The organism is Mesorhizobium sp. M8A.F.Ca.ET.057.01.1.1 (genome assembly GCF_003952565.1).
GTDB lineage: Bacteria > Pseudomonadota > Alphaproteobacteria > Rhizobiales > Rhizobiaceae > Mesorhizobium.
Window position 1 is genome coordinate 5,289,864 of record NZ_CP034454.1, and the last position, 229,751, is coordinate 5,519,614.

Genomic DNA, 229,751 nt, shown 5'->3' on the forward strand with positions numbered 1-229,751 from the left:
ATGTCGATCGACGCGTCAGGGGCGACCTGGCGCATGAGGCTCGCGGGCACGTCGAATACCGCGTCGGCACCGTCACCGTGTGCGACCGTGACAATCGTCTGACCTGCCCTGACAACCTCCCCGGCCTCCGCCCCGGTGGCGATCACGGCGCCGGACGAGTCGGCGACCAGTTTGGTGTAGCCGAACTGGTCCTGGGCCGTGTGCAATACGGCCGCCGTGGAATCCACTTGGGCTTTCGCGCTCAGATATGCCCTCTCGGCGGCATCGAACTGGGCCCGGGTGGTCCAGCCCTGCCCGAGCAGAGTCCTTTGACGCTCCAGGGTGTTGGCGGCTTCGTGGATGGCCGCTTGCGCTGCTTCATTCTGCGCCTGTGCGGCATGCAGTCCATCCTGCTGGGGCTGCGGATCGATTTCGGCGACAACGTCGCCCGGCTGAACCACCTGCCCCACGCTGGCCTTGCGGCTAATCATCCGGCCGTCAATGCGGAAGGCAAGGTTCTCCTCGGTGCGTGCGCGGACATGGCCCGTGAGCGAAACGGGCTCCCCGTCCGTGCTGGCGGAGGCGACCACGGTTCGCACAGGGCGGACGTCCGGTGGTGGTGGCGCGGACGCACCAACGCACGCGAAGACAGTTAATCCCAAGCAGGCAAGTGTGGATGCGGACTTCATGACAGACCCTCTTTTTGTGACCAGTCCGATGAAATCGCTGGCCTCGACAATTTCGGGGTTGCTTATATACATTCTTGCATGTATGTAAATAGGGAAAGTCGTGGATGTATGTAAAAATTGACGCAGAGGAAGGACTTCACTCATGAGACGCACCAAGGCCGAGGCCGAACAGACACGCGAGGCCGTCTTGGCCGCGGCCATCGACGTCTTCCTTGAGCGCGGCGTGACTCGCGCTACCCTGGAACAGATCGCAAGTGCCGCAGGCGTAACGCGCGGGGCTGTCTACTGGCATTTCCGCGACAAGCAGGAGATCTTCACGGCGCTGGAGCGGCGGGCCAATATGCCGAACGAGGAGTTTGGCGATCGGCTTACGGCTCGCCTCGCTACTCAGCCTGATCTTGATCCATTGCGCGAGCTGGCAGACGCAATCCGGGACGGGCTGCAGGCGTTCCAAGCTCATCCGGAACGTTCCCGCATCCTTTCGATACTCTGGCTGCGTTGCGAATATTCCGAGGACATGCTGCCGGTGGTTACGCGTCAGCGGGAAGCGGACCTGGCGCTCCAGAAATTGTTCGAATCCGTGATTGCGCTCGCCGCAACCCGCGGTCGGCTCGCGCCCGCCCTCTCACCAGAATTGGCCGCGCGCGCCCTCCTGCTTTTGGTCAATGGATCGGTTCTCGATTGGCTCCGCGCTCCCGGACAGTTTGAGCTGACTGAAAGCACCATGCCGATGGTGGCCGGGTTTCTCGAGGCAATCAGCGCGCCAAAGGTGCAGCCAGCGGCCGATCACGCGGCGAGCATGATTCCTCGGAGCATGACATGACAGTTCGGGCGAGATGCGGTTCAGCATTGGCGCGGTCGATGTGTGCAACGGCGACGGTCGTCAGCCACGGCAGGTTCATGAGCAGCTGGCGACCCGACCATCCCCGGGTGATGGCTGCGAAAAGAACCAAGCTCGGAGGGTTGCAGGGCCCTCCAACCACATTCCTCAAATGGATTCCACGATGCCCGGGAGAGGCAACACCCGCGACTACACCGACAAGATGCTGCTCGCTGCTCTGCAGGAAGCGCAGACCACGGTACGTGCCTATGACACAAAGGCGCAAATCGTCGGCGTGGGCTACATCCTGGCGCTAAATCTGGTGCTCCATTTCGGCGATCTCCTGCCGACGCACGCGCCGCTCGGGCCACTGTTCTTCGCAGGCGTCTGGGGCGTTCTCATCATGCCGATTCTACAGTTCGGGCAGGTGATTCACCCGAGCCGGATCCGCGCGGAAAAGGATCTTGTCGCGAAGAAGTTCTGTGGCTCCGAGCAGCACGTTTATTATGTCGACCCCGGCACATTCGCCAATCTCGCGGACTTCGTCCGCGAGGCGCTAACCTCCGATTGGACCTCGGTTCTTGCCGCCGAGCTGCTCAAAGTGTCTCGGGTCAGGATCATCAAGCAGACGCGCTTCCGGCGCGCTCTGATGATGACCGTGGTCGCTTTCATCGTTCTCGCAGCCGATCAGTTTTTGCGAAGTCTGGCCGTCGTCCGATGAGAAGAGAACGTCACCCTTGGCCGAGGCTGAGGTTTCGTGTGCGTTGGTGGCGAGGCCTGCTTGTTCCTGCGATGGTGTGCCTGTTGATCAGCTGCGCCACTCGACCCGAAAACGTCTTTCAACCTCTCCCCTTTGCCGCCAGTGATGCTGACCATGTCGACATGCTGGTCGCAACGACTCGCAAGCCATCTGACGATCGCGGACAGCTCTATAGTGGCGATCGCGGAACGGCGATCTCGCTCAACAGGATAGTCGTGTCCATTCCTCCGGATCGGAACCGCACCGTCGGACAGATCCAGTGGCCCCTACTGCTGAAACCCAATCCCGAAAAGGAGTTTGCCGTACTCAGCGTAGACAAAATCGCCTCGCAACGCGCAGTTCTTGAGTGGGTTCGCAAGAATCGCAACGGCAAGCGACAGGTGCTCATCTTCGTGCATGGTTTCAACAACACATACGCCGATGCCGTCTTCCGCTTCGCCCAGATCGTTCACGATACCGGATCCGATGCAGCGCCGATTCTCTTCACATGGCCGTCGCGCGGGATCCATTCGACTATCTCTACGACAAGGAAAGCACCAACTATTCACGTCGCGCCTTGGAAGACCTGATCCTCCAGGCCACAAGCAGTCCCGACGTGGCCGACGTGACGATCCTGGCTCACTCGATGGGCGCATGGCTGACGGCCGAGGCGCTGCGCGATATCGCCATGCGCGACCAGACCATCCCGACGAAAGTCAGGAACGTGGTTTTCGCGTCGCCGGATATCGACATCGACGTGTTTCGGCGCCAGTTCATCGAGATGGGCGCCACCCGACCGCATTTCACGATCTTTACGTCAACCAATGACAAGGCCCTGCAAGTCTCCCGACTGCTTTCGGGAGGAGTTAGCCGCGTCGGTGGAACCGATCTCAGGCCATACGCTTCCGTGCTTGAAGAGCTTGGCGTCTCGGTTATCGACACCAGCAACACCACACCGCGCGATCCACTCGGCCACAACGCGTTTGCCGATACCCCCGGCATTGTGCGCCTTCTTGGGCGGCGGCTTGCAGGACAAAGCCTTGCCGGAGAAGAGGCGACGTATGCCGATAAGATCGGGGTAACAGCCGCCGATTTCGCCGGTTCGGCAGCGCGGGTGGCCATTGCTGCCCCAGCCGCAGTCATCAGCCCTAAGGCTCGCGAGATCTTGAAACGGGAGCTTTCCTCACAAGGGGGCCAGATAGTGGACGGGCAGATTTCCTACTGATCGTCGAGCGTCAGGCGAACTAGTGATGCGAGCTTCTCGTTGAGAGTGAAACGATGACCCTTACCAACATTGCGAGGAATGATCCTCTAGCCGATGAACGATCGCCGATCATTCAAGCTGGCACGGCGGCTTGTCGCATGTATGGCTCGTCGAAAACGACAGTCGCCGACATCGCTCGACTGCTCGGAAAATCTCCTGCAAGCCTGTATCGAATATTCCCCTCAAAGGCAGAGATATGGGACGCCATCGCGGCGGATTTCTACGAAAGTGACCTCTGCTTCGAGCCATCCTGTGCAGGCGACATGACGCGCGCAACAAACCGACTGAAAGAAACGATGCTTGGCTACCATCGCTTGCTGCTGCAGGCCCAGCAGGGCGATCCGCAAATGTACGGTCTGATTGCCCTTGCCGCGAGCAGCAACTGGCCGTCATACAGACAATATCGAAATCGGCTTCACGGCCTCGTGGGAGAGCTTATTCGCGCCGGCGTTGGCACAAGGGAGTTCCAACGGACAGATGCGCGCGCGGCGGCCTCCTGCCTATGCGCCTCGCTCGTCGTCTTGTGGGACCCCAGACTTGTCGGTGCAACGCCCCCGAACCATTGCGAGATTTCAGCTCACGAACTCGTTTCCTTCGCGATTGATGCGTTGCGGTAACTGCGTGGTCATCGGTTCTTCCGCCTTCGCCGGAGTGCCGAGCAAAGGGACCGCCGCGGCGGCAGAGACCGTGCCTGTCATGAAGCTTCGTCGATTGAGACCGCTCGCGGGTGAGGCTGAAGGCTTGGACGTGGCTGGCTCCGTCGCTGGCTGGTCATTGGCGCTAACCGCCGAGCCGAAGCATTGTTCCAGCTGCAGCGATATTAAACGCGGCAACCTCACGAAAGAGTGACCCTACACGCTTTTGAGCGGACAAGCCGCTGGACCGGCACCGATGGCCCGGACCCTCAATGAGGTGGGCCGCTTCCAAGGAACGTTTCACGAGACGCGTTGTTTGACCCAAAGGCGCGGCGGAAACGCGTGTCGCGCAATCCAGTTCATAGCTAAAGCAAGTCCGGTGGATACGAATTCTCCCGTTACCGAGCCCGGCGACGAAGGCAGCAGCCCTCACGCCGTCCCGACCGCATGACGGACAAGAGCGGGCGCAATCCCGGACGGAAAACCGCTACGCACTTTTCCTGAAATTGCTCTAAGCGCCAGGCCCCGCGGCCGTTACCCGCCAGACCGTGTTGCCGACATCGTCGGCGATGAGCAGGGCGCCTGACTTGTCGACCGCAACGCCTACCGGCCGTCCCCTCGCCTCGCCCTTCTCATTGAGGAAGCCGGTGATGACGTCCTGCGCCATTCCGCTGGGACGACCGCCGTTGAAAGGCACGAAGACCACCTTCTAGCCATTGAACCGATCACGGTTCCAACTGCCATGCTCACCGACGAAGGCGCCACCGCGATAGGTCTGCGGCAGGTTCGTCGCGCTGTAGAAAGTCATGCCGAGCGGCGCGACATGCGAACTGAGCGCATAATCAGGCGGAATGGCCTTCGCAACCATGTCGGGCCGTTGCGGCATGACGCGCGGATCGACATGCTGGCCATAGTAGCTGTAGGGCCAGCCATAGAAAGCGCCGTCCTTCACAGAAGTCATATAGTCGGGCACAAGATTCGGGCCGAGTTCGTCGCGTTCGTTGACGACCGCCCACAGAGCCTTGCTTTCGGGCTCGAAAGATAAGCCGTTGGGGTTGCGCAGACCGCTGGCAAAGATGCGCGAGCCACCGGTGGCGCGATCGACCTCCCAGATCGCCGCGCGATCCTTTTCGGCCTGGATGCCATTTTCCGTGATGTTGCTGTTTGAACCGACGCCGACGTAGAGCAATGAACCGTCGGGGCTGGCTACCAGGCTTTTGGTCCAATGATGATCGATCGGCCCTCCCGGCAGTTCGGTCAGCACCTTGCCCGGCGTCGTGATCTTGGTGTCGCCCGGCTGGTAGGGATAACGCAAGATGGCGTCGGTGTTGGCGACATAGAGATCGTTGCCGACCAAAGCGAGGCCGAAGGGAGAGTTGAGGTGATCGAGGAACACGCCTTGATAGTCCGGCACGCCGTCGCCATTGGTGTCGCGCAACAGCGTGATCCGGTTGCTCGGACCGGTGTCGCCGCCCGAGGTGGCCCAGCCTTCAACCCAGCCCATGACAATGTCTTTTGGCCGTTTGGGCGACGCTTCGGAAGGCGCTTTCGATTCAACGACCAGCATGTCGCCATTGGGCAGCACGTAAAGAGAGCGCGGATGCTGAAGACCCCTGGCCAAAGCCTGTATCTGCAGGCCCTGGGCAACTTTGGGCTTCTCATCTTTCTTCCAGCCGACCACCGAGGCCAGATGCATCGGCGGCAACAGATACTGGGTGACCTCAGGCAGCTTGGGATTCGGGCCGATCTGGGCACTCGGATCGGTGTTGTCGTCGCTGCAGCCCGCAGCGCCCAGGGCGGTCGCGCCCAGCAACGCCGCCGCTGCCAGTTTGACGGACGAATCAGGGCGTCTCATCGGCTACTCCTACATGATGACGGTACACGAGCGCCCAGCCGAGCCAGCCTGTGAACAGCAGGATAGCCACCACCAAAGCCGACAGGATCAGTCCGGTAGGGACGACCGACGTCCAAGCGTCGCGGGTGTGCACAAGCATGTTGAAGAAGGCCAGGACGAGCGCGACGAGGTTGCCCGCCATGTGCAGCCAAGCGGTTGGCTGCTGGCGGATTCTCCTGCTTCCGAGCATATCCACAAGACCCGCGATCGCCGCCAGCACGCCTATGATCACGCCGACCGTCACGAGCCAGGCGGAAAAATTCGCCCACGTCATCTCGGCCGTGCGCCAATAGACTATGTCCGTCAGCAAGGTGCCCACGAAACATGCTATCGGAATCGTCACCAGCATGGGATGGATGGGGGGCCGGCAATCTGCGCCGTCGATTTCGGGTTTTCCACGCGCAAGCTCCTTTCGGCCCAGTTGTTGACGAACAGAGAGCACCCCGCGATTGTTCCACTGGGGGATATTGCGGTCACCAGAAGGTGATCACAGGTCGGCATGCCAGCCAGCGCACATGTCAGGCGTTTTCCAACCGGAAGGGTGGGGATCGGCCAACTACCGCTCGCCCAGGCCCCACAGCTTCGATCAGGTCGGCAGGGCAGGACTCGCCTTCATGAAGGTGGCTGTAAAGCGATCGGACGATATCCTCGACAGGCATGCCGGGGTCAGATTGCTTCATTTGGCGCGCGACTGCCGTCGGCGAAATCATAGGGGTTCGCAGTCGATGCCATAGCCCGCGTTTCCCCTCTTGGCTTGCAGCGCAAACGCCTGCTTCTCCAGCACCGGGCTACCAAGTGGAACCGGCGGCACGTGGCAGATTCCGTGCGCCCGTTGAACGACAACAATAACGCAGGTTAAGGCGACGGAGCTAAGTTTCAGATAGGCGTCGATCCCCGGCTTGATACCTCAGGCGACCAAGCCGGGAGGCCCGCCCGACCACCCACCAAACAGGGCGGGCCTTTAAGTCGCCTCAGCGGTATCGGCCAGCAATTTTGCAATCGCGCGGATGATTTGCTTGAGTTGGACCGGCTTTTCCAGTCGCTCGACACCCCCGAACTCATCCGGGATTACGCTCTGGTCATACCCCGTGACGAAAATGAAAGGGATAGCTTGGTCTTTGAGGGTCCTTGCCAACCTGAATGACGGACCAGGGCCGAGATTGATGTCGACCACCACCGCGTCGGGACGCCGGCCATCCAGTTCCGCCAGCGCTGCGTCTTCGCCCGGGTACGGCCCGATTACCTCGGCGCCGGCACCGCGCAAGACCTCGGCCGTGTCGGTTGCGATATAATATTCGTCCTCCACGACAAGTACGCGGTGGCCGCCGAGGTCGAGTTCTCCGGTCATATCCAGTGCTCCTCCAAACACCGTAGCGCGCTGCGGCGCGCTTGTCTCCAATATGCTTGCTCGAAAACTGAGGCGGGACCTGGCGCCGCCCGAGTTCGATCCGGCTGGTCAGCCATCTAACCATTCTCCGGCAAAATAACGGCTTAACCTATGTTAATGTCCTCTCGCGAAGCCCGCACGGCCGCTCGCCGGTCGGCGATGCCAGGCCGCCTGCATTTTTTCGTTTTCCTTATGTCATGGGTTAAGGCGCGGCTATCAAACCACGCGCAGTGTCGTCCTGCATAAACAACAAGGCCTGAAGGCTGAAGGGAGGTGTCGTGTGATCAAATACCATCCTGTCCGGCTGAATGAGTTGATCGAGCACTATATGGAAACCCGATCTTCGCACCGATCAAGCGTTTCGGTGGCGGCAGCGACGAAAGCTATCCTGACCGTCATGCCGGATTGCTCGGTCGAGAGTCCGCAATTGAGCAACATGATCGCAAGATCGGCCGTGAAGCACGGCCATGCCGTGAGCTTCGACCTCGGCGTTGTCTGAACCAAGCACGGCCAGGCCCCGCCGCTTGCCGGTCTGGCCGTCAAGGGCGGGCCAACTGGCGTATCCTCTCGGGCGCCCCAGCACGTTGGTATCGTGCGGTTTTTCGAACGTCCTATACCGGCAAAACGAACGGGAATGACCGCCGCGTCACCCCGGCATCGAACCACCCTCTTCGACCGTTCGCCGGGCGCCGGAATTGTTGCCTACCGGGCCGACGACCGCCGCCTCAAGCCCGGCAAGCGCGTTTGTGATATCACTGACAAGTACTCGTCTCCCACAACGAGGATACGAGGGACCGTAACCCGCTCGTCCATTGGCAGACCTCCTGGAACAGCATTTGGATTCCAAAGAGCGGCTGGCATTAACATAGGTAAGGTCGCTGTCGGATCGTTCTGTGTATCAGGGATGGAGGACAAGGATGAGGCGACCTCTGATCCGCAAGCTGGAAAAATTCACTCGGCTGTCGCAAGCCGACAAGGACATGCTCGCCAGAATCGGAGCGCAACGCATTCGCCGCTTTGCGGCGCGCGAAGACATCATCCACGAAGGCGAAAAGCCCGAATACATCAACCTTATCAACGAGGGATGGGCTTGTCGCTACAAGGTTCTGGAGGACGGCCGGCGCCAGATCATCGCCTTCTTCCTGCCTGGCGACCTCTGCGATCTAAACGTGTTCATCCTAAAGGAAATGGATCACTCGATCGGCGCCGTAACGCCGGTGGTGGTCTCGGAGATTTCACGGCCGGCCTTCGACGAGATGATGGTAGGCCATCCGCGCATCACCCAGGCGCTCTGGTGGGAATCGCTCGTGGCGGCGGCTATCCAGCGCGAGTGGACGGTCAATCTGGGCCAGCGCGACGCGCTGGAACGGACGTCGCATCTTTTGTGCGAGCTCTTCATCAGGCTGGAGGCCGCAGGATGCACGGCCGACTCAAGCTGCGAGTTCCCGTTGACGCAGAACGAACTGGGCGAGACGCTGGGCATGTCGGCCGTTCATGTCAACCGCACGCTTCAGGAACTGCGTGCGTCAAATCTCATTGTCCTGAAGGATCGCACATTAACCATCCCGAACCTGAAGGCTCTGCAAGGCGTTGCCCTTTTCAATCCCAACTATCTGCACCTCGAACGGGAAGGCCGGCATCTCGACGCCAATGAGAAGTGATGTCCAAAAGTCCGCGCAATGAGAGCCTGGAAAGCCGCCTGAGCGAAGTGGAGGCGGCTCTTCGCGAACATACGCGCGCCGAGCTTCGTTTTCGTGAGTGCGAGGAAGGGCTGCGCGGCTTCGGTGAAGCTTCGTCCGACGTATTGTGGATCCGCGACGCCGAGACGCTGCAGTGGGAGTATTTGACCGCCGCCTTCGAGACGATCTACGGCCTCAGTCGCGCTGAGGCCCTGGCGGGTGACAATTTCAGCAGCTGGATCGACCTGATCGTGGCGGAAGACCGCCAAAGAGTGGAGGCACAGATCCAGCGGATACGAGACGGCGAACGCGTTACTTTCGAATATCGCATATGCCGGCCAAAGGACGGCGGGATACGTTGGCTGCGCGATGCCGATTTTCCCATTCGGGACGACACCGGCAAGGTCGCCCATATCGGTGGCGTCGGCCGGGACATCACTCTTCAGAAGCAGGCCGAGGAGGCCCGGCAGCTACGGTTCGCCGAATTGCAGCACCAAGTGCGCAACACATTGGCTGTCATACGCTCCATCGTGCGCCGCACGATGGAAAAGAGCATATCCCTGGAGGAAGCGAATGCACATCTCGAAGGGCGCATAAACGCTTTCGCACGCGTGCAGGCGGCCATCACCCGCAACCCGGCCGGCGGCATAGACCTGGCAGCGATCATCGCGGAAGAGTTGCGCGCCGCCGGGGCGAAGGAAGGCGATGGCCTGACGATCAGCGGTCCACAGCAGGCGCTTCACCCGAAGGCGGCCGAGACGATCGGGCTTGCCGTCCATGAGCTTGCGACGAACGCGTTGAAATATGGCGCACTGTCCCATCGCGCCGGCAGCGTCGACGTACAATGGCGCATAGAGGGCGATGCGCTTCGCTTTGCCTGGAGCGAGAGTGGAATGCACTCATTGAAATCCAGCGAGCGGCAGGGTTTCGGATCGGAAGTCCTGCAGCGTTCGCTGCCCTACGAATTGGGAGCCACGGTCAACTTGCGCGTCGAGCCAACCGGCCTCCATTTCGAGGCTGAGATTCCGCTTAGCGCTATCCAGACCAGGGAGCACGATGCTCGCTCAAGCGACCAATGAGCGTTTTGGGGTATTACTGGATATCCGAGGGCGCTCTCGACGACGCGTGCTCGGGCGCGGTTTTATCAGTCCCTTTTGACGCCGCTGTCTTCCGCGGATCTTCGGTCGGGTTCGCCGATGGCCGGGTCGCGCAGCCAGATGCGTTGCGTTGGATGCTGCAACCTCAATCATCTCCGCAACCGCGTCAGGTGTTTGCGGTAGATCGACATAGTTGGTATCTCCCAAGGCCTCACCCGCCCAAGGAGCGCGAGTTTGCGATGCGTCCTGACAAGCCAAGACGCCCTTTGTTCCGCCATCAGAATGGAAATGCCGGGCCGCCTGCGCCGAGGTCCTTTCGGGGTGAGTGGGAACAGCTTTTTGCGCTGCTTGGTCCAGCCCCGCCACGCTCTTGAAGCAACCAGCTTGCCAACGCTAAGCTCGATCTCTCGCATATTGGAGACGGTGATGAACGGTGGTGCTACGCAGGGCCTGTCCGCCTGCGCCGAACGCTGGGCGCTCGCGCTTACCGGCAGCGAGGGAGAAGCATCGTTCGGGCCATGGCTGGCCGGCGAATTGCGCCAGGAGACCGCCTTTCGCCATGCGGAAATCTGGACGATCGAGGTCGAGCCCGGAGACGGCCGACATTGCGTGGCCATGCTGCTGCGCGGCAACGGGCGGGCCACCGTGGTGTTGACCGGACACTACGATACCGTCACGACGCGCGACTATGGCGAGCTTGAGGATCTCGCCACCCGGCCGGGCCTGCTCACGCCTGCGCTCGGCAAGATCATCGCTACCGCCGACACACCGGCCGCCCGACGGGCGCGCGCCGATTTCGCTTCCGGAGAATTTCTCGCCGGCCGCGGTCTGCTCGACATGAAGGCGGGCCTCGCTGCCGGGCTTCCGTTTGCGCGCAATTCGCCGGAGCCATCAATCCAAGAGGGAATATCCTCTTCCTCGCTGTGCCCGACGAAGAAACAACTCGGCCGGCGCGCGCAAGGCCGCGCAGGCTCTGCCTTCCATCACCGACGAACGCGATCTCGATATTGCGGCCGCGATCAATCTCGATGCGATCGCTGACGATGGCGATGGCGGCAAGGGCCGCATCATTGCGCTGGGCACAGTCGGCAAGCTGCTGCCGACCGCCTACGTCGTCGGCGTGCCCGCCCATAGCGGTTTTCCGCTGAATGGCTTGAACGCCGCGACGCTGGCTGCCGCCATAGCCACGCATGTGGAATGGGCGCCAGAGCTGACCGATCAGTCCCAGTCGGAGCCCGGCACGCCGGCGAGCCTGCTCAGCATTCGCGACGACAAGGCGGGTTATGACGTGACGACGCCGGCGAGCGCCTATGTCAGCTTCAACGTGCTGAGCTATCGCAGAACACCCGACGAGGTGCTCGATCGGTTCGAGCGGCTTTGCGCACAAGCGGCTTCCGCTTGCCTGGGCGCTCTCAAACAGCGACTTGGCCCGAGCAGCGGGCCAGCCGCGATCGACCTCGTCGAGAGCATTGCCCTGCACCGCTACGAGGCTGTCGCGAACGGCCTTGATGGGGAAGCCATGGCCAGGCTTGGGGCGGTCGGCGCTTCACTTGCCAACGGTGAGCTTTCGCTGCCAGAACAATGCCGGCTGTTCATCGAAGAGGCGTGGCGCCTGAGCGGTTTGTCCGGCCCGGCGGTCGTCATCGGCTTTGGCTCCATACCCTATCTGCCGACGAACCTGTCGCAGACGCCGGCAGCCAGGAGATTGCGTGCGATTGCCGGCGAGATTGCCGCCAAGGCAGCTGGACTTTACGGCTGTACGATCGCCTGCGCCGATTATTTCGCCGGCATTTCTGATATGAGTTTCTTTGGTGAAGCGGCCGAATCCTCGCTCGACGTGGTCGCCCGCAACACGCCAATGTGGCGCGACGGGGTGCGCTGGCCCGCGCAGCGGGGCCTTGCCAACATCCCGACGATCAATATCGGCCCGTGGGGCAGGGATTATCACACGCCGCTCGAACGGCTGCATACGGGCTATGCTTTCAGCGTCCTGCCGCGTGTTGTCAGCCAGGTCTGCGTGGCCTTGCTCGACGAGCGATAGCGCGGCCACGGCTTCGACCACGCTTTCTCCGCTTCCGGCAGCATCCGGAACAAATCGGCGATTGCGTGGTTAGACGACGCAGGTCCGTGGATGGAGGGCGCCATGCGTGCGAGACGTTTCAGAAAGCCTGTCGTTATCCAGCCGGGCCGGATCGACCGCGACCGCGTGGTGATTTCGGTGGCCGATGCGGCGCAAGTGCTGTTAAGGGAGTGGCCGGCGCCAGCGTCGGAAGTTCGCCTCACGGCGCTCAAGGCGTGCCTTGCGGTGCTGCGCGGAGAGCAGCCACCACGGTTTGCGAGGCAGGCCTTCCTCATCGCTGCCAAGGACGCCAGAATCCTGCTTGGCGAACATATCTAAGGTCGCGAGACCAGACCAATGCATGGCAGGTGCAGCGCATGGTGCCCGTGGGTCAGGGCTTGGGTGCTGCAGGCTGAGTGGGCTGCGTGCCTTGCTGGTCGCCGCCGGTGCTCGTCTGAGGTGTTGGATTTCTGTCGATTTGCGGATTTTTGTCGACCGGCTGGCTGTTGTCGGTCTTTGATTTGACCGGATCCGTATTGCTTTCCTTACAGCCCGCCAAAGCCGCAAGGATCGGGATCGCCAGCAGAACAGCTTTCATCTCAACCTCCCCGACCGGCCGAGGGCGAGACATCGGACCAATGCCCGTTCCGGTCGAACCGAACGGAAAGCCCCTGTTGGACGGCCTTCCTGGCCAGCATGAGGTCGAGTTCCACGTCGCCGACGGGGCTGTGCATGACCGAACGGATGGCTTTGGAAGCCAACTCCGTCGAGACAAAATCATAGCTCTTGCCGCGGGCAACGACATATTGCTCGATCAGCATATCAACGCGCCTGAGCGCGATGTCTTGCGCATATTGCATTTTGTTCTCCCTTGGCCGCCGAACTGCCGGCCATGAGGGTTGTTCCATTCTGAGCTGGAAATTTCTCGCCCCCTGCTGTCGCGATGCTCTCAGAGTCGGTGCGGCGCCAGAAGAGGAACCAGCTCGAACAAATCCCGTTGTTTGCGGAGGTGGAGGATGTTCAATGACCAAGCGCATTGCCGAGAGAAGACATACGGCGGTACAGGGCTTCGAACCGCTTGGCTATTCCGATGAACGTCCAGCGCCGGGACGGATGCTGACGTTAGCGGCGCGCTTGCAGGCTGCTCTGGACGAGCGGGGTTGTTAGATGCGCATCGTTCAACCCAAATCCAGATCGAAGAAGGGATAGCGACGTGCGCGATCTGCGGGGCGTGCCCCTTCTCATTTTGAAGATGAATGGATGTTGGCCGACGATCTGGCGCACTACTTCAGCAATATCGGGGCAGTCATATTAGGCCCCGCGGCAACGCTCGAACAGGCGGCGATGCACATACAGGCTGCCGAGGCGGCCATCCTGGATATTAACCTGAATGGCCGCAAGGTGTTTCCGATCGCCGATGAACTGGTTCGGCGCGGGTGCCGTTCGTATTTTTCAGCGGCTATGGCGACATCGCCATTCCCGAGCATCTTCGCTATGCCAGCAATCTGCGCAAATCCTCCAGCAGCCAAGCCGTTTCCAATGCCCTGTTCCCGAAGCAAGCCCGGGGGACATTGGCAAGCCGCTGTCCGATGATGTGTTTGCACTCCTGCCCAAACTGCGACTTGCGGCACGACTGCTGCTGGGGGATGTCAATGCCTCCGACCGGCTCGTCGAGAAGACACTCGAACGGGCCCTCCATGATATCGACCGACGGCAAGCCGGCCTGTCCACTGAAGACTGGCTGAATCGCATCATGCGCAATGTCGTCAAATCGAGCGGGGCCGGTCTGCTGCACTGACCTGAGCGCGCCCACCGAACCAAACTGGATTTCCGCGAGACTGTGCGCTTCCTGATGCTTGTCCCTTCCGGCTGGCCTTCGCGGAACATTGGAGCCCTATGTCAGTTCGACGGTCGAACACAAGAATATGGCTACGCTGTCGGAACGAGAGGTGGTGCAAAAAAGCACTGCTCCTTGCAAAGCCTGACGCGCGCCATCACACTGGCAATTAGACCGAGATTCGTAGAGAAGACGATGCCTAGCTCGAGCGACGACAATGCCACCCCCCTTCCGGGCACGGTGGTGGACCTGGAGATAGCTTCTCTCCTGACGGCCATCGAGCGGGAGAAAGTCCCTGATCGTCTGACCAAACTGGCCGTCGAGTTACAAAACGCACTCGTCGAGAAGCGGCAACGGGAGAGCGGGAACTGATCGGCTCGGGCCAATGGCCTTCGGCTAGACCCGTCAGATATGCCTGTCAGTTCCGAGATCGAGTTGTCCGTCCGATAGGTGACTGCGCCGTTCCACCAGCGTCTGGATCGATCTTTCGCCGAGTGATTCCAGCACGCTGGCGCGCGCCCGGTTGAGGCGGCTTTTGACGGTTCCGATCGCGCAGCCGCATATCTCGGCCGCCTCCTCGTAGCTCACGCCCAACACCCCAATCAGCATCAGCACCTCGCGCTGGTGTTCGGGCAGCTTCTGAATGACCCGGTGGACTTCCTTGCTCTGGATGGACCATTCCTGTGTGGCTTCCGAAATCGGGCGCAACGACGCGCAATCGAGCAGGCCGGGCGCTTCCCGGGCGGCGGCTTTTATGCGGGTGTAGTAGGTATTGCGCATGATTGTGAAGAGCCACGATTTCATGCGTGTTCCGGGCTCGAATTTGTCGATATTGGCGAGCCCCTTGGCCAGCGTCTCCTGCACCAGGTCGTCGGCATCGTCGGGTACGCGGCAGAAGGTGCGCGCGAAAGCCCGAAGCGCGGGTATCAGATCGACGATGGAAATCTCTTCGTTCGGCTTGTTGGCCAACGCATAGCGTCCGGATGTCAACGGTCCAACTCCCAAACAATGACTGTGTGTGAATGCAGCCTAAGCTTAATGCGCGGCTGTTTGGTTCGTTCCGACACGGGATCACCTGCGGCGAATATTGTCCGGGTCGACGGCGAATTGGGATTTCAAAGTGTCGGGTCACTCCACTTCCTCGGCAACGCCTTGCAGGAACAAAGCCGAATACAGGGAGTTGGGCGCCTTGACCGGCCACACGGCCGACAAACATCGAGGAGCAACCATGGCCAAATCCGCGCAGCGTTCCAACATCCGGTCGGCAAAGGGATCTGACAAGGCACAATACGTGGAAACGGCGGCGAACTGTATCAGACGGCTGACCCTGACACGCCCGCGCTCACCACCCTTGGCGTTCCGGCAATGCGTCGACCGGCCGCCGTCCCCAATGCGCAGGCGGGGCTGACCTTACGAGGATCCGGTTTTTCTCGAGGCGGCGTGCCGTTGCTTCTCCAGCACCTCGTCGGTCCCGACTAGCTTCTTTGAGCCGCCGGAAATGGTGGTGGACACCACCGCCGGCGGATCGCTGGCGGGAAAGGAGCCCTCCAGACCCGCCTGAAGCTGATCCTCGAGTGTTTTCGGCTCTTCGGAACGGCCGTGTGTGCGGCGGGTTTCGACTTTCTCCAACTCCTGCTTCATGTTTGGCGAGGCCTTCACCTCCCTGACCCAGGTGTAGAGCTGCTCCACGGCGAATTCCTTCATCGTTTCGAAATCCGGCCGCTCGTCCAGCGTCGCCTCGATCCGGCCAACCATGGATTTTTCGAAACGGTCGAGATTTTCGCTTCCGCAGGCATGACACAGGCGCAGCAAGGCTTCGTGCAGCATGATCGGGGCGAAATGGGCTGCTGCCTCGGTTCGGAGCTGCTGCAGGTGCTCCGGGTCGACGGCCTGTAATTTCGACATGGCGGCTCTCCTCTGGCGGACATGTCAACGGCGATTGGCCGGACGGTGTTCCATCCGATTGCGGCCTTGAACGCCACGGACGAAATCCGGCGATTTCCCGCGCCAAGGAACCAACTTCCGGTTCGCCGGTTCGGTGACCATTCACCGGAGGTAAATCGGCATGGCGAACGCAGCGGAAATTCTTATCGACACTTTGGTGGCCTGGGATGTCGAGGTGATCTTCGGCCTGCCGGGCGACGGCATAAACGGCGTCATGGAAGCGCTGCGCACACGGCAGGACCAGATAAGGTTCATCCAGGTCCGGCACGAAGAATCGGCTGCCTTCATGGCATGCGCCTATGCCAAGTGGACGGGAAAACTGGGCGTCTGCCTGGCCACATCAGGCCCCGGCGGCACGCACCTCCTGACTGGGCTCTACGACGCAAAGCTCGATCAGGCCCCGGTCCTTGCAATCACAGGAATGCAGTTTCACGATCTGATCGAGACGTTCACGCAGCAGGATGTAGACCTCACACGCGTGTTCAACGACGTTGCGGTCTACAATGCTCAGGTCTCCGACGCCGCCCATATGGAGAACGTCGCCAGCCTCGCGTGCCGCACAGCATTGGCGCGCAAGGGCGTCGCCCATCTTTCGATTGCCAGCGACATTCAAGAACAGGAGAGCGAGCCGGCAAAGCGGTCCAAGCGCAATCGTCCCGCGCACACACCGCAGGACATGTTCGCAGGCCATATAGTGGCGCAGGACGTCGAGCTCGACAAAGCCGCCGCCATTCTCAACGCGGCGGCGCGCGTGGCGATACTGGCCGGTCGTGGCGCGCTGGGAGCCGCACCCGAGCTCGAGCGGACGGCGGAGCTGTTGCAGGCGCCGGTGGCGAAAGCCCTGCTCGGCAAGGCGGTGTTGCCGGATGATCATCCCTACACGACCGGCGGAATCGGCATCCTGGGAACCCTGGCCTCACAGGAAACCATGGAAAACTGCGACGCGGTGCTGATCGTCGGCTCCGCCTTTCCCTATATCGAGTACTATCCCAGACCGGGACAGGCCCGAGGCGTCCAGATCGATTGCGACGCGCAGCGGATCGGCCTGCGCTTCCCGGTCGAGGCCGGGCTCGTCGGCGATGCAGCCGAGACATTGCGTGCGCTCAACGAGCGGCTGACGCAGAAGCCTTCCAATGAATTTCTGCTGCGAGCGCAGGACACCATGGGCAAGTGGCGCGGAATGATGCGGCAGTCCGAGGATGCGCAGGCTCATCCTTTGAAACCGCAATTGATTGTCCGCGCGTTCGGGAGGAGATTGGCCGACGACACGGTGCTGGCCACCGATTCAGGCCAGAATACCGAACTGGCGGCTCGGCATGTCGACTTGCGCGAAGGCCACGCATTTGGGGTCTCGGGCGCTTTGGCGTCGATGTCCTGCGGCCTCGCCTATGCCATCGCCGCCGGCATCGCATTTCCTGGCCGACCGGTCGCTGCCATCGTCGGCGACGGCGGCTTTGCGATGCAGCTCGGCGAATTCTCGACCGCCGTGCGTTACGGCATTGCGCTGAAGCTTCTGGTCATCAAGAACAATATGCTCAACCAGATCGCGTGGGAGCAAATGATGTTTCTCGGCAACCCGCAATTCGGTTGCGAGTTGCAACCGATAGATTTCGCCAAGGCGGCCGAAGCAATGGGCGCAAAGGGGTTGCGCATCGATCGGGCAGATCAGATCGAGGCAGTTCTCGACGAAGCGTTTGCCGTCGATGGCCCGGTGATAATCGAGGCGCTTGTCGACGCCTATGAGCCGATGATGCCGCCCAAGATGCCGTCCGACTATGCCAGGAATTTCCGAAAGGCCCTGCCGCAGACACCGGGTCACGAACATATCGAGGAGAATGTCGCCCGAGAGCCCGCCAGTTCGATGATGGACGTTTGAAGTCACCGATGAAGGCTCGGCCGGGTGCGGGTCCAACAAGGAGAATTCGCCAATGCGCTTTTTTGCGGCACTTGTAATTTCAGTCCTGCTTCAGCTTTCACCCGGGCATGCCCAGTCTACGGGGCCGCAACCGCCGGCGGCGGGCGACCGTCGCTGCCCATCGATCCATCCGACCCGAATGCCCCAGATCTGGGGCTATTCGATATAAGCAACGGTTTTACACGGGTGGCCATCGTCTCCATGGACGATCTGCCTCCGGACCCTAAAAACCAGGCGAAGCGTGCTGGCGGATGGCAGGATAGTCATCGTCGATCCGGACTCGCTGAAGATCGTGCTTATCTTGACCTGACGGACCTCTCAATACCCAGTTCCTGCTGCCTTCAGGAGGCGGCGGGAACCGCCAAACCCTGTTTCAGCCTTCGCGGGCTACATGCCGCGATCTGGAACGTATAGGCAGAACGAGCGCTGGGAGTTGGCATCCCCGCCGGGCTTGCATTCGTGAAAATATTCGTCGTGGGAGCGTTTGATGCGGTGATCGCTGTATGGGATCAATTCGCCAGTCGACAGCTGATAGCCGTATTTCGTTTCCTTAACGTCCGACTTCGGCGCCTGGTAGCAATCGACACCCGAACAGCAGGAACTGTCATATTGCCATCCGGCCGGGGCCTGGTGGGCGGCGGCCGGTATCACATGGAAAGCCAATGCAAGACCCGTCGCAAGCATCAGCCGGAGGCTCCGGTTCCATGTTGACGGCAAGTGCGGGCGCACCGTCATTGTTCGATACTTGGACCTTCTGCTCATTGCCCGTCACCACGGTTGCGTGAGGCCTGATACACGTCCAGCTACCCAACCCGTCACAGAACTTTCAAAGCCCGCTGCCCCGGGGGAAAGAGGCAGCGGGCCACTGAGACTGACCGGAGGAGGAATGGCCCGGTCACGCCCCGATTTCGGCGCAACGATCTCGTCAATGCGCCCATAGCTGTTGGCGCAACCATGCAGCAACCCTGTTGCCGGTCAGTATCCTGCGGACCCGGGCCGAGACCCATCCTGCCTGCATCGTGGCACCGACATGGCAACTGCAGACGATGTCGTGCAATTGCCAGTCGGAGAGTTCGAAGAAGCGCTTCGCTTCGCCGTAGCTGTCGTTGCTCAGCCCGCAGGCCCGCAGCAGCGAATCTTCGAACGCCACGGTGATCGGCGATCCGGCGGCACGCGCTTCCTGCCGCAGCGAGGCCCGCATGTGCTCGGTGCCGGTAAGCGCGGCGAGGCATCGCGACGGGTTCTCCCCGAGAAGGTCGGCCCAACGCTGTAACCGCTGCGTTCTGGTCATCGGCGGAGCGAGCGCCAGGCCGTTTACCTCGGCGATCGCCTGCAATTGCTCAAGTGTCTGGTGTTTCATGGCTGGCTCCTGTTGCTCGCTCCAGCATCCGTCGTCGGAAATGCCGCGGTCAGGTGCGGCTGCGGAAGCCCGCGCCCCTTGAGGGATGGAGGCGCGAGCCGATCTGGTGTTGCCCACCGATCTTCCGCAGACACCGAGGCGTCTGAAGCGATCCAGAACTGGCAGTCTTGACCAATGTTCCACGCCGGCAATTTTATTTTCGACGTCGCCCAGCGAGTGCAAGGCCGGCCCAGCCTGCCAAGCGGCCGGCCGGGCCTCGTGCGGCGGTTGGAACATTGCCACCCATTGCCCGTTGCTGATGACGTGACTCTGACAAATGCGGGATGTGGCGTGATAGGTCCGGCTTCGTCGGTCAAAGACGCCTTGGAGAGGATAGATAGCGCACCGCTGGATGGCGCCGTCCTGGACGTGAATCTGAATGGCGAGCGCAGTTTTCCCATTGCGGAGCATTTGGCGTCACGGGGAATTCCTTTCGTATTTCTCGCCGGCTACGACAGCACCACCATGTGGGACAGGGTGATGCATGGGCTCGGCGCCCAATCCTTTCTCTCGTTCTTGGGTTCGGGCGCCTATCCCGAAAGCGTGTTCGAAAACTGAAAAAGCGAGTTTCTCGAAAAATGGGACGGCAGCGGCAAGATTTTATCCCGAGCAAGGGTGTGGGGACCACGCTGAAAATTTATTTACCCCGCTCGCACAAGAGCGATGCGAGAGCGACAGCTCTGGGGACGGCACCGTTTGGATCACGCCTATTCCGGCCAGTTTTTTGAATACCATGATCGCTTGCCTAGGTTCGGCCAGCCTCAGCTTCGCCCTTCATGTGGGAGAGCTCTATCATCGCACACAGCAAGCGCGGCCGCCTGGGATTGGAGATATCAAGCATGTCCCAGGGGATACGGTAGAACCATCTCGCCGGCGCAGCCTGAAAAGATCGAGGAACGCCGAGCCGATGGTCGAGGCGGAAAGCCGCTCGAACGCGGCATAGAAACGAAACCCAGCGACTCGGCGCGTTTGATGGCTTGGCCGTATCGGATGCGCGCCGCCTGTGAATTTTCACCCAGCATCAGCGACGCCCACAAAGCATTGTCGGCTGCCTCGTTGAGATCTCGGGCGGTACGTGCCTTTTTTCGGTCAGCGGTGCCGAGGGCGCACCGAACAAATTCACCTCGCCGGTCGAGGTCGCCCACCTCCTTGGGCACGCGGCGATAGTAGTGGAAATGATCGCCCTCAGTCGCAGGAAGCTGTCAGGATCTTGCTCTTCACCAAGACGCTTTTTGTAGCACAATAGGTAGCACAAAACAGCAAAAACGCCGCAAGGACCAAGCCTTTCTAGGCGAATTTCTGCAGCAAAATCATTACTTAGGGGGAAAACCGATGGTACCGTTGGCTGGGATCGAACCAGCGACCTCCGGATCCACAATCCGGCGCTCTAACCATCTGAGCTACAACGGCACGTCTTAACGTTTGTAGCAGGATCGAGGTGGAAGGTTCATCCTCCGCGATCCGCTCTGTCGTTCGGCGATGCGTCCATACGGGCTTATGGATTCTAATTCAAGGCTTTTGCAAAGCAAAGGCCACTTCCCCCACAGCGGTGCAGCTTTCGCCGGGCAAAGAAAAAGGCCGGCGGGAGGAGGTGCCGGCCTTTTCCTGTTACGAGCCAGCGGGAGGAGGTGCTGGCTGGTCACCCCGGAGGTGGAGGGAGGAGGTTCCACCCGCCGGGTATTCGCTTGACCGTCACTATCTCACATCTATTTGTCCGACAAAATGCGACCTTTTGTTGCATCCGCGGACGATGCGCAATTATTAGGCGGCCTTGATTTCCTTGATCGCCTTCTCGAAAGCGGTCTTGATCGGCTTCGAGACATCCTCGGCCGCCTTGGAGGCGACAGCCTGGAAGTCCTTGGCCTGCTCGACGGTCAGTTCGACGCGCTTGCGCAGGAAGGCGGTCTGCAGCTCGACGACTTCCGACAGCGACTTGGCCCCGATCAGGGCTTCGAGATGCGAGAAGCCCGCTTCGGCATTGGCGCGCAGCGCGGCAATGGTCTTGAGCGACAGGTCGCTGGAAACAGTCTTGGCGGTCTCGTAGGTCGACTCCAGAGCCTTCTGGGTCTCCTCGGCACCGGTCTTGAGCTTGGCGTAGGCCTCTTTCGACTGCTCAACGCCCTTTTCGGCGAAAGCGCGCATCTGGTCGGTGGCCTTGGAAGCGTCGAAGCTCGGGAATTCAACGTTTTCGATCGTCTCGGCAGTCTTGGTCCTGGACATTTTCCATCCTTTTCAGCGGCAGCGGCTTTGACAGAAAGCCGTCTCGTTCATGTATGATGGCAATATAAAGGCAAATTTTGTGCATTGCAATATCCTTGTTGCAGTGCACAAAAAAATGTTTTTGGCCGTTAACCAAACAGCCAGAATTCAGCCTTTGCACGTTCTGGCTTGTGGACCTTCGTGGCTGCGGCTTTTATTAACAAAGCGTTAACTGCAAATTCGCCGCTCCCTGAGGTCCGCCAAGCGCATGCCGTCCGAATATTCCTTCCTCGACGTCGCCGTGCTCGACGCGGTCCGCGAGCGGTTTGCCGCCGGCGACGCGATCGCGATCCTGTCGGTGGACCTCGAGCAGGTCATCTGGGCCAATGGGCCGGGCGCCGCCATGTTCGGCTATCCCGATATCGAAGCGATCATCGGTGCCTCGGCGCGGCTGCCACTGATCGCGCGCCGTCAGATCATGGCGACCAGCGGTTTCCCGGAGATCGGCGGCGATCGCTCGATAACGGTGCGCCTGGCAACCGGCATGACCAGCCGCGCCGTCGGCTTTCTTGCCAGTGCCGTGACGCTGCCCGATGGCGAGAACGCCATCATGCTGGCCGTGCCAGCGGCGCAGACCGGCTCGCGCAGTGCCGCCGAGATCGCCAGCCGGGCGATCAGCGGCCTTACCGAAGACGGCCATTTCATTGCCTTCATCGATGCCAAGGGCAATGTCGAGGCCGCCTCGGAGGGATTTTCGGCGCTCGGCATCCAGCCCGCGACACTGGCGGCCCTGGTGGCCGACGTCGCGGCCGAGGGCGAGCGCATCGTCAAGCGCCTCGTTCCGGGCGGCAGGACCTCCTACCCGGCGGGCCTCGCCCGGCTGACGCCGGAGCGGCATCTGCTGGTGGTGATCGACGAGGATCAACTGGAGGACAGCGCATCCGGCGCGGCGGCTTCGGCGGACGGCTCGTCCGCGGCAACGGAAAGCCCCGCCAAGGAGATGGGCGGCACAACAGAGGCAGCGGAAACCGCCACGGTGGAACCCGGGTCTCAACAGGACAATCAGCCAACGGCCGATGTTTCGCGGAAAGAGGTGACCGAACAGCCCACTGCCGCTGCCGAGACCGAACAGGCGCCAGCCCCTTCCAAGCCCGTGACTGACAATATGGCGGAACGGGCAACGCGCGAGATCGAGGAACCGACAGCCCCGACACAGGTCGCCGCCGACAATGATCAGCCGGCGGGGGGCATGCCGGCACAGCACGATCATTGGTATTTCCATGCTGGAGAACACGACGCGTCAACCGCGCCGGAACCGAAAGGCGAGGCAGAAGCGGTTGGACCGGAAATTTCGGCGGACAGCGTGAAGCAGGCCGAGGCCACCTCGCCTGTCGCCCCGGCCGCAACCGTGGCCACCCGGAGGATAGATCGCTCGGCCGCCCCATTGCGTTTTGTCTGGCGTACCGACGCCGAGGGCAAGTTCAGCGCGCTGTCGCCGGAATTCGCCGATATCGTCGGCCATCCGGCCGCCGACGTGATCGGCCGGCGCTTCAGGGACGTCGCGGCGGCCTTCGGTCTTGATGCGTCCGGCGAGATCGCCGGCCTGCTGGAGCGGCGCGACACCTGGTCCGGCCGTTCGGTGCTGTGGCCGGTCGTCGGCACCGACCTGAAGATTCCCGTCGACCTTGCGGCATTGCCCGTCTATGGCCGCAGCCGCGCCTTCGAAGGTTTTCGCGGCTTCGGCGTCGCGCGAACCGGGGATGCGGTCGTCGATCCGGAAGCGATCGGCATGGCACTGGTGCCTAATGGCGAGATGCCGGCGGCACCAAAACCCGAGGCCGTGGAAACCGCGCCTGACCTGCCCGAGGCCGAGGAGACCAAGACATCGGATCCGTTCAAGGGCGAAGTGCCGGCGCTGACCATCGTACCGAAACCGGAGCGGCGCTTTGCCGACAAGGTCATCCGGCTGGCCGAACACCGGCAACCGGCCAACGACAAGGGGCTATCGACGCTGGAACGCAGCGCGTTCCGCGAGATCGGCGAGCGCCTGAAGAAAGAAAGTTCCACGGCAGAGCCTCCGGAGGCTGAACCGGCCGAGCCGGCAAGGCAGGCGGACCCAGGTGCCGGAAGTGGCTCCTTGTCGGAGCCGCACCACGCGACCAAGCCCGCGACCGATGCGAAGCCGCCGGCGGACATCGCCACCCCAGATACCAAACCAGCAGATTCGAACCAGGAACCGGCGACCGGCCAGGCGCATGGGATGGCAGCGCCCGAGGCGGAAGAGGAGCCGGACGCGGGCGAACCCTCATTGAGCGATGCCGAGGATCAAAGGGATCTTGCGCGGCTCGACGGTGCGCAAGCGGACCAGTTCGAACAACAGGCGCCGAGCTCCGAATCCTCGCCGCCGGCGGCGTCGGGCTCCCTGCTCGACTACGCCGATAAAGAGGATAAGCCTGCTGATGTCGCCGACGGCAGCGACGAGGCCCCAGCGCCCGAGGCACAAGAGATAATCGCGACGAAAGCGATGGCCGAGGATCGCGAGACGCTGGCGCAGGCGGGACCTGCCAAGTCACCGCCGGCCGATGACGACGGCATGACGTCGGACGACTTTCGCGACGCCGAAGACAACGAGGATTGGACCGACGAGGAAGCGACTGTATCCGGCGAGGAAACGATTGCGGCCACTGGCCGAAGCGGCGGCACGCATGATGCGTTCGACGCTACGCATGATGCGGCCGGGACATTTGCCGAGCGGCCACGCCTGCAAGTGCCACCACTCAAAACCGAAGGGTTCATGCCGTCGGCCTTTTCCGTCGGCAGCGAAGACAAGGCGCCGGATACATCGCTGCTCGGCAAGCTGCCGGTGCCGCTTATCATCCATTCGGGCGACCAGTTGCACTATGCCAACGAGGAATTCCTCGACCTGACCGGGTACGAGACGCTGGAGGACCTGGAGGATGCTGGCGGCCTCGGCGCTTTGTTTGCCGATCCTTATGGCGATGACGGCGCCTCCGACGGCAGCGACCGGGCTCTGCGGCTGAAGACGCGCGACGGACAGGAATTCCCGATCGACGCCATCCTGCGCTCCGTGCCCTGGCGCGACGGCAAGGCGCTGATGCTGGTCGTTCGCCGTTCCGGCGAGGATGATGCCCCCGCGGCGGCGCACGCGATCAACGAGGAGCCGACGCAGCCCGACATTTCCGAGCTCAAGGCACGCATCGCCGAGATGCGCACCATCATCGACACCGCCACCGACGGCGTCGTGCTGATCGGCAGCGACGGCACCATCCGTTCGATCAGCCGCCCGGCCGAGGCGCTGTTCGGTTTCGACAGCGACGAGGTGACCGGCAAGCCTTTCGCCTCGCTGTTTGCCATCGAAAGCCAGCGCGCGGCACGAGACTATCTCACCGGCCTGTCGGAGCCTGGCGTGGCGAGCGTCTTGAATGACGGCCGTGAGGTGATCGGCCGCGAAGCACAGGGGCGCTTCATCCCCTGTTCATGACCATCGGCCGGCTGCCCAACGACAGCGGCTTCTGCGCCGTGGTACGCGACATCACGCAGTGGAAGCGGGCCGAGGAGGATCTCACCCAGGCGCGTGCGGTGGCCGAACGCGCTTCCTCGCAGAAGACCGATTTCCTCGCCCGCATCAGCCACGAGATCCGCACGCCGCTCAACGCCATCATCGGCTTTTCCGAGCTGATGGTCGACGAGAAGTTCGGGCCGGTCGCCAATGACCGCTACCGCGATTACCTGCGCGACATCAACCGCTCGGGCAACCACGTGCTCGACCTGGTCAACGACCTCCTGGACATCTCGAAGATCGAGGCCGGCCAGCAGGAAATGGCTTATGAGGCGGTGTCGCTCAACGATACGCTTGCCGAAACCGTGGCGATGATGCAGCCACAGGCCAACCGCGAACGTGTCATCATCCGCTCCAGCTTCGCCTCGCGGCTGCCGGAAGTGGTGGCGGATTTGCGCAGCGTGCGCCAGATCGCGCTCAACATCCTGTCCAACGCCGTCCGCTACACCCAGGCCGGCGGCCAGGTGATCGTCTCGACCGCCTATGAGACCTCGGGTGACGTCGTCATGCGGGTGCGCGACACCGGCATCGGCATGAGCCAGGCCGAGATCGAGCAGGCGCTGAAGCCGTTCAAGCAAATCAACGCCCTGAAGCGCGGGCGCGGCGACGGCACCGGCCTTGGCCTGCCGCTGACCAAGGCGATGGTGGAAGCCAACCGCGCCCGGTTCACCATCAACTCGACGCCCGGCGAAGGCACGCTGGTCGAAGTCGCCTTCCCGTCGACCCGGGTGCTCGCCGAGTAGCGTGACCCTCGCGGCAGTGTGTTCTGCCGCAAGCTTGCAGTTTCCGCGCGGTGATATTGGCTGCCCGCCGAATCCGGGACCCGCCGGGAAAATCGTTCGGCCGCCGGAACAAAGCCCGCAGGCGCTTGTTAGCCACACAGCACGATGTGTGCCTAACGAGGATCTATTCATGAAAAATCGACTGTTACTGGCCGCGCTCGGCGCGGCCACGGCAATCACCTTCGCCATGCCTGCCCTGGCTGCGGACAAGGCGCAGGACTTTGTCGACAAGGCGGCTGCCGGCGGCATGTTCGAGGTCGAATCGAGCAAGATCGCCGAAGGCAAGGCGCAGGATCAAAGCGTCAAGGACTTCGCCCAGAAGATGATCAACGATCATGGCGCGGCCAATGCCAAACTCGAGACGATCGCCGGCGAGCAGAAGCTGCAGGTGCCGACGGCAACGGACGCCAAGCACAAGAGCGATCTCGACGCTCTGCAAAACGCCAAGGATGCGGTCGACAAGTCTTATGTGCAGATGCAGCGCGATGCCCATGCCGATGCGGTGAAGCTGTTCGATGGCTATGCCAAGGACGGCGACAACGCGCAGTTGAAGACGTTTGCGCAGCAGACCTTGCCGACGCTCAAGATGCACCAGGACATGATCGAGAAGATCGCTTCCACGATGGACGCCAGGTCTTCCGTGACGAGTTCGACGACCCCCGCCGTCACCACGACCGATACGGCAAATCCGTCCGCCCCCGTGCCGGGCGCCAACAGCTTCACCGAAGATCAAGCCAAGAGCCGCATCCAGGATGCCGGCTTCTCGGATGTGTCCGGTTTGAACAAGGACGATCAGGGCATCTGGCGCGGCCAGGCGACCAAGGACGGCAAGAAGACGGCCGTCGCGCTCGACTACCAGGGCAACGTCGTTGCCGGCACCAACTGAACAGCAAATCTGGAGATATTGACCATGAAAACCGTGACCGGACTTTTCGACAATTATGATGACGCTTCCGATGCGGTCGGCGAGCTGGAGGCAAGCGGCGTACCGCACGCCGATATCAGCATCGTCGCCAACAATTCGACTGAATGGTACGACGGGGATGACGACCGTTCCAATGCCGCCGAGGACGCCGCCAGCGGCGCGGGTGTGGGTGCCGTCATCGGCGGTGCGGGTGGCCTGCTGACCGGGCTCGGCATCATGGCCATCCCCGGCGTCGGGCCGGTGGTGGCCGCCGGCTGGCTGGCCGCCACTGCCGTCGGCGCCGTTGGAGGCGCTGTCGTCGGCGGGGCTGCCGGCGGAATCGTCGGGGCACTGACGGAGGCCGGAGTCCCAGAAAGGGATGCCCATGTCTATGCGGAAGGCGTACGCCGTGGCGGCACGCTGGTGACAGCCAAGGTCGACGATCAGCTCGCGGCCCAAGCGGAGCGGATTCTCGGACAGGCCAACTCGGTCAATCTGGAAGAGCGCCGCAGCGCATACGAGGCCGGCGGCTGGACGGGTTTCGACAGCGACGCCAAGGCCTACACACCCGATGAGATCGAAAGCGATCGCGGACGCTACGCCAATCGCCCTTGATCCCCTCGCCCGCCGCCCAAAGGCGGCGGGCTCAGGCCTGCCGCGCGCAAGCCCGCATCGAAGTCGAAGGAACACGCAAAATGGCCAAGGCACCACGCCGCAGCGGCAACACCGCCGCCATTCACGATCAGACATTGACGAGAGGTGATGGCGGTGAATTGCACCAGCGTGCCGAAAGCGACGGCGCGGTATTGACCACGGCCCAGGGCGGACCGGTCTCGGACGATCAGAACTCGCTGAAGATCGGACCGCGAGGACCGACGGTCCTTGAGGATTTCCACTTCCGCGAAAAGATTTTCCACTTCGACCATGAACGCATACCCGAGCGGGTCGTGCATGCACGCGGCTACGGAGCGCATGGCTATTTCGAGACCTATGACTCGCTCGCCAAATACACCCGGGCCGACATTTTCCAGCGCGCCGGAGAGAAGACGCCAGCCTTCGTCCGGTTCTCGACGGTTGCCGGCTCGAAGGGCTCCTTCGATCTGGCGCGCGACGTCCGCGGCTTCGCGGTGAAGCTTTATACGAAGGAAGGAAACTGGGACATTGTCGGCAACAATATACCGGTTTTCTTCATCCAGGACGCGATCAAGTTTCCGGACATGGTGCATGCCGTCAAGGAAGAGCCCGACCGGGCGTTTCCACAGGCCCAGTCCGCGCACGACAATTTCTGGGACTTCATCTCGCTGACACCAGAGTCCATGCATATGATCATGTGGGTCATGTCGGATCGCGCGATCCCACGTTCCTTCCGCTTCATGGAAGGGTTTGGGGTGCACACGTTCCGGTTTTTGAACGCCAAGGATGAATCGACATTCGTCAAATTTCACTGGAAGCCGAAATTCGGCCTGCAATCGGTGGCCTGGAACGAGGCGGTGAAAATCAACGGCGCCGACCCGGACTTCCATCGCCGCGACCTCTGGCAGGCCATCCAGTCCGGCAATTTCCCGGAGTGGGAACTGAGAGTTCAGCTCTTCGACCAGGACTTTGCCGACAGCTTCGATTTCGATGTCCTGGACGCGACCAAGTTAATTCCGGAAGAGGTGCTCGAGCCGATCCCGGTCGGCCGCCTGGTGCTCGACCGCATGCCCGACAATTTCTTCGCCGAAACCGAGCAGGTGGCGTTCATGACGCAGAACGTCCCGCCCGGGGTCGACTTTTCCAACGATCCCTTGCTGCAGGGTCGGAACTTCTCGTATCTCGACACGCAGTTGAAGCGCCTGGGCGGCCCGAACTTCACGCACATCCCCATCAATGCGCCGAAGTGCCCGTTCCACCATTTCCAGCAGGATGGGCATATGGCCATGCGCAATCCGGTGGGCAGGACGAACTACCAGCCAAATTCATTCGACGAAGGCCCGAGGGAGTCGCCTCAGCGCGGCTTTCGTTCCTTCGCCGACGCCGAAGCCGGACAAAAACTACGCCTGCGCGCCGAGAGTTTTGCCGACCATTACAGCCAGGCGCGACAGTTCTTCAACAGCCAGACGCCGCCCGAGCAGCGTCACATCGCTATGGCTCTGACCTTCGAGTTGAGCAAGGTCGAGACACCGGTCATCCGCGAGCGGATGGTCGCCCATCTCATGAATATCGACGAAGGGCTGGCCGTAACCGTCGCCGACAGGCTGGGCATCAAGGAACTGCCCAGACCGGCGGACGCTGCAATCGCGCCGAGAAACGATCTCGCACCGTCGCCGGCGCTCAGCATCATCCAGAACGGACCGGAGAGTTTCGCGGGCCGCAAGGTCGGCGTGCTTGTCAGCGCGGGCGCGGATGCCGCCCTTCTGAAGCGGTTGCAATCGGCGGTCGAGAAGGAGGGAGCCACCACGGAAGTGGTCGCCCCCAAGGTCGGCGGCGTCGAGGCCAGCGATGGAAGCTGGATCGAGGCGCGGCATATGATCGACGGCGGTCCCTCCGTCCTGTTCGACGCCGTCGCCCTCGTCCTGTCGGACGAGGGGGCGCAACGGCTGGCCGGCGAGGCAACGGCGCGCGACTTCGTCGCCGACGCATTCGCCCACTGCAAGTTCATCGCCTTCACGGCCGCTTCTGTGCCGCTGCTGCAGAAAGCGGGCGTCGACCCGAAGGCCGATGAGGGCATGATTGACCTGACCGATCCGAAAGCTGCTGCCGGCTTTGTGGAATCATGCCGCAAACTCCGTCTCTGGGGGCGGGAAATGGCCGTAAAACTGTGATCAGCCTGCGCCCTTCCCCGAGCCGAGAGCACCGACGAAGCCTAGGAACAGCCCGCTCCGGTAAAAGAAAAGGCGCCCAAAGGACGCCTTAAGAGATGGGATTGCTGTCACAACGGGGGCTTGAGCTGAATTCAGCTCCTCGGGGGCTGAGGAACGGGATTTCTCCCTCAAGTTACATGCGACTATCGACGCCGGGCCTTAACAAGTCCTTACTGGGTCGCCAAAAAATTTACGAATGTGTACCACTCGTGAAATCTAGGTAAATTCGCGCGACATATTTCGTTAACCATCCCGGTTGCGGTCACTGCGCAAGTTGCGGCAGGTTCCTGAACAGCTCCAGCGCTTCCGGGTTGGCGAGCGCTTCCTTGTTCTTGATGGCGCGGCCGTGCACGACATCGCGCACCGCAAGCTCGGTGATCTTGCCCGACTTGGTGCGGGGAATGTCCGACACGGCGACGATCCTGGCCGGAACATGGCGCGGGCTGGCGCCGGTGCGGATCTTGGCGCGGATGCGTTTTTCCAGATCCTCATCCAGTTGGACACCCGCGGCCAGCCGCACGAACAGCACGACGCGCACGTCATTGTCGAAATCCTGGCCGATGCACAGCGCCTCCAGGATTTCCGGCATCTGTTCGACCTGGTTGTAGATTTCCGCCGTGCCGATGCGCACGCCACCTGGATTGAGCGTCGCGTCCGAGCGGCCGTGGATGACCATGCCGCCATGACCGGTCCATTCGGCGAAATCGCCATGGCACCAGACATTGTCGAAACGCTCGAAATAGGCGGACTGGTATTTCTTGCCGTCGGGATCGTTCCAGAAGCCGATCGGCATGGACGGGAAAGCCTTGGTGCAAACCAGTTCGCCCTTCTCCTGCCTGACCGGCTTGCCGTCATCATCCCAGACGTCGACGGCAAGGCCGAGGCCCGGCCCCTGGATCTCTCCGGTCCAGACCGGCTCGATCGGCACGCCGAGCACGAAGCACGAAACGATATCGGTACCGCCGGACACCGAGGCCAGATGCACGTCCTTCTTGATGCCGTCATAAACGAAGCGGAAATCCTCGGGCGAAAGCGGCGACCCGGTGGAGGAGATGGCGCGAACCGTCGACAGATCATGGCTGCGGATCGGCTGGAGACCAGCCTTGCGCACGGAATCGATGAACTTGGCCGAGGTGCCGAAGAAGGTCATCTTCTCGGCATCGGCGAAGTCGAACAGCACATTGCCGTCGGGATAGAAGGGTGAGCCGTCGTAGAGCAGCAACGTTGCGCCGGAGGCAAGACCCGATACCAGCCAGTTCCACATCATCCAGCCGCAGGTGGTGAAGTAGAAGAAGCGGTCGCCATCACCGAGGCCGGCATGCAGCCGGTGTTCCTTGACATGCTGGATCAGTGTGCCACCGGCCGAATGGACGATGCATTTGGGAATGCCGGTGGTACCGGACGAAAACAGGATGTAGAGCGGATGCGAAAACGGCAGCCGCTCGAAGGTGACGGGCCTGACGGCGAAGGGCGACAGCGCCTCTTCCATCGCCACGGCCTTGTCGATGGTATCAGCAACATCCGCCGATGTGCCGAGATAGTCGACGAGCAGAACCGTGCGGACGCTGCCGAGCCTGGCCGCGACCGCCTTGACCTTGTCGGCGACCTCGATCGCCTTGCCATTGTACCAATAGCCGTCCGGCGCGATGAAGACGACAGGCTCAATCTGGCCGAACCGGTCGAGCACGCCCTGCTCGCCGAAATCAGGAGAACAGGATGACCACACCGCCCCGATCGAGGCCGCGGCCAGCATGGCGGCGACGGCTTCAGGCATGTTGGGCATCATTGCCGCGATACGGTCACCCTTCTTCACCTTGAGCGACAGGAAAAGTTGCTGCAGACGCGAAACCAGGCCATGCAATCCGTTCCACGACAGTCGCCTCTCGACCTTGTCCTCGCCGCGAAAGACGACTGCTTCGCCGGCGCCGGTCTTCTTCAGAAGGTTTTCGGCGAAATTCAGCGAGGCGTCCGGGAAAAAGGAGGCGCCGGGCATCTTCTCGCCATCGAGCAGCAGTCGTTCGCCCTTGTCGCCTTCAAGCCCGCAGAAATCCCAGACGAGATCCCAGAACGCCTCCCTGTTCTCGACCGACCAGCGATGAAGATCGGCATAGGACGAGAACGGACTGCCTGTACTCGTCGCCGCCGCCTTCATGAAGGCGGTCAAGGGCGAGGCATCAATCTGGTCTTGCGTCGGGGTCCAGAGCGGTACTTCGCCAGCCATGATCGATCCTCCCACGGTCGTCATCGCTTATGCATATCGCAGCGCAGCAGAGCAAGATTTTGTTGGGCCGATGCGGGCAGGTGTGCGCAAATGCCATCGCCGGGCCATAAAGACTTGAAATGCGTCAGCCCTAAGTCGTAGTGACGACAGGGGTTACGCCCGTCGGACGATCGTTTTTATCGGAATGGAAGCATACGGGGCTATATGCCATCATCCTTGATCCGCCGCGGAGTGTGGGCGATCGGCGTTGCCGCCATCGTCATCGCGCTCGTGGTCGCGGCCCTGCCGCTGATCGCCTCGACGCGGATCGTGCGTGACCGCATCGCGTGGGAGCTAAGCGCCTGGAGCGGCTTTCGAGTTGCCATCGAGGGGTCGCCGCGCATCGAGGTCTGGCCGAAATTCCGCGCGATCCTGACCGATGTGACGCTGTCGAAGTGGACCGACGGCGATGCGCGGCCGGTCGTCGAAGCCGAAAGGGTCGAGGTCGACCTCTCGGCCATGGCGGCATTGCAGGGCGATGTGGCGTTTTCCACGGCACGGCTGGTGCGGCCGACAATCCGGGTGCAGCGTACGGCGGATGGCCTGTTCCTGCCCACGGCACCGACGGGCGGGCGCATCGCGCGCTCCATCGATGCGGCTCGTGGCGTGGTCAACGCCGACCCCGCCAAGCCCGATCTCGACAAGCTGCCGACCGACACATTCGGCACCGTGGAGTTCAGGGATGGCCGCATGGTGGCGTCCGTCAACGGCAAGGATGTGGAGATCCTGAGCAGTCTTAGCGGCCAGGCCACCTGGGCGGCGATGAACAGCAATGCGACACTGTCCGCTACCGGGATCTGGCGCGGCGAAAGTGTGACGGTAGATGCCGCCTCGCCGAGACCGCTGGTGCTGTTTGCCGGGGGCACGGCGCCCCTCACCCTGTCCTTCAAGGCCGCGCCCGCCACCTTCTCCTTCGACGGCACCGCCAGCATGTCGGAAAACGGCTATTTCGACGGCCAAGTTAAATTCGCGGCCCCCTCGCTGCGCCGGGTGCTGGAATGGTCGCAGGCCGGCATCGCGCCAAGCGCGGCAATCGGCTCGGTCAGCATTTCGAGCAAGATCACGGCGTCGGCCGGGCGCATCAAATTCGAAAACACGGCGCTGGCGCTGGACAATAATCCGGGCATGGGCGCGCTGGACGTGTCGCTCGGCGAGACGCAGCCGGTGATTTCGGGCACGCTTGCCTTCGACACGCTCGACCTCAGGTCGTTCCTGTCCGCCTTCACGTCGCTGGGACCGGCGAGCAGCGGCGAGCCAGGTCAGGTCGACACGAGTTTCGCCGACCGGGTCAACCTCGATCTCAGGCTGTCGGCGGCGCATGCCACGGCGGGAAGCATCCAGCTTGCCGATGTCGCGGCCACCGCCCAGGTCAAGGACGGTCTTTCCGTCTTCGATATCTCCGACGCCTCGGCTTTTGGCGGCAACATCCAGACCAGCCTTCGTTTCGACCGCAAACCCGAGGGCACCCAGGTCGAGATCCGGCTGCTGGCCTCCGACGTCGATGGCGGCGCGTTCGGTACCGCGGCCGGCATGACCCGGCTGGTGCCCGTCGGCACGGGCACCGTTTCGGTCATCCTCAAGGGACCGGGAAGGACCTGGGATTCGATCTTCGAAAACGCCGACGGCTCGGTCTCGGCGACCTTCGGCCCTGGCGCGCTCAGCAAGTTCAACCTGCCGGCGTTTCTCAAGCATACCGAACAAGGCGGCTTCTTCGCGCTCGACGATGTCTCGGACGGGACGCTGCCCATCGATGGCGCCGAAGTGAAGGCAACCATTTCTAGAGGTGTGGCGAGGCTCGACAAGGCCGAGGCCAACTCGGCGAAATACAAGATCTGGCTTTCCGGCATCGCATCCTACGCAGGACGCGGACTAGCGCTGTCGGGCGGTGTCATCCAGCCCGATCAGCCGGCAACGCAAAAGAGTGGCCAGCAGGGCCCCAACCAGTCGTCGTTTTTCGTCGGCGGAACGTGGAGCACGCCGTTCATTTCACCCATCAGCCGTGGCGTTTCGGGCGAATAGAGCAACTTCAGGACTGCGGCCCGTTTCACAAAACCGGCGAACCATCCTGTTTTGACGCAGTCGCCCTCCCAAAACCGGGGTCACTTTTGGGCGACATGCATCCACCCTCGACTTGCATCCCTCACCCGCGCTGTGCGGCCTGCTCGTCGAGTTGACGCTGCACCTCACGGCGCTTGTTGGCGATCGAAGCGATAATGACGCCGACCGCGACGACGGCGATCAGGATGGTGCAGGCGGCATTGATCTCCGGCGTCACGCCGAGACGGACCTGGCTGTAAATCTTCATCGGCAGCGTGGTGGCGCCGGGGCCGGAGGTAAAGGAGGCGATGACCAGATCGTCGAGCGACAGCGTGAAGGCCAGCATCCAGCCGGACACGATCGCCGGGAGGATGACCGGCAATGTGATCTGGAAAAAAGTCTTGGCCGGCGTTGCGCCGAGATCCATCGCCGCCTCCTCCAGCGAGCGATCGAACGACACCAGGCGCGACTGCACGACGACCGCCACGAAGCACATTGTGAGCGTGATGTGGGCGAGCGTCACGGTAACGAAACCGCGGTCGAGACCGACGGCAACGAAGAGCAGCAGCAACGACAGGCCGGTGATGACTTCAGGCATGACCAGTGGCGCGAAGACCATGCCCGAAAACAGCACCCTGCCCCTGAAGCGCGTGTAGCGGGTCAGGGTGAGTGCAGCCAGCGTGCCGAGCACGGTCGCCACCGTGGCCGAAATGACGCCGACGCGCGCCGTCACCCAGGTGGCGTCCATCAGGCCCTGATTGTGGAACAGCGAAACGTACCACTTGGTCGAGAAGCCGCCCCAGACGGTGACCAGCTTGGATTCGTTGAAGGAGAAGACGATGAGCAGCACGATCGGCAGGTACAGGAAGGCAAAACCGAGCACGATCGAGGTGACGTTGAAACGGCTCCAGGTGGTGTTCATTTGCCCTGCTCCTGTGCCTTCGCCTGTGCCTGCTGGAAAAGCATGATCGGCACGGTCAGCAACAGAAGCAGGATCACGGCGACGGCGGATGACACCGGCCAGTCACGGTTGGCGAAGAACTCGTTCCACAAGGTCTTGCCGATCATCAGCGTCTGCGAGCCGCCGAGCAGGTCGGGGATGACGAACTCGCCGACTGCGGGGATGAACACCAGCAGGCAGCCGGCAATGACGCCCGGCAGCGACAGCGGGAAAGTGATCTTCCAGAACGCGGCGGTCGGCGGGCAGCCGAGGTCCTTGGCCGCCTCGATCAGCGAATAGTCCATCTTTTCGAGCGACGAATAAAGCGGCAGCACCATGAACGGCAGGTAAGAATAGACGATGCCGATGAAGATGGCCGTATAGGTGTTGAGGATGACCAGCGGCTGGTTGATGATGTGCAGCGACAGCAGCAACTGGTTGAGCAGGCCCTCGGGCTTCAGGATCCCGATCCACGCATAGACGCGGATCAGGAACGACGTCCAGAACGGCAGGATGACCAGCATCAGCAATGTCGGGCGGATCGTGGCCGGCGCCCGCGCCATGCCGTAGGCTATGGGGTAGCCGACGATCAGTGTCAGCAGCGTCGAAATGGCGGCAATGACCACGCTGGTGATATAGGCCTTGAAATAGAGGGCGTCCTGCGTCAGCCAGACATAATTGTCGAAGTTGAGGTCACGAAAGCCGGCGAAGAAGCCGGAAACTCCGTCCCTGAAATCGAGCACCGGCGTATAGGGCGGCATGGCGATAGCCGTCTGCGACAGCGATATCTTCAAGACGATGACGAAGGGGATGAGAAAGAAAAACAGCAGCCAGAGATAGGGAACGATGATGACGAGCCGGTTGACGACACCGGCACCCAGCCGGGTCAGGAACGGATTGGCGGCAGTCGCTGGCGCTGCGGCATCGGTAACGGCGATGTTGGACATGCCAGCCCCCTATCGTGCCAGCACGACGCCGGCATCTGGCCGGAAGGACACCCAGGCACGGTCGTTCCAGGTCAGCGGGTCCTCGGTCACGCGCGCCGCGTTGAGCGCGCTTGCCCGCACGATCTGCCCGTCGTCCAGCCTGACGTGATAGACGGTCATGTCGCCGAGATAGGCGACGTCGTAAACCTCACCCTCCAGCGCGTTGACGGCATCGGCCGGCTTCTTCGACGAGACCCTGATCTTCTCCGGCCTGATGGCGAAGACGATATTGGCATCGGCCTTTGCGTTCGCGCCACCATTCTCGACGACGATCTGGGCCCCGCTTGGACCTGTGATGCGCGTCGTGTTGGCCGACTGCTCGGCAACCTTGCCCTCGAACATGTTCACGTTGCCGACGAAATGGGCGACGAAGCGCGACGTCGGGGCTTCGTAGACTTCCGGCGGCGTCGCCACCTGCATCACCTCGCCCTTATCCATGATGGCGATGCGATCGGCCATCGTCATCGCCTCCTCCTGGTCATGGGTGACGACGACGAAGGTGAGACCAAGCTCCTGCTGCAAATCCATCAGTTCGAACTGGGTTTCCTCGCGCAGTTTCTTGTCGAGCGCGCCGAGCGGCTCGTCGAGCAGCAGCACCTTCGGTCGCTTGGCGACGGAGCGGGCAAGCGCGACGCGCTGGCGCTGGCCGCCGGAGAGTTGGTGCGGCTTGCGCTTGGCGAACTGCTCGAGCTTGACCAGCTTCAGCATCTCGGCGACGCGCTTTTCGATATCGGGCTTCGGCATGCCTTCCTGCTTGAGGCCGAAGGCGATGTTGTTCTCGACCGTCATATGCGGAAACAGGGCATAGGACTGGAACATCATGTTGACCGGCCGGCGATAGGGCGGAATGCCGCGCAGATCCTGGCCATCGAGCAGGATGCGCCCGGCTGTCGGTTCCTCGAAACCGGCAAGCATCCTGAGCAGCGTCGACTTTCCGCAACCCGAGGCGCCAAGCAGGGCGAAGAACTCGCGCTCGAAAATGGTCAGCGACAGATTGTTGACGGCGGTGAAGTCACCGAACTTCTTGGTGACGTTGTCAAACTGGATATATGGCTTGGCGTTCGGGTCGTTCCATGGCGCGAAGTCCCTGCGGATGCTGCCAAGCGATTTCATATCCCCACTCCGTGTTTTTTATTCCCCAAAAAAAGAAATCGACCCCGGCAGTTGGCTGCCGGGGTCGCGTCGGATTGCCTACTGGCCGGTGACGATCTTGGTCCAGCTGCGCGTGACGATGCGTTGGGTCTTGGGATCGTAAGGCTGGATGGTATAGAGCTTCTGCAAGGTCGCGGCGTCCGGATAAACCGAAGGATCGTCGAGCAGCGCCTTGTCGACGAATTGCTGCGATGCCTTGTTGCCGTTGGCATAAAGGACATAGTTCGACGATTTGGCGATCACTTCCGGCGTCATCATGTAGTTGATGAATTCGAGCGCCTCGGCGACATGCGGCGCATCGGCGGGGATCGCCATCTGATCGAACCACATCTGGGCGCCTTCCTTCGGCACGGAATAGCCGATTTCCACGCCTTGCTTGGCCTCGACCGCGCGGTTGCGAGCCTGGAACACATCACCCGACCAGCCGACCGCCAGGCAGATGTCGCCATTGGCAAGCGCGTTGATGTATTCGGACGAGTGGAACTTCCTGATGTAGGGACGGATCTTGAGAAGAGCTTCCTCGGCCTTGGCGATATCGTCAGGCGAGGTGCTGTTGGGGTCCAGACCGAGATACTTCAGCGCCGCTGGTATGATGTCGGACGGAGAATCCAGCACATAGACACCGCAATCCTTCAACTTGGCCAGGCTGTCCGGATTGAAGAAGGTATCCCAGCTGTCGATCTTGTCGGTGCCGAGCGCTGCCTGCACTTTCTTGGTGTTGTAACCGATGCCGACCGTGCCCCACATGTAATTGACCGAGTATTCGTTGCCGGGGTCGTATTTGGCGGTGCGCTCCGTGACCGTATCCCACATGTTGGAGAGATTCGGCAGCTTGGACTTGTCGAGCTTCTGGAACACACCGGCCTGGATTTGGCGAGCGAGGAAACTGCCGCTCGGCACGACGACGTCGTAGCCGCTGCCGCCGGCGAGCAGCTTGGTTTCGAGGATTTCGTTGGAATCGAAGGTGTCGTAAACGACCTTGATGCCGGTCTTCTTGGTGAAATCATCGATGATCGAACTGTCGATATAGTCCGACCAGTTGAAGACGTTGACGACGCGGTCCGCGGCGTGACCGGCTGGCATCGAAAGCGCCAGAAATACCGAGGTTGCCGAAAGCCAGAGCGCTTTGCGGATCATGCTATTCTCCTTTGGTGAGTGTTCCATTGCCGGCGCGTCGCGACATGCTCGCGCGGCCGGGCATTTGCTTCAGGCTATTGAGCTTTCCGAGGGCCGACAAGCGCCATCCGGCATGCCGTCGGCAGCCGCCCGGCTGTTCGGGGCGGGAAGGAATTGCGGTGCCGTCAGAAGCTTTCGCCGCCGCGCGGACAGAGATACAAGAATGTGGTCCGGTCTCGATCGAGCCGCCGGGGAGACTTGGCAAGATACGCCTGTCTTGTTGTTGCCGTAGTCCCAGCCTGCCCGGGCGGCAGCGACATTGTCAATGGGCAATGCTTCGGCGCCGGCATCAATTAGGCGAAGGCACTCCGGTGACCCCAGCCCGCTGCGGCCGCGCCTGGCGTTTGAATTCGAGCCCGATATGGACAAGCAGCGCCGTGACCACCACCGCGCCGCCGATGATGGTGCGCCCGGACGGCACCTCGGAATGGATGAGCCAAACCCATATCGGCCCCAGGATCGGCTCGAACGTGCCGAGCAGTGCCGCGATCGCCGCCGGGATCAGGCGCGCGCCGGTGGCGAAGAAGGCAAGGCCAAGGCCGAGATTGACCACGCCGAAGACGAAGAGAAAGCCCATGTCGCCGGCCGATACCGTGAAGGTCGAGGCCTGCGAGGCAGCGAAGCCCGCGGCCAGGATCGTGCCGAGACAGGTCGCCGGCGTCATGCGCACGCTGGAGAAGCGCCGGGTGATGACGGTGGCGGTCGAGAACATGAACGCGATCAGCAGTGCCAGTCCGTCGCCTATGGGCGAGACGGAGCCGTCAAGAGATTCAGACACCATGATGGCAACGCCGGCGATGACGGCGGCAATCGCCATCCAGGTTGCGACGGTTACTCTTTCGCGAAACAGCGCCCAGGCAAACAGGGCCGCCAGGAGCGGAACGCCGGCCTGCATCAGGAGGATATTGGCGACTGTGGTATAGGCAAGCGCCACGACGAACGATGTCGACGCAATGGCGAAGCAGAATCCCACCGCAATGCCCGGCAGGCCCATATCCCGGAATGACTTCACCATGCCTCGCCAGCCGTCACGCCAGGCCATGAAGCAGAGCAGGAAGGCGGCAGCCCAGACGGAGCGCCAGAAGATAACCGTCCAGCTGTCGCCAACGCTGATGAAGCGGGCGATGGTGCCGCCGAAACTCCACATCAGCGCCGACAGGAAGACCAGCAGCATGCCGACGCGTTCCTCGCGCGGCGAGACTGTCGAGCTAGCAAGGACGGGCGATGATGCTGTGTCTGTCATGGCGCGACTGTCGAGCTTTTGTGGACGGGACGATGCGCAAGGGGCGACAAAAAACCGCCCTGTTCGCGTAACGCAAAGACTTAAGCCGCGGGTGATCCAGAGACCGGCGACGATTGTGGCACCTTTGCTGCAGCATTACTGGAAATCGAACGCGCTCAGGCCGGTCACCATCTCATCGAGGCCCAGCGGTCTGGTCACCGGCGGCTCGGCGCGCGCCAAGCAGCCGACACGCTCGCAAAGCCGGCAGGCCGGGCCGACTGGCGTGGCCGCGATGCCCGCCCCTACCTTTGCGCCGATTGCGGTGCCGGGCAAGGCCGCGCCATAGACGATGTCGTCGCGAAAGCCGATGTCGCAGCCGAGCAGCAGTGCCGTGCGGCGCGGGCGTTCGGAGAATGCGCCTTGCGGCCCCTCCAGCGTACGGGCCATGCACAGGAACTCAGCGCCGTCGGGCATTTCCACCGCCTCGACGAAGATCTGACCGGGCTGGGTGAAAGCGACATGCACGGGCAGCTTGGGACAGCCGCCGCCAAACCGGCTTTGCGGAAAGCCCTGGCTGCCGGCCTTGCGAAAGCGGTTTCCGGCATTGTCGACCTCCAGCATGAAGAAGGGCACGCTGGAAGCACCTGGCCGCTGCAGCATGGTCAGCCGGTTTGCGGCCTGCTCGAAGGAAACGCCAAAGCGCGAGCGCAGGACATCGATGTCGTAGCGTGAGCGAACCGCCGCCGCGTGAAAGGGCTGATAGGGCATCATCAGCGCATGGGCGGCATAGCGGCCGAGTTCGAAGCGGGCAAGGCGGCGCGCCTCGTCCGTAGCCAGCCTCAGCGCCTGAATCTCGCCGGCGATCGCGACCGTCATGCGGATCAGGCAGGCCTCCATCGCGACTTCACGCAACTGGTCGAACGGCGACAGGCGCTCGGACAGGAACAGGCGCTGCGAGTGACGGTCGTAGCGACGGCGCCAGTTCGGCATGGTGGCGACCGGCAGAACCTTGACCACGATCCCGTATTCGCGCTTCAGCCATGCCTTCAAGGCGCCAGACAGGTCGTCGCCGGGATCGAGCACCGAGGTGAACGCCTCGGCCTCTTCCTCGAGCGAGGAAAAATGGTTCGGCCGCCGCTCGAAAATCTCGTGCACCTCGTCGATCGGCAAGCGGGCGCCGGAGAGCGCGGTCGCCCGCCCTTCGCGCGCCAGGAGCTCGTTGAGGTCGGACAGCCGCTCGGCCTGCTCGCGATAGGCGCGGAACAGTTTTATCACCCCGGCGGAGGCATTGGGCGCCGCCTCGGCAAGCTCGATCAGTTCCTGGTCTCCCGGCAGTTCGCCGACAAGCAACGGATCGGAGAATACTTCCTTCAGCGCAGCGACCGAGCCCCTCGCCTCACCCTGCAGCTCATGCGGATCGACCTTGTAGACCGAGGCCAGCTTCAAGATCAGTTGCACCGTCAGCGGCCGCTGGTTGCGCTCGATCAGGTTGAGGTAGGACGGCGAGATGCCGAGCCCCTCGGCCATCGCCGTCTGGGTCAGGCCCTTGGCGTTGCGGATGCGACGAATACGCGGCCCGGCGAAAATCTTCTGATCAGCCATCGGCTATCCTTGACATGAATTTACACGACGTCAGCCGCAATCCCAACTGCTTTCCTTTACAGAATTGACAAATTTACAATGCCTTCCTGTCAAACACAACACAGATTTTCCCTTATGTCAGGCTAATTTTCCGTATTTTTCTGGCTCATTTTGCGCCGCAATGTAAATTCAGTCACATAGAAGCGCCCCTGACAATTGGGGCCTGATCATCTTACAGAACCCTCCGGAGTGACCGATGACTGATTTTTACAACCTTGTTCCCTCGGCGCCTGAAGGTCGCTTCGACGGCATTGAACGCCCCTATTCGCCGGAGGACGTGAAGCGGCTGCGCGGTTCGGTGCAGATCAGGCAGAGCCTTGCCGAAATGGGTGCCAACCGGCTGTGGAAACTCATCCACGAGGAGGACTTCGTCAACGCATTGGGCGCCATGTCCGGCAACCAGGCGATGCAGCAGGTGCGCGCCGGGCTGAAGGCGATCTATCTGTCGGGCTGGCAGGTTGCCGCCGATGCCAACACCGCCTCGGCGATGTATCCGGACCAGTCGCTCTATCCGGCCAATGCGGCGCCCGAACTGGTCAAGCGCATCAACCGTACGCTGCAGCGCGCCGACCAGATCGAGACCTCCGAGGGCAAGGGGCTTTCTGTCGACACCTGGTTCGCGCCGATCGTTGCCGACGCCGAAGCCGGCTTCGGCGGTCCGCTCAATGCCTTCGAGATCATGAAGGCATTCATCGAGGCGGGTGCCGCCGGCGTCCACTATGAGGACCAGCTGGCCTCGGAGAAGAAGTGCGGCCATCTCGGCGGCAAGGTGCTGATCCCAACCGCGGCTCATATCCGCAACCTCAACGCGGCGCGGCTCGCGGCCGACGTGATGGGCACACCCACCCTGGTCGTGGCACGCACCGACGCGGAAGCGGCAAAGCTGCTCACCTCCGATATCGATGAGCGCGACCAGCCCTTCGTCGACTATGATGCCGGCCGCACGGTGGAAGGTTTCTACCAGGTCAGGAACGGCATCGAGCCTTGCATCGCGCGGGCCATTGCCTATGCGCCCCACGCCGACCTGATCTGGTGCGAGACCTCGAAGCCCGACCTGGCCCAGGCCAAGAAATTCGCCGAGGGGGTGCGCAGGCACCATCCGGGCAAGCTGCTGGCCTATAATTGCTCGCCGTCGTTCAACTGGAAGAAGAACCTCGACGACGCGACGATCGCCAAGTTCCAGCGGGAACTGGGCGCCATGGGTTACAAGTTCCAGTTCATCACGCTGGCCGGCTTCCACCAGCTCAACTACGGCATGTTCGAACTCGCCCGCGGCTACAAGGCCCGGCAGATGGCGGCCTATTCCGAGTTGCAGGAAGCGGAATTCGCGGCGGAAGCCAATGGCTACACCGCGACCAAGCACCAGCGGGAGGTCGGCACCGGCTATTTCGACGCCGTCTCGATGGCGATCACCGGGGGCCGGTCGTCGACCACCGCCATGCATGAATCGACCGAGCACGCGCAGTTCAAGCCGGCAGCGGAGTGAGTTCGCAAAAAGACGACCAACAGAGGAAACGCCCGAGAGGGCAAGGACATAGGAGAAGACCAATGGCATCGATAAGCCGCGTCAAGGAACGGGCGGAAGAGCAATCGACAACGATGAGCGTCGACCAGCAGGCGACGATCCGCATGCTGGCCAACGATCTGCACAGGCTGAACCAGTCGGTGATGAAGGCGGTCGAGGCGGGCGTCTCGGTGGAGCTCGTGCGCTCCGCAAGGCACCATGGCGGCGACGGCAATTGGGGCGACCTGCTGATCCCGGTGATCGTCACGCAGCAGAGCCACGGCTGATCGGAAATGGTCCAGCCGGCCCTTTCACCTGCGCAATGTATGCGCAGGTGAATTTTATTTTTACGCAACCAAGCCATGGACAGAGCAGTACAGTACTGTTGCTTGAATCCACTGTTGTGGAGAGCGCCAGCCGGTTCTTTTATTTCAACTTGACATAGGGTCCGATCTCACGCCAATTGTCGCCCAGATTCAACTCTGCATTGAAATAGGGGCGAACTTCTTGGCCGACTTGGGTGCCCCGTGAAACGCGACGGCGAGACCGCAAAACGTGTGAATCTGATGACCCCGGATTCAAGTGCTGAGACGATCCGCGATCTCTCCCGAGTGCTTGTTGTCGGAAAATCGCCGATCAACCGGGTCGTGGTATCGAAGATCGTCGAGCGATCCGGGCTCAGACCAATCTCGGAACCGCCTGATATCGCGGCGAAAACCTTGCGAACGCTGGTTCCGGGAGCGATCGTGCTCGACGGCGGACCCGACAACAAGGATTGCGACAACCTGATGCCCGGCATCGAAACGTTGCGCCAGGCTTCGGGCAAACCGCTTCCTCCCGTGATCCTGCTTTCAACCAAGAACGGCACGCCGGAGAGCCTTGGCCTGGCGAATGTCATCGACGCGGTGGTGGCCAAGCCGATCACACCCGAACGGCTGCAACCGGTGATCGATCGCCTGATCAGCCGCTGAGGCAATTCCGGGAAAGTCGTGCAGCGGTTTTTCCGTCCGGAATTACCAAAAAGCAAATAATCAAAGTCGCGATCAGCCTGGCTTCGCGATGCTTTCTATCAGTTCCGGCAATTGGCCGAGATCCGATATCTGGCGGAAACGCGGCTCGGCGACTGGCGCCTCGACGTGTTCGAGCACCCAGGTCAGTTCGTGTGGCACATGGACACCCCAGCCGCCGGCCTCGATGGCGGGCACCACGTCCGACTTCAGCGAATTGCCGACCATCATGCTCCTTGCCGGGCCATCGCCATGGCGGTTGAAGAGGCGCGCATAGGTCGCGGCGGTTTTGTCGCTGACGATCTCGACGGCGTCGAACAGGTCGCCCAGCCCGGAGCCGGCCAGCTTGCGCTCTTGATCGAACAGATCGCCCTTGGTGATCAGGACGAGGCGGAAGGTGCCGGCGAGTTTCTCGACCGTCTCGCGTGCATGCGGCAACGGCTCGATCGGATGGCGCAGCATCTCGCGGCCGGCGTCGAGAATCTCCGCTATGACCGAGGCCGGCACACGCCCGTCGGTGACCTCGATCGCCGTTTCGATCATCGAGAGCGTGAATCCCTTGATCCCGAAACCATAGATCGCAAGGTTGCGCCTCTCGGCCTCCAACAGCCGCGCCGATATTTGCTTTTCCTCGCCGTGATCGGCCAGCATGGCGGCAAAGCGCTTTTCCGTCGTGCGGAAGAATTGTTCGTTCTGCCAAAGCGTGTCGTCGGCGTCAAAGCCGATCGTGGTCAGTTCGCTGCTGGTTCGCATCGCCGGCTTCTCGAGTGCGGGAAGACATCGAACCTAAGCCGACCGGCAGGCGGTTTTCAACCTGCACCGGCAATTGCCGGCGGCGGCTCCCCTTCCCTTCCATCGCGCGGCACGGCTATACTCCGAAATCCGCAACCCAATCTGGTGAATGATGCCGCCTGCAAAAAAGGAAGTCCGTCCGTCGAGCCGCGGAGGACGGGCGCGCACGCCTGCCTTTGTGAAAAACCTGCGTGGTGTGAAGAACTGGAAGGAAGTCAGCGATTGGCTGGAATGGCGCGGCATCGAGGATATCGAATGCATCACGCCTGATCAGGCCGGCGTGGCGCGCGGCAAGATGATGCCGTCGAAGAAATTCACCTCCAACACCTCACTGGCGCTGCCCTCGGCCGTCTTCATGACGACGATTTCCGGCGGCTATCCAGAGGACGGCAACGGCTTCCACTACCCGGAAGACGACGGCGACCTCAAGCTGATGCCGGACCTGTCGACGCTGACGGTGGTGCCCTGGGAAGAAGACCCGACGGCGGCCGTCATCTGCGACCTCGTCCACCAGGACGGCCGCTCGGTCGAGTTCACGCCGCGCAATGTGCTCAAGCGCGTCATTGCCGCTTACGACAAGCTTGGGCTGAAGCCGGTCGTCGCGCCCGAGATCGAGTTCTACCTTGTGCGCAAGAATCCGGACCCAGACTATCCGTTGACCCCGCCCGTCGGCCGCTCTGGCCGCGCGATCGGCGGCGGCGCCGGCTATTCGATCGCCGGCGTGAACGAGTTCGACGAACTGATCGACGACATCTACCATTTCTCCGAAAGCCAGGGGCTGGAGATCGACACGCTCATCCACGAAGAGGGCGCCGGCCAGCTCGAGATCAATCTGCGCCATGGCGACCCGGTCGAACTTGCCGACCAGGTCTTCATGTTCAAGCGCACCATCCGTGAGGCGGCACTCAAGCACGAGATCTACGCAACCTTCATGGCCAAGCCGATCCAGGGCCAGCCGGGCTCGGCCATGCATATCCACCAGTCGATCATCGACAAGAAGACGGGCAGGAACATCTTTTCGGCCGAGGATGGTTCCGAAACCGAGGATTTCTTCCATTTCATCGGCGGCATGCAGAAGCACGTGCCGAACGCGTTGGTGATGTTTGCGCCCTACGTCAATTCCTATCGTCGGCTGACGCAGGCGGCATCGGCTCCCGTCAACAACAAATGGGGCTACGACAACCGCACCACGGCGTTCCGCGTGCCGCGTTCGGACCCCGCTGCGCGGCGCGTCGAGAACCGCATCCCGTCGTCCGACGCCAATCCCTACCTGGCGCTGGCGGCCTCGCTCGCCTGCGGGCTGATCGGCATCACCCGGAAGATCAAGGCCGAGCCGCCGGTGCTGACGACCGCGAACGCCGACGAGATCGACCTGCCGCGCAGCCTGCTCGAAGCTGTCGACCTGTTCGAAGGCGACGAGGAACTCGGCGCGCTGCTGGGCAAGTCCTTCGCCGCCACCTATGCGGCGATCAAGCGTGCGGAATTCGAAACGTTCATGGAAGTGATCAGTCCGTGGGAGCGGGAATACTTGCTGCTCAACGTCTGACCAGTCATGAACTATCAATCCCCAATTTCTCCCGGCCGCTCCTGGTATGAGGACACTGCCGGCCCACGGCCCGAATATCCGTTGCTTGACGGCGACCGGGACTGCGATGTCGTCATCATCGGCGGCGGGTTTACCGGCCTCTCGGCGGCAACGCATCTCGCCAAGGCTGGGACCAATGTCGTTCTAATCGAGGCGCATCGCTTCGGCGATGGCGCTTCGGGACGCAATGGCGGCCAGCTCGGCACTGGCCAGCGCGCCTGGGCGGAGGATCTCGAGGCCGAATATGGCCTTTCCCGCGCCAAGGCGCTCTTCGACCTTGCCGAGGAGGCGAAGGCGCATCTGCTCGAATTCGCCGCCATCAACCAGATCGATATCGACTACATGCCGGGCCAGCTTTCGGTTGCGCACAAGCCGCGTTATGTCGACGACTACAAGGCGCATGCCGAAATCATGGCCGGCCGTTTCTCGTACCCGCACATCTCATTCATGGATGCGAAGGAGACGGCGGAGCGGCTGGGTTCGAGCGCCTATTTCGGCGGCACGCGCGACACCGGCACCGGCCATATCCACCCGATGAAACTAGTGATCGGCACGGCGCGGGTAGCGGCACAAGCCGGCGCGCACCTGTTCGAAGGGACGCCATCAACCGGCATCATCTCCGCCGGCGGCAAGGTCAGGGTTTCCACGCCCAGAGGTACGGTGACGGCGGAGAAATGCCTGATCGCCGTCAATGCCTATGGTGGAACGCTCGAGCCGGTGAGTGCCGCGCACATCATGCCGATAGGATCCTTCATCGGCGCGACCGTACCGCTGGGGTCGGATTCGAAAGTGTTGCCGGGAGGCGAATCGGTGGATGATTCCCGTTTCGTCGTGCGCTATTTCCGCAAATCCAGGGATGGCCGGCTGCTGTTCGGCGGACGCGAGGTCTATGGCGTCAACGACCCGAAGGATATCCACATCCATATTCGCCGTCAGATCGCGGAGCTCTATCCGGCGCTGAGCGATGTCGAGATCACCCATGGCTGGGGCGGTTATGTCGGCATCACGGTGCCAAGAAAGCCGTTCGTGCGTGAAGTGATGCCGAATGTGATCTCGGCCGGCGGCTATTCGGGTCACGGCGTCATGCTGTCCAACTTCTTCGGCAAACTCTATGCCGAAACCGTCACAGGCAACCGCGACCGGCTGAAGCTGATCGAGGACCTGAAAATTCCGCCCTTTCCCGGCGGTCGCCGGTTCCGGGCGCCGCTGCTTTTCCTCGCGCTCAACTGGTTCGCGCTGCGCGACAGGATTTAATGCGTCGCGCAAAAGTGCCCTCGCCCATGAAGAACGACGAGCATCAAAACAGATCTAAAGTGCGTTGTTATAAGTCCGTTTCGCCGCGACGTGCTTCAGGCAGGGATTGGACGGTCGTTACCTGATGCGATCACGATCTCATGTAATATTGTAATAGCTATTTAACATTTGTTGCCCGGCCGACACATTGCGGAATTGCCGGCGAAGGCGCAGAATCCTCGGTAATGGCGTACTGATGCCACAATCGCGGGCGAAAGGTCCGCATCTGGGCGATTGTTCGGGGATTGTTGCGGGCCTGTCCGCGTTTTGGGACCGATGCTGATCGAACGCATGATTTGCGATTTTTGATCGAAAGAACACCGGCCCGCTTATGGAGGTGGCAAGAGTGAGAGAGCCCTTCAGTTTCGGTGCTCCGGAACGTCGGCGCTTTGCCATGCAGTTCGGCTATGACATGCGCCCGTCATTCTGGCAGGGAGTCCGTTCGAACTCGCACCTGGTCATTGCCGCGGTCGGCACCGCCGCACTGCTTGGCGTTGCCGCGGTGGCGCTCTGGCTGGCATTGCCGACCAGCGAGAGGCAAGCGGCCGCCAGTCCCGAGCAGAGCATTCCGGCCATTCCGGTGAAGACGACGAAAGTTTCGCCCACGGGGACTACGGTCACCGCAGCTGCCGTGACACCGCGGGCGGAGCGCAAGTCCAGCCAGGTCTCACCAATCATGGCATCGGCGGCGGGCAACATACAAGCGCTTGCGGCCAATGATCCCCGCTGGACCGGGGCACAGCCGAAGGCTGCTGCCGCGGCGGCTGATCCTAATCAAGCGACTGCCCCCAGCCAGGTCGCCAAGCAGCCTGAGCCGGCCTCTGACAAAACAGCGGCAGCATTCGCCCAATCGTCTACCGATACCGATGCCACCGACGAGCTTGCCAAGGTTGCAGCGCCGAGCCCGCCCGCGAATAGCAGCAATCCCGATGGCGCGCAGACCGCCGGCATTCCGGAGACGCAGCCGCAAGTACCGGAACAAAAACCCGCGAATGCACAAGGCGAAGATAACGCAGCCAAAGCGAAGCCGCGCAAGGTGGCGGCGGCGGGCAGCGGCCGTATTCTCAGGACTGTCACCATGCGCAGTGCTCCGAAGAAGGGCGCTGCGCCCATCGGCACGGTGCCTGCCCGGACTTCAGTGCAACTGGTGGGCTGCAAGCAGTGGTGCGAGATCGTCTACAACGGCAAGCACGGCTGGGTGTACAAGAGCTACGTCAAGCCCGGCGCGTAACATCCGACGATCGCCGCGTTCAGATGCAGCGCCCGCCATCGACCTCCAGCGCCACGCCGGTGATGAAGGCGGCCTCGTCCGAGGCCAGCCATAGCGCCGCATTGGCGATATCGAGCGGGGTCGACAGCCGCCCGAGCGGGATCGAGGCGCGGAATGTCTCGCGGATTTCGGGTGTGTCGGCGCCCATGAATTTCTCCAACATGCCGGTCTCGCCGGCGACCGGACAGAGACAGTTGACACGAATATTTTTGGGGGCGAGTTCCACTGCCATCGATTTGGTGGCAGTGATCGCCCAGCCCTTCGAGGCATTATACCAGGTGAGGCCGGGCCGTGGCCGCAGGCCCGCGGTGGACGCCGTGGTCAGGATGACGCCGCCGCCCTGCCGCTCCATGATCGGCACGACGGCAAGGGCGGCGTGATAGATCGCCTTCATGTTGACTGATGTGATCAGGTCGAAGGTTTCCTCGTCGACCTTGAGCATGTCGCCATTGCGATGGGTGAACCCGGCATTGTTGACCATGATGTCGATGCGGCCGAAGGCGCTTTTGGCCGCATAGACCATCTCGTCGAACTCGGAGCGCAACGAAACATCGGTCTGCGTCCAGATCGCCGCGTCGCCGATCTCGCCGGCGACGCGTTCCGCCCCCTTGGCGTTGAGATCGGCAACGACGACCCTGGCGCCCTCTTGCGCAAAGCGCTTGGCCATGCCTTCGCCGAAGCCGGATGCCGCACCGGTGATAATGGCGACCTTGTTTTCCAGACGCATGCGTCTAACGCTCCTTGGGTTCATCGCGCAGCCTGCACGAAAGGGCTGACAGCCCGGCCGGCGCCGGCACATACAGCGCCGATTTCTCCCTTAGCTTTCGTCACATTCACGTTCTATGCTGCAAGTGCGAAAGCTTCCGGAGTCTTCGTTCATCGACAAGCCTCCCGGCGGCGCCAGTGTCAAGCGCACAGGTGGATCCAATCGATCTCCAGCGATTGGTCCTCGATGTGACACCATGGCACTGGAAAATTTAAATCGATTAGAATATATCAGCCGCGTACTCGCGACCGGCGTCAAAGCGGACAGACCATGACCAGCCAGATCATCCCCGTCGACCCTTTCGACTTCATCATCTTCGGTGGTACCGGCGACTTGTCGGAGCGCAAGCTGCTGCCGTCGCTCTACTACCGGCAGCGCGACCATCAATTCTCCGAGCCGACGCGCATCATCGGCACGTCGCGCTCGAAAATGAGCGACGAGGAGTTCCGGGCCTTCGCCAAGCAGGCCATTTCGGACCACGTCAAGCCGGGCGATATCGATGCCAAGGAGTTGAAGACCTTCCTGGCACGGCTTTCCTACGTTCCGGCCGATGCGACGAACGGCGCCGGCTTCGACAAGCTGAAAAAGGCGATCGGCGAAAGCGATCACATCCGCGCCTTCTACCTGGCCGTTGCGCCGGCGCTGTTCGGCGATATCTCGCACAAGCTCAAAGAGCACAATCTGATCACGCCGAATTCGCGCATCGTGCTGGAGAAGCCGATCGGCCGCGACTTGGCCTCAGCGCAGGCGCTCAACGACCTGGTCGGCGACGACTTCCACGAAAGCCAGATCTTCCGCATCGACCACTATCTCGGCAAGGAGACGGTGCAGAACCTGATGGCGCTGCGCTTTGCCAATGCGCTCTACGAGCCGCTGTGGAATTCCGCCCATATCGACCACGTGCAGATCACCGTCGCCGAGACCGTCGGCCTGGAAGATCGCGTCACCTATTACGACAAGGCAGGCGCGCTGCGCGACATGGTGCAGAACCACATGCTGCAGCTGCTTTGCCTCGTCGCCATGGAGGCGCCGTCGTCGATGGACGCCGACGCCGTGCGCGACGAGAAGCTGAAGGTGCTGCGGGCGCTGAAGCGCATCAACGGCAACGAGGCGCCCAAGCACACCGTGCGTGGGCAGTATCGTGCCGGTGCGTCGGCCGGCGGGCCGGTGAAAGGTTATGTGGAAGAACTCGGCAAGGACAGCAACACCGAGACCTTCGTCGCCATAAAAGCCGAGATCGGCACCTGGCGCTGGGCCGGTGTTCCCTTCTACCTCAGGACCGGAAAGCGGCTGGCGACCCGGGTTTCGGAAATCGTCATCGAGTTCAAGCCGATCCCGCATTCGATCTTCGGCGACAGCGGCGCAGGACCGATCTTCGCCAACCAGTTGGTCATCCGGCTGCAGCCGGACGAAGGTGTCAAGCAGTTCATCATGATCAAGGATCCAGGCCCGGGCGGCATGCGGCTGCGCCAGATCTCGCTCGACATGAGCTTCGCACAGTCTTTCGACGGCCGCGCGCCGGACGCCTATGAGCGGCTGATCATGGATGTCATCCGTGGCAACCAGACCCTGTTCATGCGTCGCGACGAGGTGGAAGCCGCTTGGAAGTGGATCGACCCGATCCAGAATGCCTGGGAAGGCGCCAAGCAGGAAGCACAGGGCTATACGGCAGGCACATGGGGGCCATCGGCCTCGATAGCGCTGATCGAACGTGACGGGCGGACATGGCACGAGAGCAATTGAACAGCGCCAGCTACAACTGGAACGCCTTTCCCGACCGTCCGCAACTGGCCTCGGCGCTGGCTGCAAAGGTGGCCGATCGCTTAGCGAGGGCGATCGACCGACGCGGCACGGCGTTACTGGCTGTCTCCGGCGGCACGACGCCGGCAAAGTTCTTTGCCGCGCTCTCCGCAGCGCCGATCGCCTGGGACAAGGTGATCGTGACGCTGGTCGACGAACGCTTCGTGCCGGCCTCCTCGCCGCGATCCAATGCCGGGCTGGTTGCCGCAAACCTGCTGCAGAACGCGGCCAAGGCGGCCCGTTTCGTCCCGCTCTACCACGAGGCGGCCGGCATCGAGGATGCCGCGGCTTCCGATGATGCGGCATTGCGATCCCTGCCCTGGCCGCTCGATGTCGTGATCCTCGGCATGGGACCGGACGGCCACACCGCCTCGTTCTTTCCCGACGCCGACGATCTGCCGAGGCTGCTCGACCCGGCGTCCGACAGGATGATCCTGCCCGTCCATGCTAAAAGCGCCGGGGAGCCGCGGCTGACCCTGACGCTCGCCCGTATCATCGATGCGGGTTTCCTCGCCTTGCACATAGAAAGCGAGGACAAGCGCATCGCCTTCGACAACGCTGTCGCGCCCGGACCGCGCAAGCCGATCCGCGCCGTGCTCGACGCATCGCCCAGGCCCGTGGAGGTTTTCTGGGCGCCCTGACTTCAAGTTTACAAGTGGTCCCGGCAACGGCGGGAGGATGTTTCCGGGACCTCGCCTGAAAGGACCTGATGCCATGACCGCTAGACGCGACATCGAAGCCATCACCGAGCGGATTCGCCAGCGCTCCAAACCGGGCCGAGAACGCTATCTCGGCCGTATCGCCGAAGCGTCGAACCAGACCGCCAACCGGTCGGCCTTGTCCTGCGGCAACCTTGCCCACGGCTTTGCGGTGTGCAGCCCTTCGGAAAAGCTGGCGCTCGGCGCGGACAAGGTGCCCAATCTCGGCATCATTACCTCCTACAACGACATGCTGTCGGCGCATCAGCCCTTCGAGACCTTCCCGGCCCTGATCAAGGAGGCCGCGCGCGAGGCCGGTGGCATCGCCCAGGTCGCCGGCGGCGTGCCGGCGATGTGCGATGGCGTGACACAAGGCCAGCCGGGCATGGAGCTGTCGCTGTTCTCGCGCGATGTGATCGCCATGGCAGCCGCGATCGGCCTGTCGCACAACATGTTCGACGCCGCCGTCTATCTCGGCGTTTGTGACAAGATCGTGCCGGGACTGGTAATCGCCGCACTCACCTTCGGCCATCTGCCGGCGGTTTTCATTCCGGCTGGGCCGATGACGACAGGCTTGCCCAACGATGAGAAGGCCAAGGTCCGTCAGCTCTATGCCGAGGGCAAGGCAGGACGGGCCGAACTCCTGGAAGCCGAGTCCAAATCATATCATGGGCCCGGCACCTGCACCTTCTACGGTACGGCCAATTCCAACCAGATGCTGATGGAGATCATGGGCCTGCACACACCGGGCGCGTCCTTCGTCAATCCAGGCACGCCGTTGCGCGATGCCTTGACCCGCGAGGCGACGAAGCGGGCGCTGGCGATCACCGCGCTCGGCAATGCCTACACGCCTGTCGGCCGGATGATCGACGAACGCTCGTTCGTCAACGGTGTCGTCGGCCTGCACGCCACCGGCGGGTCCACCAACCACACCATCCACCTGATCGCTATGGCAGCGGCCGCCGGCATCGCGCTGACCTGGCAGGATATTTCCGATCTATCGGAGGCAGTGCCGCTGCTGGCACGGGTCTATCCGAACGGGCTGGCCGACGTGAACCATTTCCACGCCGCGGGCGGGCTCGGCTTCCTGATCCGCGAGCTGCTCGACGAAGGCGTCCTGCACGAGGATGTGCAGACGGTGTGGGGCGAAGGCCTGCGGCCCTATGCGGTTGAGGCAAAGCTCGGCGCCGACGGCAGCGTGGTGCGCGAGGCGTCACCGCGTGCCAGCGGCGACGAAAAGGTGCTGGCGCCGTTCAACAAGGCGTTCCAGCCGACCGGCGGCTTGAAAGTGCTGGCGGGCAATCTCGGCCACGCGGTCATCAAGACTTCGGCCGTCAAGCCGGAGCGACGCCTCATCGAGGCGCCGGCCAAGGTGTTCGACAGCCAGCAGGGGCTGAACGACGCCTTCAAGGCCGGCACGCTCACCGGTGATTTCATCGCCGTCATCCGCTTCCAGGGGCCGAAGGCCAACGGCATGCCGGAACTGCACAAGCTGACCACCGTGCTCGGCATCCTGCAGGATCGCGGCCAGCGTGTCGCGCTGGTCACCGACGGGCGCATGTCGGGCGCTTCCGGCAAGGTGCCGGCGGCGATCCATGTGACGCCGGAAGCGGTCGAGGACGGACCTATCGCGCGGATCCATGACGGCGACATCATCCGCCTCGACGCCGATGCCGGCACGCTGGAGGTGCTGGTGCCCGGGACGGAATTCGCGCTGCGCCGCACGGCCGAGGCCGACCTCATCGGCAATGAGTTCGGCTTCGGCCGCGAGCTTTTCGCTGGTTTCCGCCAGTTGGTGGGCCGCGCCGACCACGGCGCCAGCGCCTTCGGAACCGCCTGAGGCAAATCTGTGCGCATGAAAAAGGGCGGCTCGCGGCCGCCCTTTTTTCCGGTCGAAATCGCAATCCTTATTGCACCGTCAGTTCCACCCGCTCTCCAGCCTTCACGGTCACGGTGCCTTCCTTCTTGCTGTTGTCCGACTTCTCCGAGACCACCGCGTAATCGCCCGCCGCTATCGCCGCCTGATACTTCTCGTCATAGGCGTAGCCGATCGACTTGCGATTGCCATTGATGTCCTTCTTGGTCCCGAAAATCTCGATCTTGGAGGTGCCGGGCGCCGTGATTGCCAGCACGCCGGCATTCATGGCGACCTTGAGATCCTGGTACTCGCCGACCTTGACGCTGAAAGGCTGTTCCACGACGGCGAGGTCAACCGTCGCGATCAACACATAGTCGTCGGGCGGCAGGTCGAACTTGCTGTCGGGGCCATAGGCATATGTGACCTCGTCGCGGGTGCCATCGATCTTCTTCTTGGCCTTGAGCACCTTGAAGCCGACGCCTGAACCATCGGCCTTGTCGCCGCCGGCCGCATAATAGGCGTTGGCAACGACATGGCCGACGCCGACGATGATGTCCTTGTCTATCACCCTGCCGGCGGCGAGCGGGATCGTTTCGGTGACCGCGCCCTGTCCGATCGTGACGGTCACTTTCTGGTCGCCGGCCGGCAACACGGCTTTCGTGTCTCCATAATAGGTCGGGGGGTTGTCGGCCCCCGGATAGGCGATCACGACGGCCGCCCCACTGGCCACATCGGCGCCTTGGCTGGGACGCGGATGCAGGACGAGCGTGCCGGCATTCAAGGTGAACAGCGGCTTGTAGACCTGGCCTGCCTCGATCTTGATCTTCTGCTCCACCTTGGCCTCGCCGTCGCGCGCGACGATGACGTAGTCGCCGGGTTCCAGATTGGCTTTGTACTCGCCGTATTCGGTGGTGATGTTGTCGCCGCGCGTGCCGTCCGATTTGGCCTTGTAAACTTCCCAGGCATTGCCGTCGGTGACCGGATCGCCGCCCTCGGCCAGCACCACGGTCGGCATGAAATTGAACTCGGGCTTGGCCGGCTCCGGCGCTGGCGCCGGAGCGGGGGCCGGTGCCGGCTCGGGCGCCGGTGCTGGCGCCGAGACGGTCTCGACCAGCGCCTCCTGCAGCGCCTTCTCATCGGAAGCCTGGATGTATTTGCCGCCAGTGTTGTCGGCGAGGCAGGCGATCTGCTTGCCTTCGTCGGCGGTCAGGCCGAAGCCGACGACGTCGGCGGTGAAATCGACGCCGGAGGCTTCGAGTTCCTTGCCAAGCGCACAGGGGTCGCCGCCGCAGGTTTCGAGCCCATCGGTGATGAGGACGACCGTCGCCTTGTCCTCGGTGTATTTCAGCGCTTCGGCGGCCTGCTTGACGGCTGCCGTCAGCGGCGTCTTGCCGAGGAATTTCATACTGTCGGCGGCTGCCGCGATGGCGCTTGCCGAGCCAGCCTGAGGCGGCACGATGAGCTGGATGTCGTCGCAGCTGCCCTTCTCGCGATGGCCATAGGCCATAAAGCCGATCTCGTCGTCAGCGGGAACCGATTGAAGCACGGTCCTTAGCGATTCACGGGCAGTTTCAAGCTTGGGCTTGCCATCGATCTGCGCCCACATCGATCCCGACGCGTCGAGGATGATGATGACCTTGTTGGCGGCAAAGCCGAATGTCGTCATCGACAAAAGGAGAATCGCCGCAGCGACGCTCCGTGCAAATCCCGCCATCGAAATCTCCTGAGTTAGCCCCCTCGTCGGCACGTGAAAGCTATTTGACGTGGCGTCGGGACACAAGCCCGCAGGCATGGCGCCGGCATACCCGACCAGGCAAATCACTCAGTATGTCGTGCGGCGCTCTTCCGAGGGCGGCCGGCCAAATTGCAGCCGATAGCTCTGGGCAAAATAGGAATGCGAGGTGAAGCCGGTCGCGATCGCCACGTCGAGGATCGGCATATTGGTCTGACGCAGCAATTCACGCGCCCGCTCCAGCCGCAGTCGCATATAATAGCGCCCGGGCGTGACGTTGAGATGGCGCAGGAACAGCCGCTCCACCTGGCGCACCGAAAGGCCCGCCGACTTGGCGAGCTGTACCGCCGACAGCGGTTCGTCGAGATGGTCGGCCATCAGTTCGACGATGCGCCTGAGCTTCTCCGACTTGCCCGTCAGGTCACGCTCCGGCCCGACGCGCTGGCGGTCTCCGGCGGAGCGGATGCGCTCGTGCTGGAACTGGTTGGCGACGCCATTGGCAAGGTTGGAGCCGAAATCGCCACGCACGATCTCCAGCATTAGGTCGATAGAGGTGGTGCCGCCGGCGCAGGTGTAGCGTTTGCGGTCGATCTCGAAGACATTGCCCGTGCAGTTGATATCGGGAAAGCGCTCGACAAAGCCGGCGCGGTTTTCCCAATGGATGGTGCAGCGATAGCCTTCGAGTTGGCCGGCCTCGGCCAGCAGGTAGGATCCGACCGACAAGGCACCAAGCGCGTTGCCGCGCCGGCCCCAGCTTCGCAAGGCCGCCAGAACCTTGCTCTTGCCCGGAAATTCCGTCGTCAGGCCGACCGAAACGAAAAGAATATCCACCGGCGGCAGGTCGGCGACGGCGTAGTCGATCTTGAGCGGCAGGCCGTTGGAGGCCATCACCGGGTCGCCATCGGCGGAGACCGTCGTCCAACCATAGAAGTCGCGTCCAAGCAGGCGGTTCGCCGACCGGAACGTGTCGATCGCGGCCGCCAGCGAGAACATGGAAAACTTGTCGACCAGCAGGAAGGCGAACTGCCGGCCACCTTGAACGGGATCATCCGTGACCGGCCGTTCCGGGGAAATAGTGGGATTCGGCAAAGCTGCGGCTTTCAGGGTCAACCCGGGCTCAGAAGGAAGGCCGCTTCAATCCGGCCGCAAGGTAGGCCGAAGCTAACGTATTGGCCATCAGCATGGCAATGGTCATCGGACCGACACCGCCGGGGACCGGGGTAATCGCGCCCGCCGCCTTGGCCGCTTCGGCATAGGCGACATCGCCGACGAGACGCGACTTGCCCTCGCCCTTCTCGGGGGCGGGAATGCGGTTGATGCCGACATCGATGACGGTGGCGCCGGGCTTGACCCAATCACCCCTGATCATTTCCGGCCGGCCGACCGCAGCGACAAGGATGTCGGCCGTGCGGGCAAGCGCCGGCAGGTCCTTGGTGCGGCTGTGAGCGATGGTGACGGTGCAGTTGGCGGCAAGCAGCAGATTGGCCATCGGCTTGCCGACGATGTTGGAGCGGCCGACGACGACGGCGGTGAGGCCGGACAGGTCCTTGCCGCGCACGCGCTCGATCAGGAGCATCGAGCCGGCGGGCGTGCAGGGAACGAAGGCGGTGTCCAGTTCGCCGGTGCCGAGCTTGCCGACATTGATGAAATGGAACCCGTCGACATCCTTTTGCGGCGCAATGGCCTGGATGATCTTGCCGGCATCGACATGGGCGGGAAGCGGCAGCTGGACCAGGATGCCGTTGATGGCCGGGTCGGCGTTGAGCTCGGCGATGAGCTCGAGCAGTGCCGCCTCGGACGTCTCGGCCGGCAGCGTGTGTTGGAGCGAATGAAAGCCGCATTCCTTGGCGGTGCGGGATTTGGAAGCGACATAGACCTGGCTGGCCGGATCCTCGCCGACGATGACCACGGCGAGACCCGGCTTGGCCTTGCCCTTGGCGACCAACTCGGCGGTCAGCGCCTTGACCGATCGCACCACGTCTTCGGCAACGCTCTTTCCGTCAATCACTTCGGCCATGGACCACCCTCAATATCGTTCCGCTCAACGCTGCCTTTGGAAAATACAATGCAACGGCGCAGGCAATCTGCAGCGCGGCATTGTCACGAAAATTCAAGTTCGCAATCCCGTCAAAGCGCCGTTCCATGCCGTTTACGTGAAACCGGCACGGTTTTGTTCGGCCTCCACACCCTATCCGGTGGCTCAGAAGTAGCGGCGACGGGTGCGGTTTTCCGTGAGCTCGCGGACCGCTTCGCGGAATTCACGCAGGCTGGCGCGAATCTCTTCCACCGATGATTGTTCGCCACTTTCCTCGACCGGGATCGGCCTCGCATGCGCGGCTGGATGGGCCGGTGGTTGCGTGGGAGCGGGCGGCGGGTACGACATTTGCGCCGCATAGGGTCCCGCGGTGGGTTGGGTATAGGGATAACCCGCTTGTGACCGGGGCTGCGCCGGCGGATAGCCCATCGGCCGCGCATAGGGAGAGGACGGCAGTGGCGGAGCCGGATAAATTGCCTGTTGCGGCATCAGGGGCGAGCGCGAGGGCGACGCTATCTGACGCCCATACCCGGCCTCGGCGCCTGGCTGGAAAGGTGACTGCGAATAATCAAGGCCGGCCGCCTGCCGAGGCCCGAAACCGGGCTCCGGATAGCCAGGGAATATCGGAGCGCTGGCCGGCCGGCCGTTGTCGGCAAAGGCGGGTAGGGCGAACTCGCTGGAGATGTTGTCGTCAGCTTCGGCCGAGGGTTTGCGGGACATGGCCTTGCGCAGTCTCGACATGAGTGCGCCGATCCTCCCGGAGCCTTCGGCGGGAGCGGCTTCGGTCCTCGTGGCGGGCTGCGGCGGTGGCGCGGGAGGCGGCGATACAGGCACCGTCGGCATTGGCGGAGCGGGCGGGGGCTCCGCCCGGAATGCCTGCGCCTCAAGAGGCGCCCTCTGTTCATCCAGCTTGCGTTCGTCCAGCTTGCGCTCGTTCGGCTTGCGCTCGTTCGGCTTGCGCTCGTTCGGCTTGCGCTCGCGGCGTGAGCGCGAGCTTGCCGTCTCGCGCAGGCTGTCATAGGTCCCGCGCAAGGCGCCGAGACCAACACCCGCGGCAAAGCCAAGCAGCAGCCCGGCCAATGCCACCAAGGCCCGCGAGGGTCCATTTGGCTCAAGTGGGGCTTGTGCGGAGGTGATCACGTTGATGTTGGTCGTGTTGATGCCCGTCTGTTCACCCGTCTCCTTGGCGCGCAGAAGATATTGCTCGTAGACGGAACGCTTGGCGGTGGCCTCACGCTCCAGTTCCCGCAGGGCAACCAGGTCGCTGTTGACGTCGCCGCTTTGGACCTTGGCCTGAGCCAGCCGAGACGCGAGGTCCTGTTCGAGTTGGACCGCGCGCTTCAGATCGACCTGCAGCGAAGAGGCGATGCGGCGCAATTCATTGGCAATGCGCTCGCGCGCGCCGGCAATCTGGGCGTCGAGAGCCTGGAGCTCGGGATGGCGCGGCCCAAGCCGAACCGCGGCGCGATCGGCCTCCTGCTTCAGCGTCGCATATTGCGAGCGCAGATCGCTCATGGTGTTGGAGTTGATTTCTTCCGGCAACGTTCCGGTCAGAACGGAGTTGACGTCCAGCGAACGCGCCGACGCCGCCCGGGCATTGAGTTCCAGCGTGCGGGCGCGGGCGACGGAGAGCTGCTCGTTGAGCTTCAGCATCTGATCGTCGCTGATCAGATGGCCTTGCGCGTCGACGAGACCATGCGTGGCCCTGAAATCCTCGACCTTGCGCTCGGCCGCCTCGACCCCCTTGCGCAGATCGTCGAGCTTGGACGTCAATTCGTTCGTCGCGCGTCCGGCCATGTCGGACTGGTATTTGGCGGCCTCCTGCTGAAAGACGGTCCTCGTCGTATTGGCGATGAGCGCCGACTTCTCGCCGTTCTGGGTTACAGCGCTGACGGAGATCACAAAAGTCTTGCCGGTGCGTTCGACCGACAGGCTCTTGGCCAGATTGCCAACGGCCAGCGCCTGGCGGCGAACCTCATCGACACCGCCGGGCCCATCGTGGCGTGACACAATCGAGCGGATAAGCGACATGACGCCGAGGCCGCCGGAACCCTGGCCGTTGAACTCCGGATCGTTGACGAGATTGAGATTCTTGACGACCTGATCGAGAACGGTGCCCGAGGTGAGCATCTTGATCCGGGTTTCGACGACGGCCAACGCGGCATCGGGCTGGCCTACCGGTTGGGTGAGATCGCGGTCGGAAAGCTTCAGGTCGCCCGGCTCGATGATCAGTTCGGTCGTGGCTTCGTATTTCTTCGGCATCGACAGGGCAATGGCAATGCCGAGCCCGGCGCCTAGTATCGTGGTCGCGATGATCAGCAGCTTCGACCTGGCGACGCCCCGAATGACCAGCATCGGATCGATCAGTGGCTTCCATTGCTGATCGTCCGCACCGCCGTCGGAGGACGTATCGGCTCCGTCCGTGGCGCGAGATCCGATTGCATCACGAGCGCGACCCGTCCCTGAAGGTTCTTCCGGCGCCGGCCTTGCGCGCGGCATGTCGGGTGGCAAATCGCCGGCGCCGGTCTCCGCGCGGGAACGCCAGGCGTCGTCGGCCTCAAGCGGCTGCTCCCCGTCAGGAGGGAACGGCGCGGCGTCACCGGCGGCAAGCGGCGGCGGGCTCGCCTTGGTCTCGCGCCGGGAACGGGCCAGGCGATGGCGCGTGGCGGCATCCTCGCGCCATGAAGGATCCGCGCGATCTCCTATCGACACCAGCGAAGCATCGTCCTCGCCACGTACGGCCTCGCCAAGCGCCAGCAAGGAGCGCTCGCGCTTCCAGTCCTCACGGTTTTCCCTGTCGACCATTGTCGTGGAGCTTTACTCTTGGCCGCTTGGGAGCGGCGGTCGGCCATTCGTTAAGCCACGCTAAACAGGCATAGGAAACAAAAGGTTAATTTCCGGAAGAGGATGTCGGTAATTCACGTCAGGGTTGCAAGAATTTCAACGAGCCTGAAAGCTTCAGAACGGCACGTTAAACTTTCCAACCTATGCATTTCCTTGACCTATGACTGAGGCGAGCGACATACCGCAAAGGCGGACCTTCGCGCGGATCGGCACCTTCATGGCCGAACGACGGGGGCTGGTGCGCGACTATTTTTCGGCGATCAGCGGCGCCGGCGGGCGACTGGTGTTTTCACTCGCCTATTTCATAGCGCTCGCCAACACGCTCTCGATCGCCGAATTCGGTATGTTCGCCACCGCTTCGGCGGCTGGTGTCATGCTGTCGCGAATCCTGGCCTTCGGGTTCATTTCGGCGCTCTATCGCACCGCTACCATCCGGCCCAATCTGATCGGCACCTTCACTGCCGGCTTCCTGGTGCTCGGCGCCGCCTCGCTGCCGCTTTTGGCCGCCGCCTCGTTCGGCGTCTACCTGATCTTCTTTGCCGGCACCGTGCCGCTGTCGGTATTCACGGCGATCGTCTTCGCCGAGGCGCTGCTGTGGCGGCCGGTGGAAGTGGCGCTGATCGTCAACAACGGGCTGGGCAAATTCGGCCGTGCCGCCATACTGGCGATCCTGGCCACCGCGCTGCGCGCGCTTGGCGCGGTGTTGTTCATGCTCTCGGCACAGCACAGCATCTGGGTGTGGTCGTGGTTCTACATCGGCGCCAACGCCGCCTCGCTGCTGCTCGCGTTTGGATGGTTTTATCCTCGCCAGAGGCTGCGGCTGCGCGTCGAGCTCTATCTGCGGCGGCTCGCCGATTCGATCTATGTGGCCGGCGCGGAGGTGCTGTTCTACCTGCAGATGGAGTTCGACAAGCTGCTGGTGCTGGCGATCGGCGGTCCGCATCTGGCCGGCATCTATGCCATCATCATGCGCCTGGTCGACCTGACGGCAATCCCCATCCGCACCTTCTCGATGATGCTCGTGCAGCGCATGATGCGCGCGCCGGAACTGCTGTCGCGCCTTGCGGTCAAGAGCGGCATCGAGGGCGGTGTGTTCGCGGTCTCGACCCTGGCGCTGGCGGCGCTTGGCATCGTGCTGCATTTCTTCCCCAACGCGCTCGGCAGGAATGTCTCCGAGGCCGCGCCCCTGGTGGCGCTCGCGATCTGCGTGCCGGGACTGCGCAATCTGGTCGAATACCAGGCCGAGCTTCTGTTCGCGCGCGGCCAGACGCTGGTGCGGGCGCTCAATCTGGGCCTGCTCGCCGCCCTCAAGGCACTGCTGCTGACCTATGTGCTGACCACCATTACCGATACGTCTGATCTGGTGCTGTCGCTCAACATCGTCTTCCTGCTGCTCTATCTCGCGTCGATGCTGCTGACCTATTCGGCGCTGCGCCGACCGGCGAAGGCAATCTAGGACAAGTCAGCGATCAAGCCCGATCAGGCGTCGGATGCGGCCGATATCGGTACCGATGAAGGACTGCATGCCGATCGCCACCTGCTCCGGCGCCATGCTGGCGACGAAGCGGCGGAACTCGTCGTCCGACAGCGCCTCGCCTGTCCAGTGGACACGGCAGAATTCCTCCGAACCGTGGAAGTGGCCGGCTCCGTCCAGCAGATCATCGACATAGCGGCCGTAGATCATGCATTCGGAGAATTTGCGCGCCCGGCCGATCACTTCGACCCAGTTGCGGCCATGCACCTTCTCAATCTGGCCGCACATGGCAAGCACCGTATCCCGGCGCCAGGCGATGAGCGTCGAGATATAATCATGCGCCGATGTCCGGGACGGATCGATGCCGAGCGCGGCGCCGGCATTGCGCGACCACACGCGATGCTCGTCATGGCCGTCATCGGCGAGCACGCCGTGGCGGCGGAACAGGCGCGCCCTGCCAGCGCGCCAGAAGACACCGCAATCGAACGCCTTCAGGAACGCGACGTCGGAATCGCAGAAGATCAGCACGTCTTCCCTGGCGTGCGCCGATATGGCGATACGGCGCAGTTGCTGCACGTGCCAGCCGCGCAGCGGCTGGGTCTTCATGCTGAGCCAGACGCGCCGGCGAAACAGGCTGAACGGATCATCGAAGGCGCGCAGCCAGCGCGGCAGGAGATCCCGCTCATCGACGATCGAGCGGCGGCTGGTCGCCAACTGACGGAAAAGCGCGAGGTCGCGATGTTCGACCAGAATGTAGTGGTGCGCGGCGCCCGAGACATGGCGGTCAAGCGTTTCGCACAGCAGGCGGCAGCGCTCGAAATCCGGGGCGTAGCTTGCCGTCACCACCGCCGCCGTCGGCGCCTTCGGCAACAGGGCCGGGCCGGCCAGCGGGTCTGGAACGAAGCGCTTGTTCAACGAAACTCTCCGGGAGCATCTGCGACGGCCTCGGCGCCGCGAGACCATTTCTGCTTGACGACCCGCCACAGGAACAGGGGGTTGCCGACCACGTAGCGGCGCCAGAGCCGGCCTGGCTCGACCGCCAGCCGGAACAGCCACTCCAGCCTCAGGCGGCGCATCCATAGCGGGGCGCGCGGCACCGAGCCGCTCAGGAAGTCGAGCAGCGCGCCGACCGCGACCGGCAGCGTGCAGTGACGTTCGTCGATGTGGCGTTCAATCCACAGCTCCTGGCGCGGCACCCCCATGGCGACGAGCAGCATGTCAGGGCGCAATTTTTCGATCCGGCCGATGATCTCCGGCTCCTGTGCGGAGGAGAAATAGCCATCGTGAACGACCACGAAGCTGTGCTGCACGGCAAGCGCCGCCAGCTTCAGCGACGCCGCCTCGGCGTTGACACGCGTCGCACCGAGCAGCCCCACGGTCAGCGGCCGCTTGGAAGCCTGCAGGAAGGCGGGCACGAAATCGGTGCCGTTGAGATTGTCGGGGAATGCCGCGCCGTAGAGAAGCTTCGCGGCGAGATCGACGCCGATGCCATCCGGCAGGATGAGGAAATCGTCGAGCGCCTCGGCGAAGACCGGGTCGGTATAGGCGATGTTGGCATTGTGAGCGTTGAGGAAGCTGACCTTGGTGAAGCGCTTCTCGGCAAGCAGGCCGTTGAGCAGGGTGATCGCATCGTTCCAGCGGATGGCGAGCACCGGGATGCCGAGGATCATTTTCAGACTGTCGAGCCCGAACGCGGCGCGGGCGGCGTGCATGTTCATGCAAACACCTCCTGCCGGACGGCGCCGATTTTTTCGAGACCGACACGAATCGCGGCGTCGAGCGCCTTGACCTGCTGGCGATGGAAGGTGCTGCCATCGACATCGTTGATATCGGCCGCGGCAGCCTCCAGGGCTTGGGCGAAGCCGGCCGGATCGTCGGTGACCACGCAATTGGCGGGGCGATGGTCGATGCCGCGCAGCGAACGGCTGGTGGCGACCGAGGGCAGGCCAAGCTCGAATGTCTCGATGGTCTTCAACTGTACGCCGCTGCCCGCGGTGCTGATCAGCGGAATGACGGCCGCGCCAAGGACGAAAGCCCGGGCATCCGGAACGCGGCCGACAAATTGGACCCCCGGATGCGTCGAGGTGACGCCGGAAGGCTTGTGGCCCGCGATGCGGATGCGGAAACCAGGCCGCAGATGCGGCACCACCTTGCCCAGGAACCAGTCGAGCCCGATGCGGTTTGGTTGCCAGGTCCAGGTGCCGATCAGCGCCGCGTCGCAGTCGATCGGGCGCCGGCCTTTCCGGACGGGCGCCGTGTCGCCGGTTACCAGCGGCAGCACCGCGGAGCGGTCATCCGAGGCGACGCCGAGCGCCAGGCGATCCTCCTCGGCCAGCGTGAAGACGAAGCGCGCGCCGCGGCAGAGGCGCTCTTCGACGAGCTTTAGCAGCCTTGCCTCGCGACGGAACAGCAGGCGTTGGAAAATGCCGCCGGCCGCACCGGCATTCTCGCGGGCCGAGAGATGCTCGACATTGTGGGCGACGAAGATCGAAGGCCGGTCTTCGAAGAGCTTTTCGAAAGCGCCGGCGAACTGCACGGAATTCAGGACATAGCCATCAAATGGACCGGCTCGTTCGATAGCGGCCTGAACATCGTGGTCGGACACCGTACGCAACTTGACCGACGCGAAGGTGAGGCCCGAAAATATCGCCTTGCCGACCCAGGCGAGTTTTCGCAGCGGCGAAGCACTTTCGGTGCGCACGTCGATCGCACCAAGCACCACCGTATTTTCGGGATCTATCGCGGTTTTCCCGGGCCAAGTGAAGCCGATGACCGTCACGCGCGCGCCGGCGCGCCGCAAGGCGGCGATGATCGCGGCATTGGCGATCTCGTAGCCCGAGGCGAGAGCACCGTCGGGCACGATCGATGTGGCGAACAGCAGATGCATCTCACTATCCTGTGGTGTAGCCGGTAGCAAAGCGCGGTGAAGCCTTGATTAAACGAGCACGATCAACGCCCCAAAGCCCATGCCTGGCGGGCCACTCCGTACAAGGTGATTAACGAAACCTTATCATCGTGGTGCTACCAGAACGCGACTCAAGGCGCGGCTGGATACGGATGATCCCTTTGCCATCGGACGGTTCGGTATCGATCGCGGGACGGTCTCCCCGGCTCGACGCGGAGGCTGTCGAAGCGATCGTCACCTTGCCGACCTTCAAGCGGCCCGAACAGGTGCTGGAGACGCTGGCGTCGCTGCGCCAGCAGCAAACCGGCAGGCGCTTTGCCGTCATCGTCATCGAGAACGAGGCCGAGGCGCGTGACGGTGCCAAGGCCGCGCTGCCGCTGTTCGAGCGCGGCGAGATACCGGGCATGGTCATCATCGCGCATGAGCGCGGCAATTGCAGCGCCTATAATGCCGGCTGGCAGACGGCGATCCTGCATTTCCCCAACTTCAGGCATCTGCTGGTCATCGACGATGACGAGATCGCCGATCCGCAATGGCTGGAGCGGATGTGCCGCGTGGCCGAAACGCTCGGCGCCGATATCGTTGGCGGCCCGCAGGTGCCCGTCTTTGCCGATCCTGCCCACGCGACATGGGCCGAGCATCCTGTCTTCGCGCCTCCCTACCGGGAGACGGGACGGGTGCCCGCACTCTATTCGTCCGGCAATCTTCTGATCGGGCGTAACGTGCTGACAGCGATGGGGCCGCCCTTCCTAGACCTGAAGTTCAATTTCATGGGCGGCGGCGACGCCGACTTTCTCAGCCGGTCGGCGCAAAGGGGCTTCGTGCTAGGCTGGTGCGCCGAAGCCAAGGTGCGGGAGACCGTTCCGGCCCGGCGCGTCGAGACCGACTGGATCCGTGCCCGCAGCCTGCGCAACGGTGTCATCTCGACGCTGGTGGAAAAGAAGAAGCGCGCCGGCACGCCCTTCGCCGGTGCCAAGGTGTTCGCCAAGAGCCTGGCGCTCCTTGCCGCCTCGCCGCTTCGCGGCATGATGCGGCTGGCGCGCACGGGATCGCCGGCGATCGCCATCTATCCCGTCCATGTGGCGCTCGGCCGCGTGCTGGCCGAATTCGGATACGCCAATGAGCAATACCGCCAGCCTGAGAAAAACTGAGCGCGCCCCGCTCAGCGCCGCGTTCACGCGCGACGGCGTCGCGACCGCGATCGCGGCGCTGCTGTTCACCGTCATCATGGTGTCCTTCCGCCCGTTCCAGCCGGCCGGCGCCGAACTCACCGGCGAAGGTGGCGACATCGTCAATCAGCTCGGCTTCGGTTCGCTCGGCGCGGTTTCGATCTTCGCGCTGATGGCCTTCGCCGATCCGCGCGTCGTGCGCTCGCTGCTCAGCCCGTCCTGGATGCTGATGCTGGGCTTCTTCTTCCTGTCGGTGGTGCTGGCAACCGATCCGCCCTCGGCCATTCGCGCGGCGTCCTTCACCATGATCGGCATCCTGACGATGGCAACGATCCTGGCGCTGCCTCGTGACGCCGAGGCTTTCGCCAGGGTCATCATCTTCACCGCCGTCGTGGTGATGGGCCTATCCTATCTCGGCCTCATCGCCTTTCCGCACGAGGCAATGCACACCGCCGACTCGCAGGAGCCCGAACATGCCGGCCTGTGGCGCGGCGTGTTCACCCACAAGAACATCGCCGGACCCATCATGGCCTGCTTCAGTTTCGCCGGCCTTTATCTCTATCGGCGCGGTCAGCGCTGGTGGGGCGCTGGCATCTTCTGCGCGGCGATGATCTTCATGCTGCACACTGGCTCCAAGACCACAGACGGGCTTGTGCCATTCTCGATCCTGATCGTGATGTTTCCGAGCCTGATGGGCATGCGGCTCGGCACGCCGATCCTGTTTGCGCTGGCGATCATCGCCACGGCGGTTGGCACGCTGGGCATCGTCTTCCTGCCGCCGATCAAACATCTGGCGGCGATCTATTTTCCCGACATGACCTACACCGGCCGCACCACGCTGTGGGAGTTCGCCGGCTCGATGCTGGCGAAGAAGCCGTGGACCGGCTACGGCTACGAGAGTTTCTGGGGCACGCCGCTGCTGTTCAACCAGGACCAGCCCTTCGATCGCCCCTGGGACATCAGAACCATCGTGCACGGACATGACGGCTATCTCGACATTGCCGTGCTGATGGGCATCCCCGCCCTTTGCGTGGCGGTCTACACTTTCCTCATCGCACCGCTGCGCGACTACATGCGCATTCCGCAGCGCAAGGAAAACATCTTTCTCGGCGACTTCTTCATGATGGTGGTGCTGTTCACCGCGCTCAACGCCTTCCTCGAGAGCTTCTTCTTCCATCGCGGCGATCCGGTCTGGCTGTTCTTCGTGCTCGGCGTGCTCGGCCTCAGGCAAGTGTCGCTGCGGCCGATCGCGGTGCGCACGCCCGTCCAGCGGTCCTGAGAGGGCTTCCCCACCGATCCGCGAGCGTCTATGTCATGGCCTTTCCTCGGAGAGCTCTCGATGACGATCAGGCTTGTTCTCGCCGGCTGCGGCAATATGGGTTACGCCATGCTCTCCGGCTGGCTGAAGTCCGGCAAACTTGCACCGTCGGCGGTTTTCGTGGTCGAGCCCAACGCGGACCTGCGCAATCGGGCCGCCGCACTCGGCTGCGGCACCGCGGCGGAAGCCGAAGCCATCCCAGTGGATGCCGTGCCTGAACTCGTCGTCATCGCGGTGAAGCCGCAGGTGATCCGTGACGTCACCGCAGCCTACAAGCGCTTCGGCGACGGCCGCACCACTTTCGTCAGCATTGCCGCAGGAACGCCGTCCGCCACCTTCGAGCAAATCCTCGGCAACCGCGCGCCGATCGTGCGCTGCATGCCCAACACGCCGGCTGCCATCGGCAAGGGCATGATGGTGGTGTTTTCCAATCCCCTGGTTTCCGACGACGCCAGGCGTTTCGTCGCCGACCTGCTTTCGGCCAGCGGCGAAGTGGCCACCATCGATGACGAGAGCCTGATGGATGCGGTGACCGCCGTGTCCGGATCGGGTCCGGCCTACATCTTCCATTTCATAGAAGCGCTGACCGTGGCCGCCGAGAAGGCCGGCTTGCCGGGGGTGACCGCCAAGCTGCTTGCCATGCAGACTGTCTACGGCGCCGCGTCGCTCGCCGCCGAAAGCCGTGAGGACCCGGGTGTGCTGCGCCAGCAGGTGACCAGCCCCAACGGCACGACGGCGGCCGCGTTAGGCGTGCTGATGGGCGAGGACCGGCTGACCAAGCTGCTCACAGACGCGGTGGAAGCGGCGCGGCAAAGGTCGATCGAACTGGGGAAATAAGCGGAACGTCCCGCTAGGCGAGATCGGTGTGCGAAAAGTCGTTGCCTTTGTAGAGCAACGCCGACCCGTGGCTCTTTGCGCACGCGTAGGACAGGCAATCGGCAAGATTGAGCTGCGCGGGATGCCCACGCCCCTTTCCGTAGTCTGAAAACGCCTGGATCGCGAGCTTGGCATCACCGGCGTCGATCGACACAACTTCGATTTCAGCCTCCTGCAGAAGCGCCTCTATCGCCATTTCCGCGACCGCCGGCTCGATAGCAAACATCGTAGAAAGCCGCATCGACGCTTCGAGCACCACCAGCGCCGACGTAATCTTGCGTGGTGCGGCCGCGATCCGATTGCTCCACTCGCCGGCATCCGCTTCTCCCGAAAGAATTGCGACGATCACGGAGGTGTCGACGAACATCAGGGATGTCCCCACATGTCGTCGATTTCATCCTTGCTCACAGGTCGGCCGCCTTGACCGGCCTTGGCTTTAAGTTCATCGGCGATTGCAGCCAGCCGCTTCGCCAGGGGAATGTGCCCACTTTCCCGTTTCAATTCAGACTCAAGCGCTTCGATAACCGCTTCGGTCATCGAAATCTTGCGTTTGGCGGCGAGGCGCTGTGCCAGTTCACGTGCACGCGGGTCCCTGATCTGGAGGTTCATTGGTCGATCCTCAGCGACATTTGCCACTACAATGTAATGCATTTGTCATGACGACGCCACCGCGACCTATTTTCCGTACAGCATCTCATCCTGTAGACGGCGCAAGGCGAAAAGCCTGGTCGTCCGGTCGGGCGCTGCATTTTCGGTGGTGAACAACTCGCCTTTCCTGACCGGCTTCAACACCTTGCCGCCCTCGAGCAGGCCGACCGGGACGGCGCGCTGGGCGCGCGCTTCGCCGACGGTCATCGTCCAGGAGCGATAGCACGTTTCGCCGATCGCATCGAAGGTCTCGCCGACGGCGAGATCGCGCTTGGCAACGGCGCAGACCTCGGCAACCGGCCGCGGCAGCGGCACCATGTCCGGTTTGCCGAACAGCACGATGCGGGCGGCGGTGAGTGGCACTTCCAGCGACGTCAAATGGTAGGGCCGGAACAGGCTGTAATAAGGGCCGTGGCCGATATGCAGGTCGTCCATGCGCTCGATGATGCGCGGATGCGTCGCCTCGACGATGACGAAGACGCCAGGCGCCACACCCTTGCCGATGGTGTAGTCGACGACGCCCTTTTTCAGCAGGAGGCCACCGTCCTCGCGCGGGATCAGCACCTTGACGAGGTCGTCGCGGTCGGCTCTGGGACCATGCATGCCGGGCACGTCGGGCACCAGCCCGGTGGCGTTGGCGATGGCGCACATCTCGACCATGGTCTTGGAGCCGTCGACGAACTCGACCAACATGCGCGGGTTCATGTTGCGGCGGATCGCTTCCTCGCGATAGTCGTCGGGCACAGCATCATGGTTGAGCGGGTTGTTCTTGCCCTTGCCGGCCGAGACGATGGTCAGGCCGAGGGCCGACGCAAATTCGATCAGTTCCATGCAGCTCGACGGCTCGTCGCCAGCGCCGACCGAATAGACGACGCCAAGCCGGTCGGCCTGCTGCTTGAGATAGCAGCCGATGGTGACGTCGGCCTCGACATTCATCATCACCAGATGCTTGCCATACTCCATCGCCATCAGGTCGAAATCGGCGGCTACGCCGGGCTTTCCCGTGGCGTCGATAACGACGTCGATCAGTGGATTGGTGACCAGCATCTCGTTCGAGGTGATGGCTATTTTTCCCGCCTCGATCGCCGCAGTGACTTTCGATCCGGTGTCGGCTTCAACCGCCATCGCCTCATCGCCATAGGCGATGCGGATGGCATCGCGCGCGGTGTGTGGACGCCGGGTCGAAACGGCGCAGACCGCAATACCCGGCATCAGCATGCCTTGCGTGACGAGGTCCGTGCCCATTTCGCCAGAGCCGATGACGCCGATGCGCACAGGGCGGCCCTCGGCGGCGCGTCTGGCGAGATCGCGGGCAAGTCCCGTCAAGGCGACATTGGTCATGCAGGGATGTCCACAGCTTCTTGATTCGAGGCCGGATTAGCAGGGACGGCTCCGTTGTGCCAACGAAACCGCTCGCGACCGGCGATTTCCAATGGAATCGCCGGAAAAGGGCGCATTCGCCGCAAATTATTGGCCCAAAGGGTTGCCAATTGACATTGTCGTGAACAGCCCCAATAAAACATTCGTTTTCTAACAAAGGCAAATGTTCACTCCGAAACACCGCTCGGATGAGCATTCCGCCTCTCGTTAGATTTGGGGAGGCCTTTGCGCCAAGGCGCGGCAAAGGCGTGGACGAGTAACGGAGCACCTTCGGGCAGAGCCCGTGGCTCCAGGGGAGGAAGAATGGATACTCTACTCGCTGGCCTCAAGGGGGCCATCGACACGCTCGGCGCGACAATCCTGCTGCCGATCGTCATTTTCATCATTGCCGTAGTTTTAGGCGCCAAGGTCAGCAAGGCGTTTCGCGCCGCCGTCACCATCGGCGTCGCCTTCATCGGTATCAACCTTGTGCTTGGCCTGATGTTCACGTCGATCGGCGACGTGGCCAAGGCCATCGTCACCAACACCGGCATCCATCGCGACATCATCGATGTCGGCTGGCCCTCGGCGGCGGCGATCGCCTTCGGCTCATCGGTCGGGCTTTGGGTCATCCCGGTCGGCATCCTGGTCAACATCGTGCTGTTGCTGACGCGCATGACGCGCACGCTCAATGTCGACGTCTGGAATTTCTGGCACTTCGCCTTCGTCGGCTCGCTTGTCGTCGCCGCCACCGACAATCTGGCCTACGGCATTGCGATCGCGGCGCTCGTCGCGGCGCTTTCGCTGCTTTTCGCCGACTGGTCGGCGCGCGCGGTGCAGCAGTTCTACGGCGTTCCCGGCATTTCGGTGCCGCATCTCGCCTCGGCGCAGATCCTGCCGATCGCCATCATCCTGAACTGGATCATGGACCGTATTCCCGGCATCAACCGCATCAACATCAACACCGAAACCATCGAGCGCCGCTTCGGCGTGTTCGGTGAACCGGTCGTGCTCGGCCTCATCATCGGCCTCGTGCTCGGCGCCATCGCCTTCTACAATGCGGGCGATCTCAGTGTGGTCCTGGCCAAGGTGCTGGGCACCGGCATGACGCTGGCTGCGGTGATGCTGCTCCTGCCGCGCATGGTGAAGATCCTGATGGAAGGCCTGCTTCCGGTTTCCGACGCGGCGCAGGAATTCGTGCGCAAGCGCACCGGCGACCGTGAGCTTCTGGTCGGCCTCGATTCTGCGATCCTGATCGGCCATCCCGCCGCGATCTCGTCGTCGCTGATCCTGGTTCCGATCGCGATCATCCTGTCGGTGATCCTGCCGGGCAACCGCGTCATCCTGTTCGCCGACCTGGCGGTCATCCCGTTCATCGTCGCCATGACCGCGCCGCTGGTCAAAGGCAATGTGTTCCGAATGGTGGTGATCGGCACGGGGACCTTGGCGATCGGCTTCTATGTCGCCAATGCGCTGGCGCCGCTGTTTACCAGTGCTGCGGTCGCGTCGGGCTTCAAGCTGCCGGCGGATGCGCTGCAGATCACCTCGGTGGTCGACGGCTTCCTGTGGGTGCCCTATGTGATCATCGAGGCAATCCAGGGGCTTGGCCTTATCAGCATCATCATCATCGCGGTGGTCATCGCCGCGCTGTTCGTGCTCTACCGGCGCAATACGTTAGGCTGGGAGCGGGCAGCAGGCGCCGAGGACGAGCCGGCCGAAGGCACCGCCTGAGCCTTGGCGGCTTCAATCTGAAACGATCGTGCGCCCTTCCCGGGCGCACGATTCATCGACGGAGCAAGACATGTCCAACGGCCTCATGCAGCTTCTTGATCCCGAGGCGATCGTGCTCGGATCCGATGCCTCGACCAATGAGGAGATCATCCGCATCCTCGCCGGGCGGCTCGAGGCGCTTGGCTATGTCAAAAGCTCCTATGCCGACGCGGTCGTGCGCCGCGAAATGACCATCCCGACGGGATTGCCGCTGGAGCGCCCCGACAATGTAGCGGTGCCGCATACCGATCCAGAGCATGTGCTGAAGCCCGGCATCGCAATGGGCACGCTCAAGCAGCCGGTGACCTTCGCCAACATGGAAGACCCCGACGAGAAGCTGCCGGTCGGCTTCGTCTTCCTGCTTGCCATCAATGACAGGGACAAGCAGATTGAAGCGCTGCAATCCGTCATGGAGACCACCAGAATCCAGATGCATTGGACGCCTTGAGGTCGGCCAGGAACCTCGACGACGTGCGTGCCGTGCTCGGCTGATACCCAAGGAGGAGCAGCAAATGTCCAAACAAAAAACCATTCTCTTTGCCTGCGGTACCGGGATCGCCACCTCGACGGCGGTCAACGTCGCCGTCACCGAAGCGATGAAGAAGCGCGGTCTTACCTTCAACGCGCAGCAGGCCAAGGCGACCGAAGTCCCGGGGCTGGCCGACAGTGTCGACTTCATCGTCGCCACCACGCCGATCTCGGCTTCGGTGACCAAGCCGGTCATCAAGGGCCTCGCCTTCCTCACCGGCATCGGCAAGGACAAGGTACTCGACGAGATCGAGGCGCAGTTGCGCAAGTAGGTCGCGGACAACGCGGCCTTCGATGGCCTGGCTTCAAACCACCCTGACGTAGCTCGTCATGCCTGATTTCTGGTGCTCGATGATGTGGCAGTGCAGCAGCCAGTCGCCGGGATTGTCGGCGATGAAGCCAAGGCTCACCTTCTCATTGGGCTGGATGAGGTACGTGTCCGAAATCAGCGGCTGAACCGGGCGCGTCGACGACGACAGCACCTTGAAGCTCATGCCATGCAGATGCATCGGATGCGATTGCGGCGTCAGGTTCTCCATGTCGATGATGTAACTCTTGCCGAGCTTCAGTTCGGCCAGCGGCGCGGTTGGATCGGATGTATCGCCCGGCCACGGCACTTTGTTGATCGCCCAGAAGCTGTAGCCGAGCGAGCCGCATATGCCGTCGCTCGGGACGTTCTCGGCGGTGGCGCTGAGCGTGAGCGAGATATGCTGGGCGGTGGTGAGATCGACCTGCGCCACCGGATTGGCCTCCAGAGGCGCGAGATCGCGAACATCCCGCTTCAGCGAACTGCCCGTCGCGCGCAACGTCGCGAGCACCTTGGGCTTGGTGCCCCTGACATCTCGCAAGCTGACGATCGCGCCCTCTTCGTCGGGCATGCGGATGGCGAGTTCCATGCGTTGGCCGGGTCCGATCAGCAGGGCATCGGGCGAAAAGCGCAGCGGCACCGCATTGCCGTCCAGCGCGATGACATCGGCCTCGGCGCCGTCGACGCGGAAAGCATAGATCCGGGTCACGTCGGTGATCGCCACCCGTAGCCGCACCAGCCCACCGGCCGGCGCGTCATATTGCGGCTGATCGAGCCAGTTCGCGGTGCGCACCGTGCCATAGGTGCCGGTTCTTGCCGCGTCGCGCGGCCGGAACTGGTCGATGAACTGGCCATCGTCGCCAAGGCGCCAGTCGCGCAGATTGAGGACCACTTCGGCATCGAATTTCGGATCGTTCGGGTTTTCGACCACGATCACGCCGGTCAGGCCATGCCCCATCTGCTCCAGCGTGTTGCAATGAGGGTGATACCAGAATGTGCCAGCGTCGGGCGGCGTGAAGGCATAGTCGAAATGATCGCCTGTGTAGACATAGGGCTGCACTAGGAAGGGCACGCCATCCATCTTGTTCGGCAGGCGAATGCCGTGCCAGTGGATGGTCGTCGGATCGTCGATGGCGTTTATCAGACGGGCGGCGAAGGGCTCGCCCTTCTTCATCCTCAGCACCGGCGGCATTCCGGCGTTGCCATAAGTCAGCACATCCCTGGTCGGGCCGACATCCATAAGCCTGGCCTGGATTTTTGCGGTCCGCAGCACAACCGGCTCGGGCGTGGCCGCGGCCCAGCCGCCAATCCTGCCGACCGCAGCAAGCCCGACACCGCTCGCGCCGACAACCGCCGCCGTTTTGAGAAGTGCGCGGCGTGTGAGTACAGTCATCTGGCGCTCCATGGAGGCAGACGGCTGCCCCGGAATCCCGGCGCCATAGCAGGAAACGGCCCCTTCTTACCAACGAAACCTGCTGGAGCGCAGGACTTTGGAAAATATCTTACAGACTCGCGCGGTCGACCTATCTGAAGCTGGCGACGGGCAGGAATTTCACCGCGGAGCCGGTGAAGCGCCGGTGATCGGACGTCTTTCCTCGCGGCTGGAATCCATCGAGATAAACCTGCTCCGGCGCCGTGCGGATGAAATTGGCGGCAACGATGGGCGCCGCCATCGAGCCGGCACCTTCGCTGCCGCGACCGGTTTCACGCGGACGGCCGGTCAATGCCGCGGGCACAGTCACGGCGGTGGCCTTGGGGTCGAGACGTGGCTGGACACGGTCGGCCTTGGGGCTTGTCCTGACACGTTCTTCGGGTCTCGACGCAGCGACTGCAATCGGCTGGCCAGCCAGCGGATCGAGACCGTCATCGGCGTGATGCATGGCCAGCAACGCGCCGATTGCATCGGCGGGTTTGGCCGCCTCCGGCTGTCGCGCGGGCCCCGTCTGGCCTTCGGGCCGCCATGTCGGGACAGGGATGTTGAGCGCCACCATGTCCGGACCGGCAATCGCGGAAGCGGGACCAGCCTTGCCCGAGGCAATTTCGGCGCCGGCGGCCGCCGGTTCAGCCCGCGCCGGAGATGCGCTGGCTACGCCGGGCGGCACGGTTTGCGGGGTTGGAATGCTGGCAGCGAGCTCGGTGCGCGGTGCGAAAGCGGGTACCGGCACCGCGCCGGCCGCCATCGCCATGACGATCGCTTCAGGCGTCCTCGCGGGCGTTTCTTCGGGGGAAATCATCTGAATTTCCGCCCGCTGGGCCGCCTCCGGCGCCACGATAGCGATGCCCTGTCCGGCCAGCTTGGGTTCAACGACCGTCTTGGAGTCACCGGCCGTCTTGGGCTCAACCGGCTTGGCCGGCTTGCGTGGCGCAGGCGCCACTTCCGCTGCATCGTCGGCTTCGTCCGTGCCGCGCCCGCCCAACAGCGACGCCAGCAAGCCACGCGCCGGCCTGCGTTGGCCGCCGTCGGCGCTTGCCAGTTCGATGTTGGGCGTACCGGTGGCCTTGCGCGATTTGTAGGCGGCAAACGCCTGCTCGTAGCCGGGCAGCGGTTTGCCGTCGCTTGGCACATGCAGCGTATTGCCGTTCGGGAAGACCCTGGCCAGTTCCTGGCGGCTGATGCCCGGCCAATGCCGCACATTGCCGACGTCCATGTGGATGAAGGGCGAACCGGAAGTCGGGTAATAGCCGACGCCGCCGCCCTGCATCTTCAGGCCGATGTCACGCAACTTCTTCAGCGGCACATCCGGCAGGAAGAAGTCCATCGCGCGGCCGACCATGTGCTGGCTTCCCGCGCCACGCCTTTCGAGCGGCCGCGCAGCATGGCGTTGGTGGCCGGGGAGCGGTAGGCGCTGACCACATGGATATAGGCTGTGGAGCCGCTGGCGCGGTAAGCCTGCCACACGAGGTCGAGCAGGCGCGGATCCATCCTGGTCGGTTCGTTACGGCGCCAGTCGCGCAGCATGAAATTGATCTTCTTCAGGCCCGCCTGATCGTAACGCCCGTCGCGCTTGAAGACGATCTCGGCCTTCTCGCCCGTATGGAGATGCTGAATGCGCAGGGCACGCGTTTCGGCGAACGCATCGGTGATGCACATGCAAAGGAAAGCGGCCATGAAAGCCTGCAACCGGGTCCAGAAGCGGAAACCGCCGGGCGCGTTCTGTTGGCTTTCAATCACGTTCATGCCTTGCACATCGTTCCTGTTTCGGGCGATTTGACGTCCTCGCCGGATGCGGAGCCTTCTTTTCAGCACCTTTCCCGGCGCTGCTTGACCAGCAGACAAGCCAGGCTTGACCAGGCGGGGGCCAGCCATTCCACAACACGTCATGTCGAAGAACAGCATCTTGGTTAACGAATCGTGTCATGCGGCGTTTCGACTGGAGATTGCCGAAGGCCGCTGTTGGGTGAGCCACGTTGTCTTCCGGCTGAACGCGCCAACGGCAGATGCCATCGGACTGTCCAGATTGCTGATGGACAGACCTGTGGTGTCAGCGCAACAGTGGTTTTGATTTCGGGAAATCTGGTGCTGCGAGAGAGGATTGAAGTCCCTCAAAGGCGGCACCTCAGCATTGAAAACAAAGGGCTTTTTAGGGCCAACGCGTCTATTCCCTGGTGGGCTTGTCGATAAGTTGCACGAGGTGCTCGCCACAGTCGCGGAGAAGGAACCGGACTGCCGGGTAGGACATCTAGGGCTTCTTCCGCTACCCGAGGACTACTCGACTCGGAAGTGACCTATGGCCGGGCCGATGGACAGCGTTGGGCGAGCCGCAAAGGCAAACATGTTGCTCATCGTGGAGTGTGGCCACTGTTATCATGTGGGCCGCTTCCGGGCCAACGATGTGGCCAAGGTGGTGGGATGGAACAAACCGCTGGAAATCATCCACTTCAAATGCAAGCGGTGTAGCCGAAAGGACGCCACCGTGCGGACCCAGTTCATTGATCAGGACCGCCCGCTGAAGGGTTACATTGAGTGCTACAGACGTTCAAGCGCTAGAATACTGTGCCTTGAGCCGGAGCCCAGCAGGGGACATTCCGTTCTGGGATGTGGAGCGGCAGATGCGGTGCGAGCGATGCACGCGGCGGGAGTTCGATGTGGACATACTGTTCCCCAGCGCGAGGCAGGGCATCAAAAATACGTGGGAGGCGGCTTTGGGCGTCCGTATGGTGCGGCGGGTGATCTGGAAAGATGATACCTCAAAAGACTAGTAGAAATTTTTGTCACCCTCATTTGTTTGAAACCGTCGGCGCCTTGATGTCGGTCCGGTAAAACCAATGCATCTGCAATTTCAAATCCAACACCGGGTCGTCATACCCCGCTGTAGTTAAACCCACACATTCCATTTTCTTATTTCTATAACTAGGAATCTCGATCCAACCGGTGCACCTATATCGTCGCGGATCATACCCGGGATTGTACTTGATATAGGAGATCACGACGGTTTTCGAACCATCCAGCATCTCCTCCCGCAACTGATGACAATCTAAATGCTGGGGGTTCACCAACTTAGATGGCTTAACTGTCCAAGGCCTGTAAGGCGCTTTCCGCCCGTATTCCAGGCCGTTGTCGATGAAGTATTCTCCATGCACCTTTTCGCGCCGCCCATAGAGGGAATACGAGGTATCCCATGTGGCCTGAAAGGCAGACAATTTGGCAAGCGCGTCGTTGGCCGCAGTCATTGGCTTACATTCCGGTTCTTCAACACGTTGCTCGCCTTGCAGATTTGCCCACGACGCTAATGGGAGACAGGTCACAGCGAATAGAAAGACCGCAGCATTCAAAGAATTTGTTTTCAAAAAGCTCATAGTGCCGTTCCCTTGGCGGTCGCTATTGGCAGCACACCTTGCGAACGTAAGTGTTACCGAATGTTGCGTAGGCGTCATCGGGAATTGCGCCTCTTGCCTTCATCTCGCTGACCAAGCTCTTTGCCATGGGCTCATCGAAGGTGTTGGCGAGGGTGATCGCATACCACCCATTGGTAGCAAGGTAGGCGGAGAGTGGTATGGAGGAGGTTCGGACATAAGCCTCCGCCTCTGCGTAGTTGCTGAAGCTCTTGACCTGGATGTGCCGCCGTCCAAATGGCCCGCCATCGTACTGATCAACGTGGACCCAGGTGTCGTGCATGTAGCCGATCTGGTTGCCGGCCTGGACTCGGTACCAGCGGCCGCTACTGCCCAAGACCGCCACTGGGCTCCCATTCCGCAGCACAGCGACATTCGTGGACTTTCCCTCCGGTAATGCCTTGAGGGGCGCAGAGCCCCTAGGGTGCCCTACCCGGCCGGAATGAGCTTCGGGAATCACCAGCGAGGGATTGGCAGAAGGCGGCGGCGTTGGGGCCGAGATCGGCGGCGGTGGCATCGGAGATGGTGCCGCACTTGCCACGGTTGGCTGCCCCGAGTCGGGGGGACGGTAACAACCTTGTACTTCGCCATCTCACTCATGGAGAGGTAGCGTATGTCGTTGCTGTCGTATTGAAGCGAAAGTTGGAGCAGAGCCGGGTCTACGCCCATCTCGATCATGTAGGTAATAACGTCCGCAGTGATTTGCTGGACGGCGGACACCGCCTCTTGAGTGCTAAAGGGAACGTCACCCTGAAACGACGACTTGTGGACGCCAATAGAGCCGGCCTCGGCGAAGCGTATCACTCCGCCCAGAAACGCCAACGAGCAAGCCGATGCACACTCAGAAACCCTAAACTGCGCTGTCCCTAAGCCCAGCCTTCGAATTAGCCGACCCAGCTCCATTGCCTTTTGAATGTTGCCGCCGGGAGATCGAAATGTAACTGCCTTGGCAGTGCTCGACCGCGCCAGTGCTTCAAAGACCGACAGGTCATCTTGGTAGGCGAAATCTCCAGACACCAAAATGTAGCGGAGCCCGCCGTCAGTCTCTCCCGCCTGGAACTGTAAACCGGCGCGAGCAGACGAAGCACCTAGCAACGCGGATACGGTACACAACAGAATCAGGATTGAAGAAACGCGAAACATGACCCAAGCACTACCCCTTGCCGAAGTCTAGCGTTGCCAGACCCAAGTTGTCGATTCCTTGTTGCGAAAATGATGAATTTCAGCGTGGAGTCTTATTGCCAGGAGACGATTCGAATGGGCGAGGCCAAGCAGCGAAAGACATTCTCTCAGCGGATTAGAGAAGACCAGCCGTTCTGCATCTTCTGCGGCGGGAACACCCCGAGCGAGACCGTCGAGCACTACCCACCCCGCAGCATCTTCGACGGCAAGCACCGGCCCAAAGGCATGGAGTTCGGTGCGTGTAAGGAGTGCAACGAGGCGTCGCGCGAGGCGGACCTCGTTGTCGCCACCCTTAGCCGCATGATGCCCGACTCCAAGACTGAGGCAGGACGGGTGGAAGTGAAGCGACTCATTCGTTCGGTGCTCAGCATTCCAGGGTTTGCCAACGAGGTTCGCCCCGAGCGAGACCAGCTAGGCACCTTGATCCGTCACCGTGTATCGCCGCCCAGCTCCCCTCGTGGAACTTCCTAAAGATCGACGGGCCGATTGTCGCTAGGTCCATGACCATCTTCGGTTCCAAGTTGGGCCTTGCGCTGCACACGACCACTACTGGACGTATTCTGTCTGCTAGCGGGGCCGTGGCGGTCCAGTGGTATTCGAACCTTCAGGCCTACCAGGACGCATTGCCGAAAGAGTTCCTGGCCATGTGCGGCCCCGGCATGACGCTCCGCCAGGGCGACTTCGAGGTGGGAGACCAGTTTCGTGTCGCCAGCGTGGTCCCCGATGACAGCGGCGGCTCTATGTCTGGCCACTTCGCTGTCTTCAGGGAATCGTTCGGGCTCTTGATGTTCGCCACCGAGGAGCCCAATGAGGTCCAGAAGGGCTGGGCCGTGTCGCCAGGCTTCCTGAAGCGGCCCCTCACGGTGGTCCCGATGCAAAGGGCACAGTAGTTATTTCTTCGATGCGCTTCGGAAAAGACTGGTGCTGCGAGAGAGGATTGAACTCTCGACCTCTCCCTTACCAAGGGAGTGCTCTACCACTGAGCTACCGCAGCCGCTGATGGCGGGGCTTCTGCCATATAGAACCGGCAAGCGCAAGGCCAAGAACAACGCTTCTGTGAAAGCCTTTGCCGGATAGCTTTCTATGACATGGCAGTGCCACAATTTTGGCTATCCCTGAATGGCGGGTTGGCTGGCTGCCAGCCGGGGCAGGACGATGAACGACACGACAAATCCACCGAAAAGCAGCGGAACGACCCGCAAGGACCGGCTCGCCGAGCAGTTGCGCGCCAATCTGCAGAAACGCAAGGCGCAGTCGCGCTCGCGCCGTACCGGCGGGGCCGACCAGCGGCCCGACGGGCTCGGCGCGGCAAAGGAAATGCAGAAAGATTAACTCAAATCGGCCACTCTTGGACCGGGGTGGGCGAAATCCTATTTCTTGAACCAGATTGGCCGATGGTCTAGACGGGCCGATACTCAAACGATTGAACCGGCCTTTTCTGGCCGAGAGGGACATTCTCCAATGGATCGCATCAGAATCGTCGGCGGCAACAAGCTTGCCGGAAGCATTCCGATCTCGGGCGCGAAAAACGCGGCCCTGCCGCTGATGATCGCCTCGCTTCTGACCGACGACACGCTGACACTCGAAAACGTGCCGCATCTGGCCGATGTCGAGCAACTGATCCGCATCCTCGGCAATCACGGCGTCGACTATTCGGTCAATGGCCGCCGCGAGAAGCAGAATGAGGGCTATTCGCGCACCATCAACTTTTCCGCCCGCAACATCGTCGACACGACAGCCCCTTACGAGTTGGTGTCCAAGATGCGCGCCTCGTTCTGGGTGATCGGGCCGCTGCTGGCCCGGATGGGCGAGGCCAAGGTGTCGCTGCCTGGCGGCTGCGCCATCGGCACGCGCCCGGTCGATCTGTTCCTCGAAGGCCTGCAGGCGCTGGGCGCAGATATCGATGTCGATACCGGCTATGTCATCGCCAAGACCCGCAATGGCCGTCTCGTCGGCAACCGTTACGTCTTCCCCAAGGTCTCGGTCGGCGCCACCCATGTGCTGATGATGGCGGCATCGCTCGCCAAGGGCGAGACGGTGCTCGAAAACGCCGCCTGCGAGCCCGAAATCGTCAATCTCGCCGAATGCCTCAACGCCATGGGCGCCAGGATTTCCGGCGCCGGCACGCCGACCATCACCATCGACGGCGTCGAAGCGCTGTCGGGGGCGCGCGTGCGCGTCATCCCCGACCGCATCGAGACCGGCACCTACGCCATGGCCGTGGCGATGACCGGCGGCGACGTCGTGCTGGAAGGCGCACGGCCGGAGCTGCTGCAGACGGCGCTCGACGTGATTTCCCAGACGGGCGCGGAGATCACGCCGACCAATTCCGGCATCCGCGTGAAGCGCAATGGCGCCGGGATTGCGCCGGTCGACGTGACCACGGCGCCCTTCCCGGCCTTCCCGACCGATCTGCAGGCACAGTTCATGGGCCTGATGACCATGGCCAAGGGCAAGTCGCGCATCACCGAGACGATCTTCGAAAACCGCTTCATGCATGTCCAGGAGCTAGCCCGGCTCGGCGCCCACATCACGCTTTCGGGCCAGACGGCGATCGTCGACGGCGTGGCGAAGCTGAAGGGCGCGCCTGTGATGGCGACCGATCTTCGCGCTTCGGTCTCGCTGGTCATCGCCGGCCTCGCGGCCGAGGGCGAGACCACGGTCAACCGCGTCTACCATCTCGACCGCGGCTTCGAGCGGCTGGAGGAAAAGCTTTCCAATTGCGGTGCGGTGATCGAGCGCATTTCAGCTTAACGATCCGCGGTCGCTTGGCGAAATCATCCGCAAAGCGTCCTTCTCCCGTCGCCGTACGGGGAGAAGTGCCCGCAGGGACGATGATGAGGGGTGCGCAAAACCTGCGGCAAATGCCTCTGGCGGGATCCCTGTCGCGGTTGCACCGATCGGAAAGACCGCCTAACAGAAAGGCTGATTGCCAACCTTTAGGTGTGAAATCCGCATGGCCCTCAAACTCATTGCGCTCGACGATCAGGATCTGAGCATCGTCTCGGCCCATCTCCAGGACGCCGTGATGAAGGTCTCGGACCTCCAATTCCTGCCCAAGGCCAAACGGTTCGTGCTGACCATGAACCGTTTCGTGTGGGAGGCCAAATCCGGCCTGTTTCGCCAGCACAATGAGCGGCGGCAGGCGGTGCTGCATTTCGACCGGGTGCTGGGCGCCAAGACCAACGGCATTGCCCGCGACAAGCCGGCCGAAATCCTCTCCCTGCTGGCGATCAGCTTTATCGAGATAAGCAAGCCGGCCGGCATCGTCGAACTGATTTTTGCGGGCGGCGGCACCATCATGCTCGATGTCGAATGCATCGAGGCCCGCCTTGCCGATATCGGCGGTGCGTGGGAAGCCACCTCGCGCCCCATCCACAGGGCTTGAGCATACGATGGCCATCACGCTTCGCCAGTCCGACGCCGATTTCGAGCAGCGTTTCGCCGCCTTCCTCATGACCAAGCGCGAGGTATCCGCCGATGTCGACGCCGTGGTGCGCGACATCATCGCTCGCGTGCGTGCCGAGGGCGACACGGCACTGATCGACTACACGCAGAAATTCGGCGGAGGCGACCTTGCCGAGCTCGGCATTGCCGTCTCGGCGGAAGACATCGCCGACGCCTATGCCGAGGCCGATCCGGCCACGGTCGAGGCGCTGAAATTCGCACGTGACCGCATCCGGTCCCATCACCAGCGGCAAAAGCCGCAGGACGAACGCTACACGGATGCCGCCGGCGTCGAGCTCGGCTCGCGCTGGACCGCGATCGAGGCGGTCGGGCTCTATGTGCCGGGCGGCACGGCAAGCTATCCGAGTTCGGTGCTGATGAACGCCGTGCCGGCCAAGGTAGCCGGCGTCGAGCGCATCGTCATGGTCGTGCCGGCACCGCACGGCGTCGTCAACCCGCTGGTCCTGGTGGCGGCGGATATATCAGGCGTCTCCGAAATCTACCGCGTCGGCGGCGCGCAGGCGATCGCCGCACTTGCCTATGGTACGCAGACGATCAAGCCAGTGGCCAAGATCGTCGGCCCCGGCAACGCCTATGTCGCCGCGGCCAAGCGGCGGGTGTTCGGCACGGTCGGCATCGACATGATCGCCGGGCCGTCGGAAGTGCTTGTGGTGGCCGACGGCGGCAATGATCCGGAGTGGATCGCGGCGGACCTGCTTGCCCAGGCCGAACATGACGTGTCGGCGCAGTCGGTCCTGATCACCGACGATCCGACGTTCGGCAAGGCGGTCGAACGGGCGGTCGAGCGTCAGTTGCAAAGCCTCTCGCGCGGCGATACGGCGGCGCAGAGCTGGCGCGATTTCGGCGCCGTCATCCTGGTTGCGACGATCGAAGCGTCGCTGCCGCTGGTCGACCGCATCGCGGCCGAGCATGTCGAACTGGCCATCGACGATGCAGAAGGCTTCCTCGCGAAGATGCGCAATGCCGGTGCCGTCTTCCTCGGCCGCCACACGCCGGAAGCCATCGGCGACTATGTCGGCGGCTCCAACCATGTGCTGCCGACGGCGCGCTCGGCGCGCTTCTCATCGGGCCTGTCGGTCCTCGACTTCGTCAAGCGCACCTCCGTCCTGAAGCTCGGGCCGGAGCAGTTGCGCATGTTGGCACCCGCGGCGATCGCACTCGCGCGGGCGGAAGGGCTCGACGCGCATGGCCGCTCCGTCGCCGTACGTCTGAACATGTAGGCCGGCATGACGGGCTCCGATCAAACCCGCGCAAAGCTGATCGATGTCGAACTCGATGAATCGATCGGCCGTTCGACGCCCGATGTCGAGCATGAGCGGGCGGTGGCGATCTTCGACCTGATCGAGGAGAACCGTTTTCAGCCCGTCAACGACAGCGGCACGGGTCCTTACCGGCTGAAGCTGTCGCTGGCCGAGTCCCGTCTAGTCTTTGCCGTGGCGCGCGAGGACGGCGCCGCTGTCGTCACCCACATCCTGTCGCTGACGCCGCTCAGGCGCATCGTCAAGGACTACTACATGATCTGCGAGAGCTACTACGACGCCATCCGCTCCTCGACGCCGAGCCATATCGAGGCGATCGACATGGGCCGCCGTGGCCTGCACAATGAGGGCTCTCAGACACTGATGGATCGGCTCTCCGGCAAGATCGACATCGACTTCGACACGGCGCGACGGCTGTTCACGCTGGTCTGCGTGCTGCACTGGCGGGGTTGACCCTGGCCCCCGGAGCCCTGCCCCGCTCGGTCCTGTTCCTGTGTGGCATGAATGCCGTGCGCTCGCCGATGGCCGAGCAGCTGGCGCGCCGGATGCTGCCCCCCACCATTTTCGTCGCCTCGGCGGGTGTGCGTGCCGGCGAGCGCGACCCGTTCGTCGATGCCGTGCTTGCCGAGGACGGCCTGACGCTTGGCGAACGTCATCCACGGACGCTGGACGATCTCGAGGACGACTATTTCGACCTGATCGTCACACTGGCGCCGGAGGCCCACCATGCCGCGCTCGAACTCACCCGCTCGCTTGCCGTCGAGGTGGAATACTGGCCGACGCCGGACCCGACCGACGCCGGCGGCACGCGCGAACACATCATGGCCAGCTATCGCGACGTCCGCGAGCGGCTGAAGTTGCGCATAGCCCGACGTTTTTTGCTTCCAGGAGCAAAAAACGCGACGGATTAAGCGTGTTCACAAGCGAACGATTATCATATAGGTTCCGCCGAAATTCCGGCCAGAGTCGGAAGTAGAGCATGATCCGAGAACCGCTTCACACTTCTCGGCATCATGCTCTAGGCGCCGAAACTGCCATCCAAGCAAAGGTATCGAATGCCGAAGGAAGAAGTCCTCGAGTTTCCGGGTATCGTCACGGAATTGTTGCCCAACGCGATGTTCAGGGTGAAGCTCGAAAACGAACACGAGATCATCGCCCATACGGCCGGCCGCATGCGCAAGAACCGCATCCGCGTGCTGACCGGCGACAAGGTTCTGGTCGAAATGACACCATACGACCTGACCAAAGGCCGCATCACCTACCGTTTCAAGTAAGATCAAGACCCGAGCGCGATGAGCATTTTGCAAAAGCTGGTGCTTGCCTCGGGTTCGCCGCGCCGCATCGAACTCTTGCAGCAGGCCGGCATCGAGCCTGACCGTATCCTGCCAGCCGATGTCGACGAAACGCCGCTACGTGCCGAGCATCCGCGCTCGCTGGCCAAGCGCTTGTCGAAAGAAAAGGCCGAGAAGGCGTACGCGTCGCTGAAGACCGAGACCGATTATGCGCCGAGTTTCGTGCTGGCCGCCGACACGGTGGTTGCCGTCGGGCGGCGCATCCTGCCCAAGGCCGAAACGCTGGACGATGCCGCCAACTGCCTCGGGCTCTTGTCCGGCCGTTCTCACCGGGTCTATTCAGGCATCTGCCTGATCACGCCGGGCGGCAAACTGCGGCAGCGGCTGGTCGAGACGCGGGTGCGTTTCAAGCGGCTGCCGCGCGAGGAGATCGACGCCTATGTCGCCTCGGGCGAATGGCGCGGCAAGGCCGGCGGCTATGCCGTGCAAGGCCTCGCCGGCTCCTTCGTCGTCAAGCTCGTCGGCTCCTACACCAACATCGTCGGCCTGCCGCTCTATGAGACGGCGGCGCTGCTGTCGGGCGAAGGTTTCAAGACCCATCAAAACTGGTCGTCCGCGCGACCATGAGCCTGGACGACAAAGTCACGCCGCTGCGGCCCAAGCGCCCGTGCCCCGAATGCGGCAAACCGTCGGCGCGCGAGACCTATCCGTTCTGCTCGACGCGCTGCAAGGACATCGACCTCAACCGCTGGCTGAAGGGCGCCTATGTCATCTCGGCCCGCGACGACGAGGAAGAACCCGACGCCGACGATCCAAAATAAGACGAGCGCCCGCCAGTCAGGCAGCTTCGTTCTTGCGTTTCACGCGCGCCCAGGCCGGCAGCCAGTCGCCGTGGGCGGCAAGGAGGTCATCGACCAGCGACCAGATCTGGTCGAGGTCGAGTTCGGCCGCCGTGTGCGGATCCATCATCGCCGCGTGGTAGATGTGTTCGCGGTTTTCCGTCATCAGCGCCCGCACCGTCAGTTCCTGGACGTTGATGTTGGTGCGGATCAGCGCCGTCAGTTGCGGCGGCAGGTCGCCTATATAGGTCGGCTGGATGCCGGACGCGTCGACCAGGCATGGCACTTCGGCGGCGCAATCGCGGGGCAGCGAGGTGATGCAGCCATTGTTGCGGACATTGCCGTAGATCACCGACGGCTCGCCGGTCCAGACTGAATTCATGATCGAGGAGGCATACTCCTTGGACTCCTCGACCTCGATGCGCTGGGCCGAGCGGTAGGCCTGCGCCTGGTCCTTCCAGCGCTCGATCTGCTCGATGCAGCGCTTGGGATATTCATCGAGCGGAATGCCGTATTTCTCGATCAGATCGGGGCGGCCGTCCTTAATGAAATAGGGCGTGTATTCGGCGAAATGCTCCGAGCTTTCGGTAACGAAATAGCCGAGCCGGGTCAGCATCTCGTAGCGCACCTTGTTAGGGCAGCGCGGGTTCCAGCCGGCTTTGGGCGCGCGGCCCTCGCGATAGGCGCGCACCAGGTCGGGATAAAGATCGCGGTAGGATCCGTCCGGCTGGCGATGCTCGAACTTCAGATAGAAGGCCATGTGGTTGATACCAGCCGAGCGGTAACGAATCTCGTCGTAGGGAAGGTCGAGGTCGTGCGCCAGTTCCATCGCCGTGCCTTGCACCGAGTGGCACAGTCCGACCTGCCGGATCTCGGGATATTTCTCCGATATCGCCCAGGTGTTGATCGCCATCGGGTTGACATATTGCAGCATTATCGCCTGCGGGCAGACGGCGAGCATGTCCTCGCAGATCTTCCACAGATGCGGCACGGTCCTGAGGCCGCGCATGATGCCGCCGACGCCGAGCGTGTCGGCGATGGTCTGGCGCAGGCCGTATGTCTTCGGCACCTCGAAATCCGTGACGGTGCAGGGCTCATAGCCGCCGATCTGGAAGGCGACGACGACGAAATCGGCGCCGCTGAGGGCTTTGCGCTGATCCGTGTAGGTCTCGGCCTTCGCCTTGACGCCAAGCGTGGCGATCAGCTTGTTGACGACGACGGCGCTTTCTTCCAGCCGCTGCGGATTGATGTCCATCAGCGCGATCTTGGCGCCCGAAAGCGCCGGCCGCTGCAGCACGTCACCGACGATGTTCTTCATGAACACCGTCGAACCGGCGCCGATGAATGTGATCCTGGGATGTCTTGCCACGTTAACCTCCGGCATGTGTTCAGGCCACGTCGAAAGCGGCCCTGACGAGCCGTTCGGTGTAGGCGGTCTTGGGATTGGTGAGGACCTCGTCGACGGGTCCCTGCTCGACGATCTTGCCGTGTTGCATGACGATGACGCGGTGGCACAGCGCGCGCACCACCTTCAGGTCGTGCGAAATGAACAGGTAACTCAAGCCGCGCTCGTCCTGCAGCTTGCGCAAGAGATCGATGATCTGCGCCTGGACGGACAGGTCGAGCGCCGATGTCGGCTCGTCGAGCAGGATGAATTCGGGTTCGAGCGCGATGGCCCGCGCAATCGCGATGCGCTGGCGCTGGCCACCGGAGAATTCATGCGGAAACCGCGACAGGATATCGCCCGGCATGCCGGCGCTGACCAGCGCCTCGCGCACCCGCTCGACCCGCTCGCGCCACGTGGCGCCGATGCTGTTGACGATCAGCCCTTCCTCGATGATCTGGCCGATCGTCATGCGCGGGTTGAGCGAGGAGAACGGGTCCTGGAAGACGATCTGCATGCGCGAGCGCAGCGGCCGCATCTGCGTCCGCGACAGGCCATGGATCGGCTGGCCGTCGAAACGGATCTCGCCGCGTTTGGCGTCGGTCAGCCGCAGCAGCGCCTGGCCGAAGGTCGTCTTGCCGGAACCGGATTCGCCGACCAGTCCCAGCGTTTCGTGGCGGCAAAGCTTGAGATCGAGATCGTCGACCGCGACCAGTTCACGCCAGTCCGGTTTGAGAAACGTGCCATGGCGCAGCATGAAGCAGACGCGCACGCCATCCGCCTCTAGGATGGTGCCTGAGCCCTCCGGGAGCGGTTGCGGGCGTCCCCTTGGCTCGGAGGCAAGCAGCCGCTGGGTATAGGGATGCCGCGGATCGGCGAACAGCCGTTCGGTGACGTTGTGCTCGCACATCTCACCATGCTGCATCACATAGACATAGTCGGAAAACTTGCGCACCACGGTGAGATCGTGGGTGATCAGGATCACCGCCATCCGCAGCTCTTTCTGCAGATTGCGGATCAGGTTGAGGATCTGGGCCTGCACCGTGACATCGAGCGCGGTCGTCGGCTCGTCGGCGATCAGCACGTCGGGATTGTTGGCGAGCGCCATGGCGATCATCACGCGCTGGCGCTGCCCGCCCGAGAGCTGGTGCGGATATTGTTTGAGCCGCGCTTCGGGTTCGGGAATCTGCACATGCCGCAGCAGTTCGAGCGCCCGCGCCCAGGCTTGCTTGTGGCTCACCTTGCGATGCACCCGGATCGCCTCGACGATCTGGCTGCCGACCGTATAGATCGGGTTGAGCGAGCTCATCGGCTCCTGGAAGATCATCGAGATGCGGTTGCCGCGCAGCTTTCGCCGGGCGCTCTCGGGGAATTTGAGGATGTCCTGGCCGTCGTAACAGATGCTCGATTTCGGCGACACGGTGGCCCGGCGCGACAGCAGCCCCATGACGGTGCGCGCCGTCACCGACTTGCCGGAACCGGATTCGCCGACGATCGCGATCGTCTCGCCGCGATAGAGCTGGAACGAGATGTCCTTGACCGCTTCGACCACGCCGTGTTCGACCTTGAAGGCGACCTCGATGTTGCGGGCGTCGATGACGGGCTCTCCCTGGCGCCCATCATGATCGAGGCGGAAGGCTGGTGCGAAGGGCTCGGCGAGTACGATGGTCATCCCGGTCCCCTCAATACGGATCGACGGCGTCGCGCAGGCCGTCGCCCAGCGCGTTGAAGGCGAAGACCGTGACGAGCACGAAGCCGACCGGCGACAGGATCCAGGGATAGGTGCCGATGACGGAGTAGGTCGCGGTGTCCTGCAGCATCAGGCCCCAGGAGATGAGCGGCGGTTTGACGGCGAAGCCGAGGAACCCGAGGAAGGATTCGAGCAGCACCACCGTAGGGATCGCCAGCGTGACAGCGACGATCACGTGGCTCATCACATTGGGGAAGATGTGCTGCAGGATGATGCGCCGATCGGTGGCCCCGACCGCCATGGCGGCGCGCACATATTCGATGCGCGCCAGCGCCAGCGTCTTGCCGCGCACCTCGCGCGACATCTGCGCCCAGCCGAGCGCCGACATGACGATGATGACGAAGGCAAGAAAGACGTTCGTCGGCGCGGTGACCGGGATCAGCGTCGTCAGCGCCAGATAGAGCGGCAGTTGCGGGAAGGCCAGGACCAATTCGACGAAGCGCTGCATCCAGACATCGAACCGGCCGCCGAAATAGCCTGACACCATGCCGACTGTGGTGCCGATGACGGTGATGATGAAGACGACCGTCAGTGCGATCATCAACGAAACGCGTGAGCCGTGGATGGCGCGCGACAGCACATCGCGGCCGAATTTGTCGGTGCCGAGGAAATGCACCGGCTGGCCGTCCGTCGAGGCAAAGAAATGCCGGTTCGCCGGGATCAGCCCGAAGAGCCTGTAGGGCGCGCCTTCGACAAAGAAGCCAAGCAGCCTCGGGTGGTCGTAGTCGGGGCCGACGATGGGCTGAAAGGTGACCGGATCGAGGTCGGCTGAATCGGCCAGCGCATAGACCCTCGGCCGCGCGACGAAATTGCCGTCCTTGTCGTGGAAGGAAGGCAGCTGCGGCGGGGCGAAGCCGACATCGGTCGCCTTCGGATCCATCGGCGCCAGGAATTCGGCGAAAACGGCCATGACCAGGAGCAGCGCGACCAGCCAAAGCCCGGCCATGCCGGTCCAGGAGCGCTTCAGCCGGCGCCGGACAAGTGCCATGTAGCTCTCATTGCCACGCGCGGGCGCCACTGTGGCTCGCTCGGCCGGCAACGGTGGTGGTGAAGGGTCGCGCGCCAGCATCTAGCCCTCCCCGAACTGGCGCACGCGCGGATCAAGCAGGACGAGCAGCATGTCGGCGATGATGTTGCCGACGATCAGCGTCGCCGACAGCACCATCATGAAGGTCGCGGTGACATAGACGTCGCCGACCGCCATCGAGCCGACGATCGCCGGACCGACGGTCGGCAGCGCGAAGATGATGGCCGTCTCGATCTCGCCGGTCAGCATATAGGGCAGCACCACGCCCTGATACATGACCAGCGGGTGCAATGCGTTGGGCACGGCGTGGCGCATGACGACGGTGCTGCCGGTCAGACCCTTGGCCTTGGCCGTCTCGACATATTGCGCGTTGAGCGTGTCGAGCAGATTGCCGCGCATGACTCGCATATTGTAGGCGAGGCCGCCGAAGGTGGCGATCGCCACCACCGGCCAGACATGCTTGACCAGGTCGACGAACTTCGCCCACGACCATGGCGCGCCGCCATATTGCGGCGAGAAGAATGAGCCGATCTCCGAGACGTTGAATTGGAAGACGAGGAGATAGACGATGATCAGCGCCATCAGGAAGCGCGGCACCGTCATGCCGAGGAAAGAGATGGCCGACAGCGTGGAATCGATCCAGGTGTATTGCCGGGTCGCCGCCCATATGCCGAAGGTGATGCCCAGCACCGAGGCGAGCAGATGACAGACCAGCGCCAGCAGCAGCGTGCGCGGCAGGCGCTCGCCGACGACCTCGGCCACCGGCTTGTTGTAATAGAGGCTGTAACCGAAATCGCCGCGGGTGACGATACCGCCGATCCAGTTGAGATACTGGACGGGCAGCGGCTTATCGAAGCCGTGTTCGACGCGATAGGCCTGGGCTTGAGCGTCGGCCTCGGCGAAGGAAGCCCCGCCCTGGTTGATCAGCTGCGAGCGGATGTAATCGGCGTAGTCGCCAGGCGGCGCCTGGATGATGGCAAAGGTGACGAGGCTCAGAATAGCGAGAACCGGTATCGCCGACGCTATGCGCGTGAGCAGGAATCGCAGCATCGACGGTCCGCTTCCTCATCTCGCCGGACGCTCCCTTGGAGGGGCGCCCGGAGGGTTGGTTTGTCCCGGCCGCGCCAGCGGCGCGGCCGGGTCTCTCTCAGTCAGGGAGGTAAACCTACATCGGGCCTTTAATCTTACATCGGACCCTTGTCTCCAGGCTTGCCGGGAAGCTCTTCCGGGAACAATTCGTATTTCGCCTGCTTGTCGGCCGCGACAAAGACCCGTTCGCGGATGATCGAATCCTCGGCCCAGTTGAACATGAAGATCGGCGTGCCCTGCGGAATGTTCGAGAAGCGCTTGTTGACGATCAAGGCACCGGGATATTCCGTCAGGCCGATATTGTAGACGTGCTCGGTCGAAATCTTCTGGAAGTCCCGCATCAGACTGGCGCGCTGGTTGTTGTCCGCCGAAGAGACGAACTTGTTGACGATGTCGACGAGGTCCTTCTCGAAAGGCATCAGATCGACCTCGCCGCTTTCCGGCGCGCGGTGATCCCAGCTGGTCTTGGGGCCGACTGGCGCGAGCTGCACGGTGTTCTGCACGACGGAGGTCAGCTCCTGCTCATTGCGCCGGATCAGCCAGTCGAATCGGCCCGAATATTGGGTGGCATCGCGCTGCGTGCCGTTAAGCCCGTTGAGCACGATCCGGAGACCAAGCTTCTCCATCTGCGCCACCACGCCTTCGGCGAGGCTCTTGTCGGTCGTGTAGTCGTTGTTGACCAGCATCACGATTTCGACGTTCTTGCCGCCGGCGGTACCGGCCGGGAAGTTGACGAAGCCGTCGCCGTCCGTGTCCTTCAGACCGGCCTTGGCGAGTTCAGCCTTGGCGCCCTCGAGGTCGAAGGGATAGTAAACGGTGGATTTGCGGTCGTAGAAGCTGGTGCCCGAGGAGAGGCCGCCTGGGTAGATCGCGGTGAACGGCCCCTTGACGAGGGAATCGCCCAGCGCCTTGCGGTCAAGCGCCATGGTGACGGCCTTGCGGAAATCCTCGTTGCGGTTCAGTTCGCGGATCGCCTGGCCGCGCTCATCGGGATTGCCCCAGCCATTAGCGGAAAAGTTCAGGCGCAGATTGTAGCCGATCAGCCGCGGGCCGAAGGCCAGACGCGCCGGCGCATTCGGCTCGGCCGCACGCTTCAGAGAGGCAACGAAATTTTCCGGCTGCTCGAGATTGGAGAAATCGCCCGCGCCGGCGACCGCCTGAACGTCGCGGTCGGCCCAGGTCGACAGTTTGTAATGCAGCTCGTTGAGATAGGGCAGCTGGTTGCCCTTCTCGTCCACCTTCCAATAGTAGGGATTGCGCCGCATGACGATGATGTCGTCGGCTCGATATTCGACCGGCACCCAGGCGCCCATGACAGGCATGTTCATATATTCCGGCGGGAAGGCATTCTTGAACTGGTCGTAGGTGTTCTTCGAATATTTCGGGTGCTGCGGCTTCAAGATGTGCGCGGGACCGGGGCAGAAGGTGCCATAGGCCATTGCGTAGAGGTGCTGTTTCGGGAAGGCGTCCTTGAAGGTCCACTCGACGGTGTAGTCGTCGATCTTCTTGAGCGTCGTGCCGACGCCAAAGGTTTCCTGGGTGGCGCCATTGAGCGGCGAGACGTTGGGATCCATGACCTCGTCGTCCCAGTAGAACATGACGTCGTCGGCGTTGAATGGCACGCCGTCGGACCATTTGGCGCCCTCGACGAGATGCATGGTCAGCTTGTGGCCGTCCTTAGACCAGTCCCAGCTTTTGGCGAGGTTGGGCAACGGCTCGGTGTCCTTCGCCTCGACCTGGAACAGCGGCGCGGTGCGCGTCAGGCACTCGGAAAGGCCGATGTCGATGCCGCCCCAGCCCTGGGTCTGGCCGGCGCCGTAGTTCCAGCCTTCCGGCCGGCCGCCGATGACGTGGCGCATCGTATCGCCATAGACGCCGATACCGTCGGGCATGTTGGCGGTCTTGAAGACCAGCGGCTCTTTCGGCAGCCGGTCTTTCACCGGCGGCAGCTTGCCGGCCTTGACGTATTTTTCCGTCACCCAGCCGGGCTCGTGGTACTCGGGCAGCGCCTTGAACTCCAGGACGGAGTCGCGCGCCACGTATTTGATCTTGCCCTCGGCCGGAAACGTCGCCGGCACCGGCGGCACGGTCGGTTCGGAAGCGAAAGCGTTGAGCGCCGGAACGGAGACGCTCAGCGCCAGTCCAGCGGCAATGCCAATGCTGCGTAGGTTCCTCATGGTCTCCTCCCTCGTGTTCAGACGTCTGCTGCTGCTCGTCCTGTTTTGGCCTCAACGCAATTCCGGACGGAGATTCACACTTCTCCTGAATTGCTCCGGCACGGCTGACTGCGGTGGACCTGCCTCCCTGATCCACTGCTGCGCCCGGTTTTTAGCCGGCCTGTTTCAGCGCGGCCTTTTCGGCCCGCAATTCCTCGATCGAGCGCACGCTTCGCCGCGCGGCACCCGCCCATTCGCGGGTCTTGACCGCGGATTTCGACAGCCGCTCCTTGGCCGCCGGAACCGCATGGGCATATTGCGGCAGCCATTGCGCCTGGGCGACGACCATTTCGTCGACCATCTGCCAAACCTCCTCGGGCGTCGACACGGCGCCGACCAGCGGGTCGTGCAGCACGGCAAGCTTCAGAAGATCGATGTCGCCAGATATGGCGGCGTGGACCGACATGCGCTGGACGTTGATCGAGGCCATGCAGGTGGCGGCGCAGGCTTCCGGCAGCGTGATGCCGGCGGCCATGTTGATGCCGAAGCGGTCGACGAAGCCGGGCGATTCGATGATGGCGTCGCGTGGCAGATTGGTGATCACGCCGTCGTTCTTGACGTTGAAGTGCCCACGATAGACGCGGTTGGTCTCCAGTGCCTCCAATATGTGGCTGGCGTGCTCGTTGGAGCGCTTTTGCGGATCGATCGGCTTCGACGCCGCTTCGAGGAACTGCGGATATTCGGTCTCGAACCAGTTGCGGGTTTCCGTGGAATAACGGAGGTAGCCGCCGGTCTCGCCATGGATCCAGTCCGACATGTCGATCCAGCGGGTGATCTCGTCGGGGCGCTTGCGGTACCAGGGCAAATATTCGGAGAGATGTCCGTTGCTTTCGGTGGAATAGACGCCGAAACGCTTCAGCACATCAATGCGCAGTTTCTCCTGCCGGGAATAGACCGGGTGCGCCTCGAAGGCGGCGACCAGTTCGTCCTTGCCGATTTCGCGGCCGTTCAGCCTGAGCTTGATGAACCAGGTCTGGTGGTTGATGCCGGAACAGACATAGTCGAGTTCCCTGGGCGATTTGGCGCCCAGCACCTCGGCGATCTGTTCGGCGCCATGCTGGACGCCGTGGCAAAGCCCGACCGTATCGACCTTGCCGTATTCGATCGCCGCCCAGGTGTTCATCGCCATCGGATTGGCGTAGTTGAGGAATTTCGCGTTCGTCTCGGCGACCTCGCGAATATCCCGGCAGAAATCGAGGATCACCGGAATGTTGCGCTGGCCGTAGAGGATGCCGCCGGCGCAGATCGTGTCGCCGACGCACTGATCGATGCCGTATTTCAGGGGAATGCGGATATCGTCGGCATAGGCTTCGAGGCCGCCGACCCGCACGCAGCTGATGATATAGCGCGCGCCCTCGATCGCCTTGCGGCGGTCGGTTGTCGCGGTCACCCTGGTCGGCAATCCGTTCGCCTCGACGATCCTGTCGAGGATCGCCTTGATCATCCCCAGATTGTGCTCGCTGACGTCGGTCAGGGCGAATTCAACGTCCTTGAATTCCGGCACGCACAGAATGTCGGTGAACAGCTTCTTGGTGAAACCGACGCTGCCGGCGCCGATAATAGCGATTTTGAAACTCATCACCTTCACCTCGATCCAATCGAATGCTAGGCAAGGAGCAGCAAGGGAGGAAAACGGCCACACGCCTTGGCGTGCATGCCATTCAAGCCGGAATCCGGCTTTCTTTCCTCCCGCCCGCTCCTCGATCGCGGGTTGTTCGCGTTCTTCGAGGCGGGATTATGCGCTTATTCGCGGTCACGGCCAGAGAAGGATTATGCTTTCAGGGGTAATTTTGTGCTGCGTGATTTGATCGCCAACGGACAGTCGATGCGGACGGTCTCGCTGCCGCGCGGCCGCCAGCGCCTGCATGCCATGCCGACGAGCACAGGCTATGAGGTACGCGAGGACGTGACCTATGACTGGGATGGGCGCAAGCGCGGCCAGACACCGTTCACCGTGCTCCAGCACACGATCAGCGGCACCGGCCGGCTGCGCTACGAGAACCGCGACTACCGCCTGCAGACGAACGACACGCTGCTGGTGCTGGTGCCGCACAACCACCGCTACTGGCTGGCCAAGGACGAGCGCTGGGAATATTTCTGGATCTCGATGAACGGCGAAGAGGCGTTGCGCATCCACAAGTCGATCCTCGACGTGTCGGGGCCGGTCTTTCGACTGCAGCCGGCGACGATCGATCATCTCGCCGATTGCAGCCTGCGTCTCATCAAGGGCGCCGCTTCGCCAGGCGCCGCTTCGGCCATCGCCTACGAGGCGGCGATGGCGCTCTATGACGATGTGTTCGGCTCGCACGCCTTTGCCGAAAAACAGAGCGCCATGCAGCCGGTCATCGATCACATCAACGCCAATCTCGACAAAGCCCTGCCGGTGGCGGACCTCGTCCAGATCAGCGGGCTCAGCCGGGCTCATTTCTCGCGCTGCTTCGCCGAGAGCGAAGGCCTGCCGCCCGCCGAGTTCGTGCTGCAGCAGCGGCTGCAACGGGCAGCGAAGCTTTTGACGAAAACAGACTTCCTGCCCGTGAAGGAAGTGGCCATCCTGTGCGGTTTCGAGGACGCGAATTATTTTTCGAAGGTCTTCCGCCGGCTCTACGGGACGACGCCCAGCCAGTTCCGCACCACCGGCATGTATGCCAGCTTGCAAACCCCGGCCAGGCGCGGCGCCAGGCTGTCGGACGACGAGATCTGACGCCGCTTCGAGCCTTGTTCCATCAAGCCGCGTGCAGGCTGCCGCCGTCCAGCCACTCGCGTTGGGCGGGCGAAAGCGCGATGTCCAGCGCCCGCAGGCTGTCGTCCAGTTCGCCCAGCGTGCGTGGCCCGATCAACGGAACCGAAGGGAAAGGCTGATTGAGCACATAGGCCAGCGCAATGTGGATCGGGCTCTTGCGCAGCTGGGCGGCGAGTTCGATCGCGCGGTCGCGGCGGCCGAAATTGCGCTCGGAGTACCAGACCCGCACCAGTTCTTCGCTGTCCAGCCTGTCGCGCCCGGCGCGGTCGGTGAAGAAGCCGCGTCCCTGGCTCGACCAGGCGAAGTTCGGCATCTGCCTGGATGTCAGCCAGGCCTTCCAGTCATCGGTAGAGGAGGTGATGCAGCCGGCCCAGATCGGTTCCAGCATCTCGGCCAGCGAGAAATTGTTGGAGAGCACGCCCGGCTTCTGCTTGCCGGTGCGCTCGGCATAGGCAATCGCCTCGTCCATGCGCTGCATCTTCCAGTTCGAGCCGCCGAACGGTCCCCGGATGCGGCCGGCCTTCACCTCGCGATCCATCGCGTCGACGAACTCGCCGACCGGCACGTCCGGATTGTCGCGATGCATGAAATAGATATCGACATGGTCGGTCTGCAGGCGGTCGAGCGACTGGGCAAGCTGCTTGCCGATCACGTCGGGATAGCAGAGCGGCGAATGCGCGCCCTTGGCGATAACGACCGATTGCTCGCGCACGCCTCGGTTCCTCAGCCATTGGCCGAGCAAGGTCTCGGTGTAGCCGCCGCCATAGACATAGCCGGTGTCGAACAGATTGCCCCGGCCTCGAAGAAGGCATCGAGCAGGATCGACCCGGAGGAGAAGGTGCGGAAATCCTCGAAGCCGAGCGCCACCACCGAAGCCGGCTTCGCCAGGCCCGGAATGCTGCGCCTGCCGATCGCGGTGCCGCCCGGGCGCAAGGGCCGGCCGGAGATGGTGTTGGTGCGCAGCGAGGCCTTCTCGATCTCATATTCCAGCCCCACCGCCGCGCGCCATCTGTCGAGCACGCGCAAGGTGCCGAGGCTGTCGGCCCAGCCCATGCCCGGCCAGGCGAATTCCTGACGCCCGGCTCGGATCGCTTCGCCGGCGGCATCGACCTCGAAGGAATAGACGTGGCGTTTCTCGTTGACGCTGATGGTCTCGCGCGTACCGTCGGCGCCGATCACGTCGATCCGGCCGAGGCCGACGTCGCGGTCGCCGCCGGCGAACCAGAAGTCCGGCACCTCAATGCGGCCCTTGGTGCCGAAGATACGCAGGACATTGTCCTGGTTGAGCGAGATGCTGCAGGAAACTTCGGCGACGATACCGCCTGGAAAATGCAGGACAGCGGAGGCCCATTCGTCGACGCCGGATTGACCAAGATGGGCGGTGCCGGCGACCTTGTCGGGTTCGGCGAATGGTTCTCCTGCGGCCGCGCCGGCAATGAGGCGCACCATCGAAACGGGATAGCCGCCGACATCGAGGATGCCGCCGCCGGCGAGATCGTTGGCGTAGAGCCGGTGCTCCGGCATGAAATCAGGCATGGCAAAGCCGAAGCTCGACTTGATCATCCTGATCTCGCCGATGACGCCCGACTTGATCAGATCCACCAGTTGCAGCGTCTGCGGGTGCAGCCGGTACATGAAAGCCTCGCCGAGGAAGGTGCCGGCCTTGCGCGCCACGTGCATCATGGCGTCGGCCTCGAAGGCGGTCAGCGCGAGCGGCTTTTCGCAAAGCACATGCTTTCCGGCTTCAGCTGCCCTGATCGCCCATTGCGCGTGTCCGGGATGCGGGACCGCGATGTAGATGGCGTCGATTTCCGGATCGGCAAGCAGCGCTTCATAGCCATCGACGATGCGCGCGCCGGGGAAGCTCTCGGCCAGGCCCGGCTTGTCGGGATTGCGCGCACCGATGGCGACCAGTGTCCCGGTGCGCGAACCGGCGACGCCGCCGGCGAAGGCCTTGGCAATGCCCCCCGGCCCGAGGATGCCCCAGCGAATGGGCGTTGATACAGTCATGTCATTCTCCTTGCGGGCTTGGAAAGGGGCGGCCAGTCAGCGCAGCCGCAGCCCCTTTTCGTCGAACAGGTAGGATTTGCGGATGGAAACGGTCACCTCCGATGTCTCGGGGACCTTTGCCGCGTCGCGCTGGATCACCACGTCCTCGCCATGGGTCGTCCTGGCGTAAAGGAAGCTGGTGCCGCCGAGGTGCTCGACCACGTCGATGGTGGCGGTGAGGTCGGCGTCGCCTTCACCGGCGCTGCCAAAATGTTCGGGCCGCACGCCGACGATGACCTTGCTCCCAGGTTCCGGCGCCGCAACCTTCAGGGGCTGCGTGATGCGCGTTTTCTCCTCGCCCGCCAGTTCGACCACGACGCCTTTCGCATCACGCCCGACAATGTGGGCCTTGATGAAATTCATCTTCGGCGAACCGACAAAGCCGGCCACGAAAATATTGTCGGGATTGTCATAGAGATCGAGCGGCCGGCCGATCTGCTCGACATGCCCGCCGCGCAGCACGACGATCCGGTCGGCGAGCGTCATCGCCTCGGTCTGGTCGTGTGTGACATAGACCATGGTGGCGCCGAGTTCCTTGTGCAGCCTTGAGATCTCGACCCGCATCTGGACGCGCAGTTCGGCGTCGAGATTGGAGAGCGGCTCGTCGAACAGGAACACTTGCGGCTCGCGCACGATGGCGCGGCCGATGGCGACACGCTGGCGCTGGCCGCCGGAGAGTTTCTTGGGGCGGCGGTCCATCAATTCGCCGATGCGCAGGATCTCGGCCGCGCGCTTCACCCGCCGCTCGGTGTCGGCCTTGGGGTTGCCGGTCATGCGCAGCCCGAAGGAGAGGTTCTGTTCGACGCTCATATGCGGATAGAGCGCGTAGGACTGGAAGACCATGGCGATGCCGCGATCGGCCGGCTCGACATCGTTGACCACCTTGCCGCCGATGGCGATCTCGCCGCCGCTGATGTCCTCGAGCCCGGCGATCATCCTGAGCAGTGTGGACTTGCCGCAGCCTGACGGGCCGACGAAGACGACGAACTCGCCATCGGCGATGTCGATGTTGGCGCCATGGACGACCTCGAAGGCGCCGAAGCGCTTGGCGACGTTTGTGAGCGTGACGGTTGCCATTCTGCTCCCTATTTGACCGCGCCGGCGGCGATGCCGGCGATGAAATGACGCTGCAGGAGCACGAAGACGACGAGCATCGGCACGGTCAGCATCACCGCGCCCGCCATGATGCCGCCCCACGAGACTTTGGTCAGGCCGATCAGCGTGCCCAGCGCCACGGGTGCTGTCATCGACCCCGGCTGGCTGTTGATGAGCAGCGGCCACAGATAATTGTTCCAGGAGGCGAGGAACAGGATGATGCAGAGCGCGGCCAGCATCGGCCGCGCCAACGGCAGGGCTATGAAGACGAAGATACGCCACTCCTTGACGCCCTCGACGCGGGCGGCATCGAACAGGTCGTCGGGCATCATGGAAAAGCTCTGGCGCATGAACAGCACGCCAAGCGAATTGAACAGCGGCGGCACGATCAGCGCCACCCACGTGTTGGCGAGCTTGAAGTCGCGCGCCACCATGATGAATTGCGGGATCAGCACCACCGCATAAGGCAGCGTGATGGTGCCCAGGATGATGGCGACGACCACGCCTTTGCCGAAGAACTGGTAGCGGGCCAGCGCCCAGCCGGCCATCGAGGTCAAAAGCACCGACAGGACGGTGTAGGTCACCGCCACGCAAACGGAGATGACGATGGCGCCGACGAAATCGGTGTCGTGCTGCAGATTGTTGAAATTGTCGATGAAATTGCCGTGCGGCAACAGTTCGATCCCGGGGCTGAAGATGCCGTTGTCGGGCATGGTCGAGAACACCACCATCATCCACAGCGGAAACAGCCAGATCAGCGCCAGCGGCGTCAGGAAGAGGTGCAGCGCGATGCTTCGTTTCAGTCTTGCCGAGGAGAGCGAGCTCATTTCGGTTCCCTCGTCAGCCACAGCTGCACCAGCGTGATGGCGATCGCCAGCCCCGCCATGGTGTAGGCCACGGCCGAGGCATAGCCGAAATTGAGCGAGCGGAAGCCCTGGCGGTAAAGCAGCAGGCCGAGCGTCTCGGTGCCGCCGCCCGGCCCGCCGCGCTCGGTGATCAGGAACGGCTCGGTGAACAATTGCATGGTGCCGATGATCGACAGCACGGCACAGAAGACGATGACCGGCTTCAACAGCGGCAAGGTGATGTGGAAGAATTGCTTGAGCTTGCTCACCCGGTCGAGCGTCGCCGCCTCATAGACATCCTCGGGAATGGATTGCATGCCGGCCAGCAGGATGATGGCGTTGTAGCCGGCCCAGCGCCAGGTGACCGCGATCATGATCAGCGCCATGGCCGGCGTGACGTTGGAGAACCAATCGACCTTGGGCAGGCCGATGCTGTTCAGGAGCTTGTTGACGATGCCGAAATCGAGGCTGAACATCAGCCGAAACACCGCGGAATAGGCGACCTCGCCGACCACCACCGGGGCGAAGAAGGCGAAGCGGTAGAGGCCGCGCGCCTTGAGCAGCGGCGAATTCAGAAGCACCGCCATTACCATCGCCAGCGCGATCATTACCGGAACCTGGATGACCAGGATGAGCAGCGTGTTCTTCAGCGCGTTGAAGAAGGCGGGGTCGCCGATCAGCCGGCCCCAGTTGAAGCCGGGCGCGAAGCGCCAAGGTACGGTGCGTGTTGCCTGGAACGAGATCAGGAACGAGGAGATGATCGGCCACACCCAGAAGATGGCGAAGATCAGGAGATAGGGCGTGAGAAAGCGATAGGCCGTCGCATTGCGGTTGCGCATCTTTTCTCCTCCTTCATCCCTGGTGTTGAAGACAAACGGGCAAGTGCCAGGTCCAGGACGGCATTTCGCCATCCCGGACCCCGTCCTGGGAGGTCAGGACTTGACAGGCAGCCCCGTCGCCGCGGCGATCTGGCTGGCGGCATCGTCGAGTGCCGCCTTGGCATCGGGATAGCCGCCGGCGAGATATTTGGTTTGCACCGCGCGCACGATGATCTCGGCATCGCTCTGGAACTGCGTGCCGCGGCTCGGAACAACCTTGGGCAAGGTGCCCAGAATATCCTTCCACACCGCCTGGCCACCCCAGTAGGGCAGACCCTGGCCGACATAGGGGTCGTTCAGCGCCGAGACCAGCGAGGGGACGAGGCCGAAATCCTTCAGCATGGTGATCTGGCCTTCATTGGTGCCGAGCGTGTATTTCAAATACTCGTAGGCAGCTTCCTTGTTCTTCGACGCCGAGGTGATGGCGAGCGAGGAGCCACCGAGATTGGCCGCGCGCGGGCCATCCGCGGTCAGGCTCGGCATCAGGTAGACGCCCCATTTGCCGTTTTCGCCCGCCGATTCGGTGCGGATGGTGCCCTCGTACCAGCCGCCATAGACCTGGGTGGCGACGGTTCCGGCGGTGTTGTTGGTGATCTTGGTGCCCCAGTCGGCGGACGAGACGATGCCGGCGTCCTTCATCTCCTTGACCTTGGTCATGGCGTCGACGCATTTGGGGTGGTTGACCGTGATCGACTGGCCATCCTCGGCGAAATAGGCGCAGCCCTGCTCGTTGGAGATCATGCGGAAGAATTCGGTGTCGCCGTTGAAATCGGCGTTGGTCATCGACACGCCCGGATTGGCGGCCTGGATCTTCTTGCCGGCGGCGATGAAGTCGTCCCAGGTCTTGATCGATGCCGGATCGACGCCGGCCTTCTCGTAGAAGTCGCGACGATAGAAGGCGGCGACCGGGCCGGAATCCCACGGCATGGCATAGGCCTTGTCGCCGACCTCGAGTTCGGTGCGCTTGAAATCGGGGAATTTCTTCTGGTCCTCAGCCGTGTAGCCCAGCGTGTGCAGGTCGACGAAACAGTCGGGGAACTGGCTCCAGTAATTCTCGGCCTCGCCGTTCTCGATGGTGACGATGTCGGGCAGGCCGACGCCGCCGGCCGCGCATCCGGCGATCGACTTGTCATAGGTCGGCTGGTTGCCGAGATCCTGGACCGTGACCTTGATGTCGGGATGCAGCTTGTTGAAACCGGCAACCGTTGCCTTCAGCGACGAGGCGGCGATGTTCCAGCTCCAGATCGTGATTTCGCCGGATTGCGCGAAGGCCGGGGCTGAGCCCAAGGCAAGCGCGAGCACGGCGCAGGACAGTGTGATGCGCATTGAAATCCTCCCATTTCATTTGCTCTCTCTGCGAGCCTGGCTAGACTAGGCACCGGCAAGGGCCTGTCCCCGACAAAGGGAATACGAAATTGGCGGAAAGTAAGATGCCCGAACGGCCGTTTTACCAGCCTGGTGCCAGCAGCGTGGAGGGCCTGCCGTTGCTGCTGCAGATGTTCCACACCAATCCGCTGGTGATGCTGAAGCCGCATTGGCATGCCCAGGTCGAGGTGAATTTCATCGTCCGCGGCTCCGTCCACTACCGCATGAACGAGCACGAAATATCGCTTTCGGCCGGCGAGATGTGCCTGTTCTGGGGCGGCCTGCCGCACCAGATGGACGATTTGAGCGACGACGCCGTCTATGCCGGCGCGCATCTGCCGCTGGTGCATTTCTTCCGGCTGCACCTGCCGGCGGACATACGCCACCGGCTGATGACGGGTGCGACGCTGGTGACCAGCGCCACCGATCAATCGGACAACGACAATTTCGCCCGCTGGAACCGCTATGCCCGCTCTGGCGATCCGGCCAAGGCCGAGCATGCCGTCAACGAACTTCTGCTGCGGTTGGAACGGGTACGGTTCGAGCCCTACCGGCTGGTGCCGGAAAACGCCGCCGGACAGGAAGCAGGCAACCCCTTCGACCAGCAATCGTCGCGCAATGTCGGGCGCATGTGCGATTTCATCGCCGAGAATTTCCTCTACGACATCGATTGCGTGAACATAGCGGCGGCCGCCGACATCCACCCCAAATACGCCATGAGCCTGTTCAAGAAATCGACCGGCATGACGCTCAACGAATATGTCAACCTGTTGCGGCTGAGCTACGCGCAGGCACTGTTGATGCACCAGGACGCCAACGTGCTGCGCGTCGCCATGGACAGTGGCTTCGGCTCGCTCAGCGCCTTCAACAAATCCTTCCGCAAGCTGGCCGGCATGACCCCATCCGACTTCCGCAAAGGCCTGGCCAGCGCCAGATAGGCGGGCGAACGGCATCGAAACCGGCCCATCGGGCGGCATTTCTTTTCCTGCGGGAAATCCACATCTGGGCGCTGGACAGGCCGAATTCCCGTGCTATAACCCACGCGCTTTCAAGGGGCGCCCACGGTGCCTTCATGAAATCCGGAGCGCGAGTTTTCGTTAGCCGGAACAGGCCCAGATAGCTCAGTTGGTAGAGCAGCGGACTGAAAATCCGCGTGTCGGTGGTTCGAATCCGCCTCTGGGCACCATCATTTTCTCTAGGAATTTCAGGCATTTGTGGCAAACGGGGTAGACCGGATCCCAGTTTTCATGTCGCGCCATGTTGCAATCCGCTACCGTTGATTTCCAAGGATTTCCTGCGACTATCGGCAACTCCACGCGAGATGGACGCGACATAGACCGGACCTGGGAAACGTCATGCTTTCTCGCACTCTCGACGCGCATGAATTGTATGTGCGCATAGGCCATCATCTGGCGGCGATACCAGCACGCATGGAAACTTACAGTCCGGAAAAGCAGGTCTGGATCAGCAAGGCTGTCGCACTGGTCGAGGCGGTCGGCGACCTAGTTGACATGGGCCGAATTAATGAGGTGGCTGAGTGGTATTCCACCCATCCGGCAATCTACGGTCCCAGCGCCTGGGCATTCTTCAGCGAGCACTCGCCCGCACCGAGCTTGCCGCGCCAGCAACATCTTCCGGGTCGTTCCTGCCCGTCGGCAGTCACATGGATGCCATGACCGCAATAGGCAAGGTGCTGAAGGAAGCCCAGTCAAGGCTGCTCGTTGTCGACCCGTATCTGGATCATACTATTCTGACCGACTTCGCCGCTATGGCCGCAGAAGGAGTGAAGATCGACCTGCTAGCCGATGCGTTTGCACCGAAGACAATCGCAACGCTCGTGCCGGCAGTACAACGATGGGCCGCACAATATGGGGCCAAACGTCCGATTGAGGCTCGCGCGACTGCGCCGCGGCTGTTGCATGATCGGCTAATTGTGGTCGACGACGCCAAGGTTTGGACCGTCAGCCAGTCGTTCAAGGATCTCGCCACACGGTCTCCCGCCTCGATAACGGTGTCGCCGGCCGAAGTCGCTACGCTCAAAAGTGCTGCCTACTCCGACATGTGGGCAACGGCTACGCCGCTATGAGAGAGACGCGGCCGTTCTATCGGGCTCATTCGCGAAGCCAATCAACGGCCATCCCTGCGCTTCCAATGTCCGGCGTCTATCCAGCCATCGGAGGCCGTACCGGTCCCGTCGTGTTCCACTGGATGAACTCGACTTCCTTCCCGGTGACGTCCCGCACCGTTTTCAACAGCGCCTCATGCAAGACCCGCGTCTGCCGGTAGTGATCGCAATGCGGCGATATGAACGGCTTGATAATGCTCAGGTGCAGCGCTTCCGCTGCCACCAGAAAGCGCTCGATTTCAGCCTGCGACAACTGCTTAGAAGGTTTTGATCTGGCCATTTGGCGATCTCCGTTTTGAGGGGTTCGCCGCAACGAAGGAATTTATTCCTCAATCCGATAGAGCAGGCAAGCCAGAACAAACAGGGTAGTGTCTCAGTTTGAATTTAAAAGCCAATCCCGGTGAGCAATGTGCAGAAGTTGCATCTGCTCAAACAGCGTCAAAAGCTCTTCGGCCAAGTCCGTCCTGAAACCATTGTGGTGGAAGTCGGCGACAATTTCCCGCTGGCGTGCAATGTGTCGCTCGCCTAGCAGCACGTGCTGCTCCAGCATCGCCAGAACGGTTTCCCTCATCGCTTAACGGATAGCAGGTTTCTGGCGCTTTTTATACGGCCGCGCTTTCCGGTAGGGGTCATTTTGAAATGTCTGTGATCTCCGCGATAGCTTGGGTGAGCGGCTTACCGGTTTCGTCGCGGAGGAGTACCCACACCACGGAACGTTCCGCGTCTTTTCGCTTGGAGTTCTGCAATGTGCTTATCAGGAAATCCTGAAGGGCCTGCTTCGCCTCCTGCGCGTTGGCGAACTCCAAGCCGTCACTGTCGCGTGTAAGGATCGTCCCATCGTGGCTGTCGAAAAAAATCTCGGCATCAATCAGAGCTTTTCTTGGGAGCGGGTAACCCGGGCTCTCCCTACTATTGCAACCCAGCCATCAGTCCACCAATCCAGGATCATGGGAGTGCACTATCCAATCGACCAACGTGCGGTATAGGCTTTCCACCTCATCATCGATCTCGTCACGCCGGATGCCGACGGCCTTAGCGTCGGAAAATAGCTTGTGAGTTAGGTCGTGTATCGAGACCGCATCGGCCTTCGCGTTTTCCGGAACGTTGTTCTGGATCCACTGGCCCAGGAAGTTGATGCCGCGCGCGCTCATAGCGGAATAAGTTCGTAGAATCGATGCGGTTCCGTGGCGAAGTCAACCGGTAGTGAGTTGGGTCAAAGCGGCCAATAACCGCCTCTCGTCAGCCGGTTTGCCAACATTGATTGCTCCAACAAGCGCCGTGCCGCCGATTTGCTCTGGCCTCTTGTAGGCGCTCGCCAAAACGAACGGCACCCCTCGCGCCGTTAAAGCCTCAGCCACTGGCGTGACCAGTTCATTCCGAAGGTTCACGTCGAGAAGCGCAACGGTTGGCAACTCATTTTCTATCATCTGGAGCGCACTGCGCACGTTTGCAGCCGGGCCAATTACCCGCCAGCCATTCGCCTCAAGCGTTTCCCTAAGGTCCATCGCGATCAGAAATTCGTCTTCCACAAGCAAAACGGACTTCGGCATGGACGCCTTTCAATCGGGGAGAGGCGCACTCCCCAACGGAATGACCAACTCGGCCTGTAAACCTTCAGCCGCATAGTCTTGTTCCACACGCCCGCCGAGACTATACGTCGTCGCCGATTGAATAAGTTTGGTGCCGTAGCCCGTGCTTTCTGGGGAGACTACGGCAGGGCCGCCGCGCTCCACCCATTTGAGACGAAGTTGGGTATTATTTTCTTCCAGTTTCCAGATCACATGGACCCGTCCCCAGGAACGGACAGCGCCCCGTATTTGGCGGCGTTCGTCGCCAGCTCGTGCAGAACGAGGCTGAGTGACATGATCGTACTTGGTGCAAGTACCACAGCCGTGCCCGGTTCTATCGAAACAGCAGCGGGATCGGCGGCGTAAGGCGCAAGCACACGCTCGATCAGATATGCCAGGTCGGAGACGCTCTCTTCTCCAAAGGCTAGATCCTGCGCTTCAATCAGGGCGCCAAAGCGTCCCATGAAGGCATCGCGATATTCCTCCACCGTCCGCCCTTGGGTGGGGGTCTGTTTGGCTAGCGATTGCGCCACGGCAAGCAGGTTCTTCATTCGATGCCGGAGTTCGCCGAACAGCATGTCCTTTGCCGCATCGGCGCGAACACGCTCGGTCGCGTCCACGATCGATAGCAACATCGTATGACTGGCGTTGTCGGGATGGCTGAGTGTCCGGGCAGTTACCAGCATCGTTCGAGGGCCGAGGTCGGGAAAGTCGTGCACAACCTCATAGTTTATTACGGCTGTGGCTTTCGGGATCACCTCCGCAAGCAAGACGCGAAGAGCCGGGATGTCCCACTGCCCATTGCCCAGCTCATAGAAGTGCTTTCCGATTGTCTCGTACCGATCAACGTTGAACGTTTCGAAAAAGGATTTGCTGGCAGCCTGGACGCACAGTGATGCGTCAAGCACAACCATTGGGTCCGAGACGGTGTCGACGATGCCTTGCGCCTGGACGTGGCCGGAGCGCAGGAGGCGATACAGGTCTTCAATGTTCAACGAGTGATCTCTCCAGCCGCGGCTGCCTTGCAGGTTATATAGAATCCCTGCGGGCGGCAAATTGGCAGGTGTCGTGGCATAAGGTAAAACATGCCGACTTGTTCCAACGAGCCGATCCACTCTTTTAGAGTTTTTCCCGAAAATCCTGTAGGGAAGCGTGGCGCAAATCCTCTTCGCCGCGCAAGTGCTTCACACGGCCAATGATACCCGGCTTGACCCATTGGGTTGCCGGACGCTTCATGCCCTTCGGCGCTGGCCCGGCGTGCTCCTGAACGCGCTTCCATAGCCGCTCGCGGATTGCCCGGCTGGAGTTGATGAAGGCCGAACCGACATACTGCCCTGTCTTACGATCGGCCATAAGAGCGAACGCCGGCTTGCCGGGCTCCCGTTCGACGCCAAGCAACTCATATTCCTCCACCGTATAGCATTTCGCTTTCAGCCAGTTTGTCGACGGGCCGGAGCGATATTTGCTATCCCGGCGCTTCGAAACCATGCCCTCAAGGCCGGCCTGGTCGACAAGGTGGAAAATAGCGGCAGCATCGCCCGGCAAGGGCTGAGAGAATTGAATCCTGATGTCCGGCGGGATTAGCTCCGCAAGGATCTCTCGCCGTTCCTCCAGGGACATGTCGCGAATATCGTGGCCGTTGATGTGCAGCAGGTCGAAAGCGACGAAATAGAGGTCGTGCTGCCGGCTGGTGATGGCCTTGCGCAGGGCGCCAAAGTCGGAAAGCCCGGCATCGTTCAGCACGATGATCTCGCCGTCGATGATGGCGCTGTCGACATCGAGGTCGCCGGCCGCCTTGGCGAGGTCTCGGTATTTGGCCGTCCAGTCCAGCCCGCGACGCGTGAAGATCCGCACGCCGTCCTCGTCCTTGATGATCTGGGAGCGGTACCCGTCGAACTTGACTTCGTGAATCCAGCCTTCGGCCTCGGGAGGCTTCTCAACCAAGGTCGGCATCAACGGCTCGATGAACTTCAAAGGCATGCACAGGACCCGCGGAACCGCGATTCAATTAGCATACCCTTAATTAGTTGCGGGAAATTTTAACAGTTCGTTGACCGCGCTGTCCTATTTTGGAACAGCGCGGTCTTACCCCAACCCGGACTGCGCGGGCGGCTCCGGCACGCACATGCCATCGCACTGTCGGAGCCGTCACCCTACCCTCTGAATACCAGCAATGGTTGAATCAACAGTTACCAAACGTGCCTACCGGTGCGTCTTCCCAGTCGTTAGATTTGTTGAAATCAATCCGCCAAGCCCGCGTCGTGGTGCACGATCGCATCGAGCATTGCTTCATAGACGCTGCCGGTGTCTTCCTCGATCTCGACACTACTGATCCCGACCACTTTGGCGTCGGCAAAGAGCTTCTGGGTCAATTCCGCGACTGAGATAACATCAGCTCCGGCAGTCTCGGGGACGTTGTTCGAAATCCATTGGTGCAGGAAATCGATGCCACGCGCGCTCAAGTTGCCAGGCCTTTCCGAAAGCGATGGCCCGCGCCCTTGCCCAACCCTGACGCGGGCCGACCAGGTCTCGGGGACGTTGGTCAGCAGCCCACACCCGACTGCCAGTGATTCAATCAGCTTGTGCTAAAATAGTTCCGAACTGGAAACTCGCCCCCATGCAACAAAGCGAGCCCAGCCACGTTGCCACCGATCGCAGTGGGAGAAAGCGAAATGGCCGACGACAAGAGCAAGAGGGACTTCCGGGACCGCGACCGGGTCTCATCGAGCGAAGACTACGAGGTTGATTATTTCGCACAGAAAACAGGGATCACGCCTCAACAGGTGCGCGAACTGATCAAGAAGCACGGCAACGACCGGACTACGCTGGAGCGCGAAGCCAAGAAGCTTGGCGGGAAATGACGAAGCTTTCGGAGCTTGGCCCGCCGATTCCAGGCAAGGTGCACAACGCCGCCTTCATTCGCGAAGAGGATCATTTCTATAACTGTCCGACATGTGGCCAGTTGGTCGATCAGCGCGATTTGCGCCAGATCATGTGGCATGAAGTTCCTGGCCATGAGCCACTGGAGACAGAGCCCGCGACAATCCTCAGTTTCCCTCGACCAAAATAGAAAAGCCCGCCTGCCGGTCAGGGCAAGCGGGCTTTATGGAACATAAGGCAGAACTCAAGGCGGCGGAGGCGGCGGTGTAAACGATAGGCTCACGGCGGCTGTCACAACCGACAGGCGCTCGCGCTTCATCAGCGCTGGCTTCTCATAGGCTCTCTTCATAGTGGTGCTCCTCGCTTTACCCTCGGCCGAAAACTGCCTCGCGCCGACGATTTTTGTCAACCGCCTGCGATCACCAGCTCGGTCGCCAGCCAGAAGCCACTGGCCATGAACAGCAGCTCGGCTGCTGCAACTGTACCTGCGACTCGCCCACGCGCACCTACAACTGGTGCATGACTACGATGCGCCAGTCGAGTAGCCAGTACCGATGCGACATGGATGCGACATGGCGCACTGAAAGCCTTGCGGTACAAGGATGCGTTCGGACTGAAAATCCGCGTGTCGGTGGTTCGAATCCGCCTCTGGGCACCATCATTTTAAAAAGAAAATCAAGCTCTTATAGAGTGACCGCTGATCGCTCTCGTATCGAATGCGCCTGTTGCAGGCGCGTTCGCGGGTCGGCGTTTAGGCTTTCTTGTCGCCATTGGGATTTGGTGCGGGCGCCTCTCGCACGTCTCGCGGTGGCGGATCGACATGCTCAAGCTCTGACGGTGCTTTGTCTGGCCGACGGACGGGTGGCTGCGGGCCGGGCTTCGGCTGTGGTTCTTTGATCTTGGCTGGCATATCCAGTTAATTGGAATCCACAGGCTCTTGTTCCGTTAAGCCTTGAAGGACCGGATGCCTTAAAGGACCGGCAGGCCGACGCCGCCGGGCCAAACGTGTCACCGTGAAATAAACGGATCACGATTTGCGACAGTCGGGATGAATGATGGTCCGAAGAGCGTTCTGACTTTAGTTCGCCGGGCGCTCACAAGACCCCGAGCGCCCAAAATCAAATGCTTTTGGGAGAACGATCATGAAACATCTCCTCATTCCGATGATGGCAGGCTTGCTCATAGGTTCCGCTGGCATGGCTTTGGCCACCAATGTCCACACGGTGACGGGCTCGACAGGTCAGCCCGGCCAAACCATCGGAACTCCTCAAACAGGAAGTGCGACCCCCGGCCACGCCAGTTCTGCCCCGGGCTCAGCTTTCAACCCGGATGGAAATGCCGGAACACATTACGCCGGCACCCAGCCGCAAAACTCGAAGAATCCGAAGAGCGTATCTCAGTACGACGTGGCCGGCTTCCAGCAGTCCCATAATCATTAGGTGACAGCACGGTCCGCAGAACAACAGGCCCGGCCGCCGAAGCAGCCGGGCCAACGCATCCGCCAAGTTGACGCCACTTGTCGGCGCGGGCTCGGGAAATCCGCCAGACCACGCGAAAATGGCGGCGATCCGAGCGTTTTCTAACCCTCGGATCTCGGAATTTATCGGGCCAGGCCACTTCTCGGCTTGGTGGGAGTACTCACAAAGATCGATAGTCGGAACGACTTTGCTCTCACCGGGCTTCTGGCGGATTCAATTTGCTTGGTGATCCCCTATCCCTAGGGCAAACTCCCTGCCGGGGCTGCAGGAGGTGAGATGAGAGCACGCGCGGCTACGCTCGGGGATCTCGAGGATGTCTTCCACGGCCTGTCCAAGCGGATGTCGGACGAGTATGCGGCGGCCGGCAAGGACAGTAAGATCGCCTACGACAATCTGATGATGAATTTGAAGGAAGGCCGGGCGCACGCGTTGGTCGAGGGCGAGAAGGCCGTTGCGATCATCGCCTGGCACGAAAACAGCGATGCCGCCGATACGCTGTTTGCCGCGCAAGAGGATTTCTTCCGCGCCTCGACCGTGCGCTTCTGCAAGCGGCATATCAGGCATATCCAGGCGCTGGCCGGCAACCTTCCCATCCATTCGCGCAGCTGGCTGCAGGGGCCCGACGTCGCCCGATGGTTCGGCATCATCGGCTATGTCGAGCACGGCCAGGAGAACGGCGCCAATCTGTTCGGACTGCCGCCGGCTCGCCTCGGCTAAGGAACCGTGGCTGGCGGCAGGTGTTCCTCCTTGCCGCGCCTCCAATCGCTTTAACGCGGCGGCCTTGCGAATTGCACACTCGGCCGCCTTATGGACTGCCTCAGCAAGCGGCTTGCGCAGGACGACGATCGGCGGGATGTTGTTGGGGGGCAACCGGGGCCAAACCGGCAGGCCGAGATCGATATGGCTGCTGTAAAATGTCGCGAGCTTGCTTCGCCTTTCTTACCTTTGCTGCCTTGCTGATGCCGGTAGAGGCAAGCGAGCGCCTGTCTCATCTGTTTGACCGCTCCAACCTGCCGATCGCCTATTTTCGCGAACCGGATCTTGTGACCGCATACACGACTGCAATGGCGCGCTTCCGCCTGCAATTCGCAGGGCGTGCTGGCGAAACCAATTTTGCGATCCCTCTCGAACCATTGCTTTTGAGGGCGGAATTCCGTGCGCGGACATGGCGCGCGGCGGACGGCAGCTTGTTGCAAGGCTTCGCCGGCAAGGGCGGCTTCCGGTTGACTATCGGTAACTGCCTGGCGCGTATTTGCGCAGCCAGCGAATGCAGCGATGCCGGTTGGCCGGTTTACGCCTGCAGCGACGGACGCAAGCGCAAGATGTCCGTCACCGATTTTGTGACGGCAAGATTCGATGGCATCCCCTATCGTCGGCTGAGCGCCTCCCTTGCGCAGCAATGATGGTGCGAGGTGGTTCTTACCGAGGCAGGTGTTCAACCGGTATTCCTTTGCCGCACCGCGAAGGCCGCCTGCACCGCGCGGTTGACCGTCACCGGCAGGATCGACATGTGGTTTTCGCCGGGGTGCAGCTCGAACGACAAACCCAAGAAGGCAGGTGACGCGATCGGGCAACAGCTCCGAAAAACCATCCCGAAAGGGGCCGAAGGCGGTGCCGGGCGCATCCGCCACAGCGCGATCGGGTTGCGCTCGGCAGGCGTTGATGGTTTGTTGCCGGTCAGCGGAGATCAAGTGATGCGAGAATCCATGGGTCAAGACGAATACGGGTCAGCGAACCCCTTCGATCCGGACGACCTGCCGAATTTGAATGCGATCGGACCAGGCATCGGCAGCAACGACTTCGAGAAATACGCGGTCGCCGTGATCATCGTGTTCGGCGCCCTGATCATCGGCGGGCTGATGGCCGCGTCGATGACTTTCGGCCATCGCAACGGGTTCCTCTTCGCTCTGGGCGGCGCCACGTCGGCCTGGATATCGGGAAATGCGCTGCTGCTCGACCGGCCACGCATCTATGCGCTGTTCGTCGGCGTTGCCGCCTTGATGCTGATTGCATCGACCATCACGCTGGTGACCTGACGGCGCCCGCCCGGCCATGAAGCGGAGGCCGGTCCCGAAGGGTGGAATCCGGCCTCGTCCGGCAAGGAACAGACTTGCCGCCTGTCAATATCCAAGCGCTTCGCCCGATGCCGCGCGGCTGTCGATCGCGCCATTGTAGCGCGCGCCGCCGCCCTTCTCGATTTCCGCCAGGCTCTTGCCGCCGACGAGAATGCCCGCCGCCTGGCCCCAGCTCTGGTGAGCGAGATCGAGGTGATAGCCCATCCCGGCAAGCAGCCGCTCGGTATCGGGCGAAAGCCCGAACGGCTCGACATAGACGGTGTCGGGCAGCCATTGATGGTGGATGCGCGGCGCGTCGATCGCCTCCTGGATGTTCATGCCGTGGTCGATGACGTTGACGATCGCTTCCAGCGTGATGGTGATGATGCGCGAGCCGCCGGGGCTGCCGATGACCATGAACGGCTTGCCGTCCTTGGCCACCACGGTCGGGCTCATCGAGGACAGCGGCGTCTTCTTCGGCTGGATGGCGTTGGCTTCGCCCTGGACCAGGCCATAGAGATTGGGCACGCCGGGTTTCTGGGTGAAGTCGTCCATCTCGTTGTTGAGCAGGATGCCGGTGCCGTCGGCAACGACGCCGGCGCCGAACGAGCCGTTCAGCGTGTAGGTGACGGCGACCGCGTTGCCGTCCTTGTCGATGATCGAATAATGGGTGGTCTCCTTCGATTCGCCGAAGCCTTTCGGCATCAAATCCTGCGACACGCCAGCCCGGAACGGATCGATCTTGTCGCGGATGTCCTTGGCATAGTTTTTGTCGAGCAGCTTCGAGACCGGATTGTCGACGAAATCCGGATCGCCAAGCGCCGAATTGCGGTCGACATAGGCGTGGCGCATGGCCTCGACCATGACATGGACCGTCTCGGCGGAACCGGCGCCGAGATAGGACACCGGATAGCCTTCGAGCACGTTTAGGATTTCGCAGATGATGACGCCGCCCGAGCTCGGCGGCGGCGAAGAGATGATCTCATAGCCGCGATAGGAGCAGGTGACGGGCTTCAGCTCGCGCACCGCATATTGCTCGAAATCACCCTTGGCCAGGATACCGCCCTTGGCGCCGCTCGCCTTGACGATTGCGTCGGCGATGGCGCCTTTATAGAAGGCATCGGGACCTCTCTCGGAAATGGCCGAGAGCGAGGCGGCAAGGTCTGGCTGAACCAGCTTCTCGCCGATGCCATAGGGCTTGCCCTCGGGTTTGAGGAAGATGGCGGCGGCCGCCGGGTCCTTCGCCAGCCGGTCGGCGCTGCCGGCGAATGAAGCCGCATCGCCCTGGTTGAGGATGAACCCGTCCCTGGCATAGCCGATCGCCGGCGCCATCAGGTCCTGCCTGGACAAGGTGCCGTATTTCTCACGCGCCATCTCGAAACCGGCCACGGAACCCGGCACGCCGACCGCGAGATAGCCGTCGAGGCTAGCGCCCTTCACCGGATTGCCGTCCTTGTCGAGATACATGGTCTTGGTCGCGGCAAGTGGCGCCCGCTCGCGGAAATCGAGGAAGGTCGATTTGCCGTCCTTGAAGCGGATGGTCATGAAGCCGCCACCGCCGATATTGCCGGCATTGGGGTAGACGACGGCCAAGGCATAGCCGACGGCGACCGCCGCATCGACGGCATTGCCGCCCTTTTTCAGAACCTCCACGCCGACTTCGGAAGCCAGATGCTGGGCCGTGACGACCATTCCGTTCTCGCCCTTGGCGGGCGCCGGCGACGCGGCGAAGACGGCGGCGGATGGTGTGAAGGCGAAGGTGATTGAAAGGCTGACGGCAATGAGCGTCCGGCGGGTGAGGTGCATGGGGGGACTCCTAAGCGGGGACGCCTAGGAAAGACCTTCGGGGGGCGTTAGTCCAATAACAATTGAATAAGCGCGTGAGAGGCCCCTCACCCGGATTGCCAAGTCGAATTGCAAGAGCAATTCGGGCAATCCGACCTTTCCCCCAGGGGAGAGGAGCTTGCCAGCGCTGACCTCTTCTCCCCTCGGGGAGAAGGTGGCCGCGAAGCGGCCGGATGAGGGGGAGTGGCTCGACCTCAGACGATACCGCCGGAACCACCTGCGACCGCAGGCCGTTCGGCCGCGACCTTGGCGCGGTAGCCCGCCGCCCGATAGGCGGCGACCGGATCGATGGCGCCACCGGTCTTCAGCCGCGCCATGGCCAGGATCGGCTCGACATCGGTGCGGTAAGCAGCCTTCAGCGTCTGCGTCGCCATCAGCGCGTCATCGCCGTCCTGAAAACCTTCGAGCGCCTTGCGGTCGACCAGCAGCGCCTGCGCGTAGGCGCGCTGCACCTCGACCGCCGACAGCATCAGGCTTTCGATGGGGTCGGTGACGTTGTGGCTCTGGTCGAGCATATGGGCGGGGTCGAAACCTTCGGCGCCGGACAGTTCGGCATCGACCAGTTCGTTGAAGACCAGGAACAGCCGGTAGGGATCGATCGAACCGGCGTCGAGGTCGTCGTCGCCATATTTCGAATCGTTGAAGTGGAAGCCGCCGAGTTTCTTGAACTGGATCAGCCGCGATACGATCATCTCGATGTTGACGTTGGGCGCGTGATGGCCGAGGTCGACGAGGCAGAACGCCTTGTCGCCCAACTCCTTGGCGATGATGTAGTTGGTGCCCCAGTCCTGGACGACCGTGGAATAGAAGGCCGGCTCGTACATCTTGTGTTCGGTGAACAGCCTCCAGTCGGCCGGCAGGCCGGCATAGACCTCCCGCATGGCATCGAGATAGCGCTCGAAGGCCTTGGCGAAATTGACCTGGCCGGGGAAGTTCGAACCGTCGCCGATCCACACCGTCAATGCCTTGGAGCCCAGCGTCTCGCCGATCTCGATGCATTCGAGATTGTGTTCGACGGCTTGCCGGCGAGCGCCGGCATCGGCATGCGACAACGAGCCAAATTTGTAGGAGAATTTCTGGTCCTTCGCGTCCGAGAAGGTGTTGGAATTCATGGCATCAAAACCGAGACCGAAGCGGGAGGCCGCCTGCTTCAGCCGGTTCGGGTCGGCCTTGTCCCACGGAATGTGCAGTGAGACGGTCGGGGTCGCCTGCGTCAGTTGGCTGATGACGGCGCAGTCCTCGATCTTGTCGAAGATGTCGCGCGGCTCGCCGGCGCCGGGGAAGCGGGCAAAGCGAGTGCCGCCGGTGCCGACGCCCCAGGACGGGATCGCGACCGCGAATTTCTCGACCTTGTCCCTGATGGCATCGATGGCGATGCCGCGCCGGTCGAGGCGTTCGCCGAGCGAGGCGTAGTCGCGCTCAAGGTCGGCCTTGCGCGCGGCGTTATTTTTTTCGACGACGTCGGCCGAGATGATCAATTCGGACACTGCTGTTCCTCCCAGTACTCGCACGGCTGGCGCCGCCCCTCATCCGCCCTTCGGGCACCTTCTCCCCGTAGAACGGGGAGAAGGAAGCTTAGCGTGTAAAGCTCTGCGCGTTGCCGGCGTCGACGTTGATGATGTTACCCGTCGATTTGGCCGACATGTCGGAGGCGAGGAAATAGATCGCCTCGGCGATGTCTTCCGGGAAGACGGAGCGCTTCAGCATCGAACGCGAGCGGTAGTGCTCTTCCAGATCGTCGGTCGACATCTTGTAGGCGGCGGCGCGCTGTTCCTTCCACTCGCCGGTCCAGATCTTCGAGCCGCGCAGCACGGCGTCCGGGTTGACGACATTGACCCTGATCTGGGCTTCCGCGCCTTCCAGCGCCAGGCAGCGGGCGAGATGGATCTCGGCAGCCTTGGCAGTGCAATAGGCGGACGCGTTGGGCGATGCGGCAAGGCCGTTCTTGGAAGCGACGAAGACGATATTGCCGCCGATCTTCTGTACCCGGAACAGCCGGAAGGCTTCCCGCGAGACCAGGAAATAGCCGGTCGACAAGATATCCATGTTCTTGTTCCACAGCGCCAGCGTCGTCTCCTCGATCGGCGCCGAGGAGGCCAGCCCTGCGTTGGACACCAGGATGTCGATGCCGCCGAACTCGACCGCCGTCTCGGCAAAGCCGGCGACGACCTGATCTTCAGAGGTGACGTTGATGAGAACCGGCCTGACGAAATCCTTGCCATAGGCCTTGGCCAGTTCCTCATTGGCGCCGGCGAGCGCCGCCTCGTCGATATCTGCCAGCACCACGCAGGCGCCTTCGCGCAGCAGACGGTTGGCCGTGGCGCGGCCGATGCCGCCGGCGCCGCCGGTGACCAGCGCGATCTGGCCGGCGAGCGACTTCGGCTTCGGCATGCGCTGCAGCTTCAGGTCCTCCAGCAGCCAGTACTCGATGTCGAAAGCCTCCTGCGCGGGCAGGCCGACATAGGACGAGACGGTGGACGCGCCGCGCATGACGTTGATGGCGTTGACGTAGAACTCGCCCGAGATGCGCGCCGTCGCCTTGTCACCGGCGAAGGTGAACATGCCGACGCCGGGCATCAGGTAGACGACGGCGTTGGGGTCGCGAATGGCGGGCGAATCCGGATGCTTGCAGCTGTCGTAATAGGCCTGGTAACCGACACGATATTCGGCAATGTCGTCGGCGAGGCGCGCGATGACGGCATCGACATCGGGCTTTGCCGGATCGAATTCGATCACCAGCGGGCGGATCTTGGTGCGCAGGAAATGGTCCGGGCATGAGGTGCCGAGTGCGGCCAGCGGGCGCAAATTCTTCGAGTTGACGAATTCGAGCACGGCGGCCGAATCGTCGAAATGGCCAATCTTGTGGGTCTTTTCCGAAATCAGGCCACGCATTTTCGGCATCAGTTTCGCAGCGATGGCACGACGAGCCGAAGCATCCAGCGACTTGACCACTTCGCCGCCGAAGATCGCCACACCCTCGGAGCGGCGCTCGAACCACTCGATCGCCTGGTTGATCACCGAAATCGTCGTCTCGTAGCACGCCTTGGGCGTATCGCCCCAGGTGAACAGGCCGTGGCTTTCGAGGATGACACCCTTGGCTTCAGGGTTCTCGACACAGAATTTTTCCAGCCACAGGCCGAGTTCGAAGCCCGGACGCTTCCATGGCAGCCAGCCGATGGCGTCGCCGAAGATTTCATTGGTCAGCGCCTTGGAATCCTTCGCGGCGGCGATGGCGATGATCGCGTCAGGGTGCATATGGTCGACGAAGGGCTTCGGTACATAGGCGTGCAGCGGCGTGTCGATCGAGGCCGCGCGCGGATTGAGGTTGAAGGTGCAGTGGGGAAGATAACCCACCATCTCGTCCTCGTGCTCGACGCCGCGATAGAGCCCCTTCAACGCCTGCAGCTTGTCCATGTAGAGGGTAGCGAAGCCATCGAGCTTGATCGAGGCGCTGTCGCCGCCCGAGCCCTTTACCCACAGCACTTCCACATCCTGGCCGGTGAGCGGATCCTTCTGCCATATCTTCGAGGAGGTGTTGCCGCCGCCATAGTTGGTGACGCGCTTGTCGGAGCCGAGCGTGTTCGAGCGATAGACCAGCAGCTCGGGATCGCTCATCCCCTTGGCCTTCGCATCATCCCACAGATTGGCGAGGCGCGAGCCGGAGCGCTTGTCGAGCATAGGTAATCCTCCCTTGGAGCGCGGACGATGCACCCCTGTTTTCGTCCGGGAATGTCTACGCAAGACACAAACTTGTCAATCACAAACGATCAAGATCGGTCATATTGCACTGCACAATGAAATTATATGATCGGAAATGATTGACACTGCTCGTTTTGGGTGCCTAGATGCTCAGGCAGGGAGGAACCATGCACGAAAAAGAGCGCCACAGGATCATTCTGTCTGCCGTCCAGGAAAAGCCTGTGGTGACGGTGCAGGAAATGGTCGACCTGACGGAGTCGTCCGAGGCGACGATCCGGCGCGATATCGCGGCTCTCCATGTGCAGAAACGCCTGCGTCGGGTGCGCGGCGGCGCCGAGGCAATCTCGCCGCCGCAGTTCATCGGGCTGGCCGGCCGGCCCTTCTCCGTCAACGAAACGCTCAACGCCGCGCAGAAGCGGGCCATCGCACGCGAAGCGGTGGAACTGTGCAAGGACGGCGAGCCGATCATCATCAATGGCGGCACCACCACCTTCCAGATGGTGCATTTCCTGACCGGCCGCCGCATGCCGATCTTCACCAATTCGTTCCCGATCGCCGAGCACCTGCTCAAGCACTCCAAGAACACGGTGATGCTGTCGGGCGGCACGATCTACCGCGAGCAGAACATCATCCTGTCGCCCTTCGACAATGACGTGACGCGCAATTTCTACGCGCGCCGCATGTTCATGGGTGCTCAAGGGTTGGGGCCGCTCGGCCTGATGGAGGGCGACCCGCTGCTGATCCAGGCCGAGCAGAAGCTGATCGACCAGGCCGACGAACTGGTGGTGCTGGTCGATTCCTCGAAATTCCGCAAACGCTCCAGCCTGATCCTGTGCGGTCTTTCGCGCATCGCCACCGTCATCACCGATGACGGCATCGAGGACCGCGAAGCCAAGATGCTGGAAACCGCGGGGGTGACGCTGATCGTCGCCCGCAAGTCGACAAAGGAAGAATCTTCACTGCAGGCCTGAGACCAACTCACGCCCGCAGCGGCGATGGAATGCAACGCTCAAGGGAGGATATCAGATGAGCTTCTTGAAGAAATTGATGGTGACGGCGGCCTTCTCGGCCGCCATGTTCGTGAATGCCGCCTACGCGGAAAACGTCAAGATCGCGCTGGTGGTGAAGTCGCTCGGCAACGGCTTCTTCGATGCCGCCAACAAGGGCGCCGAAGAGGCGGCCAAGGAACTCGGCGACGTCGACATCATCTACACCGGCCCGACCAAGGCGACCGCCGAGGCGCAGATCGAAGTGGTCAATTCGCTGATCGCGCAGAAGGTCAACGCCATTGCGATTTCCGCCAATGACGCCGACGCGCTGGTGCCGGTGCTGAAGAAGGCCATGGAGCGCGGCATCACCGTCATCTCCTGGGATTCGGGCGTCGCCAAGGAAGGCCGCCAGCTTCACCTCAACCCGTCCGACACCGGCCTGATCGGCGAGACCATCATCAAGCTCGCCGCCGACTATCTGCCGGAAGGCGGCGACGTCGCCATCCTGTCGGCCTCCTCGACCGCGACCAACCAGAATTCCTGGATCGAAGCGGCCAAGAAGGTGCTGCCGGAGAAGTTCCCCAAGATCAAGCTGGTCGCCACCGTCTATGGCGATGACGACTCGGCCAAGAGCACCGACGAGGCCAAGGGCCTCTTGAAGTCCTACCCGAACCTCAAGGCGATCATCGCGCCGACCACTGTCGGCGTCGTCGCCGCCGCCCAGGTCGTCACCGACGAGAACCTGATCGGCAAGGTCAACGTCACCGGCTTGGCGCTGCCGTCGGAGTTCAAGAAGTTCATCGACAACGGCGCCAGCCAGGCGGTTGCGCTGTGGAACCCGATCGACCTCGGCTATTCCGCCGTCTACCTCGCCCATGACCTTGCGGTGAAGAAGGAAGAAGCCAAGCCGGGTGCAACGCTGTCGATCGGCCGTGTCGGCAAGGTCACGCTCGACGACACCAACTCGGCCGCGATGGCTCCGCCCTTCCAGTTCGACAAGTCCAACATCGAGAAGTTCTCCAAGATCTATTGATCACTGAGTTTCAAGCTGACGCGGCGGGAGTCACATCCCGCCGCGACTTCAAACGGACCTAGTTTCAGGGCTTGATACGGATATGGACACGACGGCCCGACACAGCGAGACAAAGGAGCGGCCTCCGGCTCCGGCTCCACGCCTGACGCTGTCCGGAATTTCAAAAAGCTTTCCCGGTGTGCGGGCGCTGCACAATGTCAGCCTGTCGCTCTATCCGGGTCAGGTGACCGCGCTGATCGGCGAGAACGGCGCCGGCAAGTCGACGCTGGTCAAGATCATGACCGGCATCTACCAGCCCGATGCGGGCACCATCAGCATTGACGGACACGCCGTCACTCTGCCAAGCGCGCACGCCGCCTTCGGAATTGGCGTCACCGCCATCCATCAGGAAACCGTGCTGTTCGACGATCTCAGTGTCGCCGAAAACATTTTTCTCGGCCATGCGCCGCGCACGCGGTTTGGCACCATCGACTGGCGCATGATGCGCAAGAATGCGCGCGAAGTACTCGACACCATGCATGCCGGCCATATCGACGCCGATGCGCGGCTCAGGGATCTCGGCATCGCCAACAAGCATCTCGTCGCCGTCGCGCGCGCCATGTCGATCGACTCTCGGATCGTCATCATGGACGAGCCGACAGCCGCCCTTTCGATGAAGGAGATCGAGGAGTTATTCCTGCTCATCGAGTTCCTCAAGGAGCAGGGCAAGGCGATCCTGTTCATCAGCCACAAGTTCGACGAGATCTACCGCATCGCCGACCGCTACACGGTCTTCCGCGACGGCGAGATGGTCGGCGAAGGCCTGATCAAGGACGCCGGCCAGAGCCAGATCGTGCGCATGATGGTCGGCCGTTCGGTCGACCACATCTTTCCGCAGCGCAAGGCCGAAATCGGCGCGCCGGTGCTTTCCGTTTCCGGCCTCTCGCATCCAACCGAGTTCAACAATATCGGCTTCGAATTGCACAAGGGCGAAATCCTCGGCTTCTATGGCTTGGTCGGCGCCGGGCGCAGCGAGGTCATGCAGGCGATATCAGGCATCACCCGCATATCCGGCGGCACGATCACGCTGGAAGGCACGGCGATCGCGCCGAAATCGGCGGCGGATTCGATCGAGGCCGGCATCGTCTACGTGCCGGAGGAGCGCGGCAAGCAGGGGTCGTGATCGGCCTGCCGATCTTCCAAAACGTTTCGCTCCCATCGCTCGCCCGCACCTCCAAATCGGGCATGCTGCGGCTGGCGGAGGAATTTTCGCTCGCCCGTTCCTACACCGAGCGGTTGGACCTGCGCGCGTCTTCGCTCAGCCAGGATGTCGGTACCCTCTCGGGTGGCAACCAGCAGAAGGTGGTGATCGCCAAATGGCTGGCGACGACGCCGAAGGTCATCATCCTGGACGAGCCGACCAAGGGCATCGACATCGGCTCCAAGGCCGCCGTGCACGGCTTCATGGCCGAGCTCGTCGCACAGGGCCTTTCGGTGATCATGGTGTCGTCGGAACTGCCGGAAATCCTCGGCATGTCCGACCGTGTCGTGGTCATGCGCGAGGGCCTCGTGGCGGCGGTCTACGACAATAAGGGACTGGACGCCGAGACGCTGGTCAGAACGGCAGCGGGGATCGCGGCATGAAGGCTTTCCTCAAATATCGCGAAATCTGGCTGCTGGCGGCCATCGCCGTGCTGATCGGGCTGATCTCGATGCGCTTTCCGGCCTTTGCCGATCCCGGCAACCTGCGCCAGGTGTTCAACGACACCTCGATCCTGATGATCCTGGCGCTCGGCCAGATGGTCGTTATCCTGACCCGGTCGATCGACCTGTCGATGGCCTCCAATCTGTGCTTCACCGGCATGGTGGTGGCGATGCTGAACGCGGCCCATCCGGCGATCCCGATTCCGCTGCTGATCGTGATCGCGCTCGCCGTCGGGCTGGTGCTCGGCGCCATCAACGGCCTGTTGGTGTGGCGGCTGAACATCCCATCGATCGTGGTGACATTGGGCACGCTGACCATCTATCGCGGCGCCACTTTCGTCATTTCGGGCGGCGCCTGGGTCAACGCCGACAAGATGAGCCCGGATTTCATCGGCTTCCAGCGCGCGGCCTTGCTTGGCATTCCGGTGCTGTCCTGGATCGCCATCCTGGTCATCGCCCTGTTCTTCGTCTTGATGACGCGTACCGCGCTCGGCCGCTCGATCTATGCCGTCGGCGTCAATCCCACGGCATCGGTCTATACCGGCATAGATGTCGGCCGCACGAAATTCATCGTCTTCTGCATCTCCGGCATGATCGGTGGCCTCGCCGGCTATCTCTGGATTTCGCGCTATGTCATCGCCTCGGTCGAGGTCGCCAACGGCTATGAGCTCAACATCATCGCCGCCTGCGTCATCGGCGGCATCTCGATCGCCGGCGGCATCGGCTCGGTCGGGGGTGCGGTGCTCGGCGCATTGTTCCTCGGCATCATCTCCAACGCGCTGCCGGTCATCAACATCTCGCCCTTCTGGCAGATGGCGATTTCGGGCAGCGCCATCATCCTGGCCGTGGTGCTCAACGCACGCGGCGAACGCCAAAAGGGGCGGATTATTCTGAGGAAGGCGGAGGCATGAGCGGGACGTTGAAGTGCTCCCTTCTCCCCGTCACTATACGGGGAGAAGGTGCCGGTAGGCGGATGAGGGGCGGCGCTTACGGTGCAAACAGGATCGTTGCGAATAGCAACGGTCCGATTTGCCTCGGCCGGAACTCACCGCATACGTTGAGCACCTCCGAACGTTGGCGCCGCCCCTCATCCGCCCTTCGGGCACCTTCTCCCCGTATAGTGACGGGGAGAAGGGACGCTCTTTGCGACGGGCAGCGCCAGCGTCTGGAGCATGCCGCATGACCGATACCCCCGCCCCGCGCCACATTCCCGACCGGCTCGACAAGCCGCTCTCTTCGGCGATCTTTTCCTGGGAAGCGTTGCTGGTCGTGGTGGCCATCGCCATCTTCGCCATCAACAGTTTCGCCTCGCCCTATTTCCTCGACCCCTATTCGCTGTCCGATCTGACCTTCAACTTCACCGAGAAGGGTCTGATCGCCTTTGCCATGGCATTGCTGATCATTTCTGGTGAGATCGACCTGTCGGTGGCCGCCATCATCGCGCTCGCCTCGACCATGATGGGCATGGCGGTGCAGGCCGGCGCCGGCACGCCAGTGCTTGTTTTGATCGGCGTCGTGGTCGGCCTCGGCTGCGGCGCCTTCAACGGGCTGCTGGTGACGCGGCTCGGCCTGCCTTCCATCGTCGTCACCATCGGCACGATGAGCCTGTTCCGCGGCATCGCCTTCATCATCCTCGGCGACCAGGCCTACAAGGGCTATCCCGAAAGCTTCGCCTTCTTCGGCCAGGGCTACGTCTGGTGGGTGGTGTCGTTCGAACTGGTGCTCTTCCTCATCGCGGCCGTCTTCTACTGGTTCCTGCTGCACCGCACGAGTTTCGGCCGCCGTGTCTTCGCCATCGGCAACAATCCGGTCGCGGCACAGTTTTCAGGCGTGCGCGTCGGCCGCATAAAATTCATCCTGTTCTGCCTGACCGGGCTGATGTCGGGCATCGCTTCGGTGCTGATCACCTCGCGGCTCGGTTCGACGAGGCCGTCGATCGCACAGGGCTACGAACTCGAAGTCATCACCATGGTGGTGCTTGGCGGCGTCAGCATCCTTGGCGGCGCCGGCAGCATCCTGGGCGTCGTGCTCGCCGCCTTCATCATGGGGCTGGTGACCTTCGGCCTCGGCCTGCTCAACGTGCCCGGCATCGTCATGTCGATCTTCATCGGCCTGCTCCTGATCATCGTTATCGCCCTGCCTATCGTATGGCGACGGCTGCGCGGGGGACGCCTGGCCTGATGTCCGAGAAATACGCATTCAAGATGATGCTCAAACCGGGCATGAAGGCCGAGTACAGAAAGCGCCACGATGAAATCTGGCCGTCGCTGGTCGCGTTGCTGAAGCAGGCCGGCATCTCCGACTACTCGATCCATCTCGACGAGGAGACGAACATCCTGTTCGGCGTGCTGTGGCGGCGCGATGGCCACGGCATGGAAGATCTGCCGAAGCATCCGGTGATGCGGCGCTGGTGGGCTGAAATGGCCGATATCATGGAAACCATGCCTGATAACGAGCCGGTGGCGGTGCCGCTGGAAATAATGTTCCATATGGAATGAGCGCGATCCGCCACGTCGCCGTCATCGATATCGGCAAGACCAACGCCAAGGTGGCGCTGGTCGATCTCGCCACATTGAGCGAGGTGGCGCTGCGCCGCATGGCGAACGCGCCAGTGCGGCAAGCGCCCTACCCGCATCACGATGTCGAAGCGCTGTGGGCGTTCATCCTCGACAGCCTTGCCGACCTCAACCGCGAACAGCGCATCGCCGCCATTTCGATCACCACCCATGGTGCGACCGGCGTGCTGGTCGATGCCGCGGACGAACTCGTGCTGCCGGTTCTCGACTATGAATTCGACGGCCCCGATGAACTCGCGGCGGATTATCACGCGATCCGCCCGCCTTTCGCCGAGACCGGCACGCCGCGCCTGCCGCTCGGCCTCAATCTCGGCGCACAATTCTTCTGGCAGCAGCAAAGCTTCCCGACCGAGTTCGCCAGAGCCGCCGCGATGCTGATGTACCCCCAATACTGGGCGCTGCGCCTGACCGGCGTCCCCGCCAACGAGGTCACGTCGCTCGGCTGCCACACCGATCTGTGGAACCCCTGGACAGCGGATTTTTCAGCGCTGGTCGACCGCCTGGGCTGGCGCAAGCTGATGGCGCCCGTGCGGCCGGCCAGGGACCGCCTCGGCCCGATCCTGCCCGTGCTTGCGCAGCGCACCGGGCTCGATCCTCAAACGCCCGTCTTTTGCGGCCTGCACGATTCCAACGCCTCCCTGCTGCCGCATCTCCTGTCCGATGCGCCGCCCTTCTCGGTGGTGTCGACCGGCACCTGGGTGGTATCGATGGCGGTCGCCGGCAGGACGGTGGCGCTCGATCCGGCAAGGGATACGCTGGTCAATGTCAACGCGCTCGGCGACCCCGTACCCTCGGCGCGTTTCATGGGCGGCCGGGAATTCTCGCTGCTGACCGAAGGCGCGGCGCAGGACTGGAGCGACAAGGACGTCGCCGCCGTACTGGCGCGCAAGACATTGCTGCTGCCGTCGACCCAGCAGGGCTCGGGGCCGTTTCCGCATCATGCGGCTGCATGGCGCAAGGGCGAGGCGATCCCTCCCGGCCAGCGCTTTGCTGCCATCTCCTTCTACCTGGCGCTGATGACCGCCACTTGCCTCGACCTGATCGGCGGCGATGGCCCGACGACGGTCGAGGACCTTTCGCGCGCAACCAATTGTTCACGCGGATGCTCGCCGCGAGCACGGGCCGCGCGGTCATCGCATCGGAAGCCGCTACCGGCACCAGCATCGGAGCCGCCCTGCTGGCATCGGATCAGGGAGCCGCGCATGGCAAGGGCCAAACACAAGAGCCGCCGGCCGGTCCGGCCTGGGCGGAGTATGCGCGCGCGTGGCGAGCGGCGGTCGAGGCAGTTGGCTGATCAGAGGATTCGCTTGCCGAAGGCCGACATGACGAAATTGATGGTCTCGGTGCCGATCCTGGGCTCCAGATCGGCACTCAGGCCGCAGACATCCATCGACAGCAGCCCGCCGGAAAGCGCGATCGCCTCCATCGCCTGATGCGTTTCGCGCACGGTGAGGCCGCCGGAACCAGCCGCCCAGCCGGCGAATTCGGTCGCCGTGGGCGAATAGCTGACATGAAACCCCTGCGTGCCGGAAGTGGCGATGCGGATGGCCTCGTGCATCTGATCGCGCATCCCCATGGCGTCGATATCAGTCATGGTGAAGGCCGAGACGCGCGCATCTTTCAGCACCCGCACTTCCGCCGGATCGGCATGGCGCAGCCCGATGATGACGACGTTTTCCGGCGACAGCTGCGGCTGCAGCGCGCCGGCCTTGTGGTCGAGCCCAAGAGTGCGCGCCAGCACGGACGCTTCGGGCAGATCGATGCCTTCCTCTTCTTCGGGCATCAGGGCCGCTATGGAATCGATCCAGATCAGGCCAAAGGAGTGCGTCGCGCGAGCGGTCGCCGTCAGTGCCTTGTGGGCGACGCGCCGGTCGGCGCCCGCGGTCAGCCGGATCAGTCCGGATGGCGGGCGCTCGACATCGGCCAGTTCCACCACATCGAAATTCATCGCCTCCAGCCGTGCGCCGATTCCCTCCCGGGCCAGGATGCCGGCGGCCTCCGGCTCGGCCGTTATCTGCACCATCTTGCGGCCGGAAAAGCCGGCGACATCGTGCATCGGTGCCTTCTCGACATATTCCGAGGTCATCGCCAGCAGCATCGCGCCATAGCTCATGCGAAAGGCGACGCGGTCGCCGACAGCGGGCGGCGGATCGGCGTCCTGCACATCGAGCAGCAGATGGTCACTGGAGGCGCCGAGCACGCGGATCCCCTTGGCGATCGGCGTCAGCCCTTCGACCAGCACATCCTCGCGGCCGATATTGGCGATGGCGCGCAACCTGTCGCCTTCGTCGGGAAAGACAGGCTGGTTGCCGAACGAATCGTAGCCCGACGTGCCGATCGGCCGCGACGGTTTCAGCTTGACCTCGATGACGTCGCTGGTCAGCCGGCAGGCGTCGGGTTCGAGTTCGGCCCATGGCACATCGCGGAAGGTCTCCACGCCACCCTGCAGGATCGCCTCGCCGACACGCAGATTGTTGATGCCGGTCGGCAATTTGCCTTCAAGCAGCAACGGCAGGGACGACGAGGCCCCGCCGGAGATGAAGTCCAGGCTTTTGCCGGAGAGACGCTCGGTCTTGTAGGCGTGGGCGACGAGCTGGCCGAGATTTTCCTGCGTCGGCATGATGGCGCCGAAGCAGCCGAGATTGGTGCCGATGCCGGCGATCCGCACGCCTTTGAATCCAAGTATCTGCTCGACCGTGGGGATGAGGTCGTTCGGCCAGATACCTTCGCGGAGATCGCCGAGATCGATCATCAGCATGATGTCGTGGACACGGCCCATGCGGTCGGCGATGCGCGATATCTCGCGAATGATCGTCAGTTCCGACTGCAGGCTGACGTCGACGGTGCGCACCACCTCCTCGACGCGCGCCATCGGCGGACTGCGCAACAGCATGATCGGCGCCGATATGCCGCTGTCGCGCAGCCGGCGGATGTTTTCGAAGCGGGATTCGGCAATGCCGGCGACACCGCCGCGCAGCATGGCGCGCGCCACTTGCGGCATGCCGCACATGCCCTTGGTGACGCCGAACACCTTGATGCCTGACAGCGCGCAGCGCTCGACGACGGTGCGGGCGTTGCGCTCGATGCGGCCAAGGTCGATGGCGACTTGCGGTCCCGACATGCCTAGCCTCCGTAGACCAGTCCCTGCGGATCGATCTCCGGCTTGCGGCCGGCAACGAGGTCGGCGAGGAATTTTCCCGAACCGCAGGCCATGGTCCAGCCGACATGGCCGTGGCCTGTGTCGAGATAAAGGTTGCGGTATTTCGCCTGGCCGATGACCGGCACCGAATTCGGCATCATTGGCCGCAAACCCGCCCACAGCTCGGCCTTCTTCTCGTCGAAGGCGCCGGGGAACAAGTCCTTGCCGGTCCTGAACATGGTGGCAAAGTCGCTGGGCTTGTGGGTGCGGTCGAAGCCGGTGAATTCGGCGGTCGAAGCCAACCGCAATCGATTGCCAAGGCGCGAATAGGCCATCAGCTGGTCCTCGTCGGCGCCGCCCATGGTCGGGCCCTTGCTCTCGTCTTCCAAGGGAATCGTCGCCGTGTAACCTTTCACCGGATAGACCGGCAGGTCGATGCCGTAGCGACGGCCGAGCAGCCCACTTTCCGGACCCATCGATATGACGACGGCATCACCGGTGACCGGTCCGGTCGAGGTCATCACGGCGCGCACTCGGTCGCCCTCGATGTCGAAGCCCTCGACCGTGGTGCCGTAGCGAAACCTCACGCCGAGCTTTTCGGCCGCATAGGCGGCCAGATTTTCCACGAACTGCCGAGAATCGCCCGTCTGGTCGATCGGCGAATAGACGCCGCCGGCGATCTTTTCCTTGACGCCTGCAAGGCCCGGTTCCAGTTCGACCAGCCGGTCGCGGCCGACGATCTCGATCGGCAGGCCATGCTCGGCCAGATAGCGATAATTGTCGGTGCCGGTGTCGAGGCTGTGCTGCGAGCGGAAGAAATACAGGATGCCCTTTTTGCGCTCGTCATAGTGGATGCCGGTGTCACTGGAGATGGCGTTGATGCAGTCGCGCGAATAGAGCGCGAGCCGCAGCTTGACCTGGCTGTTGGCACGCAGGCGGGCCACCGTGCACTGGCGCAGGAAACGCAGGCTCCAGGCGAGGAAATAGGGATCGAAGCGCAGCCGCACCTTGATGCCGAGATCATGATTGTAGAGCCCGCGCAGGAACGTCTTAAGTGCCGCCGGCGACGCCCAGGCGGTGGCGTCGCCAGGAGACACCAGCCCGGCATTCGACTGGCTGGTGCCCCGCGCCGGCGCCGGATGGCGCTCGATCACGGTGACCTCGTGGCCGTCGGCGGCCAGGTAATAGGCGGCCGCCGTACCGACGACGCCGGCTCCAAGCACCGTTATCTTCATACCATCCCCCAAAGCTCTTCGCGGCACGGCGCCTCCACGCCGTGTCGCGAGTGCTTCCATAGCGCGTCGCCACGCGCCTTGCGAGCCCTTGGAGGAAGCGCGCTCAGCTCCGTGCGGAGTTCTTGCTGGTCAGGATGCGCTCCCAGGCCAGCGCGTCATTGACGATCTGGTCGAGATCGTCACGCTGCGGGGTCCAGCCGAGTTCGGATCGGGCGAGATCGGAATTGGCGACCACCGCCGCGGCATCGCCGGGACGCCGGTCGCCCATCCTGACCTCGAAATCATGGCCGAAGGCGCGCCGTACGCTGTCGATCACCTCGAGCACCGAATAACCATGGCTGTAGCCGCAATTGGCGACGAGGCTGGCGCCGCCGGCGCGCAGCCGCTGCAGGGCAAGGCGATGCGCGGCAGCCAGATCGCTGACATGGATATAGTCGCGCATGCAGGTGCCATCCGGCGTCGGATAATCGGTGCCGAAGACCTGCATGAACGGGCGCTTGCCGAGCGCGGTCTCGCAGGCGACCTTGATCAGATGGGTGGCGCCCGGGGTGGACTGGCCGGTGCGGCCCTTCGGGTCGGCGCCGGCGACGTTGAAATAGCGCAGCGCCGTGTAGCGGATGTCGTGCGCAAGGCCCGCGTCGCGCAGCATCCACTCGCTCATCAGCTTGGACAGGCCATAGGGCGATTCGGGCGCCAGGCGGGCATCCTCGCGCACCGGTTCCAGGCCGGCGCCGCCATAGACGGCGGCTGTCGAGGAAAAGATGAAGTTCGGCACGCCTTCGCGCACCGCGGTTTCAATCAGCGTGCGGGTCTTCGAGGTGTTGTTCTCGTAGTAGGCGAGCGGGTCGGCGACCGATTCCGGCACCACGATGGAACCGGCGAAATGGATAATCGCGTCGACCTTGTGCTCCCTGATCACCGAGCCGACCAATTCCTTGTCGGCGACATCGCCGACGACCAGCTTTGCCTCCGGCGCCACCGCCCATTCGAAGCCGGTGGAAAGGCGGTCGAGAACGACCACGCTTTCGCCCGCATCCAGCAATTCCCAGACCATATGGCTGCCGATATAGCCGGCTCCACCTGTCACCAAAACCGTCATCCAAATCCTCGCTTACCCAAGATTTATCGGAAACTGTCTCAACAACCGCCTTACTGGAAAGTCTACCGTCTGCCCATTAAAACCCAAGGTAACCAGCGTTCACTTGATGTGGCATCGTGCGGAAACAAAAGTGAACCAAAGAGCGTGCCACGGATTGGGAATAGGCCACGATCCGCCATCGTTAGGAACAGGTCCGGGGCGTGGCATTTTGACCAAATCGGCCCGGTGGACGACCAAAAGACCAATGATTATGATCCCGCGCAAAATTGGGAAGCCGACATGAATTACCAGCGGTTCTTCGAGGACGCGATCGACCAGCTCCATGCCGAGCGTCGCTACCGCGTTTTCGCCGACCTCGAGCGCATCGCGGGCAAGTTTCCGCGCGCCATCTGGCGTTCCAACGGCCGCGCCGAGGAGATCACCGTCTGGTGCTCCAACGACTATCTTGGCATGGGCCAGCACGCGGACGTCATCGCCGCATTCCAGAACGCGGCCGGCAAGATGGGCTCTGGCGCCGGCGGCACCCGCAACATTTCCGGCACGTCCAATCCGCTGGTCGAACTCGAGCATGAGTTGGCCGACCTGCACGGCAAGGACGCCGCCCTGGTCTTCACCTCCGGTTTTGTCTCGAACGAAGCCTCGATCTCGACCATTGCACGGCTTTTGCCCAATTGCCTGATCATCTCGGACGAGCTGAACCATGCCTCGATGATCGAAGGCGTGCGGCGCTCGGGCGCCGAGAAAAAGATCTTCCGCCACAATGACGTCGCGCATCTGGAAAGCCTGTTGCAGACGGCCGGGCGCGAACGCGCCAAGCTGATCGTCTTCGAAAGCGTCTATTCGATGGATGGCGACATCGCGCCGATCAAGGAGATCGTCGAGCTCGCCGAGCGCTACAACGCCATGACCTATATCGACGAAGTCCATGCGGTGGGCATGTACGGGCCGCGCGGCGGCGGCATCACCGAGCGCGAGGGCCTCGCCGATCGCATCGACATCATCGAGGGCACGCTCGCCAAGGCCTTCGGCACGCTGGGCGGCTACATCACCGGCACCAGCGCGGTCATCGACGCGGTGCGGTCCTATGCGCCGGGCTTCATCTTCACCACCGCGCTGCCGCCGGCGATCGCCGCCGCGGCCACCACGTCGATCCGTCACCTGAAGCGCTCACAGGCCGAACGCGACGCCCAGCAGCAGCAGGCGAGCCGAACCAAGCAGATCCTGTCCGCCGCCGGCCTGCCGGTGATGGAATCGGCGACCCATATCGTGCCGGTGCTGGTCGGCGATCCGGAGCTGTGCAAGATGGCCAGCGACCGCCTGCTCGGCGTGCACGGCATCTACATCCAGCCGATCAACTACCCGACTGTGCCGCGTGGCACCGAGCGGCTGCGCATCACGCCGACGCCCTTCCATTCGGACGCGCTGATCGCCGAACTGCAGGACGCGCTGGTCGAAACCTGGGACGCGCTGGGCATTCCCTACGGCGCCGCCGGTCGACCGGCCGTCGCGAAAAGCGACCGGATCATTCCGCTGCTGGTGCCCAAGTCGGGCGGCTAAAGCAATTCCAGGAAAAGTGCATAGCAGTTTTCCCGTGAGAAGCGCGTAGCGCTTCCCCTTGCGTAAAAACAAGAGGTTAGAGCGGGTCAGAGATTCCATCAAACTCTGAACCGCACTAAAGTCAGGCGGCGGAAGCCGCCGCCTGTTCAAACAGTCTTCACCCACTTCGCCAGCCGGTTTGCCGCTTCCTCGAGCTGGTCCAGCCTCCGGTGGAAGCACAGCCGCAAGAAGGCTTCGCCACCGGGGCCGAAGGCGGTGCCGGGCGCCAGGCCGACATTGGCCTTGTCGACGATGTCGAAGGCAGCGCTGCGTGAATCGGTGATCCCGTCGACCGTGAAGAACAGGTAGAAGGCGCCCTGCGGAACGGTGAAGCGCGCCTTGCCGGTTTCGCCGAGAATGCTGCAGACCAGGTCGCGGGCCTTCCGCGCCCGCTCCACCTGTTCGGCGACGAAGGCATCACCCTCGTCGAGCGCCGCGACCGCGCCGCGCTGCATGAACTGGGCTACGCCCGAGTTGGAATACTGGATCAGGTTCTCGAACACCTGCTGCAGGCTTGGATGCGTCTTGACCCAGCCGACCCGCCAGCCGGTCATCGCCCAGTTCTTGGAGAAACTGTTGACGAACAGGATACGGTCTTCCGCCTCCGCGATGTCGAGGAAGGACGGCGCGCGGCTGTGACCATAGTGAAACAGCGAATAGATCTCGTCGGCGATGATCCACAGGCCCTTGGCGCGGGCGAGATCGAGGATCGCCCGCAAGGTCTCATGGTCCGCGGTCCAGCCGGTCGGATTGGACGGCGTGTTGATGAACAGCGCCTTCGTGCGCGGTGTGACCGCCGCCGCGATCTTCTCGACGTCGCAGGACCAGCCATTTCCGGAATGGTCGAGCGTGACCGGCACCGGCACGGCCCCCGCGATCGCGGCGGCGGCGTCGAAATTCGGCCAGGCGGGCGACAGGTAGATCACTTCGTCGCCGGCGCCCGCAAGCGCGTCGAGCGCCAGCTGGATGGCATGCATGCCGGAGCCGGTGACGATGAATTGCTCTTCGGGGAAGGTCTTGCCGAAGTGCCTGGCATAGTAGCGCGCCAGCGCCTGCCTCAGGTCGGGAATACCCCTCTGCCAGGTGTAAAACGTCTCGCCGCCGGCCAGCGCTTTCGACGCGGCATCGGTGATGAAGGACGGCGTCGGCAGGTCGCCCTCGCCGGCCCAGAGCGGGATCAGGCCTTCGCGCAATCTGCCGTAGTTGACGACGGCGACGATACCGCTTTCAGGCGCGGCAAGGGCCTCGGGGCGCAGGGTCTGGATCAGGGTCATTGGGCAGGTCCGTTGTCTCGGGCGTTCGTGAGGGCTGCTTACCAGATACGAAAACAGAAAACCCCGGCCGCGAACGACCGGGGTTTTAGTCCAGAAGAACCGTATCCGTCTATCGCCTGGCCAGCAAATCGCGGATTTCGGTCAGAAGCTGTACATCGGCGGGGGAGGCGCGGCCGCTGGCGCGGGCTTTTCCTTTTCCAGGCGCTTGCGCATGTTGTTCACGGCCTTGACCATGAGGAAGATGATGAAGGCGAGGATGATGAAATTCAGTACCACGGTGATGAAGCTGCCATAGGCGAAAACAGCGCCTTGCTTTTTGGCGTCCGCCAGCGAGGTGGCGTTGACGGCCGAGGAAAGCCCAAAGAAGTAGTTGTTGAAGTCCAGACCGCCAAAGATCGCGCCGACAATCGGCATGATGATGTCGTTGACCAAGGAATCGACGATCTTGGAAAAGGCAGCGCCGATGATGACGCCGACGGCCAAGTCCATCACGTTACCCTTGGAAATGAATTCCTGGAATTCTCTCAGCATTCGACCCTCCTTATGACCGGCCGTGCTGCCGCTCCCACCTTCCCGGCATCGACCCAAATCAAACATAACAAAAACCTCAAGTTGCAACATGGGCAAAAAGGGGAAAGCAACCGGTTTCTCCTTACCTGGCGTTACCCCTTTGAAATCAGCCGCTTCATGCACCCAAAGCCGTGATGGACTCCGACACCAAGCTGTGATTGCGTCTGACCGGCCAGGTTAAAATCGGCACAGGGAGGATCTTGCCGGCGTGCAGGGCTTGTTCATCGTCATCATTGCGATCGCCTATGTGACGCTGCTGTTCGCCATCGCCAGCCTGGGCGACCGCCGCTCGGCGATATCTGGACCCGGCCGCGCGCGGCCCTTCATCTATGCGCTCAGCCTTGCCATTTACTGCACGTCCTGGACCTTCTTCGGCTCGGTCGGCCTTTCCTCGGAACGCGGCCTCGAATTCCTCGGCATCTATACCGGCCCGGTGCTGGTGTTCGTGTTCGGCTTTCCATTGCTCAACCGCATCGTGCGGCTAGCCAAGACCGAGAAGATCACCTCGGTCGCCGACTTCCTCGGCGCGCGCTACGGCAAGAGCTTCACCGTGGCCGCCATCGCCACGCTGATCGCCACGATCGGCGCCGTGCCCTATATCGCGCTGCAACTGAAGGCGATCTCCGGCTCGGTCAGCCTGATGGTCGAGCATTATACGGGCTCGCCACCCTCTTTCGATCCTTTCGTCAGCGACATCTCGCTGGTCGTCGCCATGCTGCTTGCGCTGTTTGCGGTCCTGTTCGGCACACGCCATGCCGACGCCACCGAACACCAGGACGGGCTGGTGCTGGCGGTGGCGGTCGAGACGGTGGTCAAGCTTGCCGCCTTCCTGGCCATCGGCCTGATGGTCACCTTCCTGATCTTCGGCGGCCCCGGAGACATGTTCGACCGGCTGGCGCAGAATGGCCAGGTGCGGCAGGCAATGGGCTATTCGACGTCGCTCGCCACCTGGCTGGTGCTGACGTGCCTGAGCGGCTTCGCCATCATCCTCTTGCCGCGGCAGTTCTACGTCACCATCGTCGAGAACCGCAGCGAGGCCGAACTGCGCACCGCGACATGGGTGTTCCCGCTCTACCTCGTGGCGATCAACCTGTTCGTGCTGCCGATCGCCTTTGCCGGCCTAACGCTGGTCGGCGCAAGGACGAGCAGCGATCTTTATGTGCTCTCGCTGCCGCTGTTCGGCGGCCACGATTTCCTGGCCATGGCCGCTTTCATCGGCGGCCTGTCGGCGGCAACCGCCATGGTCATCGTCGAGAGCGTGGCGCTGTCGATCATGATCTCCAACGACCTGATCATCCCGCTGTTCGTGCGCCGGCTGTTGCGGACGACCACCTCCGAAAACGAGGACTGGTCGACGCTCATCCTCAATGTACGGCGTGGAGCGATCTTCATCCTTTTGTTCATCGCCTTTCTCTACTATCGCGAGAGCACAAACAGCGCCCGGCTGTCCTCGATCGGCCTGATGTCGTTCGCGGCGATCGCGCAATTCGCGCCGGCCCTGGTCGGTGGGCTGATCTGGCGCGGCGCCAATGGCCGCGGCGCGGCGCTCGGCATGGTCGCCGGCATCCTGGTCTGGGGCTACACGCTGCTGGTGCCGTCGCTCGTCCCACCCGATACCGGCATCATCGTGCATGGACTGTTCGGCTTCGAGGCGCTGCGGCCACAGGCGCTGTTCGGCACTGTCGCCGAACCGCTGAACCATGGCGTGCTGTGGAGCCTGTCGGTCAACGCGCTGTTCTTCGTCTTCGGCTCGCTGTCGCGCGCATCGGTGCCGCTGGAGCGCATCCAGGCATCGATCTTCGTGCCGCGCGAAGCCGGCCCGATGCCGAGCCTGCGCCGCTTCCGCACCGCCATCACCGTCAACGACCTCAAGGATACGATCGCACGCTATCTCGGCGTCGAACGCACGGAACGCTCCTTTCAATCCTTCGAGAAGAGCAACGGCACCTGGCTGCACGGCAACGAGCAGGCCAGCATGGACGTCATCCGCTTTTCCGAACAGCTCTTGGCCAGCGCCGTCGGCTCCTCCTCGGCGCGGCTGATCCTGTCGCTGCTGTTTCGCCGCCACGACCGCGAATCCCGCGATGCCTTCCGCCTGCTCGACGATGCCACGGAAGCGCTGCAGCACAATCGCGATCTGTTGCAGATCGCGCTCGACCAGATGGAGCAAGGCATCACCGTCTTCGACCGCGATTTCCGGCTGATCTGCTGGAACAGGCAATACCGGGCGCTGTTCGACCTGCCCGACGAGATGGGCCAGGTTGGCGTTTCGCTCGACCAGATCCTTCGCCATCTCGCCGAGCGCGGCGACATTCCCGCCGACCAGCGCGTGGCGATGCTCAACCGGCTGACCAGCTTCGTCAGCCCCTGGCAGATGGAGCTGAAGACCAGCGGCCGTATCCTCGAGCTGCGTTCCAACCCGATGCCCGATGGGGGCATCGTTGCCACCTATGCCGACATCTCCGGACGCGTCGAGCAGGACCTGGCGCTGAAGCGCGCCAATGAATCGCTGGAACAGCGCGTCAAGACCCGCACCATCGAGCTGACCAGGGTCAACGAGGAACTGACCCGGGTCAACGAGGAGCTGGCGCAGGCACAGATGCTCGCCGAGGAGGCCAATCTCGGCAAGACGCGCTTCCTTGCCGCCGCCGGTCACGACATCCTGCAGCCCTTGAATGCCGCCCGGCTCTATTGTTCCTCGCTGATCGAGAAGGCCGGCAAGGGTCCGGCCGGCAAGGCGGCCATCAACATCGAATCGTCGCTGGAATCGGTCGAGACCATTCTGGGCGCCGTGCTCGACATTTCGCGCCTCGATGCCGGTGCGATGAAACCGGACGACACCGCCTTCAGCCTTGATGGCCTGCTGCGCCAGATCGGCAATGATTTTCGGCCACTGGCCGCGGAGAAAAAGCTTGGCCTGACCATCATGCCGTCGTCGCTGACCGTGACGACGGACCGTAACCTGTTGCGCCGCCTGATCCAGAATCTTGTCTCCAACGCCATCAAATACACCCGCCAGGGCCACATCCTGGTCGGTGTGCGGCGGCGTGGCGAATTGGCGGAGATCCAGGTCATCGACACCGGCATCGGCATTGCCGGCGACAAGCTGAACACTGTCTTTCATGAATTCACCCGGCTGGACGAAGGCGCCCGCGAAGCCGAGGGTCTTGGCCTCGGCCTCTCCATCGTCGACCGCATCGCCCGAGTGCTCAGGCTCGAAATCCGCATCTTCTCCAACCCGGGCAAGGGCACGCGCTTTTCCGTCATCCTGCCGGTGACAGCCGCGCAGGAGCCGCGACGCGAGGTCGAGACCAGGGCGCCGGCACGCGCGGCGGCTTCGCTGTCCGGGCTGCATGTGCTGTGCATCGACAATGACATCCGTATCCTCGAGGGCATGCGGCTGCTGCTCGAAGGCTGGGGCTGCAACGTCGCCACGGTGACCGGCTCGGGGGATCTGGGCAAGGCCGCGGGCCAACGTCCTGACATCGTGCTTGCCGACTACCATCTCGACCGTGAAACCGGTCTCGACGTTATCACCAGGCTGCGGGCGACGCACGGTGACGACCTGCCGGCCGTGCTGGTCACGGCCGACCGCTCCAACGAGGTGCGGGCAGCCGCGGCAGGCCTCGACATCCCGATGATCAACAAGCCGCTGAAGCCGGCGGTGCTGCGGTCGATGATGGCCAGGTTCAGGCCGATGGTGCGGGCGGCGGAATGACCCCGGAGCTGTCGATGCGGCTCGGCTGAACACTCCGGCATGGACGACGACCAGATCAGCATGCTGCTCATCGAGCGGCCGTAGGCGTTAACGTCAGACGACGCAATCCGGCCATCATCGCTGAAACGGGCGTGGGACTTACGCGTCGGACAGATTGTCGGCCCCTTGCGAGTTGCGGAACCGGGGCCGCGTGGCGGTAGCCGCTGCCGGCGGGCGATGCTCGCGAAAGGCCATGGCCAGCGTGCGCAGCGCCTCGCGCGACTTGATGTCCGAAAGCGTCGAAAGCAGCGCGATCTCGGATGCCGGCAGCGGCGGCAGGCCGAATTTCCGGCTGACCTCGATCGTTCCGGGCGGCGCGAGCCGGCAGGAAAAGACCGATGTTGCGAGGCCGGCCGTGACAGCCTCGGCCACCGCAAAGGAGCCGCAGCCAAGGAACACTTCCGTCCAGGGAATTCCGACCGCGTCGAGCGCGCCGGTCGCGATGTTGCGGATGCCGCAAGATGGCGAGGATGCGGCCAGGTGCAGCGGCTCGCCGGCCCGGTGGACGAAACCCGGAGCGGCGTACCAGCCGAAATGCTCCGGCGCCAGCACCTCGCCATCGCGACGGTCGTCCTCACGGCGGATGATCGCCGCGTCGAGCTCGCCCCGGTCGAACGCGTCGAGCAGATCGCGTGAATCATCGAGTCGAACCTCGATGGTGAGCGCAGGATCATGCGCGTTGAGCCGCGCCAGCAGGGTCGGAACCTCCGCGCCGCCAACATGGGTGGCGATGCCGAGCCTGAAGCGGCGGCGGACGGCGGTCAGGCTCGCGACGGCGCGGTCGTGCGCGGCAAGGAAATCGCGTGCCGGCTCCAGGAATATTTCGCCCCGCGTGGAAAGTCGGACCAGCCGGGGCGTCCGCTCGATCAGTTTCTGGCCAAGCCGATCCTCAAGCCGCTTCAGCCTGACGCTGACCGCGCCTTGCGTGCTGCCGAGCGCTTCGGCGGCGCGCGTGAAGCTGCGGAGATCCGCAACGGTGACGAACGCCTTCACCGCATCTACGTCCAGCGTCATGTCAGCTATCTCGCTTTGTTGTCACTGAAATAGCCAACCATGCAATTTTCAAATGATCAAGCCTGCCCTAACTGTGCAGTGCATGGCAGGCGTCAGCAGATTGCCGCGCCTGGGAATTCGAAAGGTTTGACCATGGCTGTCCTCACCCGCCGAGGCATCGTCGTCCTGTTTGCCGCTTGCCTGGCATGCCTGATGTTCGGGCTGGAAATTTCAAGCATTCCCGCCATCCTGCCGACGCTGGAAGAGGTGTTGCACGCGGACTTCAGGCAATTGCAGTGGGTGATGAACGCCTACACGATCGCGGTCACCACCGTGCTGATGACGGTCGGCACCATCGCCGACCGTTACGGGCGCAAGCGCCTCTTCCTGGTCTCCATCGCCGCCTTCGGCCTGACGTCGCTGATCTGCGGCCTGGCGGACGACGTATCGACCTTGATCGTCGCCCGGTTTCTGCAGGGCCTGAGCGGCGGCGCGATGCTGATTTGCCAGCTCGCCGTGCTGTCGCACGAATTCAGGGAAGGCCGCGAGCGCGCGGTGGCCTGGGGCTGGTGGGGCGTCATCTTCGGTGTCGGTCTCGGCTTCGGGCCCATCGTCGGTGGTGGCATCGTCGCGGTCTCGAGCTGGGAATGGGTGTTCCTCATCCATGTGCCGACAACAGTCGTGGCGTTTGTGCTGGCATTGACCGGCGTCCATGAATCGAAAGATCCACAGGCGGGCAAGCTCGACCTGGCGGGCATCGTGACGCTGTCGCCGTCGGTCTTTTGCCTCGTTTTCTACATCACGCAAGGACCGGATCTCGGTTTCGCCAGTCCGACGGCACTGGGGATCCTCGGTGTCTCGATGGCGAGCTTCATCGCCTTCCTCATCGCCGAAAGGATCAGCAAGCGGCCGATGTTTGATTTCTCGGTCTTCCGGATCCGGCCGTTTTCCGGCGCCATCGTCGGCTCGGCGGCGATGAACCTCTCCTACTGGCCTTTCATGGTCTACCTACCGATCTGGTTCCATGCCGGGCTCGGCTATGACGGCCTTTCCACCGGCCTTGCCTTGCTCGCTTACACACTGCCGACGCTCATGATGCCGCCCTTGGCGGAGCGGCTTTCGCTGCGCTACCAGCCTGGCGTCGTCATCCCTGCGGGGCTCGCCGTCATCGGCGTCGGGTTCATCGCGATGAAGTTCGGCAGCGCGGCCGCCGAGGCCAGCTGGCTGACGATGCTGCCTGGCTGCCTGATCGCCGGAGCCGGCCTCGGGATCACCAACACGCCCGTCACCAACACGACGACGGGTTCGGTTTCGAGCAACCGCGCCGGCATGGCGTCGGGCATCGACATGAGCGCCCGCATGGTTTCGCTGGCGCTGAACATAGCGGTGATGGGCTTCATCCTTGCAAGCGGCGTGCTGGCACATCTCAGCCAAGCGCTGCCCGACCTCGATGCCGCCCAGCTGCGTCTCGCCGCCGAAGGGATCGCAGCCGGAAATCCCATCCCTGGTCTGCCTGATCCGATCGCCCGCGACGCGCTGCGAGATGGCTTTGGCTGGGTGATGCTCTATGGCGGCATCGGCGTCTGGATCATGGCCGCCGTCAGTTTCATGGTTTTCAGCGTCCGGCCGGTGCGGCGAGCCGAAGTTGAGTGTTCCGATTGAGCCGAGAACGCCGGCGCTCAGCCCGCCGGCTGCAGCGGGTCGCTGCCGATCTTGGACAGCAGGATCACCGCCTGGGTGCGGCTGTCGACGCCGAGCTTCTGCAATATGGCCGAGACATGCGCCTTGATCGTGGCCTCGGAGACGCCGAGCTCATAGGCGATCTGCTTGTTGAGCAGGCCCTCGGCCAGCATGCCCAGCACGCGGGTCTGCTGCGGCGTCAGCGCCTGCAGCCGTTTGATCAGGTCCGATATTTCGGGATCGCGTTCGACGCCTAGATCGACGCCGACGGGTGCCGCGATATCGCCCGCAAGCACCGACTGCACCGCGCCGCGGATTTCCTCCATGCTTGCCGACTTCGAGATGAAACCGGAAGCACCGAGATCGAGCGCGCGCCGGATGGTCGCCGGATCGTCATGCGCCGACACCACGACCAGCGGCACCGCCGGATGGATGCCGCGCAGCGAGATCAGGCCGGAGAGGCCGCTGGCGCCAGGCATCGACAGGTCGAGCAGCACCAGATCGACATCTTCATTGGCCACGACCAGCGCCTTGGCACTCTCGAAATCGCCGGCCTCGTGAATGGCGGTGACATTGCCGATGCCGGCAAGCGCCTCGCGCAGGGCGCCGCGAAACAGCGGATGATCGTCGGCGATGACGAAAGAATAGCCTGACGGCAAATGTCCCTCCCCGAATCCCCGATTTACTGCTTTTTGCGGGATCAGTCGGACGATTATGAGGGGCAGCGCGCTGTTTTCAAGCGGCAAAGCCAACGCGCCGCGTTTTCCTCGTCTCCAGCGCTCAAGTCTTCTGCGAGTTGAGCTGGGCGCCGCCGCCGCTGTCCTTGTCCATATCCTTGACGATGCCCATGAAGCCCTTCAGGAAGCGCTCCATGTAGCTCATCGTCTTGTTGAAATCCTCCTCGCTCGGCAGTTTCGATTCGAGGCGGGCCGAGAGCGAGTTCTCGAGCCTGGTGACGCGCTCGTCCATTGCCTTCATCGAGGTCTGCAAGCGGTCGACCTCGTCCTGGTAAGCGGCGCGTTCATCGGCCGCCATCTTGCAGACGAGCTGGCCCGAACGCTCTTCGCAGATCGACATCGCGCCGGTCTGCGTATCCATGCGGATATAGCCGGTGGCCGACTTTTCCAGCCGGTAGCGGTCCGTTTCTTCCGAATAAGCTGAAGCCGCGACCAGTGAAACGAGCGCGGCGGGGATCAAGATGTGCTGCAGACGCATGTCGTCCTCCATGGCCAAAGCCTGAAATATCGCATCTTTGCGCCGGAAATGGGGAAGACCCTTGGCCTGGCCTTCCCCGCACGACTGGTTCGGATTATAGCGCAACCATGTCACAGATAATCTACAAGATAACTCCGCAAGCGTCTTGGCGCGAGGCCGAAGCCAATGGCCGCTTCACGGGAGCGCCAATCGACATCGCCGACGGCTTCATCCATTTCTCGACGGCAGAGCAGGCCGGGGAAACCGCGGCAAAGCATTTTTCTGGCCAGACCGACCTTCTGCTGGTCGCCGTCGACGGCACCAGCCTGGGTGATGCGCTGAAGTACGAGGTCTCGCGCGGCGGCGCGCTGTTTCCGCATCTCTACGGCGTGCTCGACCCGAAGGCGGTGCTGTGGGTCAAGCCGCTGCCGCTCGGTGCCGACGGTAGCCACCAGTTCCCGGCCCTGGAGGGGCAATGAGCGTGCTCGACCGGATCGGCCAGAAGCTGCTGTTCACCTTCGATCCGGAAACCGCGCACGGCTTGTCGATCGCGGCATTGCGCTGCGGCCTGCCGGTCGGCGCGCGGACGGTACGCGATACAAGGCTGCAGATCAGCCTTTGCGGTCTCGATTTCCCCAATCCGCTTGGCATGGCGGCTGGCTACGACAAGAACGCCGAGGTGCCCGACGCGCTGCTTGGGCTGGGCTTCGGCTTCGCCGAGGTCGGCACCGTCACCCCGCTGCCGCAGGCCGGCAATCCCAAGCCGCGCATCTTTCGGCTGACATCGGATGAAGCCGTCATCAACCGGCTGGGCTTCAACAATGAGGGCCACGCAGCGGCCGAAAAACGCCTTGCCGCGCGCAAGGGGCGCGGCGGCATCGTCGGCGTCAACATCGGTGCCAACAAGGACAGCACCGACCGCGTCGGCGACTATGAGCGCGGCGTCGCCCGCTTCGCTGCCTATGCCAGCTATCTCACCGTCAACATTTCCTCGCCCAACACGCCCGGGCTGCGCACCATGCAGGCGCGAGAACAGCTTGGCGAGCTTTTGTCCCGCGTCATGGCCGCGCGTGCCACAGCAATCGCGCGGCAGCCGGTCTTCCTCAAGATCGCGCCGGATCTGGTCGAGGCCGAACTGGAGGATATCGCCGCCGAAGTCATGGAGAAAAGGATCGACGGCATCATCGTTTCCAACACCACGATTTCCCGGCCGGCGCTGCGCAGCGGCAATGCCTCGCGGGAGACCGGCGGGCTTTCGGGAAAGCCGCTGTTCGAGCGCTCGACCATCGTGCTGGCAAAAATGCGCAAGCTCGTCGGGCCGGACATGGCCATCATCGGCGTCGGCGGCGTCAACTCCGCCGAAACCGCACTGGAAAAGATCCGTGCCGGCGCCGATCTCGTCCAGCTCTACACCGGCATGATCTATGCGGGACCGGCGCTGCCGGGCCGGATCGTCGCCGGTATGGCGCGCTTTGCCGAGTCAGAGAAACTCAGGTCGATCCGCGAGTTGCGCGACAGTCATCTCGATCGATGGGCGTCGAAGCCGCTCAGCTGAACGCGGTTTGCATCCGCAGCCGCAGAATTGTCAGCAGGCTCAATCCCCGCACCAGCAGGAAAACGTGCAGCGCCGCCCACAGGCCGTGATTGCCGAAGGCGGGCGCCAGCGTGATCAGCGCGGCGGCAAAGACGAGGAATGACAACAGCATCATGTTGCGCATGTCGCGCGACCAGGTCGCGCCGATGAAGACGCCATCCATCTGGAAGGCGAGCACGCCACTCAGCGCCGTGAACGCTGCCCACGGCAGATACACATCGGCCACCGCGCGGACCTCCTGCGATGTCGTCACGACAGCGACCAGATTGGCACCCGCCAGCAACAGCACCAATGTAGCGCCACCGGCCAAGCCGAAGCCCCAGAACAGGGTCAGACGCACCGCCTGCCGGAAGGGCAGTGCCGCCCGCGCGCCGATGGCGCGGCCGGCAAGCTGTTCGGCGGCGGTAGCAAAACCATCGAGGAAATAGCCGGCGACGAGAAAGAAATTCATCAGCACCGCATTGGCGGCGAGCGTCACCGTGCCGAACTCAGCGCCCTGGCGGGTGAACAGCGCGAAGGCGGCAAGCAGCGAGAACGAGCGGATCATGATGTCGCGGTTGAGCGACAGCATGCGCAGGAAGGCGGCCATGTCGAGCAGGCGGTGGCGAGGCAAGGGCGGGCTGGATCGGAACCGGCGCACCACGATCGCGAGACCAAGCAGCATGGCGAGGAATTCGCCGGTGACGGTTGCCCAGGCGACGCCGGAAACGCCCCAGCCAAGTTCAAGGCCGAGCAGGAAGCAGAGCGCGATGTTGATGCCGTTGAGCACCAGTTGCAGGACAAGCCCGAGCCCGCCCTCGCCGCGCCCCAGCACGTATCCGAGGACGGCGTAGTTGATCAGCGAGAATGGGGCGGCGAGCAGCCTGATCCTGACATAGACGCCCATCGCCTCGCTGACGCGTGGGCCGGCATCCATGAACCACTGGGCGCCTACGGCGATGAGCGGCGAAAGCGCTGCCAGCACGACGCCGGCAACGACCGCGATCAGCACGGCGCGCCAGAACACCGCCTGTTCCTCAAGGGCGTCCCCACGCCCGAAGGCCTGGGCGACGAGGCCTGTGGTGCCCGAACGCAGAAAGTTGAACGTGGTGAAGACGACGTCGAAAGCCAGCGCGCCGGCCGCCAGGCCGCCAAGCAGGGCGGCATCACCGAACTGGCCGACGACAGCCGTATCGACCAGGCCGAGCAGCGGCGTCGTCAGATAGGCCAGCGTCATCGGCACGGCGATGGCAAGCACCGAGCGGTTGGTGACCGAAAAGGCTCCGGCGTCGGCTGGGATGGCACCGTTGTCCAAAGGATTGCTGCCTTGCTGATTGCGGCTTGATCGGGGAACCGATGTGCCCCATTTTCCGGCCACCGCGCAATCGTCCTTCCGCGACGGCCCACCGAAATCCCGCTCTGGCGTGAAACCGTCCGACCCAGTTGATGCCCCTGCAGATCGTCCACCACCCCGACTACGACGCCGGCTTCGCCACCAACCATCGCTTTCCGATGAGCAAATATCCACTGCTGATGGAGGCCTTGCGGGCACGCGGCCTGGCCAGCCCCGGGGCGCTCAACACAGCCGAAGCCGCGCCTGCGTCATGGCTGGGGCTTGCCCACGCGGCGGACTATGTCGACCAGGTCATCCACTGCGCCGTGCCTGAAAAAATCGAGCGTGAGATCGGTTTTCCGGTCGGCCCGCGCGTCTCGCTGCGTGCCCAGCTTGCCGCCGGCGGTACGGTGGCGGCGGCGCGGCTTGCCTTGCGCCACGGCATCGCCTGCAACACCGCCGGCGGCAGCCATCATGCGCGGCGCGCGCAAGGCGCCGGCTTCTGCACCTTCAACGACGTCGCCGTCGCCTCGCTGGTTCTGCTGGAAGAGGGCGCCGCACACAACATCCTGGTGGTCGATCTCGACGTGCATCAGGGCGACGGAACGGCGGATATTCTAGGCGATGAGCCACGCGCGTTCACCTTCTCCATGCATGGCGAGCGCAACTACCCCACACGCAAGATCGCCTCGGACCTCGACGTCGCGCTGCCCGACGGCACGGGCGACGCCGCCTATGTCGAAAGGCTGGCCGCGATCCTGCCGGAGCTGTCGGCCAGAGCGCGTTGGGACATCGTCTTCTACAATGCCGGCGTCGACGTCCATGCCGAGGACCGGCTCGGCAGGCTGGCGCTTTCCGACAACGGCCTGCGCGCCCGCGACGAGATGGTCATCGGTCATTTTCGGGCGCTCGGCATTCCTGTCTGCGGTGTCATCGGCGGCGGCTATTCCACCGATGTGCCGGCACTTGCCGCGCGCCACGCCATCCTGTTCGAGGTCGCCTCGGACTACGCCTGAAGGTCATTTCCGATAGTTGGCGATCCTGAGCAGGATGAAGGCCGGCACGACGATCGCGGCGCCGAGCAGGATGTAGCCGAGGAAGCGGTCGATGGCGTGGAAGCCGAGATTCCAAAGGTCGATGAAGAACTTCTGGATACCGTAGAACACGTCCATCGGCGACCAGCCGAAGGCGTTCATGACCAGGCCGACGAGAAAGGATACCACCAGCAGTTTCAGGACAACCCTGAGCGGCGAGTCGCCGAGAAAGCGCGTCAGTGCGGACAAGGCCGTCTCCCGATTGAGATGCCCGGACTCATGGGCACGGCCAAGAGATACGTGCTTGGCGGCCATCCAGCAAGCCGGAGCGAGCCAGGACCGTTGCTAGCGCCCGGCTGCCGTGTAAAGCCCGCAGCGCTCAAGCATCTGCCCCAGAGGCGAGCCCTGTGGAACGGTGCGGCCGATCATCCACTGGCGGAGCGTATGGTCGAACAGATGAATGCACAGCGTACGCGGCGTGCCGATATCCGAAAGCGAAAGGTCCGGATCGAGCAGCATTGCGACCTGATGGTGACTAAGCGGATAGAAGACGTCGATGGGCACCGCGTGACCGATGTCACCGGTTCTGCTGGCGAAATAGGTGAGCGCCTCGGGGCCTAGCCTGCCCCAGCTATAGTTGGAAATGTGGATCGGCAGGCCGATGAATTTGCGCAACCTGTAGCGCATCAGCCTGGAGCGGTTGAGCCACGGCACGATGTAATATGGATCTTCCGCGAATTTCAGCATCTCAAGCAGTGTCTGGCTGCCGGCCGGCAATTTCAGCACGGCGCCGTTAAGTTGGTCACTCGACTGGTACCCAAGGATATGGTCCTGTTTCGGAATGGGCTTGAGACAAAACACGTCGCAATCGACGTACAGGCCGAGCCCTGCTTCCAGGATCTTCAAGCGGTAGAGATTTGAAAAGAGGGACGGACTTCCGTTCGACCTGTAGTAGACGATCCGGTCTCTTGGCATCAGTTTCGACGCGTCGACGGTTTCGACGCCGGGCGGAACATTGCGTGGGGTGTCGTAACAATGAAGATGCACCCGGTGGCCCGCCAGCACGAAGGAACGCAGGCACGCGGCATGCAGGTCGTCCAGGGATGCTCCGATCCAGACGGCATTGACGACAGGTTCGATGGCGCCATCCAGCGCTGCCTCCGGACGTAGCCTGTCCATGTCGATCACTTGCCCTCGATGCCTCTGACCTCTGCCGTGAAATCGCGGATGATCCTGGCGGGCGACCGAAGTGCACGCATGGCCGCCCTGTATCCAGCCGCCCGTTCCTCGAGCTCCCGCAGGGGCTGGCAGAGGTCCTTCAGGAGATCGAGCCCATGACCGCCATATGGGCGAAAATACCGCCTGGCCACCGCATCCAGCGAGCCTGCCGGCACCCCGACTGGCACGCAGCCGGCATAGGCGCATTCGACATATTTCATCAGCTCGACATTGTAGCGCGTCCCGCAAAGGAAGAAGTGGGTGAATTGCGCCGCAAGACCGATGTAGCGCGCATGCGTGAAATCATGACGGGGCGGCTTGCCATGTTCGGGATATCCCGGGTGCTTCAGGTCGAAGATGAACAGTCGCAGCCAAGGAAAGCGCGCACGCCGGCGACGCAAGGCATAGCGCACGGGGTATAATGTCCTGGAATTGCTGCCCGACAGGAAGACCCTGCGGCGACGGCTGGCCAAGGGAATCTCGACCTCCCGCGAGGTATCGTAGGGATAGGGCAAATGGACCACGCGAGAGACTTTCAGCGTCCTTACGAATGCCAGGAATGGCCCCTCGGGATCATAGGTCGTGGCATAGTGAACGCCGGGATGGTCGGCGCAATCGAAGATGAACCTGACATAGGGGTTGGTTGTCTCCGGCATGTCCGAATCGCTGATCCGGAAAAAGAGCGCGGGCCTGTCGCTTGCGGGCACCGCCAGGTGCTCTTTCAGCACCTCGACGTCTCCGGGCTCCAGGCGATTGTCGACGACGGCAACCTCGCAATCGCCCCGGCCCATCTGGCTGATCGGCCGAGCCTCCCATGACAACGGCCTGGCGAAGGCCGGGCCTACACCTGGGTAGATCGCCTTGTCGTATGGATGCGTGTCCGAATGGAAATAAATGATTCGCAAAAGCAAATTCCCCCGAATTGCCCTGGCACCAGCGAACCGAAGCCCCACCCTCAAGGCTGATTGCCGTCGGATTTTGTACGCTTCCGCGCGTGAGGCGGGCAACTGGGAAACCTGTTCATGTCAAACAAGTGATCGAGTTTCCCGGCTGCCCGAGATTCAAAATTCTTAAATATGGGTGAACAATTTCATTTTAATTTATTGAAAATAAAGCACAAAATCGTCATTTTCCAGTTTTGCGCAATGTGCGTGCAATTTTCACTTGCGAGATACCAGGCGTCTTTCAGGTGACGGACCGCGCGGCGCTCTACCCCTACCGCAGCCGGCGAAAGCCGGTCCCAGAACCGCGCGGCCATCCCTGAAAGACACCAATCGGAGCTGACCACCTCAATGGTCAGGGTCCTCAGCAGTTAACCGGCGCATCGGGTGCGGATGCGCGTTTGTGTTGGAGTAATGCAGTGTCCCCTCAAGCAAAGATCGTCCTGACGGCGGGTGCCCTTGCCGTCTGCCTCCTCAGGCCGGCAATGGCCGCCGACCTCTCGCCTGCCTACAATGATCCTCCTGCCTTCCAATGGAGCGGCGCCTATGTCGGCGTCCATGGCGGCACGGCATTCACGGGAATGCCGAACCCGTTCGCCGGCCGAAACGGCTTCAGCGGCGGCGTCCAGGCCGGCTACAACCAGCAGATGGGCCCGGCGGTTCTCGGCGCCGAGATCGAAGGTTCCTATCTTGGTGGCGCCGAGCACAATGTCCAGGGCGGCAAGATCAAGGAAAAATGGCGAGGTGCGGCCAAGGCGAAGGCCGGCGTGAGCTTCGACCAGACGCTGCTGTTCGGAACCGGCGGCGTGGCCATGACCAGGTTCGACAAGGGCGACGGCGTGAGCAGCAGCGACGGATGGAAGGTCGGTTACCTCGTCGGCGCCGGTATCGAGCAAGGCTTCGCCGGCGGCCTCTCGGCCAAGGTCGAGTACGACTATGTCCGCACCCCGACGTGGAAACGACATCGGCCCTTGGCAGGTCCAAGGAGACCATCGGCAGCCATGAGTTGAAAGCCGGCATCAACTACCGGTTCTAGAACAGCAAGCGGCCGCCCTCGATCGCGCGATGGCCGCAACGGCGTCGCGCGGTCTTGTTGTCGATGCATTGATGGCCGGACGCGGACGTCCCCCTCGGGCATTCCATGCTTGTCGCAATGTCGATGTAATCTTCGCAATCTAGGTCCCCCGCGTGAATTTTCACCATGGGAATCAGCAATGTCCACGCATCGCCCCGACCGACGGACGTCCAAGCTATTGTTCATTGCGATCGCGCTCGCCTTGGCGGGCTGCGCCTCCGACATCATGAAGAACTATGTCGGACTACCGGTCGAATCGGTCGTTCTGGATTACGGGCCGCCAACGGCGATCGTCGACCTCGGCCAGGGAGAACGCGCCTATCAGTGGCGCCAGGTCTCGACGTCAGCGGTTTCCGGGACATCCAGCGGCGAGGTTCGCCACACAAAACACGGAACCGTCTATGAAGAGACCGAAACGCCCGGCTATATCGAGCGTCAGGAATGCTTCTACACATTTTACGCCCGCGCTTCCGGCGGCCGCTGGTTCATCACCAATTTCCGCCGGCCGAAGCTGGAATGCGAGTGAACCGCCGTGCCGCAAATCCCGCGGCCACGCGCTAAGGAGAACGCCAATGCGCGTCCTGCTGATCGAGGATGAACCGGAAATGGCCTCCGTGCTGAAGGCCGCTCTGGAGCGCCTGGACATCATCGTCGACCATGCCGCGACCTTGGCCGACGCCGAGGCCGTGGCTCGTCTGGGCCATCACGACGCCGTGGTGCTGGACCGCCGGCTGCCGGATGGCGACGGCCTCAGCCTGATCCCGCGCCTGCGCGCCTTGCATCTGGATGTGCCGGTGATCGCGCTGACGGCGATGAGCGGGCTGGAGGACCGGGTCGCCGGGCTCGATGCCGGCGCCGATGATTACATGGTCAAGCCTTTCGCCACGGTGGAACTCGTCGCGCGGCTCCATGCGCTCCACCGCCGCTCGTTCACCTCGCTGGCCAACCAGACGATGGTCGGCCGCCTCACCTATGATTTCCGCCATCGCGAGGCGCTGGTCGAGGATCACGCGCTCGATTTGCCCCGGCGTGAAAGGCTGGTGCTTGAAACGCTGATCCGCCGGCCGGGCCGGACCATCATGCGCAGCGCTCTCGAGGAGGCCGTCTACGCCCTGGACGACGAGATCGGCTCGAATGCGCTCGACGCACATGTCTCGCGGCTACGCCGCAAGCTCGACGATGTCGCCGCCGGCATCGAGATACGAGCGATCCGCAATCTCGGCTATCTCCTGCGGGCAGCCTCGTGAAGAAAGTGCGCGCACGCTCGCTGCAATGGGTCCTGGTCCGCCGGCTGATCCTGCTGCAGGCGGCGACGCTGCTCCTCTTCATCGTGCTGTGCGCGGCAGCCCTTTGGATCGCCAATCCGAGCCTGCTCATCGACAACGAGGCTGCCGTCGCGGCCGTCAAGGATGCCGTCGACCGCGACAAGGACGGCAGACTGATCGTCCGAGAAACGGAAGAGCTTACCGCGTTTCGCCAGAGTTTCCCCAATGTCTGGTACATCGTTCGCGACGATAGCGGGCAGAGCGTCCGTTCCGGCACCATCCCGGATGTCTACACCAAGGACTTCGGCGGCCTGCTCGGCGAGGCAGACCACGCCACGATCGGATTCTCCGACAAGGACATGCGGCCGGAAGCCTATATCGAAAACGCTTCGACCAAAGCCGGCGCGGTACGAATCGTCGCCGCGACTCAGTCGTCGCGCCAGGAGACCGACGGGCTCGAGATCAACATTTCGGCCACGGTGGAGGTCGCCCGATATCCGGACGGCAGCAGGAACTGGGAGCGCGCGCTGCCGGCGCTGGCGCTCGTCATCGCGATCCTGCTGTTGCCCATCGTCCTCGTCATGGGCGCCACCACACTGGTGACGACGCCGGCCGTGGTCCGCCGCTCCTTTGCCGGCCTTGTCGAAACCGTCCGCCAGGCGGCGCGCATCGATATCGGCACCCGTGCGATGCAGTTGCCGGTCAAGCACGTGCCGCAGGAGATCGCGCCGCTGGTGCATGCCTTCAACGAGGCTTTGGCGCGGCTCGCGCAGGGATACGACCGGCACAACCGTTTCCTTACCGACGCGGCGCACGAATTGCGCACGCCGATCGCCATCCTGCGCACGCGCGCCGAATTGCTGCGGCAGGAGCCGCAAAGCACGCGGCTGCTGCATGATATCGAGCGCCTGTCGCATCTCGCACAGCAACTGCTCGATCATCAATTGCTCGACCGCCCGTCCGACCAGCGCGAGATCGTCAATCTCGACGATCTCGTCAGCCGGGTGGCGGCCGACTTCGCGCCGCTCGCCATCGAGGCCGGCTACGACCTTGCCTTCGAGCCGTCGCCCGACAAGACACGCGTCGAAGTCAACGTGCTGCAGATCGAGCGGGCGCTCGCCAACCTCGTGCGCAACGCCATCGAGCATGGCGGCGGCGGCGGTACCATCACGATTGCGATCGACAGGACGGGTGGCATCGAGGTGCGCGACGAAGGCGCGGGCATTCCCGTGGAAGAGCGTGAGAATGTCTTCGAGCCCTTCTATCGCCTGCAGCCGCAGTCGCGCGGGGCTGGGCTGGGATTGAACCTCGCTCGACAGATCGCGCTGCTGCACGAGGGGACCATCCGGATCCTGGCGGGCTCATGGCGCGGTGCCCGCATCCGCATGGAACTGCCGGTTCGTTCGTGACCCGGGCCGTTGACGGCGCCAAATGCCTGAGGAGGGCCAGCCAGTGGCTGCGCCGGCTCCTGATTTATCTGTTTTCTAACAAATTGCTGCTATTGTCATTTCCACAGTGGGAGCCAGGCTTTGGCGGGAACGGGAAAAATCGGCGCGCACCGCGCACCCATGTTGTCGGTCGTCGTGCCTTGCTACAATGAACGCGCCGGCGTGGCCGAGCTTCATCGACGCGTCGGCGCCGTATGCCTCGCGCAAAGCCTCTCCTACGAGATCGTGCTCGTCATCGATGGGGCGACCGACGGCACCCGCGAGGCCATTTTCGAGCTGGCCGAACAGGACGACCATGTGGTCGCCATCGATCTCGCACGCAACTACGGCCACCAGATCGCCTTGAGCGCCGGGCTGGAGTTCTGCCGCGGCCAGCGCATTCTCATTCTCGACGCCGACCTCCAGGATCCGCCCGAACTGCTGGGGGCGATGATGGCGAAGATGGATGAAGGCTTCGACGTCGTCTACGGCCAAAGGGTGAAACGGGACGGCGAGAGCTGGTTCAAGCTGGCCTCCGCCTCGATGTTCTACCGTCTGCTCGGCAGGATGGTCGATGTCGAGATCGCACCGGATTCCGGAGATTTCCGGTTGATGAGCCGCCGTGCGCTCGACCATCTGATTGCAATGCCCGAACGCTACAGGTTCATTCGCGGCATGGTGAGCTGGATCGGGCTGAAGCAGGTCGCCTTCCCTTATGAACGGCACCGGCGCTTTGCCGGCACCACCCACTATCCGCTGAAGAAGATGGTTCTTCTGGCGATCGACGCAATGACCAGCTTTTCGATCGTGCCTTTGCGCTTTGCCTCGCTGCTGGGGATGATGTTCGGCCTGCTCGGCCTGGTCGTGCTCAGCTATACGCTGTTCGAATGGTCTCGCGGCAATGTGCTGCCCGGCTGGACGAGCCTTGCCGCGATCATGCTTATCCTGGGCAGCGTGCAGCTTCTGGTGCTGGGCATCTTCGGTGAGTATCTCGGCCGCATGTACATGGAAACGAAGCGGCGGCCGCTCTATTTCGTCAACGAGATCGTTTCGCGCAGCGAGCCAGCCCAGGGTCTGCCCGCGCATCGTCTGCAGGAGATGGCGAAGAGAGCCGCCCGTGCTTGAGGCCGAATTCGACCAGTTTGCGCGCGAGTACCAGGAGCGGCATGCCGCGAGCATAAGGCTTAGTGGCGAGACGCCGGACTTCTTCGCGAAATACAAGATCGACGATGTCGCGGCGACACTGAGACGGGCCGGCGTGAAACCCAGTCGCATACTCGACTTCGGTGCCGGCGTCGGCAATTCGCTGGGCCATATGCGCGCAGCGTTTCCCGACAGCGAGATCGTCCTGCTCGATCCTTCGCGGGAATCGCTAGACATGGCCAGCAAGCGCTTCCCCGATCAGGCCTCGTTCACGCATTTCGACGGTCAGACAATCCCCTTCGCCGACCATAGCTTCGACCTTGCCTTCGCGGCTTGCGTTTTCCATCACATCCCCGAAAACCTTCAGATCGGATTGTTCGCCGAAATTGGCAGGGTGCTGGCCAATGGCGGCAGTTTCTTTGTCTTCGAGCACAATCCGTGGAATCCATTGACCACCCACGCGGTAAGGAATTGCGCCTTCGACGAGAACGCGGTCCTGATAAGCTCGCCAGAGATACGCAGGCGAATGGCCGCGGCGGGTTTTTCCGGCACTCGGATCGTCTATCGGATTTTCTTTCCCAGACTGCTTGCAAGGCTGCGGCCGTTCGAGCGTTTCCTGACCAAGATACCTATTGGAGCCCAATATTGTGCGCATGTGGTCAAGCCGCTCGTTTGACTGTCCGGGGATGCTGTTATCTGACGCCGTCGGCCTGCTGAGCACGACGCTGGGATATGCGGTCATTCCAGCCGGGCTGGGGATCTCATCGAAAACCGTTTTTTCGTCTGGCGGGAAACTGGCTGTTCGCCGCCGCTTTTCATTCCAGCTAAGCCCGTTTCGTTCTCCGCCGGCGGCGCGGATCCCCCGATCGGTTGACAAGAATAGAGGCAAAATGGCCCGGAGCGCGACATGAATCAGGCTGAGGCAATCGTTCCGACCACGTCGCGGCTTGAGGACGCACAGCGCATCAGGCTGATATTCTGCCTGTTCGCCGCCTCCATTGCAGCTGCTGGATTGGCACCATTCGCGGGCGCGACCCTCAAGGACCCCGACAGCTGGTGGCACGTGAAAGTCGGGCTGGATTTCCTGGCAAACCGGACATTTCCAACGGTCGATTCCTATTCCTACACTTTTGCCGGGCATCCGTGGATCGCAAAGGAATGGCTGGGGCAGGTCTTTCTGAGCCTTGCCTACCGTAGCGGCGGATGGAATGGTGTCGCCACGCTGATCATCGCCGCGATAGGGCTGACAGTCTCCGTGACGGCATGGTTCCTCAGCGCGTGGCTGAAGCCGGTACTGGCGGTAGCGCTGACGTTCATCCTGGCCATCCTGATCGCACCTGTCTATACGGCGCGTCCCCACGTCTTCACCTTGCCGATCATCGTTACCTGGACGGCGGTGTTGTTTCGTGCATCGGCGGAGGAGAAGGCCCCGCCGTGGTGGCTCCTCGCGCTGGTTGTGCTCTGGGCCAACCTGCACGCTACCTTCACCTTGAGCTTCGTCATCGCCGCCTTCGCCGGTCTCGATCTCGTGGCGCGCACCGGCCTGTCGAAACCCGCTCTTTTGACGAAGTGGGTTGCGTTTGGCCTGCTCTGCCCACTGGTCAGCCTGATCCATCCCTATGGTGTGCAAGCCATTCTGGCCACGTTCACCGTCGCCCATGGCAATGAAGCAGTGCCGCTGATCCTGGAGTGGCGGCCGTTCAATGTCCAGGAACAGGATCTCCAGGGAGCCGCGATACTGGTGGCGATTTTCGGGCTTATGACGTCACGGCTGCGGATCGGCTGGGCCAAGGCGTTGTTCATCGTCTTCACCTTGCATGTCTACCTGTCGCACCAGCGCTTCGTCTATCTGTTCTTCCTGCTTGTTCCCGTGGTGGTGGCGGTCGAAGTCGCGCGCCAGTACCCCTCCCTGTCAGCCGGCGTCTGGCTGAGCGAAAAGCGTGACGTACTGGAAAAGTTCTTCGCCAGCCGGTTCCATCTGCTCTGCGGCGCGACGGCCGTGTTGCTGGTCGGCGCGATCCTTGCGCTCAACAACGCCTACCAAGTCGCAGCGAGCCCGACGACATCGGCCAGCGGCGCCCTTGCGTTCGCCAGCGCTCACCACCTGTCCGGCAACGTGATGAACTCCTACAATTTCGGCGGCACGCTGATTTTCCACGGCATCAAGACCTATATAGACGGCAGGACGGACCAATTGTTCCAGGACGGGTTCACGAAAACGGATGAGGCGACGGGGCAAACCGGCGGCAAACCGCTGCTCGAGGCCCAGTTGAAGAAATACGCCATCGGCTGGGCACTGCTTACAGCCGATGACACCCGCATCCCCTTCTTCAATGAACTGGGCTGGAGGCGGGCCTATGCCGACGACTACGCCGTGATCTACCTGCCCGGCGCCTGATTTATCCCGTTCCGGCAAATCGGCGTCGCCAGCGTTCGAAGCCTGGCATTCGTCTTGACATGGATGTTGCAGTGCAGCAAAGTTGTGCTGCAGAGCACATTCCGTGGGACCCACGAGCCACGATTTTTCGCACGACCGGGGATTGCCGTATGAGGAGCATTTCAGGCTCCGCCGCACGACCATCGCCGGCCACGGCATACGGACCGGTCGAATGAATTACAGGCGTGATATCGATGGCCTGCGGGCCGTTGCGGTGCTGCCCGTCGTGCTTTTCCATTTCGGCGTGTCCGCCATTCCCGGTGGCTTCACCGGCGTCGACATCTTCTTCGTCATATCGGGCTATCTGATCAGCGGCAGCCTGCTCGATGATCTCGAGCGCGGCCAGTTCTCGATCGGACGCTTCTACTGGCGTCGCGCACGGCGCATCCTGCCGGCGCTGACCTTCGTCATCCTGCTTGCAAGCATTGCGGCCTGGTTCATCCTGCTGCCGTCGGACCTGCACGAATTCAGCCTCAGCGTGATCGCGGCCTCAACCTTCTGGTCGAACATCTATTTCTGGAAGACGACGAACTATTTTTCGATCGACGCCGAATTGCGGCCGCTGCTGCACACATGGTCGCTTTCGGTCGAGGAGCAGTATTACATTTTCGCGCCGATCCTTGTGTATCTGATCTACCGGTATGCCTCGAAGCGCTGGCTGACGATACTTCTGCCGATCACCATCGGCAGTTTTGCCTTGGCGGTCATGGCGACCACGCTGGCGCCGACCGCCGGCTTCTACCTCTTGCCGACACGCATCTGGGAACTGGCGCTCGGCGCCATGCTGATGCTGAAAAGGCCGCCGCCGCTTGCCAGCCGGCCGGCAACGGAACTGATCGGCCTGGCCGGTTTTGCTCTGCTCGCATTCGGCTTCCTGACGATTTCGGAGAGCGATCCGTTTCCCGGCTACAACGCCCTGTTTCCCTGCATCGGAACCGCCCTGCTGATCTATGCGGGCCAGAATCACCCCGGCCGGCCCGTGCCTGTCGCCACGCGCGTGCTACAATTCCCTCCGATGGTCTGGGTCGGCCTCATCTCCTATTCGCTCTACCTTGTTCACTGGCCGATCAATTCCTTCGTCCACTATCTCTCGCTGAAAGCCATCTCGGTGCCGACGATCGTCGCGATGACGGTGGCCAGCTTCGCCCTGGCGACCTTCTCGTGGAAATATGTCGAGCAGCCTTTCCGGCAGAAGCGAACCTTCACCGCCCCGCTGCCGATCTTCGCCTTTTCGGCGACGGCGATTGCCCTGCTGTGCGTCGGCGGTCTGGCCGGCGTGCTCGGCAATGGCTTTCCGCAGCGGTTCCCTGATTTCTCGACGCAACGCATCCTGGTGGGTGACTGGCGCAACGGCGTCTGCTTCAACGAGGGTGCGAGCCGGATCGAGGATTGGAATCTTGCCGACTGCACGCGCACGCACGGCTTTCCCACCAATGTGCTGCTGTGGGGCGATTCCTTCGCGGCTCACTACGTTTCGGGCCTGGAGGCCAACGCGCAGAAAATCCAGGCCAACGTCATCCAATATACCTATGCCGGCTGCCCACCCAACCTGTCCTATTTTTCCTATGCCCGGCCGGCCTGCACCCGCTTCAACGAACGGGCGCTGTCGATCATCCGCGATGCCAATATCCAGGCGGTGATCCTGAGCGGACGATGGACGGACTACCAGGCACGGGGCTTCGACGGATTGCAGACGACGATCGACCGGCTGCGCGACATGGGTGTCAAGGTCTATGTCATCGGCCAGTCTCCGGAGTTCATCGCCGACGTCCAGAAGATCGCTTTCTTTGCAAAACACGAGGGCGCCGTGAACACATCCTGGCCGATGGCCATGGATCCCGACATCAACAAGCAGGTGCAGCCCTTCGCCAAAGGCGCGACCTTCATCGATCCGCTTACCTATCTGTGCGACGCCGCCGGCTGTTCCTATGCGGATGCCACCAGCAAGCAGTTTCTCTATTTCGACTATGGCCATTTCTCTTCCGCCGGCGCGACGCTGGCCATCTCGAAATACTGGCCGAGCTTCGCCGCCGGCGGCGAAGTCGCAAAGGTCAGGGAGCAAGCGCCGACCGTCACCAGGTGAGTTGGCGAAGCCCGCGTCGTGACACTGCTTTGCGATTGCCCCAAGCCATGCCGTCATGATAACGAGGCTGCTGCGCGGGTATGATGTAATGGTAGCCTGTCAGCTTCCCAAGCTGAACGCGCGGGTTCGATTCCCGCTACCCGCTCCAGCCTGAAGCCGAAAGGTCCGTTGGCCTGCCCTGCACCTGTCCAGTGTGGAACCGTCGACGATGCCTAGGCCTGGCCAGTTCGCATCTGCTTCTTGAGGAGGAACCGGGCGAGGTTGTTGATATTCCGCGGCGCCACCTTCTTGGGCAGATGCGCCAGCAGGTCTTCCGATTTGACGTCGTTGCGGAACCGCTCCGCCCAATCTTCGGTGAGGCCGTCCCGCTGCAGGCGGAGATTCGTCTCGAAATCTGCGTCCGGCATTTCCATCGACAACTGCCGGGCCACCGACGCGACGTACGGACGAGGATCGTCCAACAGGTCCTCATAGAACAAGTGCTCGTATGGCAGATCGGCCAGCCGCAGGTAAGCCACCCAGAAGGCATAGCTCTGCTCGATCAGGAAATAGGCCTGGCAGATGCCGGCGAAGTCGTATTGCGGAGCCAGATCCGCGCCGTCCATCGTGCTTCTCCAATGGCCCGACGCCTTCGCCCGGCAATAGGAAATCGCCTGGCGAAGACGGTCCCGCCGCTCCAGCAGGACCAAACCCATGGCATGGCGCCGGCCGCATTCCGCCAGGAAGTCGGCTCCATATTTGGCCTGCGACCAGTGAAGGTGCCGGGGAAACAGCTTGACGGCGAACGTGCCGTTCGCGGTCCCGCCGCGATCGATCACGGCGGACAGCAGGTCATCGAAGGATTTCGGCTTGCACCCCAGATTGGTCGTGTCGAGCCACTCGGCCGAGTTGCCGAACAATCCCGTGCTGTTTGTGAGACTGCCAAGCCATTCGGAGCCGCTACGGGCTTCGGTCAGTATCGCCACGCCTTTCATGCGTGCGGATTGCCCGGGGCCCGCGTGATCTCGATTGCAGAATGCCGTTCTTCCTGATCGCCCCTCGGCATGTCAAAGCTCCGCTTAAACAGCGCCTTATATGGTTCCGTCGATTCGACTCAGGCTAGGCCAAAATGCGAGCGCATCAACATCACACTTGGTTAATCAACGTCGCACGCCCTATGCGCAAAAGGCCGGCCTCGCGATGGTGGCCGGCCTTTGCGTAAGCTATGAGCCGACTATTACCAGACGCCGAGCCAGACGCGCTCGCGCCAGCAGCGCACATGGCGGCGGCCGTGGCGCCAATAGCGGCGGCAAACTCGCCGCCAGCCCCGGCGACGTCCATGGTAACGACGCCAGTGACCATCGTAGCCATGGTGGCCGTGATGCCAATGACGATGGGAGACCTGCTCCAGTTCGACCTCGTCGTTCCCTTCGAAGACAGCGGGATCCGGCTTGTCCAGCTCATTGAGAATTCCGGTGCCCTGAGGAATACCGGCAACCGCGCGGCCCGGCCCGGCCACGCTCGCAAACGCCGCGGCCCCCGCAACGCTAAGCATTCCAGTAAGAAACAACCGACGTTCCATAAAAAACCTCCCGAGTTGTTGACCATCGACACCACGTTCCCTCGCCCGAAACAGGCTCCAGCGCGCATGCCGATCGGTCTGAACGCTCCGCGGCTGTTCTCGTTCCATCACCCCACTTCGCGCAGGATGAAATCATGCAGCATCTTGGCCGCCGGCGACAGCACGCGATTCCTGACCGTGATCAGGCTGTAGGGCCTGACCTCGATGTCGAACTCGGTCTGGACGACATCGATGGCGCCGGCAAGCCCGTCCGGATTCTGGATGAACTTCGCCACCTGCACCGAGACCGGGGCGATGGCATCGGATTGCGCGACCATGACCAGCGTCAGCAGCAGCGAGCTGGTGTTCAAGATCCGGTCCGGCAGCGCGATGTTGCGGTTCAGGAAATTGCTTTCCATCGCCTGACGCAAGGGCGAACCGCCCGACTGGAAGACCCAGTCATAAGCGGCGGTGTCTTCCAGCCTGACCACATTGCCACCGGCGAGCGGGTGGCCGCGGCGCACGATCAGACAAGCCTTTTCGACGCCGATCACACGGGATTCGAACAGCCGCGGATTGAGGTCGTCGGGAATGCGGGCGATGATGAAGTCGTGGCGCGAGGCGATCAGCTCGCGGGCGAGCACGTTCGACGTCTCGACCTGCATGGTGATTTCGATGCGCGGGTAGATGCGGCGGATCTCGCGAATCGCCGGCACGGCCAATTCGATCGCCGGCGCGGTCACGGCGCCGAGGAACACGGAGCCGCCCTTGCCGGCCTTGAGCTCGGCGATCTCGCGGTCGGCTTCGCGCATCTCGAGCAGGATCGAGCGGGCCCGCCTGGCGAGCGCCTGGCCGTAGGGGGTGAGGGTCACGCCGCGCGGCAACCGTTCGCACAGCTTTACGTCGAGGACCGCCTCCATCTCGGCGATCATGCGCGAGGCGGCCGGCTGGGAGATGTTCATGACCTGGGCCGCCGCGCTCACCCGTCCATGATCGTCGAGTGCGGCGATCATGCGCATGTGGCGCAAGCTCAAACCACTGCGCAGGAGCGTCTCACCGTCTCCCGGGAGCTTCTCGTAACTTACGGGAATCGCATCGGGATCGCGCAACGCCGCCATGATCTTCCAGCCTTTCCGCCGGTTCCTTTCCGCATGCTAGATCATACCGGTTTCGGTATAGCAACCACCAAAGATCGCATTTGACAGTTATGGCAAAGGGACCCACCCTTCGCGCGTTCCGAGATGCAAGGGTCGGTAACGAACAAAATCGTATCGATTGAAACTGCGTCGCGGAGCCGATTGGGAGGATACCGGAGATCGATAAAGCCGAGAGTGGCGCCTTTGCGCTCCTGTCTGGCTGCGCGGCCCGCGAAGCCCCGAGGTGTCGCGTCCATCAACCAGGGAGAGTAATGTGAAGATCATCAAGACGCTGGCCGCCGTCGCGGCCCTTGGCATCGCTGCCATGAGCTATCAGGCGCACGCGGCCGACAAGGGTCTTGTCGGCGTGCTGATGCCGACCAAGACCTCACAGCGCTGGATCAATGACGGCGACGCCGTCAAATCCCAGCTCGAGGCGCTCGGCTACACTGTCGACCTGCAGTATGCGCAGGACGACATCCCCAACCAGCTCAGCCAGCTGGAAAACGAAATCACCAAGGGTCCGAAGGCGCTGATCATCGCCTCTATCGACGGCACCACCCTGTCGGATGCGCTGCAGAAGGCGAACGACGCGGGCGTCGTCGTCGTCGCCTATGACCGCCTGATCAAGAAGACCGCCAATGTCGACTATTACACCACTTTCGACAATTTCGGCGTCGGCGTGATCCAGGCGAATTCGCTGGTCAAGGGCCTCAAGGAGCGCTTCCCGAACACCAAGCCGTGGAACGTCGAACTGTTCGGCGGCTCGCCCGACGACAACAACGCCTTCTTCTTCTACAATGGCGCAATCTCCGTCCTGCAGCCGCTGATCGACGACGGCTCGATCAAGATCAAGTCCGGCCAGACCGGCATGGACAAGGTCGGCACGCTGCGCTGGCTGGCGGCAACCGCCCAGGCGCGCATGGACAACCTTCTGTCGGCCAACTACTCGGACGGCAGCCGCGTCGACGGCGTTCTGTCGCCTTATGACGGCCTGTCGCGCGGCATCACCGCCTCGCTGCGCGCCGTCGGCTATGGCACGGACGCACAGCCCTGGCCGATTGTGACCGGTCAGGACGCCGAGACCGCCTCGGTCAAGCTGATCATCTCGGGCGAGCAGTATTCGACGGTGTTCAAGGACACCCGCGAGCTGGCCAAGGCCACCGTGCAGTTGGTCGACAAGGTGCTCTCCGGCGGCAAGCCGGACGGCCTCGACGAAAAGACCTACAACAACGACGTCAAGGTGGTTCCCTCGATCCTGTTGACGCCGCATGAGGTCGACAAGTCGAACTACCAGGCGCTGGTCGTCGACTCCGGCTACATCAAGGCCGAAGACCTGAAGTAATCCCGGTTATTAAATCAGGGGTCCTGCGCAACGCAGGGCCCCTTTTCGTTCACAAGCGACCCCGGTATTGTTTCCGCCGGCCTAGAGCAATTCCAGGAAAAGTGCGCAGCGGTTTTCCATCAGGAATTGCGTAAAAACAAGAAAGTCTAGGAGGAGCTTGCCCTTATGACCTCGACGATTTTGGAGATGCGCGACATCACCAAGACGTTCCCCGGCGTGAAGGCGCTGTCGAACGTCAACCTCAGCGTAGAAGAAGGCGAAATCCACGCTGTTGTCGGCGAGAACGGCGCCGGCAAGTCGACGCTGATGAAGGTGCTGTCGGGCGTCTATCCCTCCGGCACCTATGACGGCCAGATCATTTTTCAGGGCCAGGAATGCCAGTTCAAAGGCATCCATGACAGCGAACACAAGGGCATCGTCATCATCCACCAGGAGCTTGCGCTGGTGCCGATGCTGTCGATCGCCGAAAACATCTTCCTCGGCAACGAGCACGCCAGATACGGCGTCATCGACTGGAACGCCAACGAGGCACGCACCAGCGCGCTGTTGAAGAAGGTGGGCCTCAAGGAAGATCCAAAGACCCTGATCACCAATATCGGCGTCGGCAAGCAGCAGCTGGTCGAGATCGCCAAGGCGCTAAGCAAGGAAGTCAAGCTGCTGATCCTCGACGAGCCGACCGCATCGCTCAGCGAAAAGGACAGCCAGGCGCTGCTCGACCTGCTGCTCGAATTCAAGCGGCAAGGCATGACCTCGATCCTGATCTCGCACAAGCTCAACGAGGTGAACCGGGTCGCCGACAAGGTTACCGTCATCCGCGACGGACGTACCATCGAGACGCTGGCCAAGAAGGACATTTCAGAGGACCGCATCATCACCTCCATGGTCGGCCGCTCGCTCGACGACCGCTATCCGCCGCGCGAGCCTCACATCGGCGAGGTCGTGTTCGAAGTGAAGAACTGGTCGGTCTATCACCCGATCCATGCCGAGCGGCAGGTGATCAGGGGCATCGACCTCAACGTGCGCAAGGGCGAGGTGGTTGGCATTGCCGGGCTGATGGGCGCCGGCCGCACCGAATTCGCCATGAGCCTGTTCGGCCGCTCCTATGGGCGCCGCATCACCGGCGAAGTGCTGCTCAAGGGCAAGGCGGTCGACGTCTCCTCGGTGAGCAAAGCGGTCCAACACGGGATCGCCTATGTGACCGAGGACCGAAAGACCTATGGCCTCAACCTCATCGATCATATCAAGCATAACATAACGCTGGCCAATCTGGGCGGCGTCTCGCGCCACAGCGTGATCGACGACATGCGCGAGCTCGCCGTTGCCAACGACTACCGCAAGAAGACCAATATCCGCGCTTCGAGCGTCTATCAGATGACCGGCAATCTTTCGGGCGGCAACCAGCAGAAGGTGGTGTTGTCGAAATGGCTGTTCGCCGACCCGGAAGTTCTCATCCTCGACGAGCCGACGCGCGGCATCGATGTCGGCGCCAAGTACGAAATCTACACGATCATCGCGCGCCTCGCCGCTGAAGGTAAGGCGATCCTGGTCATCTCGTCGGAAATGCCGGAATTGCTCGGTATCACCGACCGTATCTATGTCATGAACGAAGGGCGCATCGTGGGCGAAATGCCCGCGGCGGACGCGAGTCAGGAAAAAATTATGCGGGCCATCGTTCGGGGAGAAGGAAAAGCAGCATGAGCACCGAAAGCGCCCCCGCGCCGCAAGGCAACATCGCCGAAGAGCGTCCACGCATCGCCGTCTCGGCGCTGACGACGAATCTACGCGAATATGGTCTGATTATCGCGCTGATCGTCATCATGCTGTTCTTCCAGTTCACCACGTCGGGAACGCTGTTCAAGCCGGTCAACCTCAGCAATCTGGTGCAGCAGAACTCGTTCATCATCGTGATGGCGCTGGGCATGCTGCTGGTCATCGTTTCGGGCTATATCGACCTCAGCGTCGGATCGGTCGCCGGTTTCATCGGCGCGCTGGCGGCAAACATGATGGTCATCTGGCAGCTCGGACCGCTCAGCAATCCGCTGGTGGTTTCGATCGTCTGCCTGATCGTGGGCGGCCTGATCGGCGCGGCGCAAGGCTATTGGATCGCCTATCACCGGATACCGAGCTTCATCGTGACGCTGGCGGGCATGCTGATCTTCCGCGGCATCTGCCAGGCGCTGCTGGGCGGCGGCTCCTCGGTGGGTCCGCTTCCGGACGGCTTCAAGGCACTCAGCTCCGGCTTCATCCCTGATGTGATCGGCCCGCTGACGCTGATTGCGCCGACGGTAAACGCGGCCGGCAAGACCATTTTGGGCAGCGGCCTGACACTGCACATGACGACGGTGGTGCTAGGGCTGATCGCCGTGCTGGCCTATGCCTATTTCGGGGTGAGGACACGGCGCAAGCGCGAGCGCCATGGCTATGAGGCCGAGCCCTTCCCCCTGTTCGTCATCAAGACGCTGGTTGCCAGCGCGCTGGCGCTGTTCCTGGTCTATGAGTTCGCCAGCTACAGGGGCCTGCCGGTGGTGCTGCTGGTCATGGGCGTGCTGATCTCGCTGTTCGTCTTCGTTACCAAGCGCATGACCATCGGCCGCCGCATCTACGCGATGGGTGGCAACCCCAAGGCGGCGCAACTGTCGGGCATCAACACCGAGCGGCTGACGCTTCTGGTGTTCATCAATATGGGCGTGCTGTCGGCGCTCGGCGGCCTGATCATCGCCGCGCGTCTCGGCCAGGCCGTGCCGGCCGCGGGCCTCGGCAGCGAGCTCGACGTGATCGCGGCCGTCTTCATCGGCGGCGCCTCGGCGATGGGCGGCGTCGGCCAGGTGATCGGCGCGGTGGTCGGCGGCTTCATCATGGGCGTGATGAACAACGGCATGTCGATCATGGGCGTCAACGTGGACTGGCAGCAGGTGGTCAAGGGACTGGTGCTGCTGGGGGCCGTCATCTTCGACGTCTACAACAAGAACAAGGCTTAAGGGCTGGGGCGAGGACTAGGAGGCATACGGGTTCTAGATCGCGAAGCTGCCGGCAGCCCGTCGGCACCAAGAAGTCCGGGGAAGGACCAGGCTCGCGAACGCAATCCGGACGAAGCGTTTCAACCGTGGCGCGTTTCCGCGCCGCGCCGGTCAGGATTTTGCCGATGGCAGCCGGACAAGGAAAAATGAGAGAGGACTGATCATGCTGATCTCGCAGATTCTCGACGACGCCGAGACGATCCGTGTCGTTGCCCGCAGCGGCGGGAAGACCCGGATCATCAATGGCGCGCGCAGCGTCTATTCGCTGGCGATGGAGGCCGCCCGCACCGGTGTCGGCCTGGCCGCCCTGATCGAACGCAAGGGACTTGGCGAGACGGTCGATCTGGACGCCGCCTACAAGAGGGGACGGCTCCTGTCGCCGATCAATCACCCCGACCCGGCGCATCTGCACCTGACCGGCACGGGGCTGACGCATCTCGGGTCGGCGGCGACGCGCGATTCCATGCACAAGAAGCTCAGCACCGACGGCGAAGAGCAGCTCACCGATTCCATGAAGATGTTCCGCATGGGGCTGGAAGGCGGCAAACCCGCCAAAGGCCAGGTCGGCGTACAGCCGGAATGGTTCTACAAGGGCAACGGCACCATGGCGGTCGCTCCTGGCGCGGCGCTGATGTCGCCGGCCTTTGCCAAAGATGCCGGCGAAGAACCCGAGGTCGCCGGGATCTATGTCATCGGCGACGACGGCGCGCCGTTCCGCGTCGGCTTCACGCTGTCGAACGAATTCTCGGACCATGTGACCGAGCGCGTGAACTATCTCTTCCTCGCCCACTCCAAGCTGCGCAATGCCTCCTTCGGGCCGGAAATCCTCATCGGAGACCTGCCTTCGGACATCCGCGGCACGTCGCGCATCCTGCGCGACGGCAAGACATTGTGGGAGAAGCCGTTCCTGTCGGGCGAAACGAACATGTCGCACACCATCGCCAATCTCGAACACCACCACTTCAAATATTCGGCCTTCCGCCAGCCGGGCGACGTGCATGTGCATATGTTCGGCACCGCGACGCTGTCCTTCGCCGACGGCGTCAATACGGAGGCCGGCGACGTATTCGAGATCGAGGCAGGGGATTTCGGCCTGCCGCTGCGCAACCCGCTGGAAATCGAAAAGCCGGTAAAGGTGGCGGTGAAGGCGCTTTAAAGGCCACGAGGGCGTGATCCCCCTCTCGTGGGGAGATCGGCAGCGTCGACCTTAGCGCACCGCGCGGAAATGCTTGGACAGTTTCAGGCCTTGCGCCTGGTAGTTGGAGCCGAGATCGGTGCCGTAAAGCGCCCGCGGCCGCTTCAGCATGTGCTCGTAGACCAGCCGGCCGACGATCTGCCCATGGTCGAGGATGAACGGCACTTCGTGGCTGCGCACCTCGAGCACCGCCCGGCTGCCGGTGCCGCCGGACGCCGAATGGCCGAACCCCGGATCGAAAAAGCCGGCATAGTGGACACGGAACTCGCCGACCAGCGGATCGAAGGGCGTCATCTCGGCGGCGTAGAGCGGCGGTACATGCACCGCCTCCTGGCTCACCAGGATGTAGAACTCGTCGGGATCGAGCACCAGTTCGCCGGCGCCGCTCTTGTGGATCGGCTCCCAGAAGTCGAGGACATCCTGGGCGGCACGCTTGTCCACATCGACGAGGCCGGTGTGGTGCTTGCCGCGATAGCCGACCAGCCCATCCTTATCGCCATTGAGGTCGATCGACAACGCGATGCCGCCGCCGGAAATGTTGGGCGGATCGGTGGCGACCAGCATTTCGGCGCGGTGCAGTTCATGCAGTTCGGCTTCCGATAGCAGTGCATTGCCGGTGCGGAAGCGGATCTGCGACAGGCGCGAACCGGTGCGCACCACGATCGGAAAAGTGCGCGGGCTGACTTCGAGATAGAGCGGACCGTGATAGCCGGCGGCGATCTTGTCGAACTCGTGGCCGCGATCGGTCATGACGCGGGTGAAGATGTCGAGCCGCCCGGTCGAGCTCTTCGGATTGGCCGAGGCCGAAATGCCAGCCGGCAGGGCCAGACTTTCGAGCAGCGGCACGATATAGACGCAGCCGGTTTCGAGAACCGCGCCTTCGGTCAGATTGATCTCGTGGAGTTGCAGCCGATCGAGCTTTTCCGAGACCTTGTGGTTGGGGCCGGGCAGGAACGAGGCGCGCACCCGCCAGGCCTTTTCGCCCAATCTGAGATCAAGGCTCGCCGGCTGGATCTGATCGGCATCGAGCGCGCGCGGCGACTTCAGCGCGCCGGACTGGAACAGCGCCGAAATGTCCTGATCGGGAAGAATGCCTGTCTGCCGCAAAGTCTGGCTCCGCCCCAAGACTGGTCTCTTTTGGTGCAGGTTCTCGCCGCAAAACCACTGGGCACTTTTGCGGAACCTGCCTTGGTACAAACCTCTTAATGAAGCCGGCAATTGACGCAAGCGTGGCGCGGGTCTAAAGGGTCGTTATCCCGTGGTGATTTGGCCGGTCGGCTTGCAGCCACGTTAAACAAGTCGCTAAAGGACCGTCGGGCCGCAAGGCCGTATGGACCGGTTGCGACTTTCGCGGCCGGTTTTTTTGTGTCTGGAACAAAGCGATGAGCAACAAGAAGCGCAACTGGAAACCTCAGACGGCACTCGTGCATGGCGGAACCCTGCGTTCCCAATTCGGCGAAACCGCCGAGGCGATGTACCTGACCCAGGGTTATGTCTACAAGACCGCCCAGGCGGCCGAGGCCCGCTTCAAGGGCGAAGAGCCTGGCTTCATCTATTCGCGTTACGCCAACCCGACCGTCGACATGTTCGAAAAGCGCATGTGCGCGCTGGAAGGCGCCGAGGATGCGCGCGCCACGGCGTCGGGCATGGCGGCGGTGACGGCTGCCCTTCTATGCAGCGTCAAGGCCGGCGACCATATCGTTGCAGCGCGCGCGCTGTTCGGCTCCTGTCGCTGGGTGGTCGAGACGCTGGCGCCGCGCTATGGCATCGAGGCGACCTTGGTCGACGGCACCGACATCGCCAATTGGGAAAAGGCGGTCAGGCCGAACACCAAGCTGTTCTTCCTGGAAAGCCCGACCAACCCGACGCTGGAAGTCGTCGACATATCAGCCGTCGCCTCGCTTGCCAATTCGATCGGCGCGCGGCTTGTCGTCGACAATGTCTTCGCCACGCCGCTGCAGCAGAAGCCGTTGCAGCTTGGTGCGCACATCGTCGTCTACTCGGCCACCAAGCATATTGACGGCCAGGGCCGTTGCCTCGGCGGCGTCATCCTGTCGGACAAGAAGTGGATCGACGAAAACCTGCACGACTATTTCCGCCACACCGGCCCCAGCCTGTCGCCCTTCAATGCCTGGACCTTGCTGAAGGGCCTCGAGACGCTGCCGCTGCGCGTGCGCCAGCAGACGGAAAGCGCCGGCAGGATCGCCGACTTCCTGGCCGAGCAGCCGCAGATCGCCCGCGTCATCTATCCCGGCCGCGCCGACCATCCGCAGGCCGCCGTCGTCAAGAAGCAGATGTCGGGCGGCTCGACGCTGATCTGCCTCGACGTCAAGGGCGGCAAGCCGGCGGCCTTCGCCCTGCAGAACGCCCTCGAAATCGTGCTGATCTCGAACAATCTCGGCGATGCCAAGAGCCTGATCACCCATCCGGCGACGACGACGCACAAGAATCTGAGCGACGAGGCGCGCACCGAACTCGGCATCGGGCCAGGAACGCTCAGGCTGTCGGTCGGCCTGGAGGATACGGACGACCTGCTGGAAGACATCGCGCAGGCGCTGAAGGCCGCTAAATAGGCTGTTTGGGAGCGTCGTCCGCGGCGATCAGGCGCGCGACGGCGTCTCCTCCAGTTCGGCCGCCTTGGTGCGGATGGTCATGGCGTTGCCGCGCCAGTCGACGGCGCCGCCGAGCCAGCCGCGCGCCCAGAGGGTTGGGAGCATCGCGTCCCGCGCCATCATGGCCGCGACCATGCGCGGCGAGAGGTACCAGCCCTTGGACAAGGCCAGCGCGCACTCCGGTAGGTAGTAGGCCGCCAACACGGCAATCGCGGTTGCCCAGAGGCTGACGCCCGCGCTCGCCGCAGCAACCAGGGCAAGCGCGAGAGGCACCGCCGCGCCGGTCAGGATTTCGGGCGCGAAGAACAGCGGGAAGGTGACGCGGCGCAGGCGCGCCCAGCGGGCCTGGCGCGACCAGATCACGCCAAGCGTGCGCTGGCCGAGCGGCTGCTCGAAGGGCGCCGCAACGAGATTGACGTGCAAGCCGAGGCCTTTCACCAGCTTCGTGGCGGCCGCGTCTTCGGCGATCTCGGCGGCCAGCGCGCGAATGCCGCCATTGGCATCCAGCATCGGCTTGTTCCACAGCATGCTCTTGCCCTGGGCAAAGCCGAGGCCGAGCGCCTCGCCGGCATACTGCCAGCGGGCCTGCAATGTGTTGAGGAAGGCGCATTCGACATCGGCCCAGAAACCCTCGGGCCGCGAGCCGATCGGCGTCGAGCAGACAAGGCCGGTGTCGGGCCGCCATGCCGCCATCATGTGCTCGACATAGTCCCTCGGCATCAAGACGTTGGAATCGGCAAGGATGACCCAGTTGTGGCGCGCCGCTTCCCAACCCTTGACGCAATTGTTGAGCTTTGGGTTGGCGCTGACGCGGTCGTCACCGATCAGTAGCCAGGCCGGCACCTTGGGAAACCGGGCAATCGCCCTGTTTATTAGTTTCACCACGGGGTCGTCGGCATGGGCGACGCAGAAGATCAGCTCATAGCGTGGCCAGTCGAGGGCGAAGGCGCGTTCCAGCGTCTCATGCGTGAACGGCTCGACGCCACGCGACGGGACGACGATCGAGACCGGTTGCGACTTGCCGGCTGGCGGGGCGATCGTGGTGCGCCGTTTCAACTGTGAAGCGGCGAGCAAAATGCTGGCGGCGTTTGAAAGGATGAGTGCGGTCGAAAGCGAGGCGGCTATGAAGGTGAGTTCCATCGAGATCTGGTCACTCCGGAAAGGCGGCCCGCAGCGTGGCCGTTTTCAACAGTTCGACAGAGCGCCGAGTCGCCCGGTTCGCGCACACCACCATTATCGTGTGTCACTTAAATGACATTCTTTGCCGGCACCTGCGGTTCAAGGTCAGCCGCGACAAGACGCGCACGTTGACCTGCTCACCGGGAGCGCCGAAAGTCATCGGATTGTTTTGGAGCCGCTCATGTACCGCGCCGTGACGCGCAACATCGAAGTGCAGGTCAGGCCGTTTTATCTCGAGGACCGTTCGGATCCCTCGGAGAACCGCTATGTCTGGGGCTATCAGATAACGATCGACAACCAGTCGGACGAGTTCGTGCAGTTGTTGTCGCGCTATTGGCACATCACCGATGGCGCCGGCCGGGTCGAGGAAGTGCGCGGGCCAGGCGTTGTCGGCGACCAGCCGGAACTCAACCCCGGCGACAGCTATCAATACACGTCCGGCTGCCCGCTCTCGACACCGTCCGGGATCATGGTCGGGCGCTACACGATGCGCAACAAGCGCGGCGAGACGTTCGACATCGCCATCCCCGCCTTCTCGCTCGATCTGCCTGGGACAAGGCGCACGGTGAATTAGCATCTTTCTCCCCGTCACTAAGGGAGAAATGCGCAGGGGCAGCATCAACTTCTGAGATTCTGTTCCTTCCTCGCATGCAGGGGACTGCGCGGGCATTCGCCGAAGTTAGCGCTGCCCCTCATCCGCCCTTCGGGCACCTTCTCCCCGTGGAACGGGGAGAAGGAAAGGCTTTACTGAGCCGCAAACTCGGCTGGATCGAAGTCGTACTGGGTCGAGCAGAACTCGCAGGCGACGTGGATGCCGCCATCCTCGGTGCTGTCCTTGATCTCCTGTGCGGAGAAGCCCTCGAGGATGCCTCGGATCTTGTCCCTGGAGCATGAGCACTGGTCGGTGACGGGAACGCCGCCGAAGACGCGCACGCCATGCTCGTGGAACAAGCGATAGAGCAGCCGCTCGGCGCCGATGGTCGGGTCGATCAGCTCGGTCGGCTCGATCGTGCCGAGCAAGGCCAGGAGTTCCTGCCAGGAATTATCGGCCGGATCGTGGACTTCCTCGCGCGGATCGCCATCGCCACCCGGCAGGTCCGGAACGCGCATGCGCTCGGGCGATTGCGGCAGGAACTGCGCCAGTATGCCGCCGGCGCGCCACTGCTCGCGCGCACCGCCGATACCGGGCGTCAGCAGCTTGGCGACCGAGAGCCTGATATCCGTCGGGATCTGTTCCGACTGGCGGAAATAGGTGCGCGCCGCGTCTTCCAGCGTTTCGCCGTCAAGCTGGACGATGCCCTGATAGCGCTGCGTATGGGCGCCCTGGTCGATGGTCAGCGCCAGCACGCCGCCGCCAAGCAGCGTTTGCTGCGAGGTCTCTCCTGCCGCAATCAGTGCCTCCAGCCGGTCGGCGTCGAAACGCGCATAGGCGCGCAGCGCCGAGGGCGTGGAAAAGTCCGCGACCAGCATGTCGACAGGCCCGTCGGTGCGGGTCTGCAGGATGAACTTGCCTTCGAACTTGAGCGAGGTGCCGAGCAGCACCGTCAGCACACAGGCTTCCGCCAGCAGGCGGGCGACCGGCTCGGGATAGTCGTGGCGGCCGAGGATGGCGTCGAGCATTGGCCCGAGCTGCACCGTGCGGCCACGCACGTCGAGCGGACCGACTTCGAAGGGAACGACGTGATCGTCGCCGGCGTAGCCGAACTCGCCGAGTTTGGGGTGATGTTCAGTCACTTGATGGCTTTCCAACATGACAAAGCTCCAGGGCGCGGCCATGCGGCCCTGGTGGGCACATGCGTCCAAACGCGCTTGATTTGCGTGATGCGGCGCAGATAGGCATCGCGCCCCCGCAGATCAAGCGCCTGGGCATTTCAGGCGCCAAGACACTTCAAGCACCGAGACACCAGGCAAGCACGGCCTTCTGGGCGTGGAGCCGGTTCTCAGCCTCGTCGAAGACCACCGAATGCGGTCCGTCGATGACCTCGTCGGTCACCTCCTCGCCGCGATGGGCCGGCAGGCAATGCATGAACAGGGCGTCGGGCTTTGCCTTGGCCATCAGCGCCGCGTTGACCTGATAGGGCGAGAAGACATTGTGGCCGCGGGCACGGTGTTCCTGGCCCATCGACACCCAACAGTCGGTGACGACGCAGTCGGCCTGGTCGACGGCTTCCTCGGGCGAGCGGGTGAAATGCAGCTTGCCGCCATGCGCCTTGGACCAGTCGATGTGCTTCTGCGCCGGTTCGCTGCCCTCGGGTACGGCGACGTTGAGGTTGAAACGGAACCGTGCCGAGGCCTCGAGCAGCGAGTGCAGCACGTTGTTGCCGTCGCCGGTCCAGGCAATGGTCTTGCCAGCCACCGGACCGCGATGCTCCTCAAAAGTCATGATGTCGGCCATCAACTGGCAGGGGTGGGTGTCGTCGGTCAGCCCGTTGATCACCGGAACGGTGGCATTCTCGGTCAACTCCAGCAGCCGCTCATGCGAGGTGGTGCGGATCATGATGGCGTCGACATAGCGCGACAGCACCTTGGCGGTGTCGGCGATGGTCTCGGAGCGGCCGAGTTGCATCTCGGTGCCGGTCAACATGATGGTCTCGCCGCCAAGCTGGCGCATGCCGACGTCGAAAGAAACGCGCGTGCGCGTGGACGGTTTGTCGAAGATCATGGCCAGCACCTTGCCTTCGAGCGGCTTGGTCCGCTCGCCGGCCTTGAGACGGGCCTTTCGCGTCACCGCATCATCCAGCATGAAGCGCAAATCGCCTTCGGAAACGGTGGAAAGATCGGTGAAATGGCGAACTGACATCAGGAATGGTTCCGGATTACTTCGCGGCGGCGGAGGCAATGGCCTCCGACAGGCCCTTGGCGCCAGCGCGGATGCGACCGAGTGCGTCGTGAATCTCGGCATCGGTGACGGTGAGCGGCGGCAGCAGGCGAATGACGTTGTCGCCGGCCGGAACCGCCAGCAAATGCTGGTCGCGCAGCGCCATGTTGACCTTGCCGTTGGGCATCGCGCATTTGAGGCCGAGCATCAGCCCGGTGCCCCTGATATCCTCGATCACCTCGGGGAATTCGTCGGCTATCGACGCAAGCCCCTGCTTCATCAGCAGCGCCTTGCGCTGGACATCCTCGAGAAATCCATCTTGCAGCACGACGTCGAGGACGGCGTTGCCGACCGCCATTGCCAGCGGATTGCCGCCGAACGTGGTGCCGTGCACGCCGGCGGTCATGCCGACGGCCGCTTCATCGGTGGCAAGGCAGGCGCCCATCGGGAAGCCGCCGCCAATGCCCTTGGCGATTGCCATGATGTCGGGCGTCACACCCGACCACTCATGCGCGAACAGCTTGCCGGTACGGCCAATGCCGCACTGGACCTCGTCGTAGATCAACAACAGGCCGTGCTGCTCGCAGAGCTGCCGCAGACGCTTCAACGACTGTGTCGGTACCGGGCGGATGCCGCCCTCGCCCTGCACCGGCTCGATCAGGATCGCGGCGGTCTCGGGCGTGATCGCCTTTTCAGCGGCGTCGATGTCGTCGAAGCCTACCTGATCGAAGCCTTCGACCTTGGGTCCGAAGCCTTCGAGATATTTGTACTGACCGCCGGCCGCGATGGTCGCCAGCGTGCGGCCATGGAAGGCGCCTTCGAAGGTGATGATGCGGAAGCGCTCGGGATGTCCCTTGACGAAGTGGTAGCGCCGCGCCGTCTTGATCGCGCATTCCAGTGCCTCGGCGCCGGAATTGGTGAAGAACACCTTGTCGGCGAAGGTGGCATCAGCCAGTCGTTCGCCAAGCCGGCTCTGCCCCGGAATCTCATAGAGATTGGAGACGTGCCAGAGTTTCGCCGCCTGTTCGGTGAGGGCCGCGACCAGATGCGGATGGCCGTGGCCAAGCGAATTGACAGCTATGCCGCCGGCGAAATCGAGATATCGCTCGCCCTTGTCGGTAACCAGCCAAGTGCCTTCCCCATGGTCGAAGGCCAGGGGTGCGCGAGCAAAGGTCTCGTAAAGCGCCGAACCGCTCATTATATGCGTCTCCGGTACCGGAAAATCAAAAAAGCCGCCAAAGCGGCGGCCTTCTGCGGCTTATCGTGTTTTTCGGTCATGAAGTCAACGAAAACGTCGCGTAGCGACGCGCGGCAAGCCCCCTGACGCGACGCCGGCTCATGAGCGACCGGGCAAGTTGGGGAAAACCGAAAAAACCGATTCGTGTTGCACTTGGGACTCTTGTCACCGAGTCAGCGCATAGAGTAGTTGTAGTCAAGAAATAACTAGATTTCGTGCGGCGGACCTAATCACCAGATATATGTGGTGTCTGCCCCAGCAGTGGTGCTGGGTCGGGAAAGGATTCTGATTGCCGCACGCTTATGAGGAGCGCGGTCATGAACTGGACTGACGAGCGGGTAGAACTCTTGAGAAAACTGTGGTCGGAGGGTCTGAGCGCAAGCCAGATTGCCGCTCAGCTTGGAGGGGTCAGCCGCAACGCGGTCATCGGTAAGGTGCACCGGCTGAAACTGTCGGGCCGCGGCCGTGCGACGGCGACGCCGGCACGCCAGAAGAAGGCATCGCAAGGATCGACCGTCCAGAAGTCGGTGGCACGCGCCGCGACCACGGCACGTCACGTCACGACTTCGATCGGCGCGACGGCCCTTCAGACGCAATTCGACGCCGAACCCGTGGCGAGACACTACATCCGCCCGGTCGAGAACGTCGTGGTACCGATCTCACGGCATCTGCAGCTCGTCGAACTGACCGAGCGCACCTGCAAATGGCCGAACGGCGATCCGCTTTCGGAGGACTTCAATTTCTGCGGCAACGAAGCCGCCGAGACCGGTCCCTACTGCAAGTACCATGCCCGCGTGGCGTTCCAGCCAGCGGCGGAGCGGCGCAAGAGCCGATAGGGAATAGGGAATAGCCACTGATTGAGCTTCCGCGAGCGGGCAATGCAGTCTTTCCCCCTATTCGCTATTCGCTCTTTCACAGCCAGCCGTTCTTCCTGAACCGCCAATACAGGAAGCAGCAGATCAGCGCGATGGTGGTCAGCACCATCGGGTAGCCATATTCCATCTTCAGCTCGGGCATGTCGGTAAAGTTCATGCCGTAGATGCCGGCGAATGCAGTTGGCACCGCCAGGATGGCCGCCCACGAGGCGAGTTTCTTGGAGATCGCCGTTTCCTGGCTTTGACCGACCAGAAGACTGGCCTCGAAGGCGAAGGCCAGCACCTCGCGCAAACTGTCGATTTTCTCCTGGACGGTACGGATGTGATCCGTCACGTCGCGGAACAGCGGGTGCATGGCCGAATGGATCTGCGGCAGCTCGGCGCTGGTCAGCCGGCGGCAGACTTCCACCAGGGGCAATGCCGCGTTGCGCAGGCGCAAGAGGTCGCGGCGCAGCATGTAAAGCCGCTCGATATCGGGGCCGGTCATCGGCTTCAGCAGGACCTTGTCCTCGATCGCCTCGACCTCGTCCTCGATCTGCTCGAGCACGGGCATGTAGTTGTCGACGATGAAGTCGAGAATGGCGTAAAGGACGAAATCCTCGCCCTTGGCCAGCGAGTGCGGGCAGCTCTCCCAGTGCTGGCGCACCGCGGCATAGGATGTCGACGGGCCGTGCCTGACGCTGACGATATAGCCTGAGCCGACAAACAGATGGGTCTCGCCGAAGGTGACGCGCCCGTCGATCAGCTGCGCCGTGCGGGCCACGATGAACAGGGCATCGCCATATTGCTCGATCTTTGGCCGCTGGTGCGGATGCTCGGCATCCTCGATCGCCAGCTCATGCAGATGAAACTGCGCCTGGACTCGCAGCAGAAGTTCGCGGTCGGGTTCAAGCAGCCCGATCCAGACGACGTGTCCCGATTTCTTGGCCCAATCGCCGGCTTCCTCGATCGGAATATCGGCGATGCGGCGCCCGGCGGTATAGACACCGCAGGCGATGATGCCCGATGCCGGCGGCGAGGGCTTGAACTCCCGGACATATTCCATCGCGGCCTCCCGAAAGCGTTGCCTTCCCCAGGGAACCAGCAAGCTTATCTCGGGGTAGTTTAGCGCAATATGATCAAGCGTTCGAGAGGACGCGCATTCACTTCACCGGCAGCGCCGCGGGGAGGCCGATCTTGTCCGTCTTGTCGCTTTTCGGCCGATCGGCCGGCAACTGGTCGCCGGTGACGATATAGTAGATGGTCTCGGCGATGTTGGTGGCGTGATCGCCGATACGCTCGATGTTCTTGGCGCAGAACAGCAGATGCGTACAGGGCGTGATGTTGCGCGGATCTTCCATCATGTAGGTCAGCAATTCGCGAAACAGCGACGTATACATGGCATCGATCTGGTCGTCTCGGTCGCGCACGAAGCCGATCTTGTCGACCGAACGGGACGCATAGACGTCGAGAACTTCCTTCAGCTGGGTCAGCGCCAGGTTGGCCAGAGCCTCCAAGCCGCGGAAAAGGCTGGTCGGCTGACGGCCGTCGATGACGGCGACCACCCGCTTGGCGACGTTCTTGCCGAGGTCGCCGACCCGCTCGAGGTCGGCCGAAATGCGGATGGCGCCGACGATCTCGCGCAGGTCCGTCGCCATCGGCTGGCGCTTGGCGATGATGACGATCGCCTTGTCGTCGATCTCACGCTGTCCCTCATCCAGCACGAGGTCATCGCGAATGACCTTCTGAGCCAATCCCGGATCGGCATTGACCAAAGCGGCGACCGCCTGCTCGACCATGCGCTCGGCATGGCCGCCCATCGCGGCGATGCGCTTGGAGAGATATTTCAGTTCCTCGTCAAAGGCGCTCATTGTGTGAACGGACTGCATGGACGAAATGCCTTCCCACGGGGGTGTCTTGATTTTGAGTCGTTTCCTCGAATCCCCGCTGATACGCTAACCGGATGACAGAAAAAAGAAACGGTCCCGTGGAAAACTAGGGCAGTATCAGTGCGCCGGCAAATGGACTGAGAACGCGGCGCCCTTGCCGACCTCGGACCTGATCGTCAGCCTGGCGTTGTGACGCGTCAGGATGTGCTTGACGATCGACAGGCCAAGTCCCGTGCCTTTCTGGGTCCGACTGGTCTCGACATCGATACGATAGAAGCGCTCGGTGATGCGCGGGATATGTTCCTCGGGGATGCCGGGGCCGAAATCCCTGATCGTAACGTCGATACCTGGTTCGGAATCGTCATCGCCGCGCGCGATCGACACCACGACGCGGCCGCCGGACTGGCCGTATTTGCAGGCGTTTTCCAAAAGGTTCTCGAAGACCTGGAACAGCTCGTCGCGATCGCCCGGCACATCAAGCGGCCCCTTGGCGAAATCGCGCTCGATGGCGACATTGTTTTCCCGGGCAAGCGGTCCGAGCGAATCGATGACGCTGTCGATGGTCTGGCGCAGATCGACTTCGGTTCCCGGTCTCAGATAGGGCTTCATCTCCAGCCGCGACAGCGACAGCAGGTCATCGATCAGGCGCGCCATGCGGCCGGTCTGGTTCTGCATGATCTGGAGGAACTGCTCGCGCGCCGCGGGATCGTTGCGGGCCGGTCCGCGCAGCGTTTCGATGAAGCCCGCGATCGAGGCCAGCGGGGTGCGCAACTCGTGACTGGCGTTGGCGATGAAGTCGGCGCGCATGCGGTCTATGCGTCGCGCCTCGCTCTGGTCCTTGAAGACCAGCACATAGAGGTCGGTGCCATGCCCGACCGATGACGCGCTGACTCGGTAGGCCCGTTCGACAGGCAGTTTCTCGGTATAATCGACAACATCCGAAGCGACGGTGCCCGACAAAACACTGTCCAGCAGCGCCTGCATTTCCGGCGCCCGGAATTTCAGCGGCAGCGATATGCCGGGCGCGATGCCGCCAAAGGCGGCAAAGGCGGCGGCGTTGGCGTGGACGATGGTGGCGGCCTGGTCGAAGATGATGAGCGGATCGGCGACGGCGGCCGCGAGAAATTCACCCGACAGGCGCTGCAAGCCCATCGCCTCGATTGCCCCGGCGCTCTCGGCGGAATGGCGCGCACCGGCCACCGGCAATATTGCCGCCGCCAGCAACAGGAGCAGAGCCGGTACCAGCGCGTAGACGGAAATACCCGCGAAGCCATATGCGATCAGAACCGCCACGACCCCGGCCGCAAGCAGCCAGCGGCTGTTCCACAGCCGGGCGGCCATGGCTTGCCCCGTGCCCTTCTGCTCCGCGCCCAGGTCAGTCATTCGCGCGCCCAACCTCCACCGGTCACACGGCGACGGAAACTTCCGCTGGACCGCAAATCAAAAGTGCTACAGCGTCGTTTGCGCGTCCAAATGGACATGCGGCGCTGTAGTGGCTCCCAATAGCATGAGTCCAGACACTTAAAAGGGTTCGTCTGCATGAAAAAAGCCAAGGAAAATTCCGTCACGCCACCTTCTGGTCCGCTGAACATCAAGATCGGCGGCAAGGAACGGGAGTTCGATATCGAGAATCCCGAGCTTCCGGACTGGGTCGAGGAGAACAAGCTGACCGCGGGCGGGTATCCCTACGACAAGAAGATGAAAAGCGAAGAGTATGACGAGACGCTCGAGAAATTGCAGATCGAGCTGGTCAAGGCGCAAGCATGGCTGCAGGCGACCGGCAAGCGGGTTATGGCGCTGTTCGAGGGGCGTGACGCTGCGGGCAAGGGCGGTACGATCTTCGTGGTGCGCCAGTACCTCAACCCGCGCACGGCGCGCAACGTCGCGCTGACCAAACCAACCCCGACGGAGCTGGGGCAATGGTACTACCAGCGCTATGCCGACCATTTCCCGACGTCGGGCGAATTCGTCACTTTCGACCGCTCCTGGTACAACCGCGCCGGCGTCGAGCCGGTGATGGGTTTTTGCACCCCCGAACAGCATTAGAAGTTTCTCGACGAGACGCCGCATTTCGAACGAATGATCGTCAATGACGGCATCCATTTCTTCAAATTCTGGCTGAACATCGGCCAGGAGACGCAGCTCGAGCGCTTTCACGATCGCCGTTACAGCCCCCTGAAGAGCTGGAAGTTCTCGCCGATAGACATTGCCGGCATCACCAAGTGGGACGATTACACCAAGGCGCGCGACAGCATGTTCGAGCGCACCCATAAGGAGTTCGCGCCATGGATCATCGTGCGGGCCAACGACAAGCGCCGCGCGCGACTGGCGGTGATGCGTCGCATCCTTCTGTCGCTGCCCTACGAGGGGCGCGATCTCGATATTATAGGCAAGGAAGACAAGAAGATCATCGGCGAAGGCCCGTCATTCCTGGGCAAGCAGGACTGACGCTTTGGCGCCGCGCGGCCAAGGCAGCGCGGCGCAGTTGATGGATGTCCTCTTTCCTCAGCCTGGCGGCTAGGCCGCCAGGCGCGCGATCCGCTGCAACCGTCGCAGCGTCGCGTCGTCCTGCAGCGCCTGCTGGAACAGCGATATCTCCTGGTCGATGCGCTCGCAAAGTGCCGTGGTGTTGCCCTTGAGCAAGCCGCGCGTCTGCAGCAAGGCCGCAACCGGCTTTTTGGCCAATTGTCTTGCCCGGCCGAGCGTCGCCTCCTCGACGCTGCCTTCCGGGACGATCTCGGCGACGAGGCCGAGCGCCCTTGCGTCTTCGGCACGAAGCGTGTCGCCGAGGCAGAAGAAGCGGAAAGCACCGGCATAGCCGAGCTTCTGCGGCGCCAGGATGCTGGTCGCCGCGTCCGGCACCAGGCCGAAATCGACGAACGGCACCCGGAACGTGCTTTTTTCCGACGCGATCACCATGTCGCAATGGAACAGGATGGTGCAACCGACGCCGACGGCATCGCCGTCGACACAGGCCAGGATGGGCTTCGGAAACGTCGCCAGCATGCGGAACATGTCGGTGACGGCGGCGATGAGCTTTTGATGCTTGGTGGCATCCAGGAATTCGGAAAAGTCGCCGCCAAGGCAGAAGCAGCCCGCCAGGCCGCGCAGCACGACGACCCGCACCTCATCGTTCTCGGCGGCTTCGTGGAACGTCCTGGCAAGGCTCTCATAGGCCCTCCTGTCGAGCACCGGCCGGCCGTCATTCGACGACACAGTGACGATCAGAGCGTGATTGCGCAGTTCAGGCTGCGGGTGCGCGTTCATGATGCCCTCCTTTGGCCGAACATGTCGGGATATCCCCTGGCCAGAACGGGTGCATGATGATTGCGGCGCGACCGCACCACGTCCAGCGTGTGTTCGTTGAAGGTGAGCAGCGTCGCCACGACCTGCTGGTTGCCATAGGTGCGCTGATAGCCGAGCGGCGTCGCCAGGAAGTGCAGTTGCAATGCGCGCAGAACCCACATCGGCTCGAACTCGATGATCACTTTGTCGACGCCGCGCTTCAGACCCCACTCGACGAAACCGGCTATCAACTCCGTGCCAACGGTCGAGACGCCGCGCCGGCCATCGCGAAAACCCGGAGCCACCGCATAGCGGGTCAGTTCCCAGATGTTGGGACCCGCCGGTGGCGTTCCTTCGGAGAGATCGGTCAACACCTCGGTCAGCAGATGCGGCCGCGTGGTCGGCAACATCCTCTGATAGCCCGCGACTTCATTGCCCCTGATGACGATCTGATGCACCGCCTCTTCATGATCGAACTGGTCGACCTCAAATCCGTCGGGGCGCCGCAGGTCCTCCCATCCCATTTCCTCGACGAATATCTGGTAGCGCAGCCGATGGACGGCCTCCCAGAGGTCGGGGCGTTCCATCAATTCCTTGGTCGAAAGACAAAAAAGCATTCCGTAGTCTCCTGTGTTTCAGGGGAAGATACGGCCGTGCTTCGATGCGAAAATTGCGTGATCACGTAGGCGAGAAGTTCTAGGCCTGCACGGCCGACCTAGCTAATGTAGCCGCGCCTTATCGCCTCGGCGACTGCCTGCACCCGGTTGACGGCACCGAGTTTGCTTTTGGCGTTAAGAAGATGTTTCTCCGACGTGTGTTCGGAGATGCCGAGGATTTGCGAAATCTCCCATTCGGACTTGCCGACGGCGGCCCATTGCAGGCACTCGCGCTCGCGCGGCGTCAATTCGATATGGTCGATTATCTTGCCGGCCATGGTGTGGAGTTGCATGGCGCGGCCGACCGCATAGGTCGAGACCAGCGAGACGAGGCCGAACTCGGCCGCCGACAGTTCCACGGCCTCGCCTCCCAGGGACACCATGACGATTTCACCGTCGAGCGTGATCAGAGGGAAGGCGAGCCCGTCACGCAGCTTGAAGGCACCGGCGTCGCCCATCACTTCGCCACTGCTCTTGTCGATGCGAAGGCCCTGGGCGGCTTCCCGCCACTGGAACGGCGCCTGCAGCTGCTTCATGTGACTGACGACGGGATCGTGATCGACATAGTTGCGCGCCACATAACGCTCCAGCCATTCGACCGGCCAGTCGCAAAGCAGCACATGCTGCTTTTGCTGACCTGTCGGCGTGCCCGGCTTCGGAACGGTTCCGGCCATCAGCGCGGTCAGGCCGAACTCCGCTGTTACGCCCAACAGTTTCTCGCAGACCGCGGCCGCCGTCGCGGCGTGCTGCAGTTGGTCTATGTATTCCAGCGTCCGATCGAACTGACTCATCGCAACATCAACCCCATGTTGCCTCATGCATTAAAGCCCATGGTCCGCGCCTTGCCGGCACTTTGCCACTGACCACGGATTGCAAAGCGCCCGCTTCCGGTTGTGGTTCTCGACCCTGGTACCCCACCAGGGCAGCCACCGCTGTTTGCAAACCCAGCGAACCATATCCTGAAATCGAAGCGTTGAAATCAAAAAGCATTGTGCCTGTACCATTTTCGTACCAAAACCGGCACGAGCACGGTGCGGGGAGTTCTATCGTGGCGTTCCAATGGAGGTTCCAGGTCCTGGCAGTGGCGCTCATTGCGGCGCTGGCTTGGTTTCCCGGAGCGCGCGCGGAGCCCCAGGTACCGGTGCTGTGGGACGCCAAGGAGCGGCTGCCCAAGCCGGACCTTTCGGCACTGCCGCGGCTGCGGTTCCTGACGACCACGGATTTTCCACCCTTCAATTTCCTCGACGGCGCGGGAAAGCTGTCGGGGTTCCATATCGATCTGGCGCGCGCCATCTGCGCGGAGCTCGGCATCGTCGACAAGTGCCAGATCCAGGCGCTGCCCTGGGCGGAGCTCCAAGGCGCGCTCGAGAAAGGCGAAGGCGAAGCGATCATCGCCGGCATTGCAGCAACGCCGCAGTCGCGCCAGACATACGCCTTCTCGCGCGCCTACCTGCAATTCCCGGCGCGCTTCATCATGCCGAAGAACAAGGCGCTGGCGGAACCGATCTTCGACAAATTGCACGGCAAGCGCGTCGGGGTGATATCAGGCTCGGCGCATGAACGCATGCTGCGCGACTATTTCAGCACGGTCCAGGTCGTTCCCTTCGACAAACCGGAAGCCCTCTACGGCGATCTCAAGGCCGGGAAGATCGACGCGGCCTTCGGCGATGGCATGCGCTTCGCTTTCTGGCTCGGCGGCTCCGACGCGGCCGGCTGCTGCCGCTTTGCCGGCGGCCCCTACCTGGCGCCCGAATATCTGGGCACCGGCATGGCGATCGCCACGAGAGCGGACAATCCGGCACTGGCCGCGGCCCTCGACTACGCGCTGCAGGAGATTTCGATGAAAGGCACGTTCGCCGAATTCTACCTGCGCTATTTCCCGGTCAGCTTTTTCTGATCCGGCCCGGTCAGCTTTTTCTGATCCGGGCGTAACGCTCGCCTTCAGGTGAGCGTGCGAAGCCGCGCCTTGGCCGCACGGCCGATGGCCGCCACGGTCAACGTGTCGAGATCGAGCTGGCGGCGGATCAACTGCAGCACCCGCACTTCCTCCATGCGCATTTCGAGATCGACGGCGGCCACTTCGAAAGCCGCCGCATAGGCGGTGTCGCGCAATCGCTCCGGCAGCGCTTCGGCAACCTGGGTGAGGACACCCTCCAGGCCATCCTTTTCATGCAACAGCTTCTGACAAGCCTGAGCCACGGCAACCAGCCGGTCCTGCTTGAAATCCTCGAACACCGGCCACGAGCGGACAACCTCGCCTATCCTGGCCAGTTCGACATCGGTCATTTCACGGTCGGAGGCCGATGTGATGACCATCAGATAGATCAGGGCTTCGTGCGGGGTGGGCGACGGCATTCCTTTACTCCTTGAACGGGCTCCGAAGGTAGGAAGGGGAGCCTGAGGCCGCAAGGAAAAAGCGCCCCACGCGTTGACGCTCCGGCCATGCGCGCCTAGAGACCGGTTGAAAATCGACACTTGCAGCCCGAGCGGCGAATAATTTTGGAAAACAGGACCATGGCGGGATCAAACATCATCGATCTCAATCCCGAACTGCTGGCGGCTGCGGCCGAGAGCAAGGCGTGGCCGTTCGAGGAAGCCAAAAAGATCATCGAACGCTACAAGGGCACCGACTTTCCCGAAACGATCCTGTTCGAGACCGGCTATGGACCGTCGGGCCTGCCGCATATCGGCACGTTCGGCGAAGTGGCGCGCACCTCCATGGTGCGCCATGCGTTCCGCGTGCTGACGCAGGACAAGGTCGCCACCAAGCTGCTGTGTTTTTCGGACGACATGGACGGCATGCGCAAGATACCCGACAGCGTGCCGGATCGCGCAGCGCTCGAGCCGTATCTGCACAAGCCGCTGTCATCGGTGCCCAACCCTTTCGGCGGCGACTATGCGAGCTTCGCCGACCACAACAATGCCATGCTCTGCCGCTTCCTCGACACGTTCGGCTTCGACTACGAATTCGCCAGCGCGACGCAGTATTACAAGTCAGGCCGCTTCGATGCGATGCTTTTGCGCGCCGCCGAACGCTACGACCAGATCATGGCGGTCATGCTGCCGACGCTTGGGCCGGAGCGGCAGGCGACCTACAGCCCCTTCCTGCCGATTTCGCCGAAGAGCGGGCGCGTGCTTTACGTTCCCATGAAGCATGTCGACGCCAAGGCCGGCACCATCACCTTCGACGATGAAGGCACCGAGACGACGCTTGTCATCACCGGCGGCCGGGTGAAGCTGCAGTGGAAGCCGGATTTCGGCATGCGCTGGGCGGCCCTCGGCGTCGATTTCGAGATGTTCGGCAAGGACCACCAGACCAATGCGGTGGTCTATGACCGCATCTGCAACATACTGGGCGGGCGGGCGCCGGAGCATTTCGTCTACGAGCTGTTCCTCGACGAGAACGGCCAGAAGATCTCCAAGTCGAAGGGCAATGGCCTGACCATCGACGAATGGCTGACCTATGCGCCGACCGAGAGCCTGGGGCTCTATATGTACCAGCGGCCCAGGCAGGCGAAGAAGCTCTATTTCGACGTCATCCCCCGGGCGGTCGACGAATACTACACTTTCCTCGCGGCCTATCCCCGCCAAGAGTGGAAGGAGCGGCTGGGCAACCCGGTCTGGCATATGCATGACGGCAATCCGCCCGCCATCGACATGCCGGTGCCGTTCTCGCTGCTGCTCAACCTGGTCAGCGCCTCCAATGCACAGAACAAGGATGTGCTGTGGGGCTTCATCTCGCGCCACGTGCAGGGCGTGACGCCCGCCACCCATCCCGAACTCGACCGGCTGACGGGCTATGCGATCCGCTATTTCGACGATTTCGTGAAGCCGACGAAAACCTTTCGCCCGGCCGACGAGGTCGAGCGCGAAGCGCTGGTGGCTCTCGAAAAGGCGCTTGCCGACTTGCCGGCGGACGCCGGCGGCGAGGCGATCCAGAACGCCTCGCTCAACGTGGCGCGCAAGATCGAACGCTACCAGGATCATTCCAAGCAGAGCCCGGAAGGCGGCCCCGGCGTTTCAGGCGCCTTCTTCCAGATGATCTATCAGGTGCTGATCGGCCAGGAACGCGGCCCACGCTTCGGATCCTTCGCCGCCCTCTACGGCGTCACCGAGACCCGCTCGCTCATTCAGAAGGCGTTGGCTGGTCAGCTGGCTTGAGAACGCCGCCATCCTCTTCCAGGATCGAACCCGGCGCCTGAGGCGCCGGGGCGGTGGCGGCCGGCGCAGCCGAGATACCAGCGAGGTTCGGCGCCGCTCCGAAAATGCCTTTCTTCGCACTTTGTGCCTTGTCGCCGGCTTCCACATAGGGCCCGCCCTTGGCGGCCCGCGCCCAGCCGTTTTCGACCAGCCATTGACCGACATCCTGCTTGCCGATCCGGCACTCCGCCGCGATCAGGTCGCGACCACCTTCCGGCGGCACCAGGCAGACCACGGCGCGGCCGCGCAGGAAGGAACGGAATGCCGTGCGGGCACGGACGCCGCACGGCCAGGATTTGCCATCGGTGGTGCAGGTCTCGTCCTGCCCGACGACATCGATGCCGGTAATGGCGACCGAATAGCCTTTCGCCTCGATCAGGCCGGCGGCCGGGGCGACCGGCTGGAACAGCTTTGTGCCGTGCCAGTCGTCGGGCATCTTCGGCTTGGGCGGCACGGCGAGCGCCAACTTGCTCAACGGCTCGCGCGGCTCGACCCGCTCGAGCTCTCCTGCGGGCATTTCCGGCGGCGCGACGACATCCGGATCGATCGCCCGCGAATGCACCCCCGGCTTTGGCGGCTGCGGAGCGGGTATGGCGGAGGTGGCAGGTTCTTCCGGCACCGTCCCGGTGTCAGCCTGCGGGAGCGTATCGGCGCCGGGATCGATCTGATCCACCGCAACAGTGCTTTCGCTGCCCTTCAGCGTGCGTCCGCCGACAACGACCAGCGCCGCCATCACCGGAACCATCAGAACCGCCATGACAAGATGAGGAAGTCGCACCCGTTGCACCTATTGGCTTGCCCAGACGATCCGCGCCACCCATTCGACCTCGCGCATGGGGATGTCGCGATCCGGATGCTCCGGATTGAGCGAGACCAGCGCGATCGACTTGACGGTCTGGCGCTCGAGCACCTTGGCCATCACCTCACCTGACGTCGTCTTGACGACGACGCGATCGCCTTTGCGCGTGGCGGCGCCCGGCTCGACGATGAGGACGTCGCCATTGCGGTAGAGCGGCAGCATGGAATCGCCCTGCACCTGCAGCGCATAGGAACTTTCGGTCGATTGCGCCGGCAATTCGACGAGATCCCAGCCCTGCCCCGCCGGAAAGCCGGCATCGTCGAAGAAGCCGCCGGCGCCTGCCTGGGCAAAGCCGAGCAACGGCACGGCGCGCCGGCTGACGGGCGATGCGCCCCGGCCTTCGATCAGTCCCGTGAATTCGTCCAGCGAAGCGCCCGTCGCCTCGATGATCTTGGCCAGCGATTCGGTCGAAGGCCAGCGCGGCCGGCCGTCCGAGGACAGGCGTTTCGATTTGTTGAAGGCGGTTGAATCAAGTCCCGCGCGCCTTGCCAGACCCGACGCCGAAAGCGAATAGCGCTCGGCAAGAGCATCGATGGCAGCCCAGACGCGGTCGTGCGAGAGCATGACGTGCTCTCCTTCGAAACAGGAAAAAATGCCTCTTCCTTCTAGTCTTCGAGCGCGGGTTTGTCCACCGGCCGCGCACCCGAGGCGCACATTCTTGTCCGCCGGGGAAAGGCCGATTGCCAAGATTAATCGCCCGCCTTTGCCAGGCCGCGCAGGCCCTGGTGCGACGTCATGAAAATGCGTTCCGCCTCTGTCGGTGGACGCGGGTTCACCGCCCGGCCAAGTGCGGCGACAACCTCGTCAATGTCGAGGAAGCGGCGCGCCTTTCGCTCATAGACCCCGGCCGTCGTCAGGGTCAGCGCGGCCGTCTCGCCATTGTCGAGGACGAAACGGTGTTTGCCGATGACCTGGGTGCCTTCCCAGGTCTCGATAGAGGACACCACTTCGAAGCGCCGCCACAGCCGGATCTCACGGGCGTAGACCGCCTGCAGCCCACCCATCATCGGCGCCCAGCCGTTCTTGCGCGCCAGCGTGATGAGGCCGGCGCGGACAAACAGGTCGATGCGGCCAAGGTCGGCCAGCATCATGTAGCGCGCATTGTTGAGATGGACGTTGAAATCGATGTCGGTCGGCAGGCAGCGAAAGGCCAGCCGGCCTTCACCACCCATCACATAGGGGCCACGGCTGCGCGCCGTGGCCAGCATGCGCGCCATGCGCGCCCAGACATACATGACGCGATATCAGGCTGCCTGCTTCACGTCGCCCTTGGCATAGGGATCGAAGCGTTCGTAGAAGGTCTCGCCTTTCTCGGCCATGTCGAGGAGCAGCTTGGGCGTCTTGAACTCGGCGCCATACTTCTTCTGCAGGCCCTTGGCGATCTTGACGAACCGCTTGGCGCCGATCCCGTCGATATAAGACAGCGCACCACCGGTATAGGGCGCGAAGCCGAAGGCCAGGATCGAGCCGACATCGGCCTCGCGCGGGTCGGTCACGATACCCTCTTCCATCACGCGCGCCGCTTCCAGCGCGACGGTGACCAGCAGGCGCTGCTGCAGTTCCTCATAGTCGACCTTCTCCGCATCAAGCTGCGGATAGAGGTCCTTCAAGCCCGGCCACAGCTTCTTCTTGGCGGGCTTGGCCGGATAGTCGTAAAAACCCTTGCCGTTCTTGCGGCCGAAACGGCCGTGGTCGTCGACCATGGTGTTGATCAGCGCCATCTGCCGGGGGTCGACGGCCTTGTCGCCGAGATCCCTGATGGTCTGCTTCATGATCTTCTGGGCGAGGTCGATGGCCGTCTCATCGGTCAGCGCCAAGGGACCGACCGGCATGCCGGCGGCCTTCGCCGCATTCTCGATCATCGGCGCGGGCACGCCCTCGATCAGCATCTTGTAGGCTTCCGACATGTAACGCAGCACGCAGCGGTTGACGTAGAAGCCGCGCGTGTCGTTGACGACGATCGGCGTCTTCTTGATGGCGCGCACGAAGTCGATCGCCGTGGCCAGCGCCTTGTCGCCGGTCTTCTTGCCCAGGATGATCTCGACCAGCATCATCTTGTCGACCGGCGAGAAGAAGTGGATGCCGATGAAATTCTTCGGCCGCGCCGAATTCTTGGCGAGGCCGGTGATCGGAATGGTCGAGGTGTTGGAGGCGAAGATCGCCGACGACTTCAGCACGGCCTCGGCCTGTTCGGTGGCGTTCTTCTTGACAGCGGAATCCTCGAACACCGCTTCGACGACGAGGTCGCAGCCGGCGAGGTCGGCATAGTCTGCCGTCGGCGTGATCAGCGACAGGAGCTTGTCCTTCTCGTCGGGCTTGGCGCGGCCCTTCTTGACCTGATCAGAGACCAGGCTGTCGGAATGCGCCTTGCCCTTCTGCGCCGAGTCCATATCCCGATCGAGCAGCACCACAGGAATACCGGCCTTGGCGGTGACATAGGCAATGCCCGCGCCCATGAAGCCGGCGCCGAGGATGCCGATCTTCTTGAACTTGGTGTCCGGCACGCCGGCCGGGCGGCGCGCGCCCTTGTTCAGCTCCTGCAGCGACACGAACAGCGAACGGATCATCGCCGCCGCTTCCTTGGTTTGCATGATCTCGGTGAAATAGCGCTGCTCGATCCTGAGCGCGGTGTCGAAGGGCACCAGGAGGCCCTCATAGACACATTTGAGGATCGCCGCGGCGGCCGGGTAATTGCCATGGGTCTCGCGGCGCAGGATGGCGATGGCCGGCGGCCACAGATTGGCACCGGCGGCAGAATAAACCGGCCCGCCGGGCAGCTTGAAACCCTTCTCGTCCCACGGCGCCACCGGCTTGAGGCCGTTCCTGATCATCGTCTTCGCGGTCTCGACCAGCTTCGCCGGTTCGGCGATCTCATGGATCAGGCCCATCGCCTTCGCCTTTTGCGGCGACAGCGTCTGGCCGGAGGTCAGCATCTGCAACGCCTGTTGCTGGTCGGTCAGCCGCGGCACGCGCTGGGTGCCGCCGGCACCGGGGAAGATGCCGATCTTCACCTCGGGGAGCGCCATCCTGACCTTGTCGGAGTCGGCGGCGACACGGCCATGGCAGGCCAGCGACATTTCGAAAGCGCCGCCCATGCAGGTGCCGTTGATCGCCGAGACCCATGGCTTGCCGCAGGTTTCCAGCTTGCGGAACAGGCCGGTCATGATGCCGGCATTGTCGAACAGCGCCTTGGTCGCCTTCTCGACATCCTTGACCCTGTCCGCGGCGAAGCTGGTCAGCATCTTCTGCAGCAAGGTGATGTCGGCGCCGCCGGAGAAGCTGTCCTTGCCGGAAGTGATCACCGCGCCCTTGATGGCGGCATCGCCAGCCACCTTGTCGACGATGGCGTTCAACTCGCGCATCACCTCTTCGGTAAAGACGTTCATCGAGCGGTCAGGGCTGTTCCAGGTGACCAGCACGATGCCGTCGGCGTCGGTGTCGAGGGTGAAATTGGTGTAGCTCATCGTTCTCTCCCCGTCAGACGCGTTCGATGATGGTTGCGGTGCCCATGCCGGCACCGATGCAGAGCGTTACCAGCGCGGTGTTCAAGTCGCGGCGCTCGAGTTCGTCCAGCACCGTGCCGAAGATCATCGCACCGGTCGCGCCGAGCGGATGGCCCATGGCGATGGCGCCGCCATTGACGTTGATCTTGTCGTGCGGGATCTCGAAAGCCTGCATGTAGCGCAATACGACCGAGGCGAAGGCCTCGTTGAGCTCGAACAGGTCGATATCCGACAGCTTCATCTTGGCGCGCTTCAACAGCTTCTCGGTGACGTCGACCGGGCCGGTCAGCATCAGCACCGGCTCGGAGCCGATGTTAGCGAAAGTGCGGATGCGCGCGCGCGGCTTGAGGCCCATGGCCTTGCCGGCCTTTTTCGAGCCGAGCAGGACGGCGGCGGCGCCATCGACGATGCCGGACGAGTTGCCGGCGTGGTGGACGTGGTTGACCTCCTCGACCTCGGGATGCTTCTGCACCGCCACCGCATCGAAACCGCCCATTTCACCAGGCATTACGAAGGACGGGTTGAGCGAGGCGAGCGACTGCATGTCGGTCGACGGCCGCATGTGCTCGTCATGGTCGAGAATGGTGAGACCGTTCTGGTCCTTGATCGGGATGACCGAGTTCTTGAAGCGACCATCGGCCCAGGATTTCGCGGCGCGCTTCTGGCTCTCGACCGCGTAGGCGTCGACGTCGTCGCGCGAGAAGCCGTATTTGGTGGCGATCAGGTCGGCCGAAATGCCTTGCGGCACGAACCAGCCGGGCAGGCCGACCGAGGGGTCCATGAACCAGGCGCCGCCGGACATGCCCATGCCGACGCGCGACATCGATTCGACGCCGCCGGCGATGACGATTTCATCGGCGCCCTGCGCGATCTTGGCGGCGCCGAAATTGATGGCGTCGAGGCCGGAGGCGCAGAAGCGCGAGATCTGCATGCCGGGCGCCTTGGTGTCGTAGCCGGCCTCGAAGGCGGCGGCGCGCGGAATGACGGAGCCCGCCTCGCCGACCGGGTCGACGCAGCCGAAGATGATGTCGTCGACCGTGCCGGTGTTCAGCCCATTGCGGTCGCGCAGTGCCTCGAGCGTCCTGGCGGCGAGCCGCACCGCCGGCACCTCGTGCAGCGATCCGTCCTTCTTGCCCTTGCCGCGCGGCGTGCGCACGGTGTCATAGACATAAGCTTCGGCCATTTTCATGCTCCTTGGGTTCGCTGAAGAGAGCTGCTCAGAGCGAGCGTCCGATCAGCAATTTCATGATCTCGTTGGTGCCGCCGTAGATGCGCTGGACGCGAGCGTCGCGGAACATGCGGGCGATCGGATATTCATTCATGTAGCCATAGCCGCCGTGCAATTGAAGGCATTCGTCGACGACTTTGCCCTGCAGGTCGGAGAGCCAGTACTTGGCCATCGAGGCCGTGACCGGATCGAGGCCGCCATTGATGTGACGGGTGACGCAGTCATTGTAGAAGACGCGGCCGATGGTGGCCTCGGTCTTCAGCTCGGCCAATTTGAACTGGGTGTTCTGGAAGTCGATGATCGCCTTGCCGAAGGCCTTGCGCTCCTTGACGTAGTCGATGGTTAGCGCCAGCGCCCGCTCGATCATGGCGATGGCCCCAGTGCCGATCTGCAGCCGCTCCTGCGGCAATTGCTGCATGAGCTGGACGAAGCCCTGTCCCTCCTCATGGCCGAGCAGGTTGGCGGTCGGCACGCGCACATCGTTGAAGAACAGTTCCGAGGTGTCGTTGGCCTTCAGCCCGATCTTGTCGAGGTTGCGGCCGCGCTGGAAGCCTTCGACCTCGTCGGTCTCGACGACCATCAGCGAAGTGCCCTTGGCGCCCTTCTCCGGATCGGTCTTGGTGACGACGATGATGAAGTTGGCGAGCTGGCCGTTGGTGATGAAGGTCTTCGAGCCGTTGATCTTGTACTGGTTGCCGTCCTTCTCGGCGCGGGTCTTGACGCCCTGCAGGTCGGAGCCGGCGCCAGGCTCGGTCATGGCAATGGCGCCGATCAGTTCGCCGGTGGCGAGCCTGGGCAGCCATTTCTTCTTCTGCTCCTCCGAACCGTAATGGAGGATGTAGGGAGCGACGATCGAGTTGTGCAGGCCGATGCCGAAGCCGTCGACGCCGACATGCCCGATCGCCTCGATGATGGCGCTCTCATGGGCGAAGGTGCCGCCCGAGCCGCCATACTCCTCCGGCATCGAAGCACAGAGCAGGCCGGCGGAACCTGCCTTCAGCCAGCTCTCGCGGTCGACCATCTCGTTCTTCTCGAACTCGTCGTAGCGCGGTGCGATCTCCTCCGACATGAAGCGGGTCGCCATGTCGTAGAGCATGCCGACCTCGTCGGCCGCCCAGGCGGGCTTTGGCAAGGAGAGCACTTCGGCGGGATTTGTCGCCACGATTTCCTCCGCGTATCGACAGGCAGAAAGGCTAGCCGGGCCGAGTTTAGAACGCTTCCGCCGGCAGGGCCATCAGAGTATCGGCGCCGCTCGAAATGCGGGCGAGGTGCGCTGACGTCTCAGGCATGATCCGCTCCATGAAGAAGCGCGCCGTCACCACCTTGTTGTCGTAGAAAGACTGGGTGCCGTTGGCGCCGGTCTTGCCGAGTGCGGCCTTGGCCATCTGCGCCCACATGTAGCCCAGCGCCACAAGGCCGAAGAGATGCATGTAGTCGGTCGAGGCGGCACCGGCATTGTCGGGCTTGGCCATGCCGTTCTGCAGCAGCCACATGGTCGCCGCCTGCAAATCGTTGAGGCCCTTCTTCAGACCCTTGGTGAAGGGCACCATCTTCTCGTCGGAGCGATTTTCCTCGCAGAATTCGCCGACCTCCTTGAAGAAGGCCTGTATGGCGCGGCCGCCATTCAAGCCGAGCTTGCGGCCGACGAGGTCGAGCGCCTGGATGCCGTTGGCGCCTTCGTAGATCATGGCGATGCGGGCATCGCGCACGAACTGGCTCATGCCGTGTTCTTCGATATAGCCGTGGCCGCCGAACACCTGCTGCGCCATGACGGCGTGGTCGAAGCCCTTGTCGGTCAGCACGCCCTTGACCACCGGCGTCATCAGGCCGGTGTAGTCGTCGGCCGCCTGACGATCCTTGTCGTCGGCGGAGCGGTGCGCGATGTCGGACTTGATCGCAGTCCACAGCGCCAGTGCGCGACCGGCCTCGTTATAGGCCTTCATGGTCATCAGCGAGCGGCGGATGTCGGGATGAACGATGATCGGATCGGCCTTCTTGTCCGGCGCCTTCGGGCCTGACAGCGAGCGGCCCTGCAAACGGTCCTTGGCGTAGGCGACGGCGTTCTGGTAGGCGATCTCCGACAGTGAAAGGCCCTGCAGACCAACGCCGAGACGGGCCTCGTTCATCATCGTGAACATCGCCTTGAGGCCGCCATTGGCCTCGCCCAGCAGCGTGCCTTCGGCCTCGTCATAGTTCATGACGCAGGTCGAATTGCCGTGGATGCCCATCTTCTCCTCGATGGAACCGCAGGAAACGGTGTTTCTTGTCCCCGGATTGCCCGAGGCGTCGAGCTTGAGCTTCGGTACGATGAACAGCGAGATACCCTTGACGCCCTCCGGTGCGCCTTCGATGCGGGCCAGCACCAGATGGATGATGTTGTCCGACATGTCGTGCTCACCGGCCGAGATGAAGATCTTCTGGCCTGAAATCTTGTAGGTGCCATCGCCGTTCGGCACCGCCTTGGTGCGCAGCAGGCCAAGATCGGTGCCGCAATGCGGCTCAGTCAGGTTCATTGTGCCGGTCCAGGTGCCCTCGACCATCCTGGGCAGCCACGTCGCCTTCTGCTCGTCGGTGCCATGGGTGATGATGGCGGCGATCGCGCCCTGGGTCAGACCGGGATACATCATCAGCGACATGTTGGCCGACACCATGTATTCGGCCACCGCCGTGTGCACGGCATAGGGCAGGCCCTGGCCGCCGAACTCGACGGGGCGGCCAGACCCATCCAGCCGCCTTCGCGATACTGGTCGAACGCTTCCTTGAAGCCCTTGGGCGTGGTCACCGAGCCGTCGTCATGGCGCACGCAGCCTTCCATGTCGCCGACACGGTTGAGCGGATGCATGACGTTCTCGGCGAGCTTGGCCCCTTCGGCGAGAATTGCCTCCAGCACGTCGGGCGTAGCGTCGGCGAATCCGGGAAGGTTCGAATAGCGCTGATAGCCCAGCACTTCGTTGAGCACGAACAGCGTGTCCTGGACCGGGGCCCTGTAGATCGGCATGCTTTTCCTCCACCATGCGGATTAGGCCCCGAAATCAAGCCGTGCGCGGCAAGCGGGCCAATGTCGAAGCCGCAATAGCAAATATTGACGTTTGCGTAAACGTCAATATTTTCGATGCGACAAGATTTCCGCCGCCAGGCGCGCGCCTAGCGTTGCGGCATTGCGCAAGCCAGGGTGAAACAGCAGGCCAAAGATAGCGAAAAGCCGCGCGGCATGGCCACGCGGCTTTGATGGTGAAGGGCCGACAGGTCGGCTTGAGCAGACCGGCTTAGCTGGCGACGCTCGCCTGCGGCGCCGAACGCTCGGCCAACATCTGGCGTACCGCCGACATCGAGCCGCTGAGCTCATTGATGGCGTCGTCGATCAGTGCCCGCTGCTTCTGCAGGCGAGCGAGCTGCTTCTCCGACTTGTCCAGCGCCAGGCGCAACTGCTTGGTGTTGGAACCGGTCGGATCGTAGAGGTCCATCATCTGCTTGACGTCGCGCAGTGAGAACCCGACCTTGCGGCCGAGCAGGATCAGCTTCAGCCTGGCCTTGTCGCGGCGCGTATAGAGACGGGTCGAACCGTCGCGCTGCGGGTTGAGCAGGCCCTTGTCCTCGTAGAAACGCAGCGTGCGCAGCGTCACGCCGTACTTTTTGGCCATTTCGCCGATGCGGGAGAGATCCTCGCCGGCTTCGACGGATGCATTATTGGTATTGGCCGCGGTCTCGCCGGCCGAGATAAGCTTCATGGTCACTGGCTTCCCCGTCTGGTGGCGTCGCGGTCCTGGACCATGCGTCGCCTGACTGGAAGCGGGGGCGTGCTTCCGGCCGTGGTTTCGACAAACAAATCGCAAAACAGCACAGTTGGTGCGCCATTTACGTTTACGTCAATTCTATACCGATAGCCGCCTCATGACGCAAGGGCGTTCTGAGAAGGGTGCTTTATGCCGCACCGGAAGTCGCGACTGCCAACTTCCTTGCAACTTCTTAAGCTTGGTTAACGCGTTGTTTACCACGTTGGGCGAAATGTGCGCGTGTCGGCTACCCGTGGTTATCCTGTATCGAATTTTCACGGTTTTTCGGAGCGCGGGTGAAACCCGGGAAGCTTGTCTTCCACCGTGGCATGGAAGCGCGGTCGCCTCGTTCCGGCAGGGACTTGGGGAGCTGGTCGCAAGCCGGCCAATCTGAAAGACGGACGCACCGATGAACAGCAAGCGGTCCTACCTCGATACACTCAATGCCGGCAGGCAGCGCAAGCCGCAGACAACGCTCGAGCAGCTGAACCGCTCGCTGGAGACGCTGGAACAGCGCCTGGGGCAGACGCGTGACGACGCGACGGCAAGGCCCGCACCTCGCCAATATGGCGCAGACCCGCGTTACCCAGCCGCCGATCCGCGTTATCCCGCCGCACAGCCGACAGCCCAGCAGCGCTGGTATGAGGATCCGCAGCCGGCACCGCGTGCGCAGAACCCGGCGCCCTCGCCTGCCTTCGACCAGAATTATCAGGCGATCGCGCGCGACATCGACCGCGTGCGCGGCCAGGAAGACAGCGTCGCCATGGTCGGCAAGATCGCCGGCGAGCTGCGCGGCATGCGCGAGGAACTGCGCCACCAGGTGACTTCAGGGCTGCAGCGCGAATTCGACGCGCTGCGCAAGGACATCGACCGCGCCTTCCAGGCGAACGCCAAGCCCGGCGCGACAGGCAAGGGCAGCGCCGAACTCGGCGTGGAATTCGAGCGGCTGTCCGGCGCCATCAAATCGCTGTCGGAGAATAGTGACGACAGGAGTGTCAACCTGCTGCGACTGGAGCTCGAGCAGGTCAAGGCCGCGCTCGACACGCTGGCGCGCGAGGAGAGCGTGCAGAAGGTCGACCGCCGCTGGGACGACTTCGACCGCCGCTGGACAGCTTTCGAGGACCGCGTCGACGCCGACCAGCGCAAGCGCTCCGACGATCCCGCCCTCGCGGCGCTGACCGACCGGCTGGAGCAGATCAGCAACGCCGTCAACAACCTGCCGGAATCGCTGTCGCTGCGTTCGCTGGAGGAAAAGGTCCGCACGCTGGCCGGCGCGGTCGACCATTTCGCCAGCCAGCAGGACAATCGCGGCGGCGGCACGCTGGCCATGATCGACGAGCGGCTGGACGAGATTTCCCGCGCCATCGTGGCCTCGACAGTCGCCGCACAGGCGAATTCAATCGACCACGAAGCCTTCGAGCGCATCGAAAAGCGGATCGACTCGCTCGCCCAGCAGATCGAGGAAGTGGCGCAGGACCGTCCCGGCAATGTCGTGATCGACCGGCTGAACACGCTGTCGAGCCGGGTCGACGACCTTGCCGGCCGCGCCAACCTGCCCGAGCAGGCGATGGAACGGCTCGCCAAGCAGATCGCGCTGATCGCCGACAAGATCGATCAGGCGCCGGCGATGCCCGACGCCGACTATATCTTCCACGGGCTGGAGCAGCGCTTCGACGTGCTGTCCGGCATGATGGAGCGTCGCCAGGGCGACGCCATCGAACAGGGCAACATGCTGTTTCGCGATCTCGAGCGCCGCCTGGACGAGGTTGCCGACCGGCTGGACCAGCGCAGCATGCCGCAGGTCGACAGCGCTGGCATCATGGACGCCATCGATGCCCGCTTCACCGCGCTGGCCAAGCGCATGGAAACGCGCGCTCCCGATCCCGCCGGCGAGGCGGCGATCCGCGGGCTGGAAAGCAGGCTCGAGGATATCTCAAGCCGGCTGGACGCCTCGGCGGCCCAGGTGGCCGGCATCGATCCGGCGCTGATCCGCAGCCTGGAGGCGCAGGTCGCCGGCCTGTCGGCGCATCTTTCCAAGCCCAGCACGCCGCTGCCGGACTTCGAGGACATCAGCCCGCGCCTCAACGAAATCGAGAAAGCGCTGGCCGGGACTCGCGATTCCATCCTCGGCGCCGCACGCGAGGCGGCCGAGAACGCGGTGCGCTCGCTGGCCGGAACGAGCACCAATACGGCTGCGGTTTCCGGCCTCGCCCAGGATCTGAAGACGCTGGAGACACTGACGCGGCGTTCCGACGAACGCAATTCACGTACCTTCGAGGCCATTCACGATACACTGCTCAAGATCGTCGACAGGCTGGGTTCGCTGGAAACCAGCGACCCGTCCGAAGCGGTAAGCGAACTCCTGGATGCGGCTGCGACCGAACCGGCCGGCTGGCGTGGCGCACGGCGGTCCAAGATGGCGGTGAACGCACCGTCGATGACCATGGACGAGCCGCTGACCGGCGACATGGCCGATCTGGACGCGCGTACCGCGGCGATATTGCGCGCCGAGCCTGCCTCATCAGGCGAGCCGGCACTGCAGGTCGAATCGGGCTTTTCTGCCCGGCCGGGGGCGCGCTCGCCCGCGGAAGCCGCCGCCGCCGCCGCGATGGCCGCACTCGGTTCCGACGCCACCACCGGAAAAGACCGGCCGGCTGGCCGCAAGTCGATGTTCGGCGGGCTGGCGCGCGCCTTCAAGGGCAGGAAGGCGGCCGATGTTCCGCCGCAGGCCGGCCCGACGCCGAGCGCCGATATCCCGAGTGTCGATCTCGACGAGCCGCTCGACCCGAAAGTCGCCAACCGCCCGCTGGAGCCCGGCTCCGGCGCGCCCGACCTCAGTGCCATCATGAAGCGCGTGCGCGACGAGCGGGGACAACCGGCAAAGCCCGGCGACAGCGACGCGGCGAAATCGGATTTCATCGCCGCTGCCCGGCGCGCGGCTCAGGCGGCCGCGGCCGAAGCCGACGCCCTGAAGCGTCAGTCGACGATGAAAGGCCCGGTCAAGGCGCTCAGGATAGGCGACTTGCTCAAGGCGCGGCGCAAGCCGATCCTGATGGCGGCGGCAGCGATCATGCTGGCGCTTGCCGGCCTGCAGCTCGGCAAGGCGTTTCTTTCGGATCCCGCCCAGGTGGCAGACAACGAGGCGGCCCCGATCGTCGCCGCGCAGCCGGTGAAGACGGCATCTCTCGATACCGCTAGCCAGCCGAAGACCGAGGTCCAGCCGGCGGCGACGGACAGCGCGCCGGCCCCTACCGTCAGGCAGGCGGAACAATCCGCGCCGGCAAGCAAGGACGACATGGCGGCGCAGACCATCATGGCCATGCCGTCGGATACGGACGCGATGCCCGCGCCTACCGCCGAGCCCGTTCCAGCACCCGTCGCGCCGGCCATGGCTCCCGACGCGATGGCTTCGGCCTCGCCGGCGCCTGTTGCTCCGATGACCGCTGCTCCTACCTTAACGGATCCGGCACCAGCCGCCGTCACCAGCGGTACGCAGGCGACGGATGCCGATGCCCAACCTACATCAGCCGCGCCAACGGCAGCCGCCGAGGCAACGGCCAACGACACGACCGGCACCGTTGCGCCCATGGACAAGCCGGCGACGACAGCCGCGACCAAGTTCGACATCCCGGCCGAAGCCGGCCCCGTTGCTTTGCGTGACGCCGCCGCCGGTGGCGACGCCAAGGCACTGTTCGAGGTCGGCTCGCGCTACGCCGAGTCGCGCGGCGTCAAGGAAGACATGCCGGCGGCCGCCAAATGGTACGAGAAATCGGCGGAACTCGGCTTCGCGCCGGCAGAATACCGCATCGGCAATTTCTACGAGAAGGGCATCGGCGTCGTACGCGACATCAAGAAGTCGAAGACCTGGTACCAGCTCGCCGCCGCGCAGGGCAACGCCAGCGCCATGCACAATCTGGCGGTGCTGTTCGCCATGGCCGCTGACGGCGTGACCGACAATGAATCGGCAGCGCACTGGTTCCAGGAGGCCGCCGACCTCGGCGTCAAGGACAGCCAGTTCAATCTCGGCATCCTCGCCGCCAAGGGCGTCGGCATGAAGCAGAACCTGGAAGAGTCCTACAAATGGTTCGCGCTTGTCGCCAAGACCGGCGACAAGGATGCCGCGGCCAAGCGCGACGAGATCGCCAATGCGCTGCGGCCCGAGCAGCTCGAGCGGGCGCGCGCCGCGACAGAATTGTGGAAGGCCAAGCCGCTCAACGCGGCGGCCAATTCGGTGGACATTCCCGAATCCTGGCAGGAGGGCACGCCGCAGACGACCGCCGGCATCGATATGAAGAAGGCGGTCAAGAACATCCAGCTCATCCTCAACAAGAACGGCTATGACGCCGGCGGCGCCGACGGCGTGATGGGTGAGAAAACCAAGAACGCGATCATCGCTTTCCAGACCGCCAACAAGCTGCCGGCGACCGGCGCGGTCGACGAGAAACTGGTCAAGGCATTGCTGGCGCGCAAATAACGGCAGAAGCGTCGTTTCCACGACGCCCTTGCCATACATTTGCCTGTTAACTGATTGAGTTGTTTTTTGTTTCGGCGCGGTGGCGGGGTTTGACCCCGCTGCCGCGTCGGCGCAAGAGAAAATTGGCTTTTCGATGCGATACTGCCCGCAACGGCTTTATTCGCCGACAGGCAAACTGATCGAGACTGACGGGTGGGCATCTATCTCCCGATCGCGGAAATTTCCGTCAACGTCTTCGTGCTGCTGGCCATGGGCGCCGCGGTGGGCTTCCTGTCGGGCATGTTCGGGGTGGGCGGCGGCTTTCTCATCACGCCGCTCTTGATCTTCTACAACATCCCGCCGGCGATCGCGGTCGCCACCGGCGCCAACCAGGTCATCGCTTCTTCCGTCTCCGGCGTCCTTTCGCACATGAAGCGAGGCACGCTCGACTTCAAGCTCGGCGGCGTGCTGCTCGCCGGGGGTATCGTCGGTTCCACCGCCGGCATCTACGTGTTCGGCTTCCTGCGCAGGCTCGGCCAGCTCGACCTGTTCATCTCGCTGCTTTACGTCGTGCTGCTCGGCACCGTCGGCGGGCTGATGCTGGTCGAGAGCATCAACGCGCTGCGCGCCACGCGCAGCGGTGCGGCACCTGTGCTGAAGAAATCCGGCCAGCACAACTGGATCCACCGCTTGCCGCTGAAGATGCGCTTCCGCGCGTCGAAACTGTTCGTCAGCGTCATTCCGGTGCTCGGGCTTGGCGCCGGCATCGGCTTCCTGTCGTCGATCATGGGCGTCGGCGGCGGCTTCATCATGGTGCCGGCGCTGATCTATCTCTTGAAAGTGCCGACCAATGTCGTCATCGGCACCTCGCTGTTCCAGATCATCTTCACGTCCGCCTACACGACGCTGGTCCACGCCACCACCAACCAGACCGTCGATGTGATGCTGGCCTTCCTTTTGATGGCCGGCGGCGTGGCCGGGGCGCAGTATGGCGCCAAGGCCGGCCAGCGGCTGCGCGGCGAGCAATTGAGAGCCCTGCTGGCACTGCTGGTGCTGGCGGTGGCGATCCGGCTCGCGACCGATCTGTTCGTCACGCCGCCCAACCTTTATTCGTTGTCCGGCTTGGGCCTCAACTGATGAAAGGCATGAAGGCGCTCGCAACCGTCGCTCTCCTGTCCCTGACCGCCGCGCCGGCGAAGGCGCAGACGCCATTGACGGAAGGCATCCAGATCGGCCTCTCCACCGACGCGGTGTCGATCACCGCCGGTTTTTCCGGCGCCGACCTGACCATTTTCGGTTCGCTGGAGAATCCCGACCCACTGGTGGCACGCCAGGGCCGCTACGACGTCATCGTCGTGCTCGAAGGGCCACCCAAACCGGTGGTGGTGCGCCGCAAGGACCGGGTGCTGGGCGTCTGGATCAATCTGGATTCCGAGACCTTCGAGAATGTGCCGGTGTCCTATTCGGTGGCGACGACGCGGCCGCTGCAGGACATCACCGAACCCAACAGCTACAAGCAATTGTCGCTCGGCGCCTCCAATCTCTATATGCAGCCCGCCGATGCCGGTGACAGCCCGGCAACGATCGAGGAATTCACGGCGGCACTGCGGGAGCGCAAGGCCGCCGCCGGCCTCTACAGCGAGAATGTCGGTGGCGTGCAATTCCTGTCGCAGAACCTGTTTCGCGCCACGGTCAGGCTGGCACCGAATGTGCCGGTCGGCACCCACAAGGCGCGTGCCTTCCTGTTCAAGAGCGGCCTGTTCATCAAGGAGAGTTCGGCGCAGCTCGAAATCCGCAAATCGGGCTTCGAACAATCGATCTTCCGCGTCGCCCACGACTATTCGTTCCTCTACGGCGTGTTCGCCATATCGCTGGCCATGGTAACAGGCTGGCTCGGCCGGCTGGTGTTCCGCAAAGATTGATGCTCGGGGAAAAGAGGGGTTCCCCTTTTCCCCACCATGCGATAAACCGCCGCCTCCCAGCCCAAGGGCAAACACGCACATACCATTCGCAAGAGCGGTCCGGCCTTCCGGATGACAGCGCGATGCGTCGCCGCTGTTTTGCCGCGACGAAACAATGACAGGAGGCTGCAATGCATCAGGCATTCGGCGGCATCGACTTCGGCACGTCCAATTCCACGGTGGGCGTGATCCGGAACGGCAGGGCGCGGCTGGTCCCGCTGGAGGGCGAACAGCCCACCTTGCCAAGTGCCGTGTTCTTCAACTTCGAGGACGGCCACACCTATTTCGGTCGTCGCGCGATCGGCGATTATACCGACAGCATCGAGGGCCGCCTGATGCGCTCGCTGAAGAGTGTGCTCGGCAGTTCGCTCGCCCACGAGAAGACGCGTATCAAGGCGCGCCAGATCGGCTTCATCGACATTATCGGCCTGTTCATCGGTCATCTGAAGACGCGGCTGGAAGAGGACGCCGGCAGCGTGGTGGAAAGCGTGGTACTCGGCCGCCCGGTGCAATTCGTCGATGACGATGCGCAAGCCGACGCGAAGGCGCAAGGCGAGCTCGAGAAGGCTGCCCGTGCCCAGGGTTTCAAGCACATCGCTTTCCAGTTCGAGCCGATCGCGGCGGCGCTCGACTACGAGCAGAAGGTGAGGCGCGAGGAACTGGCGCTGATCATCGACATGGGCGGCGGCACGTCCGACTTCTCGATCGTGCGGGTCTCGCCGGAGCGCTCGCGATCGACCGACCGCAAGGACGACATCCTGGCCAGCCGCGGCATCCATATCGGCGGCACCGATTTCGACCGGTTGCTGAGTATCGCCCATGTCATGCCGCAGCTCGGCTACCTCTCCGCGACCAAGGACGGCAAGCGCAATCTGCCGGCCAGCTACTTCATCGATCTCGCCACATGGCAGCGTATCAACCTGGTCTACACCGCCAAGGCGATGACGCATTTGCGCCAGATCCGCTATGAGGCCGTGCGCGCCGACCTGGTCGACCGCTTCATCCATATCGTCGAGCACCGCTACGGGCACGCTCTGGCGGCGCTGGTCGAAAGAGCCAAGATAGAACTGACCGACAATTCATCCGCCGAGGTGGCGGTGAGGCTGCCGGACGCCGCGTTCGCCGCGGGGATCACGCGCGACGGGCTGGAGGCCACGATCGCCCGGGATATCGAGCGGGTCACCGAAACGGTGGCGCAGACCATCCGCGACGCGCAGGTGAAGCCGTCCGACATCACCGCGGTGTTCCTGACCGGCGGATCGACGGCGATCCCGCTGGCAAGGCGGGAAATCCTGTCGCTGGTGCCGCAGGCTTCCGTCATGGAAGGCGATATGTTCGGCTCGGTCGGGCTTGGCCTGGCGCTCGATGCGCAGCGGAAGTTCGGCTGATGCTACGCTGACGCGTTCATCTCGGCAGCCAGATGCGCCTTCAGTGCCATCTGGGCCAGGCTTGCCTGGCGGTCGCGATGGGTGATCATGGCGAAGTCGCGCTTCGGCAATTCGATCGGCACGGCTCTCAGGCTCCCCTCGGCGACCGCGTGCCCGACGACCAGCTCCGAAATGATGGTCGCGCCGGCGCCTGCTTCGACGGCCTGGCGAACCGCCTCGTTGCTGGGCAGCACCAGGAATATCTGCAGGTCGGCAAGTGAAATCCCCTCGCGCCGCGCCAGATCCTCCAGCACCTCGCGCGTGCCGGACCCGCCTTCGCGGATGATCCAGCGCAGGCCCGTGATGTCGGGGCGGCCCGGCGTGATTTCGGCGATCCGCGGATGGGAGCTGGCAACGACCAGCATCAACCGGTCGGTATCGACCTTGGCGCGGCGCAATATGTCGGATTCGGTGCGCCCTTCGACCAGGCCGAGATCGGCGGTTCCATCAAGCACGCTGGCCTCGACCTGTCTTGTGTTGCCGATGGTGACGCTAAGCCTGACGGCCGGATAGGCCTCGTGAAAGGAGGCCAGCCGGCGCGGCAGCCAGTAGCTGGCGATGGTCAGGCTGGCGGCGATCGAGAGGCTGCCGGCGACCGTCTGCGAAACATGTTCCAGCACGTTGCGGGCGGCGGCGGCCTGCTCGAGCACGGCCTTGGCCTCGGGCAGGAACCGGTGGCCGGTCTGGGCCAGCTCTATGTTGCGGCCGACGCGGTTGAACAGATGGACACCGTGCTGGTCTTCCAGCGCGCGAATGGCCGCCGACGCGGCCGACTGGGAAATGCCGAGAAGCTCGGCTGCCTTGGTCATGTGGCCGCGCTCTGCGACGGCGACGAAAATGCGCAACTGGTCCAGGGTCATACCTGCATTAAGAACCAATATCGATCGAATTTACAAGAACAACTGATTAGACGGATCGATAGGTTTATTCTACTTTTTCAGCCGAAGTTAGAAAAAATTGGCCTGCAGATCGCAGAGAACAAAGATCGGGCGGTTCAGATCCCTGCTTGCGCATTGGACCCGCGGGATCCGACGGCGATTGGCGGGTGATCGATATCACCCGGAAGAGCATTACATGCGCGGGCCCGGGCCGAAGACGCGCGCCAAATCCGCCGGTCGCGCGGGCACCACGGGATCATGATGCAAGGACCGCGCGGCGCCAATTCAGCCCCTCGCAACGCCCGCTTGCCGACACGCGCGCGCCCGACGAAGGCGACGGCGTCGACACCTCGCCAGATGTTTCCGACAGCATCGCCAAGACGACCTGCTATATGTGCGCCTGCCGCTGCGGCATCGACGTGCACATCAAGGATGGCAAGGTCCGCTACATCAACGGCAACAAGGACCATCCGGTCAATCGCGGCGTGATCTGCGGCAAGGGCAGCTCCGGCATCATGCAGCACTACAGCCCGGCCCGGCTGAAGAAGCCGCTCTTGCGCACCGGCCCGCGCGGCTCGGGCGAGTTCCGCGAGATCGAGTGGGAGGAAGCCTTCTCGATCGCGACCGAGCGGCTGTCGAATATCCGCCGGACCGATCCTAAAAAGCTCGCCTTCTTCACCGGACGTGACCAGTCGCAATCCTTGACAGGCTGGTGGGCGAGCCAGTTCGGGACGCCGAATTTCGCTGCCCATGGCGGCTTCTGTTCGGTGAACATGGCGGCGGGCGGGCTCTACATGATCGGCGGCTCGTTCTGGGAGTTCGGCGAGCCCGATTGGGACAACACGAAATACTTCATGCTGTTCGGCGTCGCCGAGGACCATGATTCCAACCCGATCAAGATCGGCCTGGGCAAGCTCAAGGCGCGCGGCGCCAAGGTGGTGTCGATCAATCCCTGCCGGACCGGTTACAATGCGATCGCCGACGACTGGATCGGCATCCGGCCCGGCACCGACGGCCTGTTCGTGTTCGCGCTCATCCACGAACTCTTGAAGGCCGGCCGCGTCGATCTCGATTATCTGCTCCGATACACCAACGCGCATGTCCTGGTTATCCAGGAGCCTGGCGCGGCCGATGATGGGCTTTTTCTGCGCGACGGCGACGGCACTCTTGTCGCTTGGGACCGAGTGGCGAAGACCTCCGTCAACGCAACCGATCCAGATGCAAAACCGGCGCTGACCGGCTGCTTCACGGTCGACGGGCGCAGGTGCGTTCCGGTATTCCAGCTCATTGCGGACCGCTATCTAGACGAGAGCTACGCACCCGACGCGGTCGCCGAGCGTTGCGGCATTGCCGCCGATACGATCCGCCGCATCGCCGCCGAACTTGCCCATGTCGCCTTCGAACAGGCGATCGAACTGCCGGTCGCGTGGACCGATTGGGCGGGGCGCCGGCATGCGACGATCAAGGGTCGGCCTGTTTCGATGCATGCCATGCGCGGCATCTCCGCCCATTCCAACGGCTTTCATACCTGTCGCGCCATTCACCTGCTGCAGGTGCTTCTCGGAACTGTGGACGTGCCCGGCGGCTTCCGCTTCAAGCCGCCCTACCCCCGGTCCGCCCCGCCGGGTCCGAAGCCCTGCGGCAAGGACGTGAGGCCGATGACGCCGCTCGACGGCATGCCGCTCGGTTTCGTTTGTGGACCCGACGATCTGCTGGTCGACGACGCGGGGACGCCGCTGCGCATCGACAAGGCCTATTCCTGGGATTCGCCGATTGCAGCGCATGGCCTGATGCACACCGTCATCCGCAACGCCTGGGCCGGCGACCCGTACCCCATCGACACGCTGATGATGTACATGTCGAACATGGCCTGGAATTCGTCGATGAACACGCTCGAGACCATGGCCATGCTCACCGACCGTGATGAGGCGGGCAACTACAGGATCCCATTCATCATCTATTCCGACGCCTATTACTCCGAGACCGTGCCGTTCGCGGACCTCGTGCTGCCCGACACCACCTATCTCGAGCGTCATGACTGCATCAGCCTGCTCGACCGGCCGATCAGCCATGCCGACGGGCCGGGCGACGCCATTCGCCATCCCGTCGTCGAGCCCGACCGCGACGTCAGGCCGTTCCAGTCGGTGCTGATCGAACTCGGCGCGCGGCTTGGCTTGCCGGGCTTCGTCGAGGAAGATGGCTCGGCGAAGTACCGCGACTACGCCGACTACATCGTCAATCACGAACGCACGCCCGGCATCGGCCCGCTCGCCGGCTGGCGCGGCAAGGACGAAATCTCGATCGGCAAGGGCGACGTCAACCCCAACCAGTTGCAGCGCTACATCGACAATGGCGGTTTCTGGCATCACGACTTCAATGACGACCAGCGCTACTACAAGATGGCCAACCGCTCCTATCTCGACTTCGCGGTGCAACTGGGCTTCATCCCCAAGGCCGAGCCGATCGTCTTCCAGCTCTATTCCGAACCGATGCAGCGTTTCCGGCTGGCCGCGCGCGGACATGGCCGGGTGGTGCCGCCGCAGTCGCAACGCGAGCGCGTCGAGACCTACATGGATCCGCTGCCGTTCTGGTACATGCCTTTCGAGGAAGCGGCCGTGGACCTGGAAAAATACCCGCTGCACGCGCTGACGCAGCGGCCCATGCACATGTACCATTCCTGGGGTTCGCAAAACGCGTGGTTGCGGCAGATCACCAGCCAGAACCGGTTGTTCGTGCATCGCCGGACGGCGGCCGGCCTTGGCCTTGTCGATGACGACTGGGTGTGGATCGAGAGCATCAACGGCAAGGTGAAGGGGCAGATCAAGCTGGTCGACGGGGTGAACGAAAGCACGGTCTGGACCTGGAACGCGATCGGCAAAAGGCGCGGCAGCTGGGGACTGAATGACGATGCGGCCGAGAGCAATCGCGGCTTCCTGCTCAACCACATCATTGGCGACCAGACTTCCGCTGACGCCAGCGGCAAACGTTATTCGAATTCCGATCCGGTCACGGGACAGGCTGCGTGGTTCGATCTGCGCGTGCGGGTCGTCAAATGCGCTGATGAGGAAGCCGGCTTCACCGAGCCGCAATTCGAAAGATTTCACCAGCCGCCGCATTTCGAGCCCTCGCCCGACAAGCTGACTTTCGGCGCCGAATTTCGCCGGGCAAGAGAGGCCGCGGAATGACCTGCCTTCCCTCTCATACGGACAAGAAGCTCGGCCTCGTCATCGACCTCGACACCTGCGTCGGCTGCCAGGCCTGCGTGACCGCCTGCAAGGAGTGGAACACCGGCGGCCACATGGCGCCGCTGACCGACATCGACCCTTATGGCGGCCATGTCGACGGGGTCTGGTTCAACCGCGTGCACAGCTACGAGCACATCACCGAGATGGGTGGGCGCACGGTGAACTTCCCGCGATCCTGCCTGCATTGCGAGACGCCGGCCTGCGTCACCGTCTGCCCGACGGGCGCCTCCTACAAACGCGCCTCCGACGGCATCGTGCTGATCGACGAGGACAAGTGCATCGGTTGCAAATTGTGCAGTTGGGCCTGCCCCTACGGCGCGCGCGAGTTCGACACGGATGTCGGCGTGATGAAGAAATGCACGCTCTGCGTCGACCGCATCTATAACGACAATCTGGCTGAAGGAGAACGCGTGCCGGCCTGCGTTGCCGCCTGCCCGACCAGCGCCCGGCATTTCGGCGACCTCGGCGATCCCCAATCAGCCGTTTCGCAACTGGTGGCGGAGCGCGGCGGGGTCGACCTCATGCCCGAACTCGGCTATCGCCCCACTAACAAATACCTGCCGCCGCGCGCGCACACGCAGCGCGCCGCATCGGTGCCGGGTAGGGCGCTGGAGCCGGTGCAGACCGAGGGTGGTTTCCTTGGCTGGGTCGACCGCATGCTTTCGAGCTGACCATCCATGCATCCAGCTTTTTCGGTCGTCTTCTTCACCACCGCCACGGGTGCCGGCTATGGGCTGCTCGCGCTGCTCGGCGTGCTCGGCGGGTTCCAGGTCATTCCGCCCGTTTTCTGGCTGGGCTTTGTCGGCATGGGGCTGGCGCTCGGCCTGATCGCGGCCGGCCTGCTGTCATCGACCGGCCATCTCGGCAGACCTGAACGTGCCTGGCGGGCGTTCTCGCAATGGCGCAGTTCATGGCTGTCGCGCGAAGGCGTATCGTCGGTCATCACGTTCATCCCGGCGGGGCTGTTCGGCATCGGCTGGGTGTTTTTTGACCATACCGGAGGCTGGGTCGGCATCTGCGGATTGCTGGCCGCCATCGGCGCCATCGTCACCGTCTGCACCACCGGCATGATCTATGCGTCGCTCAAACCGATCGCCCAATGGCACAGCCGCTATACTTTGCCGGCTTATCTGATCTTCGCGACCATGACCGGCAGCGTCCTATTGAACGGGCTGCTGCAAGGTTTTGGTGTCGGCTCGATGGTCGTGCTGGCGTTTTCGCTGCTTGCCACTCTTGCCGGCTGGGGCTGGAAGCTCGCGACCTGGAGGTACAATGATCGGCTGGAGATCCCGACCATCGCCAACACGGCGACCGGTTTGGCCGGCGGCACGGTGCGGTCGCTGGAATGGCCGCATACCGAGGAAAACTACCTGCTCAAGGAAATGGGTTTTCGCATCGCACGCAAGCACAGTGCGAAGCTGCGCATGCTCACACAGGCATTGGCCTTCGCCCTACCCGTCCTGCTGATCGCCGCCACCTTTGCCTTGCCCTGGCCCTATGCGGCGGTGCCGTCGGTACTCGCAGCGATCGTCCAGTTCGCCGGCATGCTGGTCGAGCGCTGGCTGTTCTTCGCCGAGGCGAAGCACACGGTCATGCTCTATTATGGACGATAGAGACCGTTCAGAAACTCTACTCTGACGGCCATCTGATGGCGTTTTCTGCGCTTCCGGTGCTCACGGACCCGAACGTCCGCTGTGCTCCGGTTACTCGAAACCACCACCATATGACTCGCCAGAGCGAGTTTCAAAACGGCCTCTTGGATCTCAGCCGGGACGCAGCATCGAGCGCGAAATGGCGAAGATGCGGTCAGTGCCCAGCATATAAGCCATCAGCGTTTCCGGCCGAAACAGCCCGGCATAGGCGCGGTCGAGCACGTTGAGCGAGCCGGTATAGGCACCGAAAGCCGGCATGATCATGCGGCCGCCATCGCCGGCAAAGCAGCGCCTGCGTACCGAACGGCCTTGCTGCACGATGCGGGCGCAGGGATGGAGGTGGCCTGAAATCTCGCCCTCGACCCGCACCTTCGATGGCTCGTGCCGGAACAGCAGCGAGCCTATGGCCAGTTCCCGCACGGTCTCGCCGGGCAGGTCGGCCGGCGCTTCCGGGTCGTGATTGCCGGCGACCCAGAACCAGTCACGGCCTGCCATCAGCGCCTCCAGCCGTTCGCGAAAGCTCGAATGCATGCGCTTGGCGCCGCCGCCATCGTGGAAACTGTCACCCAGGCTGATGACGATCGATGGCTGGTAGTCCGATATCACCGCCTGCAGCCGCAGCAGGGTCGCGCCGGTATCGTACGGCGGGATCAGCGTGCCGCGCCTTGCCAGCGACGAGCCCTTCTCCAGATGCAGGTCCGATACTGTCAGCAGCCTGAGCTCGGGAAAATAGAGTACGCCGCGCGGATCGCAGACCGCGCGCTCGCCCGCGATGCCGACAAGGTCGGCCTCGGCGATCAGCGATGCGCGCGCCAGCGAAAAGTTCATTCGTCAACCATCCCGGGCCCCATGGCCTCTTCGACCAGGGTCGCCGCATCCATCAGCAGCGTTTCATCGGCCTCGCCATTGACCGGCATCTTGCCGATCTCGAGCATGATCGGCACGGCAAGCGGCGATATCTGCTCGAGGGCCTTATGCATGATTCGACCCTGGATGCGCGAGAGCATGTCCGCAAGTCTGCTGACATCGAGCAGGCCGGTCGCCGCATCGGCACGCGTCGCCTGAAGCAGGATGTGGTCCGGCTCATGGCTGCGCAGCACGTCGTAGATCAGGTCGGTCGACACCGTGACCTGGCGGCCGCTCTTCTCCAGGCCGGGGTGGCGTTTTTCGATCAGGCCCGAGATCAGCGCGCAGTTGCGGAAGGTGCGTTTGAGAAGCCAGCTATCGGCCAGCCAGGCTTCGAGATCGTCGCCTAGCATGTCCTGGTCGAAGAGCGCGCCGAGTGAGGGTTTCCTGGCTTTGAACATGGCGCCCATGTCGCCCAGCGACCATATGGCCAAGGCATAGTCGGTGGCGACGAAGCCGAGCGGCCTGGCGCCCGCCCTGTCGAGGCGACGGGTGAGCAGCATGCCAAGCGTCTGGTGCGCCAGCCTGCCCTCGAAGGGATAGGCGACCAGATAATGGCGGTTGCCGCGCGGAAAGGTCTCGATCAGCAAATCGTCGCGCTTGGGCAGCATCGATTTGTCCGACTGGAACCGCAGCCAGTCGGCCACCTGCTCCGGCAGCTTCTTCCAACGCTGCGGATCGTCCAGCATGATACGGACCTGCTCGGCCAGGTAGGTCGAGAGCGGGAACTTGCCGCCGCCATAATAGGGCACCTTGGCGTCGATGCCGGGCGCGTTCGAGACGAAGCATTCATTCTCGCGGATACCTTCGAAGCGCAGCACCTTGCCGGCGAACATGAAGGTATCGCCATGCGTCAAGGTTTCGAGGAACGCCTCCTCGATCTTGCCGAGCACGCGGCCGCCATGCGACGCCGCGCCTCTGCTGCCGGCCTTGACGTAACGCACGTTGAGCGCCGGCACCTCGATGATGGTGCCGACATTCAGCCTGTATTGTTGGGCGACGCGCGGATTGGATACGCGCCACAGCCCATCCTTGTTCAGGCGGATGCGGGCGTAGCGCTCGTAGTTCTTCAGCGCGTAACCGCCGGTGGCGACGAAATCGACGACACGGTCGAAGGTCGGACGATCGAGGCCGGCATAGGGTGCCGCCGTTCGCACCTCTTCATACAGGTCATCGGCGCGGAACGGTGCGCCACAGGCGCAGCCGAGCACATGCTGCGCCAGCACGTCGAGGCCGCCATTGACCAGCGGCGGCGTATCCTGCGCGCCGAGATAATTGGCGTCGAGCGCGGCCCGGCATTCCAGCACCTCGAAACGGTTGGCGGGGATCAGGATCGCCTTCGACGGCTCGTCCATGCGGTGGTTGGCACGGCCGATGCGCTGCGCCAGCCGGCTGGCCCCCTTTGGCGCACCGACATGCACGACCAGGTCGACATCGCCCCAGTCGATGCCGAGATCGAGCGTCGAGGTGGCGACGATGGCGCGCAATGCGTTGTCGCCCATTGCCTTCTCGACGCGCCGGCGCTGGGCGACGTCGAGCGAGCCATGATGCAGGGCGATCGGCAAGGTGTCCTCGTTGACGCGCCACAACTCCTGGAACAGCAGCTCCGCCTGGCTGCGCGTGTTGACGAACAGCAAGGTCGTCTTGTGACGCTTGATCTCGCGGTAGATTTCCGGCGTGGCGTAGCGCGCCGAGTGTCCCGCCCACGGCACGCGCTCCTCGGAATCGAGGATCGAGATTTCGGGCTTCGCACCACCCGTCACCGTGATCAATTCCGCCATGTCGCCGGGTGGGTTCTGGCTGACCAGCCAGCGCCGCAATTCGTCCGGCTCGGCGACCGTCGCCGACAGCCCGATCGTCTGCAGGTCAGGGACGAAGCTGCGCAGCCGCGCCAGCCCAAGCGCCAGCAGATGGCCGCGCTTCGACGTCACCAGCGAATGCAATTCGTCGAGCACTACATAGTGCAAATCCTCGAAGAAGCGCTTCGCATCGCCTGCCGCGATCAGCAAGGCCAGTTGCTCTGGCGTGGTGAGCAGAATGTCGGGCGGCGCAAGCTTCTGGCGCTGGCGCTTATGGGCGGGGGTGTCGCCGGTGCGCGTTTCGATGGTGACGGGCAGGCCGATCTCCTCGACCGGTTTACCGAGATTGCGCTCGATGTCGACGGCCAGTGCCTTCAGTGGCGAGATGTACAGCGTGTGGATGCCGCGCCGCGCCTGTCCTGGTTTTCGCCTCGGCCTGACGGCCAGTTCGGTCAGCGACGGCAGGAAGCCGGCCAGCGTCTTGCCGGCGCCGGTCGGCGCGATCAACAGCACCGATTGCCCGGCCTGGGCTTTCGCCAGGAGTTCGATCTGATGCGCGCGCGGCGACCAGCCCTTCTCGCCGAACCATTTTACGAATGGCTCGGGCAGGACGACGGCGGCATTCTGGTCGGCGAGGCGCAGCAGCTCGGTCACCCGCCAGAGGTAGCGCGGCGGCGCGCAATCGCCAAGCAGAATCGGAACAAAAGGGGATCGAAAAGCCTTACGGCCGCCGGAACCCTGTCGGGCCGCCATAGAGGTAGCCGATGCGGGCGATGGCTTCCTTCAGACCCTCGCGCGACACCAGCATGGTGTGGCCGTTGGCGTGAATCATGGTTTCGGCGTCGGTCATGATGGCGACATGACCTTTCCAGAACACCAGGTCACCACGTCGCAACCCTGAAAAATCGGCGCCCGGCTCGAGCGGCTCGCCGACCGAAGCGGCCTGCATGTCGGAATCGCGCAGCACCTCCCTACCGGCCATGCGCATGGCCAATTGCACCAGGCCGGAGCAATCGATGCCGAAGCCGGAAACCCCGCCCCACAGATAGGGCGTGCCGAGAAACGTCTCGGCCACGGACACATAATCGCCGGCCACTTCGCCGATCGGCCGCAGATGGCCAGCGATCACGGCTTCACCGGAGGGCAGCAGGGCATAGTGCGTGCCGCGTGTTTCGGCGGCACCCGTCACCGTTACGGTCGACCCCATCGACAGTTGCCCGGCGATCGGAAAGCGCAAATCGGGACCGGGATAAAGAAACGTACGCGGCACCGAGACGATATGGGTGGACGCATGGTCCCGCCCGCCCACCATGCTGGCGGCGACATAGCCGACATAGCCGTCTCGCTCGGCCTGGATCCAGGCCCAGCCTTCTCTGTCCTCGAAAACCAGGACATCGTCGCCGAACAGAGCTTGCGTGTTGACGCCCGAATCCAGCGCCGGCGCCTTGCGGATATCTGCCACCGGAACCGAAATCCGCGCCGGCCGGCCCGCTACGAAACGGTCGGCAACGACTTCTCCTTTCAACCTGGCATCGGCGAGATCGGAGCGGAAAGCATGAAGGCGTGCGTCGTGAGCGGTCAAAATCGGCAACCCTGTTGAATGGGCAATACAGTCAGATCGGCAGGTCGTGGGCTTTGGCGATGATACCATCGCCGAAGCGCTCGACAAAGAGCGCGCCTTCGACGGTGCGCTTGATCAGGACATTGCGCTTGTCGAGCTCGTCGCGATGGCGCGACACGAGTTTCAATGCGCCCATCGTATCGAGCGCGCGGGTGATGACCGGCTTGGTGACGTTGAGGCGGGCGGCAAGACCGCGCACGGTGTGAGGCGGCGGATCGAGATAGATGGTGAACAGGATCGCCGTCTGACGCATGGTGAGATCGGGCGCATCCTCGCGCACCTGCGACAGCATCACTTGCTGCCACAGTCGCAAGGCCTGGCTCGGGCGCATCGCAATCGACATCGCGCCATGATGGCGGCAAATTGTTTCGGTTCCGTTTCAGTTTCAGCAATTTGCCGGCTCTGCTTGCGGCCATCAGCCATAGCGCGTCGAGATGACCCGCTCCAGCGTCCGGATGCCTTGCGCCTCGCCACCGGCGGGGCCGTAGGGGCGATCGGCGGGGCTCCAGGCGAAGATGTCGAAATGCGCCCAGCTCGCGGTCTTCTCGACAAAGCGCTTGAGGAACAGCGCCGCGGTGATCGATCCGGCGAAACCGTCGGTGGTGACGTTGTTGATGTCGGCGATCTTCGACGCCAGTTTTGCATCGTAGGGCCGCCATAGCGGCATGCGCCACAGCGGGTCCTCGACCGCCAGCGACGCGGCCGCCAGCTCCGAGGCAAGCGCCTCGTCATCGGTGTAGAAGGGCGGCAGGTCGGGGCCAAGCGCGACGCGGGCGGCTCCGGTCAGGGTCGCCATGTCGACCAGGAGCCGCGGTTCCTCCTCGTCAGCCAGCGCCAGCGCATCGCCCAGCACGAGCCTCCCCTCGGCGTCCGTGTTGCCGATCTCGACCGTGATGCCCTTGCGGCTCGCCAGCACGTCACCCGGACGAAAGGCGTTGCCGGCAATCGAATTCTCAACCGCGGGGATCAGGACCCGCAGACGTACGTTGAGCCCGGCAGCCATGATCATCGAAGCCAGGCCAAGCACATTGGCGGCGCCGCCCATGTCCTTCTTCATCAACAGCATGCCCGAGGACGGCTTGATATCGAGGCCGCCAGTGTCGAAGCAGACACCCTTGCCGACCAGGGTCACCTTCGGCGCGCCTTGCTGCCCCCATATCATGTCGATCAAGCGCGGCGCACCGGACGAGGCACGACCGACGGCGTGGATCATCGGGAAATTCTGTGTGAGCAGGTCGTCACCCCTTATGACGGAGATTTCGGCCTTGTGGGTCCCAGCCAAGGCCCGCACTGCCCTCTCCAGATCGTCCGGCCCCATATCGTTGGTCGGTGTGTTGACCAGATCGCGCGTCAGGAAAACGCCATCGGCGATGCGGCGAACGCGCTGCGCATCGACGCCGGCCGGTAGCTCGAAGCGCAGCGGCTTGCCCGGCTTCTTGCCGTAGCGGGTAAAGACATAGCCGCCGAGCGCCAACGCGATCGCCGCCAGTTCCGGCTCGGCCGGCGCCGAGGCGAAGTGCCAGTCGCCTTCCGGCAGGGTTTTCGCCAGCGCGCCCAGGGCGAGCGCGCCCTCGCCGTCGCCAAGACCGAATATGGCGCCGCCGAGCTCTCCGTTCTCGCCGGGCACGGCCAACGTCCTGCCGGCCTCGCCGGAAAAGCCGTTTGCCCTGGCCCAAGCGAGAATAGACGGCGACAGACCGGCCGCCTCCAGGCCGTCCCTGCCGACCGGATGGACCGGCAGCGGGTTCTTCAGCTTGTTCTCGACCAGTTCCACAGCCATCAGATGTTTCTCCTGCCGAGCTCGCCTCGAGTCGGCGCTTCTTAACCCTCCGTTAGGGTTAACAGAATATTTCTGCTGGAGGGAAGATGGCCACGCAATGGCCACGCGCATGAATGGAGGCCCAGGGTGCCGATGCCGACCAACCGCACGACAAACATCCGGGGAAAACGGCTCATTGCCACGGCATTCATGCTGGCGCTCGCGGCAGGTGTCGCGGGATGCGCGACCGATAAGCTCACCACCGGCTCGGTCGGACGCACCAGCGGCAAGCCGCTGGAGACGATGTCGGCGGGAGAACTGCACAATGCCACCGCCGCACTCGGCCAATCCTACGCCAGGAACCCCAACGACAAGCGCATCGCGACCAACTTCGCGGCGGCGCTGCAGATGGATGGCGATGCCGACCAGTCGCTTGCAGTGATGCGCAAGCTGGCGATCGCCTATCCGAAGGACCGCGACGTACTCGCCGCCTATGGCAAGGCGCTGGCCGCCAACGGCCAGTTCGAGGCGGCGCTCGATGCGGTGCGCCGCGCACAGACGCCGGAATATCCCGACTGGAGGCTGGTCTCCGCCGAAGCGGCCATACTTGACCAGCTCAACCAGAAGGATGACGCGCGCCAACTTTACCGCAAGGCGCTCGAGCTCAAGCCCAACGAGCCTTCGGTCCTTTCCAATCTCGGTATGTCCTATGTGCTGGAAGGGGATCTGCGCACCGCCGAGACCTATATGCGGTCGGCCACCCAGCAACCGAACGCCGACAGCCGGGTGCGCCAGAACCTGGCGCTCGTTGTCGGCCTGCAGGGCCGTTTCGACGAAGCCGAGAAGATCGCCTCGCAGGAACTTTCGCCCGAACAGGCGCAGGCCAACGTTGCCTATCTCAGGCAGATGCTGGCCCAGCAGAACGCTTGGAGCCAGCTCAAGGATCAGGACAAGGCGAAACCGCCGAAAACCGCCACCAACTGATCGCCACAAGCTTACCGAAAATCGTACAAAAGCCGCGCTCCCTTGCAGCGCGGCTTATTGTTTCCGCGGACGGTTTCCGCGTTGGCCTACTGGCTGGTCGACGCGGCCCCGCCGGAATGATCGCCGAAGATACCGCGCTGGCTGACCTGGATGCCCGCCGGCCCCAGGATGATGGCGAACAGCACCGGCAGGAAGAACAAGATCATCGGCACGGTGAGCTTGGGCGGCAGGGCGGCCGCCTTTTTCTCGGCGGCGTTCATGCGCATGTCGCGGCTTTCGCTTGCAAGCACGCGCAGCGCGTGAGCCACCGGCGTGCCGTAGCGCTCGGCCTGGACAAGCGCCTGCGACACCGACTTGACCGATTCCAGTCCCGTGCGGCCGGCCAGGTTTTCATAAGCCTGCTTGCGTTCCTGCAGATAGGAGAGCTCGGCGTTGGTCAGGATGAATTCTTCCGCCAGGGCCACAGACTGCGCGCCGATCTCGTCGGCGACCTTGCGCAACGCGGCTTCCACCGACATGCCGGACTCCACGCAGATCAGCATCAGGTCGAGCGCATCCGGCCACGCCATCTGGATCGACTGCTTGCGCTTGGTCGCGCGGTTGTTGACGTAGAGGACCGGCGCATAGAAGCCGCCATAGGCAACCAGGACGCAGACGAACAGCCGGATCACCAACGGCTTGTCGGGCAATCCGCCGAGCACGAAAATATAGACCAGACCGAGCGCGAAGCCGACAAAAGGAAGCACCAGGCGGAAGAACAGAAAACGCGTTAGCGGATTCTGGCCCCGAAAGCCGGCAACCTTGAGCTTTTGCAAGGTGGCCTCGTCGGCCAACGCACGCCGCAGATCGAGCCGGTCGACAATGTTGCGCATGCCGACCGACTGTTGCTCGCGCAGACCCTTGCGGCGGCGATCGGCCTCGTTGGCGAGCCGCGCGCGCTGCTTGGCGCGAAGCTCATCACGCTCCAGCGCGACCGATTTCATGCGCGCCTTGAGCTGGTTTCCGCCGATCGCCGGCAGCAGCGTAAAGACGGTTGCGAACACGGCGATGGCGACCAGCAACGCAATCAGGAAGCTGGGATCCGTCAGTGATTTGATGACTTGTTCGGTCATGCCGCGGTCCTAGACTTCGAAGTTCATCATCTTGCGCATCACGAAGATGCCGATCGACATCCAGATGCCGGCGAAACCGAGTATCAGATGACCGACGCTGGTCGTGAACAGCGGCATCAAATAGTTGGGACTGGAGAGATAGACGAGAAAGGCGACGATGAAAGGCAAGGCGCCGATGATGGCGGCGGATGCTTTCGCTTCCATCGACAGTGCCGCGACCTTGGCCTTCATCTTCTTGCGGTCGCGCAACACGCGCGAAAGGTTGCCCAGCGCCTCGGAGAGATTGCCACCGGCCTGCGACTGGATCTGGATGACGATGCCGAAGAAACTCGCCTCGGTGCATGGCATGGTTTCGGGCATGCGCAAGGTTGCGTCGGGGATCGAAAGGCCCATCTGCTGCGAATCGACTATCCGGCGAAACTCGGTTTTCACGGGCTCAGGGGATTCATTGGCGATCAGGCGCACCGCGTCGTTCAGCGGCAGGCCGGACTTGACCGCCCGCACGATGATATCGAGCGCGTTTGGAAATTCGTTGAGGAATGCCTTGACGCGGCGGGTACGACGAAAAGAAACGAACCAACGCGGCAGGCCGAGCGCTCCGGCGAGCAGTATACCGGGCAAGACAATCATCGGCGCGCCGGCCATGAACGCGACGATTGTCAGCGTGAGGCCGCATATGGCCGAATAGATATAGAAACGCTCGATCGGCACCTTCATCCCAGCCTGGCGAAGCTGGGCTTTCAGCGGCGGCTTCTTGACGGCGGTGTCCTTGGTCTTCTGCTTCTCGTCGAGTTCCTTCAGCGAATCCTGCACCGATTTACGGCGCTTGGCGGCGTCCGCCGCGCGGTCGCGCGTCGCCTTGACGACAGAGCGGTCCGTCTCGGCGGCCTTGATCGTTTCAAGCCGCTTTCCGGCCTGTTTCTCATTGCTGATCTGGTTGAACAGAAATGCATAGGCGATCGCGCCGGCGCTGAAGCCGGCGAGCACGACAAACGCCAATACGGTGCCGTCAATTCCAAACATCGACCAGAACCTTCACGCCCGCGGATGCGTCAGTCAGCACGTTTCTCCATGGCCTCGAGCGCCGTGGCGAGACGCTGCTCCTCGCCATAGTATCGAGCCCGCTCCCAGAAATGGGGGCGGCCGATGCCGGTCGAGACGTGTTCACCCAGCAGCCTGCCGTTGGCGTCCTCGCCCTTGATGTTGTAGAGCACGATATCCTGCGTGATGATGACGTCGCCCTCCATCCCGATCACTTCGGTGATGTGGGTGATGCGGCGCGATCCATCGCGCAGGCGAGCCGCCTGGATGATCACGTCGATGGAGCCGACGACGATTTCGCGCACGGTTTTCTGCGGCAGCGAATAGCCGCCCATGGCGATCATCGATTCGATGCGGTTCAGGCATTCGCGCGGGCTGTTGGAGTGGATCGTCCCCATCGAGCCGTCATGGCCGGTGTTCATCGCCTGCAGAAGGTCGAAGACCTCGGGTCCGCGCACTTCGCCGACGATGATGCGTTCGGGCCGCATGCGCAGGCAGTTCTTGACCAGGTCGCGCATCGTCACCTCGCCCTCGCCCTCGAGGTTGGGGGGACGCGTTTCCAGGCGCACGACATGCGGCTGCTGCAGTTGCAGTTCGGCCGAGTCCTCGCAGGTGATGACGCGCTCGTCACGGTCGATGTAGTTGGTCAGGCAGTTGAGCAATGTCGTCTTGCCGGAGCCGGTGCCGCCCGAAATGACGATGTTGCAGCGGACGCGGCCGATGATCTTGAGAACTTCGGCTCCCTGCGGAGAGATGGCGCCGAACTTGACCAGTTGGTCGAGCGTCAGTTTGTCTTTCTTGAATTTGCGGATGGTGAGCGCGGTGCCGTCGATGGCCAGCGGCGGTGCAATGACGTTGACGCGCGATCCGTCGGGAAGGCGGGCGTCGCAGATCGGGCTGGATTCGTCGACGCGGCGGCCGACCTGGCTGACGATGCGCTGGCAGATGTTGAGCAACTGCTGGTTGTCGCGGAAGCGGATGCCGGTCTGTTCGACCTTGCCGTTGACTTCGATGTAGACGTTCTTGGACCCGTTGACCATGATGTCGGCGATGTCGTCGCGCGCGAGCAGCGGCTCAAGCGGCCCATAGCCAAGCACATCGTTGCAGATGTCCTCGAGCAGTTCTTCCTGCTCGGCGATCGACATCGCGAAGTTCTTGATCGCGATGATATCGTTGACGATGTCGCGGATTTCCTCGCGGGCGCTTTCGGGATCGAGCTTGGCGAGTTGCGACAGGTCGATCGTATCGATCAGGGCCGAGAAAACCTGGCTCTTGGTATCGTAATAGGTTTCGCTCTTTTCGCGGCCTCTCCTCGGTTCCGGCGCCATCGGCGGCGCCTCGACCGCGCGCCTGGCCGGTGGCGCGACAGGCGCGCTCGGCTGCGGCGTGGCCGCGGGCCGGGCAAGAACCGCGGTGTCCGTCGAAACCGCGACGGCCGGCGCGACCGGTGCCGGTGCCGGCGCCGGCTGGCGAAATTCCGGCGTGAACCGGTTGCCGTCGTCGTTGCCTCTTTTACCGAACATGACCGACTACCGACCCCATTGCGTCACTTCTTGTTGCGCGAGAGCTTGCCGAGCAGACTGCCCAGACCAGCCTTCTTTTTCGCCCTGATTTCGCTGCGGCCGGTCAGCACATGAGCAATCTCGTTGATCGTGGCCACAACGGGGTTCTTGGCATCCATCTCGCCCAGCATGCGCCCGTTGTTCGCGGCATTGCCGAACAGCAAGGGATCAAAGCCGATGACCGACATCGGCGTCAGGCCGAGCGGCTCGGCGAAATCGGATGGCGAGATCTCCGGCCGCTTGGGCACGCCGGCCTGGTTGATGATCAATTTCGGCGGCGGGTCGTTCGGGCGAAGCCGCTTGAGCATGTCGACCAGGTTCTTTGTGTTGCGCAGATTGGCCAATTCCGGCGTCGCCGTGATGACGATCTCGTCGGCCTTGACCAGCGTGTTCTTGGCCCATCCCGTCCAGACATGGGGAACGTCGAGAACAAGGAGCGGCACGCTGCGCTGCGCGGTATCGACAAGTTGCGCGAAGGCGTCGGGATCGAAATCGTAGACGCGTTCCAGCGTCGAGGGCGCCGCGAGCAGCGACAGATGCTCGGCGCATTGGGTCAGCAGCCGGTCGAGATAGACTTCGTCGATACGCTCGGGCGAGAACACAGCTTCGGCGATGCCTTGGGCCGGATCCTGATCGAAATTGATGTTGGCGGTGCCGAAGGCGAGGTCGAGGTCGGCCACGACGACCTCGGATTTGAACAGGGAGGACATTGCCCAGGCAACATTGTGCGCGATCGTGGAAGAGCCGACGCCGCCCTTGGCGCCGACGAAGGCGACCGAGCGGCCGAGCGGTTCAGCTTCCGGATCGACGAAGATCGACGAGACGACGCTGACGACGTCGGCCATCGACACCGGCGCGATGACATATTCGGAGATGCCGGAGCGGATGAGTTCGCGATAGAGACCAACATCGTTGTAGTGGCCGATCACCACCACTTTCGAGGATGGATCGCAATATTCCGAAAGCTGGGCGAGTTGCTCCAGCAATTGCTTGGGTTCGCTGCGCGATTCCAGCAGGATCAGGTTCGGTGTCGGCGCCGACTGGTAGAACTCGATTGCGGTAGGGACGCCGCCCATATGGACCTTGAGGTGCGCCTTGGTCATGCGGCGGTCCTCGCCGGCGCGCTGGACCGGATTGGCAACGCCCTCCGTCTCGCAGAATGCCTGGATCGAAATACGCGGAACCGGCCGCAACGCTTGCATCGCGGCGACGTCCTGCAGCGAGGTATCACCGCCCTCCACGGTGGCGTCATAGGCAAGGTTGCTCATGGTTGTTTGCCCTTAGACTTTGCAGTCATTATCAGTAATCGACTTCTTGGTTGACCGGAGGTATTGCCAACGGCACTTTCCGGTAGTCATCGATGACCTGACCACGCCGTTCCGCATCGATGGTGGTCTGCTTGCGCGGCCCGAGAAGATCATTTGGATTGGCCATCTGGGCGGCAAGATTGTTCTGATAGGAGCAGCCGAAATCGGCATAGTGCTTGTTTTCCGAGGTTTCCACTAGGTCAGCGGGCCAGCGTCCGCATTTGTCGGTCTGTGCCCTCACCGCGATGTATGACACGCGAACCGGGGCTGATGCCTCGCTCGACCCTGCCTGATAGGGGACCACGACGATCCGGTCGCGCTTGATGCCGGCGGCGACCGCGAGCCGAGCGAAATCGCGGCCGGCTGCCGTCGCGGCGACTTCGTTGGCCGATCCGCTTGGAATCTGGATCGTCAATGTCGGAGCGGCGCTCTTGTCATAGCCGTCGAGGAAACCCAGGAGCGTGTCGCGCTGCGAGCCGGTCATGCCGCGGTCGCCGGCGCCGACAGGAAGATCGATCTTCTGGTTCTTCTCCGCGATGACGATCGGATGATTGGTGCGATAGTCGTCGGGAATGGCGCCGACGGCAACGCTGTCGCGCTGGGCACAACCGGCCAGCAGAGCCGACACCGCCACCGCCATGATCGGAAGGGCCTGCAGGCTTATCCGAGAACGGCCGGAGCGCTTCGCCATGGTCGCTGCCTTCAATGCTGACTGAGACATGTCTGCTTTCCCGCTCACTTGTAGATGAAGCCGACAACGCCGTGATAGCGGCCGTTGGGCCTGTCGGTCTGCATGGTGCCGTAGACGCGATTGACCTTGCCCAGGAACATGGCGGCCCCATCGCTGGCAGCGTTGAAATTGTCGTCCGGCTTGGCCAGATCATTGCGTGCCACAGGCTTCACCAGATAGGGCGTGATGATGATGACGAGTTCGGTCTCGTTGCGCACGAAATCCCTGCTGCGGAAGAGCGCGCCGAGTACTGGGATTTTGGCCAAACCAGGCAGGCCAGCGACAGCTTGGCGAACGTCGTCACGAACGAGGCCCGCGATCATCATTGAGCCGCCGGAAGGCAATTCGACAGTGGTATCGGCCAGTCTCTTGCGGATCGACAACATGGTCATGCCAGGCGAAGTGATAGTCTTGCTGCTACCTCCTCCTTCGAGGGTCGGCGCACCATCCGTGGTTGGCTCCGAGACGGCTGTTCTGACCTTGAGGCTTATGCGCCCCGGCGACAGCACAACAGGTTGAAACTCGAGGCCAATGCCGTACTCGATCTTGTTAAACGAATATGTGGTCAGGCCTGTCTGGTTATCGGTTGACACATTGCTCGACCGGCCGGTGACCAGATTATACTCACCGCCTACCCTGAATGTTGCCTTTTCGCCCGACACGGCGGTGAGGGTAGGCTCAGCCAGCGTCTTCATCACGCCGCTTTGCTCCATGGCATTGACGTAGGCCTGGAGGCCGTTTCCGAGCCCGTCCCCAAGTAACAAATTGGAGGTCTGCGAAATCGGCTTGCCCAAACCGAAGGCAGGCGAACTCGCTGCGCTGTAGGAAATCCCGTTGGAGCTGCCGGTGCCGACCATGTTGACACCGAGCTGCTTCATCACCGAACGGCTGACTTCGGCGACCGTCACCTTCAGCGTGACCTGATCGTCGCCGATGATCTGCAAGAGATTGACGATCTTGGAGACGCGGCGCTCCTGGTCCGGGTTGTTGATGTCGACGCCGCTCTGTGCCGAGCCACCTGCCGCGGTCTGCGAATATTGTCCTGTCGTCGCTTCACCGCCCGAGACGAAGATCGTAGCCAGGTCGACGGCCCGTTTCGAGTCAAGCGGCGTGTCGACGGTGCCGGTCAGGATAACGTTGTCATTCAGCAGTTCCACCTTGACGGTCGAGGTCGGAAGGAAGCGCTTGATATAATCCTCCAGGCCGGCGACGTCGCGCTCGATGGCCAGATCCAGGCTGGCGATCTGTTCGCCGTTCGGCCCAAAGACGAAGATGTTGGTTTCGCCGACCGCTTTGCCGAAGAGGTAGATGCGCCTTGCGGTGCGGGTCACCGCGTCGGCAACGGAGGGATTGGCGACAAGAATGTCGTAGGCATCGCTCGGCAGATCTATGACCACCGACTTGTTGAGGCCAAGCTTGACGCGCTGAGTGGCTGTCGTGGCCGACACCTGCGTGCTCTTCGCTTCGACGCCCTGCACATTCGCTCCGACGAGCAGCAGGCCGAATGCCGCGGCTAGGATTGCCGGCAGTTTAGCGCTTAGCCTCATTTTCTTGCTCCTACTTCGGAGACTTCGCCCGACTTGATCAGCCTCACCGTTCCCCGGCGGCCATTGCCGGAAACGAGATAGTCGGCCTCATCCACATTCTTTTCCTGGGTGTCAGCGATCGCCCGCAGCGCCAGGGTCAGGCGGTCCGCCATCTGCTGGGCAACGGTGATGATCTCCGCCTGTTTGGGGGTCAGCTCCAGCGTGGCGGTCTGGCCCACCCTGGTCTTCTTGCCTTCCTCGTCTTCCTGGATCGTCTGGTCGATCGCCAGGACGCGGATATTCTTGAGGATGGTCTCGGTGTTGAAGCCGGCGCCACCGGTGCTGGCATCGGCCCTGCGGGTCATGATGACGTCGACGAAATCGTTTGGAAGGATGAAGCCGCCGGCCGAAGTGTCCGCCGATATCGTCGTTGCGACCGCCCGCATGCCGGAAGGCAGGATGGACGACATGAAGCTTTGTCCCTCGCCGATCAGCTTGGAGCGCCGCACCGGCTCGCCCGCGTACATCGCCACACGGGCAATCGACCCCTTGAGTTTCTCCAAAGCATCGGGAGCGGTGGCCTTGGTGATGAAATTCGCGTTGATGCCGTCAGCCGGCCAGGATTGCCAGGCGATGTTGTTCTCGAGCGCGTTGCCCATTGCGACATCGCCCGAGAGCACAAGCACGTCCTGCAGGGACACCGCGGGCGCCTGGGGGCCTGAATCGACGACGACCTGAGGCGGCGGAGCGACCATGTTCTTCGCCACATAGCCAGCACCGCCCGCCGCGGCCACCGCCACGCTCAGAATAATCAATCGGGATGCTGGCATCTGTCCGAACCCTCGCCCTTGGCAAACCACGTAGCCAAGCCGGACTTTGCAGCGGCAATCGTCAAAACAAGGTTAATGCAATGCTTACGATCGTGATTAATTTAACGTTTACATAAATTAGACGGATCGCGCCGAGATGCGCGGAAAGGCTGGGCCGCCGCTCCGCAAAGCCGGCGTGTAGGTCGTGTCAGCCGACGAAAAAATTTGATGAATTCAGCTCGCCAGTCTTGCCAGCGCCCACACCATCAAAGGCGAATCCGGGTAGGTCAGCAGGCCACCCAAGCCGAGCGCGATCCCGTAGGGAACACCGGCTGACTCTTCCGCGAAATGCCGCAGGAATGGATTGCGTCCGGTGAAAACCGCCAGCGGCGATTTCCGGTAAAGCAGGATCGCGATCGTCAGAAGACCGCCGATGATTGTCGAGGCGACCAGATATTCGACGAGCTGCACGCCGAGCCCCATCCACACGGCCGTGGCGGCCAGCAGCTTGGCATCGCCACCGCCCATGCCGCCCAAGGCGAACAGGCCGAACGTCACGGCCAGGACGATGGCGCCGGCGGCGAAATGCCAGCCATAGGCCGCCCAGTCCATGCCCGTCAGCGGCGCCACCAGCGCGAAGACGACGACAAGCAGTACCGGCACGCGATTGGCGATCGTCATCGACAGCATGTCGGAGATCGCGGCAAACAGCATGCAGAACGGAAAGACGACGAAGATCAGGGCTTCAAGCATCGGCGATTGTGCCTATTGTGCGGATTCCACAGAAACTCAATCTAGGCTGGTTCGATTAACGATTGATGAGGTCGGTGGTGAAAAGACGACTGTTCCGCCGCTGTCCGGGACACGTAAAATAAAACAGGGGCCACCCTATGGCGGCCCCTGTCCTGAATGCAATCCGATCGATCGGCAACAAGCAGATTAGCTGCCGCTGCTGTTCAGCGTGGTTCCGATCGCAGTGAACTTGGCATTGATGGCATTGCCGAGTGCGCCGGCGCCGGTGATGATGGCGAGCGCGATGAGGGCGGCGATCAGACCATATTCGATAGCGGTCGCGCCGGATTCGTCCTTCACGAAACGTGCAAAAAGGTTAGACATTCGAGAGCTCCTACTCCACGTGTTACAGCACTTCCGTCAACTTCTGTGATGGTTGATCGGATGCTGCCAATCTAGGGAGAAGCTCTTTCGATCGGCTTAATAAACAGCCTTACCGATTCCTTTCCCGGCCCGAACCGAGGGCGTGGTTAACTCCACACTAAGCGCTGGCTAACGTTCCATTTCGCGGGTCAACGCCGCAAAAGGCAAGGGCTTGGGGAAGCTTGCGGCCCCCGCGCCGAACCGGCCAGACGGGCAGCCATGCCGACCGCTACATCCGGCGGCGGCAAGCCGACTTAACCGTTGGTTCACCAATCTCGTTCATGTTCCGTTGAACAGTACGCTTGCGTGGAGCGCCTTGATGGCCGTGCCGAGATCCTCAATCCTGATTGCCGCGCTTCTTGCCGCCGCCAGCTTGATCACACCCGCCAGGGCTGGCGCCGACATCGAGGTCACCATGAATCAGGCCAAGATCGTGAAACTGTCGCGCCCCGCCGACACGATCGTCGTGGGCAACCCGGCAATCGCCGACGCTTCCGTCCAGGATGCCTCGACGATCGTGCTCACCGGCAAGGGTTTCGGTGTCACCAATCTCGTCGTTCTCGACCAGGAAGGCAGCCCAATCGTCGACACACAAGTCACCGTGGTTCGCCAGGCAGCCTCGTCGGTTCGCATTTACCGCCGCGCGGATGTCCAGACCATGTCGTGCACGCCCTATTGCGAAAGCTCCTACAAGAGCGACGCGGAGAAATCGTCCGAAGCCGAGATGAGCGTCAGCAAATAGGCGGCACGCGAGCGCGCCATCGCCCAGGTTACCTGCTGGTTAAAGCGCGCGCGCCGACTTTAACGATCATTCAAACCGGACCTCAATCGGTTTGCATTAATACACCTGCCAGCACCGTCCAGGGATGGCAGGAACATCGCATGAGCATGGAATTCGGCTCGACAGATCAGTGCAAGGTGAAGCGTACCGGGTCTTTCCAACGCTTCGTGCGCGACCGACGCGGCAGCACGGCGCTGGAGTTCGCGCTGCTTGCCATACCGTTCGCACTCCTGGTGTTCGCCATCCTCGAGAGCTGCATCTCGTTTGCCAGCCAGGAGGTGATGGCCAACATCACCGACGATGTCGCGCGCCGGCTGCGCACCGGCCAGTTGAAGGCCGCCGACATCGCCGGAGACAATTTGAAGAACATGATCTGCGACAAGCTGGAAATCATCGTTTCCCAGGATTGTCCCAATCAGTTGAGCGTCGATCTTCGCCAATACACGACATTCTCCGACGCGGCCCTGGCCGGCTTCAGGATTCAGAGCGGTGACATCCAGCTGACGAACAGTGGCGCCGATGTGCCCTTTACCGTCACGGCGGGTGCGGCGGAGTCAAGGAACATGCTGCGGGTCTTCTACAAATGGCCCATCATGACCAATCTGATGGCGCAGTCGATGGGAGGTAATAAAACCCTGCATTTCGCTTCGGTGACCTGGCAGAACGAGCCGTTCGACAATTGAGACCATCACGGAAGCAACAACAAGAAAAAAGGCAATGAATATGATGCGGGCGGGGCACATCCGGGAATTGCAAGGCTTTGGGGCAAATCAGCCCGATTCTGGTCCAATCGCCGCGGCGTCGCGGCGGTCGAGTTCGCGCTTATCGCGCCTATCCTGCTGATCATGTATTTCATGACCATGGAGGCTTCGCAGGCCATCGAGACGAGCAAGAAGGTCAGCCGCATCGGCAGCATGGTCGCCGATCTCGTCACGCAACAGCCAACCATCGTCAAGGCGGACCTCGATGCCATCATGAAGATCGGCAGCGTAACCCTTCAACCCTACAACCGCTCGGTGCCGGACATCACCATCACGGCCATACAGGTCACCACCGATCCCACGCCAAAGGTCCAGGTGGTGTGGTCACGCAAGGTGACCAGTGGTGTATACGGCGTCGGTGCAGCAGCGGGCTCGACCACAACGGTTCCGACTGCGCTCAAGGTCGCCGGAACCTTCCTCGTCCGCGTCGACAGCACCCTGGGCTACAAGCCGATCATCGGCTGGACGACCGACACCCAACAAAAGCTTGGGTTTACCGAGACGCTCGCCAAAGGCATGACGATGAGCGAAACATATTATCTGCGCCCCCGCAGAAGCGTCACAATTCCTTGCAGCGACTGCTGAAGGCTCATTGCCGCCCACCATCGTTCGACACCATCGGCACGATGGCCTCCGCCGCAGCATAGTCCTTGGGAACCACGGGCATGAAGCCGCCGGCATGCCTCGCTTCCAGAAGGTCGTAGACATCCGGCGTCGTCGATTTGAGATTGGTGAGGAACACGGTCAGCCGACGTTTGGCTTCCGGATCGAGATCGCTGCGCACCGCATGGGGGCCATATCTCAGCAGACCCGACGTCCACACCACCTGGAGGGCCGACGCCGAAAGGCCTGATGCCTCGAGCCTTGCCTGCGTACCCCCGGCCAGTCGCGGCTGGCCGTCGGCCGCCGCCTTCACCCAGCCGAACATGGCGTCGGCCTGGCCGTCGACAAGCATGGTTTCGGCTGCAGACGCCGAGGCGGCATGGACAAGAAACGGTGCATCTTCGGCGATCTCGACGTGTTCGGCGGCTAACCCCGCCAAGGGCAAAAGCGAACCGCCGACGCTGTCTGGCGGCGGCATGGCGATCCGGCGGGTCTCCATATCAGCCAGGCCGCGCAGCTTGCCATCCCTTGTCAGCAATACCGAGCGGATGCCGGCCGCACCGTCGGAATCGACCGGCGCCACGAGCGGCTCGATGCATCCGCAGCGTTGCAGCGCCGTGGCGTAGGCGGTCGTCGAATAGATGGCGTATTCGATCCGTGCATCGGCCTGTCCCTCGATCAATGCCGCATAATCGCGGGCAACGACGAATTCGACCTTCATGCCGAGCGCATTGGTAAAGGCTTGCGTCAACACCGCCAGCCCCGGAACGGCGTTGCCGGCGCCGGGCTCTGCCACGACACCAATGCGAAATGTGCCGATATCATCGCGCCAGTCCGCCCAGGCCGGTCCACACCAGAACGCGCCGTTCACCGCCATGAAGGCAGTCCATGCCTTGAGCGCGGCCTTCATGACAGGACCGCCTTGCCCTTTGTTCCGTCCATGGACATGCCCAACTCGTCGCGGCACTTGATTTTGTGCCTGTATCTGATTGTCCAAACCGCGCATGGATCCCTAGCTTGTCCACGTCGTTGTCCCAAAACCGCTGCGCACTTTTGGGCGACATGGACTTGACTATCGCGGCAAGCCGTTGCGGTTTGGTTTCAGAATTGCCAACGTCGCCGTGGAACCCTATGTCTGGGCGTCCACACTGGCAACCAATGACCCGATGGCGCGTGCTTTCCTCTTTGTCCTGGATTCCTTCGGCATCGGCGGCGCGGCCGACGCCGAAAGCTATGGCGACGCCGGCGCCAACACGCTGGCGCACATCGCCGAAGCTTGCGCGGAAGGGCGCGCCGATCGCGATGGGCTTCGCCAGGGACCACTGTTCGTCCCCCATATGGCATCGCTGGGACTTGGAAAGGCGGCCGAGACGGCGACAGGACTGGGTTTTACGCATTTCGGGACGAACCTGCTCGCCAATGCCTTCCATGGCGCGGCGCAAGAGATTTCGAGTGGCAAGGACACGCCTTCCGGCCATTGGGAGATCGCGGGCCTGCCGGTGCGCTTCGACTGGGGTTATTTCCCGGACACGGTTCCCGCCTTTCCGGCCGACCTGACCGACGCGATGATCCGCGAAGGAAAGGTGCCCGGCATCCTTGGCGCTTGCCATGCGCCAGGTACAGAGATCATCGAGCGGTTCGGCGAGGAGCACATCCGCACCGGCAAGCCGATTTGCTACACGTCGGTCGATTCCGTCCTGCAGATCGCCGCGCATGAGGCCCATTTCGGCCTGGAGCGGCTCTATGAATTCTGCCAGGTGGTGCGCCGGCTGGTTGACCCGCTGAGGATCGGACGGGTGATCGCGCGTCCGTTCGTCGGCGAGACATCTGCCACCTTCGAGCGGACCTACAATCGCCGCGACTACGCCGTGCCGCCGCCCGAGCCGACATTGCTCGACCGGCTGACGGCGCGCGGCAGCCGCGTCATCGCCGTCGGCAAGATCGGCGACATCTTCGCCCATCGCGGGATTTCGCTAGTCCGCAAGGCCGCGGGCAACATGGCCATGTTCGACCAGGCGCTGGTCGCGATGGACGAGGCCACCGACGGCGACCTCGTCTTCGCCAATTTCGTCGATTTCGATACCGAATTCGGCCATCGCCGCGACGTCGCCGGCTATGCCGCCGCTCTCGAGGCCTTCGACCGGAGGCTTCCGGAGGCGTTCGCCAAGCTGAAGCAGGGCGACCTTCTCATCCTGACCGCCGATCACGGCAACGACCCGACCTGGCGCGGCACCGATCATACGCGTGAACGCATCCCGGTCATCGGCACTGGCCCCGGCCTCAAAGGCGGCGACATAGGGCTGAGGGCGACATTCGCCGATATCGGCGAGACCGTTGCCGAACACCTCGCGCTGACGCGCGGCCGCAACGGCACATCCTTCCATGCGATGATTGGCGGTCATGCCTGAACTGCCTGAAGTCGAGACCGTCCGGCGCGGGCTGCAGCCGGTCCTGGAAGGCGCCCATTTGGCCAAGGTCGAGATGAGACGGCCCGACCTGCGCTTCCCCTTCCCCGAAGGGTTTTCGGAGCGGCTGACAGGCAGGACAATCACGGCGCTCGGCCGGCGGGCCAAATACCTGACCATGCATATGCAGGGCGGTCCGGTGCTGATCTGCCATCTCGGCATGTCCGGCTCCTTTCGCATCGAGACCGGCGACGTCGGCGAGACACCGGGCGTGTTCCACCATGAGCGCTCGAAGAGCGCGGCGCACGATCATGTCGTGTTCCACGTCGCTTCCGCGGCCGGCGGGCGGTCACGTGTGATCTTCAACGATCCGCGCCGCTTCGGTTTCATGCTGTTTGCTGAAGAGCCGCCGGAGACGCATCCGATGCTTGCCGGACTGGGCGTCGAACCCACCGGCAATGCGCTGGACGGCGTTCTGCTTGCCTCCTTGCTGAAAGGCCGCAGATCGCCGCTCAAGGCAGCGCTTCTCGACCAGAGGCTGATCGCCGGCTTAGGCAATATATATGTCTCGGAGACGCTCTGGCGTGCCGGCCTGTCACCGCTGCGCGAGGCAGGCACCATCGCCAGGCCAGGCAAGAAGGCCAGGGAACAAAGCGAACGCCTCGCCGAGGCGATCCGCTCGGTCATATCGGATGCCATCGCGGCCGGAGGATCTTCACTGCGCGACTATATGCACACCGACGGATCGCTGGGCTATTTCCAGCATTCCTTCGCCGTCTACGACCGCGAAGGTGAGCCTTGCCCGAAGCCCGGCTGCGGCGGCCATGTCGAGCGTATCGTGCAGAGCGGACGCTCGACCTTCTATTGCCGGGCGTGTCAGACGTGAGCTAGACCGGTGTCGAGCAAGGAGAAGCAGCCAATGGCCTATGAGACGATCATCACCGAGAGGCGCGGCAAGGTCGGGCTGATCACGCTGAACCGGCCAAAGGCGCTCAACGCCCTCAATTCGCAGGTCATGGCCGAGGTGGTGGCGGCGGCGAAGGATTTCGGCGGCGACACGGGCATTGGCGCAATGGTCATCACCGGCTCCCACAAAGCCTTCGCGGCGGGTGCCGACATCAAGGAAATGCAGGAGATCGCGTTCGTCGATGCCTATGTGCAGGATTTCTTCGTCGGCTGGGAGGAACTGACGCGGGCGCGAAAGCCGATCATTGCGGCGGTGGCCGGTTATGCGCTCGGTGGCGGGTGCGAACTCGCCATGATGTGCGATTTCATCATTGCCGCCGACACCGCCAAATTCGGCCAGCCCGAGATCACGCTCGGTGTCATTCCCGGCATGGGCGGGTCGCAACGCCTGACCCGGTTCGTCGGCAAATCGAAAGCGATGGATATGTGCCTGACCGGACGGATGATGGATGCCGCCGAGGCCGAACGTTCGGGCCTTGTGTCGCGGGTCGTTCCGGCTGGCGATCTGGTCGAGGAGGCCGTCAAGGCGGCAGCCAAAATCGCCGATTTCTCGCTGCCGTCGGTGATGATGGCCAAGGAAGCGGTCAACCGGGCTTATGAGACCACGCTTGCCGAGGGATTGCGCTTCGAACGCCGCCTGTTCCATTCGCTTTTCGCGCTCGAAGACCAGAAGGAAGGCATGGCGGCGTTCGCCGAAAAACGGAAGCCGAATTTCACCAACCGGTAGGGCATTGCGGGCCGGCGACCGAAACCCGTGGCATTGGCCAAAAAGAACGCCAGGCGGCGTTGACGCGCCGGAAAAGCTGAACTATAAGCCGCACCAACCGAGGCGGCCCCGTGGCTGCCCGTTTGTTTTTTGCGCCCTGCGGCACGCCGCGTGCGCCGACCAGATCAGAAGAGAGGCATCATGGCCAACACATCCTCGGCCAAAAAGGCAACGCGCAAGATCGCCCGCCGCGCAGCGATCAACAAGAACCGCCGCTCGCGCGTCCGCACCTACGTCCGCCAGGTCGAGGAGGCACTCGCCTCCGGCGACAAGGCCGCCGCACAGGCCGCCTTCAAGGCTGCCGAGCCGGAATTGATGCGCGCCGCGACCAAGGGCGTGATCCACAAGAACACGGCATCCCGCAAGGTGTCGCGCCTCGCCCAGCGCCTCAAGGTGCTGTCGGCCTGACATCGCCTTCCCAGGACGCTCTTCTTCGAACCCGGCCGATTGCGCCGGGTTTTTTCGTTTGCCGGCAAGTACTTAAAAAGAATAGCCGCAAACAGCTGCAAATGCAGATTCCAGAGTTCGAAATGCTTTGCCGGCACATGCATGCCCGCTGATGATCGGCACGCTTGAAAAGCGGCGCCTAAAAAAACCCCGCCTCACAGAAATACCCAATATTTTTCAATTGGTTAGAGACAGTCGTCCACAGCTTGTCCACAACGCGCCAAAGCGACGGGAGGACAACTGGCTGTCAAGAGAATTATTTCAGAAAATTTCGCGCCGGCCCGGCTTTTTCATATTCGTCGGAAAAGGGTTTGAATCACAATGGCTTTGTCAAAATATGCCGCTGCGGCATGGCCCTCGAACTCGCCCGAGGTAACCAGATTCCTTAAAAATCCGTTAGACGTGGCCTTGCCCTATCCACAGCGATTTCGGTAATGTCGATCTATCGAAAGGGACGGGCTCTGGCCCTTAACCCAGCCTGACGCAGCCAGCTTAAATTGGCGGGATTTGCGACGCGGATCAAGTCCGCGAACGGGTATGGTTTGCTCTTTTTCGAACGGTAGGGACGGGCGTAACTTGACATGGCAGGTAGGACGGCGCGCCGGCGCACTTTCGCCGGACGGTGTCGTATTGCCCTGACATACCCAACGCGGACTGGCTTCCATGGGCCGGCACCGGTTCCCTTGGATAGTGGGCGACGTTCATTGCCAGCGGCGGCAACGGGCATCGTAGCGAAGACACGGTCGCTGGAAAAGGATGCAGGAGGCGCATCCCCGGCGAAAAAACAGGTACAGAAAGGCAAGGAACTCGATCATGCAGAGCGGCATCGAAAGGGAGCTTACGGGCGACCTCCCATTTCCTGGAA

Annotated in this window: 198 protein-coding genes, 4 tRNA genes, 13 pseudogenes and 1 riboswitch (2 of these 216 cut by a window edge); of the genes and pseudogenes, 105 read left to right on the top strand and 110 right to left on the bottom strand. The window is 62.8% G+C overall.

Translation table 11 applies throughout. The features are described 5' to 3' along the window. Positions 1-740, bottom strand: the 5' portion of a protein-coding gene (locus EJ077_RS25210) for an efflux RND transporter periplasmic adaptor subunit (protein WP_208697163.1). It extends 403 nt beyond the left edge of the window; 740 of the gene's 1,143 nt are visible here — the first part of the coding sequence; its start codon is at positions 738-740; its stop codon lies beyond the left edge, outside the window. A 70-nt stretch (positions 741-810) separates the two neighbouring features. Between EJ077_RS25210 and EJ077_RS25215 the strand changes: the two genes are divergently transcribed. The 4 genes and pseudogenes from EJ077_RS25215 (at position 811) to EJ077_RS25230 (ending at position 4,108) form a co-directional block, all read left to right on the top strand. Then, positions 811-1,491 carry a TetR family transcriptional regulator gene (locus tag EJ077_RS25215; protein ID WP_208697165.1) on the top strand — a complete coding sequence of 227 codons (681 nt, stop codon included), beginning with the start codon at positions 811-813 and terminating at the stop codon, positions 1,489-1,491. A gap of 181 nt (positions 1,492-1,672) precedes the next feature. Beyond that, positions 1,673-2,209, top strand: a complete 537-nt coding sequence (locus EJ077_RS25220) for a hypothetical protein (protein ID WP_208697166.1) — start codon at positions 1,673-1,675, stop codon at positions 2,207-2,209. A gap of 71 nt (positions 2,210-2,280) precedes the next feature. Next, positions 2,281-3,452 (top strand): annotated as a pseudogene (locus tag EJ077_RS25225) (alpha/beta hydrolase). Positions 3,453-3,505: 53 nt separating this feature from the next. Further along, complete coding sequence (locus EJ077_RS25230) at positions 3,506-4,108, top strand: TetR/AcrR family transcriptional regulator (RefSeq protein WP_208697167.1); 603 nt, start codon at positions 3,506-3,508, stop codon at positions 4,106-4,108. 529 nt (positions 4,109-4,637) lie between these two features. On the opposite strand, the pseudogene EJ077_RS25235 reads toward EJ077_RS25230, so the two are convergent. The 3 genes and pseudogenes from EJ077_RS25235 to EJ077_RS25245 all read right to left on the bottom strand — a co-directional run bounded on the left by EJ077_RS25235 (position 4,638) and on the right by EJ077_RS25245 (position 7,368). Next, positions 4,638-5,981 (bottom strand): annotated as a pseudogene (locus EJ077_RS25235) (sorbosone dehydrogenase family protein). Further along, positions 5,968-6,369: a DUF2231 domain-containing protein gene (locus EJ077_RS25240; RefSeq protein ID WP_208697168.1), complete on the bottom strand. Its 402-nt coding sequence runs from the start codon at positions 6,367-6,369 to the stop codon at positions 5,968-5,970. The pseudogene EJ077_RS25235 and the gene EJ077_RS25240 overlap by 14 nt, the downstream one beginning before the upstream one ends. A gap of 612 nt (positions 6,370-6,981) precedes the next feature. After that, the gene (locus EJ077_RS25245) at positions 6,982-7,368 is read right to left on the bottom strand and encodes a response regulator (RefSeq protein WP_208697169.1); all 387 of its coding nucleotides are present in this window, start codon (positions 7,366-7,368) and stop codon (positions 6,982-6,984) included. Between the two features lie 319 nt (positions 7,369-7,687). Here EJ077_RS25245 and EJ077_RS25250 point away from each other — a divergent pair, with 319 nt between their 5' ends. The 6 genes from EJ077_RS25250 to EJ077_RS25275 all read left to right on the top strand — a co-directional run bounded on the left by EJ077_RS25250 (position 7,688) and on the right by EJ077_RS25275 (position 12,581). Beyond that, positions 7,688-7,906 carry a hypothetical protein gene (locus tag EJ077_RS25250; RefSeq protein ID WP_208697170.1) on the top strand — a complete coding sequence of 73 codons (219 nt, stop codon included), beginning with the start codon at positions 7,688-7,690 and terminating at the stop codon, positions 7,904-7,906. Between the two features lie 418 nt (positions 7,907-8,324). Beyond that, entirely contained in the window at positions 8,325-9,068 is a 744-nt protein-coding gene (locus EJ077_RS25255; RefSeq protein ID WP_208697171.1) for a Crp/Fnr family transcriptional regulator, read from the top strand. A gap of 143 nt (positions 9,069-9,211) precedes the next feature. Further along, on the top strand, positions 9,212-10,165 hold the full coding sequence (locus EJ077_RS25260) for a sensor histidine kinase (RefSeq protein WP_245458550.1): 954 nt from the start codon (positions 9,212-9,214) through the stop codon (positions 10,163-10,165). A gap of 432 nt (positions 10,166-10,597) precedes the next feature. Then, positions 10,598-11,224 (top strand): hypothetical protein, encoded by a 627-nt coding sequence (locus tag EJ077_RS25265; RefSeq protein ID WP_208697175.1) that lies wholly within the window; start codon positions 10,598-10,600, stop codon positions 11,222-11,224. Between the two features lie 79 nt (positions 11,225-11,303). Further along, positions 11,304-12,224 carry a hypothetical protein gene (locus EJ077_RS25270; protein ID WP_210212142.1) on the top strand — a complete coding sequence of 307 codons (921 nt, stop codon included), beginning with the start codon at positions 11,304-11,306 and terminating at the stop codon, positions 12,222-12,224. A gap of 102 nt (positions 12,225-12,326) precedes the next feature. After that, entirely contained in the window at positions 12,327-12,581 is a 255-nt protein-coding gene (locus tag EJ077_RS25275) for a DUF982 domain-containing protein (RefSeq protein WP_208697179.1), read from the top strand. Positions 12,582-12,633: 52 nt separating this feature from the next. Here EJ077_RS25275 and EJ077_RS25280 read toward each other — a convergent pair whose 3' ends face one another. Both EJ077_RS25280 and EJ077_RS25285 read right to left on the bottom strand, forming a co-directional pair. Further along, positions 12,634-12,840 carry a hypothetical protein gene (locus EJ077_RS25280; protein WP_208697181.1) on the bottom strand — a complete coding sequence of 69 codons (207 nt, stop codon included), beginning with the start codon at positions 12,838-12,840 and terminating at the stop codon, positions 12,634-12,636. A 1-nt stretch (position 12,841) separates the two neighbouring features. Then, on the bottom strand, positions 12,842-13,102 hold the full coding sequence (locus tag EJ077_RS25285) for a hypothetical protein (protein ID WP_208697183.1): 261 nt from the start codon (positions 13,100-13,102) through the stop codon (positions 12,842-12,844). Positions 13,103-13,265: 163 nt separating this feature from the next. Between EJ077_RS25285 and EJ077_RS25290 the strand changes: the two genes are divergently transcribed. Then, positions 13,266-13,409: a hypothetical protein gene (locus EJ077_RS25290; RefSeq protein WP_208697185.1), complete on the top strand. Its 144-nt coding sequence runs from the start codon at positions 13,266-13,268 to the stop codon at positions 13,407-13,409. 250 nt (positions 13,410-13,659) lie between these two features. After that, positions 13,660-14,040, top strand: a complete 381-nt coding sequence (locus tag EJ077_RS25295; protein WP_245458551.1) for a hypothetical protein — start codon at positions 13,660-13,662, stop codon at positions 14,038-14,040. Between the two features lie 444 nt (positions 14,041-14,484). Here EJ077_RS25295 and EJ077_RS25300 read toward each other — a convergent pair whose 3' ends face one another. Next, positions 14,485-15,048, bottom strand: coding sequence for a sigma-70 family RNA polymerase sigma factor (locus EJ077_RS25300; protein ID WP_208697187.1), 564 nt, complete (start codon positions 15,046-15,048; stop codon positions 14,485-14,487). A 441-nt stretch (positions 15,049-15,489) separates the two neighbouring features. Then, complete coding sequence (locus EJ077_RS25305; protein WP_208697189.1) at positions 15,490-15,984, bottom strand: hypothetical protein; 495 nt, start codon at positions 15,982-15,984, stop codon at positions 15,490-15,492. A 160-nt stretch (positions 15,985-16,144) separates the two neighbouring features. On the opposite strand from EJ077_RS25305, the gene EJ077_RS25310 reads away from it, so the two are divergent. Beyond that, positions 16,145-17,899 (top strand): thiamine pyrophosphate-dependent enzyme, encoded by a 1,755-nt coding sequence (locus EJ077_RS25310; RefSeq protein WP_208697191.1) that lies wholly within the window; start codon positions 16,145-16,147, stop codon positions 17,897-17,899. 426 nt (positions 17,900-18,325) lie between these two features. Here the strand turns inward: EJ077_RS25310 and EJ077_RS25315 are convergent, their stop codons facing one another. Next, positions 18,326-18,700 (bottom strand): hypothetical protein, encoded by a 375-nt coding sequence (locus EJ077_RS25315; protein WP_210212143.1) that lies wholly within the window; start codon positions 18,698-18,700, stop codon positions 18,326-18,328. Between the two features lie 163 nt (positions 18,701-18,863). Further along, complete coding sequence (locus EJ077_RS25320; protein ID WP_208697195.1) at positions 18,864-19,298, bottom strand: hypothetical protein; 435 nt, start codon at positions 19,296-19,298, stop codon at positions 18,864-18,866. Positions 19,299-19,472: 174 nt separating this feature from the next. Between EJ077_RS25320 and EJ077_RS25325 the strand changes: the two genes are divergently transcribed. Beyond that, positions 19,473-19,895 (top strand): hypothetical protein, encoded by a 423-nt coding sequence (locus tag EJ077_RS25325; RefSeq protein ID WP_208697197.1) that lies wholly within the window; start codon positions 19,473-19,475, stop codon positions 19,893-19,895. 775 nt (positions 19,896-20,670) lie between these two features. On the opposite strand, the gene EJ077_RS25330 is transcribed toward EJ077_RS25325, so the two are convergent. Together EJ077_RS25330 and EJ077_RS25335 are read right to left on the bottom strand one after the other, a co-directional pair. After that, positions 20,671-20,747, bottom strand: a tRNA-His gene (locus EJ077_RS25330). Positions 20,748-21,098: 351 nt separating this feature from the next. Beyond that, positions 21,099-21,557 carry a phasin gene (locus tag EJ077_RS25335; RefSeq protein ID WP_027144815.1) on the bottom strand — a complete coding sequence of 153 codons (459 nt, stop codon included), beginning with the start codon at positions 21,555-21,557 and terminating at the stop codon, positions 21,099-21,101. Positions 21,558-21,804: 247 nt separating this feature from the next. Between EJ077_RS25335 and EJ077_RS25340 the strand changes: the two are divergent. From EJ077_RS25340 to EJ077_RS25355, 4 genes and pseudogenes are all read left to right on the top strand, one after another. After that, a pseudogene (locus EJ077_RS25340) lies at positions 21,805-25,859 on the top strand (PAS domain S-box protein). Between the two features lie 169 nt (positions 25,860-26,028). Continuing rightward, positions 26,029-26,784, top strand: a complete 756-nt coding sequence (locus EJ077_RS25345; protein ID WP_208697199.1) for a DUF4142 domain-containing protein — start codon at positions 26,029-26,031, stop codon at positions 26,782-26,784. Positions 26,785-26,808: 24 nt separating this feature from the next. After that, on the top strand, positions 26,809-27,417 hold the full coding sequence (locus EJ077_RS25350; protein ID WP_208697200.1) for a general stress protein: 609 nt from the start codon (positions 26,809-26,811) through the stop codon (positions 27,415-27,417). A gap of 80 nt (positions 27,418-27,497) precedes the next feature. Continuing rightward, complete coding sequence (locus EJ077_RS25355) at positions 27,498-29,606, top strand: catalase (protein WP_208697201.1); 2,109 nt, start codon at positions 27,498-27,500, stop codon at positions 29,604-29,606. A 301-nt stretch (positions 29,607-29,907) separates the two neighbouring features. On the opposite strand, the gene EJ077_RS25360 is transcribed toward EJ077_RS25355, so the two are convergent. Then, on the bottom strand, positions 29,908-31,866 hold the full coding sequence (locus tag EJ077_RS25360) for an acetoacetate--CoA ligase (RefSeq protein ID WP_208697202.1): 1,959 nt from the start codon (positions 31,864-31,866) through the stop codon (positions 29,908-29,910). 204 nt (positions 31,867-32,070) lie between these two features. Here EJ077_RS25360 and EJ077_RS25365 point away from each other — a divergent pair, with 204 nt between their 5' ends. Further along, positions 32,071-33,924 (top strand): AsmA-like C-terminal region-containing protein, encoded by a 1,854-nt coding sequence (locus EJ077_RS25365; RefSeq protein WP_208697203.1) that lies wholly within the window; start codon positions 32,071-32,073, stop codon positions 33,922-33,924. 121 nt (positions 33,925-34,045) lie between these two features. On the opposite strand, the gene EJ077_RS25370 is transcribed toward EJ077_RS25365, so the two are convergent. From EJ077_RS25370 to EJ077_RS25395, 6 genes are all read right to left on the bottom strand, one after another. Beyond that, the gene (locus EJ077_RS25370) at positions 34,046-34,864 is read right to left on the bottom strand and encodes an ABC transporter permease (RefSeq protein WP_208697204.1); all 819 of its coding nucleotides are present in this window, start codon (positions 34,862-34,864) and stop codon (positions 34,046-34,048) included. After that, positions 34,861-35,829, bottom strand: a complete 969-nt coding sequence (locus EJ077_RS25375) for an ABC transporter permease subunit (protein ID WP_208697205.1) — start codon at positions 35,827-35,829, stop codon at positions 34,861-34,863. Before EJ077_RS25375 ends, EJ077_RS25370 begins: the two co-directional genes overlap by 4 nt. 9 nt (positions 35,830-35,838) lie before the next feature. Continuing rightward, positions 35,839-36,981 (bottom strand): ABC transporter ATP-binding protein, encoded by a 1,143-nt coding sequence (locus EJ077_RS25380; protein WP_208697206.1) that lies wholly within the window; start codon positions 36,979-36,981, stop codon positions 35,839-35,841. A 78-nt stretch (positions 36,982-37,059) separates the two neighbouring features. After that, positions 37,060-38,157, bottom strand: coding sequence for a polyamine ABC transporter substrate-binding protein (locus EJ077_RS25385; RefSeq protein ID WP_135861895.1), 1,098 nt, complete (start codon positions 38,155-38,157; stop codon positions 37,060-37,062). 328 nt (positions 38,158-38,485) lie between these two features. Next, entirely contained in the window at positions 38,486-39,439 is a 954-nt protein-coding gene (locus EJ077_RS25390) for a DMT family transporter (RefSeq protein WP_208697208.1), read from the bottom strand. Positions 39,440-39,574: 135 nt separating this feature from the next. Beyond that, on the bottom strand, positions 39,575-41,020 hold the full coding sequence (locus tag EJ077_RS25395; protein ID WP_208697210.1) for a helix-turn-helix domain-containing protein: 1,446 nt from the start codon (positions 41,018-41,020) through the stop codon (positions 39,575-39,577). A gap of 235 nt (positions 41,021-41,255) precedes the next feature. Between EJ077_RS25395 and aceA the strand changes: the two genes are divergently transcribed. From aceA to EJ077_RS25410, 3 genes are all read left to right on the top strand, one after another. Next, positions 41,256-42,545 carry an isocitrate lyase gene (gene aceA / locus EJ077_RS25400; protein ID WP_208697213.1) on the top strand — a complete coding sequence of 430 codons (1,290 nt, stop codon included), beginning with the start codon at positions 41,256-41,258 and terminating at the stop codon, positions 42,543-42,545. A gap of 62 nt (positions 42,546-42,607) precedes the next feature. Next, positions 42,608-42,850: a hypothetical protein gene (locus EJ077_RS25405; protein WP_006202762.1), complete on the top strand. Its 243-nt coding sequence runs from the start codon at positions 42,608-42,610 to the stop codon at positions 42,848-42,850. A 279-nt stretch (positions 42,851-43,129) separates the two neighbouring features. Beyond that, positions 43,130-43,534: a response regulator gene (locus EJ077_RS25410; protein WP_208697232.1), complete on the top strand. Its 405-nt coding sequence runs from the start codon at positions 43,130-43,132 to the stop codon at positions 43,532-43,534. Positions 43,535-43,606: 72 nt separating this feature from the next. Here the strand turns inward: EJ077_RS25410 and EJ077_RS25415 are convergent, their stop codons facing one another. Beyond that, positions 43,607-44,323 (bottom strand): HAD family hydrolase, encoded by a 717-nt coding sequence (locus tag EJ077_RS25415; RefSeq protein WP_208697234.1) that lies wholly within the window; start codon positions 44,321-44,323, stop codon positions 43,607-43,609. 148 nt (positions 44,324-44,471) lie between these two features. On the opposite strand from EJ077_RS25415, the gene EJ077_RS25420 reads away from it, so the two are divergent. The 3 genes from EJ077_RS25420 to EJ077_RS25430 all read left to right on the top strand — a co-directional run bounded on the left by EJ077_RS25420 (position 44,472) and on the right by EJ077_RS25430 (position 48,471). Further along, positions 44,472-45,908 carry a glutamine synthetase family protein gene (locus tag EJ077_RS25420; RefSeq protein ID WP_208697236.1) on the top strand — a complete coding sequence of 479 codons (1,437 nt, stop codon included), beginning with the start codon at positions 44,472-44,474 and terminating at the stop codon, positions 45,906-45,908. A 6-nt stretch (positions 45,909-45,914) separates the two neighbouring features. After that, positions 45,915-47,201 carry an NAD(P)/FAD-dependent oxidoreductase gene (locus EJ077_RS25425; protein ID WP_208697238.1) on the top strand — a complete coding sequence of 429 codons (1,287 nt, stop codon included), beginning with the start codon at positions 45,915-45,917 and terminating at the stop codon, positions 47,199-47,201. Positions 47,202-47,586: 385 nt separating this feature from the next. Further along, complete coding sequence (locus EJ077_RS25430) at positions 47,587-48,471, top strand: SH3 domain-containing protein (protein WP_208703130.1); 885 nt, start codon at positions 47,587-47,589, stop codon at positions 48,469-48,471. 19 nt (positions 48,472-48,490) lie between these two features. Here EJ077_RS25430 and EJ077_RS25435 read toward each other — a convergent pair whose 3' ends face one another. Continuing rightward, positions 48,491-49,237: an SDR family oxidoreductase gene (locus tag EJ077_RS25435; protein ID WP_208697240.1), complete on the bottom strand. Its 747-nt coding sequence runs from the start codon at positions 49,235-49,237 to the stop codon at positions 48,491-48,493. Positions 49,238-49,546: 309 nt separating this feature from the next. Between EJ077_RS25435 and zwf the strand changes: the two genes are divergently transcribed. The 3 genes from zwf to edd all read left to right on the top strand — a co-directional run bounded on the left by zwf (position 49,547) and on the right by edd (position 53,614). After that, positions 49,547-51,019 (top strand): glucose-6-phosphate dehydrogenase, encoded by a 1,473-nt coding sequence (zwf, locus tag EJ077_RS25440; RefSeq protein ID WP_208697242.1) that lies wholly within the window; start codon positions 49,547-49,549, stop codon positions 51,017-51,019. Beyond that, positions 51,001-51,717, top strand: coding sequence for a 6-phosphogluconolactonase (gene pgl / locus EJ077_RS25445; RefSeq protein ID WP_208697244.1), 717 nt, complete (start codon positions 51,001-51,003; stop codon positions 51,715-51,717). The genes zwf and pgl overlap by 19 nt, the downstream gene beginning before the upstream one ends. Positions 51,718-51,790: 73 nt before the next feature. Then, entirely contained in the window at positions 51,791-53,614 is a 1,824-nt protein-coding gene (gene edd, locus EJ077_RS25450; protein ID WP_208697246.1) for a phosphogluconate dehydratase, read from the top strand. 67 nt (positions 53,615-53,681) lie between these two features. Here edd and EJ077_RS25455 read toward each other — a convergent pair whose 3' ends face one another. The 4 genes from EJ077_RS25455 to EJ077_RS25470 all read right to left on the bottom strand — a co-directional run bounded on the left by EJ077_RS25455 (position 53,682) and on the right by EJ077_RS25470 (position 60,204). Beyond that, on the bottom strand, positions 53,682-55,346 hold the full coding sequence (locus tag EJ077_RS25455; protein WP_208697248.1) for a vWA domain-containing protein: 1,665 nt from the start codon (positions 55,344-55,346) through the stop codon (positions 53,682-53,684). A 108-nt stretch (positions 55,347-55,454) separates the two neighbouring features. Then, positions 55,455-56,453, bottom strand: a complete 999-nt coding sequence (locus EJ077_RS25460; RefSeq protein ID WP_245458552.1) for a GlxA family transcriptional regulator — start codon at positions 56,451-56,453, stop codon at positions 55,455-55,457. A gap of 28 nt (positions 56,454-56,481) precedes the next feature. Beyond that, the gene (gene folD / locus EJ077_RS25465; RefSeq protein WP_135930399.1) at positions 56,482-57,381 is read right to left on the bottom strand and encodes a bifunctional methylenetetrahydrofolate dehydrogenase/methenyltetrahydrofolate cyclohydrolase FolD; all 900 of its coding nucleotides are present in this window, start codon (positions 57,379-57,381) and stop codon (positions 56,482-56,484) included. A 183-nt stretch (positions 57,382-57,564) separates the two neighbouring features. Next, positions 57,565-60,204, bottom strand: coding sequence for a GumC family protein (locus EJ077_RS25470; RefSeq protein WP_208697252.1), 2,640 nt, complete (start codon positions 60,202-60,204; stop codon positions 57,565-57,567). 199 nt (positions 60,205-60,403) lie between these two features. Here EJ077_RS25470 and EJ077_RS25475 point away from each other — a divergent pair, with 199 nt between their 5' ends. After that, positions 60,404-61,699, top strand: coding sequence for a lipopolysaccharide biosynthesis protein (locus tag EJ077_RS25475; protein WP_208697254.1), 1,296 nt, complete (start codon positions 60,404-60,406; stop codon positions 61,697-61,699). Between the two features lie 6 nt (positions 61,700-61,705). On the opposite strand, the gene EJ077_RS25480 is transcribed toward EJ077_RS25475, so the two are convergent. Genes EJ077_RS25480 through EJ077_RS25490 form a run of 3 tightly spaced genes read right to left on the bottom strand, consistent with a single transcriptional unit; the run spans position 61,706 to position 64,604 of the window. Next, positions 61,706-62,632, bottom strand: coding sequence for a DUF6492 family protein (locus EJ077_RS25480; protein ID WP_208697256.1), 927 nt, complete (start codon positions 62,630-62,632; stop codon positions 61,706-61,708). Beyond that, complete coding sequence (locus EJ077_RS25485) at positions 62,629-63,435, bottom strand: WecB/TagA/CpsF family glycosyltransferase (RefSeq protein WP_208697258.1); 807 nt, start codon at positions 63,433-63,435, stop codon at positions 62,629-62,631. Before EJ077_RS25485 ends, EJ077_RS25480 begins: the two co-directional genes overlap by 4 nt. Continuing rightward, positions 63,432-64,604 (bottom strand): glycosyltransferase family 4 protein, encoded by a 1,173-nt coding sequence (locus tag EJ077_RS25490; protein WP_208697260.1) that lies wholly within the window; start codon positions 64,602-64,604, stop codon positions 63,432-63,434. The genes EJ077_RS25485 and EJ077_RS25490 overlap by 4 nt, the downstream gene beginning before the upstream one ends. A 170-nt stretch (positions 64,605-64,774) precedes the next feature. Between EJ077_RS25490 and EJ077_RS25495 the strand changes: the two genes are divergently transcribed. Genes EJ077_RS25495 through proC form a run of 3 tightly spaced genes read left to right on the top strand, consistent with a single transcriptional unit; the run spans position 64,775 to position 67,946 of the window. Continuing rightward, a complete protein-coding gene (locus tag EJ077_RS25495; protein WP_208697261.1) occupies positions 64,775-65,773 on the top strand; it encodes a glycosyltransferase family 2 protein in 999 nt (332 codons plus the stop codon). Beyond that, the gene (locus EJ077_RS25500) at positions 65,742-67,070 is read left to right on the top strand and encodes an O-antigen ligase family protein (protein WP_208697263.1); all 1,329 of its coding nucleotides are present in this window, start codon (positions 65,742-65,744) and stop codon (positions 67,068-67,070) included. Before EJ077_RS25495 ends, EJ077_RS25500 begins: the two co-directional genes overlap by 32 nt. A 60-nt stretch (positions 67,071-67,130) precedes the next feature. Further along, positions 67,131-67,946 (top strand): pyrroline-5-carboxylate reductase, encoded by an 816-nt coding sequence (gene proC, locus EJ077_RS25505; protein ID WP_208697266.1) that lies wholly within the window; start codon positions 67,131-67,133, stop codon positions 67,944-67,946. A 13-nt stretch (positions 67,947-67,959) separates the two neighbouring features. Here the strand turns inward: proC and EJ077_RS25510 are convergent, their stop codons facing one another. The 3 genes from EJ077_RS25510 to EJ077_RS25520 all read right to left on the bottom strand — a co-directional run bounded on the left by EJ077_RS25510 (position 67,960) and on the right by EJ077_RS25520 (position 69,974). After that, positions 67,960-68,352 (bottom strand): type II toxin-antitoxin system VapC family toxin, encoded by a 393-nt coding sequence (locus EJ077_RS25510; RefSeq protein WP_208697268.1) that lies wholly within the window; start codon positions 68,350-68,352, stop codon positions 67,960-67,962. Further along, complete coding sequence (locus tag EJ077_RS25515; protein ID WP_208697271.1) at positions 68,352-68,594, bottom strand: type II toxin-antitoxin system VapB family antitoxin; 243 nt, start codon at positions 68,592-68,594, stop codon at positions 68,352-68,354. The genes EJ077_RS25510 and EJ077_RS25515 overlap by 1 nt, the downstream gene beginning before the upstream one ends. Before the next feature lie 66 nt (positions 68,595-68,660). After that, the gene (locus tag EJ077_RS25520; protein ID WP_208697273.1) at positions 68,661-69,974 is read right to left on the bottom strand and encodes an NAD(P)H-dependent oxidoreductase; all 1,314 of its coding nucleotides are present in this window, start codon (positions 69,972-69,974) and stop codon (positions 68,661-68,663) included. Between the two features lie 342 nt (positions 69,975-70,316). Between EJ077_RS25520 and EJ077_RS25525 the strand changes: the two genes are divergently transcribed. The 3 genes and pseudogenes from EJ077_RS25525 to EJ077_RS25535 all read left to right on the top strand — a co-directional run bounded on the left by EJ077_RS25525 (position 70,317) and on the right by EJ077_RS25535 (position 72,562). After that, a complete protein-coding gene (locus EJ077_RS25525; RefSeq protein ID WP_208697275.1) occupies positions 70,317-71,723 on the top strand; it encodes a PTS galactitol transporter subunit IIC in 1,407 nt (468 codons plus the stop codon). Between the two features lie 70 nt (positions 71,724-71,793). Then, positions 71,794-72,254: pseudogene (locus tag EJ077_RS25530) on the top strand (PTS sugar transporter subunit IIA). 20 nt (positions 72,255-72,274) lie between these two features. Beyond that, positions 72,275-72,562 carry a PTS sugar transporter subunit IIB gene (locus EJ077_RS25535; protein WP_127278918.1) on the top strand — a complete coding sequence of 96 codons (288 nt, stop codon included), beginning with the start codon at positions 72,275-72,277 and terminating at the stop codon, positions 72,560-72,562. A 33-nt stretch (positions 72,563-72,595) separates the two neighbouring features. Here the strand turns inward: EJ077_RS25535 and EJ077_RS25540 are convergent, their stop codons facing one another. The 4 genes and pseudogenes from EJ077_RS25540 to EJ077_RS32420 all read right to left on the bottom strand — a co-directional run bounded on the left by EJ077_RS25540 (position 72,596) and on the right by EJ077_RS32420 (position 77,767). Next, positions 72,596-73,990: a multicopper oxidase family protein gene (locus tag EJ077_RS25540; RefSeq protein ID WP_208697277.1), complete on the bottom strand. Its 1,395-nt coding sequence runs from the start codon at positions 73,988-73,990 to the stop codon at positions 72,596-72,598. 130 nt (positions 73,991-74,120) lie between these two features. Then, a pseudogene (locus EJ077_RS25545) lies at positions 74,121-75,775 on the bottom strand (DUF882 domain-containing protein). Between the two features lie 1,040 nt (positions 75,776-76,815). Next, positions 76,816-77,394: a hypothetical protein gene (locus EJ077_RS25550; RefSeq protein WP_208697279.1), complete on the bottom strand. Its 579-nt coding sequence runs from the start codon at positions 77,392-77,394 to the stop codon at positions 76,816-76,818. A gap of 22 nt (positions 77,395-77,416) precedes the next feature. After that, the gene (locus EJ077_RS32420; protein WP_245458553.1) at positions 77,417-77,767 is read right to left on the bottom strand and encodes a hypothetical protein; all 351 of its coding nucleotides are present in this window, start codon (positions 77,765-77,767) and stop codon (positions 77,417-77,419) included. 920 nt (positions 77,768-78,687) lie between these two features. Between EJ077_RS32420 and EJ077_RS25560 the strand changes: the two genes are divergently transcribed. Together EJ077_RS25560 and EJ077_RS25565 are read left to right on the top strand one after the other, a co-directional pair. Further along, positions 78,688-79,083, top strand: coding sequence for a hypothetical protein (locus EJ077_RS25560; RefSeq protein WP_208697281.1), 396 nt, complete (start codon positions 78,688-78,690; stop codon positions 79,081-79,083). Positions 79,084-79,112: 29 nt separating this feature from the next. Further along, positions 79,113-79,502: a hypothetical protein gene (locus EJ077_RS25565; protein WP_208697283.1), complete on the top strand. Its 390-nt coding sequence runs from the start codon at positions 79,113-79,115 to the stop codon at positions 79,500-79,502. Between the two features lie 29 nt (positions 79,503-79,531). Here EJ077_RS25565 and EJ077_RS25570 read toward each other — a convergent pair. Then, positions 79,532-79,606, bottom strand: a tRNA-Thr gene (locus tag EJ077_RS25570). A 161-nt stretch (positions 79,607-79,767) separates the two neighbouring features. Between EJ077_RS25570 and EJ077_RS25575 the strand changes: the two genes are divergently transcribed. From EJ077_RS25575 to yacG, 9 genes are all read left to right on the top strand, one after another. Continuing rightward, complete coding sequence (locus EJ077_RS25575) at positions 79,768-79,944, top strand: hypothetical protein (RefSeq protein WP_208697284.1); 177 nt, start codon at positions 79,768-79,770, stop codon at positions 79,942-79,944. 129 nt (positions 79,945-80,073) lie between these two features. After that, entirely contained in the window at positions 80,074-81,366 is a 1,293-nt protein-coding gene (gene murA / locus EJ077_RS25580; protein ID WP_208697286.1) for a UDP-N-acetylglucosamine 1-carboxyvinyltransferase, read from the top strand. A 202-nt stretch (positions 81,367-81,568) separates the two neighbouring features. Then, positions 81,569-82,000: a DUF2948 family protein gene (locus EJ077_RS25585; protein WP_208697289.1), complete on the top strand. Its 432-nt coding sequence runs from the start codon at positions 81,569-81,571 to the stop codon at positions 81,998-82,000. A gap of 7 nt (positions 82,001-82,007) precedes the next feature. Continuing rightward, positions 82,008-83,300: a histidinol dehydrogenase gene (hisD, locus tag EJ077_RS25590; RefSeq protein WP_208697291.1), complete on the top strand. Its 1,293-nt coding sequence runs from the start codon at positions 82,008-82,010 to the stop codon at positions 83,298-83,300. 6 nt (positions 83,301-83,306) lie between these two features. After that, positions 83,307-83,792, top strand: coding sequence for a UPF0262 family protein (locus EJ077_RS25595; protein WP_208697294.1), 486 nt, complete (start codon positions 83,307-83,309; stop codon positions 83,790-83,792). 47 nt (positions 83,793-83,839) lie between these two features. After that, complete coding sequence (locus tag EJ077_RS25600; RefSeq protein ID WP_245458804.1) at positions 83,840-84,250, top strand: low molecular weight phosphatase family protein; 411 nt, start codon at positions 83,840-83,842, stop codon at positions 84,248-84,250. Between the two features lie 144 nt (positions 84,251-84,394). Continuing rightward, complete coding sequence (infA, locus tag EJ077_RS25605) at positions 84,395-84,613, top strand: translation initiation factor IF-1 (protein WP_006329283.1); 219 nt, start codon at positions 84,395-84,397, stop codon at positions 84,611-84,613. Between the two features lie 18 nt (positions 84,614-84,631). Further along, positions 84,632-85,258 (top strand): Maf-like protein, encoded by a 627-nt coding sequence (locus EJ077_RS25610; RefSeq protein WP_208697296.1) that lies wholly within the window; start codon positions 84,632-84,634, stop codon positions 85,256-85,258. Then, positions 85,255-85,452, top strand: coding sequence for a DNA gyrase inhibitor YacG (gene yacG / locus EJ077_RS25615; RefSeq protein WP_127276804.1), 198 nt, complete (start codon positions 85,255-85,257; stop codon positions 85,450-85,452). Before EJ077_RS25610 ends, yacG begins: the two co-directional genes overlap by 4 nt. 16 nt (positions 85,453-85,468) lie before the next feature. On the opposite strand, the gene EJ077_RS25620 is transcribed toward yacG, so the two are convergent. The 6 genes from EJ077_RS25620 to EJ077_RS25645 all read right to left on the bottom strand — a co-directional run bounded on the left by EJ077_RS25620 (position 85,469) and on the right by EJ077_RS25645 (position 94,515). After that, positions 85,469-86,839: an alpha-glucosidase/alpha-galactosidase gene (locus tag EJ077_RS25620; protein ID WP_208697298.1), complete on the bottom strand. Its 1,371-nt coding sequence runs from the start codon at positions 86,837-86,839 to the stop codon at positions 85,469-85,471. A 19-nt stretch (positions 86,840-86,858) separates the two neighbouring features. Then, a complete protein-coding gene (locus EJ077_RS25625) occupies positions 86,859-88,526 on the bottom strand; it encodes an ABC transporter ATP-binding protein (protein WP_208697301.1) in 1,668 nt (555 codons plus the stop codon). Positions 88,527-88,536: 10 nt separating this feature from the next. Continuing rightward, positions 88,537-89,673: an ABC transporter permease gene (locus EJ077_RS25630; RefSeq protein WP_208697303.1), complete on the bottom strand. Its 1,137-nt coding sequence runs from the start codon at positions 89,671-89,673 to the stop codon at positions 88,537-88,539. Next, on the bottom strand, positions 89,674-90,681 hold the full coding sequence (locus EJ077_RS25635) for an ABC transporter permease (RefSeq protein ID WP_208697305.1): 1,008 nt from the start codon (positions 90,679-90,681) through the stop codon (positions 89,674-89,676). Positions 90,682-90,815: 134 nt separating this feature from the next. Then, complete coding sequence (locus EJ077_RS25640) at positions 90,816-92,897, bottom strand: ABC transporter substrate-binding protein (RefSeq protein WP_208697307.1); 2,082 nt, start codon at positions 92,895-92,897, stop codon at positions 90,816-90,818. A 151-nt stretch (positions 92,898-93,048) separates the two neighbouring features. Next, positions 93,049-94,515 (bottom strand): alpha-glucosidase/alpha-galactosidase, encoded by a 1,467-nt coding sequence (locus EJ077_RS25645; protein WP_208697308.1) that lies wholly within the window; start codon positions 94,513-94,515, stop codon positions 93,049-93,051. Positions 94,516-94,728: 213 nt separating this feature from the next. Between EJ077_RS25645 and EJ077_RS25650 the strand changes: the two genes are divergently transcribed. Next, on the top strand, positions 94,729-95,637 hold the full coding sequence (locus tag EJ077_RS25650) for an AraC family transcriptional regulator (RefSeq protein ID WP_208697309.1): 909 nt from the start codon (positions 94,729-94,731) through the stop codon (positions 95,635-95,637). 22 nt (positions 95,638-95,659) lie between these two features. Here the strand turns inward: EJ077_RS25650 and EJ077_RS25655 are convergent. From EJ077_RS25655 to EJ077_RS25675, 5 genes and pseudogenes are all read right to left on the bottom strand, one after another. Then, positions 95,660-97,686 (bottom strand): annotated as a pseudogene (locus tag EJ077_RS25655) (aldo/keto reductase). Between the two features lie 36 nt (positions 97,687-97,722). Continuing rightward, entirely contained in the window at positions 97,723-98,802 is a 1,080-nt protein-coding gene (locus EJ077_RS25660) for an ABC transporter ATP-binding protein (protein WP_208697310.1), read from the bottom strand. Between the two features lie 8 nt (positions 98,803-98,810). Further along, on the bottom strand, positions 98,811-99,647 hold the full coding sequence (locus tag EJ077_RS25665; protein WP_208697311.1) for a carbohydrate ABC transporter permease: 837 nt from the start codon (positions 99,645-99,647) through the stop codon (positions 98,811-98,813). Then, on the bottom strand, positions 99,644-100,504 hold the full coding sequence (locus EJ077_RS25670) for a carbohydrate ABC transporter permease (protein WP_127870823.1): 861 nt from the start codon (positions 100,502-100,504) through the stop codon (positions 99,644-99,646). The genes EJ077_RS25665 and EJ077_RS25670 overlap by 4 nt, the downstream gene beginning before the upstream one ends. 93 nt (positions 100,505-100,597) lie before the next feature. Beyond that, entirely contained in the window at positions 100,598-101,869 is a 1,272-nt protein-coding gene (locus EJ077_RS25675; RefSeq protein WP_208697312.1) for an ABC transporter substrate-binding protein, read from the bottom strand. 104 nt (positions 101,870-101,973) lie between these two features. Here EJ077_RS25675 and EJ077_RS25680 point away from each other — a divergent pair, with 104 nt between their 5' ends. The 4 genes from EJ077_RS25680 (at position 101,974) to EJ077_RS25695 (ending at position 103,994) form a co-directional block, all read left to right on the top strand. Beyond that, positions 101,974-102,846, top strand: a complete 873-nt coding sequence (locus EJ077_RS25680; protein ID WP_208697313.1) for a helix-turn-helix domain-containing protein — start codon at positions 101,974-101,976, stop codon at positions 102,844-102,846. A 172-nt stretch (positions 102,847-103,018) separates the two neighbouring features. Beyond that, positions 103,019-103,094, top strand: a tRNA-Phe gene (locus EJ077_RS25685). A gap of 169 nt (positions 103,095-103,263) precedes the next feature. Beyond that, entirely contained in the window at positions 103,264-103,584 is a 321-nt protein-coding gene (locus EJ077_RS25690) for a hypothetical protein (protein ID WP_208697315.1), read from the top strand. Then, positions 103,572-103,994 (top strand): phospholipase D-like domain-containing protein, encoded by a 423-nt coding sequence (locus tag EJ077_RS25695; RefSeq protein ID WP_208697317.1) that lies wholly within the window; start codon positions 103,572-103,574, stop codon positions 103,992-103,994. Before EJ077_RS25690 ends, EJ077_RS25695 begins: the two co-directional genes overlap by 13 nt. A gap of 76 nt (positions 103,995-104,070) precedes the next feature. Here the strand turns inward: EJ077_RS25695 and EJ077_RS25700 are convergent, their stop codons facing one another. The 9 genes from EJ077_RS25700 to EJ077_RS25735 form a co-directional block, all read right to left on the bottom strand. Continuing rightward, positions 104,071-104,313 carry a hypothetical protein gene (locus EJ077_RS25700; protein WP_208697319.1) on the bottom strand — a complete coding sequence of 81 codons (243 nt, stop codon included), beginning with the start codon at positions 104,311-104,313 and terminating at the stop codon, positions 104,071-104,073. Between the two features lie 93 nt (positions 104,314-104,406). Continuing rightward, a complete protein-coding gene (locus tag EJ077_RS25705) occupies positions 104,407-104,583 on the bottom strand; it encodes a hypothetical protein (RefSeq protein ID WP_245458554.1) in 177 nt (58 codons plus the stop codon). A 79-nt stretch (positions 104,584-104,662) separates the two neighbouring features. After that, positions 104,663-104,839, bottom strand: coding sequence for a hypothetical protein (locus tag EJ077_RS25710; protein ID WP_208697323.1), 177 nt, complete (start codon positions 104,837-104,839; stop codon positions 104,663-104,665). A gap of 120 nt (positions 104,840-104,959) precedes the next feature. Further along, complete coding sequence (locus tag EJ077_RS25715) at positions 104,960-105,184, bottom strand: DUF768 domain-containing protein (RefSeq protein ID WP_208697325.1); 225 nt, start codon at positions 105,182-105,184, stop codon at positions 104,960-104,962. A 42-nt stretch (positions 105,185-105,226) separates the two neighbouring features. Further along, on the bottom strand, positions 105,227-105,583 hold the full coding sequence (locus tag EJ077_RS25720) for a response regulator (RefSeq protein ID WP_208697327.1): 357 nt from the start codon (positions 105,581-105,583) through the stop codon (positions 105,227-105,229). Between the two features lie 9 nt (positions 105,584-105,592). Next, positions 105,593-105,814: a hypothetical protein gene (locus EJ077_RS32905; RefSeq protein WP_416859533.1), complete on the bottom strand. Its 222-nt coding sequence runs from the start codon at positions 105,812-105,814 to the stop codon at positions 105,593-105,595. Continuing rightward, positions 105,811-106,596, bottom strand: a complete 786-nt coding sequence (locus EJ077_RS25725; protein WP_416859534.1) for an HWE histidine kinase domain-containing protein — start codon at positions 106,594-106,596, stop codon at positions 105,811-105,813. The genes EJ077_RS32905 and EJ077_RS25725 overlap by 4 nt, the downstream gene beginning before the upstream one ends. Positions 106,597-106,720: 124 nt before the next feature. Further along, the gene (locus EJ077_RS25730) at positions 106,721-107,581 is read right to left on the bottom strand and encodes an ATP-dependent DNA ligase (RefSeq protein ID WP_208697329.1); all 861 of its coding nucleotides are present in this window, start codon (positions 107,579-107,581) and stop codon (positions 106,721-106,723) included. A gap of 260 nt (positions 107,582-107,841) precedes the next feature. Continuing rightward, a complete protein-coding gene (locus tag EJ077_RS25735; protein WP_208697331.1) occupies positions 107,842-108,063 on the bottom strand; it encodes a DUF768 domain-containing protein in 222 nt (73 codons plus the stop codon). 210 nt (positions 108,064-108,273) lie between these two features. Here EJ077_RS25735 and EJ077_RS25740 point away from each other — a divergent pair, with 210 nt between their 5' ends. From EJ077_RS25740 to EJ077_RS32910, 6 genes are all read left to right on the top strand, one after another. Then, positions 108,274-108,462, top strand: coding sequence for a DUF3606 domain-containing protein (locus EJ077_RS25740; protein ID WP_208697333.1), 189 nt, complete (start codon positions 108,274-108,276; stop codon positions 108,460-108,462). Then, on the top strand, positions 108,459-108,671 hold the full coding sequence (locus EJ077_RS25745) for a hypothetical protein (RefSeq protein ID WP_208697336.1): 213 nt from the start codon (positions 108,459-108,461) through the stop codon (positions 108,669-108,671). The genes EJ077_RS25740 and EJ077_RS25745 overlap by 4 nt, the downstream gene beginning before the upstream one ends. 952 nt (positions 108,672-109,623) lie before the next feature. Beyond that, positions 109,624-109,920: an adenylate cyclase gene (locus tag EJ077_RS25750; RefSeq protein ID WP_208697338.1), complete on the top strand. Its 297-nt coding sequence runs from the start codon at positions 109,624-109,626 to the stop codon at positions 109,918-109,920. Between the two features lie 315 nt (positions 109,921-110,235). Then, complete coding sequence (locus tag EJ077_RS25755) at positions 110,236-110,676, top strand: hypothetical protein (protein ID WP_208697340.1); 441 nt, start codon at positions 110,236-110,238, stop codon at positions 110,674-110,676. A 197-nt stretch (positions 110,677-110,873) separates the two neighbouring features. Beyond that, positions 110,874-111,362, top strand: a complete 489-nt coding sequence (locus EJ077_RS25760) for a hypothetical protein (RefSeq protein ID WP_245458555.1) — start codon at positions 110,874-110,876, stop codon at positions 111,360-111,362. 381 nt (positions 111,363-111,743) lie between these two features. Beyond that, entirely contained in the window at positions 111,744-111,995 is a 252-nt protein-coding gene (locus EJ077_RS32910; RefSeq protein ID WP_208703133.1) for a hypothetical protein, read from the top strand. Positions 111,996-112,079: 84 nt separating this feature from the next. Here the strand turns inward: EJ077_RS32910 and ggt are convergent, their stop codons facing one another. From ggt to EJ077_RS25780, 3 genes are all read right to left on the bottom strand, one after another. Continuing rightward, a complete protein-coding gene (ggt, locus tag EJ077_RS25770) occupies positions 112,080-113,819 on the bottom strand; it encodes a gamma-glutamyltransferase (protein WP_208697342.1) in 1,740 nt (579 codons plus the stop codon). A 233-nt stretch (positions 113,820-114,052) separates the two neighbouring features. Next, a complete protein-coding gene (gene rhaI / locus EJ077_RS25775) occupies positions 114,053-115,345 on the bottom strand; it encodes an L-rhamnose catabolism isomerase (protein ID WP_208697344.1) in 1,293 nt (430 codons plus the stop codon). Positions 115,346-115,433: 88 nt separating this feature from the next. Beyond that, positions 115,434-117,536: a bifunctional rhamnulose-1-phosphate aldolase/short-chain dehydrogenase gene (locus EJ077_RS25780; protein ID WP_208697345.1), complete on the bottom strand. Its 2,103-nt coding sequence runs from the start codon at positions 117,534-117,536 to the stop codon at positions 115,434-115,436. A 188-nt stretch (positions 117,537-117,724) separates the two neighbouring features. Here EJ077_RS25780 and EJ077_RS25785 point away from each other — a divergent pair, with 188 nt between their 5' ends. The 7 genes and pseudogenes from EJ077_RS25785 (at position 117,725) to EJ077_RS25815 (ending at position 125,132) form a co-directional block, all read left to right on the top strand. Next, positions 117,725-118,528 carry a DeoR/GlpR family DNA-binding transcription regulator gene (locus tag EJ077_RS25785; protein WP_027145694.1) on the top strand — a complete coding sequence of 268 codons (804 nt, stop codon included), beginning with the start codon at positions 117,725-117,727 and terminating at the stop codon, positions 118,526-118,528. 55 nt (positions 118,529-118,583) lie between these two features. Continuing rightward, positions 118,584-119,579 (top strand): rhamnose ABC transporter substrate-binding protein, encoded by a 996-nt coding sequence (gene rhaS, locus EJ077_RS25790; RefSeq protein WP_135861998.1) that lies wholly within the window; start codon positions 118,584-118,586, stop codon positions 119,577-119,579. A gap of 82 nt (positions 119,580-119,661) precedes the next feature. Then, positions 119,662-121,202 (top strand): annotated as a pseudogene (locus EJ077_RS25795) (sugar ABC transporter ATP-binding protein). Further along, positions 121,199-122,173, top strand: a complete 975-nt coding sequence (locus EJ077_RS25800; RefSeq protein WP_208697346.1) for an ABC transporter permease — start codon at positions 121,199-121,201, stop codon at positions 122,171-122,173. Before EJ077_RS25795 ends, EJ077_RS25800 begins: the two are co-directional and overlap by 4 nt. Before the next feature lie 268 nt (positions 122,174-122,441). Then, positions 122,442-123,443, top strand: a complete 1,002-nt coding sequence (locus EJ077_RS25805) for an ABC transporter permease (protein WP_208697347.1) — start codon at positions 122,442-122,444, stop codon at positions 123,441-123,443. Beyond that, a complete protein-coding gene (locus EJ077_RS25810; protein WP_208697348.1) occupies positions 123,443-123,760 on the top strand; it encodes an L-rhamnose mutarotase in 318 nt (105 codons plus the stop codon). Before EJ077_RS25805 ends, EJ077_RS25810 begins: the two co-directional genes overlap by 1 nt. Beyond that, positions 123,757-125,132: pseudogene (locus EJ077_RS25815) on the top strand (FGGY-family carbohydrate kinase). Before EJ077_RS25810 ends, EJ077_RS25815 begins: the two are co-directional and overlap by 4 nt. Here the strand turns inward: EJ077_RS25815 and EJ077_RS25820 are convergent. The 3 genes from EJ077_RS25820 to galE all read right to left on the bottom strand — a co-directional run bounded on the left by EJ077_RS25820 (position 125,133) and on the right by galE (position 129,311). Beyond that, a complete protein-coding gene (locus EJ077_RS25820; protein WP_208697349.1) occupies positions 125,133-126,959 on the bottom strand; it encodes an alanine racemase in 1,827 nt (608 codons plus the stop codon). 2 nt (positions 126,960-126,961) lie between these two features. Further along, the gene (locus EJ077_RS25825) at positions 126,962-128,212 is read right to left on the bottom strand and encodes a D-amino acid dehydrogenase (protein ID WP_208697350.1); all 1,251 of its coding nucleotides are present in this window, start codon (positions 128,210-128,212) and stop codon (positions 126,962-126,964) included. Between the two features lie 103 nt (positions 128,213-128,315). After that, on the bottom strand, positions 128,316-129,311 hold the full coding sequence (gene galE, locus EJ077_RS25830; RefSeq protein WP_208697352.1) for a UDP-glucose 4-epimerase GalE: 996 nt from the start codon (positions 129,309-129,311) through the stop codon (positions 128,316-128,318). Between the two features lie 279 nt (positions 129,312-129,590). Between galE and hemA the strand changes: the two genes are divergently transcribed. Beyond that, positions 129,591-130,868 (top strand): 5-aminolevulinate synthase, encoded by a 1,278-nt coding sequence (gene hemA, locus EJ077_RS25835; RefSeq protein WP_208697354.1) that lies wholly within the window; start codon positions 129,591-129,593, stop codon positions 130,866-130,868. A gap of 146 nt (positions 130,869-131,014) precedes the next feature. On the opposite strand, the gene EJ077_RS25840 is transcribed toward hemA, so the two are convergent. Together EJ077_RS25840 and mscL are read right to left on the bottom strand one after the other, a co-directional pair. Next, the gene (locus EJ077_RS25840; protein ID WP_208697356.1) at positions 131,015-132,181 is read right to left on the bottom strand and encodes a pyridoxal phosphate-dependent aminotransferase; all 1,167 of its coding nucleotides are present in this window, start codon (positions 132,179-132,181) and stop codon (positions 131,015-131,017) included. Between the two features lie 109 nt (positions 132,182-132,290). After that, positions 132,291-132,712, bottom strand: a pseudogene (gene mscL, locus EJ077_RS25845) (large conductance mechanosensitive channel protein MscL). 247 nt (positions 132,713-132,959) lie between these two features. On the opposite strand from mscL, the gene EJ077_RS25850 reads away from it, so the two are divergent. Continuing rightward, positions 132,960-136,469: a PAS domain-containing hybrid sensor histidine kinase/response regulator gene (locus EJ077_RS25850; protein WP_208697358.1), complete on the top strand. Its 3,510-nt coding sequence runs from the start codon at positions 132,960-132,962 to the stop codon at positions 136,467-136,469. Positions 136,470-136,607: 138 nt separating this feature from the next. Here the strand turns inward: EJ077_RS25850 and EJ077_RS25855 are convergent, their stop codons facing one another. Then, entirely contained in the window at positions 136,608-137,522 is a 915-nt protein-coding gene (locus tag EJ077_RS25855; protein WP_208697359.1) for a LysR family transcriptional regulator, read from the bottom strand. A 132-nt stretch (positions 137,523-137,654) separates the two neighbouring features. Between EJ077_RS25855 and EJ077_RS25860 the strand changes: the two genes are divergently transcribed. Further along, positions 137,655-139,163, top strand: a complete 1,509-nt coding sequence (locus EJ077_RS25860) for an MFS transporter (protein WP_208697360.1) — start codon at positions 137,655-137,657, stop codon at positions 139,161-139,163. A gap of 17 nt (positions 139,164-139,180) precedes the next feature. Here the strand turns inward: EJ077_RS25860 and EJ077_RS25865 are convergent, their stop codons facing one another. Together EJ077_RS25865 and EJ077_RS25870 are read right to left on the bottom strand one after the other, a co-directional pair. Continuing rightward, entirely contained in the window at positions 139,181-139,840 is a 660-nt protein-coding gene (locus EJ077_RS25865; RefSeq protein WP_127870796.1) for a response regulator transcription factor, read from the bottom strand. A gap of 121 nt (positions 139,841-139,961) precedes the next feature. Continuing rightward, the gene (locus EJ077_RS25870) at positions 139,962-140,396 is read right to left on the bottom strand and encodes a hypothetical protein (protein WP_135916889.1); all 435 of its coding nucleotides are present in this window, start codon (positions 140,394-140,396) and stop codon (positions 139,962-139,964) included. Positions 140,397-140,503: 107 nt separating this feature from the next. Between EJ077_RS25870 and EJ077_RS25875 the strand changes: the two genes are divergently transcribed. Together EJ077_RS25875 and EJ077_RS25880 are read left to right on the top strand one after the other, a co-directional pair. Then, positions 140,504-140,854, top strand: coding sequence for a DUF952 domain-containing protein (locus tag EJ077_RS25875; protein WP_208697361.1), 351 nt, complete (start codon positions 140,504-140,506; stop codon positions 140,852-140,854). Continuing rightward, a complete protein-coding gene (locus tag EJ077_RS25880; protein ID WP_208697362.1) occupies positions 140,851-141,930 on the top strand; it encodes a quinone-dependent dihydroorotate dehydrogenase in 1,080 nt (359 codons plus the stop codon). The genes EJ077_RS25875 and EJ077_RS25880 overlap by 4 nt, the downstream gene beginning before the upstream one ends. On the opposite strand, the gene EJ077_RS25885 is transcribed toward EJ077_RS25880, so the two are convergent. Continuing rightward, the gene (locus EJ077_RS25885; protein ID WP_208697363.1) at positions 141,923-143,263 is read right to left on the bottom strand and encodes an MATE family efflux transporter; all 1,341 of its coding nucleotides are present in this window, start codon (positions 143,261-143,263) and stop codon (positions 141,923-141,925) included. The two genes, EJ077_RS25880 and EJ077_RS25885, sit on opposite strands and share 8 nt — an antisense overlap. A 131-nt stretch (positions 143,264-143,394) precedes the next feature. On the opposite strand from EJ077_RS25885, the gene EJ077_RS25890 reads away from it, so the two are divergent. Further along, complete coding sequence (locus tag EJ077_RS25890) at positions 143,395-144,297, top strand: histone deacetylase (RefSeq protein WP_208697364.1); 903 nt, start codon at positions 143,395-143,397, stop codon at positions 144,295-144,297. Positions 144,298-144,300: 3 nt separating this feature from the next. Here EJ077_RS25890 and EJ077_RS25895 read toward each other — a convergent pair whose 3' ends face one another. The 3 genes from EJ077_RS25895 to EJ077_RS25905 all read right to left on the bottom strand — a co-directional run bounded on the left by EJ077_RS25895 (position 144,301) and on the right by EJ077_RS25905 (position 146,438). Continuing rightward, positions 144,301-144,564, bottom strand: a complete 264-nt coding sequence (locus tag EJ077_RS25895; RefSeq protein WP_127278856.1) for a DUF6460 domain-containing protein — start codon at positions 144,562-144,564, stop codon at positions 144,301-144,303. Between the two features lie 96 nt (positions 144,565-144,660). After that, positions 144,661-145,494: a galactosyltransferase Lgt5 gene (locus tag EJ077_RS25900; protein WP_135930348.1), complete on the bottom strand. Its 834-nt coding sequence runs from the start codon at positions 145,492-145,494 to the stop codon at positions 144,661-144,663. A 5-nt stretch (positions 145,495-145,499) separates the two neighbouring features. After that, a complete protein-coding gene (locus tag EJ077_RS25905; protein ID WP_208697365.1) occupies positions 145,500-146,438 on the bottom strand; it encodes a hypothetical protein in 939 nt (312 codons plus the stop codon). A 455-nt stretch (positions 146,439-146,893) separates the two neighbouring features. Between EJ077_RS25905 and EJ077_RS25910 the strand changes: the two are divergent. From EJ077_RS25910 to EJ077_RS25950, 9 genes and pseudogenes are all read left to right on the top strand, one after another. Then, positions 146,894-147,510, top strand: a pseudogene (locus tag EJ077_RS25910) (outer membrane protein). A 178-nt stretch (positions 147,511-147,688) separates the two neighbouring features. Continuing rightward, entirely contained in the window at positions 147,689-148,075 is a 387-nt protein-coding gene (locus tag EJ077_RS25915; protein WP_208697367.1) for a hypothetical protein, read from the top strand. A gap of 46 nt (positions 148,076-148,121) precedes the next feature. Further along, on the top strand, positions 148,122-148,796 hold the full coding sequence (locus EJ077_RS25920; RefSeq protein ID WP_208697369.1) for a response regulator transcription factor: 675 nt from the start codon (positions 148,122-148,124) through the stop codon (positions 148,794-148,796). Continuing rightward, a complete protein-coding gene (locus EJ077_RS25925; protein WP_208697372.1) occupies positions 148,793-150,223 on the top strand; it encodes a sensor histidine kinase in 1,431 nt (476 codons plus the stop codon). The genes EJ077_RS25920 and EJ077_RS25925 overlap by 4 nt, the downstream gene beginning before the upstream one ends. 159 nt (positions 150,224-150,382) lie before the next feature. Then, a complete protein-coding gene (locus EJ077_RS25930) occupies positions 150,383-151,366 on the top strand; it encodes a glycosyltransferase family 2 protein (protein ID WP_172735008.1) in 984 nt (327 codons plus the stop codon). Further along, the gene (locus EJ077_RS25935) at positions 151,359-152,060 is read left to right on the top strand and encodes a class I SAM-dependent methyltransferase (protein ID WP_208697374.1); all 702 of its coding nucleotides are present in this window, start codon (positions 151,359-151,361) and stop codon (positions 152,058-152,060) included. The genes EJ077_RS25930 and EJ077_RS25935 overlap by 8 nt, the downstream gene beginning before the upstream one ends. A gap of 231 nt (positions 152,061-152,291) precedes the next feature. Beyond that, positions 152,292-153,782, top strand: coding sequence for a hypothetical protein (locus tag EJ077_RS25940; protein WP_208697376.1), 1,491 nt, complete (start codon positions 152,292-152,294; stop codon positions 153,780-153,782). A 211-nt stretch (positions 153,783-153,993) separates the two neighbouring features. After that, positions 153,994-155,904: an acyltransferase family protein gene (locus EJ077_RS25945; protein ID WP_208697378.1), complete on the top strand. Its 1,911-nt coding sequence runs from the start codon at positions 153,994-153,996 to the stop codon at positions 155,902-155,904. A gap of 74 nt (positions 155,905-155,978) precedes the next feature. After that, positions 155,979-156,052: transfer RNA gene (locus EJ077_RS25950), tRNA-Gly, on the top strand. A 64-nt stretch (positions 156,053-156,116) separates the two neighbouring features. On the opposite strand, the gene EJ077_RS25955 is transcribed toward EJ077_RS25950, so the two are convergent. From EJ077_RS25955 to EJ077_RS25965, 3 genes are all read right to left on the bottom strand, one after another. Beyond that, on the bottom strand, positions 156,117-156,878 hold the full coding sequence (locus EJ077_RS25955; protein WP_208697381.1) for a Stf0 family sulfotransferase: 762 nt from the start codon (positions 156,876-156,878) through the stop codon (positions 156,117-156,119). A gap of 242 nt (positions 156,879-157,120) precedes the next feature. Further along, positions 157,121-157,465: a protamine-2 (modular protein) gene (locus tag EJ077_RS25960; protein WP_208697382.1), complete on the bottom strand. Its 345-nt coding sequence runs from the start codon at positions 157,463-157,465 to the stop codon at positions 157,121-157,123. Positions 157,466-157,572: 107 nt separating this feature from the next. Continuing rightward, the gene (locus EJ077_RS25965; RefSeq protein WP_015319281.1) at positions 157,573-158,562 is read right to left on the bottom strand and encodes a LysR family transcriptional regulator; all 990 of its coding nucleotides are present in this window, start codon (positions 158,560-158,562) and stop codon (positions 157,573-157,575) included. A gap of 292 nt (positions 158,563-158,854) precedes the next feature. On the opposite strand from EJ077_RS25965, the gene chvE reads away from it, so the two are divergent. From chvE to araD1, 4 genes are all read left to right on the top strand, one after another. Next, entirely contained in the window at positions 158,855-159,925 is a 1,071-nt protein-coding gene (gene chvE / locus EJ077_RS25970; protein WP_208697383.1) for a multiple monosaccharide ABC transporter substrate-binding protein, read from the top strand. A 165-nt stretch (positions 159,926-160,090) separates the two neighbouring features. Next, positions 160,091-161,623 (top strand): multiple monosaccharide ABC transporter ATP-binding protein, encoded by a 1,533-nt coding sequence (gene mmsA, locus EJ077_RS25975; RefSeq protein WP_208697384.1) that lies wholly within the window; start codon positions 160,091-160,093, stop codon positions 161,621-161,623. Continuing rightward, entirely contained in the window at positions 161,620-162,903 is a 1,284-nt protein-coding gene (mmsB, locus tag EJ077_RS25980) for a multiple monosaccharide ABC transporter permease (protein ID WP_208697385.1), read from the top strand. The genes mmsA and mmsB overlap by 4 nt, the downstream gene beginning before the upstream one ends. A 202-nt stretch (positions 162,904-163,105) precedes the next feature. Next, positions 163,106-164,098, top strand: coding sequence for an AraD1 family protein (araD1, locus tag EJ077_RS25985; RefSeq protein WP_208697386.1), 993 nt, complete (start codon positions 163,106-163,108; stop codon positions 164,096-164,098). A gap of 51 nt (positions 164,099-164,149) precedes the next feature. On the opposite strand, the gene EJ077_RS25990 is transcribed toward araD1, so the two are convergent. Next, positions 164,150-165,244 (bottom strand): 2'-deoxycytidine 5'-triphosphate deaminase, encoded by a 1,095-nt coding sequence (locus EJ077_RS25990; RefSeq protein ID WP_208697387.1) that lies wholly within the window; start codon positions 165,242-165,244, stop codon positions 164,150-164,152. 141 nt (positions 165,245-165,385) lie between these two features. Continuing rightward, a riboswitch (SAM riboswitch) is annotated at positions 165,386-165,463 on the top strand. A 56-nt stretch (positions 165,464-165,519) separates the two neighbouring features. On the opposite strand from EJ077_RS25990, the gene EJ077_RS25995 reads away from it, so the two are divergent. Continuing rightward, positions 165,520-166,710, top strand: a complete 1,191-nt coding sequence (locus EJ077_RS25995) for an O-succinylhomoserine sulfhydrylase (RefSeq protein ID WP_208697389.1) — start codon at positions 165,520-165,522, stop codon at positions 166,708-166,710. Between the two features lie 27 nt (positions 166,711-166,737). Here EJ077_RS25995 and EJ077_RS26000 read toward each other — a convergent pair whose 3' ends face one another. Beyond that, complete coding sequence (locus tag EJ077_RS26000; RefSeq protein WP_208697391.1) at positions 166,738-167,889, bottom strand: ceramide glucosyltransferase; 1,152 nt, start codon at positions 167,887-167,889, stop codon at positions 166,738-166,740. Between the two features lie 220 nt (positions 167,890-168,109). Between EJ077_RS26000 and apaG the strand changes: the two genes are divergently transcribed. Next, positions 168,110-168,502, top strand: coding sequence for a Co2+/Mg2+ efflux protein ApaG (gene apaG, locus EJ077_RS26005; RefSeq protein ID WP_027146773.1), 393 nt, complete (start codon positions 168,110-168,112; stop codon positions 168,500-168,502). A gap of 170 nt (positions 168,503-168,672) precedes the next feature. Here apaG and EJ077_RS26010 read toward each other — a convergent pair whose 3' ends face one another. The 3 genes from EJ077_RS26010 to EJ077_RS26020 form a co-directional block, all read right to left on the bottom strand. Next, on the bottom strand, positions 168,673-169,704 hold the full coding sequence (locus tag EJ077_RS26010) for an Hsp33 family molecular chaperone (protein ID WP_208697393.1): 1,032 nt from the start codon (positions 169,702-169,704) through the stop codon (positions 168,673-168,675). Between the two features lie 112 nt (positions 169,705-169,816). Beyond that, positions 169,817-170,728, bottom strand: coding sequence for an ornithine carbamoyltransferase (gene argF / locus EJ077_RS26015; RefSeq protein ID WP_208697395.1), 912 nt, complete (start codon positions 170,726-170,728; stop codon positions 169,817-169,819). Between the two features lie 16 nt (positions 170,729-170,744). Then, entirely contained in the window at positions 170,745-171,944 is a 1,200-nt protein-coding gene (locus EJ077_RS26020) for an aspartate aminotransferase family protein (protein WP_208697397.1), read from the bottom strand. A gap of 356 nt (positions 171,945-172,300) precedes the next feature. Here EJ077_RS26020 and EJ077_RS26025 point away from each other — a divergent pair, with 356 nt between their 5' ends. After that, positions 172,301-172,819, top strand: coding sequence for a GcrA family cell cycle regulator (locus EJ077_RS26025; protein WP_208697399.1), 519 nt, complete (start codon positions 172,301-172,303; stop codon positions 172,817-172,819). Between the two features lie 76 nt (positions 172,820-172,895). On the opposite strand, the gene EJ077_RS26030 is transcribed toward EJ077_RS26025, so the two are convergent. The 3 genes from EJ077_RS26030 to EJ077_RS26040 all read right to left on the bottom strand — a co-directional run bounded on the left by EJ077_RS26030 (position 172,896) and on the right by EJ077_RS26040 (position 176,109). After that, the gene (locus tag EJ077_RS26030; protein WP_208697400.1) at positions 172,896-173,903 is read right to left on the bottom strand and encodes a magnesium and cobalt transport protein CorA; all 1,008 of its coding nucleotides are present in this window, start codon (positions 173,901-173,903) and stop codon (positions 172,896-172,898) included. Between the two features lie 97 nt (positions 173,904-174,000). Further along, a complete protein-coding gene (gene phoU, locus EJ077_RS26035) occupies positions 174,001-174,726 on the bottom strand; it encodes a phosphate signaling complex protein PhoU (RefSeq protein WP_208697402.1) in 726 nt (241 codons plus the stop codon). A gap of 117 nt (positions 174,727-174,843) precedes the next feature. After that, positions 174,844-176,109 (bottom strand): sensor histidine kinase, encoded by a 1,266-nt coding sequence (locus EJ077_RS26040; RefSeq protein WP_208697403.1) that lies wholly within the window; start codon positions 176,107-176,109, stop codon positions 174,844-174,846. Between the two features lie 156 nt (positions 176,110-176,265). Between EJ077_RS26040 and ppk2 the strand changes: the two are divergent. After that, a pseudogene (gene ppk2 / locus EJ077_RS26045) lies at positions 176,266-177,174 on the top strand (polyphosphate kinase 2). A 69-nt stretch (positions 177,175-177,243) separates the two neighbouring features. Here ppk2 and EJ077_RS26050 read toward each other — a convergent pair. From EJ077_RS26050 to EJ077_RS26060, 3 genes are all read right to left on the bottom strand, one after another. Continuing rightward, positions 177,244-177,993, bottom strand: a complete 750-nt coding sequence (locus tag EJ077_RS26050) for an enoyl-CoA hydratase-related protein (protein ID WP_208697404.1) — start codon at positions 177,991-177,993, stop codon at positions 177,244-177,246. Continuing rightward, positions 177,990-178,628 (bottom strand): acyl-homoserine-lactone synthase, encoded by a 639-nt coding sequence (locus EJ077_RS26055; protein ID WP_208697405.1) that lies wholly within the window; start codon positions 178,626-178,628, stop codon positions 177,990-177,992. Before EJ077_RS26055 ends, EJ077_RS26050 begins: the two co-directional genes overlap by 4 nt. 98 nt (positions 178,629-178,726) lie before the next feature. Continuing rightward, positions 178,727-179,458 (bottom strand): helix-turn-helix transcriptional regulator, encoded by a 732-nt coding sequence (locus EJ077_RS26060; protein ID WP_208697406.1) that lies wholly within the window; start codon positions 179,456-179,458, stop codon positions 178,727-178,729. 257 nt (positions 179,459-179,715) lie between these two features. Here EJ077_RS26060 and EJ077_RS26065 point away from each other — a divergent pair, with 257 nt between their 5' ends. Continuing rightward, positions 179,716-180,564 (top strand): transporter substrate-binding domain-containing protein, encoded by an 849-nt coding sequence (locus EJ077_RS26065; protein WP_208697407.1) that lies wholly within the window; start codon positions 179,716-179,718, stop codon positions 180,562-180,564. A gap of 44 nt (positions 180,565-180,608) precedes the next feature. Here the strand turns inward: EJ077_RS26065 and EJ077_RS26070 are convergent, their stop codons facing one another. Continuing rightward, complete coding sequence (locus EJ077_RS26070; protein WP_208697408.1) at positions 180,609-181,022, bottom strand: tellurite resistance TerB family protein; 414 nt, start codon at positions 181,020-181,022, stop codon at positions 180,609-180,611. Positions 181,023-181,181: 159 nt separating this feature from the next. Here EJ077_RS26070 and EJ077_RS26075 point away from each other — a divergent pair, with 159 nt between their 5' ends. Continuing rightward, positions 181,182-182,828: a lysine--tRNA ligase gene (locus EJ077_RS26075; protein ID WP_208697409.1), complete on the top strand. Its 1,647-nt coding sequence runs from the start codon at positions 181,182-181,184 to the stop codon at positions 182,826-182,828. On the opposite strand, the gene EJ077_RS26080 is transcribed toward EJ077_RS26075, so the two are convergent. The 8 genes and pseudogenes from EJ077_RS26080 to EJ077_RS26115 form a co-directional block, all read right to left on the bottom strand. Further along, positions 182,794-183,645 (bottom strand): thermonuclease family protein, encoded by an 852-nt coding sequence (locus EJ077_RS26080; protein WP_367142346.1) that lies wholly within the window; start codon positions 183,643-183,645, stop codon positions 182,794-182,796. The genes EJ077_RS26075 and EJ077_RS26080 overlap by 35 nt on opposite strands. A 9-nt stretch (positions 183,646-183,654) precedes the next feature. After that, on the bottom strand, positions 183,655-184,290 hold the full coding sequence (locus tag EJ077_RS26085) for a S24 family peptidase (protein ID WP_208697411.1): 636 nt from the start codon (positions 184,288-184,290) through the stop codon (positions 183,655-183,657). A gap of 125 nt (positions 184,291-184,415) precedes the next feature. Beyond that, positions 184,416-184,961, bottom strand: coding sequence for a thioesterase family protein (locus EJ077_RS26090; protein ID WP_208697413.1), 546 nt, complete (start codon positions 184,959-184,961; stop codon positions 184,416-184,418). Positions 184,962-184,970: 9 nt separating this feature from the next. Further along, the gene (locus EJ077_RS26095; RefSeq protein WP_208697415.1) at positions 184,971-187,190 is read right to left on the bottom strand and encodes a 3-hydroxyacyl-CoA dehydrogenase NAD-binding domain-containing protein; all 2,220 of its coding nucleotides are present in this window, start codon (positions 187,188-187,190) and stop codon (positions 184,971-184,973) included. Positions 187,191-187,203: 13 nt separating this feature from the next. After that, positions 187,204-188,412 (bottom strand): acetyl-CoA C-acetyltransferase, encoded by a 1,209-nt coding sequence (locus tag EJ077_RS26100; protein WP_208697416.1) that lies wholly within the window; start codon positions 188,410-188,412, stop codon positions 187,204-187,206. Between the two features lie 34 nt (positions 188,413-188,446). Continuing rightward, positions 188,447-189,619 (bottom strand): acyl-CoA dehydrogenase family protein, encoded by a 1,173-nt coding sequence (locus EJ077_RS26105; RefSeq protein ID WP_208697418.1) that lies wholly within the window; start codon positions 189,617-189,619, stop codon positions 188,447-188,449. 46 nt (positions 189,620-189,665) lie between these two features. Beyond that, a pseudogene (locus EJ077_RS26110) lies at positions 189,666-191,455 on the bottom strand (acyl-CoA dehydrogenase). Between the two features lie 268 nt (positions 191,456-191,723). Further along, positions 191,724-192,185 (bottom strand): MerR family transcriptional regulator, encoded by a 462-nt coding sequence (locus EJ077_RS26115; RefSeq protein WP_127279760.1) that lies wholly within the window; start codon positions 192,183-192,185, stop codon positions 191,724-191,726. Positions 192,186-192,639: 454 nt separating this feature from the next. Between EJ077_RS26115 and EJ077_RS26120 the strand changes: the two genes are divergently transcribed. From EJ077_RS26120 to EJ077_RS26135, 4 genes are all read left to right on the top strand, one after another. Further along, positions 192,640-196,704 (top strand): peptidoglycan-binding protein, encoded by a 4,065-nt coding sequence (locus tag EJ077_RS26120; RefSeq protein WP_208697420.1) that lies wholly within the window; start codon positions 192,640-192,642, stop codon positions 196,702-196,704. A gap of 192 nt (positions 196,705-196,896) precedes the next feature. Then, entirely contained in the window at positions 196,897-197,820 is a 924-nt protein-coding gene (locus EJ077_RS26125; protein WP_208697421.1) for a sulfite exporter TauE/SafE family protein, read from the top strand. After that, complete coding sequence (locus EJ077_RS26130) at positions 197,820-198,605, top strand: TIGR02186 family protein (RefSeq protein WP_208697423.1); 786 nt, start codon at positions 197,820-197,822, stop codon at positions 198,603-198,605. Before EJ077_RS26125 ends, EJ077_RS26130 begins: the two co-directional genes overlap by 1 nt. A gap of 170 nt (positions 198,606-198,775) precedes the next feature. Then, the gene (locus tag EJ077_RS26135) at positions 198,776-200,032 is read left to right on the top strand and encodes an Hsp70 family protein (protein WP_208697425.1); all 1,257 of its coding nucleotides are present in this window, start codon (positions 198,776-198,778) and stop codon (positions 200,030-200,032) included. A gap of 2 nt (positions 200,033-200,034) precedes the next feature. On the opposite strand, the gene EJ077_RS26140 is transcribed toward EJ077_RS26135, so the two are convergent. Beyond that, positions 200,035-200,931 (bottom strand): LysR family transcriptional regulator, encoded by an 897-nt coding sequence (locus EJ077_RS26140; RefSeq protein WP_208697427.1) that lies wholly within the window; start codon positions 200,929-200,931, stop codon positions 200,035-200,037. A gap of 279 nt (positions 200,932-201,210) precedes the next feature. On the opposite strand from EJ077_RS26140, the pseudogene EJ077_RS26145 reads away from it, so the two are divergent. From EJ077_RS26145 to EJ077_RS26155, 3 genes and pseudogenes are all read left to right on the top strand, one after another. Continuing rightward, positions 201,211-204,134 (top strand): annotated as a pseudogene (locus tag EJ077_RS26145) (molybdopterin oxidoreductase family protein). Beyond that, on the top strand, positions 204,131-204,865 hold the full coding sequence (locus tag EJ077_RS26150; RefSeq protein ID WP_208697430.1) for a 4Fe-4S dicluster domain-containing protein: 735 nt from the start codon (positions 204,131-204,133) through the stop codon (positions 204,863-204,865). Before EJ077_RS26145 ends, EJ077_RS26150 begins: the two are co-directional and overlap by 4 nt. A gap of 6 nt (positions 204,866-204,871) precedes the next feature. After that, positions 204,872-205,807 carry a dimethyl sulfoxide reductase anchor subunit family protein gene (locus tag EJ077_RS26155; RefSeq protein WP_208697432.1) on the top strand — a complete coding sequence of 312 codons (936 nt, stop codon included), beginning with the start codon at positions 204,872-204,874 and terminating at the stop codon, positions 205,805-205,807. 150 nt (positions 205,808-205,957) lie between these two features. Here the strand turns inward: EJ077_RS26155 and pdeM are convergent, their stop codons facing one another. The 5 genes from pdeM to EJ077_RS26180 all read right to left on the bottom strand — a co-directional run bounded on the left by pdeM (position 205,958) and on the right by EJ077_RS26180 (position 211,952). Further along, on the bottom strand, positions 205,958-206,674 hold the full coding sequence (gene pdeM / locus EJ077_RS26160) for a ligase-associated DNA damage response endonuclease PdeM (protein ID WP_208697434.1): 717 nt from the start codon (positions 206,672-206,674) through the stop codon (positions 205,958-205,960). Continuing rightward, a complete protein-coding gene (locus tag EJ077_RS26165; RefSeq protein ID WP_208697436.1) occupies positions 206,671-209,205 on the bottom strand; it encodes a ligase-associated DNA damage response DEXH box helicase in 2,535 nt (844 codons plus the stop codon). Before EJ077_RS26165 ends, pdeM begins: the two co-directional genes overlap by 4 nt. Before the next feature lie 67 nt (positions 209,206-209,272). Further along, positions 209,273-210,133 carry an NlpC/P60 family protein gene (locus EJ077_RS26170; protein ID WP_208697438.1) on the bottom strand — a complete coding sequence of 287 codons (861 nt, stop codon included), beginning with the start codon at positions 210,131-210,133 and terminating at the stop codon, positions 209,273-209,275. Between the two features lie 31 nt (positions 210,134-210,164). After that, positions 210,165-210,515, bottom strand: a complete 351-nt coding sequence (locus EJ077_RS26175; protein WP_140507608.1) for a MarR family winged helix-turn-helix transcriptional regulator — start codon at positions 210,513-210,515, stop codon at positions 210,165-210,167. A gap of 72 nt (positions 210,516-210,587) precedes the next feature. Next, positions 210,588-211,952, bottom strand: a complete 1,365-nt coding sequence (locus tag EJ077_RS26180; RefSeq protein ID WP_208697440.1) for a leucyl aminopeptidase family protein — start codon at positions 211,950-211,952, stop codon at positions 210,588-210,590. Between the two features lie 132 nt (positions 211,953-212,084). Here EJ077_RS26180 and EJ077_RS26185 point away from each other — a divergent pair, with 132 nt between their 5' ends. Further along, positions 212,085-212,915: a tetratricopeptide repeat protein gene (locus tag EJ077_RS26185; RefSeq protein ID WP_208703135.1), complete on the top strand. Its 831-nt coding sequence runs from the start codon at positions 212,085-212,087 to the stop codon at positions 212,913-212,915. 86 nt (positions 212,916-213,001) lie between these two features. Here the strand turns inward: EJ077_RS26185 and EJ077_RS26190 are convergent, their stop codons facing one another. The 9 genes from EJ077_RS26190 to EJ077_RS26230 all read right to left on the bottom strand — a co-directional run bounded on the left by EJ077_RS26190 (position 213,002) and on the right by EJ077_RS26230 (position 222,118). Beyond that, positions 213,002-214,027 (bottom strand): type II secretion system F family protein, encoded by a 1,026-nt coding sequence (locus tag EJ077_RS26190; protein ID WP_127278986.1) that lies wholly within the window; start codon positions 214,025-214,027, stop codon positions 213,002-213,004. Between the two features lie 9 nt (positions 214,028-214,036). Beyond that, positions 214,037-215,050: a type II secretion system F family protein gene (locus EJ077_RS26195; RefSeq protein ID WP_208697442.1), complete on the bottom strand. Its 1,014-nt coding sequence runs from the start codon at positions 215,048-215,050 to the stop codon at positions 214,037-214,039. Between the two features lie 29 nt (positions 215,051-215,079). Next, positions 215,080-216,591 (bottom strand): CpaF family protein, encoded by a 1,512-nt coding sequence (locus tag EJ077_RS26200; protein ID WP_208697444.1) that lies wholly within the window; start codon positions 216,589-216,591, stop codon positions 215,080-215,082. A gap of 23 nt (positions 216,592-216,614) precedes the next feature. Continuing rightward, entirely contained in the window at positions 216,615-217,898 is a 1,284-nt protein-coding gene (locus tag EJ077_RS26205) for an AAA family ATPase (protein WP_208697446.1), read from the bottom strand. A 31-nt stretch (positions 217,899-217,929) separates the two neighbouring features. Next, positions 217,930-218,658 carry a CpaD family pilus assembly protein gene (locus tag EJ077_RS26210; RefSeq protein ID WP_208697448.1) on the bottom strand — a complete coding sequence of 243 codons (729 nt, stop codon included), beginning with the start codon at positions 218,656-218,658 and terminating at the stop codon, positions 217,930-217,932. A 14-nt stretch (positions 218,659-218,672) separates the two neighbouring features. Continuing rightward, entirely contained in the window at positions 218,673-220,214 is a 1,542-nt protein-coding gene (locus EJ077_RS26215; protein WP_208697451.1) for a type II and III secretion system protein family protein, read from the bottom strand. After that, the gene (gene cpaB, locus EJ077_RS26220) at positions 220,211-221,023 is read right to left on the bottom strand and encodes a Flp pilus assembly protein CpaB (RefSeq protein WP_127278980.1); all 813 of its coding nucleotides are present in this window, start codon (positions 221,021-221,023) and stop codon (positions 220,211-220,213) included. Before cpaB ends, EJ077_RS26215 begins: the two co-directional genes overlap by 4 nt. Positions 221,024-221,236: 213 nt before the next feature. Continuing rightward, positions 221,237-221,755, bottom strand: coding sequence for an A24 family peptidase (locus EJ077_RS26225; protein WP_208697453.1), 519 nt, complete (start codon positions 221,753-221,755; stop codon positions 221,237-221,239). A 186-nt stretch (positions 221,756-221,941) separates the two neighbouring features. Continuing rightward, positions 221,942-222,118, bottom strand: a complete 177-nt coding sequence (locus EJ077_RS26230) for a Flp family type IVb pilin (RefSeq protein WP_208697455.1) — start codon at positions 222,116-222,118, stop codon at positions 221,942-221,944. A gap of 358 nt (positions 222,119-222,476) precedes the next feature. On the opposite strand from EJ077_RS26230, the gene EJ077_RS26235 reads away from it, so the two are divergent. The 3 genes from EJ077_RS26235 (at position 222,477) to EJ077_RS26245 (ending at position 224,284) form a co-directional block, all read left to right on the top strand. Continuing rightward, complete coding sequence (locus EJ077_RS26235) at positions 222,477-222,899, top strand: pilus assembly protein N-terminal domain-containing protein (RefSeq protein ID WP_127280726.1); 423 nt, start codon at positions 222,477-222,479, stop codon at positions 222,897-222,899. Between the two features lie 140 nt (positions 222,900-223,039). Continuing rightward, positions 223,040-223,621 carry a TadE/TadG family type IV pilus assembly protein gene (locus tag EJ077_RS26240; protein WP_208697457.1) on the top strand — a complete coding sequence of 194 codons (582 nt, stop codon included), beginning with the start codon at positions 223,040-223,042 and terminating at the stop codon, positions 223,619-223,621. Positions 223,622-223,687: 66 nt separating this feature from the next. Beyond that, on the top strand, positions 223,688-224,284 hold the full coding sequence (locus EJ077_RS26245; RefSeq protein WP_208703136.1) for a TadE/TadG family type IV pilus assembly protein: 597 nt from the start codon (positions 223,688-223,690) through the stop codon (positions 224,282-224,284). Between the two features lie 4 nt (positions 224,285-224,288). On the opposite strand, the gene EJ077_RS26250 is transcribed toward EJ077_RS26245, so the two are convergent. Next, positions 224,289-225,212: a phosphate/phosphite/phosphonate ABC transporter substrate-binding protein gene (locus EJ077_RS26250; RefSeq protein WP_208697459.1), complete on the bottom strand. Its 924-nt coding sequence runs from the start codon at positions 225,210-225,212 to the stop codon at positions 224,289-224,291. Positions 225,213-225,468: 256 nt separating this feature from the next. On the opposite strand from EJ077_RS26250, the gene EJ077_RS26255 reads away from it, so the two are divergent. The 5 genes from EJ077_RS26255 to dnaA form a co-directional block, all read left to right on the top strand. Beyond that, entirely contained in the window at positions 225,469-226,710 is a 1,242-nt protein-coding gene (locus EJ077_RS26255; RefSeq protein ID WP_208703137.1) for a phosphopentomutase, read from the top strand. After that, entirely contained in the window at positions 226,703-227,593 is an 891-nt protein-coding gene (mutM, locus tag EJ077_RS26260; RefSeq protein ID WP_208697461.1) for a bifunctional DNA-formamidopyrimidine glycosylase/DNA-(apurinic or apyrimidinic site) lyase, read from the top strand. The genes EJ077_RS26255 and mutM overlap by 8 nt, the downstream gene beginning before the upstream one ends. A gap of 33 nt (positions 227,594-227,626) precedes the next feature. Next, positions 227,627-228,400 (top strand): enoyl-CoA hydratase, encoded by a 774-nt coding sequence (locus tag EJ077_RS26265; protein WP_208697463.1) that lies wholly within the window; start codon positions 227,627-227,629, stop codon positions 228,398-228,400. 180 nt (positions 228,401-228,580) lie between these two features. Further along, positions 228,581-228,847 carry a 30S ribosomal protein S20 gene (gene rpsT / locus EJ077_RS26270; protein WP_027026587.1) on the top strand — a complete coding sequence of 89 codons (267 nt, stop codon included), beginning with the start codon at positions 228,581-228,583 and terminating at the stop codon, positions 228,845-228,847. Positions 228,848-229,699: 852 nt separating this feature from the next. Next, positions 229,700-229,751, top strand: partial view of a chromosomal replication initiator protein DnaA gene (gene dnaA / locus EJ077_RS26275; RefSeq protein WP_208697465.1) — the start only. The gene runs 1,493 nt beyond the window's last position; 52 of the gene's 1,545 nt are visible here — the first part of the coding sequence; it begins with the start codon at positions 229,700-229,702; its stop codon lies off the right edge, out of view.

What these genes read in the sequence shown, in the direction of transcription:
- EJ077_RS25840 (WP_208697356.1), bottom strand. Translation starts at nt 132,181, where the DNA reads ATGACCCTGATCCAGACCCTGCGCCCCGAGGCCCTTGCCGCGCCTGAA.
- EJ077_RS25295 (WP_245458551.1), top strand. Translation starts at nt 13,660, where the DNA reads ATGAACTGGTTCGGCGCGGGTGCCGTTCGTATTTTTCAGCGGCTATGG.
- EJ077_RS26195 (WP_208697442.1), bottom strand. Translation starts at nt 215,050, where the DNA reads ATGTTTGGAATTGACGGCACCGTATTGGCGTTTGTCGTGCTCGCCGGC.
- EJ077_RS26205 (WP_208697446.1), bottom strand. Translation starts at nt 217,898, where the DNA reads ATGAGCAACCTTGCCTATGACGCCACCGTGGAGGGCGGTGATACCTCG.
- EJ077_RS26215 (WP_208697451.1), bottom strand. Translation starts at nt 220,214, where the DNA reads ATGAGGCTAAGCGCTAAACTGCCGGCAATCCTAGCCGCGGCATTCGGC.
- EJ077_RS25750 (WP_208697338.1), top strand. Translation starts at nt 109,624, where the DNA reads ATGAAACATCTCCTCATTCCGATGATGGCAGGCTTGCTCATAGGTTCC.
- EJ077_RS26010 (WP_208697393.1), bottom strand. Translation starts at nt 169,704, where the DNA reads ATGGCCGCGCCCTGGAGCTTTGTCATGTTGGAAAGCCATCAAGTGACT.
- EJ077_RS25705 (WP_245458554.1), bottom strand. Translation starts at nt 104,583, where the DNA reads ATGCTGGAGCAGCACGTGCTGCTAGGCGAGCGACACATTGCACGCCAG.
- EJ077_RS25415 (WP_208697234.1), bottom strand. Translation starts at nt 44,323, where the DNA reads ATGCGAACCAGCAGCGAACTGACCACGATCGGCTTTGACGCCGACGAC.
- phoU (WP_208697402.1), bottom strand. Translation starts at nt 174,726, where the DNA reads ATGCAGTCCGTTCACACAATGAGCGCCTTTGACGAGGAACTGAAATAT.
- EJ077_RS25995 (WP_208697389.1), top strand. Translation starts at nt 165,520, where the DNA reads ATGAGCAACAAGAAGCGCAACTGGAAACCTCAGACGGCACTCGTGCAT.
- EJ077_RS26250 (WP_208697459.1), bottom strand. Translation starts at nt 225,212, where the DNA reads ATGAAGGCCGCGCTCAAGGCATGGACTGCCTTCATGGCGGTGAACGGC.
- infA (WP_006329283.1), top strand. Translation starts at nt 84,395, where the DNA reads ATGCCGAAGGAAGAAGTCCTCGAGTTTCCGGGTATCGTCACGGAATTG.
- EJ077_RS25660 (WP_208697310.1), bottom strand. Translation starts at nt 98,802, where the DNA reads ATGGCAACCGTCACGCTCACAAACGTCGCCAAGCGCTTCGGCGCCTTC.
- EJ077_RS25875 (WP_208697361.1), top strand. Translation starts at nt 140,504, where the DNA reads ATGTCACAGATAATCTACAAGATAACTCCGCAAGCGTCTTGGCGCGAG.
- EJ077_RS25860 (WP_208697360.1), top strand. Translation starts at nt 137,655, where the DNA reads ATGGCTGTCCTCACCCGCCGAGGCATCGTCGTCCTGTTTGCCGCTTGC.
- EJ077_RS25600 (WP_245458804.1), top strand. Translation starts at nt 83,840, where the DNA reads ATGAATGCCGTGCGCTCGCCGATGGCCGAGCAGCTGGCGCGCCGGATG.
- EJ077_RS25515 (WP_208697271.1), bottom strand. Translation starts at nt 68,594, where the DNA reads ATGAACCTCCAGATCAGGGACCCGCGTGCACGTGAACTGGCACAGCGC.
- EJ077_RS25880 (WP_208697362.1), top strand. Translation starts at nt 140,851, where the DNA reads ATGAGCGTGCTCGACCGGATCGGCCAGAAGCTGCTGTTCACCTTCGAT.
- pgl (WP_208697244.1), top strand. Translation starts at nt 51,001, where the DNA reads ATGGCACGAGAGCAATTGAACAGCGCCAGCTACAACTGGAACGCCTTT.
- EJ077_RS25575 (WP_208697284.1), top strand. Translation starts at nt 79,768, where the DNA reads ATGAACGACACGACAAATCCACCGAAAAGCAGCGGAACGACCCGCAAG.
- hemA (WP_208697354.1), top strand. Translation starts at nt 129,591, where the DNA reads ATGAATTACCAGCGGTTCTTCGAGGACGCGATCGACCAGCTCCATGCC.
- EJ077_RS25670 (WP_127870823.1), bottom strand. Translation starts at nt 100,504, where the DNA reads ATGCGCAACCGCAATGCGACGGCCTATCGCTTTCTCACGCCCTATCTC.
- hisD (WP_208697291.1), top strand. Translation starts at nt 82,008, where the DNA reads ATGGCCATCACGCTTCGCCAGTCCGACGCCGATTTCGAGCAGCGTTTC.
- EJ077_RS26140 (WP_208697427.1), bottom strand. Translation starts at nt 200,931, where the DNA reads ATGACCCTGGACCAGTTGCGCATTTTCGTCGCCGTCGCAGAGCGCGGC.
- araD1 (WP_208697386.1), top strand. Translation starts at nt 163,106, where the DNA reads ATGCTGATCTCGCAGATTCTCGACGACGCCGAGACGATCCGTGTCGTT.
- EJ077_RS25215 (WP_208697165.1), top strand. Translation starts at nt 811, where the DNA reads ATGAGACGCACCAAGGCCGAGGCCGAACAGACACGCGAGGCCGTCTTG.
- EJ077_RS26050 (WP_208697404.1), bottom strand. Translation starts at nt 177,993, where the DNA reads ATGAACGCGCACCCGCAGCCTGAACTGCGCAATCACGCTCTGATCGTC.
- EJ077_RS25220 (WP_208697166.1), top strand. Translation starts at nt 1,673, where the DNA reads ATGCCCGGGAGAGGCAACACCCGCGACTACACCGACAAGATGCTGCTC.
- EJ077_RS25855 (WP_208697359.1), bottom strand. Translation starts at nt 137,522, where the DNA reads ATGACGCTGGACGTAGATGCGGTGAAGGCGTTCGTCACCGTTGCGGAT.
- galE (WP_208697352.1), bottom strand. Translation starts at nt 129,311, where the DNA reads ATGACGGTTTTGGTGACAGGTGGAGCCGGCTATATCGGCAGCCATATG.
- folD (WP_135930399.1), bottom strand. Translation starts at nt 57,381, where the DNA reads ATGGCCGAAGTGATTGACGGAAAGAGCGTTGCCGAAGACGTGGTGCGA.
- yacG (WP_127276804.1), top strand. Translation starts at nt 85,255, where the DNA reads ATGAGCCTGGACGACAAAGTCACGCCGCTGCGGCCCAAGCGCCCGTGC.
- rpsT (WP_027026587.1), top strand. Translation starts at nt 228,581, where the DNA reads ATGGCCAACACATCCTCGGCCAAAAAGGCAACGCGCAAGATCGCCCGC.
- EJ077_RS25720 (WP_208697327.1), bottom strand. Translation starts at nt 105,583, where the DNA reads ATGCCGAAGTCCGTTTTGCTTGTGGAAGACGAATTTCTGATCGCGATG.
- EJ077_RS25740 (WP_208697333.1), top strand. Translation starts at nt 108,274, where the DNA reads ATGGCCGACGACAAGAGCAAGAGGGACTTCCGGGACCGCGACCGGGTC.
- EJ077_RS25960 (WP_208697382.1), bottom strand. Translation starts at nt 157,465, where the DNA reads ATGGAACGTCGGTTGTTTCTTACTGGAATGCTTAGCGTTGCGGGGGCC.
- EJ077_RS26060 (WP_208697406.1), bottom strand. Translation starts at nt 179,458, where the DNA reads ATGAGTCAGTTCGATCGGACGCTGGAATACATAGACCAACTGCAGCAC.
- EJ077_RS25365 (WP_208697203.1), top strand. Translation starts at nt 32,071, where the DNA reads ATGCCATCATCCTTGATCCGCCGCGGAGTGTGGGCGATCGGCGTTGCC.
- EJ077_RS25345 (WP_208697199.1), top strand. Translation starts at nt 26,029, where the DNA reads ATGAAAAATCGACTGTTACTGGCCGCGCTCGGCGCGGCCACGGCAATC.
- EJ077_RS25715 (WP_208697325.1), bottom strand. Translation starts at nt 105,184, where the DNA reads ATGAGCGCGCGCGGCATCAACTTCCTGGGCCAGTGGATCCAGAACAAC.
- EJ077_RS25425 (WP_208697238.1), top strand. Translation starts at nt 45,915, where the DNA reads ATGAACTATCAATCCCCAATTTCTCCCGGCCGCTCCTGGTATGAGGAC.
- EJ077_RS25435 (WP_208697240.1), bottom strand. Translation starts at nt 49,237, where the DNA reads ATGCGTCTGGAAAACAAGGTCGCCATTATCACCGGTGCGGCATCCGGC.
- EJ077_RS26100 (WP_208697416.1), bottom strand. Translation starts at nt 188,412, where the DNA reads ATGGCCGAAGCTTATGTCTATGACACCGTGCGCACGCCGCGCGGCAAG.
- EJ077_RS25370 (WP_208697204.1), bottom strand. Translation starts at nt 34,864, where the DNA reads ATGAACACCACCTGGAGCCGTTTCAACGTCACCTCGATCGTGCTCGGT.
- EJ077_RS26025 (WP_208697399.1), top strand. Translation starts at nt 172,301, where the DNA reads ATGAACTGGACTGACGAGCGGGTAGAACTCTTGAGAAAACTGTGGTCG.
- rhaS (WP_135861998.1), top strand. Translation starts at nt 118,584, where the DNA reads ATGAGCTTCTTGAAGAAATTGATGGTGACGGCGGCCTTCTCGGCCGCC.
- cpaB (WP_127278980.1), bottom strand. Translation starts at nt 221,023, where the DNA reads ATGCCAGCATCCCGATTGATTATTCTGAGCGTGGCGGTGGCCGCGGCG.
- EJ077_RS26225 (WP_208697453.1), bottom strand. Translation starts at nt 221,755, where the DNA reads ATGCTTGAAGCCCTGATCTTCGTCGTCTTTCCGTTCTGCATGCTGTTT.
- EJ077_RS25625 (WP_208697301.1), bottom strand. Translation starts at nt 88,526, where the DNA reads ATGACCATCGTACTCGCCGAGCCCTTCGCACCAGCCTTCCGCCTCGAT.
- EJ077_RS26240 (WP_208697457.1), top strand. Translation starts at nt 223,040, where the DNA reads ATGAGCATGGAATTCGGCTCGACAGATCAGTGCAAGGTGAAGCGTACC.
- EJ077_RS25645 (WP_208697308.1), bottom strand. Translation starts at nt 94,515, where the DNA reads ATGAGTTTCAAAATCGCTATTATCGGCGCCGGCAGCGTCGGTTTCACC.
- EJ077_RS25585 (WP_208697289.1), top strand. Translation starts at nt 81,569, where the DNA reads ATGGCCCTCAAACTCATTGCGCTCGACGATCAGGATCTGAGCATCGTC.
- EJ077_RS25890 (WP_208697364.1), top strand. Translation starts at nt 143,395, where the DNA reads ATGCCCCTGCAGATCGTCCACCACCCCGACTACGACGCCGGCTTCGCC.
- EJ077_RS25495 (WP_208697261.1), top strand. Translation starts at nt 64,775, where the DNA reads ATGATCCCTTTGCCATCGGACGGTTCGGTATCGATCGCGGGACGGTCT.
- EJ077_RS25290 (WP_208697185.1), top strand. Translation starts at nt 13,266, where the DNA reads ATGACCAAGCGCATTGCCGAGAGAAGACATACGGCGGTACAGGGCTTC.
- EJ077_RS25900 (WP_135930348.1), bottom strand. Translation starts at nt 145,494, where the DNA reads ATGGACAGGCTACGTCCGGAGGCAGCGCTGGATGGCGCCATCGAACCT.
- EJ077_RS25785 (WP_027145694.1), top strand. Translation starts at nt 117,725, where the DNA reads ATGCACGAAAAAGAGCGCCACAGGATCATTCTGTCTGCCGTCCAGGAA.
- EJ077_RS25240 (WP_208697168.1), bottom strand. Translation starts at nt 6,369, where the DNA reads ATGCTGGTGACGATTCCGATAGCATGTTTCGTGGGCACCTTGCTGACG.
- EJ077_RS25675 (WP_208697312.1), bottom strand. Translation starts at nt 101,869, where the DNA reads ATGCGCATCACACTGTCCTGCGCCGTGCTCGCGCTTGCCTTGGGCTCA.
- EJ077_RS25560 (WP_208697281.1), top strand. Translation starts at nt 78,688, where the DNA reads ATGGGCGAGGCCAAGCAGCGAAAGACATTCTCTCAGCGGATTAGAGAA.
- EJ077_RS25520 (WP_208697273.1), bottom strand. Translation starts at nt 69,974, where the DNA reads ATGACCAATGTCGCCTTGACGGGACTTGCCCGCGATCTCGCCAGACGC.
- EJ077_RS25955 (WP_208697381.1), bottom strand. Translation starts at nt 156,878, where the DNA reads ATGAAAGGCGTGGCGATACTGACCGAAGCCCGTAGCGGCTCCGAATGG.
- EJ077_RS26075 (WP_208697409.1), top strand. Translation starts at nt 181,182, where the DNA reads ATGGCGGGATCAAACATCATCGATCTCAATCCCGAACTGCTGGCGGCT.
- murA (WP_208697286.1), top strand. Translation starts at nt 80,074, where the DNA reads ATGGATCGCATCAGAATCGTCGGCGGCAACAAGCTTGCCGGAAGCATT.
- proC (WP_208697266.1), top strand. Translation starts at nt 67,131, where the DNA reads ATGACGATCAGGCTTGTTCTCGCCGGCTGCGGCAATATGGGTTACGCC.
- EJ077_RS25805 (WP_208697347.1), top strand. Translation starts at nt 122,442, where the DNA reads ATGACCGATACCCCCGCCCCGCGCCACATTCCCGACCGGCTCGACAAG.
- EJ077_RS25475 (WP_208697254.1), top strand. Translation starts at nt 60,404, where the DNA reads ATGACTGAGGCGAGCGACATACCGCAAAGGCGGACCTTCGCGCGGATC.
- EJ077_RS26230 (WP_208697455.1), bottom strand. Translation starts at nt 222,118, where the DNA reads ATGTCTAACCTTTTTGCACGTTTCGTGAAGGACGAATCCGGCGCGACC.
- EJ077_RS25485 (WP_208697258.1), bottom strand. Translation starts at nt 63,435, where the DNA reads ATGAACATGCACGCCGCCCGCGCCGCGTTCGGGCTCGACAGTCTGAAA.
- EJ077_RS26185 (WP_208703135.1), top strand. Translation starts at nt 212,085, where the DNA reads ATGCCGACCAACCGCACGACAAACATCCGGGGAAAACGGCTCATTGCC.
- EJ077_RS26090 (WP_208697413.1), bottom strand. Translation starts at nt 184,961, where the DNA reads ATGTATGTCTGGGCGCGCATGGCGCGCATGCTGGCCACGGCGCGCAGC.
- zwf (WP_208697242.1), top strand. Translation starts at nt 49,547, where the DNA reads ATGACCAGCCAGATCATCCCCGTCGACCCTTTCGACTTCATCATCTTC.
- EJ077_RS25755 (WP_208697340.1), top strand. Translation starts at nt 110,236, where the DNA reads ATGAGAGCACGCGCGGCTACGCTCGGGGATCTCGAGGATGTCTTCCAC.
- EJ077_RS25915 (WP_208697367.1), top strand. Translation starts at nt 147,689, where the DNA reads ATGTCCACGCATCGCCCCGACCGACGGACGTCCAAGCTATTGTTCATT.
- EJ077_RS25930 (WP_172735008.1), top strand. Translation starts at nt 150,383, where the DNA reads ATGTTGTCGGTCGTCGTGCCTTGCTACAATGAACGCGCCGGCGTGGCC.
- argF (WP_208697395.1), bottom strand. Translation starts at nt 170,728, where the DNA reads ATGTCAGTTCGCCATTTCACCGATCTTTCCACCGTTTCCGAAGGCGAT.
- EJ077_RS26135 (WP_208697425.1), top strand. Translation starts at nt 198,776, where the DNA reads ATGCATCAGGCATTCGGCGGCATCGACTTCGGCACGTCCAATTCCACG.
- mmsA (WP_208697384.1), top strand. Translation starts at nt 160,091, where the DNA reads ATGACCTCGACGATTTTGGAGATGCGCGACATCACCAAGACGTTCCCC.
- EJ077_RS25325 (WP_208697197.1), top strand. Translation starts at nt 19,473, where the DNA reads ATGTTCCACGCCGGCAATTTTATTTTCGACGTCGCCCAGCGAGTGCAA.
- apaG (WP_027146773.1), top strand. Translation starts at nt 168,110, where the DNA reads ATGTACCGCGCCGTGACGCGCAACATCGAAGTGCAGGTCAGGCCGTTT.
- EJ077_RS25825 (WP_208697350.1), bottom strand. Translation starts at nt 128,212, where the DNA reads ATGAAGATAACGGTGCTTGGAGCCGGCGTCGTCGGTACGGCGGCCGCC.
- EJ077_RS26000 (WP_208697391.1), bottom strand. Translation starts at nt 167,889, where the DNA reads ATGGAACTCACCTTCATAGCCGCCTCGCTTTCGACCGCACTCATCCTT.
- EJ077_RS25800 (WP_208697346.1), top strand. Translation starts at nt 121,199, where the DNA reads ATGAAGGCTTTCCTCAAATATCGCGAAATCTGGCTGCTGGCGGCCATC.
- EJ077_RS25535 (WP_127278918.1), top strand. Translation starts at nt 72,275, where the DNA reads ATGTCCAAACAAAAAACCATTCTCTTTGCCTGCGGTACCGGGATCGCC.
- EJ077_RS25965 (WP_015319281.1), bottom strand. Translation starts at nt 158,562, where the DNA reads ATGGCGGCGTTGCGCGATCCCGATGCGATTCCCGTAAGTTACGAGAAG.
- EJ077_RS26155 (WP_208697432.1), top strand. Translation starts at nt 204,872, where the DNA reads ATGCATCCAGCTTTTTCGGTCGTCTTCTTCACCACCGCCACGGGTGCC.
- EJ077_RS25820 (WP_208697349.1), bottom strand. Translation starts at nt 126,959, where the DNA reads ATGTCGGGACCGCAAGTCGCCATCGACCTTGGCCGCATCGAGCGCAAC.
- EJ077_RS25525 (WP_208697275.1), top strand. Translation starts at nt 70,317, where the DNA reads ATGGATACTCTACTCGCTGGCCTCAAGGGGGCCATCGACACGCTCGGC.
- EJ077_RS26180 (WP_208697440.1), bottom strand. Translation starts at nt 211,952, where the DNA reads ATGGCTGTGGAACTGGTCGAGAACAAGCTGAAGAACCCGCTGCCGGTC.
- EJ077_RS25380 (WP_208697206.1), bottom strand. Translation starts at nt 36,981, where the DNA reads ATGAAATCGCTTGGCAGCATCCGCAGGGACTTCGCGCCATGGAACGAC.
- EJ077_RS25690 (WP_208697315.1), top strand. Translation starts at nt 103,264, where the DNA reads ATGCTTTCTCGCACTCTCGACGCGCATGAATTGTATGTGCGCATAGGC.
- EJ077_RS25700 (WP_208697319.1), bottom strand. Translation starts at nt 104,313, where the DNA reads ATGGCCAGATCAAAACCTTCTAAGCAGTTGTCGCAGGCTGAAATCGAG.
- ggt (WP_208697342.1), bottom strand. Translation starts at nt 113,819, where the DNA reads ATGCACCTCACCCGCCGGACGCTCATTGCCGTCAGCCTTTCAATCACC.
- EJ077_RS26030 (WP_208697400.1), bottom strand. Translation starts at nt 173,903, where the DNA reads ATGGAATATGTCCGGGAGTTCAAGCCCTCGCCGCCGGCATCGGGCATC.
- EJ077_RS25390 (WP_208697208.1), bottom strand. Translation starts at nt 39,439, where the DNA reads ATGACAGACACAGCATCATCGCCCGTCCTTGCTAGCTCGACAGTCTCG.
- EJ077_RS25470 (WP_208697252.1), bottom strand. Translation starts at nt 60,204, where the DNA reads ATGGTCGACAGGGAAAACCGTGAGGACTGGAAGCGCGAGCGCTCCTTG.
- EJ077_RS26130 (WP_208697423.1), top strand. Translation starts at nt 197,820, where the DNA reads ATGAAAGGCATGAAGGCGCTCGCAACCGTCGCTCTCCTGTCCCTGACC.
- edd (WP_208697246.1), top strand. Translation starts at nt 51,791, where the DNA reads ATGACCGCTAGACGCGACATCGAAGCCATCACCGAGCGGATTCGCCAG.
- EJ077_RS26150 (WP_208697430.1), top strand. Translation starts at nt 204,131, where the DNA reads ATGACCTGCCTTCCCTCTCATACGGACAAGAAGCTCGGCCTCGTCATC.
- EJ077_RS26095 (WP_208697415.1), bottom strand. Translation starts at nt 187,190, where the DNA reads ATGAGCTACACCAATTTCACCCTCGACACCGACGCCGACGGCATCGTG.
- EJ077_RS25315 (WP_210212143.1), bottom strand. Translation starts at nt 18,700, where the DNA reads ATGAGCAGAAGGTCCAAGTATCGAACAATGACGGTGCGCCCGCACTTG.
- pdeM (WP_208697434.1), bottom strand. Translation starts at nt 206,674, where the DNA reads ATGAACTTTTCGCTGGCGCGCGCATCGCTGATCGCCGAGGCCGACCTT.
- EJ077_RS25920 (WP_208697369.1), top strand. Translation starts at nt 148,122, where the DNA reads ATGCGCGTCCTGCTGATCGAGGATGAACCGGAAATGGCCTCCGTGCTG.
- EJ077_RS26265 (WP_208697463.1), top strand. Translation starts at nt 227,627, where the DNA reads ATGGCCTATGAGACGATCATCACCGAGAGGCGCGGCAAGGTCGGGCTG.
- EJ077_RS25510 (WP_208697268.1), bottom strand. Translation starts at nt 68,352, where the DNA reads ATGTTCGTCGACACCTCCGTGATCGTCGCAATTCTTTCGGGAGAAGCG.
- EJ077_RS26115 (WP_127279760.1), bottom strand. Translation starts at nt 192,185, where the DNA reads ATGAAGCTTATCTCGGCCGGCGAGACCGCGGCCAATACCAATAATGCA.
- EJ077_RS25395 (WP_208697210.1), bottom strand. Translation starts at nt 41,020, where the DNA reads ATGGCTGATCAGAAGATTTTCGCCGGGCCGCGTATTCGTCGCATCCGC.
- EJ077_RS25760 (WP_245458555.1), top strand. Translation starts at nt 110,874, where the DNA reads ATGTCGCGAGCTTGCTTCGCCTTTCTTACCTTTGCTGCCTTGCTGATG.
- EJ077_RS25780 (WP_208697345.1), bottom strand. Translation starts at nt 117,536, where the DNA reads ATGCTCGACAAGCGCTCCGGCTCGCGCCTCGCCAATCTGTGGGATGAT.
- EJ077_RS26255 (WP_208703137.1), top strand. Translation starts at nt 225,469, where the DNA reads ATGGCGCGTGCTTTCCTCTTTGTCCTGGATTCCTTCGGCATCGGCGGC.
- EJ077_RS25640 (WP_208697307.1), bottom strand. Translation starts at nt 92,897, where the DNA reads ATGAGGAACCTACGCAGCATTGGCATTGCCGCTGGACTGGCGCTGAGC.
- EJ077_RS25375 (WP_208697205.1), bottom strand. Translation starts at nt 35,829, where the DNA reads ATGTCCAACATCGCCGTTACCGATGCCGCAGCGCCAGCGACTGCCGCC.
- EJ077_RS25285 (WP_208697183.1), bottom strand. Translation starts at nt 13,102, where the DNA reads ATGCAATATGCGCAAGACATCGCGCTCAGGCGCGTTGATATGCTGATC.
- EJ077_RS25455 (WP_208697248.1), bottom strand. Translation starts at nt 55,346, where the DNA reads ATGGCGGGATTTGCACGGAGCGTCGCTGCGGCGATTCTCCTTTTGTCG.
- EJ077_RS25945 (WP_208697378.1), top strand. Translation starts at nt 153,994, where the DNA reads ATGAATTACAGGCGTGATATCGATGGCCTGCGGGCCGTTGCGGTGCTG.
- EJ077_RS25635 (WP_208697305.1), bottom strand. Translation starts at nt 90,681, where the DNA reads ATGCTGCGATTCCTGCTCACGCGCATAGCGTCGGCGATACCGGTTCTC.
- EJ077_RS25695 (WP_208697317.1), top strand. Translation starts at nt 103,572, where the DNA reads ATGGATGCCATGACCGCAATAGGCAAGGTGCTGAAGGAAGCCCAGTCA.
- EJ077_RS25410 (WP_208697232.1), top strand. Translation starts at nt 43,130, where the DNA reads ATGACCCCGGATTCAAGTGCTGAGACGATCCGCGATCTCTCCCGAGTG.
- EJ077_RS25540 (WP_208697277.1), bottom strand. Translation starts at nt 73,990, where the DNA reads ATGACTGTACTCACACGCCGCGCACTTCTCAAAACGGCGGCGGTTGTC.
- EJ077_RS25335 (WP_027144815.1), bottom strand. Translation starts at nt 21,557, where the DNA reads ATGTCCAGGACCAAGACTGCCGAGACGATCGAAAACGTTGAATTCCCG.
- EJ077_RS25305 (WP_208697189.1), bottom strand. Translation starts at nt 15,984, where the DNA reads ATGTCGAAATTACAGGCCGTCGACCCGGAGCACCTGCAGCAGCTCCGA.
- EJ077_RS25610 (WP_208697296.1), top strand. Translation starts at nt 84,632, where the DNA reads ATGAGCATTTTGCAAAAGCTGGTGCTTGCCTCGGGTTCGCCGCGCCGC.
- EJ077_RS25230 (WP_208697167.1), top strand. Translation starts at nt 3,506, where the DNA reads ATGACCCTTACCAACATTGCGAGGAATGATCCTCTAGCCGATGAACGA.
- EJ077_RS25385 (WP_135861895.1), bottom strand. Translation starts at nt 38,157, where the DNA reads ATGATCCGCAAAGCGCTCTGGCTTTCGGCAACCTCGGTATTTCTGGCG.
- EJ077_RS25360 (WP_208697202.1), bottom strand. Translation starts at nt 31,866, where the DNA reads ATGGCTGGCGAAGTACCGCTCTGGACCCCGACGCAAGACCAGATTGAT.
- EJ077_RS26210 (WP_208697448.1), bottom strand. Translation starts at nt 218,658, where the DNA reads ATGTCTCAGTCAGCATTGAAGGCAGCGACCATGGCGAAGCGCTCCGGC.
- EJ077_RS26085 (WP_208697411.1), bottom strand. Translation starts at nt 184,290, where the DNA reads ATGCTCTCGCACGACCGCGTCTGGGCTGCCATCGATGCTCTTGCCGAG.
- EJ077_RS25940 (WP_208697376.1), top strand. Translation starts at nt 152,292, where the DNA reads ATGAATCAGGCTGAGGCAATCGTTCCGACCACGTCGCGGCTTGAGGAC.
- aceA (WP_208697213.1), top strand. Translation starts at nt 41,256, where the DNA reads ATGACTGATTTTTACAACCTTGTTCCCTCGGCGCCTGAAGGTCGCTTC.
- EJ077_RS25500 (WP_208697263.1), top strand. Translation starts at nt 65,742, where the DNA reads ATGAGCAATACCGCCAGCCTGAGAAAAACTGAGCGCGCCCCGCTCAGC.
- EJ077_RS25420 (WP_208697236.1), top strand. Translation starts at nt 44,472, where the DNA reads ATGATGCCGCCTGCAAAAAAGGAAGTCCGTCCGTCGAGCCGCGGAGGA.
- EJ077_RS25810 (WP_208697348.1), top strand. Translation starts at nt 123,443, where the DNA reads ATGTCCGAGAAATACGCATTCAAGATGATGCTCAAACCGGGCATGAAG.
- EJ077_RS25275 (WP_208697179.1), top strand. Translation starts at nt 12,327, where the DNA reads ATGCGTGCGAGACGTTTCAGAAAGCCTGTCGTTATCCAGCCGGGCCGG.
- EJ077_RS26055 (WP_208697405.1), bottom strand. Translation starts at nt 178,628, where the DNA reads ATGCTTTTTTGTCTTTCGACCAAGGAATTGATGGAACGCCCCGACCTC.
- mutM (WP_208697461.1), top strand. Translation starts at nt 226,703, where the DNA reads ATGCCTGAACTGCCTGAAGTCGAGACCGTCCGGCGCGGGCTGCAGCCG.
- EJ077_RS26020 (WP_208697397.1), bottom strand. Translation starts at nt 171,944, where the DNA reads ATGAGCGGTTCGGCGCTTTACGAGACCTTTGCTCGCGCACCCCTGGCC.
- EJ077_RS26070 (WP_208697408.1), bottom strand. Translation starts at nt 181,022, where the DNA reads ATGCCGTCGCCCACCCCGCACGAAGCCCTGATCTATCTGATGGTCATC.
- EJ077_RS25730 (WP_208697329.1), bottom strand. Translation starts at nt 107,581, where the DNA reads ATGCCTTTGAAGTTCATCGAGCCGTTGATGCCGACCTTGGTTGAGAAG.
- EJ077_RS25350 (WP_208697200.1), top strand. Translation starts at nt 26,809, where the DNA reads ATGAAAACCGTGACCGGACTTTTCGACAATTATGATGACGCTTCCGAT.
- EJ077_RS25745 (WP_208697336.1), top strand. Translation starts at nt 108,459, where the DNA reads ATGACGAAGCTTTCGGAGCTTGGCCCGCCGATTCCAGGCAAGGTGCAC.
- EJ077_RS26235 (WP_127280726.1), top strand. Translation starts at nt 222,477, where the DNA reads ATGGCCGTGCCGAGATCCTCAATCCTGATTGCCGCGCTTCTTGCCGCC.
- EJ077_RS25405 (WP_006202762.1), top strand. Translation starts at nt 42,608, where the DNA reads ATGGCATCGATAAGCCGCGTCAAGGAACGGGCGGAAGAGCAATCGACA.
- EJ077_RS25280 (WP_208697181.1), bottom strand. Translation starts at nt 12,840, where the DNA reads ATGAAAGCTGTTCTGCTGGCGATCCCGATCCTTGCGGCTTTGGCGGGC.
- EJ077_RS26120 (WP_208697420.1), top strand. Translation starts at nt 192,640, where the DNA reads ATGAACAGCAAGCGGTCCTACCTCGATACACTCAATGCCGGCAGGCAG.
- EJ077_RS26175 (WP_140507608.1), bottom strand. Translation starts at nt 210,515, where the DNA reads ATGTCGATTGCGATGCGCCCGAGCCAGGCCTTGCGACTGTGGCAGCAA.
- EJ077_RS25355 (WP_208697201.1), top strand. Translation starts at nt 27,498, where the DNA reads ATGGCCAAGGCACCACGCCGCAGCGGCAACACCGCCGCCATTCACGAT.
- EJ077_RS25680 (WP_208697313.1), top strand. Translation starts at nt 101,974, where the DNA reads ATGCCCGAACGGCCGTTTTACCAGCCTGGTGCCAGCAGCGTGGAGGGC.
- EJ077_RS25255 (WP_208697171.1), top strand. Translation starts at nt 8,325, where the DNA reads ATGAGGCGACCTCTGATCCGCAAGCTGGAAAAATTCACTCGGCTGTCG.
- EJ077_RS25310 (WP_208697191.1), top strand. Translation starts at nt 16,145, where the DNA reads ATGGCGAACGCAGCGGAAATTCTTATCGACACTTTGGTGGCCTGGGAT.
- EJ077_RS25245 (WP_208697169.1), bottom strand. Translation starts at nt 7,368, where the DNA reads ATGACCGGAGAACTCGACCTCGGCGGCCACCGCGTACTTGTCGTGGAG.
- EJ077_RS25550 (WP_208697279.1), bottom strand. Translation starts at nt 77,394, where the DNA reads ATGAGCTTTTTGAAAACAAATTCTTTGAATGCTGCGGTCTTTCTATTC.
- EJ077_RS25320 (WP_208697195.1), bottom strand. Translation starts at nt 19,298, where the DNA reads ATGAAACACCAGACACTTGAGCAATTGCAGGCGATCGCCGAGGTAAAC.
- EJ077_RS25665 (WP_208697311.1), bottom strand. Translation starts at nt 99,647, where the DNA reads ATGAGCTCGCTCTCCTCGGCAAGACTGAAACGAAGCATCGCGCTGCAC.
- EJ077_RS25870 (WP_135916889.1), bottom strand. Translation starts at nt 140,396, where the DNA reads ATGCGTCTGCAGCACATCTTGATCCCCGCCGCGCTCGTTTCACTGGTC.
- EJ077_RS25630 (WP_208697303.1), bottom strand. Translation starts at nt 89,673, where the DNA reads ATGCTGGCGCGCGACCCTTCACCACCACCGTTGCCGGCCGAGCGAGCC.
- EJ077_RS25490 (WP_208697260.1), bottom strand. Translation starts at nt 64,604, where the DNA reads ATGCATCTGCTGTTCGCCACATCGATCGTGCCCGACGGTGCTCTCGCC.
- EJ077_RS26200 (WP_208697444.1), bottom strand. Translation starts at nt 216,591, where the DNA reads ATGTTCGGTAAAAGAGGCAACGACGACGGCAACCGGTTCACGCCGGAA.
- EJ077_RS25565 (WP_208697283.1), top strand. Translation starts at nt 79,113, where the DNA reads ATGACCATCTTCGGTTCCAAGTTGGGCCTTGCGCTGCACACGACCACT.
- EJ077_RS26040 (WP_208697403.1), bottom strand. Translation starts at nt 176,109, where the DNA reads ATGACTGACCTGGGCGCGGAGCAGAAGGGCACGGGGCAAGCCATGGCC.
- EJ077_RS25595 (WP_208697294.1), top strand. Translation starts at nt 83,307, where the DNA reads ATGACGGGCTCCGATCAAACCCGCGCAAAGCTGATCGATGTCGAACTC.
- mmsB (WP_208697385.1), top strand. Translation starts at nt 161,620, where the DNA reads ATGAGCACCGAAAGCGCCCCCGCGCCGCAAGGCAACATCGCCGAAGAG.
- EJ077_RS26190 (WP_127278986.1), bottom strand. Translation starts at nt 214,027, where the DNA reads ATGACCGAACAAGTCATCAAATCACTGACGGATCCCAGCTTCCTGATT.